General features: G+C 56.1%; 213 protein-coding genes, 5 tRNA genes and 3 pseudogenes (2 of these 221 running past the window's edge). 111 read left to right on the forward strand and 110 right to left on the reverse strand.

What is annotated here, in order from left to right:
• Positions 1-237: the end of a zinc-binding alcohol dehydrogenase family protein gene (locus SK62_RS17775; RefSeq protein ID WP_023295896.1), read on the forward strand. The gene continues 765 nt to the left of window position 1, outside the view; the window shows 237 of its 1,002 coding nt (coding positions 766-1,002); the start codon falls outside the window, past its left edge; the stop codon is at positions 235-237.
• An 83-nt stretch (positions 238-320) separates the two neighbouring features.
• On the opposite strand, the gene nadR is transcribed toward SK62_RS17775, so the two are convergent.
• The 3 genes from nadR to serB all read right to left on the reverse strand — a co-directional run bounded on the left by nadR (position 321) and on the right by serB (position 4,018).
• Positions 321-1,553: a multifunctional transcriptional regulator/nicotinamide-nucleotide adenylyltransferase/ribosylnicotinamide kinase NadR gene (gene nadR, locus SK62_RS17780; protein ID WP_015572616.1), complete on the reverse strand. Its 1,233-nt coding sequence runs from the start codon at positions 1,551-1,553 to the stop codon at positions 321-323.
• A 35-nt stretch (positions 1,554-1,588) separates the two neighbouring features.
• On the reverse strand, positions 1,589-2,974 hold the full coding sequence (gene radA, locus SK62_RS17785; RefSeq protein WP_017383829.1) for a DNA repair protein RadA: 1,386 nt from the start codon (positions 2,972-2,974) through the stop codon (positions 1,589-1,591).
• A gap of 75 nt (positions 2,975-3,049) precedes the next feature.
• Complete coding sequence (gene serB, locus SK62_RS17790; RefSeq protein ID WP_003856524.1) at positions 3,050-4,018, reverse strand: phosphoserine phosphatase; 969 nt, start codon at positions 4,016-4,018, stop codon at positions 3,050-3,052.
• Positions 4,019-4,135: 117 nt separating this feature from the next.
• On the opposite strand from serB, the gene SK62_RS17795 reads away from it, so the two are divergent.
• Together SK62_RS17795 and lplA are read left to right on the forward strand one after the other, a co-directional pair.
• Positions 4,136-4,780, forward strand: coding sequence for a YtjB family periplasmic protein (locus tag SK62_RS17795; protein ID WP_015572615.1), 645 nt, complete (start codon positions 4,136-4,138; stop codon positions 4,778-4,780).
• Positions 4,781-4,819: 39 nt separating this feature from the next.
• Positions 4,820-5,836, forward strand: a complete 1,017-nt coding sequence (lplA, locus tag SK62_RS17800) for a lipoate--protein ligase LplA (protein WP_015572614.1) — start codon at positions 4,820-4,822, stop codon at positions 5,834-5,836.
• An 85-nt stretch (positions 5,837-5,921) separates the two neighbouring features.
• Here the strand turns inward: lplA and deoD are convergent, their stop codons facing one another.
• From deoD to deoC, 4 genes are all read right to left on the reverse strand, one after another.
• Positions 5,922-6,641: a purine-nucleoside phosphorylase gene (gene deoD, locus SK62_RS17805; protein ID WP_003856538.1), complete on the reverse strand. Its 720-nt coding sequence runs from the start codon at positions 6,639-6,641 to the stop codon at positions 5,922-5,924.
• A 125-nt stretch (positions 6,642-6,766) separates the two neighbouring features.
• Positions 6,767-7,990 (reverse strand): phosphopentomutase, encoded by a 1,224-nt coding sequence (deoB, locus tag SK62_RS17810; protein WP_003856540.1) that lies wholly within the window; start codon positions 7,988-7,990, stop codon positions 6,767-6,769.
• A gap of 53 nt (positions 7,991-8,043) precedes the next feature.
• The gene (gene deoA / locus SK62_RS17815) at positions 8,044-9,366 is read right to left on the reverse strand and encodes a thymidine phosphorylase (protein ID WP_032652511.1); all 1,323 of its coding nucleotides are present in this window, start codon (positions 9,364-9,366) and stop codon (positions 8,044-8,046) included.
• A 99-nt stretch (positions 9,367-9,465) separates the two neighbouring features.
• The gene (gene deoC, locus SK62_RS17820) at positions 9,466-10,245 is read right to left on the reverse strand and encodes a deoxyribose-phosphate aldolase (RefSeq protein WP_003856543.1); all 780 of its coding nucleotides are present in this window, start codon (positions 10,243-10,245) and stop codon (positions 9,466-9,468) included.
• A gap of 262 nt (positions 10,246-10,507) precedes the next feature.
• On the opposite strand from deoC, the gene SK62_RS17825 reads away from it, so the two are divergent.
• Both SK62_RS17825 and SK62_RS17830 read left to right on the forward strand, forming a co-directional pair.
• Positions 10,508-12,043, forward strand: a complete 1,536-nt coding sequence (locus SK62_RS17825; RefSeq protein WP_047718383.1) for a YjjI family glycine radical enzyme — start codon at positions 10,508-10,510, stop codon at positions 12,041-12,043.
• Positions 12,018-12,878, forward strand: coding sequence for a YjjW family glycine radical enzyme activase (locus tag SK62_RS17830; protein WP_047718382.1), 861 nt, complete (start codon positions 12,018-12,020; stop codon positions 12,876-12,878). The genes SK62_RS17825 and SK62_RS17830 overlap by 26 nt, the downstream gene beginning before the upstream one ends.
• Here the strand turns inward: SK62_RS17830 and SK62_RS17835 are convergent.
• From SK62_RS17835 to SK62_RS17870, 8 genes are all read right to left on the reverse strand, one after another.
• The gene (locus SK62_RS17835) at positions 12,873-13,655 is read right to left on the reverse strand and encodes a TatD family hydrolase (RefSeq protein ID WP_047718380.1); all 783 of its coding nucleotides are present in this window, start codon (positions 13,653-13,655) and stop codon (positions 12,873-12,875) included. The two genes, SK62_RS17830 and SK62_RS17835, sit on opposite strands and share 6 nt — an antisense overlap.
• Positions 13,652-14,704, reverse strand: coding sequence for a patatin-like phospholipase family protein (locus SK62_RS17840; RefSeq protein ID WP_047718379.1), 1,053 nt, complete (start codon positions 14,702-14,704; stop codon positions 13,652-13,654). Before SK62_RS17840 ends, SK62_RS17835 begins: the two co-directional genes overlap by 4 nt.
• Positions 14,705-14,826: 122 nt before the next feature.
• Positions 14,827-14,988, reverse strand: a complete 162-nt coding sequence (locus tag SK62_RS17845) for a DUF1328 domain-containing protein (RefSeq protein WP_003856556.1) — start codon at positions 14,986-14,988, stop codon at positions 14,827-14,829.
• A gap of 125 nt (positions 14,989-15,113) precedes the next feature.
• Positions 15,114-15,731 carry a molecular chaperone OsmY gene (gene osmY / locus SK62_RS17850; RefSeq protein WP_015572610.1) on the reverse strand — a complete coding sequence of 206 codons (618 nt, stop codon included), beginning with the start codon at positions 15,729-15,731 and terminating at the stop codon, positions 15,114-15,116.
• A gap of 303 nt (positions 15,732-16,034) precedes the next feature.
• Complete coding sequence (gene prfC, locus SK62_RS17855) at positions 16,035-17,624, reverse strand: peptide chain release factor 3 (protein WP_006810210.1); 1,590 nt, start codon at positions 17,622-17,624, stop codon at positions 16,035-16,037.
• A 92-nt stretch (positions 17,625-17,716) separates the two neighbouring features.
• Positions 17,717-18,394 carry a pyrimidine 5'-nucleotidase gene (gene yjjG, locus SK62_RS17860; RefSeq protein WP_017383835.1) on the reverse strand — a complete coding sequence of 226 codons (678 nt, stop codon included), beginning with the start codon at positions 18,392-18,394 and terminating at the stop codon, positions 17,717-17,719.
• Between the two features lie 19 nt (positions 18,395-18,413).
• Complete coding sequence (gene rimI, locus SK62_RS17865) at positions 18,414-18,857, reverse strand: ribosomal protein S18-alanine N-acetyltransferase (RefSeq protein ID WP_003856565.1); 444 nt, start codon at positions 18,855-18,857, stop codon at positions 18,414-18,416.
• Positions 18,826-19,239 carry a DNA polymerase III subunit psi gene (locus SK62_RS17870; protein WP_023295888.1) on the reverse strand — a complete coding sequence of 138 codons (414 nt, stop codon included), beginning with the start codon at positions 19,237-19,239 and terminating at the stop codon, positions 18,826-18,828. The genes rimI and SK62_RS17870 overlap by 32 nt, the downstream gene beginning before the upstream one ends.
• Positions 19,240-19,341: 102 nt before the next feature.
• On the opposite strand from SK62_RS17870, the gene rsmC reads away from it, so the two are divergent.
• From rsmC to SK62_RS17895, 5 genes are all read left to right on the forward strand, one after another.
• Positions 19,342-20,370: a 16S rRNA (guanine(1207)-N(2))-methyltransferase RsmC gene (rsmC, locus tag SK62_RS17875; RefSeq protein ID WP_045330218.1), complete on the forward strand. Its 1,029-nt coding sequence runs from the start codon at positions 19,342-19,344 to the stop codon at positions 20,368-20,370.
• Positions 20,371-20,514: 144 nt separating this feature from the next.
• A tRNA-Leu gene (locus tag SK62_RS17880) sits at positions 20,515-20,601 on the forward strand.
• A 28-nt stretch (positions 20,602-20,629) separates the two neighbouring features.
• A tRNA-Leu gene (locus SK62_RS17885) sits at positions 20,630-20,715 on the forward strand.
• Positions 20,716-20,747: 32 nt separating this feature from the next.
• A tRNA-Leu gene (locus SK62_RS17890) sits at positions 20,748-20,834 on the forward strand.
• A gap of 28 nt (positions 20,835-20,862) precedes the next feature.
• Positions 20,863-20,949: transfer RNA gene (locus tag SK62_RS17895), tRNA-Leu, on the forward strand.
• A 42-nt stretch (positions 20,950-20,991) separates the two neighbouring features.
• Here the strand turns inward: SK62_RS17895 and SK62_RS17900 are convergent.
• A complete protein-coding gene (locus SK62_RS17900) occupies positions 20,992-21,261 on the reverse strand; it encodes a DUF1435 domain-containing protein (protein WP_026080652.1) in 270 nt (89 codons plus the stop codon).
• A gap of 216 nt (positions 21,262-21,477) precedes the next feature.
• Between SK62_RS17900 and SK62_RS17905 the strand changes: the two genes are divergently transcribed.
• Both SK62_RS17905 and fhuF read left to right on the forward strand, forming a co-directional pair.
• Positions 21,478-22,542: a GGDEF domain-containing protein gene (locus tag SK62_RS17905; RefSeq protein ID WP_032103055.1), complete on the forward strand. Its 1,065-nt coding sequence runs from the start codon at positions 21,478-21,480 to the stop codon at positions 22,540-22,542.
• A 95-nt stretch (positions 22,543-22,637) separates the two neighbouring features.
• The gene (gene fhuF / locus SK62_RS17910; protein ID WP_045348396.1) at positions 22,638-23,426 is read left to right on the forward strand and encodes a siderophore-iron reductase FhuF; all 789 of its coding nucleotides are present in this window, start codon (positions 22,638-22,640) and stop codon (positions 23,424-23,426) included.
• A 77-nt stretch (positions 23,427-23,503) separates the two neighbouring features.
• Here fhuF and SK62_RS17915 read toward each other — a convergent pair whose 3' ends face one another.
• On the reverse strand, positions 23,504-24,850 hold the full coding sequence (locus SK62_RS17915; protein WP_003856571.1) for a PTS cellobiose transporter subunit IIC: 1,347 nt from the start codon (positions 24,848-24,850) through the stop codon (positions 23,504-23,506).
• 328 nt (positions 24,851-25,178) lie between these two features.
• Here SK62_RS17915 and SK62_RS17920 point away from each other — a divergent pair, with 328 nt between their 5' ends.
• Positions 25,179-25,637, forward strand: a complete 459-nt coding sequence (locus tag SK62_RS17920; protein ID WP_003856572.1) for a YbaK/EbsC family protein — start codon at positions 25,179-25,181, stop codon at positions 25,635-25,637.
• A gap of 31 nt (positions 25,638-25,668) precedes the next feature.
• Here the strand turns inward: SK62_RS17920 and bglJ are convergent, their stop codons facing one another.
• Positions 25,669-26,310 (reverse strand): DNA-binding transcriptional activator BglJ, encoded by a 642-nt coding sequence (gene bglJ, locus SK62_RS17925; RefSeq protein ID WP_017383840.1) that lies wholly within the window; start codon positions 26,308-26,310, stop codon positions 25,669-25,671.
• Positions 26,307-27,044: a helix-turn-helix transcriptional regulator gene (locus SK62_RS17930; protein WP_017383841.1), complete on the reverse strand. Its 738-nt coding sequence runs from the start codon at positions 27,042-27,044 to the stop codon at positions 26,307-26,309. The genes bglJ and SK62_RS17930 overlap by 4 nt, the downstream gene beginning before the upstream one ends.
• A 389-nt stretch (positions 27,045-27,433) precedes the next feature.
• Between SK62_RS17930 and SK62_RS17935 the strand changes: the two genes are divergently transcribed.
• The 9 genes from SK62_RS17935 to SK62_RS17975 all read left to right on the forward strand — a co-directional run bounded on the left by SK62_RS17935 (position 27,434) and on the right by SK62_RS17975 (position 34,727).
• Positions 27,434-28,210 (forward strand): threonine/serine exporter family protein, encoded by a 777-nt coding sequence (locus SK62_RS17935; RefSeq protein WP_017383842.1) that lies wholly within the window; start codon positions 27,434-27,436, stop codon positions 28,208-28,210.
• Positions 28,201-28,674 (forward strand): threonine/serine exporter, encoded by a 474-nt coding sequence (locus tag SK62_RS17940; RefSeq protein ID WP_015572605.1) that lies wholly within the window; start codon positions 28,201-28,203, stop codon positions 28,672-28,674. Before SK62_RS17935 ends, SK62_RS17940 begins: the two co-directional genes overlap by 10 nt.
• Positions 28,675-28,718: 44 nt before the next feature.
• Entirely contained in the window at positions 28,719-29,171 is a 453-nt protein-coding gene (locus tag SK62_RS17945) for a MarR family winged helix-turn-helix transcriptional regulator (protein ID WP_015572604.1), read from the forward strand.
• Positions 29,172-29,255: 84 nt separating this feature from the next.
• A complete protein-coding gene (locus SK62_RS17950) occupies positions 29,256-29,684 on the forward strand; it encodes an organic hydroperoxide resistance protein (protein WP_003856578.1) in 429 nt (142 codons plus the stop codon).
• A gap of 124 nt (positions 29,685-29,808) precedes the next feature.
• Complete coding sequence (gene dnaT / locus SK62_RS17955) at positions 29,809-30,354, forward strand: primosomal protein DnaT (RefSeq protein ID WP_003856579.1); 546 nt, start codon at positions 29,809-29,811, stop codon at positions 30,352-30,354.
• Positions 30,351-31,088, forward strand: coding sequence for a DNA replication protein DnaC (gene dnaC, locus SK62_RS17960; protein WP_047718376.1), 738 nt, complete (start codon positions 30,351-30,353; stop codon positions 31,086-31,088). The genes dnaT and dnaC overlap by 4 nt, the downstream gene beginning before the upstream one ends.
• 84 nt (positions 31,089-31,172) lie before the next feature.
• Positions 31,173-31,655, forward strand: coding sequence for a YjjA family protein (locus SK62_RS17965; RefSeq protein WP_015572603.1), 483 nt, complete (start codon positions 31,173-31,175; stop codon positions 31,653-31,655).
• Between the two features lie 271 nt (positions 31,656-31,926).
• Positions 31,927-34,218 (forward strand): phosphatidylglycerol--membrane-oligosaccharide glycerophosphotransferase, encoded by a 2,292-nt coding sequence (opgB, locus tag SK62_RS17970; protein WP_048249774.1) that lies wholly within the window; start codon positions 31,927-31,929, stop codon positions 34,216-34,218.
• Positions 34,218-34,727: a GNAT family N-acetyltransferase gene (locus SK62_RS17975; protein WP_047718374.1), complete on the forward strand. Its 510-nt coding sequence runs from the start codon at positions 34,218-34,220 to the stop codon at positions 34,725-34,727. Before opgB ends, SK62_RS17975 begins: the two co-directional genes overlap by 1 nt.
• Positions 34,728-34,987: 260 nt before the next feature.
• Here the strand turns inward: SK62_RS17975 and tsr are convergent, their stop codons facing one another.
• Both tsr and hpaR read right to left on the reverse strand, forming a co-directional pair.
• A complete protein-coding gene (gene tsr / locus SK62_RS17980; RefSeq protein WP_017383845.1) occupies positions 34,988-36,652 on the reverse strand; it encodes a methyl-accepting chemotaxis protein in 1,665 nt (554 codons plus the stop codon).
• An 83-nt stretch (positions 36,653-36,735) separates the two neighbouring features.
• On the reverse strand, positions 36,736-37,176 hold the full coding sequence (hpaR, locus tag SK62_RS17985) for a homoprotocatechuate degradation operon regulator HpaR (protein ID WP_017383846.1): 441 nt from the start codon (positions 37,174-37,176) through the stop codon (positions 36,736-36,738).
• Between the two features lie 268 nt (positions 37,177-37,444).
• On the opposite strand from hpaR, the gene hpaG reads away from it, so the two are divergent.
• The 14 genes from hpaG (at position 37,445) to yjiA (ending at position 51,687) form a co-directional block, all read left to right on the forward strand.
• Positions 37,445-38,722: a 4-hydroxyphenylacetate degradation bifunctional isomerase/decarboxylase gene (hpaG, locus tag SK62_RS17990; RefSeq protein ID WP_032652492.1), complete on the forward strand. Its 1,278-nt coding sequence runs from the start codon at positions 37,445-37,447 to the stop codon at positions 38,720-38,722.
• Positions 38,719-40,185 carry a 5-carboxymethyl-2-hydroxymuconate semialdehyde dehydrogenase gene (gene hpaE / locus SK62_RS17995; protein WP_017383848.1) on the forward strand — a complete coding sequence of 489 codons (1,467 nt, stop codon included), beginning with the start codon at positions 38,719-38,721 and terminating at the stop codon, positions 40,183-40,185. Before hpaG ends, hpaE begins: the two co-directional genes overlap by 4 nt.
• A 2-nt stretch (positions 40,186-40,187) precedes the next feature.
• Entirely contained in the window at positions 40,188-41,039 is an 852-nt protein-coding gene (gene hpaD, locus SK62_RS18000) for a 3,4-dihydroxyphenylacetate 2,3-dioxygenase (RefSeq protein WP_033486716.1), read from the forward strand.
• Between the two features lie 9 nt (positions 41,040-41,048).
• Positions 41,049-41,429 carry a 5-carboxymethyl-2-hydroxymuconate Delta-isomerase gene (locus tag SK62_RS18005; protein WP_015572594.1) on the forward strand — a complete coding sequence of 127 codons (381 nt, stop codon included), beginning with the start codon at positions 41,049-41,051 and terminating at the stop codon, positions 41,427-41,429.
• A gap of 154 nt (positions 41,430-41,583) precedes the next feature.
• The gene (hpaH, locus tag SK62_RS18010) at positions 41,584-42,387 is read left to right on the forward strand and encodes a 2-oxo-hept-4-ene-1,7-dioate hydratase (protein ID WP_017694562.1); all 804 of its coding nucleotides are present in this window, start codon (positions 41,584-41,586) and stop codon (positions 42,385-42,387) included.
• 9 nt (positions 42,388-42,396) lie between these two features.
• On the forward strand, positions 42,397-43,191 hold the full coding sequence (gene hpaI / locus SK62_RS18015; RefSeq protein ID WP_039271788.1) for a 4-hydroxy-2-oxoheptanedioate aldolase: 795 nt from the start codon (positions 42,397-42,399) through the stop codon (positions 43,189-43,191).
• 21 nt (positions 43,192-43,212) lie between these two features.
• Complete coding sequence (hpaX, locus tag SK62_RS18020) at positions 43,213-44,556, forward strand: 4-hydroxyphenylacetate permease (protein ID WP_039271790.1); 1,344 nt, start codon at positions 43,213-43,215, stop codon at positions 44,554-44,556.
• Positions 44,528-45,418 (forward strand): 4-hydroxyphenylacetate catabolism regulatory protein HpaA, encoded by an 891-nt coding sequence (hpaA, locus tag SK62_RS18025; protein WP_017383853.1) that lies wholly within the window; start codon positions 44,528-44,530, stop codon positions 45,416-45,418. The genes hpaX and hpaA overlap by 29 nt, the downstream gene beginning before the upstream one ends.
• Before the next feature lie 195 nt (positions 45,419-45,613).
• Entirely contained in the window at positions 45,614-47,176 is a 1,563-nt protein-coding gene (gene hpaB / locus SK62_RS18030) for a 4-hydroxyphenylacetate 3-monooxygenase, oxygenase component (RefSeq protein ID WP_023295873.1), read from the forward strand.
• A 17-nt stretch (positions 47,177-47,193) separates the two neighbouring features.
• Positions 47,194-47,703, forward strand: coding sequence for a 4-hydroxyphenylacetate 3-monooxygenase reductase subunit (locus SK62_RS18035; RefSeq protein ID WP_039271792.1), 510 nt, complete (start codon positions 47,194-47,196; stop codon positions 47,701-47,703).
• Positions 47,704-47,823: 120 nt separating this feature from the next.
• Complete coding sequence (locus SK62_RS18040) at positions 47,824-48,081, forward strand: HTH domain-containing protein (RefSeq protein ID WP_015572587.1); 258 nt, start codon at positions 47,824-47,826, stop codon at positions 48,079-48,081.
• Positions 48,082-48,300: 219 nt separating this feature from the next.
• Positions 48,301-50,454 carry a carbon starvation CstA family protein gene (locus SK62_RS18045; RefSeq protein WP_047062296.1) on the forward strand — a complete coding sequence of 718 codons (2,154 nt, stop codon included), beginning with the start codon at positions 48,301-48,303 and terminating at the stop codon, positions 50,452-50,454.
• 65 nt (positions 50,455-50,519) lie between these two features.
• Positions 50,520-50,723 carry a YbdD/YjiX family protein gene (locus SK62_RS18050; protein WP_003856610.1) on the forward strand — a complete coding sequence of 68 codons (204 nt, stop codon included), beginning with the start codon at positions 50,520-50,522 and terminating at the stop codon, positions 50,721-50,723.
• A gap of 10 nt (positions 50,724-50,733) precedes the next feature.
• Entirely contained in the window at positions 50,734-51,687 is a 954-nt protein-coding gene (yjiA, locus tag SK62_RS18055) for a GTPase (protein WP_045333477.1), read from the forward strand.
• 49 nt (positions 51,688-51,736) lie between these two features.
• Here the strand turns inward: yjiA and SK62_RS18060 are convergent, their stop codons facing one another.
• Complete coding sequence (locus tag SK62_RS18060) at positions 51,737-53,095, reverse strand: esterase-like activity of phytase family protein (RefSeq protein WP_047718369.1); 1,359 nt, start codon at positions 53,093-53,095, stop codon at positions 51,737-51,739.
• Positions 53,096-53,506: 411 nt separating this feature from the next.
• Between SK62_RS18060 and SK62_RS18065 the strand changes: the two genes are divergently transcribed.
• Positions 53,507-54,052 carry a YfaZ family outer membrane protein gene (locus SK62_RS18065; protein WP_006810254.1) on the forward strand — a complete coding sequence of 182 codons (546 nt, stop codon included), beginning with the start codon at positions 53,507-53,509 and terminating at the stop codon, positions 54,050-54,052.
• 181 nt (positions 54,053-54,233) lie between these two features.
• On the opposite strand, the gene SK62_RS18070 is transcribed toward SK62_RS18065, so the two are convergent.
• Complete coding sequence (locus tag SK62_RS18070; protein WP_017694568.1) at positions 54,234-55,604, reverse strand: NAD-dependent succinate-semialdehyde dehydrogenase; 1,371 nt, start codon at positions 55,602-55,604, stop codon at positions 54,234-54,236.
• A gap of 153 nt (positions 55,605-55,757) precedes the next feature.
• Here SK62_RS18070 and SK62_RS18075 point away from each other — a divergent pair, with 153 nt between their 5' ends.
• Genes SK62_RS18075 through SK62_RS18085 form a run of 3 tightly spaced genes read left to right on the forward strand, consistent with a single transcriptional unit; the run spans position 55,758 to position 58,477 of the window.
• The gene (locus tag SK62_RS18075; protein ID WP_039271800.1) at positions 55,758-56,510 is read left to right on the forward strand and encodes a helix-turn-helix domain-containing protein; all 753 of its coding nucleotides are present in this window, start codon (positions 55,758-55,760) and stop codon (positions 56,508-56,510) included.
• Between the two features lie 38 nt (positions 56,511-56,548).
• On the forward strand, positions 56,549-57,202 hold the full coding sequence (locus SK62_RS18080) for a LysE family translocator (RefSeq protein WP_039271803.1): 654 nt from the start codon (positions 56,549-56,551) through the stop codon (positions 57,200-57,202).
• 3 nt (positions 57,203-57,205) lie between these two features.
• Positions 57,206-58,477, forward strand: coding sequence for a DUF445 domain-containing protein (locus tag SK62_RS18085; RefSeq protein ID WP_015572579.1), 1,272 nt, complete (start codon positions 57,206-57,208; stop codon positions 58,475-58,477).
• On the opposite strand, the gene SK62_RS18090 is transcribed toward SK62_RS18085, so the two are convergent.
• From SK62_RS18090 to SK62_RS18120, 7 genes are all read right to left on the reverse strand, one after another.
• Entirely contained in the window at positions 58,474-59,550 is a 1,077-nt protein-coding gene (locus SK62_RS18090) for a DUF2955 domain-containing protein (RefSeq protein WP_015572578.1), read from the reverse strand. The genes SK62_RS18085 and SK62_RS18090 overlap by 4 nt on opposite strands.
• Entirely contained in the window at positions 59,540-60,607 is a 1,068-nt protein-coding gene (locus SK62_RS18095) for an HlyD family secretion protein (RefSeq protein WP_026094404.1), read from the reverse strand. Before SK62_RS18095 ends, SK62_RS18090 begins: the two co-directional genes overlap by 11 nt.
• The gene (locus SK62_RS18100; protein ID WP_047718368.1) at positions 60,604-61,074 is read right to left on the reverse strand and encodes a MarR family winged helix-turn-helix transcriptional regulator; all 471 of its coding nucleotides are present in this window, start codon (positions 61,072-61,074) and stop codon (positions 60,604-60,606) included. The genes SK62_RS18095 and SK62_RS18100 overlap by 4 nt, the downstream gene beginning before the upstream one ends.
• Before the next feature lie 149 nt (positions 61,075-61,223).
• The gene (locus SK62_RS18105) at positions 61,224-61,919 is read right to left on the reverse strand and encodes an ArsR/SmtB family transcription factor (protein WP_047718366.1); all 696 of its coding nucleotides are present in this window, start codon (positions 61,917-61,919) and stop codon (positions 61,224-61,226) included.
• Positions 61,894-62,289 (reverse strand): amino acid-binding protein, encoded by a 396-nt coding sequence (locus SK62_RS18110; protein WP_045350116.1) that lies wholly within the window; start codon positions 62,287-62,289, stop codon positions 61,894-61,896. Before SK62_RS18110 ends, SK62_RS18105 begins: the two co-directional genes overlap by 26 nt.
• The gene (locus tag SK62_RS18115; RefSeq protein WP_045333468.1) at positions 62,282-62,605 is read right to left on the reverse strand and encodes an antibiotic biosynthesis monooxygenase family protein; all 324 of its coding nucleotides are present in this window, start codon (positions 62,603-62,605) and stop codon (positions 62,282-62,284) included. Before SK62_RS18115 ends, SK62_RS18110 begins: the two co-directional genes overlap by 8 nt.
• Positions 62,606-62,864: 259 nt before the next feature.
• Positions 62,865-63,344 carry a carboxymuconolactone decarboxylase family protein gene (locus SK62_RS18120; RefSeq protein ID WP_010427243.1) on the reverse strand — a complete coding sequence of 160 codons (480 nt, stop codon included), beginning with the start codon at positions 63,342-63,344 and terminating at the stop codon, positions 62,865-62,867.
• 102 nt (positions 63,345-63,446) lie between these two features.
• Between SK62_RS18120 and SK62_RS18125 the strand changes: the two genes are divergently transcribed.
• The gene (locus tag SK62_RS18125; RefSeq protein ID WP_017694575.1) at positions 63,447-64,835 is read left to right on the forward strand and encodes a MocR-like pyridoxine biosynthesis transcription factor PdxR; all 1,389 of its coding nucleotides are present in this window, start codon (positions 63,447-63,449) and stop codon (positions 64,833-64,835) included.
• An 85-nt stretch (positions 64,836-64,920) separates the two neighbouring features.
• Here SK62_RS18125 and SK62_RS18130 read toward each other — a convergent pair whose 3' ends face one another.
• Entirely contained in the window at positions 64,921-65,082 is a 162-nt protein-coding gene (locus tag SK62_RS18130) for a DUF1127 domain-containing protein (RefSeq protein WP_003863073.1), read from the reverse strand.
• A gap of 176 nt (positions 65,083-65,258) precedes the next feature.
• Between SK62_RS18130 and SK62_RS18135 the strand changes: the two genes are divergently transcribed.
• Positions 65,259-66,674: an aminotransferase-like domain-containing protein gene (locus tag SK62_RS18135; RefSeq protein WP_026080655.1), complete on the forward strand. Its 1,416-nt coding sequence runs from the start codon at positions 65,259-65,261 to the stop codon at positions 66,672-66,674.
• 76 nt (positions 66,675-66,750) lie between these two features.
• Here the strand turns inward: SK62_RS18135 and foxA are convergent, their stop codons facing one another.
• From foxA to SK62_RS18150, 3 genes are all read right to left on the reverse strand, one after another.
• A complete protein-coding gene (gene foxA / locus SK62_RS18140) occupies positions 66,751-68,859 on the reverse strand; it encodes a ferrioxamine B receptor FoxA (RefSeq protein ID WP_115172773.1) in 2,109 nt (702 codons plus the stop codon).
• Between the two features lie 121 nt (positions 68,860-68,980).
• Positions 68,981-69,937, reverse strand: a complete 957-nt coding sequence (locus tag SK62_RS18145; protein ID WP_017694577.1) for a helix-turn-helix domain-containing protein — start codon at positions 69,935-69,937, stop codon at positions 68,981-68,983.
• A 135-nt stretch (positions 69,938-70,072) separates the two neighbouring features.
• Positions 70,073-70,306, reverse strand: a complete 234-nt coding sequence (locus SK62_RS18150) for a DUF2171 domain-containing protein (protein ID WP_003863067.1) — start codon at positions 70,304-70,306, stop codon at positions 70,073-70,075.
• Positions 70,307-70,525: 219 nt separating this feature from the next.
• Here SK62_RS18150 and SK62_RS18155 point away from each other — a divergent pair, with 219 nt between their 5' ends.
• Complete coding sequence (locus SK62_RS18155; protein WP_015572568.1) at positions 70,526-70,711, forward strand: hypothetical protein; 186 nt, start codon at positions 70,526-70,528, stop codon at positions 70,709-70,711.
• Positions 70,712-70,749: 38 nt separating this feature from the next.
• Here the strand turns inward: SK62_RS18155 and SK62_RS18160 are convergent, their stop codons facing one another.
• Complete coding sequence (locus SK62_RS18160; RefSeq protein WP_047718362.1) at positions 70,750-71,871, reverse strand: ribosomal protein uL16 3-hydroxylase; 1,122 nt, start codon at positions 71,869-71,871, stop codon at positions 70,750-70,752.
• Positions 71,872-72,005: 134 nt separating this feature from the next.
• A pseudogene (locus tag SK62_RS18165) lies at positions 72,006-72,611 on the reverse strand (ATP-dependent Clp protease proteolytic subunit); the annotation flags it as partial.
• A gap of 85 nt (positions 72,612-72,696) precedes the next feature.
• On the opposite strand from SK62_RS18165, the gene SK62_RS18170 reads away from it, so the two are divergent.
• The gene (locus tag SK62_RS18170) at positions 72,697-73,083 is read left to right on the forward strand and encodes a VOC family protein (protein WP_017383871.1); all 387 of its coding nucleotides are present in this window, start codon (positions 72,697-72,699) and stop codon (positions 73,081-73,083) included.
• A 179-nt stretch (positions 73,084-73,262) separates the two neighbouring features.
• Positions 73,263-73,880 (forward strand): response regulator transcription factor, encoded by a 618-nt coding sequence (locus tag SK62_RS18175; protein ID WP_017383872.1) that lies wholly within the window; start codon positions 73,263-73,265, stop codon positions 73,878-73,880.
• A 3-nt stretch (positions 73,881-73,883) separates the two neighbouring features.
• Here the strand turns inward: SK62_RS18175 and SK62_RS18180 are convergent, their stop codons facing one another.
• From SK62_RS18180 to SK62_RS18200, 5 genes are all read right to left on the reverse strand, one after another.
• Complete coding sequence (locus SK62_RS18180) at positions 73,884-79,469, reverse strand: trifunctional serine/threonine-protein kinase/ATP-binding protein/sensor histidine kinase (protein WP_032671470.1); 5,586 nt, start codon at positions 79,467-79,469, stop codon at positions 73,884-73,886.
• A 9-nt stretch (positions 79,470-79,478) separates the two neighbouring features.
• On the reverse strand, positions 79,479-79,859 hold the full coding sequence (locus SK62_RS18185; protein ID WP_023295862.1) for a response regulator transcription factor: 381 nt from the start codon (positions 79,857-79,859) through the stop codon (positions 79,479-79,481).
• 23 nt (positions 79,860-79,882) lie between these two features.
• Positions 79,883-80,143 carry a XapX domain-containing protein gene (locus SK62_RS18190; protein ID WP_003863056.1) on the reverse strand — a complete coding sequence of 87 codons (261 nt, stop codon included), beginning with the start codon at positions 80,141-80,143 and terminating at the stop codon, positions 79,883-79,885.
• Positions 80,140-80,361, reverse strand: coding sequence for a DUF1427 family protein (locus tag SK62_RS18195; protein ID WP_047718360.1), 222 nt, complete (start codon positions 80,359-80,361; stop codon positions 80,140-80,142). Before SK62_RS18195 ends, SK62_RS18190 begins: the two co-directional genes overlap by 4 nt.
• 61 nt (positions 80,362-80,422) lie before the next feature.
• A complete protein-coding gene (locus tag SK62_RS18200; RefSeq protein WP_003863053.1) occupies positions 80,423-81,109 on the reverse strand; it encodes a hydrolase in 687 nt (228 codons plus the stop codon).
• 220 nt (positions 81,110-81,329) lie between these two features.
• Here SK62_RS18200 and SK62_RS18205 point away from each other — a divergent pair, with 220 nt between their 5' ends.
• From SK62_RS18205 to SK62_RS18220, 4 genes are read left to right on the forward strand one after another with little or no spacing between them, the layout of a single operon-like run.
• Positions 81,330-83,201 carry an amidohydrolase gene (locus SK62_RS18205; protein ID WP_047718359.1) on the forward strand — a complete coding sequence of 624 codons (1,872 nt, stop codon included), beginning with the start codon at positions 81,330-81,332 and terminating at the stop codon, positions 83,199-83,201.
• Positions 83,201-83,608 carry a DoxX family protein gene (locus SK62_RS18210; RefSeq protein ID WP_017383877.1) on the forward strand — a complete coding sequence of 136 codons (408 nt, stop codon included), beginning with the start codon at positions 83,201-83,203 and terminating at the stop codon, positions 83,606-83,608. The genes SK62_RS18205 and SK62_RS18210 overlap by 1 nt, the downstream gene beginning before the upstream one ends.
• Positions 83,605-85,224, forward strand: a complete 1,620-nt coding sequence (locus SK62_RS18215) for an MFS transporter (RefSeq protein ID WP_047718356.1) — start codon at positions 83,605-83,607, stop codon at positions 85,222-85,224. Before SK62_RS18210 ends, SK62_RS18215 begins: the two co-directional genes overlap by 4 nt.
• A 30-nt stretch (positions 85,225-85,254) precedes the next feature.
• The gene (locus SK62_RS18220) at positions 85,255-86,076 is read left to right on the forward strand and encodes an alpha/beta fold hydrolase (RefSeq protein WP_015572558.1); all 822 of its coding nucleotides are present in this window, start codon (positions 85,255-85,257) and stop codon (positions 86,074-86,076) included.
• Positions 86,077-86,115: 39 nt separating this feature from the next.
• Here the strand turns inward: SK62_RS18220 and SK62_RS18225 are convergent, their stop codons facing one another.
• Together SK62_RS18225 and SK62_RS18230 are read right to left on the reverse strand one after the other, a co-directional pair.
• Entirely contained in the window at positions 86,116-87,510 is a 1,395-nt protein-coding gene (locus SK62_RS18225) for an MFS transporter (RefSeq protein ID WP_047718354.1), read from the reverse strand.
• A 45-nt stretch (positions 87,511-87,555) separates the two neighbouring features.
• Positions 87,556-88,644, reverse strand: coding sequence for a cellulase family glycosylhydrolase (locus SK62_RS18230; protein WP_047718352.1), 1,089 nt, complete (start codon positions 88,642-88,644; stop codon positions 87,556-87,558).
• 185 nt (positions 88,645-88,829) lie between these two features.
• Between SK62_RS18230 and SK62_RS18235 the strand changes: the two genes are divergently transcribed.
• A complete protein-coding gene (locus tag SK62_RS18235) occupies positions 88,830-89,837 on the forward strand; it encodes a LacI family DNA-binding transcriptional regulator (RefSeq protein ID WP_017383881.1) in 1,008 nt (335 codons plus the stop codon).
• Here SK62_RS18235 and fosA read toward each other — a convergent pair.
• The gene (gene fosA, locus SK62_RS18240; RefSeq protein ID WP_047718350.1) at positions 89,823-90,248 is read right to left on the reverse strand and encodes a FosA/FosA2 family fosfomycin resistance glutathione transferase; all 426 of its coding nucleotides are present in this window, start codon (positions 90,246-90,248) and stop codon (positions 89,823-89,825) included. The two genes, SK62_RS18235 and fosA, sit on opposite strands and share 15 nt — an antisense overlap.
• 184 nt (positions 90,249-90,432) lie before the next feature.
• Here fosA and SK62_RS18245 point away from each other — a divergent pair, with 184 nt between their 5' ends.
• The 6 genes from SK62_RS18245 to SK62_RS18270 all read left to right on the forward strand — a co-directional run bounded on the left by SK62_RS18245 (position 90,433) and on the right by SK62_RS18270 (position 94,365).
• A complete protein-coding gene (locus tag SK62_RS18245) occupies positions 90,433-90,984 on the forward strand; it encodes a hypothetical protein (RefSeq protein ID WP_032634092.1) in 552 nt (183 codons plus the stop codon).
• 200 nt (positions 90,985-91,184) lie between these two features.
• On the forward strand, positions 91,185-92,186 hold the full coding sequence (trpS, locus tag SK62_RS18250) for a tryptophan--tRNA ligase (RefSeq protein WP_047718348.1): 1,002 nt from the start codon (positions 91,185-91,187) through the stop codon (positions 92,184-92,186).
• Between the two features lie 186 nt (positions 92,187-92,372).
• Entirely contained in the window at positions 92,373-93,056 is a 684-nt protein-coding gene (locus tag SK62_RS18255; protein ID WP_047718347.1) for a hypothetical protein, read from the forward strand.
• Positions 93,049-93,396, forward strand: coding sequence for a hypothetical protein (locus SK62_RS18260; RefSeq protein WP_045339580.1), 348 nt, complete (start codon positions 93,049-93,051; stop codon positions 93,394-93,396). The genes SK62_RS18255 and SK62_RS18260 overlap by 8 nt, the downstream gene beginning before the upstream one ends.
• A gap of 2 nt (positions 93,397-93,398) precedes the next feature.
• Positions 93,399-93,878: an Hcp family type VI secretion system effector gene (locus tag SK62_RS18265; RefSeq protein ID WP_040117170.1), complete on the forward strand. Its 480-nt coding sequence runs from the start codon at positions 93,399-93,401 to the stop codon at positions 93,876-93,878.
• 115 nt (positions 93,879-93,993) lie between these two features.
• On the forward strand, positions 93,994-94,365 hold the full coding sequence (locus SK62_RS18270) for a hypothetical protein (RefSeq protein ID WP_047718398.1): 372 nt from the start codon (positions 93,994-93,996) through the stop codon (positions 94,363-94,365).
• 74 nt (positions 94,366-94,439) lie between these two features.
• On the opposite strand, the gene SK62_RS22505 is transcribed toward SK62_RS18270, so the two are convergent.
• On the reverse strand, positions 94,440-94,913 hold the full coding sequence (locus SK62_RS22505; protein WP_072134638.1) for a SymE family type I addiction module toxin: 474 nt from the start codon (positions 94,911-94,913) through the stop codon (positions 94,440-94,442).
• A gap of 459 nt (positions 94,914-95,372) precedes the next feature.
• Between SK62_RS22505 and SK62_RS18280 the strand changes: the two genes are divergently transcribed.
• The 4 genes and pseudogenes from SK62_RS18280 to SK62_RS18295 all read left to right on the forward strand — a co-directional run bounded on the left by SK62_RS18280 (position 95,373) and on the right by SK62_RS18295 (position 107,078).
• Positions 95,373-96,386 (forward strand): HNH endonuclease family protein, encoded by a 1,014-nt coding sequence (locus tag SK62_RS18280; protein WP_048249784.1) that lies wholly within the window; start codon positions 95,373-95,375, stop codon positions 96,384-96,386.
• The gene (locus SK62_RS18285) at positions 96,386-96,976 is read left to right on the forward strand and encodes a class I SAM-dependent methyltransferase (protein WP_047718343.1); all 591 of its coding nucleotides are present in this window, start codon (positions 96,386-96,388) and stop codon (positions 96,974-96,976) included. The genes SK62_RS18280 and SK62_RS18285 overlap by 1 nt, the downstream gene beginning before the upstream one ends.
• 555 nt (positions 96,977-97,531) lie before the next feature.
• Positions 97,532-100,755: pseudogene (locus tag SK62_RS18290) on the forward strand (STY4851/ECs_5259 family protein).
• A 2-nt stretch (positions 100,756-100,757) separates the two neighbouring features.
• Positions 100,758-107,078 (forward strand): DEAD/DEAH box helicase, encoded by a 6,321-nt coding sequence (locus SK62_RS18295; protein WP_047718341.1) that lies wholly within the window; start codon positions 100,758-100,760, stop codon positions 107,076-107,078.
• 71 nt (positions 107,079-107,149) lie between these two features.
• On the opposite strand, the gene SK62_RS18300 is transcribed toward SK62_RS18295, so the two are convergent.
• From SK62_RS18300 to SK62_RS18345, 10 genes are all read right to left on the reverse strand, one after another.
• Positions 107,150-108,622: a restriction endonuclease subunit S gene (locus tag SK62_RS18300; protein WP_047718339.1), complete on the reverse strand. Its 1,473-nt coding sequence runs from the start codon at positions 108,620-108,622 to the stop codon at positions 107,150-107,152.
• Complete coding sequence (locus tag SK62_RS18305) at positions 108,619-110,208, reverse strand: N-6 DNA methylase (protein WP_047718338.1); 1,590 nt, start codon at positions 110,206-110,208, stop codon at positions 108,619-108,621. Before SK62_RS18305 ends, SK62_RS18300 begins: the two co-directional genes overlap by 4 nt.
• 71 nt (positions 110,209-110,279) lie before the next feature.
• Positions 110,280-113,792, reverse strand: coding sequence for a type I restriction-modification system endonuclease (gene hsdR / locus SK62_RS18310; protein WP_048249786.1), 3,513 nt, complete (start codon positions 113,790-113,792; stop codon positions 110,280-110,282).
• Between the two features lie 759 nt (positions 113,793-114,551).
• Positions 114,552-116,885: a primase-like DNA-binding domain-containing protein gene (locus SK62_RS18315; RefSeq protein ID WP_045339590.1), complete on the reverse strand. Its 2,334-nt coding sequence runs from the start codon at positions 116,883-116,885 to the stop codon at positions 114,552-114,554.
• A gap of 14 nt (positions 116,886-116,899) precedes the next feature.
• Positions 116,900-117,220, reverse strand: a complete 321-nt coding sequence (locus SK62_RS18320) for a DUF5375 domain-containing protein (protein WP_032620858.1) — start codon at positions 117,218-117,220, stop codon at positions 116,900-116,902.
• Positions 117,217-117,477 (reverse strand): hypothetical protein, encoded by a 261-nt coding sequence (locus SK62_RS18325; protein WP_044488962.1) that lies wholly within the window; start codon positions 117,475-117,477, stop codon positions 117,217-117,219. The genes SK62_RS18320 and SK62_RS18325 overlap by 4 nt, the downstream gene beginning before the upstream one ends.
• 71 nt (positions 117,478-117,548) lie before the next feature.
• The gene (locus SK62_RS18330) at positions 117,549-117,998 is read right to left on the reverse strand and encodes a hypothetical protein (RefSeq protein ID WP_017694616.1); all 450 of its coding nucleotides are present in this window, start codon (positions 117,996-117,998) and stop codon (positions 117,549-117,551) included.
• A complete protein-coding gene (locus SK62_RS18335) occupies positions 117,991-118,290 on the reverse strand; it encodes a derepression protein (RefSeq protein WP_017694617.1) in 300 nt (99 codons plus the stop codon). Before SK62_RS18335 ends, SK62_RS18330 begins: the two co-directional genes overlap by 8 nt.
• Complete coding sequence (locus SK62_RS18340) at positions 118,283-118,837, reverse strand: host cell division inhibitor Icd-like protein (RefSeq protein ID WP_045339587.1); 555 nt, start codon at positions 118,835-118,837, stop codon at positions 118,283-118,285. Before SK62_RS18340 ends, SK62_RS18335 begins: the two co-directional genes overlap by 8 nt.
• Positions 118,834-119,100, reverse strand: coding sequence for a helix-turn-helix transcriptional regulator (locus SK62_RS18345; protein ID WP_026094409.1), 267 nt, complete (start codon positions 119,098-119,100; stop codon positions 118,834-118,836). The genes SK62_RS18340 and SK62_RS18345 overlap by 4 nt, the downstream gene beginning before the upstream one ends.
• Positions 119,101-119,651: 551 nt before the next feature.
• On the opposite strand from SK62_RS18345, the gene SK62_RS18355 reads away from it, so the two are divergent.
• The 4 genes from SK62_RS18355 to SK62_RS18370 all read left to right on the forward strand — a co-directional run bounded on the left by SK62_RS18355 (position 119,652) and on the right by SK62_RS18370 (position 122,626).
• Entirely contained in the window at positions 119,652-120,395 is a 744-nt protein-coding gene (locus SK62_RS18355; RefSeq protein ID WP_047718333.1) for a hypothetical protein, read from the forward strand.
• Positions 120,396-120,397: 2 nt separating this feature from the next.
• Positions 120,398-120,616, forward strand: coding sequence for an ogr/Delta-like zinc finger family protein (locus tag SK62_RS18360; protein WP_047718331.1), 219 nt, complete (start codon positions 120,398-120,400; stop codon positions 120,614-120,616).
• A gap of 28 nt (positions 120,617-120,644) precedes the next feature.
• The gene (locus SK62_RS18365; RefSeq protein ID WP_017692853.1) at positions 120,645-121,208 is read left to right on the forward strand and encodes a phage polarity suppression protein; all 564 of its coding nucleotides are present in this window, start codon (positions 120,645-120,647) and stop codon (positions 121,206-121,208) included.
• 689 nt (positions 121,209-121,897) lie between these two features.
• On the forward strand, positions 121,898-122,626 hold the full coding sequence (locus tag SK62_RS18370; protein ID WP_047718330.1) for a type II toxin-antitoxin system death-on-curing family toxin: 729 nt from the start codon (positions 121,898-121,900) through the stop codon (positions 122,624-122,626).
• A 72-nt stretch (positions 122,627-122,698) separates the two neighbouring features.
• Here the strand turns inward: SK62_RS18370 and SK62_RS18375 are convergent, their stop codons facing one another.
• The 5 genes from SK62_RS18375 to rraB form a co-directional block, all read right to left on the reverse strand.
• Positions 122,699-123,958, reverse strand: coding sequence for a tyrosine-type recombinase/integrase (locus SK62_RS18375; protein ID WP_047718329.1), 1,260 nt, complete (start codon positions 123,956-123,958; stop codon positions 122,699-122,701).
• A gap of 163 nt (positions 123,959-124,121) precedes the next feature.
• Positions 124,122-124,206: transfer RNA gene (locus tag SK62_RS18380), tRNA-Leu, on the reverse strand.
• Between the two features lie 105 nt (positions 124,207-124,311).
• Positions 124,312-125,034 (reverse strand): hypothetical protein, encoded by a 723-nt coding sequence (locus SK62_RS18385; protein WP_033487908.1) that lies wholly within the window; start codon positions 125,032-125,034, stop codon positions 124,312-124,314.
• A 30-nt stretch (positions 125,035-125,064) separates the two neighbouring features.
• Positions 125,065-125,823: a tRNA isopentenyl-2-thiomethyl-A-37 hydroxylase MiaE gene (gene miaE / locus SK62_RS18390; RefSeq protein WP_032670688.1), complete on the reverse strand. Its 759-nt coding sequence runs from the start codon at positions 125,821-125,823 to the stop codon at positions 125,065-125,067.
• Positions 125,824-125,869: 46 nt separating this feature from the next.
• Positions 125,870-126,295 (reverse strand): ribonuclease E inhibitor RraB, encoded by a 426-nt coding sequence (gene rraB / locus SK62_RS18395; RefSeq protein ID WP_017694625.1) that lies wholly within the window; start codon positions 126,293-126,295, stop codon positions 125,870-125,872.
• Between the two features lie 99 nt (positions 126,296-126,394).
• On the opposite strand from rraB, the gene SK62_RS23100 reads away from it, so the two are divergent.
• The 3 genes from SK62_RS23100 to xynR all read left to right on the forward strand — a co-directional run bounded on the left by SK62_RS23100 (position 126,395) and on the right by xynR (position 128,446).
• Positions 126,395-126,490 carry a putative translational regulatory protein ArgL gene (locus tag SK62_RS23100; protein ID WP_213083700.1) on the forward strand — a complete coding sequence of 32 codons (96 nt, stop codon included), beginning with the start codon at positions 126,395-126,397 and terminating at the stop codon, positions 126,488-126,490.
• Entirely contained in the window at positions 126,460-127,464 is a 1,005-nt protein-coding gene (gene argF, locus SK62_RS18400; protein WP_047718326.1) for an ornithine carbamoyltransferase, read from the forward strand. Before SK62_RS23100 ends, argF (SK62_RS18400) begins: the two co-directional genes overlap by 31 nt.
• A 223-nt stretch (positions 127,465-127,687) precedes the next feature.
• Positions 127,688-128,446 (forward strand): DNA-binding transcriptional repressor XynR, encoded by a 759-nt coding sequence (xynR, locus tag SK62_RS18405; protein ID WP_047718324.1) that lies wholly within the window; start codon positions 127,688-127,690, stop codon positions 128,444-128,446.
• A gap of 4 nt (positions 128,447-128,450) precedes the next feature.
• On the opposite strand, the gene SK62_RS18410 is transcribed toward xynR, so the two are convergent.
• The 5 genes from SK62_RS18410 to SK62_RS18430 form a co-directional block, all read right to left on the reverse strand.
• On the reverse strand, positions 128,451-130,061 hold the full coding sequence (locus SK62_RS18410; RefSeq protein WP_048249789.1) for a glycoside hydrolase family 43 protein: 1,611 nt from the start codon (positions 130,059-130,061) through the stop codon (positions 128,451-128,453).
• A gap of 11 nt (positions 130,062-130,072) precedes the next feature.
• On the reverse strand, positions 130,073-131,455 hold the full coding sequence (locus tag SK62_RS18415; protein WP_047718322.1) for an MFS transporter: 1,383 nt from the start codon (positions 131,453-131,455) through the stop codon (positions 130,073-130,075).
• Between the two features lie 226 nt (positions 131,456-131,681).
• Complete coding sequence (gene yagF, locus SK62_RS18420; RefSeq protein WP_047718320.1) at positions 131,682-133,649, reverse strand: xylonate dehydratase YagF; 1,968 nt, start codon at positions 133,647-133,649, stop codon at positions 131,682-131,684.
• 14 nt (positions 133,650-133,663) lie between these two features.
• Positions 133,664-134,572 (reverse strand): 2-keto-3-deoxygluconate aldolase, encoded by a 909-nt coding sequence (gene yagE / locus SK62_RS18425; RefSeq protein WP_023302991.1) that lies wholly within the window; start codon positions 134,570-134,572, stop codon positions 133,664-133,666.
• Between the two features lie 236 nt (positions 134,573-134,808).
• Entirely contained in the window at positions 134,809-135,261 is a 453-nt protein-coding gene (locus SK62_RS18430) for a YhcH/YjgK/YiaL family protein (RefSeq protein WP_015572526.1), read from the reverse strand.
• A gap of 675 nt (positions 135,262-135,936) precedes the next feature.
• On the opposite strand from SK62_RS18430, the gene arcA reads away from it, so the two are divergent.
• The 5 genes from arcA to SK62_RS18455 all read left to right on the forward strand — a co-directional run bounded on the left by arcA (position 135,937) and on the right by SK62_RS18455 (position 141,213).
• Entirely contained in the window at positions 135,937-137,157 is a 1,221-nt protein-coding gene (arcA, locus tag SK62_RS18435; RefSeq protein WP_017383903.1) for an arginine deiminase, read from the forward strand.
• Positions 137,158-137,167: 10 nt separating this feature from the next.
• On the forward strand, positions 137,168-138,079 hold the full coding sequence (gene arcC / locus SK62_RS18440; protein ID WP_045141856.1) for a carbamate kinase: 912 nt from the start codon (positions 137,168-137,170) through the stop codon (positions 138,077-138,079).
• A 119-nt stretch (positions 138,080-138,198) separates the two neighbouring features.
• Entirely contained in the window at positions 138,199-139,203 is a 1,005-nt protein-coding gene (argF, locus tag SK62_RS18445) for an ornithine carbamoyltransferase (protein WP_003863360.1), read from the forward strand.
• Between the two features lie 46 nt (positions 139,204-139,249).
• On the forward strand, positions 139,250-140,653 hold the full coding sequence (locus tag SK62_RS18450) for a YfcC family protein (protein WP_003863365.1): 1,404 nt from the start codon (positions 139,250-139,252) through the stop codon (positions 140,651-140,653).
• Between the two features lie 80 nt (positions 140,654-140,733).
• Positions 140,734-141,213, forward strand: a complete 480-nt coding sequence (locus tag SK62_RS18455) for an arginine repressor (RefSeq protein WP_003863366.1) — start codon at positions 140,734-140,736, stop codon at positions 141,211-141,213.
• A gap of 3 nt (positions 141,214-141,216) precedes the next feature.
• Here SK62_RS18455 and SK62_RS22990 read toward each other — a convergent pair.
• Positions 141,217-141,334: pseudogene (locus SK62_RS22990) on the reverse strand (hypothetical protein).
• On the opposite strand from SK62_RS22990, the gene SK62_RS22515 reads away from it, so the two are divergent.
• The 5 genes from SK62_RS22515 to gbpA all read left to right on the forward strand — a co-directional run bounded on the left by SK62_RS22515 (position 141,314) and on the right by gbpA (position 144,906).
• The gene (locus tag SK62_RS22515) at positions 141,314-141,418 is read left to right on the forward strand and encodes a pyrBI operon leader peptide (RefSeq protein WP_071524139.1); all 105 of its coding nucleotides are present in this window, start codon (positions 141,314-141,316) and stop codon (positions 141,416-141,418) included. The pseudogene SK62_RS22990 and the gene SK62_RS22515 overlap by 21 nt on opposite strands.
• A gap of 34 nt (positions 141,419-141,452) precedes the next feature.
• Positions 141,453-142,385 (forward strand): aspartate carbamoyltransferase, encoded by a 933-nt coding sequence (gene pyrB, locus SK62_RS18460; protein ID WP_003863368.1) that lies wholly within the window; start codon positions 141,453-141,455, stop codon positions 142,383-142,385.
• 12 nt (positions 142,386-142,397) lie between these two features.
• Entirely contained in the window at positions 142,398-142,859 is a 462-nt protein-coding gene (gene pyrI, locus SK62_RS18465; protein ID WP_003863370.1) for an aspartate carbamoyltransferase regulatory subunit, read from the forward strand.
• Positions 142,860-142,932: 73 nt separating this feature from the next.
• On the forward strand, positions 142,933-143,319 hold the full coding sequence (gene ridA / locus SK62_RS18470) for a 2-iminobutanoate/2-iminopropanoate deaminase (protein WP_003863373.1): 387 nt from the start codon (positions 142,933-142,935) through the stop codon (positions 143,317-143,319).
• A 138-nt stretch (positions 143,320-143,457) separates the two neighbouring features.
• A complete protein-coding gene (gene gbpA, locus SK62_RS18475; protein WP_045330314.1) occupies positions 143,458-144,906 on the forward strand; it encodes an N-acetylglucosamine-binding protein GbpA in 1,449 nt (482 codons plus the stop codon).
• A gap of 85 nt (positions 144,907-144,991) precedes the next feature.
• On the opposite strand, the gene SK62_RS18480 is transcribed toward gbpA, so the two are convergent.
• Together SK62_RS18480 and mgtA are read right to left on the reverse strand one after the other, a co-directional pair.
• On the reverse strand, positions 144,992-147,376 hold the full coding sequence (locus SK62_RS18480) for a beta-N-acetylhexosaminidase (RefSeq protein ID WP_047718318.1): 2,385 nt from the start codon (positions 147,374-147,376) through the stop codon (positions 144,992-144,994).
• Positions 147,377-147,576: 200 nt separating this feature from the next.
• A complete protein-coding gene (mgtA, locus tag SK62_RS18485) occupies positions 147,577-150,285 on the reverse strand; it encodes a magnesium-translocating P-type ATPase (RefSeq protein ID WP_047718316.1) in 2,709 nt (902 codons plus the stop codon).
• Between the two features lie 386 nt (positions 150,286-150,671).
• On the opposite strand from mgtA, the gene treR reads away from it, so the two are divergent.
• The 4 genes from treR to SK62_RS18505 all read left to right on the forward strand — a co-directional run bounded on the left by treR (position 150,672) and on the right by SK62_RS18505 (position 155,753).
• Positions 150,672-151,619 carry a trehalose operon repressor TreR gene (treR, locus tag SK62_RS18490; protein WP_017383908.1) on the forward strand — a complete coding sequence of 316 codons (948 nt, stop codon included), beginning with the start codon at positions 150,672-150,674 and terminating at the stop codon, positions 151,617-151,619.
• A gap of 127 nt (positions 151,620-151,746) precedes the next feature.
• A complete protein-coding gene (treB, locus tag SK62_RS18495; protein ID WP_020480548.1) occupies positions 151,747-153,165 on the forward strand; it encodes a PTS trehalose transporter subunit IIBC in 1,419 nt (472 codons plus the stop codon).
• Positions 153,166-153,216: 51 nt separating this feature from the next.
• A complete protein-coding gene (gene treC, locus SK62_RS18500) occupies positions 153,217-154,872 on the forward strand; it encodes an alpha,alpha-phosphotrehalase (RefSeq protein WP_047718314.1) in 1,656 nt (551 codons plus the stop codon).
• 134 nt (positions 154,873-155,006) lie between these two features.
• Positions 155,007-155,753, forward strand: coding sequence for an oligogalacturonate-specific porin KdgM family protein (locus tag SK62_RS18505; protein WP_017694639.1), 747 nt, complete (start codon positions 155,007-155,009; stop codon positions 155,751-155,753).
• Between the two features lie 8 nt (positions 155,754-155,761).
• On the opposite strand, the gene SK62_RS18510 is transcribed toward SK62_RS18505, so the two are convergent.
• Entirely contained in the window at positions 155,762-156,421 is a 660-nt protein-coding gene (locus SK62_RS18510; protein WP_015572516.1) for a MurR/RpiR family transcriptional regulator, read from the reverse strand.
• Between the two features lie 179 nt (positions 156,422-156,600).
• Between SK62_RS18510 and SK62_RS18515 the strand changes: the two genes are divergently transcribed.
• The 5 genes from SK62_RS18515 to nrdG all read left to right on the forward strand — a co-directional run bounded on the left by SK62_RS18515 (position 156,601) and on the right by nrdG (position 164,257).
• Positions 156,601-157,998 carry a PTS fructose transporter subunit IIC gene (locus SK62_RS18515; protein ID WP_071842881.1) on the forward strand — a complete coding sequence of 466 codons (1,398 nt, stop codon included), beginning with the start codon at positions 156,601-156,603 and terminating at the stop codon, positions 157,996-157,998.
• A 10-nt stretch (positions 157,999-158,008) separates the two neighbouring features.
• A complete protein-coding gene (locus SK62_RS18520; protein ID WP_023295818.1) occupies positions 158,009-160,606 on the forward strand; it encodes a glycoside hydrolase family 38 N-terminal domain-containing protein in 2,598 nt (865 codons plus the stop codon).
• Position 160,607: 1 nt separating this feature from the next.
• Positions 160,608-161,180, forward strand: a complete 573-nt coding sequence (locus SK62_RS18525; RefSeq protein WP_047718312.1) for a PTS sugar transporter subunit IIA — start codon at positions 160,608-160,610, stop codon at positions 161,178-161,180.
• A gap of 368 nt (positions 161,181-161,548) precedes the next feature.
• Positions 161,549-163,687: an anaerobic ribonucleoside-triphosphate reductase gene (gene nrdD, locus SK62_RS18530; protein ID WP_015572514.1), complete on the forward strand. Its 2,139-nt coding sequence runs from the start codon at positions 161,549-161,551 to the stop codon at positions 163,685-163,687.
• 105 nt (positions 163,688-163,792) lie between these two features.
• A complete protein-coding gene (nrdG, locus tag SK62_RS18535; protein WP_023302982.1) occupies positions 163,793-164,257 on the forward strand; it encodes an anaerobic ribonucleoside-triphosphate reductase-activating protein in 465 nt (154 codons plus the stop codon).
• 32 nt (positions 164,258-164,289) lie between these two features.
• Here the strand turns inward: nrdG and SK62_RS18540 are convergent, their stop codons facing one another.
• The 10 genes from SK62_RS18540 to SK62_RS18585 all read right to left on the reverse strand — a co-directional run bounded on the left by SK62_RS18540 (position 164,290) and on the right by SK62_RS18585 (position 172,923).
• Positions 164,290-166,200, reverse strand: coding sequence for a BglG family transcription antiterminator (locus SK62_RS18540; RefSeq protein WP_017383912.1), 1,911 nt, complete (start codon positions 166,198-166,200; stop codon positions 164,290-164,292).
• 19 nt (positions 166,201-166,219) lie between these two features.
• Positions 166,220-167,356: a lactonase family protein gene (locus SK62_RS18545; RefSeq protein WP_032103144.1), complete on the reverse strand. Its 1,137-nt coding sequence runs from the start codon at positions 167,354-167,356 to the stop codon at positions 166,220-166,222.
• 84 nt (positions 167,357-167,440) lie between these two features.
• On the reverse strand, positions 167,441-168,181 hold the full coding sequence (locus SK62_RS18550) for a 2-dehydro-3-deoxy-phosphogluconate aldolase (protein ID WP_017694646.1): 741 nt from the start codon (positions 168,179-168,181) through the stop codon (positions 167,441-167,443).
• The gene (locus SK62_RS18555) at positions 168,178-169,296 is read right to left on the reverse strand and encodes a DgaE family pyridoxal phosphate-dependent ammonia lyase (RefSeq protein ID WP_023295814.1); all 1,119 of its coding nucleotides are present in this window, start codon (positions 169,294-169,296) and stop codon (positions 168,178-168,180) included. The genes SK62_RS18550 and SK62_RS18555 overlap by 4 nt, the downstream gene beginning before the upstream one ends.
• Complete coding sequence (locus SK62_RS18560; RefSeq protein ID WP_017383915.1) at positions 169,280-170,413, reverse strand: amidohydrolase/deacetylase family metallohydrolase; 1,134 nt, start codon at positions 170,411-170,413, stop codon at positions 169,280-169,282. The genes SK62_RS18555 and SK62_RS18560 overlap by 17 nt, the downstream gene beginning before the upstream one ends.
• A 42-nt stretch (positions 170,414-170,455) precedes the next feature.
• Entirely contained in the window at positions 170,456-171,097 is a 642-nt protein-coding gene (locus SK62_RS18565; RefSeq protein WP_015572508.1) for a DUF4310 family protein, read from the reverse strand.
• A 13-nt stretch (positions 171,098-171,110) separates the two neighbouring features.
• Complete coding sequence (locus SK62_RS18570) at positions 171,111-171,887, reverse strand: DUF4311 domain-containing protein (RefSeq protein WP_006810337.1); 777 nt, start codon at positions 171,885-171,887, stop codon at positions 171,111-171,113.
• A 22-nt stretch (positions 171,888-171,909) separates the two neighbouring features.
• Entirely contained in the window at positions 171,910-172,209 is a 300-nt protein-coding gene (locus tag SK62_RS18575; protein WP_006810338.1) for a DUF4312 family protein, read from the reverse strand.
• 2 nt (positions 172,210-172,211) lie between these two features.
• Positions 172,212-172,574: an SFCGS family glycine-rich protein gene (locus SK62_RS18580; RefSeq protein ID WP_006810339.1), complete on the reverse strand. Its 363-nt coding sequence runs from the start codon at positions 172,572-172,574 to the stop codon at positions 172,212-172,214.
• A 10-nt stretch (positions 172,575-172,584) separates the two neighbouring features.
• A complete protein-coding gene (locus SK62_RS18585; RefSeq protein ID WP_026080657.1) occupies positions 172,585-172,923 on the reverse strand; it encodes a PRD domain-containing protein in 339 nt (112 codons plus the stop codon).
• Positions 172,924-173,372: 449 nt separating this feature from the next.
• Between SK62_RS18585 and SK62_RS22525 the strand changes: the two genes are divergently transcribed.
• Positions 173,373-173,495 carry a Hok/Gef family protein gene (locus SK62_RS22525; RefSeq protein ID WP_229690656.1) on the forward strand — a complete coding sequence of 41 codons (123 nt, stop codon included), beginning with the start codon at positions 173,373-173,375 and terminating at the stop codon, positions 173,493-173,495.
• Positions 173,496-173,565: 70 nt separating this feature from the next.
• On the opposite strand, the gene cybC is transcribed toward SK62_RS22525, so the two are convergent.
• On the reverse strand, positions 173,566-173,952 hold the full coding sequence (cybC, locus tag SK62_RS18595) for a cytochrome b562 (protein ID WP_010427378.1): 387 nt from the start codon (positions 173,950-173,952) through the stop codon (positions 173,566-173,568).
• Positions 173,953-173,995: 43 nt separating this feature from the next.
• Positions 173,996-175,348: a metalloprotease PmbA gene (pmbA, locus tag SK62_RS18600; RefSeq protein WP_015572506.1), complete on the reverse strand. Its 1,353-nt coding sequence runs from the start codon at positions 175,346-175,348 to the stop codon at positions 173,996-173,998.
• Between the two features lie 95 nt (positions 175,349-175,443).
• Here pmbA and yjgA point away from each other — a divergent pair, with 95 nt between their 5' ends.
• The gene (gene yjgA, locus SK62_RS18605; protein ID WP_003856072.1) at positions 175,444-175,995 is read left to right on the forward strand and encodes a ribosome biogenesis factor YjgA; all 552 of its coding nucleotides are present in this window, start codon (positions 175,444-175,446) and stop codon (positions 175,993-175,995) included.
• 105 nt (positions 175,996-176,100) lie between these two features.
• On the opposite strand, the gene mpl is transcribed toward yjgA, so the two are convergent.
• Positions 176,101-177,474 (reverse strand): UDP-N-acetylmuramate:L-alanyl-gamma-D-glutamyl-meso-diaminopimelate ligase, encoded by a 1,374-nt coding sequence (gene mpl, locus SK62_RS18610; RefSeq protein WP_017694649.1) that lies wholly within the window; start codon positions 177,472-177,474, stop codon positions 176,101-176,103.
• Positions 177,475-177,653: 179 nt separating this feature from the next.
• Between mpl and fbp the strand changes: the two genes are divergently transcribed.
• A complete protein-coding gene (fbp, locus tag SK62_RS18615; protein WP_003856070.1) occupies positions 177,654-178,652 on the forward strand; it encodes a class 1 fructose-bisphosphatase in 999 nt (332 codons plus the stop codon).
• Between the two features lie 37 nt (positions 178,653-178,689).
• Here the strand turns inward: fbp and SK62_RS18620 are convergent, their stop codons facing one another.
• The 5 genes from SK62_RS18620 to ytfQ all read right to left on the reverse strand — a co-directional run bounded on the left by SK62_RS18620 (position 178,690) and on the right by ytfQ (position 184,938).
• Complete coding sequence (locus SK62_RS18620) at positions 178,690-180,258, reverse strand: methyl-accepting chemotaxis protein (RefSeq protein WP_017694651.1); 1,569 nt, start codon at positions 180,256-180,258, stop codon at positions 178,690-178,692.
• Positions 180,259-180,351: 93 nt separating this feature from the next.
• The gene (yjfF, locus tag SK62_RS18625) at positions 180,352-181,353 is read right to left on the reverse strand and encodes a galactofuranose ABC transporter, permease protein YjfF (RefSeq protein WP_047718223.1); all 1,002 of its coding nucleotides are present in this window, start codon (positions 181,351-181,353) and stop codon (positions 180,352-180,354) included.
• Positions 181,340-182,365, reverse strand: coding sequence for a galactofuranose ABC transporter, ATP-binding protein YtfT (gene ytfT / locus SK62_RS18630; protein ID WP_160840501.1), 1,026 nt, complete (start codon positions 182,363-182,365; stop codon positions 181,340-181,342). Before ytfT ends, yjfF begins: the two co-directional genes overlap by 14 nt.
• 10 nt (positions 182,366-182,375) lie before the next feature.
• Positions 182,376-183,878: a galactofuranose ABC transporter, ATP-binding protein YtfR gene (gene ytfR, locus SK62_RS18635; protein WP_017383923.1), complete on the reverse strand. Its 1,503-nt coding sequence runs from the start codon at positions 183,876-183,878 to the stop codon at positions 182,376-182,378.
• 103 nt (positions 183,879-183,981) lie between these two features.
• Complete coding sequence (gene ytfQ / locus SK62_RS18640; RefSeq protein ID WP_017383924.1) at positions 183,982-184,938, reverse strand: galactofuranose ABC transporter substrate-binding protein YtfQ; 957 nt, start codon at positions 184,936-184,938, stop codon at positions 183,982-183,984.
• A 309-nt stretch (positions 184,939-185,247) separates the two neighbouring features.
• Between ytfQ and ppa the strand changes: the two genes are divergently transcribed.
• On the forward strand, positions 185,248-185,778 hold the full coding sequence (gene ppa, locus SK62_RS18645) for an inorganic diphosphatase (protein ID WP_006810347.1): 531 nt from the start codon (positions 185,248-185,250) through the stop codon (positions 185,776-185,778).
• Positions 185,779-185,919: 141 nt separating this feature from the next.
• On the opposite strand, the gene SK62_RS18650 is transcribed toward ppa, so the two are convergent.
• From SK62_RS18650 to tamA, 3 genes are read right to left on the reverse strand one after another with little or no spacing between them, the layout of a single operon-like run.
• Positions 185,920-186,264 carry a gamma-glutamylcyclotransferase family protein gene (locus SK62_RS18650; RefSeq protein ID WP_017383925.1) on the reverse strand — a complete coding sequence of 115 codons (345 nt, stop codon included), beginning with the start codon at positions 186,262-186,264 and terminating at the stop codon, positions 185,920-185,922.
• Positions 186,265-186,266: 2 nt separating this feature from the next.
• On the reverse strand, positions 186,267-190,043 hold the full coding sequence (gene tamB / locus SK62_RS18655; protein ID WP_047364831.1) for an autotransporter assembly complex protein TamB: 3,777 nt from the start codon (positions 190,041-190,043) through the stop codon (positions 186,267-186,269).
• Positions 190,040-191,773, reverse strand: coding sequence for an autotransporter assembly complex protein TamA (tamA, locus tag SK62_RS18660; RefSeq protein ID WP_017694656.1), 1,734 nt, complete (start codon positions 191,771-191,773; stop codon positions 190,040-190,042). Before tamA ends, tamB begins: the two co-directional genes overlap by 4 nt.
• Before the next feature lie 224 nt (positions 191,774-191,997).
• On the opposite strand from tamA, the gene msrA reads away from it, so the two are divergent.
• Positions 191,998-192,639 (forward strand): peptide-methionine (S)-S-oxide reductase MsrA, encoded by a 642-nt coding sequence (msrA, locus tag SK62_RS18665; RefSeq protein WP_006810351.1) that lies wholly within the window; start codon positions 191,998-192,000, stop codon positions 192,637-192,639.
• Here msrA and SK62_RS18670 read toward each other — a convergent pair whose 3' ends face one another.
• On the reverse strand, positions 192,640-193,698 hold the full coding sequence (locus SK62_RS18670) for a LacI family DNA-binding transcriptional regulator (protein ID WP_039271936.1): 1,059 nt from the start codon (positions 193,696-193,698) through the stop codon (positions 192,640-192,642). It lies immediately after the preceding gene.
• A gap of 192 nt (positions 193,699-193,890) precedes the next feature.
• Between SK62_RS18670 and SK62_RS18675 the strand changes: the two genes are divergently transcribed.
• The 6 genes from SK62_RS18675 to SK62_RS18700 all read left to right on the forward strand — a co-directional run bounded on the left by SK62_RS18675 (position 193,891) and on the right by SK62_RS18700 (position 201,483).
• The gene (locus SK62_RS18675; protein WP_047718218.1) at positions 193,891-195,042 is read left to right on the forward strand and encodes a Gfo/Idh/MocA family protein; all 1,152 of its coding nucleotides are present in this window, start codon (positions 193,891-193,893) and stop codon (positions 195,040-195,042) included.
• A 15-nt stretch (positions 195,043-195,057) separates the two neighbouring features.
• Positions 195,058-196,236, forward strand: coding sequence for a Gfo/Idh/MocA family protein (locus SK62_RS18680; RefSeq protein WP_017383929.1), 1,179 nt, complete (start codon positions 195,058-195,060; stop codon positions 196,234-196,236).
• Positions 196,237-196,238: 2 nt separating this feature from the next.
• Entirely contained in the window at positions 196,239-197,306 is a 1,068-nt protein-coding gene (locus SK62_RS18685; RefSeq protein ID WP_017383930.1) for a Gfo/Idh/MocA family protein, read from the forward strand.
• 9 nt (positions 197,307-197,315) lie between these two features.
• Positions 197,316-198,338: a Gfo/Idh/MocA family protein gene (locus tag SK62_RS18690; protein ID WP_047718216.1), complete on the forward strand. Its 1,023-nt coding sequence runs from the start codon at positions 197,316-197,318 to the stop codon at positions 198,336-198,338.
• A 69-nt stretch (positions 198,339-198,407) separates the two neighbouring features.
• Positions 198,408-199,952, forward strand: a complete 1,545-nt coding sequence (locus SK62_RS18695; protein ID WP_017383932.1) for an MFS transporter — start codon at positions 198,408-198,410, stop codon at positions 199,950-199,952.
• A 193-nt stretch (positions 199,953-200,145) separates the two neighbouring features.
• Positions 200,146-201,483: a polyamine export protein PaeA gene (locus tag SK62_RS18700; protein ID WP_017383933.1), complete on the forward strand. Its 1,338-nt coding sequence runs from the start codon at positions 200,146-200,148 to the stop codon at positions 201,481-201,483.
• Between the two features lie 76 nt (positions 201,484-201,559).
• Here SK62_RS18700 and SK62_RS18705 read toward each other — a convergent pair whose 3' ends face one another.
• Complete coding sequence (locus SK62_RS18705; protein ID WP_003856054.1) at positions 201,560-201,766, reverse strand: DUF1107 domain-containing protein; 207 nt, start codon at positions 201,764-201,766, stop codon at positions 201,560-201,562.
• Between the two features lie 324 nt (positions 201,767-202,090).
• Here SK62_RS18705 and SK62_RS18710 point away from each other — a divergent pair, with 324 nt between their 5' ends.
• Positions 202,091-202,648: a YtfJ family protein gene (locus tag SK62_RS18710; RefSeq protein WP_017694658.1), complete on the forward strand. Its 558-nt coding sequence runs from the start codon at positions 202,091-202,093 to the stop codon at positions 202,646-202,648.
• Here SK62_RS18710 and cysQ read toward each other — a convergent pair.
• Positions 202,642-203,382 carry a 3'(2'),5'-bisphosphate nucleotidase CysQ gene (cysQ, locus tag SK62_RS18715; protein ID WP_015572488.1) on the reverse strand — a complete coding sequence of 247 codons (741 nt, stop codon included), beginning with the start codon at positions 203,380-203,382 and terminating at the stop codon, positions 202,642-202,644. The two genes, SK62_RS18710 and cysQ, sit on opposite strands and share 7 nt — an antisense overlap.
• Before the next feature lie 190 nt (positions 203,383-203,572).
• On the opposite strand from cysQ, the gene SK62_RS18720 reads away from it, so the two are divergent.
• A complete protein-coding gene (locus SK62_RS18720) occupies positions 203,573-205,516 on the forward strand; it encodes a bifunctional 2',3'-cyclic-nucleotide 2'-phosphodiesterase/3'-nucleotidase (RefSeq protein ID WP_047718215.1) in 1,944 nt (647 codons plus the stop codon).
• Between the two features lie 93 nt (positions 205,517-205,609).
• Here the strand turns inward: SK62_RS18720 and SK62_RS18725 are convergent, their stop codons facing one another.
• On the reverse strand, positions 205,610-205,996 hold the full coding sequence (locus tag SK62_RS18725) for a winged helix-turn-helix transcriptional regulator (RefSeq protein ID WP_023302966.1): 387 nt from the start codon (positions 205,994-205,996) through the stop codon (positions 205,610-205,612).
• A gap of 84 nt (positions 205,997-206,080) precedes the next feature.
• On the opposite strand from SK62_RS18725, the gene SK62_RS18730 reads away from it, so the two are divergent.
• The 3 genes from SK62_RS18730 (at position 206,081) to SK62_RS18740 (ending at position 208,876) form a co-directional block, all read left to right on the forward strand.
• A complete protein-coding gene (locus SK62_RS18730; RefSeq protein ID WP_017383937.1) occupies positions 206,081-206,929 on the forward strand; it encodes an SDR family oxidoreductase in 849 nt (282 codons plus the stop codon).
• Positions 206,930-207,010: 81 nt separating this feature from the next.
• Positions 207,011-207,835 carry an AraC family transcriptional regulator gene (locus SK62_RS18735; RefSeq protein WP_017694662.1) on the forward strand — a complete coding sequence of 275 codons (825 nt, stop codon included), beginning with the start codon at positions 207,011-207,013 and terminating at the stop codon, positions 207,833-207,835.
• A 75-nt stretch (positions 207,836-207,910) separates the two neighbouring features.
• Positions 207,911-208,876 (forward strand): DMT family transporter, encoded by a 966-nt coding sequence (locus SK62_RS18740; protein ID WP_017383939.1) that lies wholly within the window; start codon positions 207,911-207,913, stop codon positions 208,874-208,876.
• Between the two features lie 79 nt (positions 208,877-208,955).
• Here SK62_RS18740 and SK62_RS18745 read toward each other — a convergent pair whose 3' ends face one another.
• Positions 208,956-210,605: a methyl-accepting chemotaxis protein gene (locus SK62_RS18745; protein ID WP_048249808.1), complete on the reverse strand. Its 1,650-nt coding sequence runs from the start codon at positions 210,603-210,605 to the stop codon at positions 208,956-208,958.
• A 245-nt stretch (positions 210,606-210,850) separates the two neighbouring features.
• On the opposite strand from SK62_RS18745, the gene ytfE reads away from it, so the two are divergent.
• Positions 210,851-211,513: an iron-sulfur cluster repair protein YtfE gene (gene ytfE / locus SK62_RS18750; protein ID WP_015572484.1), complete on the forward strand. Its 663-nt coding sequence runs from the start codon at positions 210,851-210,853 to the stop codon at positions 211,511-211,513.
• Between the two features lie 86 nt (positions 211,514-211,599).
• On the opposite strand, the gene cycA is transcribed toward ytfE, so the two are convergent.
• Together cycA and fklB are read right to left on the reverse strand one after the other, a co-directional pair.
• Positions 211,600-213,009, reverse strand: a complete 1,410-nt coding sequence (gene cycA / locus SK62_RS18755) for a D-serine/D-alanine/glycine transporter (protein ID WP_047718213.1) — start codon at positions 213,007-213,009, stop codon at positions 211,600-211,602.
• 314 nt (positions 213,010-213,323) lie between these two features.
• Positions 213,324-213,944, reverse strand: a complete 621-nt coding sequence (gene fklB, locus SK62_RS18760; protein ID WP_008502892.1) for an FKBP-type peptidyl-prolyl cis-trans isomerase — start codon at positions 213,942-213,944, stop codon at positions 213,324-213,326.
• A 231-nt stretch (positions 213,945-214,175) separates the two neighbouring features.
• On the opposite strand from fklB, the gene SK62_RS18765 reads away from it, so the two are divergent.
• On the forward strand, positions 214,176-214,814 hold the full coding sequence (locus SK62_RS18765) for an OapA family protein (protein ID WP_015572481.1): 639 nt from the start codon (positions 214,176-214,178) through the stop codon (positions 214,812-214,814).
• 46 nt (positions 214,815-214,860) lie between these two features.
• Here SK62_RS18765 and SK62_RS18770 read toward each other — a convergent pair whose 3' ends face one another.
• The 5 genes from SK62_RS18770 to rpsF form a co-directional block, all read right to left on the reverse strand.
• Complete coding sequence (locus SK62_RS18770) at positions 214,861-215,790, reverse strand: DMT family transporter (RefSeq protein WP_017383942.1); 930 nt, start codon at positions 215,788-215,790, stop codon at positions 214,861-214,863.
• Positions 215,791-215,942: 152 nt separating this feature from the next.
• Positions 215,943-216,392 (reverse strand): 50S ribosomal protein L9, encoded by a 450-nt coding sequence (gene rplI / locus SK62_RS18775; RefSeq protein WP_006810372.1) that lies wholly within the window; start codon positions 216,390-216,392, stop codon positions 215,943-215,945.
• Positions 216,393-216,433: 41 nt separating this feature from the next.
• Positions 216,434-216,661 carry a 30S ribosomal protein S18 gene (gene rpsR / locus SK62_RS18780; RefSeq protein WP_000135199.1) on the reverse strand — a complete coding sequence of 76 codons (228 nt, stop codon included), beginning with the start codon at positions 216,659-216,661 and terminating at the stop codon, positions 216,434-216,436.
• 4 nt (positions 216,662-216,665) lie between these two features.
• A complete protein-coding gene (gene priB, locus SK62_RS18785) occupies positions 216,666-216,980 on the reverse strand; it encodes a primosomal replication protein N (protein WP_047718212.1) in 315 nt (104 codons plus the stop codon).
• Positions 216,981-216,986: 6 nt separating this feature from the next.
• A complete protein-coding gene (rpsF, locus tag SK62_RS18790; RefSeq protein WP_003856034.1) occupies positions 216,987-217,382 on the reverse strand; it encodes a 30S ribosomal protein S6 in 396 nt (131 codons plus the stop codon).
• 340 nt (positions 217,383-217,722) lie between these two features.
• On the opposite strand from rpsF, the gene yjfY reads away from it, so the two are divergent.
• Positions 217,723-217,998, forward strand: coding sequence for a DUF1471 family protein YjfY (yjfY, locus tag SK62_RS18795; protein ID WP_047718211.1), 276 nt, complete (start codon positions 217,723-217,725; stop codon positions 217,996-217,998).
• Between the two features lie 135 nt (positions 217,999-218,133).
• Here yjfY and SK62_RS18800 read toward each other — a convergent pair whose 3' ends face one another.
• The 6 genes from SK62_RS18800 to ulaA are packed head-to-tail and all read right to left on the reverse strand — an operon-like array spanning position 218,134 to position 222,541.
• A complete protein-coding gene (locus SK62_RS18800; protein ID WP_017383945.1) occupies positions 218,134-218,820 on the reverse strand; it encodes an L-ribulose-5-phosphate 4-epimerase in 687 nt (228 codons plus the stop codon).
• Complete coding sequence (locus tag SK62_RS18805; RefSeq protein ID WP_015572478.1) at positions 218,813-219,673, reverse strand: L-ribulose-5-phosphate 3-epimerase; 861 nt, start codon at positions 219,671-219,673, stop codon at positions 218,813-218,815. Before SK62_RS18805 ends, SK62_RS18800 begins: the two co-directional genes overlap by 8 nt.
• Before the next feature lie 9 nt (positions 219,674-219,682).
• Positions 219,683-220,333: a 3-keto-L-gulonate-6-phosphate decarboxylase UlaD gene (gene ulaD / locus SK62_RS18810; protein WP_017694667.1), complete on the reverse strand. Its 651-nt coding sequence runs from the start codon at positions 220,331-220,333 to the stop codon at positions 219,683-219,685.
• Between the two features lie 12 nt (positions 220,334-220,345).
• A complete protein-coding gene (gene ulaC / locus SK62_RS18815) occupies positions 220,346-220,813 on the reverse strand; it encodes a PTS ascorbate transporter subunit IIA (RefSeq protein WP_047718210.1) in 468 nt (155 codons plus the stop codon).
• Between the two features lie 9 nt (positions 220,814-220,822).
• A complete protein-coding gene (gene ulaB / locus SK62_RS18820) occupies positions 220,823-221,128 on the reverse strand; it encodes a PTS ascorbate transporter subunit IIB (RefSeq protein ID WP_003856022.1) in 306 nt (101 codons plus the stop codon).
• 12 nt (positions 221,129-221,140) lie between these two features.
• Positions 221,141-222,541, reverse strand: coding sequence for a PTS ascorbate transporter subunit IIC (gene ulaA / locus SK62_RS18825; protein WP_017694669.1), 1,401 nt, complete (start codon positions 222,539-222,541; stop codon positions 221,141-221,143).
• Positions 222,542-222,900: 359 nt separating this feature from the next.
• Between ulaA and ulaG the strand changes: the two genes are divergently transcribed.
• Both ulaG and ulaR read left to right on the forward strand, forming a co-directional pair.
• Positions 222,901-223,965 (forward strand): L-ascorbate 6-phosphate lactonase, encoded by a 1,065-nt coding sequence (ulaG, locus tag SK62_RS18830; protein ID WP_006810379.1) that lies wholly within the window; start codon positions 222,901-222,903, stop codon positions 223,963-223,965.
• 110 nt (positions 223,966-224,075) lie between these two features.
• On the forward strand, positions 224,076-224,831 hold the full coding sequence (ulaR, locus tag SK62_RS18835; protein WP_003856014.1) for an HTH-type transcriptional regulator UlaR: 756 nt from the start codon (positions 224,076-224,078) through the stop codon (positions 224,829-224,831).
• Here ulaR and yjfP read toward each other — a convergent pair.
• Entirely contained in the window at positions 224,828-225,550 is a 723-nt protein-coding gene (gene yjfP, locus SK62_RS18840; protein ID WP_015572474.1) for an esterase, read from the reverse strand. The two genes, ulaR and yjfP, sit on opposite strands and share 4 nt — an antisense overlap.
• 137 nt (positions 225,551-225,687) lie before the next feature.
• On the opposite strand from yjfP, the gene bsmA reads away from it, so the two are divergent.
• From bsmA to SK62_RS18855, 3 genes are all read left to right on the forward strand, one after another.
• Positions 225,688-226,017 (forward strand): biofilm peroxide resistance protein BsmA, encoded by a 330-nt coding sequence (gene bsmA, locus SK62_RS18845; RefSeq protein ID WP_017383949.1) that lies wholly within the window; start codon positions 225,688-225,690, stop codon positions 226,015-226,017.
• Between the two features lie 148 nt (positions 226,018-226,165).
• Positions 226,166-226,441 carry a DUF1471 family protease activator YjfN gene (gene yjfN, locus SK62_RS18850; protein ID WP_017694671.1) on the forward strand — a complete coding sequence of 92 codons (276 nt, stop codon included), beginning with the start codon at positions 226,166-226,168 and terminating at the stop codon, positions 226,439-226,441.
• Between the two features lie 170 nt (positions 226,442-226,611).
• Positions 226,612-228,543, forward strand: a complete 1,932-nt coding sequence (locus SK62_RS18855) for a methyl-accepting chemotaxis protein (RefSeq protein ID WP_015572473.1) — start codon at positions 226,612-226,614, stop codon at positions 228,541-228,543.
• Here the strand turns inward: SK62_RS18855 and SK62_RS18860 are convergent.
• Positions 228,540-230,162, reverse strand: coding sequence for an isovaleryl-CoA dehydrogenase (locus SK62_RS18860; protein WP_047718207.1), 1,623 nt, complete (start codon positions 230,160-230,162; stop codon positions 228,540-228,542). The genes SK62_RS18855 and SK62_RS18860 overlap by 4 nt on opposite strands.
• A gap of 195 nt (positions 230,163-230,357) precedes the next feature.
• Between SK62_RS18860 and SK62_RS18865 the strand changes: the two genes are divergently transcribed.
• Positions 230,358-230,686 carry the start of an MFS transporter gene (locus SK62_RS18865; protein ID WP_039271963.1) on the forward strand. 946 nt of this gene lie beyond the right edge of the window, so only the first 329 of its 1,275 coding nucleotides appear in the window; its start codon is at positions 230,358-230,360; the stop codon falls past the right edge of the window.

Here is a 230,686-nt window from a genome sequence, read left to right on the forward strand (position 1 = left end):
AAGTCCAAATCTGCCGCCCTGCACTGGGAGTTTATGTACACCCGCAGCATGTACCAGACTGCGGATATGGCGCGTCAGGGTGAGATTTTAGATGAGGTGGCGAAGCTGGTGGATAACGGCGTGGTGGAAAGCTCGCTCAGCGAAACGCTGCACGGGCTAAGCGTTGAAAGCATTACCGAAGCGCACCGCAGGGTGCTGGAGGGGCATATGCGTGGGAAGGTGGTGGTTGAGTATTGAGTGGACTGATTCCCTCAGCCCGGCCCTCTCCCAAAGGGAGAGGGCGATTAAAGTCCCCTCTCCTGGTGGGAGAGGGGAAGTTATTAACCCTGCTCCCCCATCATCTCCTTCACCAGCTCGACGCAGCGCAGGAAGCGGGAGTCGTAGTCCGACTCTTCCACATGTACAAACTCAACGTTGTTCTCGTTAAGCATCTCTACCAGCATGGTCTGGAACTCCCGCCTGTCCACCGAGCTGCCCAGGCTGCGCATGCCGTCGGCCACCCACGGGGTGTTGTTTTCCAGCAGGATCACCAGGTCAAAGCGGTATTCGTCAATCAGCGCCTGCACAAACGGGTGCTCGCGCCCTTCGTACTTTTTGCAGAACGCCTGCGTGGTGACGAAATCGGTATCAATAAAGGCGACTTTATTGGCGTATTTCACCGCAAAATCAATGTACTGGGCATGACCGAGCGCGATTTTATCGTAGTCGGAATACTGCAACGCCATCTCGTCGCCGCCAAGGTGTGAGAAGACGTAATCGCGGCCATACTCCCACGCACTGGTGGTATTGAAGATGTTAGCCAGCTTATTTACCAGCGTCGATTTCCCGCTCGACTCGCCGCCGAGGATCGCCACCGTACGCACGAAGAACGGCTTCACCTCGGTCGGGATGTAGTCCCAGTAACGGAACGGGTTCTCGCGGATCTGCGCCCCGCTGATGTTCATGAAGGTGCGTTTAGGATCGATCAGCACCGTCTCAATGCCCAGATGCTCACGGAACTGCGGCGCGTCGGACTCTTCAGAGGTGTAGATCCAGTTAGGCGCAATGCCCTTCTCTTCCATAAACGCTTTGATGCCGTTGCTCCACACGTCCCAGCCGTGCGGATACGGCTCCATGCCCTCTTCGTTAAAGGCATGAATACGAATATTTTTCTGATATTTAAAGGTCTGAAGCAGCCAGCGCAGGCGGTCCGGCACGGTGGGCTGCTGCGACATGGCGCTGTCTTCAAACAGCTGGCGATCGCGGGTTTCATCATAACCCATGATGATATGCAGTTCGTCGACCTGGCTACAGGCGCGCTGGATCAGATAGATATGCCCGGTATGCAGCGGGTAGAACTTACCGAACACCACGCCAATGTTCTTTTGCATCCGCGGAAATTCAAGCCCCAGAAAACGGTGCAGCGCTTCCAGCTTCTGCGCGCTGGGGCTTTTGATTTTGGCGTTCAGCAGTTGGCTCAGGTAGCCCTTGGTCATGCCGCTGGCGTCCGCCACCTGCTGCAACGTGCAGCCCTTCTGGCGGATAGCGGTCTTGATGTAGTCAAATGATGACATAAATTACGGTGCCTCCTGCAAAATCGAATACGTAATTATAAGTCGTCAAAGACATTTAACGCATCTGCAAGTTTTTTAACGCCAAAAACCTGCATCCCTTCCGGAATTTTTTTCGGCACGTTGGCGGCCGGAACAATCGCGCGGCGGAAGCCATGTTTTGCCGCTTCGGAGATACGCTCCTGACCGCTCGGCACCGGGCGGATCTCGCCGGCCAACCCTACCTCACCAAATACCACCAGATCCTGCGGCAACGGTCTGTCGCGCAGGCTGGAGACCATTGCCAGCAGCAGCGCCAGGTCCGCGCTGGTTTCCGTAACCTTCACCCCACCAACCACGTTGACGAACACATCCTGATCCGCCATTTGCAGACCGCCGTGACGGTGCAGCACCGCCAGCAGGATCGCCAGGCGGTTCTGTTCCAGACCGACCGCCACGCGCCGCGGGTTGCCCATCATCGATTGATCCACCAGCGCCTGAATTTCAACCAGCAGCGGACGCGTCCCCTCCCACAGCACCATCACCGAACTACCGGACGTGATCTCGTCGCCACGGCTCAGGAAGATGGCCGACGGGTTGCTGACTTCGCGAAGCCCCTGCTCGGTCATGGCAAATACGCCCAGCTCATTCACCGCGCCAAAGCGGTTTTTATGGCTGCGCAGGGTACGAAAACGGGAATCCGCATCGCCATCGAGCATCACCGAGCAGTCGATACAGTGTTCAAGCACTTTCGGTCCCGCCAGCGAGCCGTCTTTGGTCACATGACCAACCATCACAATCGCCACGCCGCGCGTTTTGGCAAAGCGCGTCAGGTAGGCCGCGGTTTCACGCACCTGCGCCACGCTCCCCGGTGACGACTGGATATCCGCCATGTGCATCACCTGAATGGAGTCGATCACCATCAGCTTCGGCTGCTCTTCTTCGGCGATCATGCAGATCTGCTCGATGCTGGTTTCCGACAGCATATTCAGATTGCCGGTCGGCAGGCCGAGGCGGTGCGCGCGCATCGCCACCTGCTGAAGTGATTCTTCCCCCGTGACGTACAGGGTTTTCATCTGTTCGGCTAGCTTGCAGAGCGTTTGCAGCAGCAGGGTCGATTTACCCGCGCCCGGGTTACCGCCGATCAGAATGGCGCTGCCCGGCACTACGCCACCGCCGAGCACGCGGTCAAATTCTTTGAATCCGGTGGAAAAGCGCGGCAGCGCTTCCAGGCTGATATCCGAAAGTTTTTGTACCTTCGACACGCCTGCATTGCCCGCATAGCCGCTCAGCCGTTCATTGCGGGCCACGCTCGGCGAAGCCGCCACACCACGCACTTCGGTGATGGTGTTCCAGGCATGACAGGCGCTGCATTGCCCCTGCCAGCGCGGATAATCCGCACCACATTCATTACAGACAAATGCGCGTTTTGGAGCTTTCGCCACGGTTTACCTCGTTATTTCTGTGCGGTCTGCGCGCCGGGTGGCGCTGACGCTTACCCGGCCTACAAAAGCAGGCCGCTATTTTTGATTAATGCTGCCGGAGAGAATGCAGAACACCCCCATCAGATCAGCATGACGGATAGTGACTTCCGTCTTTTCATTCACTTTCGGCTTGGCATGGTAGGCAATACCCAGCCCGGCAACTTTGATCATCGGCAGATCGTTCGCGCCATCGCCGATGGCGACGGTCTGCTCGACCGGAATGGCATATTTCTCCGCCAGACGCGTCAGCGTATTGGCTTTGTACTGCGCATCCACGATGTCGCCGATGACCTGTCCGGTGAGTTTGCCGTCCATGATCTCCAGCTCGTTTGCCACCACGGTGGTCAGACGCAGCTTGTCACGCAGGTAGTCGGCAAAGAAGGTGAACCCGCCGGAGGCAATCGCCACTTTCCAGCCGAGCGTCTCCAGCTTGAGCACCAGCTGCGTCAGCCCAGGCATCAGGGGCAGTTCATCGCGCACCTGACGCAAAATGTTAGCATCGGCCCCCTTCAGGGTCGCCACGCGCTGTCTCAGGCTGGCGGTGAAATCCAGCTCGCCGCGCATCGCGCGCTCGGTGACTTCCGCCACCAGCTCGCCGCTGCCCGCCAGTTTAGCAATCTCGTCAATACATTCGATCTGAATGGCGGTGGAGTCCATGTCCATTACCAGCAGGCCGGGCGTTTTCAGGTGCGGAATTTTGCCGAGGGGGGCAACGTCCAGCCCGGCGTCGTGCGCCAGACGCGTGGCGCGCTGCGTCAGGGAACCCGCCAGGCGAATGACCTGATAATCTTCCACGCACCAGGCCGCAACGATGACCATCGCTGCGCCCAGTTTGGTTTGATACTGGGTGAGGCGTTGCTTATCCAGGCCGCGTCCGTACAGCAGCCAGCCGCTACGGCCAGCGTGGTAATCGAGAGGCATCACCTCATCGCCACTTAAAGAGAGCGGCAATCCTGGCCATAAAGAGACATCCGTTGGCAGGTCGCACCAGGTAATGTTCGGCATTGAAGCTCCTGTAATTTCGTTCGCGCCGGAAGGTTCCAGAGGGAAAATAACGCATGAGGCTACCCTGTAACCATCACTTCTGGCAACATTAAGCCGTAAATTTTAAGCAGGTGGAATATGGCTCGCGCAAAACTGAAATTCCGGCTTCATCGCGCCGTGATTGTCCTGATCTGTCTCGCACTATTAGTGGCGCTGATGCAGGGGGCATCCTGGTTTAGCCAGAATCACCAACGACAGCGTAACCCGCAGTTTGAGGAGCTGGCCCGGACGCTGGCGCGCCAGGTGACGCTCAACGTTGCGCCGTCTATGCGCACCGAAACGCCGGATGACAAGCGGATAGCCCAGGTATTGCGCCAGCTTACGGAAAACAGCCGCATTCTGGATGCGGGTGTGTACGATGAACAGGGCGACCTGATTGCCCGCGCGGGTGAGCATGTCGACGTGCGCGACAGGCTGGCGCTGGATGGCAAAAAAGCCGGTGGTTATTTCAACCAACAAATCGTCGAACCCATTCAGGGCAAGAATGGTCCGCTCGGCTATTTACGTCTGACACTCGACACCCACACCCTGCCAACCGAAGCCAAACAGGTGGATAACACCACCAATATTTTGCGCCTGATGCTGCTGCTCTCGCTGGCGATTGGCGTGGTACTGGCGCGCACGCTGCTCCAGGGCAAACGCACCCGCTGGCAGCAGTCGCCGTTCCTGTTAACCGCCAGCAAGTCGGTTCCCGAAGAGGAAGAGAGCGAGAAGAAAGAATAGTGATAAAGTAGGCGGATGATTCGGAAAAGGAACTCTGCCATGTCGACGTTACGCCTGCTAATCTCTGACTCTTACGATCCCTGGTTTAACCTGGCGGTGGAAGAGTGCATCTTCCGCCAGATGCCTGCCACCCAGCGCGTCCTGTTTCTCTGGCGCAACGCCGATACGGTCGTTATTGGTCGCGCGCAAAATCCGTGGAAAGAGTGTAACACCCGCCGTATGGAAGAGGACAACGTCCGCCTGGCGCGCCGCAGCAGCGGCGGCGGTGCGGTGTTTCACGATCTGGGCAACACCTGCTTTACCTTTATGGCGGGCAAGCCGGAATACGACAAAACCATCTCGACCTCCATTGTGCTTAACGCGCTCAATTCACTCGGCGTGACGGCTGAAGCCTCGGGACGTAACGATCTGGTCGTGAAAACGCCTGAAGGCGACCGGAAAGTGTCAGGCTCAGCCTACCGCGAAACGATGGATCGCGGATTCCACCACGGCACATTATTGCTGAATGCCGATCTGAGCCGTCTGGCAAACTATCTGAACCCGGACAAGAAAAAGCTCCAGGCCAAAGGCATTACCTCCGTGCGCGGTCGCGTGGCGAATCTGGTGGAGCTCCTGCCGGGGATTACCCATGAACGCATTTGCGATGCGATCCGCGAGGCCTTTTTCAGGCATTACGGTGAACGCGTAGAAGCCGAGGTGATTTCTCCGGATAAAACCCCGGATCTGCCAAACTTCGCGGAAACCTTCGCCCGCCAGAGCAGCTGGGAGTGGAATTTCGGTCAGGCACCGGCGTTTTCACACCTGCTGGATGAGCGATTTACCTGGGGCGGCGTTGAGCTGCACTTTGACGTCGAGAAAGGCCATATCTCTCGTACCCAGGTATTTACGGATAGTCTTAATCCGGCACCGTTAGAAGCGCTGGCTGCACGTTTGCAGGGCTGTCTCTATCGGGCAGATATGCTGCAACAGGAGTGTGACGCGTTACGTGTTGATTTTCCGGAACAGGAACAAGAGTTGCGGGAGTTATCGGCGTGGATTGCGCAGGCAGTACGCTAATAAAAAAGCCCGCTGGCGCTCTGCTTAGCGGGCCTGGAAAACCGCAGGCCGGGTCGAGCGAAGCCGCCACCCGGCACAACAGGTATTACTCTTTATCGCCCAGCAGAACGGATTCCAGCGCGATTTTGATCATGTCGTTGAAGGTGGTCTGACGCTCGGCAGCGGTAGTCTGCTCGTGGGTACGGATGTGGTCAGACACGGTGCAGATGGTCAGCGCTTTCGCACCGAATTCAGCCGCCACGCCATAGATACCGGCCGCTTCCATTTCCACGCCCAGAATGCCGTATTTTTCCATCACGTCGAACATGTCGCCTTCTGGCGAGTAGAACAGATCGGCAGAGAACAGGTTGCCCACGCGCGCGTCAACGCCCAGCGCTTTTGCCGCGTCAACCGCGTTACGCACCATGTCAAAGTCAGCGATGGCCGCAAAGTCATGATCTTTAAAGCGGATGCGGTTGACTTTAGAGTCGGTGCACGCGCCCATGCCGATCACCACGTCACGCAGCTTAACGTCCATGCGCACTGCGCCGCAGGAGCCGACACGGATGATTTTCTTCACGCCGAAATCGGTGATCAGCTCTTTGGTGTAGATGGAGCAGGATGGGATACCCATGCCGTGACCCATCACGGAGATTTTGCGGCCTTTATAGGTGCCGGTGAAGCCCAGCATGCCGCGCACGTTGTTCACTTCACGCACGTCTTCGAGGAAGGTTTCTGCAATGTGCTTCGCGCGCAGCGGGTCGCCCGGCATCAATACGACGTCAGCGAAATCACCCATTTCTGCATTAATGTGAGGAGTTGCCATCTTCAGTTCCTTTTACATTGTTGTTTTTGCCGGGTGGCGGCTACGCCTTACCCGGCCTACATTCTGTTCTCCCTCTCCCGGTGGGAGAGGGCCGGGGTGATGGCATCAGGCCGCACCCAATCCGTTTAGAACATAGCCTTGCCATATTCCATGTCAGACGTACCAAAGTATTTCGCAATCGTCTGGCCGATGTCCGCGAAGGTCTCACGGTGACCCAGCGAGCCCGGTTTGACTTTCGGGCCGTACACCAGCACCGGAATGTGCTCACGGGTGTGGTCGGTACCGGTCCAGGTCGGGTCACAGCCATGGTCAGCGGTCAGGATCAGAATGTCATCTTCCCCCACCAGCTCCATCAGCTCTGGCAGACGGCGGTCAAACAGCTCCAGACCCGCAGCATAACCGGCGACGTCGCGACGGTGGCCCCAGGAGGAGTCGAAGTCCACGAAGTTGGTGAAGACAATGGTCTTATCGCCCGCTTCTTTCATCTCTTTGATGGTGGCGTCGAACAGCGCATCCAGACCGGTCGCTTTGACCTTTTTGGTAATGCCGCAGTTGGCGTAAATGTCCGCGATTTTACCCACGGAAACCACGTGGCCGTCTTTCTCGTCGACGAGTTTTTGCAGCACGGTCGGCGCCGGTGGCTCCACGGCCAGATCGTGACGGTTGCCGGTACGCTGGAAGTTACCCGCTTTGTCGCCGATAAACGGACGCGCGATAACGCGGCCAATGTTGTAGCCGCCTTCGGTCAGCTCTTCACGGGCGATCTCGCACAGCTCGTACAGTTTATCCAGGCCAAACGTCTCTTCATGGCAGGCGATCTGGAACACGGAGTCAGCAGAGGTATAGAAAATCGGCTTGCCGGTTTTCATATGCTCTTCGCCGAGCTGATCCAGAATCACGGTACCGGAAGAGTGGCAATTGCCGAGGTAGCCCGGCAGGTTGGCGCGCTTCACCAGCTTATCGAGCAGCTCCTGCGGGAAGCTGTTCTCGTGATCGGAGAAGTAGCCCCAGTCAAACAGCACCGGCACGCCGGCAATTTCCCAGTGACCGGACGGAGTATCTTTTCCGGAAGAGAGCTCGTGCGCCCACGCGTAGGCGCCCACCACTTCCGCGTTACCGTCCATACCGGCTGCGATCTTACCGGTAGAGCCTTCATGCGCTTTTACCAGCCCCAGACGGGTCAGGTTTGGCAGGTTCAGAGGGCCTTTACGACCATTGTCCGCTTCGCCTTTTGCACAGGCTTCCGCGATGTGACCCAGGGTATCGGAACCCACGTCACCAAATCGTTCTGCATCTTCGGTTGCGCCGATGCCGAATGAGTCCAGCACCATAATAAATGCACGTTTCATAATTGTTCTCCGTACTTAGTGCTTCATAAAAATGCGATCAGATCAGTATACCGCTATTCAGTGATACGACGATAGACCGTCGGTGTGGTTTCCGGTGCTTTATCGTCAAGAGATATTGCCGCCTTCACTGCTTTCGCCGCGTCCTGCCAGCTGGCTTCGTCTTTCGCGTGGATCACCGCCAGCGGACGTTGGCCGTCAACGCTGTCGCCCAGACGGGCCATATCGGTAAAGCCGACGCTGTAATCAATGGTGTCCGATGCCTGACGACGACCGCCGCCCATAGACACAACAGCCATGCCGAGCGCGCGGGTATCCATAGCCGAGACAAAGCCTTCGCTGTCCGCATAGACCGCTTTGCTGAGCATCGCGGTGGGCAGGTATTTCGCGTAGTTTTCCACGAAGTCGGTCGGGCCTTTCTGCGCCGCCACCATCCGACCAAAGATCTCCGCCGCTTTGCCGTTGTCCAGCACCGCCTGAAGCTTCGCGCGGGCTTCCGCGTCGTCTTTGGCCAGCTTGCCGGAGATTAACATCTCAACGCACAGCGCCATGGTGACATCGAACAGGCGCGGGTTACGGTATTCGCCTGTGAGGAACTGCACGGCCTCACGGACTTCAACCGCGTTACCGGCGCTGGAGGCCAGCACCTGGTTCATGTCCGTCAGCAGTGCAGTGGTGCGCACGCCCGCGCCGTTGGAGACGCCAACGATCGCTTCGGCCAGCGCCTCAGAGAGTTCATAGGTTGGCATAAACGCGCCGCTGCCCACTTTCACATCCATCACCAGCGCATCCAGACCTTCCGCCAGTTTTTTGGCAAGGATAGAGGCGGTGATCAGCGGGATGGAGTCTACGGTCGCGGTAATGTCACGCGTCGCGTAGAAACGCTTGTCAGCCGGAGCAAGAGAGCTGGTCTGGCCGATAATCGCCACGCCAACGTCTTTAATAATGTCGCGGAAGCGGTTGTCATCCGGGAAGATATCGAAGCCCGGAATGGCTTCCAGTTTGTCGAGCGTACCGCCGGTATGACCCAGGCCGCGCCCGGAAATCATCGGGATGTAACCGCCACAGGCTGCCACCATTGGGCCAAGCATCAGGGAGGTCACGTCGCCCACGCCGCCGGTGGAGTGTTTGTCCACAATCGGGCCGTTGAGGTTGAGGCTTTTCCAGTCCAGAACGGTTCCTGAATCTCGCATCGCCATGGTCAGCGACACGCGCTCAGGCATCGACATATCGTGGAAGAAAATGGTCATCGCCAGAGCCGCAATCTGCCCTTCAGAGATGGTGTTATCACGAATGCCGTTGATAAAAAAGCGGATTTCTTCGTCGCTTAATGGATGACCATCACGTTTTTTACGAATAATTTCTTGTGCGAGAAACACGGTAACCTCCATGCGGAATCGGGTGAATGGCGGCGGATATGTTGACCCGCCCTACGATCCTGTAGGCCGGGTTAGCGTAGCGCCACCCGGCAATTCAACTTAGTAGCTGCTTGCGCTCTTACCGTCACCGTGACCCAGCGCTTTCAGCAGGCTGGCCAGCAGGCTGGACGCGCCGAAGCGGTAGTGGCGGGAATCAGCCCAGTCGGCGCCGAACAGCTCGTCGGCAATCGCCAGGAACTGCTGCGCGTCTTCCGCGGTACGCACGCCGCCCGCCGGTTTGAAGCCAACGGTTTTGGACACGCCCATATCACGGATGACTTCCATCATGATGCGTGCGCTTTCCGGGGTAGCGTTGACCGGCACTTTACCGGTAGAAGTTTTAATGAAGTCCGCGCCCGCTTTGATGGAGATTTCAGACGCCTTACGAATCAGCGCCTCTTCTTTCAGCTCGCCGGTTTCGATGATCACTTTAAGCAGCACGTTTGCCGCCGCACACGCGTCTTTACAGGCTTTCACCAGGTCAAAACCGACCTGCTCGTTGCCGGCGATCAGCGCGCGGTACGGGAATACCACGTCAACTTCGTCCGCGCCGTACGCAATCGCCGCGCGGGTTTCTGCCAGCGCGATCTCGATATCGTCATTGCCGTGCGGGAAGTTAGTTACGGTGGCAATGCGCACATCCGGCGTGCCCTGCTCTTTCAGCGTTTTGCGGGCAATCGGGATAAAGCGCGGATAGATACAGACGGCGGCGGTGTTACCCACTGGCGTTTTCGCCTGATGGCACAGGGCGATGACTTTTTCATTGGTGTCGTCATCGTTCAGGGTGGTCAGGTCCATCAGTTTCAACGCGCGCAGGCTGCTTGCAGTTAAATCGGTCATAACATTCTCCAACGGCAGTGCCGTATAAATTTTACCTTGCGGGTCTGTGAGTATTCTAACATTCACCCGCATCCACACTTCGACATTCATCACAGTTAATGAAAACTGTGTGCAAATTTGCATTACTGTAATGAGATCTTCTTCAAATTTTAGTGCGTTAATTGCTGACTAAATCGGCGATATCCCCTGTCTGATCAAAAGCGCCACCAGGCTGGCTTCCTACAATTCGTTCACTATCCGCAGAACAACCAAGGAAGTGAACATGCCCGACGCCCTGCAACAACGTTGCCAGCACATTGTGACCAGCCCGGTGTTAACCCCGGAACAAAAACGTCATTTTCTGGCGCTGGAAGCAGAGAACAATCTGCCCTATCCCGCTCTGCCAGAGGCGGCCCGCGCCGCGCTGGACGGGGGATTCATCTGCGACATGTTCGAAGGCCATGCGCCTTACAAACCGCGCTACGTGCTGCCGGACTACGCTAAATTTCTGGCTAACGGCTCAGAATGGCTGGAGCTGGAAGGGGCTAAAGATCTGGATGATGCCCTCTCGCTGCTCACTATCCTTTATCACCATGTTCCGTCCGTCACATCAATGCCGGTCTATCTGGGCCAGCTCGATGAGATACTCAGCCCCTATGTTAAAATTCTAACACAGGATGAAATCGATAGCCGAATAAAACGTTTCTGGCGTTACCTGGACAGAACCCTGCCCGATGCGTTTATGCATGCCAATATCGGCCCGGCGGATACGCCTGTCACCCGAGCCATCCTTCGCGCGGATGCCGAACTGAAGCAGGTTGCGCCGAACCTGACCTTTATCTACGACCCGGATGTAACCCCCGGCGATCTGCTGCTGAGCGTGGCGGAAAACATTTGTGAATGTAGTAAACCGCATATTTCTAATGGCCCGGTGAATGATAAAATTTTCACAAAAGGTCGCTATGGCGTGGTGAGCTGTTACAACTCCCTGCCGCTGGCGGGCGGCGGCAGCACGCTGGTGCGCCTTAACCTGAAAGCGATCGCGGAACACAGCCGCTCACCGGAAGACTTTTTCACCCGTACCCTTCCCCACTACTGCCAGCAACAAATCGCGATCATCAATGCGCGCTGCGATTTTCTATATGAACAAGCCGGTTTCTTTGAGAATAGCTTCCTGGTGAAAGAGGGGCTGATTGATGCCGATCGCTTTGTGCCGATGTTTGGCATGTACGGTCTGGCCGAAGCGGTGAATGTGCTGTGCGAGAAAGCAGGCATTACGGGACGTTACGGTAAGAACGAACAGGCCAATGCTCTGGGCTACCGCATCAGTGAACAGCTTGCGGCGTTTGTTGAAAACACGCCGGTGAAACACGGCTGGCAGCACCGCGCGATGCTGCATGCCCAGTCTGGGATCAGTTCCGATTCTGGCACCACGCCGGGCGCACGTCTGCCGTACGGCGACGAACCGGACCCTGTCAGCCACCTGCTGGCCGTGGCGCCGCATCATAAACACTATCATTCGGGGATCAGCGATATTCTCACCCTGGAGGAAACGGTTAAACGCAATCCTCAGGCTGTGGTGCAGCTGTGCCTGGGGGCGTTCAACGCCGGTATGCGTGAGTTCACCGCGAATGTAGCCGGAAACGACCTGGTGCGCGTCACCGGGTATATGGTGCGGCTCTCCGATCTGGAGAAATACCGGGAGGCCGGCTCGCGCACCAACACCACCTGGCTCGGCGAGGAGGCCGCGCGCAATACCCGTATTCTGGAACGTCAGCCGCGCGTGATAAGCCATGAACAGCAGATGCGCTTTAGTTAGTCAGGTCATACCCTTCTCCTGCGTGGACGGGCCGGGCAGCCGCCTGGCGTTGTTCCTCCAGGGCTGTAACCTGCGCTGCAAAACCTGCCACAACCCGTGGACGATAGGGCGCTGCAACGACTGCGGCGACTGTGTTCCCTACTGTCCTCATGATGCGCTGGCAATTCAGGCCGGGCGCGTCTGGTGGCAGGAGAGTCACTGTCAGCAGTGCGACACCTGTCTGCACCTGTGTCAGCAGCAGGCGACGCCGATGGCGCAGCGCTATAGCGTCGAGGAGATCCTCTCCCGGGTTCGCACGTCCGCGCCGTTTATTGAGGGCGTGACCGTCAGCGGGGGTGAGGCCACCACGCAGCTGCCGTTTTTGGTTGCGCTGTTCACCGCGATCAAAGCCGATCCGTCCCTGCGCCATCTGACGTGCCTGGTGGACAGCAACGGCCTGTTAAGCGAAACCGGCTGGCAAAAGCTGTTACCGGTGTTTGACGGCGCGATGGTGGATCTGAAAGCCTGGGGCAATGAACATCACCGTTTTCTGACCGGGCGCGAAAACACGCAGATCAAGCAGAGCATCCTCTGGCTGGCCGATCGTCATCGCCTGACGGAGCTGCGCCTGCTGGTGATCCCCGCTCGGTGTGATTATCTGCACCATCTGCCATCGCTGACCGCTTTTATCCACGCGTTGGGGAACGTTCCTGTGCGGATCAACGCGTTTCATGCTCATGGGGTTTACGGGGAGGCGGCGCGATGGCGGAGCGCCACGCCGGAGGACATCGAGCCGCTGGCGCAGGCCCTGGAACGGCAGCAGATCACGGTGATCCGCCCGGCCCTTTATTTATAGCGTGATGCCGAAGACCGCGCGGGTGTTTTCCAGCAGCGCTCTGGCAATCACATCTTCAGGCTCCTGACGCAGCTCACACAGCACATCAAAAACGCGCGCCGCCTGCTCCGGGCGGTTGGGCTGGCCCTGAAAACCATTCAGCGGCATGTCAGGCGCATCCGTTTCCAGCAGGAGCGAGGTCAGCGGGAGCTGCGCCATCACATCACGGGTTTTGCTGGCACGCGGATAGGTAATGGTGCCACCGACGCCAATCTTATAGCCCAGCTCAATAAAACGCTGCGCCTGCTGAAGGCTTCCAGCGAAACCATGGACCACGCCCCTGCGCGGCACGTCGATACGCTTCAGGTGCATCGCCAGTTTGTCATGGGTACGTCTGGAGTGGAGGATCACCGGCAGATCGTGGCGCTTTGCCAGCCGGAGCTGCGCATCCAGGATCGTCTGCTGGCGCTCAAACTGCGGATCTTCACGATAGAGATCGAGGCCGATCTCACCGATGGCAACCAGCTTCGTATCCGCATTTTGCAGCGTGGCATCCAGCCTGTCGAGATGGTCATCAAGATGGTGCTCAATAACGATCGGATGCAGACCCAGCGCGGCATACAGCGCATCGTGCTCCCGGGCAAGCGCCAGAACTTTGTCGAATCTCGCCGCTTCAATAGCGGGCACAATAATGACTCTCACACCGGCCTCAGCCGCGCGCGCAATACTTGATGTTTCCTCCCCGCTAAACGGCGGGAAATCAAAGTGGCAATGGGTATCGATAAAGCAGTGCGTCACGCCAGATCCTCGTTATCGAGTAAGCCATCGTTGGCCTGCGGCGCGTCCACCAGCGGCATCGCCACCGCGTCATTGGCCACAACGGCAGGCGGCAAAATGATGCTTTTATGCCGATGAAGAGGCGGTTGCTCCGCCAGCATTTTCCCGACGGTCGCCAGGAAGTAACGCCCGCACAGCCGCCCCGTTTTGTAATCCATACGCAACGCAGGCAGGCGACTGCCCAGCGCCATGCTCAACAGCGGCTTAGGCGGATAAATTTCAAAGATGCGCAGCTTGCCCGGTGGTTTTTCAATAAAACGCTGCATCGCGCCGTAGGTGGTTTCATGCTGCTTCGCGATATTCACCAGCGGTTGCAGGCTGCTGTCGCCCAGCCAGCGTTCCATCCGCTTAAACCACTGTGGGGTGTAATACATCTGCGAAGGCACCGTGCGGATCACCACAATGGTTTTTGCCCCGCGCCGCGCCGCCTCCTGTACCGGCACCGCGTCGCTGATACCGCCGTCAAGATAGTTTATCCCCTCCAGCAGGGCGCCGGTGCGGTAGAATCCCGGGATCGCGCTGGACGCGCGGATGATATCCAGCCAGTTCTCTTTCTGCGGCGAAAAGTAACCCGGCGAATAGTCATCGCCACGGCTGGCGCACATCCAGAACTCTTTGCCGGTATCGAACAGACGTGACGCGGTATCCATGGCCAGCGGCATCTGGCTGGAGGTAGCATCCAGTAACCAGTCGAGATCGATCAGGTTCCCGCCGCGTACGAAGCGTACCGGATTGAAGAATTCTTTGGAGGTGGTGTAGCGCATAATCACTTTGCGCGCATAGCCGGGCTGGTTGCAGACATAGGCGGAGAGGTTCTGCGCCCCGGCAGAGGTGCCGAAATAGAGATCGAACGGGTTGAATTGCGCGCGCATAAATTCGTCGAGCACGCCAGCAGTGAAAATACCGCGCTGCCCTCCCCCTTCACAGACCAGCGCAAGCTGGCCTGCATGAAACGGTTTTAACGTCAGCGGCGCAATATTGCCGAGCGTAACGGGAATTCGTTGCCCCACCTCTGCCTTCCTGTTTTCATTATTTTGATGAGACACAGTAACGCACTTCCCCGGTGGTTCTCAAACGAGAAAAAGCCAGTCACGAGGACTGGCTTGAGTTTGTTTAGTAAATATTGCGTTTGCTACGGGCGACGTCGACCCGTAAACAGGCTGACCAGGAACAGAATAATACCGACGACGAAGACAATTTTCGCTGCCCATGCCGCGGTACCCGCCAGTCCACCAAAGCCCAATGCGGCGGCAATTAACGCGATAACCAGAAATATAATGCCCCAACGAAACATAAGCCTCTCCTTTACCATAGTTAATGTCGGCCGCTAAACGTGAGCGCTCAGGTCACTCACCGGCTTTTCCAGAATCGTTTTTATTTCGCCCGCGGTTTTCAGCCTGACGGGCGAATGGTACTGCTTTACTTCGTTTTCAGATCGTTTTTGACGCTTTTCACACCATCAATAGCTTTCGCAATTGACTCGGCACGATCGCTTTGTGCCTGATTCTCAACCGTACCGGACAGCTGGACCACACCATCGGTGGTTTCAACTTTCACCATACGGGATGGCACGATGTCGTCAGCTAACAGTTTAGCTTTGATTTCGCTGGTAGTTGCTGCATCTCCGGCATAGCCCTTCACCGACGATTCTTTGCTGTCACGTACGTGCAATTTGTCGCTGACGGAGCTTACGCCCTCAACGCCTTTCGCCACTTTAACGGCTTCTTCGGCCTGGGTCTGGCTTTCAACGAAACCGCTCAGGGTGACAACCTTGTTGTCGGTTTTAACAGAAATATCGGTGCTCTTGATGGATTCGTGATCCACCAGTGCGGCTTTCACTTTTGCTGTGATTGAGCTGTCATCCATGAAATTACCGACTTTATTCATAGAGCTATCGATTTTTTCCCCTGCGGTATTGGCGGAATTTTGCGCTTTATCCATGGTGCTGGTTTCCGCCAGAGCAGAACCGCTTACCAGGACACTACCCAATGTTACAGCCAGCAGAGTTTTAGAAATCTTCAGTCTTGTCATATTCATCGATTTATTCCTGTGTTTTGCCCATTATTTGGGCGACATACTTCCCTAATCTTGGTTTTATATATTGCGAATTAACACCGGGGCAAAATGGAGAACCAATGGACATGCATTGAACAGTTAATTCATCCACGCCCGGTGCTAAACACTGAGTTAAATATAGATCACAATCAGAGGGGTGCATTCAGAATTGGGGAAAAAACGAACGAATAGCGAAAAATTGCGGTGAATTAAGAACATTCCGCAAGGGTTTAATAACACAGGAATTAAAGAAGAGCACGGCGGCTGCCGTGCTCTGAAAGGAAATTAATGCTCGCGGGTTTTGCGGAACTGAACATCAGGATAACGTTCCTGCGTCAGGTTCAGGTTTACCATGGTTGGGGCGATATAGGTCAGGTTATCGCCACCGTCCAGCGCCAGCTGAACTTCGTTCTTACGTTTAAATTCTTCGAATTTCTTCACGTCAGAACACTCAACCCAGCGCGCCGTCGCCACGTTCACCGATTCGTAAATCGCTTCCACGTTGTACTCGCTCTTAAGACGGGCAACCACCACGTCGAACTGGAGCACACCCACCGCGCCCACGATCAGATCGTTGTTGGCGATTGGGCGGAACACCTGTACCGCGCCCTCTTCGGAAAGCTGGACCAGGCCTTTCAGCAGCTGCTTCTGCTTCAGCGGATCGCGCAGGCGAATGCGGCGGAACAGTTCTGGCGCGAAGTTAGGGATACCGGTGAACTTCATCATTTCGCCTTGCGTGAAGGTATCGCCAATCTGAATGGTACCGTGGTTGTGTAAACCAATGATGTCACCCGGATAGGCTTCTTCTACATGCGAACGATCGCCCGCCATGAAGGTCAGCGCGTCGGATATCACTACGTCTTTACCGATACGGACCTGACGCAGCTTCATGCCCTTTTCGTACTTACCGGAAACCACGCGCATAAAGGCGACGCGGTCGCGGTGTTTCGGGTCCATGTTGGCCTGAATTTTAAAGACGAAGCCGGAGAACTTCTCTTCCTTCGCTTCTACTTCGCGGGTGTCGGTTTTACGCGGCATCGGCTGCGGGGCCCACTCAACCAGACCGTCGAGCATATGGTCAACGCCGAAGTTGCCGAGTGCGGTACCGAAGAAGACCGGGGTAATTTCACCGCTCAGGAACAGCTCTCTGTCGAACTCATGCGACGCGCCTTTAACCAGCTCCAGCTCATCGCGCAGCTGGGCCGCCAGCTCTTCACCGACAGCGGCGTCCAGCTCCGGGTTGTCCAGACCTTTCACAATGCGGACTTCCTGAATGGTGTGGCCCTTACCGGTCTGGTACAGGTAGGTTTCGTCTTTATAGAGGTGGTAAACCCCTTTGAACAGCTTGCCGCAGCCAATCGGCCAGGTGATTGGCGCGCAGGCAATCTTCAGCTCGTTTTCCACTTCATCCATCAGCTCCATCGGATCACGGATGTCACGGTCGAGTTTGTTCATAAAGGTGAGGATCGGCGTATCGCGCAGACGGGTGACTTCCATCAGCTTGCGGGTACGATCTTCAACACCTTTCGCAGCGTCGATCACCATCAGGCAGCAGTCCACCGCCGTCAGCGTACGGTAGGTATCTTCGGAGAAGTCTTCGTGCCCCGGGGTGTCCAGCAGGTTCACCAGGCAGTCGTGATACGGGAACTGCATCACGGAGGTGGTAATCGAAATACCACGCTGCTTTTCCATCTCCATCCAGTCGGATTTAGCATGCTGGCTGGAGCCACGGCCTTTAACGGTACCCGCGGTCTGGATCGCCTGTCCGAACAGCAACACCTTCTCGGTGATGGTCGTTTTACCGGCATCCGGGTGCGAGATAATGGCAAAAGTGCGGCGTTTGGCCACCTCTTGCAGATAAGGAGACAACGTCATAATCAATTCTTCTTAGGTAAGCGCGGCAGCAGGCCGCGCATCATGGAATACGAAAAATGCGGCTATTTTACCCATCAACAGGGGGCAGGCAATCATTGTTTACACAGGAGCTGCTCCAGTTCGTTCAATGACGTAACGGTCCAGGTCGGCTCGATGCCTTCCGGCAGCGTGCGACCATGCGCATTCAGCCAGACGGTCGACAGGCCCGATCTCATACCTCCCAGAATATCAGATTCTGCCGTATCCCCCACCATCAGCACGCGATCGCGGTCAGGATTGCCCGCTTGCGCCAGCGCATAATCGAAAATACGCGGATCCGGCTTCGGTACGCCCACCTCTTCGGAGATCACCAGCGCGTCGAAATGATCGCGCAGGCCGGTGCGTTCAAGGCGGATCTGCTGAAGCGCGGTAAAGCCGTTGGTAATGATCCCAAGCTTCACCTTCCCTTTCAGCGAATCCAGCAGAGAAACGGCGCCGGGCAGCGGCGCGCAGATATCCGCCATCGCATTCAGGAAGGCCTCGTTCAGCGCCCCAGGACTGACGTTTAACCGTTCAGCCCACACGTCAAAACGCTGATGCTGAAGCTGTAACGCGGTGATGGCTCCGTTCTGGTAATCCACCCACAGCGGTTTGTTCACCGCCTGATAGTCCTGAAAATCTTCCGCGGTGAACGTCACGCTATAGTCGAGAAACATCCGCTGTAGGCCGCCGAACGAGTCAAACGTAAACAGCGTTTCGTCGGCATCAAAGAAAATCCAGTCCCATTTCATCGTTACAACCTTATTTTCGTTATCCAATCGGCAGAGCCATGATAATGGCGTCTTCACGTCCCTCTGCGGTGGGGTAGTAGTTACGGCGGATAGTCGCCTCGTTGAAGCCTAAGCTTTCATAGAGCGCGATGGCGGCGACATTGGACGCGCGCACCTCCAGCCACAGGGTGAAAACGTCACGGGTTTCCAGCTCACGAATGAGGTGCTCAAGCAGTTCCCTGCCCAGCCCGCGGCGCTGATAAGCGGGATCGACCGCAATATTAAACAGCGTCGCCTCGTCCAGAACGACCTGTGTGATGGCGAACGCAGCCATCGCACCGTCAACGTCCAGGCGGAGATTTAAATAGCGTTCGCCCTGATTGCTGGCAAACGTCTTTTCGCTCCACGGAAAGGCATGGGCGCGGGTTTCAATCGCGAACGCGGTGGTCAGGTCAGCCGTCGTGAGGGAAGAAATCGTGTTCATATTCGCAAATTTGTTGCCATAGCGCGCTACGCGCTTTTGGGTTGGCTTTCAGTTCGTCCAGCGCTGGCGAACTGATCTGGCTTCCTTCAAGAGGTAGCTCGTCCACCGCCCCGATTCGCCAGCTGTTACAGCGGCTGTCAGGGGGAAGCATCGCGACGCTTTCAGGCGCCAGCTGTAATACCTGATCGCGGGTCACCTTCAGGGTGCGAAGGACATCCTCAATCAGGGGCTCGTTCAGGGCAGGCGGCGCTTCTGCCACCATCACCAGGCGGACATGCGCAGGTATGGAGATGGCTATTTCGCCCCGCAACGCCGTCGGGCGACGCAAAGCCCACTGGGTAATGCCCAGCTGCTGCAACTGCCAGTCTCGTCGGGATGTCATAGCGAAAACTCCTGTCTCTCAGGCGCGCAAATATAGCAAATGTGTCGAAACTGCGCCATCTACCTACTATAATCCCCGCCTGAGTTTATTGAGGAACAATTCATGTCTGCATTTACCCCGGCAAGTGAAGTCTTGCTGCGTCACAGTGATGATTTCGAAGAAAGCCGTATTCTGTTTGCCGGAGATATGCAGGATGACCTGCCCGCGCGTTTCGACTGTGCTGAAAGCCTTGCCCACACCCAGTACTATCACCACTGGCAGGTGCTGAGCCGCCAGATGGGCGAGCGCGCGCGCTTTAGCCTGGCGGCGGAGCAGAGCGATATTGCTGACTGCGATACGCTCATTTACTACTGGCCGAAAAACAAGCCGGAAGCCCAGTTCCAGCTGATGAACCTGCTTTCTCTGCTGCCGGTCGGCTGCGATATTTTTGTTGTCGGTGAGAACCGCAGCGGGGTGCGTAGCGCAGAGCAGATGCTCGAAGCCTGGGCGCCGCTGACGAAAATCGACAGCGCCCGTCGCTGCGGACTGTACCATGGTCGTCTGGAAAAACAGACCACCTTCGATGCCGACGCCTTCTGGGACGAGTACCAGCTTGACGGCCTGACCATTAAAACCCTGCCGGGCGTGTTCAGTCGTGATGCGCTCGATACGGGCAGCAAGCTGCTGCTGTCCACCCTGACGCCTCACACCAAGGGCAAGGTGCTGGACGTCGGCTGTGGCGCGGGCGTGCTGTCAACGGTTCTCGCCAGCCACTCACCAAAAGTGCGTTTAACCCTGTGTGACGTGAGCGCCCCGGCAGTAGAAGCCAGCCGCGCCACGCTTGCTGCGAATGGCATAGAAGGTGACGTGTTTGCCAGCAACGTCTTCTCCGACGTGACCGGTCGCTTTGACATGATCATCTCTAACCCGCCGTTCCACGACGGAATGGAGACCAGCCTTGAAGCGGCGCAAACGCTGATCCGTGGCGCAACCCGTCACCTCAACAGCGGCGGTGAGCTGCGTATCGTAGCGAACGCCTTCCTCGCGTACCCGAAAGTGCTGGATGAAACCTTTGGCTTCCACGAAGTGATCGCCCAGACGGGCCGCTTTAAGGTCTATCGCACCGTGATGACGCGCCAGGCGAAAAAGTAAACCCCCGGTCCGGCGATGGCTGACGCTGCCATCGCCCATTTTTGCAGCAATCAAAACAACGTGCGCAATTTTCTGTTGACGTAAAGCTGAAAACATCTAGAATGCGCCTCCGTGGTTACGATACTTTTACAGTGTCGATGGTATGCGAAGGTGGCGGAATTGGTAGACGCGCTAGCTTCAGGTGTTAGTGTCCTTACGGACGTGGGGGTTCAAGTCCCCCCCCTCGCACCATAAATCACGTTGATATTGCTCGCACTGGGCGAAGGTGGCGGAATTGGTAGACGCGCTAGCTTCAGGTGTTAGTGTCCTTAGGATGTGGGGGTTCGAGTCCCCCCCCTCGCACCAACGAGGCGATATCAAACCAGTAAGATGACTGTGCGAAGGTGGCGGAATTGGTAGACGCGCTAGCTTCAGGTGTTAGTGTCCTTACGGACGTGGGGGTTCAAGTCCCCCCCCTCGCACCATAAATCACGTTGATATTGCTCGCACTGGGCGAAGGTGGCGGAATTGGTAGACGCGCTAGCTTCAGGTGTTAGTGTCCTTACGGACGTGGGGGTTCAAGTCCCCCCCCTCGCACCAATTATCTTACATCCCCTCAGCAGTGCCTCCTGTTTTTCCCTTTTATTTCAAACTCATCAGAATCACCAGCAGTCCACTGATTAGCGCAACGCATGATGGCAGCAGCACGTAATGCCGTAACTGTTTGTGCCAGATCATTGCGGATGTCACCAGCAAGCCTGAAACAATCATTGCTTTCCAGACATCAATGGGGAGATCGGCAAACATTAGCCCACCGATAATGGAACCAGGCAGTAATATTCCCCACCCACTTCCCAGCGCTTTGCTCAACATGGTTTCACCTCTCGCACTGATAATGATAACCAGTATCATATGATAGTAATTATCACTTGTCAGCATGCGACGTAAGAAATTGCGCCAGCAATTGCTTTCCCATAATGACAGAGAATGTGTAAGGTGATAAATTGCCCACCTGTTAACTTCCGATAAAGTTATTCTGATAATAAAAATTCAATTTTGTAGCGCCCAATATTACACAACAACACCTTGCTCATTGTTTTAATTGAGTTTTAATAAAAACGCACGCATATGACATCACAATCCTGGCTGTCTTTAGTCAACAAGAAATATCAGCTATCTTTACGTTTGTTTTTATTTCTGAACGCTGCATCAGCATTGTTCTCGGTAACAAACCCTCTCTATTCCGTGCGTGTGTTATCAGTCCCGCTCTTTGCCGTACTGACTATCAGCACAGGCTTACTTATCTGGCACTGGAAAAACAGCACGCGAAAAATAAATATCCCTGTTGTTTCAGCTATTTTTGGTCTTTTATGGGCCTGGCAGATCGTCTCTAAATTTCTGTTAATCACGCACGATCACGCGACCTATTTAATGATGGCGCTATTAACAGTGCTTTTTATAGGGTCTCTGGCGTTCGCAAGTAATATTAAAGCCTTTACGTTACATTCATTTCCCGCTTTTATATCCTGCCTGTGGCTTAGTCCGTCCGAAAACTGGCTGAGAATGGCCTATTTTTTCGCGCTGCCGGTGGTTGCCATTGGTATCCATCATGTTCTTCAGCGGCGCAATGACCGTTTCGCCCAGGAGCTGCTTTCCGAACTGCTGGAGGAGCGCGAAACCCTGACCGATCTCAGCATGATGGACCCGCTCACCGGCCTATATAACCGTCGCGGGCTGCAAAGCCGGCTGGAGAATCTTCCCAGGCCTGACGCTGGCGAGCACTTCGTGCTGCTGATGGATATCGACCACTTCAAAGCCTACAACGACCATTATGGCCATATGATGGGCGATCAGGCCTTGATCAGGGTCTCGGCTGCGATACGCGACGCCGTGCGCTCACGCGATGTTGTCGCCCGGTTTGGCGGGGAAGAATTTATGGTGCTGTTGAGTAACATCCCGCTGGAGCAAGCGCGACAGACGGCTGAACGCATACGTCAGAAGGTTTACGATCTTAAAATCCCCCATATGTTTAACGAAAGCGTCGCCACTAACGTGACCATCAGCATTGGCATCGCCATGTTCGAAGGTGACGACGTTGAGGGCGCGCTGGCGAAAGCCGATAAAGCTCTCTATGAAGCCAAGCATATGGGACGTAACAGCATTCTGCTGAGCGAAGAGCTTCATACCGCCTGAAACCGCCTTCACAGTGCCAGGATAAAACGCTTGCGCTCGGTTTTATCTATAGTTAGGATTGGCAATCATTATCATTTAGATTTGTAATCTACACTATGGCGACTCGTACCGCACACATCGTTGAGCCCCTGCTCTGGCGAGTTCCACTCTCCGCCGGGGAAACGACGTTTGCGGATGCCATTCGGGAAAAAATTGCCGTAACGCGCGCCCATCTGCTGGATTTCATCAAACTGGATGAAGCACCGCCGCATCATGCTCTGACGCTGACTGAGTGGCAACGCCCTGCGGAGCTGCGGTCACTGCTGGCAACCTATTCCGACCATATTTATCGTAACCAACCTACCCTGACGCGGGAAAACAAACCGCTGTTATCCCTCTGGGCACAGTGGTATATCGGGCTGATGGTGCCGCCTGTCATGCTGGCCCTGTTGACCCAGGAAACGATGCTCGATCTCTCGTCGGAACATTTCCATGTTGAGTTTCATGAAACCGGGCGTGCTGCCTGTTTCTGGATTGATGTACATGAAGATCCGAGCGCGAGACACCTGTCAGCGCAGGCGCGTATGGAACGGCTGATTACAAGAGCGCTGGTTCCGGTCATTGATGCGCTGGAAGCGACGGGAGAGATTAACGGCAAACTGATCTGGAGTAATACCGGGTATCTTATCCACTGGTATTTAACGGAGATGAAGCCGCTGCTCGGCGACGAGAAAGTGGATGCACTGCGTCAGAGCTGTTTCTTTGCCAGACAGCTGTCGGATGGACGGGACAACCCTCTTTACCGCACCGTGGTTCCGCGTGAGGGACTTCTGGTACGTCGTACCTGCTGTCAGCGCTACCGTTTGCCGGACGTCCAGCAGTGTGGCGATTGCACGCTTAAGTAGTCTGGCCCGGCCTGAAACCCGCAGAGAGAGGGAACAAACATTAAAAACGGCAACCTGCGTTGCCGTTTTGCTTTTACCTAAGCGACCTGCTGATTTTCCTCTTCTCCATTACGCTGTGCTTCTTCCGCTTCCTGCTGAAGCAACTGTTTCTCGTACACCTTGAAGAACGGGAAATAGATAATGGCGGAAACGCAGGCCAAAACCAGCACCAGAATGGCTGCACGGAAATCCCAGCCCAGCGCCCAGGCGGCACCAACCGGAGCCGGTGCCGTCCACGGCACAACGGAAATCACGCGGCCAATCAGATCAAACTTCATCGCTGCCCATGCCAGCACGGCATTAACCATCGGCGCCAGCAGGAAAGGAATAAAGAACACCGGGTTCATCACAATCGGCGTACCGAAAATCACCGGTTCATTGATATTGAAAATGCTTGGTACCACGCTCAGACGTCCAATGGAGCGCAGGTGCGCGGAGCGGCTACGCAGATAGCAGAACACCAGCCCCATCGTCGCCCCCGATCCGCCGATAACGATAAAGAACGTCCAGAAGGCTTCCATAAAGATGTGTGGCAAAGGCTGGCTCGCCGCCAGCGCGGTCTGGTTCGCCCCCAGGTTTGTCAGCCAGAACATTTGCAGCATCCCGGAGACAATCGCCGCGCCGTGGATCCCGGCAAACCACAGCAGGTGGCCAATCAGCACCGCCAGCAGGATCGCAGGCAGCGAGTCAGCCGCAGAGACCAGCGGTTTGAATATCGACATGATGGCCTGTGGGATCAGCATACCGAACTGCGACTGGATCAGCAGGCTCAGCGGGTATAGCGTGAGCACCACTACCAGCACCGGGATCAGCAGGTCAAACGAGTTTTTGATCATCGGTGGAACCTGGTCTGGCAGGCGGATCCCGATATTGTGTGCTTTCAGGAAACGCATCATCTCAACGCAATAGATCGCCACCAGAATCGCGGTGAAAATACCGGTCCCTCCCAGGCTATCCACCGGTAAAGCGCCTTTGGTTTTAGGGGCGGCGACCAGCAGGAACGCCATCAGCGACAGCATCGCGCACATGAACGGATCCAGCTGATGCGTTTTAACGTAATGTTTGCCCAGGTTGTAGGCAATAGCCGCACAGATATAAAGGGACATCACCCCCATTGTCATATCAAACGGCGTCAGAATTTGACCTTCAAACTGCTTCGCCATATCCAGCCAGGCGCGAGCAAAACCCCAGGTGGTATCAGGCGAAAAAGGCGGGTAAGCGAACACTAATAAAAACGAGCCCACAATCATAAACGGCATCGCTGAGATAAACCCGTCACGAATAGCCATAACGTGACGCTGGGAAGAGATACGCCCGGCAATAGGGCTGACATAATTTTCAACGAAGCGGAAAATCAGATTAAATGCAGCGTGGTTGGCAGACATAGCAGATCTCCTGTCAGACGTTCGTTTTGGACGCTCTCACGTCACACGTTGTTCCATACATCAGCGTCACAACCTTGCCGGATCGTGTACCTGCGGTACTGCTCAAACGGAATGGTTTCATAATTAGCTCTTATTATTAGATACAGGGGAAGTTACACACTTAGTATTAATCTCTGCATCACGCTCTGCAACCGGTTACTGTAACCGGTTTCTGTGAATGTGAAGGCGATCCAGAAATCGCCCCTGACGGATATTTGTTACTTAAGGGATATTTACAGCGACTAAATTCTTATGACAGATTACGCAGGATATTTGTCAGGAGGAATCAATGAGTTTGCAGTCTGTACAACAGTTTTTTGCCGAACACGCTCCGGATATAGAGATCATTGAGCTTAACCAAAGCACAGCGACTGTTGCCCTTGCTGCTGCCGCGCACAACGTTGAACCCGGCCAAATTGCCAAAACGCTGTCACTGAAAATTAAAAATGACGTGATTCTGGTGGTTGCAAAAGGTGATGCGCGTCTGGATAACAAAAAGCTTAAAGAGACATTCGGCGCAAAAGCCCGCATGCTCAGCAGCGATGAGGTAGTCACCCTGACGGGTCATCCTGTTGGCGGCGTCTGCCCTTTCGGACTGGAAAATCCGCTCTCTGTTTACTGTGACATCACATTAAAACAGTACGCGGAAGTGTTACCCGCAGCGGGTGCCATCCACAGTGCGGTGCGTATATCGCCCGACAGAATGGCGGAGCTGACCGCAGCAAAATGGGTCGATGTCTGCATTTAAACGTTGCGCCAGAAGAACTCTGGCGCACCACTTAACGCTGAGAGAATGAAGGAACGGTGAGAGCTGAACGACGCACTTCCCGGGCAGGGAGATGCGCCAGGATATCCGCCGCATCCAGTAATCCCACGTCAGAATTGACGCCCAGCTTTACCATTGCGTTAAACTTATGCGCCCGGATGGTTTTAATATTGCGTTCAAGCTGCGCCGCAATTTCAGGGATTGAAAAACCCGATGACATATAACGCAGTATTGCCCTTTCGGTTGGGCTTAACATACGATTCTGGCTCACACACCAGTGATTGTACATGTTGTCATTCACCTGATGCGTTTCGCTGAGTAATGTCTCCAGCCCCTCCATTAGCTGTTTTAGCGGAACCGATTTACTGATTATCCCATGCAAGCGAGAAGGCGAAAGATGGCTGACCAGCCTCGCCTCCATTTCGTCAGAGGCCAGCACGATACGCTGGACGTCGCTGTGGGTGAAGGTGAGATCCCGTAAACAGGCCAGACAGTTTCTCCGCTCTTCACGCTCATCAGACAGTGAATAGATAACCGCATAGAATGAGATATCCGAGAGCGCCGCTTTAAAGCTGGCGAATCTGCTAAACAGGTGCACCTGGTAATGGCTCAGGGCGGGCATCGCAAAGAGATGCTTCAGCCCTACAGCGCTCATTGAGCAGCTTTCGATGACGGCGATATGTCTTGTTGCAGTGGTCTTTTCCATTCCTCAAACTCTCCATAAGCCGACATTAAACTGAGTTCTCGCATTCCCTGGGTACTGCTTATCCACGCGTACATATCGGCATTACTGCGAAGTGATAAGCGGCGCATTGCACTGTTTTTCTGTGCACTGATCGTTTTATTACTTTTATTCAGCAGCGTGGCTATTTGGTTGATTCCCCAACCTTTACCTAATAAACGCAACACCTTGCGTTCAGAGTGGGTGAGCGCAATCATTTGCTCACTCTCTTCTTCAATATCGGACGTTTCCGGTATTAATAACGTCTGGCTTATTCGCTCGGCACGTTCACTGCCCGCGCGAATAGCGTTAATAACGCCTTCGATCGGTTCCATATCCGAAAGCAGCGTGCTTTCCGGACGCATAAGAAGCTCTACTGCAAGTGGATAAAGGGGACGCGAGACAAGGAATATCCAGTGAATGTCCCGATACTGATTCATTAATCCATAATACTGCTCAAGCGTGCCGCGAGGATTACGATACTCACCTGAAATATCGGCAATAACGACCCCAGCGCGACGCAATTGTAGTAGCGTCAACTCCTGCATCGAACGGCAGTACGTTATTTCAAAATCAGGAAAATGACGCGTCATGACGCCACCTAGCCCATTTTGCATAACAGGCACTCTACTAATCACCACTCCGTGTTTACCATTCAATGGCAACATAGACCCTCCCTGTCATAAATTCATTATTTAAGAACGAACTAACCCTACGAGTTTAAACACGCTTGCATCCCTCAGTACAAAACGGCTTAATACTCGCAAATCAGAAGAAATGTCACATGGGTTAAGAAACGCCCAATACTGGCTTAATATCGCATAAAGACCACAAAACTTTAATTAAGATTGCGTGAAAAGATTGAAAATATGAAATTAGAAATACTTAATATATTGTCTTTATAAATCTCTATTTTTATATTCATTAAATAAATAGAAAGTGCGGTTTTCTCCCCCTACTCACGCGACTGATTGCACAAATGTTGATCTGGCCCAGCGCAAAGGGCCCGGCCCTTTGTGTTAAAAGTAAGCAATCTCTCTTCTCTTCAGGGCGTTTCATGCAGGCAGATCGGTCTACGCAACGTGCTACCACGCGGCTATGTATTCAGTGCGGGCTTTTTCTCTTACAACACGGGGCAGAAAGCGCCCTCGTGGAAGAACTTTCCACACGCCTTGGGCTGGCGCTGGGGATGGACAGCGTTGAGAGCTCCATCTCGTCAAATGCCATTGTGCTGACCACCATTAAAGACGGACAGTGCCTGACCTCCACCCGTAAAAATCATGACCGCGGCATTAACATGCACGTCGTGACGGAAGTGCAGCACATCGTGATCCTTGCTGAACACAAGCTGCTCGATCTGAGGGAGATAGAGAAACGCTTCAACCAGATCAAACCTCTCCGGTATCCACGCTGGCTGGTTGTGCTGATGGTGGGACTCTCCTGCGCCTGCTTCTGCAAGCTCAACGCGGGCGGCTGGGACGGCGCTGTCGTGACCTTCTTTGCCAGCAGCATCGCGATGTATGTCCGCCAGTTGTTGACGCACAGGCAACTGCATCCGCAAATTAACTTCTGCATCACGGCGTTCGTGGCGACAACCGTATCCGGCCTGCTTTTGCGCCAGCCTTACTTCGCCAGCACGCCTACTGTTGCGATGGCCGCCAGCGTATTGCTGCTGGTGCCGGGTTTTCCCTTAATCAACGCCGTCGCTGATATGTTCAAAGGCCACATCAACACCGGTCTGGCGCGCTGGGCGATAGCCAGCCTGCTGACGCTGGCGACCTGTATCGGGGTGGTAATGGCCATGACACTCTGGGGGTTACGCGGATGGGCGTGATGGATTTTCTACTCGCACTGGCGCAGGACATGCTCCTGGCAGCCCTTCCCGCCGTTGGCTTTGCGATGGTGTTTAACGTCCCACAGCGTGCATTACCCTGGTGTGCGCTGCTGGGTGCCATTGGCCACGGCTCACGTATGATCATGATGACCTCGGGCTTTAATATCGAATGGTCGACGTTTATCGCCTCCATGCTGGTCGGCAGCATCGGTATTCAGTGGTCCCGCTGGTATCTGGCGCACCCGAAAGTGTTCACCGTGGCGGCAGTCATTCCTATGTTCCCGGGCATTTCAGCCTATACGGCGATGATCTCCGCCGTCAAAATCAGCCACTTTGGCTACAGCGAACCGCAGATGATCCTGCTTCTGAGCAATTTCCTTAAAGCCTCGTCGATTGTGGGCGCGCTCTCCATCGGCCTGTCGATCCCCGGATTATGGCTTTACCGCAAACGTCCACGCGTATAATAAAATCGCTTGCAATTGTATCGTGCGCTATCTATATTCATTTCATGGACGCAAAAACGAACGACACTACCAACGCGCTTCTGCTGGATAACCAGCTCTGTTTTGCCCTCTATTCGGCAAATCTGGCGCTTAACAAGCTGTACCGGCAACTGCTGGCGCCGCTTAACCTGACCTACCCGCAATACCTTGTGATGCTGGTGCTGTGGGAGCAGGATGATATCACGGTGTCAGACATTGGCGAGCGGCTGTTCCTGGATTCCGCCACGCTGACTCCCCTGCTGAAACGCCTGGAAAGCGCAGGATTAATCTTCCGCCAGCGTTCCCGTCAGGATGAGCGTCAGGTCGCCGTCACCCTGAGCGACGCGGGTCGGGCGCTGCAACAGCAGGCCGTGACGATACCCCACGCCGTGGGCTGTGCAGCGCAGTGTGATACCGACACCATGCTGGCGCTCAAGCAACAGCTCGAACTTTTGCGCCAACAGCTTCATCGCGCGTAAGGCTATACTTTACGCGTCTGATTCTAACTTAATACATCGCGCGCTATTTAATAGTGCATATAAACGTAAGATGAGGAACCTGCCATGTCTTTAGAAAAAGTTGTCTACACTGCCAAAGCCAAAGCAACCGGAGGCCGTGATGGCCGCGCAACGTCTTCCGATGGCGTTCTGGATGTCAAACTGGGTGTGCCAAAAGAGATGGGCGGCATGGGGGGTGAAGTAACCAACCCTGAACAGCTGTTCGCTGCGGGCTACTCCGCCTGCTTCCTGGGCGCAATGAAGTTCGTTGCGGCACGCGACAAATTCGCTCTGCCAAAAGACGCCTTTATTGAAGGCGAAGTGGGGATTGGCCCGCTGCCAACCGGTTTTGGTATCGAAGCGAAGCTGAACATCCACGTTGAAGGGATGGACGCAGCGGAAGCCAAAAAACTGGTGGATGCAGCGCATATCGTCTGTCCGTACTCTAACGCGACGCGCGGCAATATCGACGTGACGCTGAACATCATCGCGTAAACAGCCCTTGTGATTTTAGCCCCGGTAAGCGTAACGCCGCCGGGGAAATCCTCTCCTTTCCTCTCCTCTCTCTGTGCTACCATAACCCTCAATCACGTCCGTAGTAATCAGTTGAGAAAGTGTTATGTCCTCCAGAATCCTGACCACCAGCATTGCTGGCATTGATGCCTTTATGCGCGATCCTCGCGGTGTGTTGACGCACGCCGAAGGCGGCACGCTCGCGGTATTTGCCGACAACGCCCCGGCGTTTTATGCGGTCACGCCGGAACGTCTGGCGCAGCTTCTGGAAATTGAAGCGAAGCTGTCGCGTCCGGCGAGCGATGTCATGCTGGATAATCAGTTTTTTGACGAACCCGCCAGCGCCCCGGTGGCCGTTCCAATGGGGAAATTTCCCATGTACGCCGGTTGGCAGCCGGACGCCGATTTTCAGCGGCAGGCGGCCTTATGGGGAATAGCCCTCGCGCAGCCCGCGACGCCAGAAGAGCTGGCGGCCTTTACCGCTTACTGGCAGGCTGAAGGAAAAGTCTTCCACCATGTTCAGTGGCAGCAAAAGTTCGCGCGCAGTCTGCAAATCAACCGCGCCAGCAACAATGGCCAGCCAAAACGTGATATCAATGCCTTTTCAGAACCGGACAAAAAAATCCCTGATGGATTCCGAGGTGCGAAATGAAAAACGTCGGCGACCTGATGAAACGTTTGCAGAAGATGATGCCCGCCAACGTGAAGCCCGCCTTCACCACCGGTGAAGAGCTGCTGGCATGGCAAAAAGAGCAAGGTAAAATTCGCGCGGCTGCCCTCGCCCGCGAAAACCGCGCGATGAAAATGCAGCGCACCTTTAACCGCTCGGGCATTCGCCCTCTGCACCAGAACTGCTCCTTCGAGAATTATAAGGTCGAGTCACAGGGGCAGATGAACGCCCTCAACCAGGCGCGCCAGTACGTGGATGAATTTGACGGCAACATTGCCAGCTTCATCTTTAGCGGAAAACCCGGCACGGGGAAAAATCACCTTGCGGCCGCAATCTGCAACGAGCTGCTGCTGCGCGGGAAGTCAGTGCTGATTATCACCGTGGCCGATATTATGTCCGCCATGAAGGACACCTTCAGTAACCGCGAAACCAGCGAAGAACAGCTGCTGAATGATTTGAGTAACGTGGATTTGCTGGTCATCGACGAGATCGGCGTCCAGACGGAGTCCCGCTACGAAAAAGTGATCATCAATCAGATTGTCGATCGCCGTTCGTCGTCAAAACACCCAACCGGTATGCTGACGAACCACAATATCGACGAGATGACCCGACTTCTTGGCGAGCGGGTGATGGATCGCATGAAGCTGGGTAACAGCCTGTACGTCATCTTCGACTGGGACAGCTATCGCAGCCGCGTCACCGGCAAAGAGTATTAAGATATTTCCAGGGAGCACTGGAAGAGCAGAGGTATATACTGAACCCACTTTTGGCCCAAAACGGACCTTGTTGAGTAAATCATTATGAAAAAACAGTTTCTTATCAGCATCCTTACTGGCGCCCTGCTGGTGACTGGCGCAGCGCAGGCCGCATCATGGCAGGAGTCGCTCTCCAGCGCAGCAAGTGAGTTAACCAAAGAGAGCGGCACTTCCCAGGGCGGGCTGTCAGCCTCGTCCCTCACCGGCCTGCTGAGTAACAGCTCCCAAAGCCTGAGCGCCGGAACGATGAACAACGCGGCGGGCATTCTGGAATACTGCGCGAAGCAGAAACTGGCTTCCGTTACCGATACCGAAAACATCAAAAACCAGGTACTGGGTAAACTGGGTCTGGACACCCAGGAGCAGAAAGCGGACACCAACTATATGGACGGTATTCAGGGTCTGCTGAACGCGCAAAATGGCCAGCAGCTGAACCTCAGCACCCTTGGAAATTCATCTCTGGCGAAACAGGTAAAAACGAAAGCCTGCGATCTGGTGCTGAAACAAGGCGTTAATTTCCTCTCCTGATCGCCTCCCATTTTCTGCCACAACACGCCGGGTTTATTACGTTAGTCTTACACCGCGGCGTGAAGTGCGTTTTTTTACCCCCTGCCACCACCTCAGCCTCCGTGTGCCACGCTGCGACTGTATTCAAAAATCCGATTTTATAAACCAAATCCTAACAACAGCACACTTTCGTGACACTAAAATTGCAGCTAAGCGACATCGCAATTACATTGTATTACCCAAAAAATAAGCAGTTAGTCGGCTAAGCGTCCGGCATGATGAGGATCTGCTGTTGTCAGAGTTAATGTCCCTTGTCCTTTTCCTGGCTTCCATCGGCGTTTATGCCTGGAAAGCCGGTCGTCACACCTGGTGGTTTGTGGCCACCCTGGTGGTGCTCGGCATTTTTATTGTTTTAAACATTACGTTATATGCCAGCGATTACTTTACCGGCGACGGTATTAACGACGCGGTGCTCTACACGTTGACCAACAGCCTGACCGGCGCTGGTGTGGGTAAGTACATCCTTCCGGGTCTGGGGCTGGTGGTCGCCCTGGTGGGCATCTTCGCCGCGCTGGCCTGGGTTCTGCGCCGTCGCCGTCACCGTCCGCATCATCATGACTACAGCCTGCTGGCGCTGTGCCTGGCGCTGGCCTCCGTGGATGCCAGCCCGGCATTCCATCAAATTACCGAGCTGGTAAAATCCCAGTCGCGCGATGGCGATCCGGACTTTGCGGCCTATTACAAAGAACCCTCGAAGAAGATCGACAATCCCAGACTCAACCTGGTCTATATCTACGGCGAAAGTCTGGAACGCACCTATTTTGATAACGATGCTTTCCCGAACCTGACGCCAGAGCTTGGCGCGCTGAAAAACCAGGGCCTCGACTTCAGCCACACCATGCAGCTCCCTGGCACGGATTACACCATCGCCGGGATGGTGGCCTCTCAGTGCGGCATTCCGCTGTTCGCCCCGTTTGAAGGCAACGCCTCCGCCTCAATGTCGAGCTTCTTCCCGCAGAACATTTGCCTCGGCGATATCCTGAAAAACTCGGGCTATGAAAACTACTTTATGCAGGGCGCTAACCTGCGCTTTGCCGGGAAAGATGTGTTCCTGAAATCCCACGGTTTCGATCACCTGTATGGTTCCGAAGAGCTGAAAACCACGGTGGCCGATCCGGCCTACCGCAACGACTGGGGCTTTTACGACGATACCGTTCTTGATGAAACCTGGAAGAAATTCGAGGAGCTTTCCCGCGCCGGTAAACGCTTCTCGCTGTTTGCGTTGACCGTTGACACGCATCATCCGGATGGTTTCGTCTCACGCACCTGTAAACGTCAGGGCTATGACATTGACGGTAAAAACAACAAGTCGTTCAGCGCCGTGACCTGTAGCCAGGAGCATATCGCGGCGTTAATCGAGAAAATCAAAGCGTCGCCGTATTTCAAAAATACGGTCATCGTCGTCTCATCTGACCATCTGGCGATGAAAAACAGCGCCTGGGATGAACTGAATAAGCTGGATCGCAGCAACCTGTTCTTTGTGCTGCGCGGCGATAAACCGCAGCAGGAGATCATTGCCGCTAAACGTAACTCGATGGATAACGGCGCTACCGTGCTGGATATTCTGGGTGGCGATAACTTCATTGGCCTGGGCCGCAGTACGCTGTCGGGCCAGTCCCTGTCGGAAATCTTCCTCAACATGAAGGAAAAAATCCTCGCCTGGAAGCCGGATATCATTCGTCTGTGGAACTTCCCGAAAGAGATAAAAGACTTCACCATCGATCAGGATAAAAAAATGATCGCGTTCTCCGGCAGCCATTTCCGCCTGCCGCTGCTGCTGCGCGTGTCGGATAACCGCGTCGAGCCGCTGCCGGAAAGCGAATACTCCGCGCCACTGCGCTTCCAGCTGGCGGAATTTGCCCCGCGCGATAATTTCGTCTGGGTCGACAAATGCTACAAAATGGGCCAGCTCTGGTCGCAACAGCTGTCGCTGTCCACCGACTGGTGCGTCTCTCAGGGGCAACTCGGCGGCGAGCAGACCGTGCAACACGTTGACAAACCGCAGTGGCAGGGAAAAACCGCGTTTAAAGATACGGTTATTGATACCGCACGCTATCAGCGCAACGTAGACCTGCTGAAAATCGTCGACAACGACATTCGTTATAAAGCAGACAGCTTCATCTTTAATGTTGCCGGCGCGCCGGAAGAGGTGAAGCAGTTCAGCGGTATTTCACGGCCGGAATCCTGGGGGCGCTGGTCTAACGCGCAGTTGGGCGATGAGGTGAAAATTGAATATACCCATCCGCTGCCGGAGAAATTCGATCTGGTGATCACCGCCAGGGCATTTGGTCCCAACGCAAACCGTCCTATACCGGTGCGCGTCGGTGATAAAGAACAGACGCTGACGCTGAGCAACGACGTCACCACCAGCACGCTGCACTTCGATAACCCAACGCGCAGCAATACGCTGGTCATTGTGCCACCCGATCCGCAGTCCACTAACGAAGGGAATATTCTCGGTCACGCTCCGCGCAAGCTGGGGATCGGCATGGTGGAGATTAAAATTGTGAGCAGCGCTGGCTGATGACGGCGTTCACTCTTCGCCCGACGCGCATCGACGACGTCGCTGCCCTGCCCGCCATTGAACGCGCGGCGGGGCAGCGGTTTCGCGACGTTCCTGAGCTGGCCTGGCTGGCAGACAATGAGGTTAATTCTGTTGAAGATCACCTCGGTTACGCCGGACGCGGATTAAGCTGGCTGGCGCTGGCTGACGACAGGCCCGTGGGCTTTATTCTCGCCGAAGCTCATCCATCGTCGTTGTTTATTGTGGAACTGTCGGTTCACCTGGACTGGCAGGGACGAGGTCTTGGACGCCAGTTAATCGCCCGTGCCGCCGCGCATGCCCGCAGTCTGGGGCTGAACTCGCTGACGTTAACGACGTTTCGTGATGTCCCGTGGAATGCGCCCTTCTACAGGCGATTAGGGTTTGAGATGATGACGACGCTGACGCCGGAACTGCGCCAGAAACGCGAGGAAGAGACGGCGCACGGTTTAGCGTATGGTTCCCGCTGCGCCATGCGCCTGCCTCTGTAAAATCGCCCGGTGGCGCTGCGCTTACCGGGCCTACAAAACCCAATTCCGCAGCCGCCACCCGGCGAAACGCACAATCCGTAGGCCGGGTCAGGCGTAGCCGCCACCCGGCGAAACGCACAATCCGTAGGCCGGGTCAGGCGCAGCCGCCACCCGGCAAAACGCACAATCCGTAGGCCGGGTAAGGCGCAGCCGCCACCCGGCAAAACGCACAATCCGTAGGCCGGGTCAGGCGTAGCCGCCACCCGGCGAAACGCACAGCGTCAGAACGTTTCCCAGTTATCGCCCGCGTCTGCGGTCGCCGGTTTACGCGCCACTACCGGTGCGGCAACGCTTTTCGCCGAGGCGAACTCGCGCGCCTTCATCTGTTCCTGCTGAATACGGAACACCGCAACGGCCTGCGTCAGACGGCTCGCCTGCTCTTCCAGTGCCGCGGCCGCCGCCGCAGACTCTTCCACCAGCGAGGCGTTCTGCTGGGTCACGCGATCCATCTCAGCCACCGCCAGCCCAACCTGGTCGATACCGCGGCTCTGCTCGTCAGACGCAGACGCGATTTCGCCCATGATATCCGTCACGCGCGTTACCGCATTCACGATCTCACCCATGGTTTCACCCGCGCTTTCAACAAGCGTTGAACCAATTTCCACGCGCCCCACGGAGTCTTCAATCAGGCTCTTGATCTCGCGAGCCGCCTGGGCGCTGCGCTGCGCCAGGTTTCGGACTTCACCTGCAACCACCGCAAAACCACGCCCCTGCTCGCCCGCACGCGCCGCTTCTACCGCCGCGTTCAGCGCCAGAATATTGGTCTGGAAGGCAATCCCGTCGATCACGCTGATGATATCGGCGATTTTCTGCGAACTGCCGGCGATGTCACGCATGGTCTGCACCACGTTATCCACCACCTTGCCGCCTTTCTGCGCGGTTTCAGACGCGCTCAGCGCCAGGTTGCTCGCCTGACGGGCGTTCTCGGCGTTCTGCTTCACGGTGGCAGTCAGCTGTTCCATGCTGGCGGCGGTCTCTTCCAGAGAGGCAGCCTGCTGTTCGGTACGGGATGAGAGATCGTTATTGCCCATCGAGATTTCGCTCGCACCGCTGTAAATAGCGTTGGCGCCGTTACGCACGTCACCCACGGTACGCACCAGCTCGCCCTGCATATGGCGCAGGGAGTCAGCCAGTACCCCCATCTCGTTGGAGCCTTCCACGTCGATGCGCTTCACCAGGTCGCCGCTGGCGATATGACGAATGCTGTCAATCAGACGGTTCAGCGGCGAAATCAGCGCCTGACGAATACCCAGCCAGACGGCAACAATCACCACCAGCACCGCAGCCAGCACGCTAATCAGCACCCAGATAGCCTGGCGGTAAGAGCTGTTGCTGTCTTCAACCGCGGTCTGATACAGCGCGTCGTTCTGTTGCAGGTAGTTGACGTACTGCTTCTCAAAGCCATCCTGATAGCTCTGGGTCGGCTGGTCGAAGAACTCATTGATTTTGCCCGCCCCCAGCAGCTGGATCAGCTCAGCCAGCGCGCCATGGTAGATATCGTAATTACGTTTGATTTCCAGTGCCGCAGCGTCGCTCTGACGCGGGTCGCGCGGCAGCGCTTCGTAATCCGCCCAGTTTTTTTCCGCCTGTTTCAGAGACGCAGAGGCAATCTGCATCAGCTCGGCGACGGTTGAGCCGCTGCCGATATTGTTCTGATCCATCATATAGCGGATACCCGCGCGGTTCAGGGTGTTACGGGTTTGCAGCAGCGCCACCCAGCTACCGTTCAGGGTGGATTGTTGCTGGCGAATGGTTTGCAGGATGGTGAAATTCTCTTTGTCATGCTTCAGGGCATTGAAGAAAAGACCACCAGACGTGAGTTGTAAAAGGCCAAATATCGCTAAAACCAGCAGTAAGCTGGTGACAATCTTGATTCGGTTTAACATGTTTTCTCTTTCCTCAGGCAGATACAGAATATTCGGCCTGGCATGAGAAAACTTTACGAAAATCATCCTGGAATTTAGGGTTTTTACGCTTCGTCCCTCGCGGCGATATGTCGGTTTCCAAGTTCAATAAACTCTTCCAGCAGCGCCGTGAGCTGCTTCATCTTCTCAGGCGTATATTCCGCCTCAATCTGCTGGTACGCCTCTTCCACCTGAGCCTGAGCACGCTGGTACAGCGCGTTGCCTTCTTTCGTCAGCGACACGTACAGCTTGCGCTGGTCAGTCACCGGTTTTAAGCGCAGCACCAGACCGTCGCGCTCCATCCGCGTCAGAATGCCGGTCAGGCTTGGGCGCAAAATACAGGTGCGGAACGCCAGATCGTGAAAATCCATGGAGGGATGCTCGGCCAGCACGCGGACGATACGCCACTGCTGCTCGGTCAGATTATGCCGCTTCACTATCGGGCGGAAGTAGCCCATCGCCGCTTCACGCGCCTGCAACAGCGCGATGGTTAATGAGTCATGCATCATCTACCCCTTACATCATTAACAAATAAACAATTAAAAACAGATGCTTTTATAGACAACACGTTTTAACCCAAAAAGTCTAACAGAAACAAATCTATTTTTTTAACTTATTGATTTAAATATCAATCCACCCTTTTATGTAAATTTATTGTTATTTGCATCACAAATTATTCACTTCTGATTGCGAAACGAACAGCAAAAGCATAAAACCAGATCATTAACATATTAATGAAATCAAAACCGGACAGCCGGTTTGAGGAGTATGGGAATGAAAGGTACTGTTTTTGCCGTAGCGCTAAACCACCAAAGCCAGCGTGTGGCCTGGGCTGAGGCGTTTGAAAAAGCCCCCTATAACGCGCCGCCAAAAACGGCGGTGTGGTTTATCAAGCCACATAACACTGTTATCCGCGCAGGCGAACCGATTCCCTTCCCGCAGGGAGAAACCGTGTTAAGCGGCGCGACGGTGGCGCTGGTGGTGGGCAAAACCGCCAGCAAAGTACGCGTTGAAGAGGCGGCGGCGTACATCGCCGGCTACGCGCTGGCTAACGAAATCAGCCTGCCGGAAGAGAGCTTCTACCGTCCGGCGATCAAAGCCAAATGCCGGGATGGATTTTGCCCGCTCGGCGAACCTGTCGCCGTTGATAATGTGGATAATCTGACCATCATCACCGAGATCAACGGCCGCGAAGCGGACCACTGGAACACGGCCGATCTGCACCGCAACGCCGCCGAACTGCTGAGCGCCCTGAGCGAATTTGCCACCCTGAACCCCGGCGATGCGATATTGCTCGGCACTCCGCAAAGCCGCGTCGAAGTTCGCCCGGGCGATCGGGTACGTATTCTGGCAGAAGGATTTCCGCCGCTGGAAAACCCGGTGGTGGAGGAACGCGACGTTGCCATCGCTCCGCGCACGCCGCCGCACGCCACGCTGTTTGCCCTCGGTCTGAACTATGCCGACCACGCCAGCGAGCTGGACTTCAAGCCACCCACCGAGCCGCTGGTGTTTATCAAAGCGCCGAATACCTTTAACGGCGACAACCAGACGTCGGTGCGCCCGAACAATATCGAGTACATGCATTACGAAGCGGAGCTGGTGGTGGTCATCGGCAAAACCGCGCGCAAGGTCAGCGAAGCCGAGGCGATGGACTACGTGGCGGGCTATACGGTGTGCAACGATTACGCCATCCGCGATTATCTCGAAAACTACTATCGCCCGAACCTGCGGGTGAAAAGCCGCGACGGGCTGACCCCCATCAGCCCGAACGTAGTGCCAAAAGAAGCCATTCCTGACCCGCACAACCTTCGTCTTCGCACCTACGTCAACGGTGAACTGCGTCAGGAAGGCACCACGGCAGACCTGATCTTCAGCATCCCCTACTTGATTGCGTATCTGAGCGATTTTATGACCCTGCAACCGGGCGACATGATTGCCACCGGCACGCCGAAGGGGCTGTCCGACGTGGTGCCGGGCGATGAGGTGGTGGTGGAAGTGGAAGGCGTAGGCCGTCTGGTAAACCGAATTGTCAGTGAGGAGACTGCAAAATGAAAAAGATTAACCACTGGATCAACGGTAAAAACGTCGCCGGAAGTGAGTACTTTCAAACCACTAACCCGGCCTCCGGCGAGGTGCTGGCAGAAGTGGCCTCAGGCGGCGAAGCCGAAATCCATCAGGCCGTTGCCGCCGCCAAAGAGGCGTTTCCGAAATGGGCCAACCTGCCGATGAAGGAGCGCGCGCGCCTGATGCGTCGCCTGGGGGATCTGATTGACCAGAACGTGCCGGACATTGCCGCGATGGAAACCGCCGACACCGGCCTGCCGATCCACCAGACCAAAAACGTGCTCATTCCGCGCGCCTCGCACAACTTCGAGTTCTTCGCCGAGGTGTGCCAGCAGATGAACGGCAAAACCTACCCGGTCGACGACAAGATGCTCAACTACACCCTCGTGCAGCCGGTAGGCGTTTGCGCGCTGGTGTCGCCGTGGAACGTGCCGTTTATGACCGCCACCTGGAAGGTCGCGCCGTGCCTGGCCTTAGGGAATACCGCGGTGCTGAAGATGTCTGAACTCTCCCCGCTGACCGCCGACCGTCTGGGCGAGCTGGCCCTCGAAGCGGGCATTCCGGCGGGCGTGCTCAACGTGGTGCAGGGCTATGGCGCCACGGCGGGCGACGCGCTGGTGCGTCATCATGACGTGCGCGCCGTCTCCTTCACCGGCGGTACCGCCACCGGGCGCAACATCATGAAAAACGCCGGGCTGAAGAAGTATTCCATGGAGCTGGGCGGCAAATCTCCGGTGCTGATTTTCGAAGATGCCGACATTGAGCGCGCGCTGGACGCAGCCCTGTTTACCATCTTCTCCATCAACGGCGAACGCTGCACCGCCGGCTCGCGCATCTTCATCCAGCAGAGCATCTACCCGGAGTTCGTCAAACGCTTTGCCGAGCGCGCCAACCGCCTGCGCGTGGGCGACCCGACCGATCCGAACACCCAGATTGGCGCGCTCATCAGCCAGCAGCACTGGGAAAAAGTCTCCGGCTACATCCGCCTCGGCATTGAGGAAGGCGCAACCCTGCTGGCGGGCGGCCCGGACAAACCGACCGATCTACCTGCGCACCTGAAGGGCGGCAACTTCCTGCGCCCGACCGTGCTGGCGGATGTCGATAACCGCATGCGCGTGGCGCAGGAGGAGATCTTCGGGCCAGTGGCCTGCCTGCTGCCGTTTAAGGATGAAGCGGAAGGCCTGCGCCTGGCGAACGACGTGGAATACGGCCTGGCATCTTACATCTGGACCCAGGACGTCAGCAAAGTGCTGCGTCTGGCGCGCAGCATCGAAGCGGGCATGGTGTTCGTCAACACCCAGAACGTGCGCGACCTGCGCCAGCCGTTTGGCGGCGTGAAGGCCTCCGGCACCGGGCGTGAGGGCGGCGAGTACAGCTTCGAGGTCTTCGCGGAGATGAAGAACGTCTGTATCTCCATGGGTGACCATCCGATTCCAAAGTGGGGGATCTGATCATGGGAAAATTAGCCTTAGCGGCAAAAATCACACACGTTCCGTCAATGTATCTCTCTGAACTGCCGGGCAAAAACCACGGCTGCCGCCAGTCGGCCATCGACGGGCATAAAGAGATCAGCAAGCGCTGCCGCGAGCTGGGCGTGGACACCATTATCGTCTTCGACACCCACTGGCTGGTGAACAGCGCGTATCACATCAACTGCGCGGACCATTTTTCGGGCGTCTACACCAGCAACGAGCTGCCGCATTTTATTCGCGACATGACCTACGACTACGACGGCAACCCGGAACTCGGCCAGCTGATTGCCGACGAAGCGGTGAAGCTTGGCGTTCGCGCCAAGGCGCACAACATCCCGAGCCTGAAGCTGGAGTACGGCACGCTGGTGCCGATGCGCTACATGAACGCGGATAAGCACTTCAAAGTGATCTCCATCTCGGCGTTCTGCACGGTTCACGACTTCGCCGACAGCCGCAGGCTGGGCGAGGCCATCATCAGTGCCATCGAAAAATACGACGGCACCGTGGCGGTGCTTGCCAGCGGCTCGCTCTCGCACCGCTTTATCGACGACCAGCGCGCGGAGGAAGGGATGAACAGCTACACCCGCGAGTTTGACCGCCAGATGGACGAGCGCGTGGTGAAGCTGTGGCGCGAGGGTCAGTTCAAGGAGTTTTGCAGCATGCTGCCGGAGTACGCCGACTACTGCTACGGCGAGGGCAATATGCACGACACGGTGATGCTGCTGGGGATGCTCGGCTGGGACAAATACGACGGTAAGGTGGAGTTTCTCACCGAGCTGTTCGCCAGCTCCGGCACCGGCCAGGTCAACGCCGTTTTCCCGCTGCCCGCGTAAGGAGCCACCATGCCGCACTTTATTGCTGAATGTACCGACAACATCCGCGAGCAGGCCGACCTGCCAGGGCTGTTCGCCAAAGTGAACGAGGCGCTCGCCGCCACGGGCATCTTCCCCATCGGCGGTATCCGCAGCCGCGCCCACTGGCTGGACACCTGGCAGATGGCAGACGGTAAGCACGATTACGCCTTTGTGCATATGACGCTGAAGATCGGCGCGGGGCGCAGCCTGGAAAGCCGGAAAGAGGTCGGTGAAATGCTGTTTGCGCTGATCAAAACGCATTTTGCAGAGCTGATGGCCGCCCGCTATCTGGCGCTGTCGTTCGAGCTCGACGAGCTGCACCCGACGCTTAATTACAAGCAGAACAACGTGCACGCGTTGTTTAAGTAGCCGTTTGCTCGCCCGGTGGCGCTGCGCTTACCGGGCCTACAACGGCCCCAAACCGTAGGCCGGGTAAGCGCAGCGCCACCCGGCAACAGCAGCACCGAACCGTAGGCCGGGTAAGCGAAGCGCCACCCGGCAACAGCCGCACAAAGGATACGCCATGCTCGACAAACACACCCATACCCTGATCGCCCACCGCCTGCATCAGGCGGAACAATCCCGGGAGCAGATCCGCGCGATCTCGCTGGAGTACCCGGAGATCACCATTGAAGACGCCTACGCCGTCCAGCGCGAATGGGTGAGCCTGAAAATCGCCGAAGGCCGCGTGCTGAAAGGCCACAAGATCGGCCTCACCTCCAAAGCGATGCAGGCCAGCTCGCAGATCAGCGAGCCGGACTACGGCGCGCTGCTGGACGATATGTTCTTCCACGACGGCAGCGACATCCCCGTGGCTCGCTTTATCGTCCCGCGCATCGAAGTGGAGCTGGCCTTCGTGCTGGCAAAACCGCTGCGCGGCCCGAACTGCACGATCTTCGACGTCTACAACGCCACGGATTACGTCATCCCCGCCCTGGAGCTGATCGACGCCCGCTGCCATAACGTTGACCCGGAAACCCAGCGCCCGCGCAAGGTGTTCGACACCATCTCCGATAACGCCGCCAACGCGGGCGTGATCCTCGGCGGCCGCCCGATTAAACCCGACGAGCTGGATCTGCGCTGGATCTCCGCCCTGCTCTACCGCAACGGCGTGATCGAAGAGACCGGGGTCGCCGCAGGCGTGCTTAACCACCCGGCAAACGGCGTGGCGTGGCTGGCGAACAAACTCGCGCCATACGACGTGCAGCTTGAGCCAGGCCAGATCATCCTCGGCGGCTCGTTTACCCGCCCGGTTGCCGCCAGCAGAGGCGACACCTTCCACGTCGACTACGGCAACATGGGCTCCATCAGTTGCCGCTTTGTGTAGGAGTGCACCATGGAAAACGCATTTAAGACCGCGCTGAAAGCCGGAAAGCCACAAATCGGCCTGTGGCTGGGGCTGACCAGCAGCTACAGCGCTGAGCTACTGGCCGGGGCCGGTTTTGACTGGTTGCTGATCGACGGAGAGCACGCGCCGAACAGCGTGCAAACCATCCTGACTCAGCTACAGGCCATCGCCCCTTATCCCAGCCAGCCGGTGGTGCGCCCGTCGTGGAACGATCCGGTGCAGATCAAGCAGTTGCTGGACGTGGGGGCGCAAACCCTGCTGGTGCCGATGGTGCAAAACGCCGACGAAGCCCGTCTGGCGGTCAGCGCCACCCGCTATCCGCCTGCCGGCATTCGCGGCGTCGGCAGCGCGCTGGCGCGGGCGTCGCGCTGGAACCGCATCCCGGAGTATCTGCATCAGGCTAACGACGCCATGTGCGTGCTGGTGCAAATCGAAACTCGCGAGGCGCTGAAAAACCTGCCGCAGATCCTGGACGTGGAAGGGGTGGACGGCGTGTTTATCGGCCCGGCGGATCTGAGCGCCGACATGGGCTTCGCCGGTAATCCGCTGCACCCGGAGGTGCAGGCCGCCATTGAACAGGCGATCGCGCAGATCCTCAGCGCGGGCAAAGCGCCCGGCATCCTGATGGCGAATGAACAGCTGGCAAAACGCTATCTCAGCCTCGGCGCGTTGTTTGTCGCGGTCGGCGTGGATACCACCCTGCTCGCCCGCAGCGCCGAAGCGCTGGCGGCCCGCTTTACCGACGTCACCACAGCAGTTGATAACAATAAATCCGTCTACTAAACGTACGATGTGGAGCGCAACATGACGACCTCAACCCTGCATAATAAAGCTGTTGAACATCGCGTTATTAATAAGCTGTTCCGTCGTTTGATCGTGTTTCTTTTTATCCTGTTTGTTTTCTCGTTTCTCGATCGCATCAACATCGGCTTTGCCGGGCTGACGATGGGCAAAGATCTGGGCCTCACGTCAACCATGTTTGGCCTGGCCGCGACGCTGTTTTACGTGACCTACGTGCTGTGCGGTATCCCCAGCAACATCATGCTGGCGAAGGTCGGCGCCCGCCGCTGGATCGCCGGGATCATGGTGGTGTGGGGCATCGCCTCTACCTGCACCATGTTCGCCACCAGCCCCGAAACGCTTTATGTCCTGCGCATGCTGGTGGGCATTGCCGAAGCCGGTTTCCTGCCAGGCATTCTGGTCTATCTCACCTGGTGGTTCCCGGCGTATCACCGCGCCCGCGCCAACGCGCTGTTTATGATCGCCATGCCGGTGACCATGATGCTCGGCTCGATCCTCTCCGGGTACATTCTGGCGATGGACGGGCTGTGGAACCTGAAGGGCTGGCAGTGGCTGTTCCTGCTGGAGGGGCTGCCATCGGTGGTGCTCGGCGTGGTGACCTGGTTCTACCTTAACGACACCCCGGAGCAGGCCACCTGGCTGGATGATGACGAAAAGCAGGCACTCAAAACGATGATCGCCCGCGAGCAGGAGCTGGCCATTGCGCATACCGCCACGCCGCGCTCGACGCTGCGCGAGGTGCTGACGCCCGCCGTGCTGCTCTACACGCTGGCCTACTTCTGCCTGACGAATACGCTGAGCGCGATCAACATCTGGACGCCGCAGATCCTGCAAAGCTTCAACACCGGCAGCAGCAATATCGTGATTGGCCTGCTGGCGGCGATCCCGCAGTTTTGCACCATCCTCGGGATGATCTGGTGGAGCCGCCGCTCCGACAGGCTGAAAGAGCGAAAAAAGCACACCATCCTGCCGTATCTTTTTGCAGCGGCGGGATGGATGCTGGCCTCGGCGACCGATCACAGCCTGATCCAGCTGCTTGGCATCATCATGGCCTCAACCGGATCGTTTACCGCCATGGCGATATTCTGGACCACGCCGGATCAGGTTATTAGCCTGCAATCCCGCGCGGTGGCGCTGGCGGTGATCAACGCCATCGGCAACGTCGGGTCTGCCGTCAGCCCATTGCTGATAGGTATTTTGCGCGACGCGACCGGCAGCTTCAGCTCGGGACTGTGGTTCGTGGCGGGTCTGCTGGTGGTGGGCGCGCTGGTGCTGACGCGCATTCCGATGACGCAGCGGGATCAACAGAGGAACGATCATGTGCCAGAGCCCCATCGCCAACATTGATATCAGCAAGGATTACGACGAAAGTCTGGGCACCGACGATGTGCACTACCAGTCGTTCGCCCGCATGGCGGCCTTTTTTGGCCGCGACATGCAGGCGCACCGCCACGACCAGTATTTTCAGATGCATTTTCTCGACACCGGGCAGATTGAGCTCCAGCTCGACGACCACCGTTACTCGGTGCAGGCGCCGCTGTTCGTGCTAACGCCACCGTCGGTGCCGCACGCGTTTATTACCGAATCCGACAGCGACGGCCACGTGCTGACGGTGCGCGAGGATCTCATCTGGCCGCTGTTAGAAGTGCTCTACCCCGGTACGCGGGAAGCGTTCGGCCTGCCGGGGATCTGCCTGTCGCTTGCCGACAGGCCTGACGAGCTGGCGGCGCTGAAGCACTACTGGCAGCTGATTGCCCGGGAATCCACGGAACAACTGCCCGGTCGCGAGCATACGCTGGTCCTGCTGGCCCAGGCCGTTTTTACCCTGCTGCTGCGCAACGCGAAGCTCGACGACCACGCGTCAGGCGGCATGCGCGGTGAGCTGAAGCTTTTTCAGCGCTTTAACCAGCTGACAGATGCTCATTACCACGAGCACTGGACGGTGCCGGAGTATGCCAGCGAATTGCATCTCACCGAATCTCGCCTGACCGATATCTGTCGCCGCTTCGCCAACCGCTCGCCGAAACGGCTGATCTTCGACCGCCAGCTGCGGGAAGCCAGGCGTTTGCTGCTGTTTTCCGACAGCACCGTGAGCGAAATTGCCTGGCAGCTGGGGTTTAAAGATCCGGCCTATTTCGCCCGTTTTTTTAACCGACTGACGGGGTGCTCACCCAGCGCATACCGGGCGCAGAAAGTACCGGTTTCCTGAACGCATAGCGGTTCGTAGGGCGGGTAAGCGCAGCGCCACCCGCCGAAAAGCCGCACAGATCACAAAACCACCTCTCACCCGAAAAGTACCTGCCGTTGTCCCAATCGTCCCTTCACGTTCCGCCCGTCTCAAGCTTCAATTAAACAACAAAAACAAAACATAAATTTAACAACCATCTTCCGATACGAGGTCCCTATGAAGCCTGAAGATTTCCGCGCTGATGCCAAACGTCCGTTAACCGGTGAAGAGTATTTAAAAAGCCTGCAAGATGGTCGTGAGATTTATATCTACGGCGAGCGCGTTAAGGACGTCACTACCCACCCGGCATTTCGCAATGCGGCGGCGTCCATCGCCCAGATGTACGATGCCCTGCACAAGCCAGACATGCAGGATACCCTCTGCTGGGGTACCGACACCGGCAGCGGCGGCTACACCCATAAATTCTTCCGTGTGGCGAAAAGTGCCGACGATCTGCGCCAGCAGCGTGACGCCATCGCCGAGTGGTCGCGCCTGAGCTACGGCTGGATGGGGCGTACGCCGGACTACAAAGCCGCGTTCGGCTGCGCGCTCGGCGCTAACCCTGCCTTCTACGGTCAGTTCGAGCAGAACGCCCGCAACTGGTACACCCGTATTCAGGAAACCGGCCTGTACTTTAACCACGCCATCGTCAACCCGCCGATCGATCGCCATAAACCGGCGGACGAGGTGAAAGACGTTTACATCAAGCTGGAGAAAGAGACCGACGCCGGGATCATCGTCAGCGGCGCGAAAGTGGTGGCCACCAACTCGGCATTGACCCACTACAACATGATCGGCTTCGGCTCCGCGCAGGTGATGGGGGAAAATCCGGACTTCGCGCTGATGTTCGTCGCGCCGATGGATGCCGAAGGGGTGAAGCTGATCTCCCGCGCCTCATACGAGATGGTGGCAGGGGCGACAGGCTCTCCGTACGACTACCCGCTCTCCAGCCGCTTTGACGAGAACGACGCCATTCTGGTGATGGATCATGTGCTGATCCCATGGGAAAACGTGCTGATCTACCGCGATTTCGACCGCTGCCGTCGCTGGACGATGGAAGGTGGCTTCGCCCGCATGTACCCGCTTCAGGCCTGCGTGCGTCTGGCAGTGAAGCTCGACTTCATCACCGCTCTGCTGAAGAAGTCGCTGGAGTGTACCGGCACCCTCGAGTTCCGCGGCGTGCAGGCGGATCTCGGCGAAGTGGTGGCATGGCGCAACATGTTCTGGGCGCTGAGCGACTCCATGTGCTCCGAAGCCACTCCGTGGGTAAACGGCGCGTATCTGCCTGACCACGCGGCGTTACAGACCTACCGCGTGATGGCGCCAATGGCCTATGCGAAGATCAAGAACATCATCGAACGTAACGTGACCTCGGGGCTGATCTACCTGCCGTCCAGCGCGCGGGACCTGAACAACCCGCAGATCGACCAGTACCTGGCGAAGTACGTGCGCGGCTCCAACGGGATGGATCATGTCGAACGCATCAAGATTCTGAAACTGATGTGGGATGCCATCGGCAGCGAGTTTGGCGGACGTCACGAGCTGTACGAAATCAACTACTCCGGTAGCCAGGATGAGGTCCGCCTGCAATGCCTGCGTCAGGCGCAAAGCTCCGGCAACATGGACAAGATGATGGCGATGGTTGACCGCTGCATGTCCGAGTACGACCAGCACGGCTGGACCGTACCGCACCTGCACAACAACACTGATATCAACATGCTGGATAAGCTGCTGAAATAACGCAGCGGGAGGTTTCAATGCAATCTGAAGAACGCCTGCGTTTTCGCGACGCGATGGCCAGCCTGTCGGCGGCGGTGAATGTGATCACTACCGAGGGCGATGCGGGTCGCTGCGGCATTACCGCCACCGCCGTCTGTTCGGTCACGGACACCCCGCCCTCGGTCATGGTCTGCATCAACGCCAACAGCGCCATGAACCCGGTCTTCCAGGGCAACGGCAAACTGTGCGTCAACGTGCTGAACCACGAGCAGGAGATCATGGCCCGCCACTTTGCCGGGATGACCGGCATGGCAATGGAGGAGCGCTTTGCTCTCTCCTGCTGGCAGAAAGGACCGCTGGCGCAGCCGGTGCTGAAAGGCGCTCTGGCAAGCCTGGAAGGTGAGATAACCCAGGTGCAAACCATCGGCACCCATCTGGTCTACCTTGTGGAGATTAAGAACATCATCCTCAGCAGCGAGGGGCACGGCCTGATCTACTTCAAACGCCGTTTCCACCCGGTGATGATGGAGATGGAAGCCGCGATTTGATCCCGTTGCACAAAAAAACGCTAAGGTTTCCGCAAAGGTGCGCCGTTAACTATCCATAAGATAAATTTTCCGGGGCGGCTGGCAACGTCGTCAGCCGCCCCCTTAACGCTGGAAAGTCTTATGGCCCCTTCACCCCGAAGCCGCTCGGCTGAACGTCTGGTTGAAATCATTATTGCCCTGCATCGCAACGGAAGCGTTAATCGCCGCGATCTGATGCAAAAATTTGGCATTACCGAACGCACGGTGTACCGCGATTTACAGGCGCTTTCCCCGATTATTGAACACGACGGCAAAGGGCGCTATCAGCTGCTGCCCGCGTATCAGCCCTGCCGCTGCGTACACTACCCTGAAGCGAACGACAAAAGTCCACAGGGCTAGATTATTCTCAGTGATCTCAATCACATATTTTCTCCCACCGGGGGTGAGCCTTAACCACTCACCCTCGCTTTTGACCGCTCACGCATCGCTTTCAACCACTCACCCATTTACCGTGCTTTACACGCGCGAGGATCTGGCACGATCGCTCCAGCATTAATCAATACCTCCTCACAACGAACCCTGACCCTTTTTTCTTTACATAAAAAACCAGGTCTTATTATGGATACTAAAAAACTACTTAAGCACGTGCCCTGGGCCATCCTCGGGATCATCGGTGCTTTCTGTCTGGCGGTTATCGCATTACGCCGGGGCGAGCACGTCAGCGCCCTGTGGATCGTGGTCGCGTCGGTTTCCGTCTACCTTGTGGCTTATCGCTACTACAGCTTGTACATCGCGCAGAAGGTTATGAAGCTCGACCCGACGCGCGCCACCCCGGCGGTTATTAACAACGACGGCCTGAACTACGTGCCAACCAACCGTTACGTGCTGTTTGGTCACCACTTTGCCGCTATCGCCGGTGCAGGCCCGCTGGTCGGCCCGGTGCTGGCCGCGCAGATGGGCTACCTGCCGGGTACGCTCTGGCTGCTGGCGGGCGTGGTACTGGCGGGAGCGGTGCAGGACTTTATGGTGCTGTTTATCTCCTCGCGCCGTAACGGTTCGTCGCTGGGCGAGATGATCAAAGAGGAGATGGGCCGCGTGCCAGGCACGATCGCCCTGTTCGGCTGCTTCCTGATCATGATCATCATCCTGGCGGTGCTGGCCCTGATCGTGGTGAAAGCGCTGGCCGAAAGTCCGTGGGGCGTCTTCACCGTCTGCTCTACCGTACCGATTGCGCTGTTCATGGGCATCTACATGCGCTTCCTGCGCCCTGGCCGCGTTGGCGAGGTGTCGATCATCGGTATCGTGCTGCTGGTCGCCTCCATCTACTTCGGCGGCGTGATTGCGCACGACCCGTACTGGGGTCCGGCGCTGACCTTTAAAGACACCACCATCACCTTCGCGCTGATCGGCTACGCATTCATCTCAGCGCTGTTGCCGGTGTGGCTGATTCTGGCTCCGCGTGACTACCTGGCAACCTTCCTGAAAATCGGCGTTATCGTCGGGCTGGCCATTGGTATTGTGATCATCAACCCGGAGCTGAAAATGCCGGCGGTGACGCAGTACATTGACGGTACCGGTCCGCTGTGGAAAGGCGCCCTGTTCCCGTTCCTGTTTATCACCATTGCCTGCGGTGCCGTGTCTGGCTTCCACGCGCTGATCGCCTCCGGCACCACGCCGAAGCTGATGGCCAACGAAACCGACGCGCGCTTCATCGGTTACGGCGCGATGCTGATGGAATCCTTCGTGGCGATCATGGCGCTGGTTGCGGCGTCGATTATCGAGCCTGGCCTGTACTTTGCGATGAACACCCCGCCGGCGGGTCTCGGCATTACCATGCCAAACCTGCATGAGATGGGCGGCGAAAATACCGCGCTGATCCTGGCACAGCTGAAAGACGCCAGCGCGCACGCGGCGGCGACCGTCAGCTCCTGGGGCTTCGTGATTTCGCCCGAGCAGATCATGCAGACCGCGAAAGACATCGGCGAACCGTCCGTGCTGAACCGCGCAGGTGGCGCGCCAACGCTGGCGGTGGGTATCGCACACGTGTTCCACAAAGTGCTGCCGTGGGCGGACATGGGCTTCTGGTACCACTTCGGCATTCTGTTTGAAGCGCTGTTCATCCTCACCGCGCTGGATGCCGGTACGCGTGCAGGCCGCTTCATGTTGCAGGATCTGCTGGGTAACTTCGTGCCATTCCTGAAGAAAACCGACTCTCTGGTGGCCGGCGTTCTGGGCACTGCGGGCTGCGTAGGCCTGTGGGGTTATCTGCTGTATCAGGGCGTTGTTGACCCGCTGGGCGGCGTGAAGAGCCTGTGGCCGCTGTTCGGTATCTCTAACCAGATGCTGGCGGCTGTGGCCCTGGTGCTGGGTACCGTTGTCCTCGTGAAGATGAAACGCACCAAATACATCTGGGTCACCGTGGTGCCTGCGCTGTGGCTGCTGCTCTGCACTACCTGGGCGCTGGGTCTGAAACTGTTCAGCACCAACCCGCAGCTGGAAGGCTTCTTCTTCATGGCTAACCAGTACAAAGAGAAGATTGCCGCAGGCGGCGCGGATCTGACCGCGCAGCAGATTGCCAACATGAACCATATCGTGGTGAACAACTACACCAACGCGGGTCTGAGCATTCTGTTCCTGGTGGTGGTGTACAGCATTATCTTCTACGGCATCAAAACCTGGATGAAAGTGCGTAACGTTGAGGGCCGTACGGACAAAGAGACCCCGTACGTACCGGTGCCGGAAGGCGGCGTGAAGACCTCCTCACACCATTAATTAAGCATGTTACTGTAGGCCCGGTAAGCGTAGCGCCACCGGGCTTCTTCTATCTGGAACCCTCAATGTTTGGTAACTTAGGCGAAGCAAAAAAATACCTTGGTCAGGCGGCGAAAATGCTGATTGGCATTCCGGACTATGACAACTACGTTGAGCATATGAAGACCAACCATCCGGATAAGCCGTACATGACCTACACTGAATTCTTCCGCGAGCGTCAGGAAGCGCGCTACGGCGGAAGTGGAGAAGGCGGCGTCCGCTGCTGCTAAAGGAGAAACCATGACCCCGATTGCCGTTACCCTGCTGACCGGTTTCCTCGGCGCCGGTAAAACCACCCTGCTGCGCCACATTCTGAACGAGCAGCACGGCTTCAAAATCGCCGTCATCGAAAACGAATTTGGCGAAGTCTCCGTTGACGATCAGCTGATTGGCGACCGCGCCACGCAGATCAAAACCCTGACCAACGGCTGCATCTGTTGCACCCGCTCTAACGAATTAGAAGACGCCCTGCTGGACCTGCTCGACAGCCGCGATCGCGGTGACATCGACTTCGACCGACTGGTGATCGAGTGCACCGGCATGGCCGACCCCGGCCCGATTATTCAGACCTTTTTCTCCCATGAGATCATTTGCCAGCGCTATCTGCTGGACGGCGTCATCGCTCTGGTGGATGCGGTACACGCCGACGAGCAGATGAACCAGTTCACCATCGCCCAGTCCCAGGTTGGCTACGCCGACCGCATCCTGCTGACCAAAACCGACGTGGCGGGTGAAAGCGAAAAACTGCGCGAGCGCCTGACGCGCATCAACTCGCGTGCGCCCATTTACACGGTGACGCATGGCGATATCGATCTCGCTCAGCTGTTCAACACCAACGGCTTTATGCTGGAAGAGAACGTCACCGCGAAACCGCGCTTCCACTTTATGTCCGACAAGCAAAACGACGTGACGTCGATTGTGGTTGAGCTGGACTACCCGGTTGACATCAGCGAGGTCTCCCGCGTGATGGAGAACCTGCTACTGTCATTTGCCGACAAGCTGCTGCGCTATAAAGGGATGCTGTGGATCGACGGCGAGCCGAACCGCCTGCTGTTCCAGGGCGTGCAGCGCCTGTACAGCGCCGACTGGGATCGCCCGTGGGACGATGAAGCGCCGCACAGCGTGATGGTGTTTATTGGAATACAGCTGCCGGAAGAAGAAATTCAGGCAGCGTTTGCGGGGCTGAAGAAATAACCGCACCGATTATCCCCTCTCCCCCGCGGGGAGAGGGTGAGGGGGAAACTTATTTCAACGCCTCCGGCAGCGTCACAATCCACAGCTCGCTGTCGGACTCCGGTTTCTTCAACGGCTTCACGCTGAGGGTGGTTTCAACCGGTTTGTCATCCAGCGTCAGCGCCCCCTGCGCGTTCACCCTATAATCCTTGAGCTTCTTGCCTTCGACTGGCTTCTGCATCGCCACCTTCACGCCAAAGTCATTATCGTTCGCCACTGCCAGCGTTTTGCTGTCAATCAGCGCCAGCCCTTCGGCCTTTTCCTGCTGCCAGCCCAGCGCACGCAGATCGACCACCTGCGTTTTTTCCGCAAGCGTGATGCCGCGCTGCGCCAGCGTTTTCTCATCATCAAACTCCGGGTATTCGCCCGGCTTGTCGAAGGCCGCCAGATCGCTCGCCTTGCTCAGATCAACCCTGTAGATGAGGTTACGCATGGCGTCATTTTTATCCTCGCCCTGTTCAATCAGCAGGATGGTGTGGTTATCCAGCGCCACTATGTCGCCGATTTTGGCGTCGCTGTTTTTGCTGTAAGCCGCGCTGTCGACAGGGTAGCCGTACATCGCGGTTTTCCCGGTCGCCGGATCGAAGCTCACCAGACGCGTAAACAGCGCCTGTTTTTTGCTCTTCCCGTCGATATCCAGCGTGCTTTGCACGGCGGCGATAATGCGTCCGTCCGGCATGCGGGTCAGCCCTTCAAAGCCCCGGTTTGCCTGACGCCATTTGATAACGTTTGGCAGACCGCCCGCGATGGATTTCTCCCCTTCCGTCGCCTGCGGACCGTGGATCGCGAGGATTTTCCCTTTACTGTCGACGTTAATCAGGAACGGGCCATACTCATCGCACAGCCAGTAACCGCCCTTCCCGTCCGGCGTGATGCCTTCCGTATCCAGCCCGCGGTTATCGCCTTTCAGCACTTTTAAGGTGTCGCTTAGCGCGACTTCATTGGTAGATCCAATCACGCCGCTTTGCAGCGGCAGGCCGTTGATCTCGCCTTTATCGTCATGCAGCGGTCGCGCGTCCACGGCCTCCGCTTTGCCGTTTAGCACACGGATCGTCATCAGCAGCGGGGCGAAATCCGGGGTAACAAAGATTTTGGCATCGTTTTTCCCCATTTTTGGCGAATCCGCGTTAGGACCGCGATCGGTCACGGTCGCAAACGTCAGCGCATCGCCCTGCTTGCCCGTGAATAACAAACCCGAACCCATCCCCACCGGGAGCCCGTTCGGGAATGCGCTGGCAAACGCACCGCTGTATTTGACATGCGCGCCTTCGGAAAAGCTGACGACGTAGCGCTCCGCGGTTGGCTGTGCCGCCAGGCCAGAGAAAGAGAGCGCACAACCGACTAGCACAGGAATAATTTTTCTTTTCATATTGTTAGCATCCAGTAAGTGAAGCCAACAACGTAATGAAGAAACGTGTCAGAAAAATGACATGTAATGGCAACGAAGCGGCGCGTACGGACGTATATCAATCACCAGAAATGTAAACCTCTGTCTTTATCTGTGTCAGCTGAAATACTTTTGGAAATTATTAGAAACCCAATTAATTCATGGCGAAGGACTATTTGCGCCTCGTTCATTTTACGTTTAGCCAGGAATGTAAACTGTCCCTAAACGCGAATGTATTGGACATTGACGATTTGCCATATAAACAATTCATCAACATTTACCATTCAAAAACCCAACACAAACAGCATATAAATGCGAGACCTATCACATTTGCAGTCATAAACATCGCTTGTTAAGGTGCCCTCAGATTAATTTAATGACGAGGAAACACTCATGAAAAAACTTAACATCCTGATCCTTTCTGCTCTGACCGCCGTATCGGGCTCCGCACTGGCCATGGGTGGCAGCATTGAGCAGGGTAAAAACTTTACTAACCTCAATCTGGAAATGGGGAAATCCTCATCCGGCCTGTATGCGGAGAGCAACTGGCTGAAAAACACCGATGACGGCACCCAGACCGGCGGCGTTGGGGCAGGCTACAACCTGGAAGTGGGTCCGGTGATGCTGAATGCTGGCGCGAAAGCCATCTACATCGGCCCGAAAAAAGGCGATAACGGCGTGGCATTCCCGATTGGCGGCGGCGTTAACGTTGCGCTTACGGACAGCATTCACGTGTTTGGTGAAGGTTATGTGGCGCCAGACGGCCTGAACAACAGCGTGAAGAACTATGTTGAAGCTAACGGCGGCGTAAGCTGGACGCCAGTCAAACCTGTCACGCTGAAAGTGGGTTATCGCCACGTGAGCGTAGACGGTAAAGACGGTCGTCCAAACCACACGCTGATCGACGGTGCATATGTAGGCGGTGGAGTGTCCTTCTAAGCCTGTTTGCGCGTTTCGCCCGGCGGCGCTACGCTTGCACGGGCCTACAATGAAGGGTGCAATGTATTAAAATTATTGCACATTGATTGTAGGCCGGGTAAGCGCAGCGCCACCCGGCAAGAAAGGCGATGCGACCGTTAATAAAAAACCTGCCGGATGGCAGGTTTTTTTTATTACCGCATTACTTGCGAACGACCACCAGCTTCTGGTTCACAAACTCTTTGATCCCCAGGTCCGACAGCTCGCGTCCGTAACCCGAACGTTTTACGCCGCCGAACGGCAGCTCTGCCGCAGTGTCGGTGAGCCAGTTGATGTATACCATCCCGGTCTCAATGCGCGACGCCATTTTCTTCGCGCGCTCGATGTTCTGGCTGAACACCGCGCCGCCCAGACCGTAGTGGGAATCGTTAGCCAGTGCGACCGCTTCGTCGTCGCTTTTCACCACGTAAACCTGCGCTACCGGACCGAAGAACTCCTCGAAGTACGCCGGGTTATCACGCGAGATATGCGTCAGGATGGTCGGCTCAAAGAAGCTTCCGTCACGCTGAACCGGCTTGCCGCCATGGTGCAGCTTCGCGCCATTTTTCACCGCCTCGTTAACCTGTTTAGTTAGCGTCTCCAGCGCGTCTTTGGATGACAAAGGCCCCAGCGTGGTGCTTTCGTCCAGCGGATCGCCAATTTTCACCTGCTTAAACGCCTCGGTGAATTTGCTCAGGAAGGCGTCTGCAATCTTTTCATGCAGGATAAAGCGCTTCGCCGCGGTACAGACCTGCCCGGCATTGTTCAGCCGCGCGTTAACGCCGATCTTCACGGCTTTATCCAGATCCGCATCGTCCAGCACCACGAAGACATCGTTCCCGCCCAGTTCCAGGGTCGATTTTTTGAGGTGCTTCGCAGCCTGTGCCGCAACCACGCTACCCGCTTTTTCTGAACCGGTCAGCGCCGCCCCCTGTACGCGATCGTCGGCGATGATGTTCGCCACCTGTTCGGACGAGATAAACAGGTTGGTCCACGCCCCTTCCGGCGCGCCCGCTTCACGTACCAGTTGTGCAAAGGTCTCTGCACAGTGCGGCACGATGCTGGCGTGCTTGGCGATCACCGGGTTGCCCGCTGCCAGGTTTGGCGCCAGAACGCGCATCAGCTGATAGTACGGGAAGTTCCATGGCTCGACGGCCATCAGCACGCCGATGGGGTGATGTTCAACCCATGCTTCCCCGAGTTCAGAGTCATACTTCACCGGGGCCAGGAACTGCTTCGCGTTGTCCGCATAGTAGCGGGCGATTTGCGCGCACAGCTTCACTTCGCCACGGCTTTGTTCGATGAGCTTACCCATCTCCTGACTGGCGATTTTCGCCAGATCCTCCACGCGTTCGTCGATCAGGTCCGCCAGCTTATGCAGCACCGGCAGGCGCTGGCTTATGTCGCCTTTCGCCCAGTCGGAGTGATAGAGCGCATCGGCTGCCTTCAGCGCCGCTTCAACGTCTGCGTCAGTGTGAGAGGGATATTCTTTGATGAGCTGGTTCGTGGCAGGATTTACTGTCTGGTAAGCCATATCGAATCTCCTTGTTTTACCGCTTAGGGTATTAAGGGTAGTCAATCTGACTGGCTTTGAAGGTAAAGTTGGGTATATACGGAGGGTTCTTAACAAGACGCTGCCAGGCGATGCGCAGACATGGTATAAAAAATGCTCATCAATGGAGTTCCTATGACCGATACCCGCCACATCCGCCAGACCTTTAACCGCGCAGCAGGCCTTGAGCTGCGCAGTACGTGGCAAAGCACCCGGGCATATAAACGTCATTGCCATCCACAGCTCTCCATCGGCGCGATTGTGGAAGGCCAGACCTGCTGCGTAAGTCATGGCAATGCGTACGTTCTTGATCCCGGTGATCTTATCGTGATCCCGGCTTATGCCCCGCACAGCTGCAACCCCGTTGTCGGGAAGCCGCGCAGTTACCATATGCTCTATATCGACACCGATCTTCCCCTGGCGCTACAGGTTATTCGCGATCCCACGCTCTTTAAGCACTTTCTTGCCGTTGTCGGGACGATGTCCTCCGCATCCGTGGAGACCCTGCTTTCTGCCCTTCCCCGTTGCGCGGGTGAGATGAATGCACCTCGCTCAACCAGCCAGCAGGTTCAGCAGGCGTTACTCTCCGACCTTACCGCACCGCCTTCCCTTGACGAACTCGCCCAACGATTCTCACTGCGCAAGGAGACGCTGATCCGCACTTTCAGGCAGGATACCGGCCTGACGCCGGGCAGTTTCCTCAACATTTCGCGCGTGGAGTACGCCAAAGCGCGGCTGCGCGCGGGGGATGATATCGCCGACGTGGGCTACCAGAGCGGGTTTGCCGACCAGAGTCATTTTCATAAGACCTTCGTGAATTATACCGCTGCCACGCCGCGCCAGTACGCCACGGGCCGATCAATATCAGACAATAATCAGGATACGTAACGTCGTAAGGTGACCTCAGATTTGTCACTGAGGTCGCTATGGAACTGTTATTTCCCTCCGCCTTTCTTGCCCTGGCGCTGGCGCATTTTGTTGCCCTGTTAAGCCCGGGCCCGGATTTCTTCCTGCTGGTAGGCTACGCCGCCCGCTACCGGCTGCGCGGCAGCGCCGGATTGTGTCTCGGCATCGCAGCAGGTAACGGGTTGTATATCTTACTGGTGATTATCGGCTGGAGCGCGCTGCGCCAGTTTGGGTGGCTGTTTACGCTTATCGAACTGTCCGGCGCGCTGTACCTGCTGTGGATTGGCTCGCATCTTGTGCGCAACCGCCCGCAGCCGCTGGCGCTGGAAGAACCCCGCCAGTGCTGCCCTTCTCTGCGTAAGCAAATCCTGCTGGGGCTGGGTTCGGCGCTGTTAAATCCCAAAAACGCGTTGTTCTACCTGGCGCTAATGACAGCGTTACTCGGGCCGGACGTCACACTGCTTCAGCAGGCGACCTGCGGCGTCTGGATGGTGATGGTGGTGCTGGTATGGGATCTGGCGCTGATATCGCTGATGGGGTTACCGGCGGTTCAGCGAAAGCTCAGCCGTTCGCTCTGGCTGATAGAGCGCACGGCAGGGGTGGTGTTGATGGGGTTTGGTGGGTGGGTGCTGTGGCGGTTTTTGCACTTTTCCCCCGTATCCCTCTATCCTTAACCCATGGAAAAACATACCGAACTCAAACGCGCCAAGCTTCTCGCGCTGTCGCTGCTGCTGATTGCCGTCGCAGCGTTTATCACCACCCTGTTCCTGCCGCAAACCTTCTGGGTGCGCGGCGTAAAGGCCATTGCCGAAGCGGCGATGGTCGGCGCGCTGGCGGACTGGTTTGCCGTTGTCGCGCTGTTCCGCCGGGTGCCAATTCCCTTTATCTCGCGCCATACGGCGATTATCCCGCGCAATAAAGACCGCATCGGCGACAATCTCGGCCAGTTCGTGCAGGAAAAGTTTCTCGATACGCAATCCCTTGTCGATCTTATCCGTCGCTACGAGCCCGCACAGATGATTGGGACCTGGTTCAGCCAGCCCGATAACGCCCGGCGCGTGGGGCAGCATCTGGTGCAGGTGATGAGCGGTTTTCTGGAACTTACCGACGATGGGCGCATTCAGCGCCTGCTCAAACGCGCCGTCCACAAGGCTATCGACAAGGTCGATCTAACCGAGACCAGCGCCGTCATGCTGGAAAGCATGACCAAAAACAACCGTCACCAGGTGCTGCTGGACGCCATCATCAACCGCCTGATTACCCTGATTCAGCGGGAAAGCACGCGGGAATTTATTGCCGACCAGATCGTCCACTGGCTTAAGACCGAGCATCCGCGCAAGGCGATGGTGCTGCCCACCGAGTGGCTGGGCGATCAAAGCGCGGAGATGGTGTCGAACGCGGTGAACACTCTGCTGGACGATATCAGCCACGACCGCACGCACCAGATCCGTCAGGCGTTTGACCGCGCCACGATCAAGTTCATCGACAATCTGAAAAACGATCCGGAGATGACGGCGAAAGCCGAGAATATCAAACACTACCTGAAGAATGACGAAGCCTTTAACCGCTATCTGGGGGAAATGTGGGCTGACCTGCGCCAGTGGCTGAAAAATGACATGCAGAGCGATGATTCCCGCGTGAAGCAGCGTATCGCCAACGCCGGGCTGTGGTTTGGCGAAACGCTGACCAACGACGCCAGCCTGCGGGCGTCGCTGAATGAGCATCTGGAGCAGGCCGCGCACCGCGTGGCGCCGGATTTCGCCGCGTTCCTGACGCGCCATATCAGCGACACGGTGAAAAGCTGGGATGCCAAAGACATGTCACGCCAGATAGAACTCAATATCGGTAAAGATCTTCAGTTCATTCGCGTTAACGGTACCCTGGTGGGCGGAACAATTGGCCTGATCCTGTTTCTGCTCTCGCAGTTGCCCGCCGTGCTGGGGCATTAATCTGCTTTTGGCGGCGCGATAACGTAGCGCGTCGCCTCGAAGCGGTTCAGGATCAGGTGCACCAGAAAGACCATCGTCAGCGTGACCACCAGCGCGAAGGTGACGGAGGTGATGCGGTACAGATCGCTGAACACCAGGTCGCTGTCCGGATGCATGTTCTGCCCGAACATAATGCCGATGGTGGTGATACTGGCGAAGCCTACCCCGGCGCCGACCTTCTCCATTACGTGCAGACGCGCGCCAAACGCCAGTCCAAGGCCAATCAGCGGCATCATCAGCAGCATATGGCTGCTGTGATCGTAGAGGATAAGCTGGACGACAAGGATATAAAGACACCCCAGCACCACGCCGACTACGCGCCAGATGGAGCTGATAACCGATCCGCGATAGTGCATCGGGAACAGGATCAGAATGCCCGCCATCAGCGCCGAAAGCGAATCGCTTAAGTCGCTCATCTGGAACACCACGAAAATCAGCGTCGCCACGGTGCCCGAGAGCAGAGACTCGTGGCGCACGCGGGCGTCATCTTTCTCGATCAGCGGCGGCGGCTTACGCGGCTCCACGTCCGGCAGCAGGTAGTTCATCAGCGCGCTCAGGCACACCGCCATTACGCTCGCTTCGATGTTAGAGAATAAAAGCGTGTGCCAGTTGGTGGTGGGGTAGCTCATAAAGTTGAGCATCACGCTCTGGCAAACCACGCCCATCGAGCCGAACAGGAACAGCGGCCCCTTACTCATAAAGCGAAAACGCATCACGTACAGGGCAAACACCACCAGCGTCATAATGACCGGCCACTGGGACAGATAGCCGATGATAAACACCATTTCGATGCAGTTCAGCGAGGCGCTGAAGATAAACTGCTTCGCCACGTGGCGGTTAAACACCGGCACCAGCGAGAGCAGCATGATCGGATAGACCACAAAAAACACGCCGTAGCTGGTGTTGTAGAAACTCGAAATACTGAGCGCAATCATCCCGGCAAAGACGATACGCAGGGTCTGGCGAAAGTCGTTTGCCGTATAGACGATGTTGCCGTGCGGGGTAAATACCCGCGCCAGGGTGCTAATAGACATAGTGAAGCAGGCTCACCAGATGGATTTGCATCCCGGAGAAGAATCGCGCAAACGGCCCTTCGCTATTGTAGAGCTGCACGGTGGCGCGCGCGCCGGTCGGCAGCGACTTCGGTAAGGCTTCGTCCAGCGCCACGTGAATGCGCATACGCTGGGCATCACGCACCCAGCGGTTGGAGGTTTCCGGTTCAGAAAGTTGACCGTTTACGGCCTCCTGTCCGGCGAGGATCCCCGCGTCGCTGCTGGTGACGTGGGCACGGAAAACTTGCCCCGGGAAGGCGTCAAACACCACGGCGGCGTCGGTCCCCTGGTGGGTATGCCGCAGGCTCTTCTCGCGGAAATCCGCCACGATATCGATCCGGGTGTTCACCAGCGCCAGCGCAGCCGAACCGGACGAGGCGTAAAAACCGGGGCTTAATTGCAGGTTACTGACCGTGCCGTCCGCCTCGGCGTAGACCTTCGTCCAGCCAAGATTCAGCTCCGCTTCATCCAGCGCGTTACGGTATTTTTGCAGCGTCACGTTGCGGTGCTCATCCCGCTCGCCGCGCTGAATGCGCAGGTTATGAATATTCGCCTGAATCGAGCTGACGGACTGCTCGCTGCTCTGCCAGGTGGTACGGACCTTATCCAGATCCGCCTGCGACACGTTCTGCAAGGTACTCAGTTTCTGGTAGCGGTCGAAGGTCACTTTGTCATTACGCGCCGTCAGCACCGCGGTTTTCAGGCTGGCCTGCGCCGCGGCAATCTGCGCGTCCAGCTGATCGTTAGACAGACGCGCCTGTTCCAGCGCAATCTGCGCCGCTTCGACCTTATTGCGAAACGGCGTGGCGTCGAGCTCAAACAGCAGATCGCCTCTCTTAACCTGGCTATTGTTGTGGACATGTACCGCCGCCACATACCCGGAGACGCGGGCAGACACCGGGGTCACCACGCGCATCACGGTGGAGTCCGGCGTCAGCGGGATCCAGATATCCGCGACGATAAAGTAGACAAACATCAGCAGGAAAGAGGCAATACTCACCCTTACCCAGCGGGCAAACTTTTGTTCAGGAGTCATTATTTTTCGGTCTTATTATCTTCTTCGCGGATTGTCCGCAAATTGCAGGCGATTTGATTGAGTGTGGCGCTGAAAATATCGAGATGTTCCGGCGCGATGTTTTGCGATACGCGCGCCTGATACGTCTCAATCACCTGAGAGAGCCTTTCAAGAATGGCTCTTCCCTCAGGCGTCAGCGTCAGCAGCCGGATACGCTTGTCATACGGCGAGACGGTGCGCAGCAGGTAGCCCTGCTTTTCCAGCTGTGTCAGCGTACGCATTAGCGGAGGCAGTTCAATCCCCTGCACTTCCGCCAGCTCGCTGACCGAGACGTTATCCCCGAGTTGATGAAGCTGCATCATCACCGTCCAGCTCGACTGGGTTAACCCGGTGTCGAGAATGGCGTCGTCGATGACTGCGCGCCACTGACGCACGATCATCGCCATCCGCATGCCCATCGGCCTGCGGTTAAACAGATCTTCTTCACTCATGGGGAATCCTCTCGTAGTACGCCATTACGATAATAGTTATCAGGGTAAGTATCAAGAAACGCGAGGTGAAAGAGCAGGAATTGCGAAACGATGTTCTCCCTCTCCCTGTGGGAGAGGGTCGGGGTGAGGGCATCAGCCCGCAACGGCGTTTAGCGGCTAAAATTCTTCCTGATGGCACTTTTCCCCGAAGCCGTCACCACCACCTCCCTGTACCCCGCCACCCGCTGGATCCAGCCTTTGCTTTCCATGTGGATGAGCAGCGCCGCGCCGGCCTCTCCCCCCAGATGAAACCGCCGCTCGCTCCAGTCCAGGCAGGCGCAGCACGCCTTGCGACGGGTATTGGGATTTAACGGAATACCAAGCTTCAGAAACTGCTCGCGGCCATGTAGCGTGAGCGCTAAACCGTCTGCCTCAAGCCAGCCTTCCGCCTGCATGAATTCATAGATATGCACCGCCACCGTTCCGGCAAGATGGTCGTAGCAGGTTCGTGCTTCGCGCAGGGCTTTTGGCGCGGAGGTTTCCGGCGGCGTGATGCGGCTCCAGGAGAGCCCCATCATCTGCTCGACAAGCGCCGCCACGTCGTGTCCCGCCAGGCGATAGTAGCGATGCCGCCCCTGAGACAGGCAGGTAATCAACTTTCCCTCCACCAGCCGCGCGAGATGCCCACTGGCGGTCGACGGCGCAACGTCTGCCGCCACGCTCAGCTCTGTAGCCGTCCACGCCCGCCCGTCCATCAGAGCACAGAGCATCTTCACGCGCGACGGATCGGCCATTGCAGCCGCTACAGCGGCAATGGCCTGTTCCAGCATCGCGCTGTTATCAGAGGGTAAGCTCGTCTTTAACATTCGTCGCCCAGGATTCGGTGATCTCTGCGGCCAGCTTATCATCATCCGTCAGCAGAATAAGGTGATTCGCATGGTCGCTGTACTGAGTCAGGATAGACACGCCGCGTGCCGCCAGCGCCGCCGCAATTTCACCCAGCTCGCCAGGACGCTCCTGCTTAAGCTTTCTGATCACCGGCTTTCGCAGCGCCTGCACGGTAAACCCGGCGTCGAGCAGCACACGGCGGGCTTTTTCCCCGTCCTCCACCAGGAAATGGGCATCCGTACCGAAAACGCCGCCCCCCTCCAGCCCCACGCCGTTGCGGCCTAACAGTTGTCCAAAGCTCGCCAGCTCGCCGGGCCTGTCGCTAAAAATCACATGAACGTCATACATCCGCGTGCCCTCCGGTTTCGGAACTGTATTCCCGCACCAGTTGCGCCACGCGAATACGGTAGAAAGAAAAAATCGACGCCCGGCCTTCGGCCTGCGCGGCCTGATGGAAGACATTCTGCTTCCAGCGGCGGACGGCCTCTTCATCCCGCCACCAGGAAAGGGACAGGATTTTGCCGTCGGTCGTCAGGCTCTGGAACCGTTCGATATCAATAAAGCCGTCGATGTCGGCCAGTAAAGGCTTAAGCTCTGCGGCCAGTTGCAGATAGCGCGCCTGATAAGCGGGTTCGGCTTTGGCTTCGAAAAGGACTGCGATCATGGTTTTCTCTCCGTTGTGATGTTGGGGAGAGAATGCAGAATGAAGAGATACAATGCTTCGGTATGGAGCGAAGTGTTTGCCGGATGGCGCTGCGCTTATCCGGCCTACGGTGTTTTGTAGGCCCGGTAAGCGTAGCGCCACCGGGCAGGGTTTAACCCACAATCGACCTCGGCTCCATAAACGCCCGAATCCCCCACTCGCCATCGTCACGTCCCGCCAGGCTTACGGGCGCTGGTGGCGATAATCCGCGAGCGCGGGATTACTCCAGGTTAGCCTTGTTCAGCCCATATGCCGCATCCAGCGAGCCCGGCTCCATGCGGGAGGTAATGCCCAGGCGGTTCCAGGCGTTGATCGCTACGATGGCGAAGTTCAGCTCTGAAATCTCCACGTCCGAGAAGTGCTCCGCCACGCTGCGGTACAGCGCGTCGCTCACGCCGTGAACGCCAATCTGGGTCAGCGCTTCGGTGAAGGCCAGCGCGGCTTTCTCGCGGGCGCTGAACAGCGGCGACTCGCGCCATGCCGCCAGATGGTACAGGCGCAGCTCGCGCTCGCCGGCAATTTTGGCCTCTTTCGAATGCATATCCAGGCAGAAGGTACAGCCGTTCAGCTGCGAGACGCGAATGTCGATCAGGTGCTTTAGCGCCGGATCAATGGAGGTTTTCGCCACTTCCATGCTCAGGGCGGAAAGCGCGTTGGCGAGTGCAGGTGTGGCTTTGTGGTGGTTTACGCGGGTGCTCATTGTCTTTCCTCTTTTTTGTGCGGTTTTTATCATGCGATGAGGCAAATCTACGCCGTTAATGACATAGTAAAAAGACACAAAAAACCTGAAATGAGGTAGGACATGAAGCCGGGCTATCACGACATTTATACCCGCTATCGCGATAACATCACGCGCGGCGTACTGAAGCCCGGCGACAAAGTGCCTGCCATCCGCGTGCTGGCTGAAGAGCTTAAGGTCGCGCGAAAAACCGTTGAAACAGCCTATGCCATTCTGACGGGGGAAGGATATCTGGTAAGCCAGGGCGCGCGCGGCACGCGGGTGAATCCGGATCTTCTGCTGCCCGCGCAAAACGCTCCGGCAGAACAAGCGACCGGCACGCTGCCGGCGTCGTTGATTAGCCAGCGCGAACGGGCCGGTTTTCTGCGCCCCGGCATTCCCGCGCTCGACAGCTTCCCCTATAAAAAATGGCTGCTGCTGGCAGGCCAGGCGACGCGCGCCATGCGTCAGGATGAAATGCTCAACCCGCCGGTGCTGGGCTGGTATCCGCTGCGCGAGGCAATTGCCCGCTATCTCAATATCTCGCGCGGGTTGTCCTGCACCGCAGAACAGGTGCTGATCACCAGCGGCTACAGCGGCAGCCTGCGCCTGATCCTCGACACGCTCGCCAGCCGCAGCGATAAGGTGGTATTTGAGGATCCGGGCTACTTTATGGGCCAGCAGTTGCTCAAGCGCATTGTGCCCCGCCTGCACACCGTGCCGGTCGATCGCGCAGGGATGGATACGGACTACCTGCTGCGTAATCACCACGATGCCCGCTTCGCCATCGTTACCCCGTCGCACCAGAGCCCGCTGGCGGTGACGCTCTCCCTGCCGCGCAAGCAGCAGCTGCTCGACTGGGCGTCACAAAACGAGGCGTGGATTATCGAAGATGACTATGACGGCGAATTTCACTACACCCGCAAAGTGCTGCCGTCGTTGAAAAGCCTCGACCAGCATGACAGGGTGATCTTTATGGGCACCTTCAGCAAAACCATCATGCCTTCACTGCGCATGGGCTACGTGGTGATGCCCGCCAGCACCGTCGGCGCGTTTACCGACAGCGCGGACATCCTCACCAGCGGCCAGCCGGTCCTGACGCAAAAGATCCTCACAGCCTTTCTCAACGAGGGGCATTTTTTCCGTCATCTGAAAAAGATGCGCGCGCTCTATCAAACCCGCCGCGACTGGATGATTGCCGCCCTGCGTGAGGTCTATGGTGATCTGTTCTTCACCGAGCAAAACGACGGTGGAATGCATATTGTCGCGTTCCTCGCAAAGGGAAGCGCTGACCGGGAGATCGCCCGCTGCTGGCAGGAACAGCAATTGCAGGTTAATGCGCTTTCGGCGTGGTATCGCGGGTCGGGCAAACGCTACGGGCTGGTGATGGGCTATAACAACGTGCGGTCATATCAGGAGGCGGTTGAGCTGCTGGAAAGGCCGAAACGGCAGACGCTTGCGCTGTTGAGCTGAAAACCGCCAGGTGGCGGCTGCGCCTTACCCGGCCTACGGTCTCCTGTAGGCCCGGTAAGCGTAGCGCCACCGGGCAACCCTATGCTCACACATCATATCGCGATAACCCGACGTCCTTGAGCTGCTCGTCGCTCATTTGGCTCAGAATACGGCGGGTACGGTTGATGCGATACCAGTTACGCAGCGTTTTCGCTACCCAGACAAACGCGATAAACGGACGTTTTGAACGATTCTCGTAGAATTCCATGATGCTCTCCTCGCTGTGCCAGTGGAGTTATCATCATGGAAAACGGCCAGTACAATACAGATTCAAAAACTGCTTTTGTTTACCATACAGATCCGCTAAAACGGTATCTGCATGGTGGTTTACCCATCAATCTGTACTGGTTTAATGCTCTGTATGGTGAAAAAAAAGGATACAGCATGACGCGCTATCAACATCTGGCCAACCTCCTGGCGGAACGTATCGAACAAGGGCTGTATCGCAGCGGTGAACGTCTGCCGTCGGTACGCACGCTGAGCCAGGAGCACGGCGTGAGCATCAGCACCATACAGCAGGCCTACCAGATCCTCGAAAACCGCCAGCTGATTACGCCTCAGCCGCGCTCCGGCTATTTTGTCTCGAAACGCAAAGCCCAGCCGCCCGTCCCGGCGATGACGCGCCCGGTGCAGCGCCCCGTGGACGTCACCCAGTGGGACGAAGTGATGATGCTGCTGGACGCCCGCGCCGACAAAGAGATGATCTCCTTTGGCGGCGGCTCACCGGACATTAACCAACCGAGCCTGAAGCCGCTGTGGCGTGAGATGAGCCGCATTGCGCAGCATAATCCGGGCGAAATGCTGAGCTATGACGTGCTCGACGGGCGCCTGGAGCTACGCGAGCAAATCGCCCGTCTCATGCTGGATGGCGGCTCCACCGTGGCGGCAAACGAGATTGTCATCACCAACGGCTGCCACGGCGCGCTGTCGATCGCTCTGCTCTCGGTGTGCAAGCCGGGTGACATCGTGGCAGTCGAGTCACCATCGTTTCACGGCACCATGCAGATGCTGCGCGGCTTTGACATCAAGGCCATTGAAATTCCCACCGATCCCGAGACCGGGATCAGCATCGAGGCGTTAGAGCTGGCGCTGGAGCAATGGCCGATCAAGGCGGTGATCCTGGTGCCGAACTGCAATAACCCGCTCGGGTTTATCATGCCGGAGTCTCGCAAGAAGCAGGTCTTAGCCCTGGCACAGCGGCACGATATCGTGATTGTTGAGGATGACATTTACGGCGAGCTGGCGGCGGAGTACCCGCGTCCGCGCACCATTCATTCTATGGACATAGATGGCCGCGTGCTCTTATGCAGCTCGTTTACCAAAACCGTGGCGCCGGGCCTGCGGGTCGGCTGGATCGTGCCGGGGCGCTATTACGACCGGGTGATGCACATGAAGTACGCCGCGGGCGGGTTTAACGTGCCGGGCACGCAGATGGCGGTGGCGGCGTTTATTCGCGACGGCCATTACCATCGCCACGTGCGCCGTATGCGTCAGATTTATCAGCAGAATATGGAAACCTATACCTGCTGGGTGCGGCAGTATTTTCCGGCAGAGATATGCGTCACCCGCCCGCAGGGAAGCTTCCTGCTGTGGGTTGAGCTGCCGGAGACGGTCGATATGGTGTGCGTCAGCAAGCAGCTGTGCCGTCTGAAGATCCAGGCTGCGGCCGGGTCGCTGTTTTCTGCCTCCGGGAAGTACCGCAACTGCCTGCGGATCAACGTGGCGTTGCCGCCGACGGAGAAGAACCGCGAAGCGCTGAGGAAGATGGGCGAGGCAATTGTGATTGCGATGGAGGAGTAGTGCGGCCTGTTGCCCTCACCCCAACCCTCTCCCACAGGGAGAGGGTGGAAACCGCCACCGGGCAATGGTCAACAACTCAGAACTTCCACGAAACGCTGCCAACAATGCTGCGTTCTGCACCGAAGTAGCAGTAAGAGAGTGAGTTACACGCCGCGACGTAGCTTCTGTCCGTCAGGTTATTGACGTTCAACTGCGCGCTCACGCCCGTGAGCCCCACTTTTGACAGGTCATACCCCACGGTCATATCCACCAGCGTGTACGACGGAAGCGTATGGGTGTTCTGGCGATCGCTGGCGATCCCGTTGACATAGCGCACGCCGGAGCCGACGGTCAGGCCGTCCAGAGGGCCGGTTTTGACGTCGTAGCTCAGCCAGGCGCTGGCCATGTTACGCGGGGCATAAACGGCGCGCTTGCCCTCCTCTTCCGGGCTGCTCTTCTTGTAGCGAATATCCGTGTAGGTGTACGCCGCCTGCATACGCAGGCTGTCGGTCAGCTGACCAATCGCCTCCAGCTCAACACCCTCGGATTCGATTTCACCGATGGAACGGTACGGATCGGTCGGCTCCTCTTTAGTGGCAATGTTCTTCTGGTTAATGCGGAACACCGAGGCGCTGAACTGGCTGTTCATCCCCTCCGGCTCATACTTCACACCCGCTTCCCACTGCTTGCCCTTCATCGGATCCAAAATGTTGCCCTGCTCGTCGGCAAAGCTGGTCGGCGTAAAGGCGGTAGAGTAGCTGACGTACGGCGCAACGCCGTTATCAAACAAATACAGCAGCGCCGCGCGGCTGCTGAAGTTGTTTTTATCCAGATCGCTGCGGGTGTGGTTGAAGTTGTCGACGTTCGACACGCTCACCTGGTCGTAACGCCCGCCCAGCGTGAGGCGCCAGCGGTCAATGGACATCTGATCCTGTAGGTAGTAGCCGGTCTGGCGCAGCTTGTGTTTTTCCCTGCTGTACTGGGTGATGTAGTCCGGCTTCGCGCCGTAAACAGGATGGAAAGCGTCAATCGGCGGGAAGCCGCCGTAGTAGCCGGTGACGTTGTTGGTGCGGTCCTGGTAGTCCATGCCGATCAGCACGCGGTGGTTTACCGCCCCGGTATCGAAGCTGCCGTCGATCTGGTTATCCAGGGTGATGGCGTTCATCTTCTCGTCGGAGCCGGAATAGCCGCGGTTCAGCTCGGTGTCATTCAGCCAGCCTGCGGCATACACCTGGTTCAGCTCGACTTTGGTGTGCAGGTAGCGCAGCTTCTGGCGCACGGACCAGCCGCTGTCAAACAGGTGCTCAATGTTATAGCCGACCATGTTTTCCCGACGATCGTACTTGTCGTAATCGTCCTCGCCCTCGAAGAAGGTGTTGGAGATTTTCTTACCGCTGTGCGGTACAACGGTGCCCTCATATGGCAGGCCGGAGTGGCTGCCGCCTTCCGGATCGCGGTGCAGGTAGGCCATCAGATCCAGACGGGTGTTGTCGGTGATACGCCAGGTCAGGCTCGGCATCAGGGCGTAACGCTCTTCCTTCAGCGGATCGAACTGGGAATCGGCATAGCGGGTCATCCCGCTGAGGCGCACCGCCACGCGGTCGTTATCATCAACCGGGCCAGTGACGTCGAACATCGCCCCACGCTGGTTATTGTTACCGGCGAAGAGCTTGATCTCCCCGCCAGGATCGAACGATGGCTTACGGGAGGTGAGCGCCACAATCCCGCCCGGCGATGAGCGGCCATAGAGCACGGAGGCCGGACCGCGCACGACTTCGATACTGTCCAGGAACCACGGGTCAACCACCAGCGAGCTGTGGGAGTTGGTGTCGCCCATCATCTTCAGGCCGTCGAGGTAGACGTTGTCCAGGCTGCCGTCCGAGAAACCGCGCAGCACCATGTAGTCAAAGCGGTTTGACGCCCCGATCTGGTTGCTGTAGACCCCCGGCGTGTAGCTCACGGCCTGACGCACGCTGGTTGCGCCCTGCTCTTCGAACTGCTCGCGAGTGACGATAGAGACCGACTGCGGGGTTTCAATATCCGGTGTTTCAAGCTTGGTGGCCGCAGACTGCATCTGCGAGGTCACCACCACGGTGTCAGTTTTTTGGGCATCCTGCGCCAGTAAAGGAAAAGCAACGCTACCGGTAACCCATCCCACCAGCAGTGCCAGACGCGATTTAACAAACATAACCCTCTCCAGAGATATTTCTTATTGTTAATAAGAATTATTACCTTTTTGAGAGTGCAAACGGCTATGCGTGCCGCCAGGTTACGTATGCGCGATGCTAAACCACACGAAATGCATTCGCGCGACAGGAGAAATTACGTTAGCGGAGTTTGCGCACGTCCCCCGGTGAAATCCCGTAATGACGACGAAACGCGGTGGCAAAGTTGGTGGCATGCTGATACCCGCACATCCAAGCCGCCTGCTGCACGCTGTGGCCTTCCAGCAGATAGCGGCGCGCCAGCGCAAGGCGACAGTCGCGAAGGTAATCGAAAAGCGTGCAGCCGTAGCGCTGACGGAACTTGCTGCGCAGGCTGCTTGGGCTCATTGCGGCAAGGGCTGCCAGCTGCGCGAGAGTATGATCCCGTTCAGGAGACTGTTCCAGCAGGCTCCGCACGCGTTCAAGACGCGCATGCTCAGGCCGGCGCGGGCAAGGCTGCTGGCGCTGGTTGAGGCCATGGCCGAGCAGCTGATACATCAGCCCCTCCAGCAACAGCTTGCGTGAGAGCACGCTTCCCCCCTGCCGCTGCGCATGCAGAATACCTGACATCACAAACTCGGGAACCTGCCAGACAAACGCGGGTGCATTCAGGCTTTGCCATTCCAGAAGCAATGACTCAAGCAGGGCTTCACGTCCGGCATCGTGCGGGTAGACGCCAAACGAGAGCGTTTTCAGCGTGCTGTCGGCATCGTGACGCGCGCTCATCACCTGATCTTCACTCAGACGTGAGCTGAACGCCATGCCCGGGCGGACGGGATAATTGATACCATTGAGCGTGAGCGTCACGCACCCTTCCAGCACCACCAGCATATAGAGCGGGCTGCTGTGGCGAGAGGTGGTTTCATAGGGCTGTAATACACGTACGTCGGAGTGGGTCAGCGAAATGCCGGACGAGAGCATCATCTCTTCAACATTCCCCTGCAACACGGGGCTACCGCTGACCTGCGCCTCTTTTAACTGGGGGAAACGGTAGTCGATGCCGTAGCGCTCGCCGAATACCTGAAAATCTTCAACAAAAAATATGCGTTTCGCTGATCTATTTTCACTCTGGAGCATCATTTGGGGCCTGCATCGGGGAAAGGACAGGCAAAACAGTACCATCCATTTGTAATGGCAGCAATCACCGGGCGCAGACACTATTACGCTCCGGACGAAGCCGGAGCGAAGGCATATATTTCCTTGCGAGAAATATATTTATGCTTCCTGCCACTCAGCAAAAACCTCTTTATGGTTTTTGGTCAGGACAACTTTATTATCTTCGACCTTATCAACCCAGCCGAGAGGAATAAAGTGGTGCTTGCCGCCCGATTCCGGATCGCTCTTCGCAAGCTTGATACGCTCACCATCAAGATGGTCCACAACCCCGACGTGCGTTCCGCAGCTGGCGACAACCTGAGTGTGATCCTTAATTGCGCTTTTATCTACCATAATTATTCTCCTGTTTCGGTTATTTGCCTGTTGCACGAAATTAACTGTAGCGCATAAATTCAGGCTTAAACGTCTTATTAGCATTTTGAAACATCATTGACAGAACCGAATATTAAGTCTACTTAACGCCGAAATGAAAAAATAAGAATGAGATGAATTATTACCGACTGATTATTTCCCGTTCATAATTAAATTATCGCAACCAACGAGGAGGTATTTATGACGATTCGCAATAATCGGGCAGAAATTTCACTGGCTCTTGGTGAAGCGGTTTTAGACATCGTGCAAAAAGGCCATGAAGTATCGCGAGAAAATCTCGCCCGGGCGATGAAAATCAAAGCGGAGAAAGAGCGCGACGATGAGCGGCTTCTTAACTACTGGAAGGCCTGTAATATGCTGGTTTGAACCTGGCGGCGTTTAGCCTGACTAAACGCCGCCTGCTGTTACTCGTCGAAGAACCAGTAGCCCTGGTTAATCAAACCGGTCAGCTCTTCCACAAACGCCGGATTATTCAGCGCATCGCCCAGCTCAGCCTGGCCGAGCTCGGTGAAGCGGCACAGCGCGTCCGCCCCGTTCACATCCGCCGTTTCCAGCTGTTCGCTGTTGATAAAGACGCTGCCGTTGATGTTCAGCACGCGCAGCCCGCTCAGGCGGGAGAGCGTTTCGCCCCCTTGCAGCGCGTCGAGCACCTCTTCTGCGGAATACGGCGGCTCGGCGGCGGCAATATCCAGCTCGTGACGCGGCGTGGAGACGAAGCTGCCAAACCATTTCGTAAAATCATCTGTCTTGCTAATCATGTCGATCATCATCTGGCGAATGCGATCGAGCTCGTACTGCTCCACGCGGCCAGGGTGTTCGCGGCAGGTCAGATCCGGATCGCTGTAATGTTCGCCGCCCAGATCGTTCTCCAGCGCGTAGTCGGCAAAGCTGCTGATCAGATCGCGACCGTTCGGCCCGCGGAAACCGACGGAGTAGTTGAGCGCGGTTTCATGGGTGAAGCCGTCATGCGGGAATCCAGGCGGAATGTAGAGGATATCGCCCGGGGCCAGATCTTCGTCGATGATCGGCTCAAACGGATCGACATGCAGCAGGGCCGGATGCGGACAGAACTGACGCATCGGCAGCTTGTCCCCCACGCGCCAGCGGCGGCTGCCCATCCCCTGGATAATAAACACATCGTACTGATCGATATGCGGCCCAACGCCGCCACCCGGGACGGAGAAGGAGATCATCAGGTCATCGAGACGCCAGTCCGGCAGGACGCGGAACGGACGCACCAGCTCTGCGGCGGGCATATGCCAGTGGTTCACCGCCTGCGCCAGCAGGGACCAGCCGGTTTCACCGAGGTTATCGAAATGCTCAAACGGGCCATTGCTCGCCTGCCACTTGCCGTTAGCATGGCTTACCAGGCGGCTATCAACTTCCGGCTCCATCGCCAGACCCGCCAGTTCATCAGGGGTAATGGGGTCGACAAAATTCGGGAAGGCATTTTTCAGCACAACGGGTTGTTTTTGCCAGTATTTTTCAAGAAATTCCGGCCAGTTCAGGTTCAGTTGATACGCCATGGATAGCACCAGTGAGAGGGGAGACAGGCGCGATTATAGAAGAGACAGCGAGGGGGGAACTTGTCATGGGTCAATCGAGCGCGCGTAGGTCGGGTAAGGCGAAGCCGTCACCCGACGCACACGCGGGCTTAAACTTAATCCAGGTTCAGCTCGTCATAATGGGTGATCAGTTTACCCACGATGCCGTAGTCCAGCGCTTCCGCCGGTGACATCCAGAAGTTACGGTCGGTGTCTTTCTTCACTTTCTCCAGCGGCTGGCCGGTGGCGTCAGCAATCAGCTTGTTCACGCGCTCCAGCATGCGGATGATCTCGCGCGCTTCGATTTCGATATCCGTTGCCTGACCGCGCACGCCGCCCAGCGGCTGGTGGATCATAAAGCGGGTATTCGGCAGAGCGTAGCGGTGCTCTTTTTTCGCCGCCAGGAAGATGGTGATCCCGGCGCTCGCCACCCAGCCGGTGCCGATCACATGCACTTCCGGACGGATAAACTTAATGAAGTCGTGGATGGTGTCGCCCGCTTCTACATGGCCGCCCTGACTGTTGATGTACAGCTTGATCGGATCGTTGCTGACGCTTTGCAGCAGGATCATCTGAGTGATGACCTTCTGGGCCAGCTCCTGGTTAATCTCTCCGGAGATGACAATCGAACGGGATTCCAGCAATTTTTGCTGTAGAGCGCCCGCGCCGTTTGTTCCTTCCGCTTTTTCCTTGTCGCTTTCTTTCAGTGTGTAGTGCATTGTTGTTTCCTCAGCTTGTCGCGCTCAAAACCAGAGTGTAGCCTGTTTTACCGGTGAAAGTCCTCACAGACAAATAACGAGGGATCTTATGAATATTGCACATGTCGCACTCTGGACCCGCAGCCTGGACGCGCAGGTTCAGTTCTGGGAAACGGTGTTTGGCGGCCGCAGTAATGACCGCTACGTCAGCAAAAATCGTCCGGGGTTTAAATCTCACTTTATTACCCTGGATGACGGGCCGACCATCGAGCTGATGACGCTGCCGGGCCTGCCCAGTGCACCTTCGCACCCGGAATTTGTCGGCTGGGCGCATATCGCCATCAACGTCGGCAGCAAAGCGCAGGTGGACAGTATGGCAGCGCAGGCGCAGGCAAGCGGCTCCCTGCTCAGCGCCCCGCGTATGACCGGGGACGGTTTCTATGAAGCGGTGATTGCGGACCCGGACGGCAACCGTATTGAGCTTGTCGGTGCATAAAAACAGCGTTTCGTTCCTTCATCGCCTCCGCTCCAGCTCGCTATACTTCATATGGTTATCATATTGCTAAATGATAATGATATTTAATGTGTTAAGATGAAAGTCAGCATAAACAGTCTCTTACGTAGCCATAGTGACTGTTTACATCCTCGACATTTAAATCAACACCGGGGCGGTGAATGGAACACATTGTTTATGTGGTTGATGACGATGACACAGTCAGGCAGTCCGTTGTCAGGCTGTTGGAATCTGCGGATATACATGCCCTTGGCTTTTCCTCAGCAGAGGCCTTTCTCAGCCATCCCTTTGAAGATCTGCCCTCCTGCGTGATCCTCGATATGCAAATGCCCACGATAACCGGGTTTGATGTCGCAGATGCGCTGAAAGACAGCGGGCGGGAAATACCGATCATCTTTCTCACCGGCCACGGCACCATCCCTATGTCCGTCCGGGCGATCAAAGGCGGGGCCTACGAATTTCTCACTAAGCCCGTTGAATCCAGCGCGCTCATCGGCTCTATCGAATCCGCGCTCAGGCTGGCACAGCACAACGCCGCCCGCGTCAAAGAGCACTACGCCCTGAAACAGCGCCATCTGTCCCTCACGCCGCGCGAGCATGAGGTGCTTGAGCTGGCCGTCAGCGGCAAGCTCAACAAGCAGATCGCCGCCGAGCTGGGCGTCAGTGAGATTACGGTGAAAGTGCACCGCCGCCGGGTGATGGAGAAAATGCAGGTCCGCTCCGTGGCTGAACTGGTCAGGGCCGTCGAGCGCCTGACCAAACATCAGCCAGCGGAATAACCGTTACATCTCCTGTCCGGCAAGCGGCAACGCGAAGGTAAACACCGTGCCGTACGGCTCTCTGCGGCGCGCGCTCAGTTTCCCCCGGTGCCGTTCAATAATGCTGGCGCTGATGGTCAGCCCCATGCCCATTCCCTGCGCTTTGGTCGAATAGAACGAGTCAAAGATCCGCTCGGTGAGCTCCGGCTCAATGCCGCTGCCGGTATCGGCGATCTCGAAGATCACCTTCCCCTCAGCGCAGTTCGCGGTGGCGATCGTGATGCTGCACGGGCGATCCGTCACTTCCGCCATCGCTTCCATCGCATTCATCACCAGGTTAAGCAACACCTGCTGGATCTGCACGCTGTCGCCGATGATAAAGCTGTCGTCAGCGTTCAGAAGATAATCAACGCTTATGTGTCGCAGCTCAAGTTCGCTGCGGGAAAGCATAATGATGTGGTGGATCAGGAAGTGCAGATCGATTCGCGTAAACGTGGGGTCCTGTTTGCGCGTCAGAGACTGAATGCTGCGGATGATCTCCCCTGCCCGCTCGCCCTCGGCGGCGATCTCCTCCAGCCCCTCGCGCACTTTTTCCAGCCGCGCCGGATCGCGGTTGAGCCAGCGCAGGCTCGCGCCGGCGTTCGAGACAATCGACATCAGCGGCTGGTTGATCTCGTGCGCGATCGAGGAGGTCAGTTGCCCGACGGTAGTGGCTCGTGAGACCCGCGCCAGATCCGCCTGCGCCACCCGCATCGCATCCTCCGCCGCCCGCTGGCTGGTGATGTCGGTAATGATGCCGTAATACTCATTCACCTCGCTGCCCACCCCCACCGGATCGCCAATCCCGAGGATGTAACGAACGGAGCCGTCGGTGCGGATGATGCGAAACTCCGCGCGCATCGACAGCCCGTCACGCACGCTCTGATTAACGAGGGTGCTGATCCGGCCATAATCATCCTCATGCACGAAGGTCAAAAACTCCGCCATTGAGATCATCTTTTGCTGCTCCGGCAGGCCAAGGATACGGGCATATTCTTCGGACATAAACATCAGATCCTGCACCAGTTCCCAGCGCCAGCTGCCGGTATGGCTGATCTGCTCGCCCAGCATCAGTGAGGTCTGGCTGGCGCGCAGCTCTTTCTCCACCCGCCGGCGCTGGATGTTTTCCGCCAGCAGCTCGGCGTAGAGCCGCGCCGTCTCCAGCGAAACCGCCGCCTGCGCACCCAGCAGGCTGACCACGCGCGAATGTTCGGCGGTAAACACCTCCGGCATCAGGCGGTTTTCCAGATACAGAATCCCCACCAGCCGCGCCTGTTTGAACATCGGCACGCACATCACGGCGGCGCCGGACGTCACCAGATACGGATCCTGGCTGAACGGGTGGAACTCCTCCGGTTTGCCGGTGCGGATCTCCTGCCCGGTGCGGATCACCGCGGCCAGCACCGACAGCGGCATGTCCGTCGCCATCGGTGACGCTTTCAGGATACGCACCCGCACGCCGTCGGTACTGGTCCAGGCGCTGGCTTCAATTTCCGGGATGTGATTATCGCTGACGCGCAGCAGCAGGCCACGCTGCGCCCCGGCCCGTTCAAGCAGCAGCGTCATCAGGTTTTCGATTAAACGTTCAAGGTTGATCTCTTCGGATAAGGCGCGTGAGGCTTTGATGACGCTCTGTAAATCGCGGATCACCTCGTTCTGGGCAAACGCCGCCGTGTCATACGCGCGGCTCTGCCCGGAGGCCAGCAGATGGGGGAAATCCTGCTCCAGCTGGCGCACCTTGGCCTGCGCCCCGACGCGCCCCCAGGCGGCAATCGCGCCGCGGAAATGGGCGTCGGAGGCGGTCGGGTAGCCGCAGGCCAGCGAGAAACGCCCGGCCAGCTCGTGCGCCAGGGCATTGATCGGGTTAAACCCGCCCTCCCGCGAGAGTCGCACCGCTTTTTCATACTGCTCCAGCGCGATGCTGTTCATGCCGTCCAGACGGACGATTTCGGCATAAATCAGCGCCTCTTTATCGGCAAACGTGCCCGGATTGATCCGCGCCCAGAGGGCAATTTTGTCGTAATGGTGATGAATACTGCGGCGATAATCCGCCGAAAAGGTTTCCGGCGTGAGCTGGCGGGAGAGCGCCAGCGCGCTGTAAAAATGGTAATCCAGCAGATGAATATGACCCGGCGCGGACCACGCATACCAGCCCGCCATTTCTAAATCCGCCTGTGCGTCGGCGTATTCGCCGCAGGAAAAGTGCGCCATCCCGCGATAGAGCCAGTACCAGAAGAGCATGGTCGAGGTCTGCTCGGGCGCCTGCTCCGGCGGCGCGGGCAGCAGATCGTCAGGCAGCGCCTGGGCGGCGCTCCATGGGCCCGTCACCGGCGTGCGTAAAAACTCCACGTAGCGGCGCTGAATGTGCAGAACGGTTTCAATGTCCTGGTAATCCGTTTTGCGCACAAAGGCCAGACCGCGATCGATGCTGGTCAGCACGCCATCCAGATGATCGCCCCGGGAGAGGAAGTTAATGATCTGATGACAGGCCGCGAAGCAGGCCATCGTCATGTCGCCGTGGGTCACCGCTGAGGTAAAGCAGGCCTTGGCGCACTCGATAGTGTACGACAGCGGCTGGGTCCAGACGCTGAGCTGGTCGAGCGGCAGCAGAGTTTTAGCTTCATAGGCATCATAGCCGTGGCGGTTCACCAGCTCACGAGCCAGCGTGCCGTACTCAAACCCGAGACGGTATTCGGCGTAGCGGTGGCCAATCAGCACGCCAAACCAGGCCATCGCCGTGGTGGAAGCACCGGTTATGCCGTGATCGAGCGTGAGGTGCATCATCCGGCACAGGAGTAAAAAGTGCAGGCGCGGGCAGGTAAAGCTGGCGAAAATACTGGCGCTGTAAAGCAGGTTCATCACCGCTTCGGTCTCTGCGTTCTCCATCAGCTTAAGCTGAGAAAACGGGTTCTGCGGCGCGTCGGCGGTGCGTTGACAGAACTGCTGCCAGGCCTCGTCACATTCGGCATTTTCCGGGTAGCGGCTGATCTGGATCCCGAACACGCCCAGCCAGCATAACGACGCCTCCAGCGCCAGGCGGATCTCCGACTGGCGCATATAAACTTCCGCCAGCAGGTTGGCGGCCAGCGCTTTCTCCGTCAGCCCGCCCGGTGAACCGAGGATCGCATCGCACAGCGCACGCGTGCGCTCCAGGTGTCCGAGCGCAAACTCACAGCCCGCCTCTTCGATATCCAGCATAAAGTCCGAGACCGGGCCCGCATTCCCCAGCGCTCTGGCGGTCTGGATATAGCTTAAGGCGGAAAGGTAATCGCCGGTACGCTTCGCACGCCGCGCGGCCTGAAGGCTCAACTCCCGGAATCGCTGCCGCTGGGGTGCAGGCTGGATGCAGTCCAGCGCGGCGCTGACGTGGTGAACCGCGCGGAACAGCAGTTCGTTGCCCGCCGTCTGCCGCGCGGCATCCGCCAGCAGGCTGGCGGTGGTCAGGTGCAGATGGCTTTTCTCGCCCTCATCCAGCAGGGCAAAGGCGGCTTCCTGCACCCGATCGTGGGTAAAAGCGTACTCTTTCTCCGTCAGCACAATCAGCTGAGCGGTCACCGCCGGATGAAGCGCGTAGCGGATTTCCGCCGCCGACCGCCCCACCACGCGGCACAGCATCTCCAGCTCGCCCGTGCAGCCGAGGCAGGCGATGCTGCCCAGCAGGCGGCGCGTCTCGTCGGGCATCTCCTTGAGCTGTTCAAGCACCAGCGTCACCACGTTCTCGGTGTAGTGCCGGGCGCGGATGGCCTGGAGATCGTAATGCCATTTCCCCTGATATTTGTTGTGCACCACCAGTCCGTCATCGACGATGCGGCGGAAAAATTCCTGCACGAACAGCGGGTTGCCGCCGGTTTTTTCATGGATCAGCGTGGCAAGATCGGCGGTACCGGTACTGCGGGCATGAAAAATCCCCCCGAGCCAGCGCGCCACGGCCTTCACCGACAGCGGCTGCGGCACGATCGTCGTGGCGTGTTGCGCCGCCTCCGGCAGGCTCGCCAGCGCGGTCTGCAAGGTGGGCTCAGAAAGCGAACTGAGATCGCGGTGCGCCACCACCACCAGCAGCGGGATGGCGCCGCAGGCGCGCAGCAGGTGATCGAGCGTTTGCAGGCTGGCGGCGTCGATCCACTGCACATTATCCAGCAGCAGCACCAGCGGCGCGCCCTGGGTGGCGAAGGTTTTCACCAGCGCCAGCACCATATGGCTGAAGCGCGCCCGCGCGTCGATGGAAAAGGTATCCGCAGAGAAACGCGGTTTGTTCTCAAGGAGTAAATTCAGCTCCGGCACCAGGCTGACGGCCAGCTCCTCGAAGCCTTCCAGCGCGCGCGACAGGCGGATTTTCCACGTCGCTACCTCCCCGGCTGGCAGCCCGAGCAGGTGCAGCGTGAGCGTCCGAAACGCCGAACTCAGCACGCCGTAGGGCAGCGTGGGAGAATATTGATCGACCTTGCCCACCGCCAGCAGCACCTTGCGCTGTTGCAGCGATTTCAGCGTGGTGGCGATCACGGAAGATTTGCCGATCCCCGACGGACCGCCAATCGTCACCAGTTCCGGCGCACCGCTCTGGCTGACCCGCTCAAACGCGGCGATGACGTCGCTGGCCTGCGGATGCGCAGAGAAAAGCGAATCGGCAAGATGGATCGCCGGAGAGCGATCCTGCTGGCCGGGAATAAAGTCGACGATCTCACCTTCGGCGGTCAGCGTCGCCTGGCAGCGCCTGAGGTCGGCAATCAGCCCGTCGACGGTCTGATAGCGATTCTCCGGATTCTTCTCCAGCAGCTTAAGGATAATGGTCGACAGCATGCCGGGTACGTCCGGGCGCACCCGCCCCGGCGCAAGCGGCTCAGAGGCAATGTGGTAATGCGCCCAGTTGGTCTGGTCATCAGCGCTCAGTTCAAACGGCAATCGCCCGGTCAGAAGTTCATAAAGCACGATACCCAGACTGTAGAGATCGCTCCGGCTGTCGACGGCGCGCCGGGTACGCGTGGTGTGTTCCGGTGACATGTAGGCGGGCGTGCCGCCAGACGCGGCAAGCCGGGACTGGGAGAACGCGTCGGAGGTGCCGCAGGAAAGACCGAAGCTGCAAAGACGGCAGGTGGCGTCGTGATGAACGAAGAACGCCCCGGGTTTGATATCGCCGTGGATCAGGTTGTGCAGATGCATCTGGCGCAGGGGACCGCAGATGCGGATCGCCATTTCGATAAAGCGGGCGATCCCGGAAATCGCCTTACCTGCCCGGCACGCCAGCAGTTCAAAGCAGAACGGCGCGTAGACCAGCGCAAAACGTCCGCGGTACTGGGTTGAAGCGACGGGCCGGATAGCCCAGCCGTCATGAAGCCGGTCGCGCAGGGCAAACTCGTTTTTCAGCAGCCGCGTTGCCCGCTCCTCTTCTTCATCGCTGACCGCGGTGGCAATAATAAACGAACCGCCGGACTGGGGATGCCGCCCGTTCATCCAGGAGATGCCGCCCTCCTGCGCCAGCACGGTAAAAATGACATCCTCTTTCAGAACAAAAGCCCGCCCTTCATGGAGACTTCCCCGGGCGGGCCAAAATGCAGGCGACGTATGTTCGTTCATCCGCGATCCTTATTGTCGGCGGGTCAGCTCCCGCTGAATATGATCCAGCAGAATATCGATGTTAATCGGCTTACGCAAAAATGCAGCGGCGCCCAGACTGAGTGCATACCGCTGCATATTTTCATCAGCATGGCCGGAGATAAACAGTATTGGCGGTGGCGGCATGGCCAGCAACCGCAGCTTCTCAAACAGCTCGATGCCGTTCATGCCGCGTAGCTTGATGTCGGTGATCACCAGCGACGCGCCGGACAGGGCGAGAGGGTGGCTCAAAAACACCTCTGCCGAATCGAAGGTATCGGTAGCATACCCTTCCGATTGCAGCAGGTTACTGAGCCCGCTGCGAACAGAGCGTTCGTCATCAATGATGGCAATGCGCCACGGCAGCGTCATGCTGTCTTTCCTCAAACAAATCGTTACGCGTCGCGGCTTTCCTTCGCGGGCGCTGGGGGCGCGGTACCGCTGATCTTCGGTACGCATTCATGACGAAACCAGGCCAGGGTTAACGGTTCGCGGCTCACCAGACGCCGTCCGATGGGGATTAGCTGTTCACCCACCAGCATGCCGAACAGGCCAAGCAGCGCGACGACCGGCGGCGCCGGGGAATGCACGTCGAGCAGGGCGTAAAGTACCCCAGCCGCGACCCCGCACACCAGCGAAATAATCCAGGCCTTCATGATGACGCTCCGGACAGGTGCTGAACGTGGGGAACCGTCACCTGCACGCCCGCGGGATTGTCGCGGGATAAAAGATGACGCATCGCCTGTTCCCCCGCCAGCATCCCCAGCAGGCCAATCAGCGCCAGCGCGGGCGGCGCGGGGGAACGCACCTTCAGCACGGCATACATCAGGCCAATCAACACGCCTGCCGCGATGGATATCAACCCTGTACTCATTGTGAACTCCAGAGAAAAAGGCAGCGGCGAGCCGGATGAGGGACCAGCCCGCCAGCGGGACTTAGCGTGCCGGAACCGGCGCTAAGGTGCGGTGCTCGCTCTTCTGACGAGACGGCGCTTTGTGCACCATGGTGTAGGCGTAATCCACCCCCATTCCGTAGGCGCCGGAGTGCTCGCGCACGATATCCATCACCGCGGTATAGGTCTCTTTGCGCGCCCAGTCACGCTGCCACTCCAGCATCACCTGCTGCCAGGTCACCGGGATCACACCCGCCTGGATCATGCGCTGCATCGCGAAGTCGTGGGCTTCTTTGGAGGTGCCGCCGGAGGCGTCTGCCACCATATAAATTTCGTAGTCGCCTTCCAGCATCGCGCACAGGGCAAAGCTGTTATTGCACACTTCGGTCCACAGGCCCGCGACAACCACCTTCTTCTTGCCGTTGGCCTTCAGCGCGTCGCGCACCTTCTGGTCGTCCCAGGAGTTCATGGAGGTACGCTCCAGAATGTCCTGGCCCGGGAACACGTCCAGCAGCTCCGGATAGGTATTGCCGGAGAAGCTTTCGGTCTCAACGGTGGTGATGATGGTTGGGATGTTGAACACCTTAGCCGCTTTCGCCAGCGCCACGGTGTTGTTTTTCAGCACCTGGCGGTCAATAGACTGCACGCCGAACGCCATCTGTGGCTGGTGATCGATGAAGATGATCTGACAGTTGGCAGGGGTTAAGACTTCGAGCTTAGAAGTGGTCATAAGATTATCCAGTGAGGTTAAAGGTTAAAATCGCCGCGAACAGCACGCCGATAAAATCGCGTTCATCCTATGACCCACAGCGCTGTGGTGTAATTATCTCTTCGTATAGTTAACCTTAGGTATAGTTATACTTTGGTATACCTATCCTATTGTATAACTGGATCTTTGCCGAAACCGGTTCCCATAATCCTGACCATTCCCCTCTTAGTCTGGAGCTATTATGGTTACCCTCGGTAAAGCCGATCTCATTCTGGTTAACGGCCAGTTTCACACCGTCGATCGCGAGAATCCTGTCGCGGAAGCCGTTGCCGTGCGCGACGGAAAATTTCTGGAAGTGGGTACCGTCGCCGAGGTGATGCAACACCACTGCGACGGCACTAAGGTGGTCGACTTAAAAGGCCACACCGCCATCCCCGGCCTGAACGACTCGCACCTGCATCTGATCCGCGGCGGGCTGAACTACAACCTCGAGCTGCGCTGGGAAGGCGTGCCGTCCCTGGCCGACGCCCTGCGGATGCTAAAAGAGCAGGCCCTGCGCACGCCGTCGCCCCAGTGGGTGCGCGTGGTGGGCGGCTGGAGCGAGTTCCAGTTCGCCGAGCGCCGCATGCCGACCCTGGACGAAATTAACGACGCCGCGCCTGACACCCCGGTGTTTATCCTCCACCTGTACGACCGCGCCCTGCTCAACCGCGCCGCGCTGAAGGTGGTCGGCTACACCAAAGACACGCCAAACCCGCCGGGCGGGGAGATCCAGCGCGACGCCAACGGCAACCCGACCGGAATGCTTATTGCCCGTCCGAACGCCATGATTTTGTACGCCACGCTGGCGAAAGGGCCGAAGCTGCCGCTGGAGCAGCAGATTAACTCCACGCGCCAGTTCATGCGCGAGCTGAACCGTCTGGGGCTGACCAGCGCCATCGACGCGGGCGGCGGCTTCCAGAACTACCCGGAAGATTACGAGGTGATTGCCGAGCTGCACGAGAAAAAGCAGATGACCATCCGCATCGCCTACAACCTGTTTACCCAGCGTCCGGGCCACGAGCTGGAAGACTTTGAAAAATGGACCGACATGCTGACGCCGGGCCAGGGCAGCGATTTCTTCCGCCACAACGGCGCGGGCGAGATGCTGGTCTTCTCCGCCGCCGATTTTGAAGACTTCCTCGAGCCGCGCCCGGATCTCGCACCGGGCATGGAGGACGAGCTGGAGCGCGTAGTGCGCCATCTGGTGGAGCACCGCTGGCCGTTCCGCCTGCACGCCACTTACAACGAATCCATCAGCCGCATGCTGGACGTGTTCGAGAAGGTGAACCGTGACATTCCGTTCAACGGGCTGCACTGGTTCTTCGACCACGCCGAAACCGTGTCGCAGGCCAACATTGACCGCATCAAAGCACTCGGCGGCGGCATTGCCGTCCAGCACCGCATGGCCTTCCAGGGCGAGTACTTTGCCGAGCGCTACGGCATCGAAGCCACCCGCCACACTCCGCCGGTGGCGAAAATGCTCGAGACCGGCGTGCCGGTGGGCCTGGGAACGGACGCCACCCGCGTGGCGAGCTATAACCCATGGACCGCGCTCTACTGGCTGGTCTCCGGGCGCACCGTTGGCGGGATGCAGATGTACGATCACAGCGCCCGTCTGGATCGCGATACCGCCCTGATGCTCTGGACCCAGGGCAGCGCGTGGTTCTCCAGCGAGCAGAATCAGAAGGGGCAGATCAAAGCGGGCCAGCTCGCGGATCTGGCGGTGCTCAGCAAAGATTACTTCCGCATGCCGGAGGAGGAGATCAAGGGCATCGAGTCCGTCCTCACCGTGGTGAACGGCGATATCGTCTATGCCGCAGGCGCTTTTGGCCCACTCGCGCCGCCCGCCATTCCGGTCCTGCCCGAGTGGTCCCCGGTGGTGAAGGTGCCGGGCCACTACCGCAGCGCGCCGCCGCAGGCCGCACGCGTGGGTATGAGTGTGGCTCACCACTGTAGCGGCCCGTGCGGGGTTCACAACCACCAGCATGACTTTGCCCGCACGTCAGAGATGCCGGTATCCGACGATAACGCTTTCTGGGGGGCGCTGGGTTGCAGCTGCTTTGCATTCTGATGAAACAAAATGACGCTTCGCCCCGGATCGATCCGGGGCTGTTCTTTCTGCGCCTGACCGGCAGCCTGCTGCTGCTTTACGTGCACGGCCTGCCGAAGGTGCTGCACTTCAGCGAAGAGCTGACGCGCATTGAAGATCCGTTCGGCTTCGGGCCTTACGCCAGTCTGATCCCGGCGATCGTCGCCGAGGTGATCTGCCCGCTGTTTATCATTGCGGGCGTGTACACCCGCCTGGCGTGCCTGCCGATTATCGCCGTGCTGCTGGTGGCGATGCTGGCGGTCCACCCGAACTGGTCGATTGCCGAGGGGCAGTTTGGCTGGCTGCTGCTGATTATCTTCACCACCCTCGCCCTTACCGGTCCGGGCCAGTGGCGAGTGCAGCGTAAAACAACGGAGAGGTTCGCATGACCCAGGTAAACGACGTTCGCGACGCACACGTCGAGACGACGCCCGCCCCCGCGGTTTCACCCTGGCAGCCGCTGAGCCAGCCGGTGTTCCGCATGCTGTGGATCGCCACGGTGGTCTCTAACGTCGGCTCATGGATGAGCGACGTCGGTATCAACTGGAGCATGCTGACGCTCAGCGCCGATCCGCTGGATATCGCGCTGGTGCAGGCGGCGAGCAGCCTGCCGATGTTCCTTTTCGCCCTGCCGTCCGGGGTGATGGCGGACATCGTTGATCGACGTAAATACCTGCTCTTCTCCCAGCTGTGGGTGTTCATTGCCGCCGCCGGGCTGACGCTGCTCTCTTTTACCGGACACGTCACCCCCACCGTTCTGCTGGCGGCGACATTTCTGCTGAGCGTGGGTGCGGCCATGAGTTCGCCGCCGTTTCAGGCGATTGTCCCTGACCTGGTGAGCAAGCCCGAGCTGGGTTCCGCCGTGGCGCTTAACTCGCTCGGGGTCAATATCAGCCGGGCAATTGGCCCTGCGCTGGGCGGTTTTCTGCTGTCGCTTGCCGGGCCGTGGATGGTGTTTGCCCTGAACGCGCTGTCCGTGATGGGCGTGGCGTGGGTGCTGTGGCGCTGGCGTCCGGCACCGTCCGTGCAGCGTTTGCCACCGGAGCACTTCTTCTCTGCGGTGCGCTCCGGGATTCGCTACGTGCACGCCGCGCCGGTGCTGCGCAACGTGCTGGTGCGCACCGTGGCCTTTTTTGTTTTCGGCAGCGCGGGCTGGGCATTGCTGCCGCTGGTGGCGCGCCGCGAGCTGGGCTTAGGCCCGGCGGGCTACGGCGTGATGCTGGCGTGTATCGGCCTTGGCGCCATTGCCGGGGCCATCCTGCTGCCGCGTCTGCGCCAGCGGCTGAACGCCGATCGGCTGATGGTGGCCGCCAGCCTGACGTTTGCGATCACCATGCTGGCGCTGGCATTTGTACGTCACTTTTGGCTGCTAAACTTGTTTGAGTTCTTTACCGGCTTCGCGTGGATTGCGGTGCTCTCCACCCTCAACCTTGGCGCGCAGCGCAGCGCCGCACGCTGGGTAAAAGCCCGGGCGCTGGCGGTGTATCTGACGGTCTTTTTCGGTTCGATGACCGCAGGCAGCGCCGTCTGGGGCCAGATCGCCTCGCAGTTCGGCACTCCGGCTTCGCTGGTTGTCGCCACGCTGGGGATGGTGCTGGCGAGCCTGACGGTGTTCCGCTGGAAGCTGGAGAAAGATCCGGATTTAAATCTCGACCTGAGCGGGCAGCCGCTGGACGGGGTGGAGATTGAACTCCCGAACGAGCGTGGCCCGGTGCTGGTCTCGCATGAGTACATCATCGACCCGCAGAACGCGAAAGCGTTTTTGCAGGCCGTGCACGAGCTACGCCGGGTGCGCCGCCGCGCCGGGGCGATGAGCTGGGCGGTGTACGAAGATATTGAACGTCCGGGTCTGTTTATCGAAACCTTCCTGATGGGTTCCTGGATCGAGCATCTGCGCCAGCAGGAGCGCCACACCATGAATGACCTCCTGTTGCAGAGCCGCGTTTTGGCTTTTCATCAGGGCACAACATCACCGGCAATTCGTTATCTGGTCGCGCCGTTCTGAACATAACAATCACCTGTAGAGGAACACACTATGGCAACGTTTAAGGCAAAAGATGGTACGCAGATTTATTACAAAGACTGCGGCGCGGGCAAACCGGTTCTTTTCAGCCACGGCTGGCCGCTGGACGGGGACATGTGGGACAGCCAGCTGAACTTCCTGGCCGAGCGCGGCTACCGCACCATCGCCTTTGACCGTCGCGGGTTTGGGCGTTCGGATCAGCCGTGGAACGGCTATGACTACGATACCTTTGCGTCCGACATTAACGACCTGATCACCACGCTGGATCTGCGCGACGTGACGCTGGTGGGCTTCTCCATGGGCGGCGGCGACGTAACGCGTTACATCAACAACTACGGCAGCGAACGCGTGGCCGGTCTTGCCCTGCTGGGCGCGGTAACGCCCATTTTCGGCAAATCCGAAAGCTACCCGGAAGGGGTCGATCAGAGCGTGTTCAGCGGGATTCGCGACGGACTGCGTAAAGATCGCGCCCAGTTCATCAGCGATTTCGCTACCCCATTCTACGGCACCAACGCCGGGCAGACCGTTTCTGCCGGTGCCCTGACGCAGACGCTGAACATCGCCCTGCTGGCGTCCCTGAAGGGCACCATCGACTGCGTAACCGCCTTCGCCGAAACCGACTTCCGCCCGGATATGGCGAAAATCGACGTGCCGACGCTGGTGATCCACGGCAGCAACGACCAGATCGTGCCGTTTGAAACGACCGGCAAGCTGGCGGCAGAGATGATCAAAAACGCCACGCTGAAAGTGTACGACAACGCGCCGCACGGCTTCGCGCTGACCCACCAGGACCAGCTCAACGAAGATCTGCTGGCGTTTGTGAAGTCGCTGTAAGTCATTACGCGAAGCCTGATGGCGCTTCGCTTATCAGGCCTACAAGGGCTGGTCCTGTAGGCCGGGTAAGGCGCAGCCGCCACCCGGCGCTTTCGCAGACGCATTCCGCTCCGCCAGCAGCCGACAAATCTCCGCATGCTTCTCTTCGGTAAAGGTAAAGCGCGACATAAACCCCATTCGGATCAGCGAGCCTATCGCCGGTAACAAACAAATCCCGAAGAACAGTCCCGCCAGTACGCTGTCGCTCTGTGACTGCGCCTGCGGCACATAGTCGATCATCGTCAGAAACACGCCGATGAGCCCGCCGCCCACCGCCACCGACATCTTGCCGGTAAAGGTCTGCCCGGAGAAGGTGATCGCCGCGCAGCGCTTGTGGGTGTGATACTCCGCATACTCGATGGTGTCAGCAATCATCGACGAGGTGAGGATGTTGGTCATCATCACGAACAGCGTGCTCAGGCCGAGCAGGACAAACAGCAACGCCGTGTGCTGATAGCCCGTGAACCACATCACCACGCGCACCGCCACGTCCAGCCCGCAGAGGATCATAAACAGCTTCCGCTTCTGCATCCGACGGGTCAGCAGCGGGGCGACCAGGCACAGCACCGCCGCCACTATCCCCATTACGCCAATTGCCATTTGCAGGCTGCCGTCGCCCATATTGTTGATAAAGAAGTAGATATAGAGACCGCCCGCCACGTTATGGAACACGCAGAAAAAGAACGACAGCAGGACAATAAACAGCGGCTTGTTCTGGCGCAGGTTGTGGAAGGTGTCGCGCATCGTCACCTTTTCCGGGCTCGGCGGCACGCGCTCTTTGATCTGCATAAAGCCGTTGAGCATCAACGGCAGGCCCACCAGCATCATCACCAGCGCCGCCATAAAGTAGCCTTTATCGTTGCTGTACTGGGCGAAGAACGCCGCCAGCTTCGGGAAGAAGATGTTGGCGCAGGCAATCCCCGCGTTCACCCCGAGCATCGCCGCCGTCACCGCGCGGGTGCGCTGGGCGGAGTCGTTGGTCATCACCGACGACATCGACCAGAACGGGATATCGGAGATGGCGTACAACGTCCCCCACAGGATATACGTCACCCCGGCGTAGAGGATTTTGATGGTCATGTCTGCTTCGATTTTATACAACGACAGCAGCGTGACGCCGGTGATCAGCAGCGGCGCGATCAGCAAAAAGTGGCGAAACTTGCCGAACCGGCTGTTAATGGTGTCCATAATGCTGGCAAACAGCGGATCGTGAACCGCGTCCCACGCGCGGGCAATCAGGAAGATAGTACTTGCCGCCAGCGCCGAGATCCCCAGCACGTCGGTGTAAAAATAGTTAATAAACGAACCCACTAAACCAAAGCTAAAACACTGACCTAAACCATAGCCAAAGTAAGACCACAACTCGCGAGACGGTATTTTCATTGTCATTGCCATAGTGCGTACCTGGTTGCCCGGCGACAGCGCGCCGGGTCATTATTATTAGCCCTGCGGATTCGGGGCGATTTTGCGCAGCTTCTTCATCAGCGCGATTTCAGCGCGTGAGAACGGGATACCGTTCTCCTCAAACACGTCGTGGAACCACAGGCGGCAGTAGTCCGTGGACTCCTTCATCACTACCGGCCACGGCAGCCAGGTCTGGGTTTTACCGCGCACCAGCCCCCACTGATACGGCGCGACCTTCGCCATGTACATCAGCGGGAGCTGCTCTTCGATGGTGCCGCCCACGTGACGCGCCAGCCATTCGGTGCAGAAGATTGGGCGGCCCAGCGCCTGAAGCTGCTGGATAATCGCCGTCATGCGCCCGGTATTGGTATAGGCGTGGTAGCTCACCACATCTGACAGCGCCAGCGCGGTCTGGTCCAGCGGGTGCTGGTAAAACGTCTCGCCCTCTTCTTCCGCCGGCAGACGCCACGCGCAGATGGTGAGCGGCTGGGTCGGGTCTTCCTCACGCACCCAGCGGAACGCCTGCTTCATCAACTCGTGCGCGCAGGTTTCCAGCTTCTCGTCGTACAACACCTCCTCCGTGCCGGTCGCGAAAATGCCGCGGTTGCCCGGCTCGTTATACAGATCCCAGAGCAATACGCGCTTATCCTCGCGGAACTGGCGCACAACGTCGCGGATATAGCGCTCAATCTGTGGCCAGCAGTCGCGATCGCACACCTTATCGCGTCCCGGGCTCGCTGCCGCCTGGCTGTTGTGCTTGCCCGGTACGGGCGGCTTTTGCGGGCCGAGGTACGGCTCGTCGCCGGAGAACCCGCAGTCGTCCATCAGGGTCAGCATGGTGCTGAACCCATGACCGTCGGCAATCGTCAAAAAGCGGTCGATGCGCGCCATCAGCCCGTCGCGGTCGTGCTCCCAGACGATGAACGGCAGGTTGATGCGCAGGGTGTTATAGCCCGCGTCCGCCGCCCAGCCCAGCTCGCGGTCGATGGTTTCGGCATCGAAGTTCTCTTCCTGCCAGATATCGGTCCAGTTCACCGCCGTCGACGGCAGATAGTTAAACCCGCACAGCCAGCCTTTCTGCTGATACCACGCCTGTGCCTGCTCCCTGCTCCACTGCTCTTTCATTACGCATCCTCTTGCTGATAATATTTAGCTAATAAATATTAGTTGCAGAATAGATGCGCAAATCGCGGCGCTCAGAAAAGCGACGCCTCTCACAAAGTTCACGCTTCGATGGATGAGAAACGTGATCGACGGCGCTAAAGCGTGCGGTTAGGGTATGATGCGAAATCGCGAAAGGGAGAGGACGGATGAAGCGAAAAACAAAAGTGACGATGAACGATATTGCGCGGGCGGCGGGGGTGTCGCAGGCGACGGTATCGCTGGTGCTCAACCAGTCCCGCAACATCAAGCTCAGCGACGACACCCGCCAGCGGGTGATCAACGTCGCCACCGAGCTCGGCTACGACCGCCTCCCCGCCGTTCACGCCCCGCGCAACCAGGAGGAGATCGCCCTGCTGGTCAGCTCCATGCAGAGCTTCGACCCGTTTATCGACGCCATCAGCCAGGCGCGGGAAGCGGCGTGGCGCAACGAGACCCTGCTCACCGTCTACGACTACGGCGACGACGTGGAGCTGGCCCTGAACATCATCCGCCAGCTGGACAAGCGCAACTGCATCGGGATTATCCTTGCCTCTCCGGTCACGAACGTCGTCGATATGACGGCATTCCAGGACTGCACCCGCATCCCGCTGGTGCTGCTCAACCAGCGCGACCCCGGCTCGCCGCTGCTGCCGTCGTTTATTCCGGACGACTACGCCAACGCTTTCCAGGTTACCAGACACCTCATCGCCTGCGGCGCCACGCGCATCGCCCACATCACCGGCGAGAGCTGGATGGAGGCCTCGCGCCAGCGTCTGGCGGGCTACCAGGCAGCATTACAGCAGGCCGGACTCGCGTGCGACGACGGCCTGGTGCGCCAGACCAACTGGCAGTTCAGCGAGTCCTTTACCGCGACAGCTTCGCTGCTGGAACTGGCCGAGCGCCCGGACGCCATCTTCTGCGCCAGCGACTGGCTGGCGATTGGCTGCTATCAGGCGCTGGCGGTGAACGGCGTGCGCATTCCGCAGGACATGCTGCTGGCGGGCTACGACGACCAGAAGATTTCCGAGCAGCTCACCCCGCCGCTGACCAGCATCCAGTTGCCTTACAGCGAGCTGGGACGGCTGGCGGTGGAGTACCTGTGCAATCAGGAAGATGCCGCCACGCACGTGACGCTGGCGGGCAGGCTGAAGGTGCGCGCCTCAAGCCTCGTCTGAGGTAAACACCATGCCCGCGTAGGGCTTCTCGCGACACGCCGCCAGCCGCGCGGCGAGGCTGCCCACGTGAAGTTCAAGCTTGTGCCCGTCCGGGTCGAGAAAATAGAACGATGCCCCCTCGCTTTTGTTCTGCTTCCAGACGGTGACGCCCGCCTGCTCCAGTCTTTGCGAGAACGGTTCAAAATCCTCCTCCGCCACGGTAAACGCGTAGTGGGTGTAGTCGCTCTCCTGCGGCGGCACGTACTGGCGCGCCTCGTCGTACGACAGACAGACCCACAGGTCGCCGCAGGTGAGATAGGCCCCGGTATTCCAGCGGGCGTGCAGCGTAAGCCCCAGCAGCTCGTGCCAGAAGGTGACGCTTTTTTGCAGGTCGCTGACCGCGAGGGTCAGGTGGTTGAGTGATTGCAGCATGACGTGCCCCGCATGACTGAAATTTAGTTAATTGATCTTACCTCTACAGAGCCTTTTCAAAAGCATTTCGGAGTAATTTGCATTAAGTGAACTCCATATTTAGCCCCCCCATAATTGACAGCAGTAGATGCAGAGGATCTTGTTATATGATACTCGCTATCATATACCTCGGACATATAACCAAATGAAAAAAATCATAAAATACCGTTTAAGTAATCTTCAGACATTCATAATTTCTTTTTTCTTAATAATTATCGGTTGTAGTATAACGCGGTATACCAGCCTTGAAACCGCATGGCTTTTTTTGTTGGGTGGGCTTTTTTTAGCATTTATATCACTTCTGGAAAGCAAGCGTCTTTCGCGCGTTGAAAAAGGGGTTTCTCTCATTTTCTTTGGGATATTCATGGGATTAGGAATTCCAGAACTGTTCCAAAAAAACTATAAAGACTTAATGACCCCTGATTTCAACGAGAACCTTGCTATATTTACTCAAATGGCTTTTTTTGTTTGTGCCGGAGCCGGAGGAGGTGTACTCGCCAACCATGCTGAGAATATTAAGACGGTCGACGTCACACCAAATACGCAAAATGGAAATGTTGATACAGCATTAAACTATATAAAAACATTGCAAGTAGAAGCCATATCACAGCGTAAAAAGATAGAGCAGTTAAGGTTAGTTATAATCGTAGCTGTAGGCTTGGGTTTGGCAAACCTTATCGTAACCATTTTAAAGTAGAGAAGGATGCAATTGAATTGTTCAATAATTATGATACTGTAGTTCTATGAACATAAACCACGCCGTGCTCACCGTAAACCGCTGGTGGCTGCCTTCTTAAAGGCGGCACGGAGTTGTTTTCCCCATTTTCAGATAGCCGCCGAAAGGCGGCTTTCTCACATCTAAGACCCCTTTCGGCATTACAACGTTAAGGAGTCTTTATGAACACGCAAACCATCCTCACCGGCGACCGCCCAACCGGCCCGCTGCACCTTGGCCACTTCGTCGGATCGCTGCGCCAGCGCGTGGCGCTGCAGCAGACGCACAACCAGTTTGTGCTGATTGCCGACATGCAGGGGCTGACCGACAACGGCAGCAACCCGCAGAAAATTCGCGACAACATCCCCGAAGTGCTGGCCGACTACCTCGCCGCCGGCATCGACCCGAACCTGACCACGATCTGCCTGCAATCCGCCCTGCCCGCCCTTGCAGAGCTGACGATGCTGTATATGAACATCGTCACCGTCGCCCGCGTGGAGCGTAACCCGACGGTGAAAAACGAGATTGTGCAGAAAGGCTTCGCCCGCTCGCTGCCGGTCGGGTTTATGGCCTACCCCATCAGCCAGGCGGCGGACATCACCGCGTTCAAGGCCGAGTGCGTGCCCGTCGGCGACGACCAGCTGCCGATGATTGAGCAGACCAACGAGATTGTGCACAAGATGAACAGCCTGCTGCCCGCCCCGGTGCTGCGCCACTGCAAGGCGATGCTGAGCGACACCAGCCGCCTGCCCGGCATCGACGGCGGCGCCAAGATGTCAAAATCGCTGGGCAACACGCTGCACCTTTCGGCCAGCGAAGAGACGGTTCACCGTGCGGTGAGCGCCATGTACACCGATCCGAACCACCTGAAGGTGAGCGACCCGGGGCAGATTGAGGGGAACGTGGTGTTTACGTACCTCGACGCGTTTCATCCGGACAAGGAGAAAGTGGCGGCGATGAAGGCGTACTATCAGGCGGGCGGGCTGGGCGACCGGGTTTGTAAGAACGAGCTGGAAACGTGCCTGCAGGAGCTGATTGCGCCGATGCGGGAGCGCAGGGCGATGTATATGCAGGACAAGGGCGAGCTGATGGCGATGCTGAAGCGCGGGACCGAACGGGCGCAAGGGGTGACGCAGGAGACGTTGAGGGAGGTGAAGGTGGGGCTGGGGGTGCCGGTGTTTTGAATAGATAAAGTGATTGAGGCTGGGCGGCGGAGTGCGTGGTGTTAGCACAAAGCCGCTTATTATTTCATTTAATATAATATTAATTCCGCCAATAATTCTTAATTCATCGTTTAGATATAATTAATTGCTTTATCTACATTAATATCACATTGATATTACCCTTTATAATAAATTTAAAGGGATACTATGGCTGATGTAGAAGATATAGCCCGGAGATTATGCAACATAATCGCTTCTCCTGATACAGTTACTGGGCTTATAAATGGAGGGCTATCTGTACCGCTAGATTATGGATATCTGGTCTATGGAATCTTTGACACGGATACCAGGTATGCTCGTGAAACTCAACGTATAAGAATGATGACTGCCATAAAAAACGACATTTTGAATTACGAGAACATTGTCAACGCAGTTAAAATTATTTTTAAAGCATTCAATAGATATTTAACCGAGGATGAGCAGGATAAAATATACAGATCTGTAATGACTTCAATAGCAGGTAGAATATCAACCAATATTATTGCATCAACAATCGCAAAGCATGTTATTGAAAGAACGTCCTTCACGTTTGTTGTTTTCAAAGGGAAAAATAACCCAATCACGGCACTGAGCACACTCCTTTTGTTTGGGGAAATGGCTGAACGATCAATAAGAACATCTGACAGACTCAAAGCAGAAGCCCCAGAAGTATATCAACTTCTGAGACCAAGAGACTATGACTTACTTTATTTTCTGTTCGCTGATGCCGTCCAGCCTTTCGTAGATGCTATCCATGCAGGTTATTCAGAAGGAAAACCTGTATTTAATCAAATCATGAAGAAAGTTAATGAAAAACTAACTGCACACACTACGGCAGGCGCGTATGAGTAAGTTTATCACCCCAGTTATAAACCTGCTTCTTTGCTCATATTTAGTTTTAGCCTATATCCTTAGCTGGGTTGAATTCGAAACCTGGCATGATAAAACAATCGCCTTTTGCATCATTACCCTAAGCGCTTACATTATTTCATTAATAATGAATAAATTACTGCCAGGAAAGATACGTATTTTTGGCGGGCTCCTGGATGTGTTATCAGGTCCCTTAATGATCATCGGGGCATTTGCTTGTATAGCTGTCCTTGAACCATGGCCGCTGAAAATAATTGGCTTATTCATATGGGTCGTGGCGATGTTGCACCTACCTTCTTTTGTAAATATAGATGAGGAATAATCATGTCAAATCCAGCATATCTATGGTTAACCGATGCTAATGGCTCACCCGTCGTAGGAGGTTCCATGGTGTCCGGTCGGTTAGGTGCTATTGAATTAAAGGCAGTCGCTCATCACCTCACCATTCCTGTGAGTGGAAATACAGGCCGACTAACAGGTACCCGTGTACATACACCGATTGCTGTTCAGAAAGAGTTTGATAAAACAACTCCGGTTCTTATCAGGGCACTGTGTGAAAACCAAACGCTAAAATCGGCTACGATCAAAATGTATCAAATTGATGATGCAGGAATCGAGAGAGAATATTTCAACATTATCCTGGAGAATGTAAAAATCACGGGGATTACGCCAAATCTGTTCCCGAGTTCTGGAACAGGAACGCATTCAGAGACGATCGAGCTAAGATATGAGGCAATCACCTGGAAACACTGTGACGGGAATATCGTTTACAGAGATGCCTGGAATCATATGGCGATCGCCTGAACTGACTTCAAAATTTCTCGGGCCGAGGTAACGTTGTGCTTGTCGGTCTGACCAAGCGGAACGCCGCCGGAAAGCGCTGGCGATGATTTCCACCGCTTTAAAGGAGAGCATCATGATGGAACCCACTCTCTCACAAGTTATTGAGGTTGTTCGAAACTCCTCAGGGGAGCAGCGTAAACCTATCGATAGCAATACGTTGATTGAGGCCGATTTGCATATTTGCGGTATGGACGGCGAAGACCTACTGGAAGACTGCGAAGAAGCGTTTGGCGTTCAGCTTGCCACGGAAGAAGATGGCTATATGAAAACGTTCTCTCTCGCAGAAAATGAGTATCTGTTTACGGGTGAAGGTATAGACTTTTTTGGCATCTGTCGGTTTATCCGCTGGGTACGTGGCATACCCGAACCTGTTATATGTGATTTAACCGTCGGTAAACTTCACGCTGCGCTAGTTAACGCGGTGAAAGAGCAGGTTAAGCGTGATTGATTTTTACTTAAAACGGGCATGGGATGACATGCCCGTTTTATTGCTTCAAGGATTACATGAGGTGGGAAGCACGGTTACTCCGACATCGCCTGACCTGTTCCACGCTTAACAGCCGGTATATCGCCTGTATCATTCAGCGCCCCCGGAAACGTCTTCAGCCACTGCGCGACTTTCTGTTTATTTATATTCACCACGCTCATACCTTCCAGGCATCCCCATAATTCTCTTGTATGCTGGGGTGTAATCACAATGCAGTCTTTCATGGCACGGATTTTTACTGGCATACCGTTGATGAAACCAGCGCGTTTTAACCAGTCGCCGCCCAGAAGAAGATATTTCATGTCTATGCGCGCATACAGTTCGCAGCAGGCGGCACTGTCCTGCGGCGTTTCCGCGCGGGGATGAACGGGTGCCGCGTTGGACTGGTTGCCGTGCAGACGGCGGGCGCTGTTTTTGCGTACCAGCTCGCGGTTTTCAATCATGCCGGTGAAAGCGTCTGATTCTGTTTTGCAAACCGTGAACTCTGGCTTAAAATTCGTCGCAGCCATTTTCAACTCCTCAGTAGTTGGTTGTGGTTAGCGGTATGGGGGTGTTGCAGCACCTTCATATAGCGAATTCCTCGTTAAACTCTCTTTGATACTTCCTTTGCCGTTCGGCGTAATTTCTGGTGCTCATTATACAGAGCTGAATATAAATCCAGCGGTTTGGCGTGGGGTAAATTTGGAATTTGCGAGGGAGATTCAGGAAATAACAGTATATATTTTTTAATTCGAGAAACGACAACGCTTCGGCCTGCAAATCATTTCAACTAGCCTCCTCCCGATATCTGTTCGTTCGCAAACCTGGCGCTAATGCCCCATAGGTTGCCGCTACCCCCCTCCTCTCAGACCCCTCAAAAATTCATCAAACCTATAGATTAACGATTTACATCACCCTGATTTTGTTATGTGATCCTGTTACAGGCTTTAGTAACGCCCTGCCCAGCCAACCGTAACAGGACTTCATCGATGGAATTTTATCAGGCCGATCCGACGCTTGAGAACTACTGGCGTGGTGTGATCCTCTTTGGAAGGAACGTCGCATCTTATAAGTTCGCGCTGGCGTCTGCGTTGTATGAAGTGGATAAGACGGGCAGCGATTTGATTACGCTCGACCAGCTTGCCGTGCCGTTCAGCCGCTATCTTTGCGAGCACCTGAAGCATGCGCCAAAACAGATCACCTCCCGCAGCAGTCAGTTTTTGGAAACCTGTCTGAAGTTCAACCGAGGTGAAATCACCCACGCTCAGCTCATTGAAGCGACGGTGCGCCTTGGCTTTAACAACGTGATTGATGCCTTTCACTACGTGAACCAGGGCGAGATCGATAAACGTTTTTTCCTTGATGAGCGCAAAACAAACAACGGGATCCGCCTGACGGATAACTTCTTTTTACTGGGCGAACGCCTGCAGTATAAAAACCTCGCCTTTGAAACTAATGCCCGCTGGAACCTGGTGGAACAAGCCTGGTCGATGGGGGTATCACGTAACCTTGTGGGCGTGGAGTTTGACGAAGATAATCAGCTGTTGTTCATGAAGGTGAATGCGCGGCGCGTAGACATCACCAGCTGCCGCGACAGCCTGAATGGTTACCAGAAAGGACGATGTTTTTACTGCTTTAAACCCATCAGTCTGGTACCGGGAGACGCAGAACTGGCGGACGTCGACCACTTTATTCCCTGGGCTGCCCGCCATGAGGTGAGCAATATTAACGGCGTATGGAACTTAGTGCTGGCCTGCCGGTGCTGTAACCGTGGCGTTGAAGGTAAATCTGCACGCATTCCCGAGCTCAGGCTCCTGCAGCGGTTACACACCCGCAATGAGTATTTTATTCAGAGCAAACTGCCGTTACATGAGACGATTGTTCTACAGACAGGGCAACGTCCTGAAGCACGGAAAAGCTTTCTTCAGCGTAACTGGCAGGCCGCGCTGGACAAACTTATCCATACCTGGAAACCCAACGCGGAAGGCGAGGCAACGTTTTAATGACACTTCACTACTATCAGAATCACGCACAGGATTTCTTCGATGGCACGGTTAATGTCGATATGACCCCGCTTTACGAGGCCTTCACCCAACATCTGCCTAACGGTGGCCGTGTTCTGGATGCGGGCTGCGGTTCAGGACGAGACGCAAAAGCATTTCATGAGATGGGGTATCAGGTGGATGCTTTTGATGCCTCTTCCGCTATGGTGGAGCTGGCAAGGCAACATACCGGGTTACCCGTGCAACTGATGACGTTTTCAGAGATCGACGGTAAAGCGCAGTACGATGGGATCTGGTGTTGTGCATCTTTGCTGCATGTCCCCTCTTCTGAGTTGCCTAAAGTGATGCAGAAGATTGCGGATGCGCTTAAGCCTGGCGGCGTTTGGTACGTATCTTTTAAGTATGGCAACGGTGAACGGGTACAGGGTGAACGACGGTTTACGGACCTGGATGAAGAGGGGCTGCGGATGGGAATAAGTAATATAACAGATGTGGCGATAACTTCGCTTTGGGTTACGCAGGATTATCGGCATGAAAGAAGTGAGAGATGGTTAAATGGGATATTACATAAAAAAAACACTATTTTTTAGAGTGGCTTTTACTTATCGGTGAAGGACTTATATTGAGATGTTCAGTTGTACACATCTCATCTTCATGCAGACATAAATGGCTATATCACTCTATCCTCAACAAAGATGTTATCGTAGCTCTAATGAACTTAGAAACTCATAGTCCAAACATTTAGCTCGTTCTCTTTTTTTGACAAGTCATACAAATTTCGTATTTTACTATTGAACCATCACCATAATTGTTATATAGCGTAATAGGTGGTTTTTCAGATATTATATTTGCTCATCACTTAAGTGAAATTTTCTTTTACTTAGAAATCATAAATGAAAGCAATGATGATCAAGCAATTAATCAATATTTGATATGTCATATATCAGTAGTGTTCCTCCTGGCCACCTACAAAAATTAGGTATTGCCATACAAACGCTTCGAGGGTACGCTAATCGGTTTTTTAAATTAAACATTCATTAAGTCTTGTCTCGCTTGACTATAAGGAGAATGCTTTGGTTCAATCAGAATGCATTTCATGGACAAAATGTACTTCATGGCTAACAAACTTTCTTAGTCGTAGAGGATTGAGACAACCCGATGGTCGCCCGCTTTATGAATATCAAGCGACGAATGAAGAATATGTGGACTTAACGCAGTTACTTCGAGCGGTTAGCCAAACTACAAATATTGTTGATGATAAAGGCTATGCTTCCTGTTTTGTGTTTTTTTGCTCTGAATGGTACCGCAGAGACTATGAGCGGAATTGTGGGTGGACTTGGGAGCCCATTTATAAAAAGCTAGGTACATCGTTAACGGCGACGGAACTAAGGCATATCGTTCCTAAAGGGATGGAGAGTTACTGGATGCGACCAATTCGATTTTATGAATCGGATAGACGTAACTTTCTAGGAACGTTGTTCAGTGAGGGTGGTCTACCTTTTCGTTTACTGAAGGAATCAGATAGTAGTTTTCAAACCGTATTTTCCCGGATCCTTAATAAGTATGAACAAGCTCAGATAGCAGGTTTTTCCATGCTTTCGCTGGTAAGAAACATTATAGAAAGATCTTCGCTTCCAGCTGTTTTTATTGAAGACACATCAGTAGAGCTCATCAGTCATATGGCAGAAAAACTCAGCTCATTGGTACTGATGTATAATCTAAGCGATGATTCTGAACCAGTAGCGCAGCTTGATAAAACGCATCCAAAATGGCGGGATGAATTCCCTATGCCACTTGATGATGAAACAGGCACCCGCTTTCTAAATGGATTGTTACGTACTGCATCTATAGAAACAAAACCCCGTTCAAAAAAAAATAAATGTACCGGTTTTCAGTTCTTTTGGACAGAAAAATCGCCGGATCAAATACGTGCGATAGTTTCGTTACCAGATGAACTCTCTTTTCCAATTATTAGTGAACCTTCAACTACACGATTTGAACTTGCTATTTACGAAGGCATTAACGAAGTTGCAAGCCTTGGTGTAGTCTATGCGTCCCTCGAAAAATCACATGCCAGAATTCGCATCCATAAAATGAATCACGATTTGCCAGACATGCCCCTTCTGCGAGTTTATCGTTAGTTGCTCGGGCAGGCGGAATGAATGTTGGCGCAATAAAACTGGATGATAGCGAAATCGCCATTGGTGAGGTTCCACTTACTTTTGTTGCTGAAGGAGAACGATGGCTATTACAAGGGCAAGCTTCGTGCAATGTTCGTAACAGCGATGTTCTTATTGTTCTACCTCGAGATAAGACAACTGTTTCAGGATATGAAACGACTTTGAATACAATTTCAGTCTTAGGCTTCGAAACACTCTCCGTAAAAGGTTGCCATGAATTAATTATTTCCGGAGATGAAATATATCGTATACGCACTGGGAAAGAACAGACTAACCCTGGTGGGGTTGAGTTTTATGGTAAAAGAGTAAATTGGGTATGCAACCCTACTGAAACATTCCTTGGGGTCCCTAAAGTCACCTCGAAAAATCCTGATGTAAAACATATCCAATTTAAACCTTATTTTAATAGTAAATCAATCGAAGAATGCCAGTTACAAGAGATGATGGGATCTCAATTTGTTTCCGTCAGGAATAGTGATAATGAGACGATACTCCGTCGAAAAATTGGAATATTACCGGCAGACTTTAATGTTGAGATTCACGGTGGCGATCAGGCTAATGAAGGTACCATTGTCATCTCAACGCAACATCCCTGCATGTCTGTCTTAAAAAATAAAACATTCGAGATTGCGCGAAAGCGCGCAGCAGGACGCACCGAGTTATTACTCAAAGCCGAAGGCATCCCTCCCGCCTTTATCTCTCTGGAAATTTATCCTAATTTGGGGGCTGACTCAATTGAATTGACTTTACCTTATCCTGCTAAAGGTTGTTTGGTTTTTGATGCAAATGGAGACCTTCTTGATAAAAATATCACTTTGCATGATTTACTTGGTTCAAGAGCCTACTTGTTTGGTAAAAATGGTGAACCGACTCGATTTTCACTGGAATTACATCTACGCACTATAAATGGTCAACAGGCATGGCATGAATGGTTTTATACGGCAGTAGAACGCCCTATTGAACTCAATTTATACAGTCTAAGAGAACATATTGAAAATTTGCTATCTCTTGAATCAGGAATTGACCAGGTTGTGGATATGCGAATCAGAGGTGCTGGCGTAGCGATGAGCTGGCAGATTCGGCGCTACAAATACAGTTTGCGTTATGATTATGAAAAAGAAGTTCTCACCAGCCAGTCGACAAGCTATCGTGCCGGGCAACTCCCTTCTCCCGTCATCATGTTATTGAGCGAGCCAGAGCGAAAAGCAGTCTCGTTGTCATCGAGGCTAAGTGAGGGTGTACCTGTTGGTGAATATGAACTGAGTTCAATCGTTAGCAAAAACGGGCCTTGGCTAGTAGTCCCAAAGGAAGGTGATGAAATGGCGTTTCGTCCATGCTTCATTCGTGGCGAATCTTCCTTACATGGCGATGAAAGTAGCGTTCGTTCACTTCAGAAAGCCACCCAACTTTTTAATCCCCAGGCAAAAGTGAATACCATAACGCTGGTGCTTGATCAGATGGCTACCGATCCTGCGCACTCCGGTTGGCAGTTTATGCACAGTCTTTATGAACATTTTGGCTATCTTCCGCTGGCTACATTTGAAGTATGGCGAGCACTCGTACAACATCCAAGAGCGCTGGCGATGTCTCTCTTCAAATTTGAAATGTCCGCCGAGTATTTAAACCGCATTGAGAATGAATTCCCTGTTTTTTGGGAGTTTTTCCCTATATTAGAAATCAAATCCGCAGCAGAAACCTTCAAACGATTCCTGACCCAAAAAGGGGCACAAGATGAAGTTTTGGTAACACTGCTGAGTAAGATGTATCGACAATTAGGGATCGTATTTCCAACTTATGCCGATGAAATTGAAAAATGGTTAAGTTATGGGAAATTTCCTCCTCCCATTCCAACATCCTTTGTCCGTGAGTGGTATCAGGAGCTTTTACGCGAACACAGTGAAGCTCGGTGGCCAGAATATGGCTGTAAGCGACTGCATAACTGGATGTCATCACAAACAGATGTAGTGATAGATATTTATCCCGAGGCTGATTATCGCTATTCAGTTGCCTGGTTACCTGTTTTCGCGGCTGCAGTGGCAAGCGGTAAAACTTCCTTTGAAACTGTGTTTGAACACAAACCTGGCGCCGTATTTTTCCTGAGACAAGTCCGGGACTTCGATTCTCGCTGGTTCAAGGCCATATTCCAGTGCAGCCTTCTGCGTTATATTTCAAAAAATAAAAAGGATTAAAGATGACTACACGCTTTTTTTCGTCGCTTATTGAACAATCGTTGTCTCGCTCAACCGAAGCAACGCTCAGTATTATGGGGATCACAAACCCGAACTTACGCAAGCATCTCGCAGAGCAAATGGGTGCCGATTGTGGGAAATCAGGCTCATTTCTTGCCTCACCAGTATTCCAGCAAATGTTTGGCTGGAAAGAGTCAAATTATACAATGCGCAACCTGACCGAAGGTAAGGCATTACTGAGTAAAGCTGTTGTTGATTCACTAGATGATCATAACAACGGTCGTTACCGTTTTGGTGCAGACTGGAAACCCTTCACTCACCAGCTAGCCAGTTGGAAGGCTTTACTGGAAGATAAACATTCGGTAGTGGTGACAAGTGGTACGGGGTCAGGCAAAACGGAATGTTTTATGGTTCCTGTGCTGGAAGACCTCTACAGAGAATTACATGAAAATAGCAACAACCCACTTGTCGGCGTCAGGGCCCTTTTCCTCTACCCCCTCAATGCCCTAATTAATTCACAGCGGGAGCGCCTGGATGCGTGGACACGTGGATTTGGTACTGGGATCCGTTACTGTCTTTATAATGGCAATACAGAAAATCTTCACGCTTCGGTAAAAAGCGAGCAGGCAAAAAGGCCAAATGAAGTGATTTCACGCGAAAAGATGCGTGAAGAACCCGCACCAATTCTGGTAACAAACGGCACGATGCTGGAATATATGATGGTCCGCCAGATTGATGCTCCAATTATTCAACAGTCTAAAGCACAAAAATCATTACGCTGGATAGTACTGGATGAAGCGCATACCTATGTCGGATCGCAGGCCGCTGAATTAGCTCTGCAGTTACGCCGCGTAATGACGGCCTTTGGCGTGACGCCAGACGATGTGCGTTTCGTGGCAACCTCTGCAACTATTGCCGGAAGCGATGCCGAAAAACAACTGAAAAAATTCCTCTCTGAATTATCCGGTATACCGCAGGAGCGCATCGACGTACTGGACGGAAGCCGGGTGATTCCGAAACTGGCATCATGCAAACACGTTTATATTCCTTTAGAAGAAATTGAACAAATCCCTGATACAGACATGAAGGGCGTAAGCCCTGAGCGCTTTGAAGCTCTTACGCATTCACCTGAAGCACATTACTTGCGTGAGATGTTAGTTACTCAGCCGGATCCAATGAAGCTGGATACGATGACGAAGCGGTTGAATACGCTGACCAAGCAGAATTATAGCCAGCAGGAAGTACTTCGCTGGATCGACGTCTGCTCTGGTACACAACCTAATCCTAAAGATCCGGCATTCCTGAAGATAAGAGCGCATATTTTCCAGCGCAATACCCAGGGAGTATGGGCTTGTGTTGATAAAGAGTGCAGACAAAAGCATGGCACTCCGCTGGAAAAGGGCTGGCCCTTTGGTTATGTGTATGTGAATCAACGGCAAAATTGCGAATGCGGGAGCCCGGTCTACGAACTGGCATTCTGCAATGAATGTAACGAACCGCATCTTCTGGCCCGGGATAAAAATGGCAAACTTGTCCAATGGGAAAATAAAGGTGGCGATGAATTCTCTTTGCAGGATGAGGTGAATGTTGAAAACGTCGCTACTGAAGAAAAAGTTGAGAAAGAAAGTAGTTACCGCCCTCCACTTATTATTGCGGCAGAAAAGGCCAGTGAAACTGGTTATATCCTACAGCGACTCGATCGCAAGACTCGTCGTATTGGTGTAGTTAATAATGAAAGTATTGAACTGATTATTAACGATATTGAACAGGTATGTAGTGCCAGTGGCTGCGGCTACAGAGGCACGAGTGGAAAACAACCTTTCCGCCGCGCATTGTTGGGTGGACCGTTTTATGTCACCAATATTGTGCCAACCGTTCTGGAGTATTGTCAGGACTTTGTCAGCGAAGATGGAAAGGAGGGAGTGGGGCCTGATTCACTGCCAGGTAGAGGCCGCCGTCTCATTACCTTCACCGACAGCCGCCAGGGAACAGCGCGCATGGCGGTACGCATGCAGCAAGAAGCTGAACGCAGTCGCTTACGTGGCAGCGTAGTAGAAATATTGGGCTGGCATCAACGAAAACAGACTTCCACCACACCAAATGCCAATACAGATCTTGAAAAGTTAGCAGCGTTGGCAAAACAGGCACGCGAACAGGCCGATGAATTTAGAAGCTGGGGATTACCTGAACAAGCGAAGCTGGCAGAAGTACAGGCCGAGCAGCTTGAACAAGCTTTTCAGGCTGCGACCGGAGGTAACGTAGCGACCATTCTCATTTCCCGAACCTGGACAGAAATAGTTAATGAGCTTAGAGAGAAAGCCGATATTAGCGGCCCTATTCTGCAATATAATCACTATCTGAAGCCTGAAATTTTCAACGAAAACGGCGGGCCGCTGAAGCTATCGGAAATGTTGCTTTTCCGGGAGTTTATGCGTCGTCCTAAACGAACTAACAGCCTGGAAACGCAAGGGCTGGTGCGGGTTGGTTATCAGGGGCTAGAGAAGATTCATAAGATGCCGATGCATTGGCATGAGCAAGGGCTGACGCTGGATGACTGGAAAGATTTTCTTAAGGTTACTCTGGATCTGTACGTACGTGAAAGCAACTTCACACAACTGGACGATGAGTTAAAAAACTGGATTGGTAGTCGTTTTTCGTCAAAATTCGTCCGTAACCCGGAAACAAAAGATCCTGAAGATAATCAGAACAGACGCTGGCCACAAATTCGTAATGGCAATTTGTCCCATCGTTTGGTGAAGTTATTAATGCTTGGTGCGGGATTGAAAAAAGTAAATACGGCGACGATTGATATTATCAATACATGGTTAAAAGAAGCATGGAACCAGCTTACCGGGTCACTTGCCGTACTGAAGCCTGATGGTAACCGTTTCTATTTGCCGAAAGAGCATTTGACCTTCTCTTTAATAACGGATGCCTGGATTTGTCCGGTCACCAATAAAATTCTGGACACTGCTTTTAAAGGGTTAACCCCATATCTACCCACTCACATTTCCTTTGAACAACTCACCCAGACGCAATATGACGCATTTGTCGCGCAAAAGGTCACCATGCCAGAGATCTGGAAGGTGGATCGCTCACAAGAAGACTACGCTCCGGGTTTGGCTAAAGTACGTGACTGGGTCAGCAACGAGCCGCTGATCGCACAATTGCGTTCGGAAAATGTCTGGACGGATATCAACGATCGTGTCGTAGAAGGTGGCTTCTACTACCGCACTGCCGAGCACTCTGCCCAGCAGTCTTCAGAACGCCTGCAAAGCTACGAAAAGATGTTTAAGAACGGGCAGCTTAATGTTCTCAACTGTTCCACCACCATGGAAATGGGGGTTGATATCGGTGGCATTACCGCCGTGGTGATGAACAACGTACCGCCGCATCCGGCAAATTATTTACAGCGAGCCGGGCGAGCCGGACGTAGCAAGGAATCGCGCGCGATATCTTACACATTGTGTAAAGGTAACCCGCACGATCAACAGGTATTTGCCAACCCGCTCTGGCCGTTTGAAACGATGATCCCTGCACCGATGGTGGCGATGAACTCAGCCCGGCTGGTGCAACGCCACGTCAATGCGTTATTGCTCTCTGACTTTTTATGTCACGTTATTGGCGAAACGGACAAAGAAAAAACCAGCCTCGACAGCCTCTGGTTTTTCGGTGATGACGAAGATCAATCAAAATGTGAACGCTTTAAAGTCTGGCTTGAACGCCCCGAGCTTGATATTGACGCGGCGCTGGAAAGGCTGGTAAAAGGCACGGCGCTGCATGGCGCCAGCTCCCACAAATTGCGAGAGAAAACAGTTGATGCGATTACTCTTCTGCAACAGAGATGGCTTTCCGTCTATCGCGATCTTGTTGCACAGGAACGCGAATCGCTGCCGCAAACGCCTTATCGCAAGCGCATAGAACTGGAAAAAAAACGACATTGCGGCGAATATCTACTGCGCGATCTGGCGGCCAGAACCTTCCTTCCCGGATACGGCTTCCCAACGGATGTGGTGACGTTTGATAACTTCACAATGGAAGACTATATTCGCGAAAAATCGCAGAAAAGCCGGGATAAAAAAGATCGCGAAGATAACGTGTCGCGTTATAAAGGGCTCCCCTCCCGCAACCTTGGGGTTGCTATCCGTGAATATGCACCAGGTGCAGAAATTATTCTTGATGGTAGGGTCTTCCGTTCTGCCGGTGTCTCCCTGCACTGGCACAATATTAATGCCGATACGAATGAAGCGCAGCGTCTGGATTGCGCCTGGCGCTGCCACAAATGCGGGACCATCGGCTATGAAGAGGGAATGAGCAGTTCCGGGGTATTATGCTGTACCAACAGCACCTGTGGTGAAAAAATCATCATGGATAATCGCCGTCAGGTGCTGCAGCCTGCCGGGTTTGTAACCGATGCGCATGCGCCGGTGACAAACAACATTGAAACCATGAAATTTATCCCGGTTGTCCCTGCCTGGGTGTTTGTTAAAGCGGAACCCGTACCACTGCCTAACCCGACAATGGGGTATATGACGTCTGGTGCTGATGGTCATGTTTTCCAGCAAAGTCTCGGAGAAGGTGGTCATGGTTACGCATTATGCCTGAGCTGTGGGCGTGCGGAGTCGATGCTGAATGAAAATGATGCACCGAGAAGTATGGAAGCTCACTACCCACCTCGTCCAGGAAAAGCGGACCGCGATAGCCAAAATCAGCGGCTGATTTGCCCCGGTTCGACGGCACTGATGAAAAACGTCACGCTGGGGGCATTAGCACGAACAGATGTATTTGAAATGGTTCTGCGGAAGCCACAAAACGGTGAATACCTCCCGGATAATACAGAAGAAGGTCGGCTTGTCGCCATGACTCTGGCGGTTGCCCTGCGTCAGGCGCTGGCGGGTGTATTGGGTATTTCTGCTGCAGAACTGGGCTACGCTGTGCGTCCGGTCAGGCTGGAAGATGGACAATCGGTATTAGCCGTTCAACTTTACGATGTGATTAGCGGTGGCGCAGGTTTTGCGTCCAGTGCTCCATTACACATTGAGACCATTCTGCTGGGGATGGTGAAACAGCTGGGCTGCAACCATTGTGATACCGCATGCAGTGAATGTTTGCTCGATTCCCAAACCCGCCACGATCATGACCTGCTGGATCGTAAAGCGGCGCTGACCTGGCTTGGGGATGACTTCAGTTTCTACATTGGTTTACCAGATGAAGAGACATTCTCGCTACCAGATGCCCGATATTGCCCGGGACCGATTAGCGATACCCTTCGTCGGGCGATTAACGAGGGAGCTGAAAAACTCACACTGTGGATGAATGGGCCACTCAATGAATGGGATCTTTATGCCCGTCAATTCCGGGCGGCGATTCAGAACTACCGGATTAAAGACAATGTTGCGGTCGACCTTGTCATTCCTGCTGGCGTCGATGATCCGGAGTTGTTGCACGAACTTTCGCAGTTTACTGCTTTGGGCGTGCGTTTGTGTCATAGCGAACAGATTCTGGAATTGCCGATTGTTGCGCAAATCGCCTTTGCCGATCGCATAATGACGCTGGCTTCACGCAGCCAGCAGGCAACTATCCCGGGTCCAGGCTGGCACCTTAATGACGAACTGGTCGTTCGCAGCCTCGGCTATAAAACGGTAAAACTGAACGAGTTTGTTTTGCCGGGGAAAGCAGCGAACGCTGTTGAGCGTGTCAAAGACATAGAGATTCATAAACAGTTAAATGGTGCACTTTCGCAGTTCGGACAACGCTTCTGGGACACGCTGTTTAACAGCCATGAAGAAGCACAATCGCTGATGAAAAACCAGCGAATCACCAGCGTTCACTATACCGATCGCTATCTGCAAAACCCGGTTGCGCTGGCACTGCTGGGGGCGATACTGAAACCGCTAAAAACAAAGCTGACCGATGACGCGGAGCTTGAGCTTGATACTCTGTTTAAGCCCAAGGATCGTCCCGGCAACCGGCCGTTCCATGACTGGATGAGCGATGCGGATTTTCAGGATTTCGCCGACCAGTGGTTTACTGCGGCAATGGGCAGAGCGGTAGAACTGACGGTGTTCGATTCGCCACGTGATATTCCACATCATCGTAAGCTGACGGTGACCTTTGAAGATGGTCAGACGTTGAAGATTCGATTCGACCAGGGAATGGGATACTGGCGTATCGACTTCCCGTATGTATGGCGTAATTTTGACTTTGCCGAAGATGTGACTTATCAGCTAGTAAAACTGGCGCAAGCCTGCCAGGAGGGCAAAGTCCTTAATAGCGAGGAAAGCTGGGCAACGGATGTGCTGATAGAGGTGATGCCGTCTTAATGCATTAGCGCTCCCAATAAGGAATTGGGAGCGCTAAAACGACTCGAGTCAGCGATGGCCGATAACCCCAATTACGCTTTTTTACGCGAGTTTTTTTTACCGCTGCTGGCCGCGCGTTCGGCTTTAATCCTTTCCAGCAGGGCGGCAGCGCTGTTTTCTCCGCTGATAAGACTTGGGTTGTCAGCACGCCACTGGGCGGTAAGCTCGCCGCGGAAGGCCTTCGCCAGGATTGACTGGGTGAGGCTGTTGACGCGGGTCAGGGCGTTGTTGACCTGCTTTTCGATGGTGTCGGCGTAAGCGAAGAGTTGTTCGACGCGGCGGACGATTTCGTGTTGTTCGGGTAAAGGAGGGAGGGCAAAAGGAATATCGTTTAATACAGATAAACTAAGAAAAGGCTGCGCTCCTCCCTTTGTCTGCTCATTGAATATTCTATTTCTTTGAGAATCAAAGAAAATCTTTAGATAAGTTGGTGTTATCAGTTTGGATTTTTTTATTATCGCGATGTTTTTAAAACTGAACTCAATGTCGCTGTCTATTAAAACATTGTTCCCTGTTCCAGCCCCGATGTTAACAACAAGAAGATCACCTACTTCTGGGGCACATTTAAAATAAAGTTCTTTATGGTCTTTTTCTGAAATAAATCTTTCCTCAGAAAAATCGAGCTTACCTTTTGTTAGGTCTTTAGCCATAATGTATGGGTAGCCTTCACTTAACACTTTAGGAGTGTTATGAGCTCCATCTGTTATTTTTAAACTGATATGACCCAGTCTGTACCATTGCCAACTTTTTGGTATCAAAAATGGTATCTTTGCAGGGTATGGTTCTTTCGATAATTTACTGTTTTTTATCTTCTTTTCTATCCGTTCTTTTTCGACAATACCCGCGATTTCTTGAACTAGATTAGTAGGAAAATTATTGCGGTATTCTGATGTTAGCTCACCTGTTATCGCGAGTTTCATCACCGCCTGACGAAAACGTTTCAGGATTTGTGGGATTTGCTCAAGACGTGCCTTGGTACTGTCTACCTGCGCCAGAAGTGTATCGAGTTTTTCGGCGATGATTTTTTGTTCATAGACAGACGCTAACGGTAAATTTAATTTTTTAAGTTTGGAACCATTGACATTTGGCTGCCCAATCCCTGCACTAAACTCCGTTATTTGACTCCAGTACGTAGGCGATCGGAAAAAATAAGAAAGATAATGGCTACTTATTTTTTTGTTACATCTAACTCTTATTAAATAAGATGCAAATACAGTGTTCGATATATCTTCATTAATTAAGAAACTTTTACCAACAGTAGCCCCTGTTCGTGCGAATACAAGATCGCCGTTACAAAGTAAATATTTATCTTTTTGATTATCCTCAATCTTACAAAAGGGTACTGAGTTCCAGTCCACTTTATTATCTTGAATATCGGTTATACGCAGCATTTTAGGACCGATATTTTCAGATGTTGATGAAGCGGTATAACCATAATTAATATCAGTAGCGATCTCATCCAGTTGGGGGCTAACCCACCCCTCCGGAAATTTCCCCGTACTCATTCCTTCACCTCACCAAATTCAGCATTCAGCAACTGACGTTGCTTATCGGCTTCCTCGTCAGCCCCCAGCTCGCGCATCAGCGCATCCAGTTCGCCCAGCGCCTGCACCAGCTCACCCATCGCCTCTGCCGCCAGCACATCCGGCTCCGGCAAGCTGTCGGCGTCGATGCTGTCCTTATCCTTCAGCCAGGAGATATCCAGTGAATCGGATTTCGCCGTGCGGATCCACTCGCGGCTGAACTTGCGCCAGCGGCTGGTGGCCTGGTGCTGATCGGCGTTTTTGTTCTCTTCACTGTCAGCGACTTCGCTCTCTTCAGCGTTAAAGCTCCACTCACCCTCGGTACGCGGGCTTAAGCCGTGCGGATCTTCACCGTAGACGGTTTCAAACGGCTGCAGATGCTGCTCGGTAAACGGCGTGCGCTTGCCGAAGCTCGGCATATTGGTCCGCAGGTCATACACCCACACGTCGTCGGTGCAGTTTTTATCCTGATTCGGATTGGCTACCGTGCCTTTGGTAAAGAACAGCACGTTGGTTTTGACGCCCTGAGCGTAAAAGATGCCGGTCGGCAGACGCAGGATGGTGTGCAGATGGCATTTGTCCATCAGGTCGCGACGAATATCCGTGCCCTTACCACCTTCAAACAGGACATTATCCGGCACGACTACCGCCGCACGGCCGCCGGGGCGCAGTGTTTCGATAATATGCTGCATAAAGCACAGCTGTTTGTTGCTGGTGGGGTGCACGAAGGTGCGGGTAATGTTGGTGCCCGCGGCGCTGCCAAACGGTGGGTTGGTGGCGACGATATCGGCCTGCGGTAAATTCTCGCCGTCGCTGCCCAGCGTGTTGCCCAGACGGATGGCGCCGCCGTGGTCGAGGTTGCCTTCAATATCGTGCAGCAGACAGTTCATCAGCGCCAGACGACGGGTGCCGGGCACCAGTTCGAGGCCGATAAACGCGCGGTGGATCTGGAAATCCTGGGTGTCGCCATCAAGGTCATCCAGATCGTTAGTCTGTGATTTCACGTAACGGTCGGCTTCAATCAAAAAGCCTGCGGTCCCGGCGGCCGGATCCTGCACCACTTCACGCGGCTGCGGCTTCAGCAGATGGATAATGCTTTTGATCAGCGGACGCGGGGTGAAGTACTGACCCGCGCCGGATTTGGTTTCGTTGGCGTTCTTTTGCAGCAGCCCTTCGTACATATCGCCGAAGTCGTCGCGGGACTTCCCGTGATTGCCATTGTACCAGTCCAGTGCATCCATATAGCTGACCAGCTCAGTCAGCTGTTTGGGCTGCTCAATGGTGGTGCTGACATTATGGAACACCGACTGCACCAGCTTTTTCTCATCAGCGCCTAACTGGACCAGCAGGTTACGGTAGAACTGCATCTGATCCTGGCCAATGCGCGATTTCAGGTCATCCCAGCGGTAGCCTTCCGGCAGGTAGTCTGCTTCCTGACCGGTCTCTTTGCACATTTTCAAAAACAGAAGCGAGGCGAGTTCATTGACGTAGTTTTGATAGGAGACGCCGCCGTCGCGCAGGTTGTCGCACAATTTCCACAGCTTGGCGACCAGATCGTTATTGTTCATTGAAGATCCCATGTAAAACAGCGGCCCTTATCGGGGCCGCAGAAGAAGAAATTGCCGGGGATGATAACGCGTCAGGCGAGCTCATCCCAGATGTAATCGCTGAACTTATCCAGCACGCTGTCGAGGTCGTCGTCAAAGGCACGCTGTAACATTGGCTTACCGCCGCGACGATGGAAATTGCCGGTTTTGAAAACGTCGTCGTCGAGCACCACTTTCTCTTTTAGCGCCTGTGCTAAACGGTCGAGCCAGCTTATCTGCTCGTCGCTCCAATCGTTCTCGCCCTTGATACGCGTCAGTGCGTGGTCGACACGCTCGTCGAACGGTTTGAGCGCATCACCCACCGCCGCAAGACGGATGTGGCCGATCAGCCGGGCGGCGATATCCTGATTGCGCGTTGCTTTCCACGCGCTGCGCAGGGACGACTCTTCAAAATGCTGGCGGTCAAACCACTCCTGCAATTCCACCAGCCCTTTACGAGTTAGGTCGCGCGGGCGATTGATCACCGCCTGCAGCGCGGGCTGGGCGTTAGGGGAACGCTGCACCAGCGCATCAAACGCTTCGAGGAAATCCTGCGGCGTGTCGTAATCGCCATACAGCGATTTGACGCTCACCACCTCATCGTCAATATCGAGGAATATGGGGGCATCGCGCAGGGCGTTGATATTGGTTTTCAGCTTTTCGAGGCGGGCGATAAAGCCGGGGAGCTTATTGAAAATCTCGGCGCTCCAGTGCGGTCCTTTTTCCCGCAGGCGCGAAGCCAGGCCACCGAAGTTTACGCCTGCGGCATCCATGCACAGTTCATCCAGACGGCGGACCTGCTTATCCACCGCTTCGCTGCGATCGCGATTATAAGTGGCGAGGCCAATGATTCTCTGCAGCTTGGCGACCAGCTGTTCATGGCTGTGCTCGGCAAAACTGCGGCCATCCGCTTCAATGGTTTTGTAGGTTTCTGAGTCGGTAATTTCATTGACCAGCGTTTGCAGTTCCACCTGTGGACGCACAACCACCGGGCGCATGGTATCGACGCTTTCCAGCGAGCTGTAGATATCAACACAGTCGAAAATCTTAAAGCTGGTTTTCCCCACCGACGGGCACAGACGCGTGGCACGACCCTTCATCTGCTCGTATAGAATGCGGCTTTTGACTTTGCGCAGGAACACAATATTACAGATTGAAGGAATATCCACGCCGGTGGTCAACAGATCGACGGTAACCACAATATTGGGCAACCGCTCTTTGTTGAAGCGGACGATCATGCTTTGCACTTTCTTCGCGTCTTTATCGGCATCACCGGTGATCTTGATAATGGCGTCGTGTTCAAGCTGCGGATACTTTTTCTTAAACGCGGTGCGCAGCTCGTCAACCACCATGTCGGCATGGGCGTTGGTGACGCAGAACACCAGCGTTTTTTGCTGTCCGGTGGGATCCAGGTATTTGGTGAGCTCACCGCATACCGCACGGTTAAACGCAGGGATCACCAGGCCGCGGTTAAAATCGGCAACCTCAAAATCCTGATCGTCAGCCAGCGTGTCGTTGATCAGCTCGCCTTGCGTGTTCAGGCGTTCCACCTGTTCGCCCTCGGAAAGATAGACCCCATCTTGCGCGTTGCGGGTAACGATCTGAATGGGCGGTTCCTGATCGATCAGGTAGCCGTCGATCACCGCCGTACGGTAGGTGTAGCGGTAAACTGGTTCGCCGAAAATATCAACCGTGTGCAGGGCTGGCGTGGCGGTCAGGGCAATTTTTACCGCGTCGAAGTGGTCGAGAATGCGACGGTAGGCGGAAACGTAATCCAGCTGGCTACGGAACTGCAGCTCGCCTTCGGTCTGCTCTTTATCAAGAATGTAGCCGCGGTGTGCTTCGTCGACCACGATACAGTCGTAGCGGCCAACCGGCATCGGTTCATCGGATTGCAACGTACGCTTGACCAGAGACTGAACCGTAGCGACGTGAATTTTGGTGCTGTCTTCCGGGAATTTGTCGGTCAAGCCTTTGATATCAAAAATACTGTTAAAGGTGTCGCCGTTAATTCGTGTGTCTTCAAACGACCCCAGCGCCTGCTCGCCAAGCGAGCGTCGGTCGACCAGAAACAGGACGCGTTTGAAACGCTGCGACTGGATCAGACGGAACATCAGGGCGATAGCGGTACGGGTTTTACCAGTACCAGTCGCCATCGCCAGTAGGATCTCTTGTTGGCCGTTGACAATGGCCTTCTCTACCGCGCGAACGGCATCCTCCTGGTAATAACGCAGGCCCAGTTCGCTCATTCCGGGGTTATCGGCAAACCACTGATTCTGTTTCTGCGGGTCGCTGCCCAGCATATCCAGCAGCTCTTCCGGGCGATGCCATTCCGGCAGCGCTTTCGACATATTGGTGGTGTGGCGGACGTCACGATACCAGATACCGCTTTTGGTCTTCATTGCCGCGCGGTATTCACGCCCGTTGGTGGAGTAGCAAAAGGGGATTTTAAAACGCTGTGTGCCGCTGGTATCTTGCCAGCTGATTTCGTAAACCGGTAGGGTTTCGTGTATATCGTCGGGGGTAAATTGCTCCAGAAGCGTATCGCGCAAAAACGCATTATCGAAATATTTACTGTATCGATAAGCCTCATTCAGCTTGCCGGGAACATCAATATTTTTACGTTTTGCTTCGACCACTGCGATAGGCTTAAGGCCCACGAACAGAACATAATCCGCAAATCCTTGCTTACCCGTTTCATCTACGCCCGTAGGCCATTCGGCAATCGCTTTATTAATACCCGGTTCCGGGCGAGCACCTTTGGCAAAGCGCAGCATTTTACTATCCGCCTGCCAACCCGCTTTACGTAACTGAGCGTCAATCAGGAAGCGACTCTCCTCTTCACTGAGATTCAGTGTACGCTTGACGGCCTGGTCGGTAATTTCTTTATGGTAGGATTTTCTTTCCTGTTCCGTGAGCTTGGCCAGCTTCGCATTTTTCTCAGCTAACTGCGCTTCCAGTGCTGAGAAACGAGCCAATGTCTGTGCTTCAGTTTCCTGCTGCTTACCTTCAAGAATGGCAATATAGCCGTTCAGAGCAATCAGTTTCTGCTGCTGTGCTTCGAGTTCAGCCTGACTGAGTGCTTTCTCACGTGACTGCTCTTCTAGCTTTTGTTTTAACGTCAGTACTTCCTGACGGTAAAGATTTTCTCCGCGCTCCGGTAAAACAAAAACAGGCACAGGGAAGTCATAATCTTTCGTAACCAAACGGTAGTACCAGACCCCCAGCCGAAAGCCCAGCCTTAAGCACATCTGAGCATCATCAAGATCGTTATGGTATTCGTGGACAGCCTGGTTACCAATACGACGTAATTTATGGAACACGGAAAGAATGCTGTCGTCAACGAAGGCAATTTTGCCAAGCTCACGCAGGAGTTCGTGCTGATTTTCACAGGGAGGAATATCCAGCAGCAGGCCAAGATGTTTTGCCGTCGCTTCCCCAAACATACGCATTTTTACCAGCGCCGTATTGGGATCATCCGGGTAGTTATTTTCCGCCGCGCAAGCGATGGCATAGGTGAAATCGTTCACGCCCTTCAGGAACTCAAAATTGGATTTATTCATCATTGTTATGCTGGCCTGCACATACATTTTAGGAACATAATTTTTACTTTAACTATCTGAAGCTTCCGGAGCAATGACCAAAGTCACAGCAAGTTAATCAACAATGGAAAGAGTTTGGGGTTCGTTACAGCAGAAGTGAGATGTTTAAACCATGCGGGACAGCATACATTCCTTTTCCAGGGTAAAGCTGAAAGCATCCAGATTAAGAAAATTATTCATTTAAAATCACCGAAATGCTGATGCATAAATATAAAATTATTGGATTAGAATATATTCGTTTCTATACACACAATTAATTTGATGTTGGTTGAATCAGATTGTCTTCTGCTGGAAGCAAAAATTTGCGTGGATTCAGACGCAAAAAAAGCCGCCCTTAAGCGACTTTAATTCACATCTTTTGGTGCGAAGGCCGGACTCAAATCATCATTTAACCCTATAAAATATAAATAAAAAATATAAAGCACACTTCAAAGTGCCCCCTTTTGTGCCCCCACCATTTATTTTGATAATTTTAAACTCAACTAATTGGTTTAACTGAAAAAAGATTACTCATCCTATCTTCGGTTTGGATCCGTTGTACGGATCCAAACCAGAACAGAAAAACTTTTTTTTGGAAAAACTGTTCACACTGTTCACTACGGCATTTTATTCAATACATTCAAATGGTTAAGTAGTGAACGGTTGGTGAACAGTGAATACTTTACTGTTCACTTTTGCCGTTTTACAGGTAAAAAAAGACCGGCTATTGCCGGTCAGGGTAGGTTATTTCGCTATAGGGTCATCACATTTTGGCAACCAGTCGGCGTTACTTTCCTCTCTGAGTGCCAGATTTGTCTGTATGCCCTGATTTTTTCGGCGCTTCTCATAACTTAGCCCGTACTCTTTCAGCATGGCCGGCAGTCCCTTACCGAACATGGTGAGGCTGAGTGTATTCTTGTAGCCGTGGGCTTCCATATACGCCAGATAGGCATGATACAGATACAGGCGCGGCTGGCGCGGAATGATGTTGGCATTGCCAATATACATACCCTCAGGCTCCGGCAGTGCTTCCAGATAGCCGCAAAAATCAAATGTCGGATCAGCATCGCGTTTAATACTGAGCGCCTCGTCGGAGTTCTGCTGTGACTGGAGCAGAGCACGGGCAGTCATCGGGTCGCTGAACTTCTGCATAAGCTGGCGCACAATTACGGCCAGCTCGCGAGCGATTTTGTTTTTTAGCTGCGGGTCGCGTTCATCCGGGGCAATCTGTTCCGGGAAATGCAGGATCACCCGGCGACGGGAAACACCGCCGCTGCGGTCGGTAAAGCGCATCGGGTTATTGTTCACGGCCAGGATCACCGCCGGAATATGGGTGGAGTATGCATCCTTGTATTTCGGGTCTACCGAGACCGCATCCCCGCCGGTGATGGCCTTTAGTCCTGCCCCGTCACCGCTCCACTTTTCCTGGTCAGGCAGGCGAATCAGCGAGAAGCCAATCAGAGCCGCACGTTCGCGGGGTGATTCCAGCGTTTCGATGGTGGCCGACGTGGCGTTATCTTCCCCGGCAAGCATCGTCGCAATTTCGGCCAGAATACTTTTTCCGCTCCCGCCGGGACCGGTGACTTCGAGAAAGAGCTGCCAGTCGTAACGGTTAGCCAGCACCATAAACAGGGCGGCAAGTATCACGTCGCGCTTTTCCGGTCTGCCACCGGCGGCACGGTCGAGCCAGCGCCAGAAATCCGGGGCGTGGGTTTCGAGTGTTTCACCTTCCACCGGGGGGGTAAAATCGACATCACAGAGCGTGCGCAGCCAGTGTGATTTATGGTGCGGGTTGAATGTGCCGGTGGCGGTATCGAGTACGCCGTTGCGAAAGCCAATCAGACGCCGTGCCGGGGCATCCTGCTGCGGAATAATCAGTTTCAGGGTCTCCACCACCGAGGCAATTTTCCCCGACGAGAACGGGGCGCGCAGACGCTGGAACAACCCGGCCACGTCGCGCGCAAAGTCAGACGGTGGAATGATTTTCCATATCCCGGCCTCATAGCGGGAGAGGAGCTGGCCGTTCGCATCCACGGCCAGCGCTTCGCCGTAATGCTCATGTACTCGCATTGCCTTTTCACTGGTGCTCATGGCGGTAAATTCCGCTTCGCTCATGGTAGTGAAAGGACTGTCAGCCGGTGGCCGGATGGCGTCATAAATCGCTTTCCGCGTTGCCTCTTCGCCGTGCTGCATAAACGCATCATTCCAGTCACCGAATACCGGCGACAGGGCGACAATGCCCTCGCAGGCTCCTGCGGCCACAGCGGCTTTGTTCTGGCCGTCACCGTTAAGGTCACGGTCGGCGGCGAGGACAATCTGACAGGCCGGGTGTTTCTGGCGGACAAGGCTCGCCAGAGAAAGGAGGTTCACGGACGACAACGCCACCATAACGGTTTCACCGGTCAGGTGATGCACGGTGAGCGCGGTCGCATAGCCCTCCGCTATCCACAGGCGTTTTCCGGCCTGTTTTTTTCCTTCGATGGTGTGGCACGCTCCTTTTACCGCCCCGCCTTTCAGGGTGCGTTTGAGACCGTCAGAACTGATAAGCTGAAGGTTAACCAGTGCGCCGGTATCGTCATACAGCGGGACAACCACATCACCGGCGCGAAACGTCACGCCGCCGGTTTTGTGTGTGGCCGACAGTACCGGACATTCCCGGTCGGGGAAGCCCTTGCGGGTCAGGTAGGCGTTGCCGCTGGCCGGTCGGGTTTTCTCCATGAGCCTGACGGCCAGTGCGGCCGCCGCTTTGCGGTCGGTATCGGTTTCAGCCTCTGCGGCCGCAATCACTTCCGGGGCAACCGGCGGCAGGTTGCCGGTCACGGCGTTCACCTTCCCGGCAGCCTCTGATGCGTTCATGCCGAACACTTTCTCTACCAGCTTAAGTCCGTCACCCGCACCGCACTGGTTGCAGTACCACGTCCCGCGCCCCTCTCTATCGTCAAAGCGAAAACGGTCAGAGCCGCCGCACACCGGACAGGCCTGATGCCGGTTTTTTATGACCTTCACACCCAGCGCCGGGAGAATGTGCGGCCAGTGGCCGCACGCCTGTTTTACCGTCTCTGTTACGTTCATTTTCATCGTTATTTTCTCCCTCAGTGCATAACAGGCGATTGCATGTGACGGGCACAGAGTTCATCCATCACTGCGAGCCCGAGAAAGGACAGCGACGGCGCGGCTTTGAGTGGTCCGGCTTCCATTAAGTCTTCCAGTAGTGCACAGGCAATCTGGCGACCTTTCTCCTCGCCATGCTGGCGCAGGTAGAAGCCCTCCAGCTCGTCGGCAATGGCACTTTCCAGCGCGTCGAGAGTGAGGTGCGGGTAGCGGTGCTGACGTTCGCATACTGTCAGCCACGCACAGGCGACAGCGCGGCGATACAGCGCGGCGCGTAATATGGGCGGTAGTGGCTTTTTCATACGTTACCCTCCCCGGTCAGCCAGCGCTGATTGCAGTGTTCGACCACGCCGTCGAGCTGGGCGGTCATGAGGTAAATCACGGAGGTGAGCTGTAACTGCTGCGCAGGGTCACGACGAATGGCCGTGCAGTCCTGCACCTGCATTAGATCGCCGACGAGCTGGCCGACGTTGCGAAGGTGTTCAAGGCATTCAAGGTCTGCCCGGCTGATGGTGGGCTGATTTATATTTTGCGGCCGTTCTGCACTGTTAACAGGCATAATTTTGTCTCCTGAGGTCGTGCGTATCCCTGCGCAGATACGCACATTTAATATTCGTTATCGTTTTGTAATTACAGATAATGGCGGTAGCTGTTATCCGGTTTTATTTCCGTTTCCGGCCTGAAATTATTTCGCCATTTATACGCCACCGGTGCCGGGCGTTTAACCGGGGGAATATCGTCAGGATATTTATCGATATTCCGCACCCGGTATTTCTGTAATTCCGGGTCTGCGGCAAGCTCACTCAGAACAGCATGGCGGTTTTCAGGACTGCGTTTAAATACGTCGGGAGACTCGCAGGTAAATTCACGCAAAAAACGACCGAGTGGAATTTCTGCCATATCACCAGTAGCGATAATACGAATGAGGATGGTGTAGGTGCGCCGGTAGGGATTCCAGACTTGCCCCGGGCAGCGGTACGGCATATCCCATGGAATACCGTCGGCCAGAATGCCTGACACCACCACGTCAGGAAAGCCTGAACAACGGTATGTTTCACCCGGCTGAGGGAAATCAAACATGGTGCTCCCCTCCGTTCCCCGATGTCGTGGCGAGAAAGTCACGGCACAGGCCTTTGGCTTTCAGCTCTTCCAGTACGTAGCTGACGTCCTCATGGATATAACTAAAAATCTGCGGCAGGTATAGCTGGTGTAGACCGTTCAGTTCACGGTGCAGCAAATCTCCACCAATGAACTGTGAGACGGCGCTTGCGCGATTGAGTTTATGATACGCCTCTATGCTGAGGTGTTCCTGCATGGGGTTAAGGTCATCACGACGCGCTGAGACGGTCTGAGGTGTGTTTTTATTAGGCATGTGACACCTCCACAACCGGCAGACGGGCGGCAAGGGAAAGCACGTATTCGCGGACAAGGGTGCGACGGGCGGCCAGCTCGTCACCGGCAATGGTGCGGAGCATACAGATACGGGGCTTACGGTCTGCGCGACGGACGGCGGCAAACACAAAGACAAACTGCGGGTGTGACGGGGTGAGGGTCGTAGCCATAGGGGCAACCTCCTTGAAGTAGCGGTTATTGCTACCACCAGAGTTCCTACACTCATGGGTGGTAGCCCGGACGGGGGTAGGAATACCGGCCTTCAAGGAAACCGGCCAGCCCGAGGGCTGCCCCGCCCGGACCACCATTATCTGATACAGGCTGGTGTGAAACCACCACAGCCCAAAAATAAGGTGTGCCTGAGCAACGACGTAAAAAAAGACGCATGGCGCGTCTGGTGTCGCCTTGAAGTAACACGGGTTCCTACGCCCGGCTGTCGATTTTGCGACAGCGACAAAACTGTACCAGGAAACACACAACAGATGCAAGCCAGAAAAAGGGGCTTTGTGAAAACGGTTCTGATTCATGCGTTGTATTTCCGGTTACGGTGGGCGATACGTTCTTCCATCCACGCCGTGATTTCAGATTGTAGCCAAGCGACATTCTTACCCCCGAGGGAAACCTGAGCCGGGAAAGCATCACGGGCAATTAAATCGTAGAGCGTGGAGCGGGACAGGCCGCACTGATGAATTACTTCCGGAAGACGTAAAAAACGTTCCTGAGCCGGGGATGAAACCGGCATCGGGTGCGTGCCAGTGTGGGTCGATAGTGCTGATGAAACTGTATGCATAACGCTACCTCGTTAATATCCGCAGAGATCCGGACGTTTCCGTCCGGTATCAGGTAGCGCTCTATTTTGTGAATATTTTGGTCTGATGCAACAAGTGAATTTTGTATGAGGCATGGCACAGACTGTCTGAATTTTGAGCAGCAAAATTTCAAATTGCTTTAAATGACTTTAAATGGCTTCAGGCGGAAATAAGAATTTATCTTCGATTAATTACACCTATGGTTATATGTTAATTAATAGAAATTAACGTAATTATGAGGCAATGCTAAATTTCTATAGCGTGAACAGTTGGTGAACAGTTGGTGAACAGTCACAACCTCAACTGTTCACCCCTTATCTTACTGTATTAATTGTCTTTTTCTTTTCAGTGAACAGTGGTGAATAGTTATAAGTAAAAAAACAAACGATGAGTAAGGTTTTGCTGAGACCTTTCTCTGGCCAGCCGGGTTTTGAGTGCTGTTTGTGCCAGAACTGCCACAACTGCAATGAATCGAGATGTTGTGTGATGAAGGGCAGAATCATTACAGGTTGAATAAACGGAGAGCCTGAACATGAAACCCGAAACACTCATCACCGCCCTGCAAGATGTAGCCGCTCAGCAGTACGCAGATAACAGTCCGCACATCACCGACAAGCTGAGCGCATTCACTGCTGCCAGAGACACCCACGCGGCCAGCATGCAGGCGCTGAAAGAGATTGATACGTCCATTGAACGCTGTAAGCAGGAGCGGCAGACAGCCCTCGATGAGAGCGCTGAGGCGGAGCAAGACTGGCGCAGCCGCTTTCGCACCCTGCGCGGCAGTCTCACGCCTGAAATGAAAGCTGAGCACAGCAGGCGTATCGCCAGTCGCGAGCTGGCCGACGAGTTTACCGGCCTGATTGCGGAGCTGGAGACTGACCGGACACGCGCCATGCTGAATGCCTGCTCCACCGGCAATAAATACCTTTCAGCGCATGAAGATGCCTTTACCGCTTACGCCGGTGCGGAATGGGCTCAGGCTGTCAATGCGGTTCCTGTCACCCTCATCCGCGCTTTCCTGCTGCGCATTCGTGCCCTCGAAATGAAGGGAGAAAGCGCCCCGCAGTCCGTGGCCACTGGCGAGCTGCGCGATGCGCTGAGCCGTCAGGGCAGCCTGTATCACTTCGATATGACGCATGAGCCGGTGTTGTCCGTGACGGACATGCACCGGCCGCAGATTACTGACGTTGATACGGAGCTGTTACGCAGCCCTGCGAAGAGAATGATGCTTGCCAGAAAGCTGGCTGAAAATGGCGAGACAGAAGCGGAGGGGTAAGCATGTTTCACTGCCCGTTCTGCAAAACCAGCGCGCATTCCCGCACCAGTCGCTATCTGTCCGATAACGTCAAACAGCGCTATCACCAGAGCATGAACATCGAGTGCTCGGCCACGTTCCGCACGCTTGAATCCATCGACGGGGTTATTCGTTCACCGGTGACAGAGCCGGTTATCCCGCTACCCGCACCGGCGGCCACCGTTAACCGTGCCGGTGCGTAAGCACGGCCAGTCATCAGGAGAAACATACGTGACCACACTGACGCTACAGAAAGCCTTTGAGGCCTGTCAGGCAAATAAATCCGCCTGGCTGCAACGCAGGGAAGAACTGACGCAGGCCGAACAGGCATACCGCGAACAGCTTGCCGGCAGCGGCCACAGCGGCCGGAGCCTGCAAACCCTGCGCGAGATTATCGACGTGAAAAAATGGGAAATTAATCAGGCTGCCGGTCGCTATATCCGCTCGCATGAGGAGGTGCAGCGCATCAGTATCCGCGACCGTTTAAATGATTTTATGCAGGTGCACGGCGCGGAGCTGGCCGCCGCCCTTGCCCCTGAACTGATGAATTATCCCGGGCAACACCCCGCCGTTCAGCGCTGCGCCATGCAGCACTCACTCGACTATCTGCGCGAGGCGCTACAGCTCTGGCTGGTCGCCGGTGAAAAAATTAATTATTCGGCGCAGGATAATGACATTTTAACGGCCATCGGATTCAGACCTGACGCGGCTTCGTGCGATGATAGTCGTGAAAAATTCACGCCTGCACAGAACCTGAATTACACCCGCCGCCGTGCAGAACTGGCCGTGCAGTAGTCCGCTTAAAAATCCCCGAAAATCCCGCCATTTTTACGTATAAAAGCCATGCATGCATAGGTGCATGGTTTTGCATGCGTTTTAACGACACTGAATTCCCCGCCAGCGCCAGACTGGCGCACCCTGAGGCCGATCATGCATCTGCATTAAAAGCGCCCCCTTAAGCGGGCAGGCGGGGCGGGGAGAGCATTGCGCGCCAGCATCAAAGTGTTTAGATAATTTCGCGGCCTAAGGCTGACGACACGTAGTACGGATTTGTACGACTGCCTATTACTGGCGAATACTATTCGAGGGCGGCGCTACCGCTGAAATTACCAAGCTAAAGGAGACGAAAAAGCCGCCTTAAGGCGGCCTACATCAGTCACTTGTTGGGTGCCTAAGGTGTAACTTTTAAATCCGGTCATATACTGTCTCGCAAATTTTTTGCATCGCTTATTCGTTTCTGTAGCAACCTGTACCAATCCACATATCAGTCTAAAGCTGTCAGATAAATTAGGCAATCATGGAGCAGACGGCACGGCGGTACATGAGTAACGTAACTATTTTCTCAACTTTTTTAAGATGTTGTGCAAAACTGACGCATGGGAGCACGCTTCATCAGCTTTTTTTGTTTCCGGATATGGAATGTTGACAATCAAAATGTTATCAATATCTTTTATGTGATCTTAAAATCGTAATAAGGATAGTGAATGCGTATTGGAACTGTAGAGGAAATTCACAATTTTTTAAGTGAATACTATATCAACTCCGAAGACCCTATATCCCCGCCAGGAGTGAAAGATATTGGGTTATTAGAATCAGCGTGTGCAAGACCGTTTGCTTCCGCCGGTGGGCAGGATGCTTTTGGAGATGTATACCACAAAGCAGCAGCACTATTCCATGGAATTATTTCCAACCACTGTTTTTATAACGGAAACAAAAGAACCGCATTATTATCAGCCCTTTATTTCTTGAGCGAACATAACCTTTGGTTAGAAAGATGTAATGATGAGGAAATGTTTGAGTTTACTCGTCAGGTTGCCGCTCATGAAATATGTGAGAAAAGGGATGATGAGATAGATATCATAGCAGATTGGTTTAACAGAAACACTCGGCGAATAGTGAAAGGAGAAAAGCCCCTTAACTTTTCGAGCCTACGAGAAAGTTTATCTCAATTTGATTTTCAACTAGAAGATGAAGGGCAATATGCATTTATCTATAAAAATGGTGAAATCGTTGAGAAAGTGCTAAAAAAAGGGAAGCAAGGAATGCAAGAATATGATCAAGCATATATTGCTGAGCTTCGAAAACGTTTAGATTTAACGCCTGAACATGGGATTGATAGCGCTCGTTTTTATGGACAGAAAGGTTTGAATGAGGATTTGAATGAATTTATGAAACTTCGTGTAAAAGTTTTTGATTGGCTGGCCAAGATCTAAAATAATAGAAGCCTGCGCTCCGCAGGCTTCTATTATTCAAATTAAAAAAATTGCGTACTGTTAATCATAAATTTACACCTGCTTTTTTGCGAAATCATATGGTGTAATATAATCACTAATATTTTTTTCAAGATAATCAGCCCACCACTGTACCATCAAACGACGTTCATCCAAATGCTCAGAGGTATGGATATAAGCTGCACGTACATTATTACGCTCTGAGTGGCTCAACTGTCGTTCTATCGCGTCATCACTCCATAGCCCTGACTCACCTAGCGCGCCACGCGCCATCGTCCTAAATCCATGCCCGCAAACCTCGGTTTTTGTGTCATACCCCATCGCACGCAATGCGCTATTTACCGTGTTTTCACTCATAACCTTCGTTGCATCGTGATCCCCTGGAAACAGCAGCTCTTTATCACCACTAATTCGCTTGAGTTGCTCTAATAAAACCATCGCCTGCCGACTGAGAGGGACAATATGCTCCTCTTTCATTTTCATGCCACGATACGAATAACGCACACCTTTGATTTCTTCTCGCTTTGCAGGTATACGCCAAAGGGATTTATCGAAGTCGAACTCATCCCATCGCGCGAAACGCAACTCACTGGAACGCACAAAAGTTAGTAATGAAAGCTCGACTGCAATCCGTGTCATTACACGGCCACGATATGCAGCAAGACGAGCAAGAAACTCAGGGAAGCGACTCGAGGGTAAAGCTGGATAGTGTCGTGCTTTGGTTGTTGATAACGCACCGGCCATATCACTGGCTGGATTTAAGTCGATGTAATCGTTCTGTACGGCATAACGCATTATGGCCGTGACGCGCTGTTGCAGGCGCTGAGCGACGTCATGCTTACCACTGGCATCAACTTTTTTAATCGGAGCTAAAAGGTGGCTGGTTTTGAGCTGACGAATGTCGGACGAACCGATATGAGGAAAAATATAAAGCTCAAGATAGCGAAGAACGCGCGATCGATGGTCTTCGCTCCAGCGCTTGTTACTGTCATGCCATTCACGAGCGATAGTTTCGAAAGTATATGCCCCAGAATTCTCAGCCTGAGCTTCTTTCTGTTCGGCTTTTGGGTCAATGCCCTGCACTAACAGCTTTTTAGCTTCATCACGCTTTGCTCGTGCCTGAGCAAGCGTCACCGTAGGCCAAACACCAAACGCGAGGCGATCCTCTTTCTTGTCGGAGGGGCGTCTGTATTTCATGCGCCAGTATTTAGAACCCTTGGCCGAAACCTCGAGATACAAACCACCGCCATCGGCCATTTTGTAGTTTTTGTCTTTTGGCTTTGCGGTCTCGACCTGTCTGGCGTTGAGCTTCATTTGGGGGCACATTTCTAATCGAAGTAAAGATGCCCCCAATTATGCCCCCAATGACATCCGGATTTCAACGGACAACCTCGAACGACTCAGGACGTAAAAATCGCTGCAAGCATTGATTTTAAAGGGATGATTGGACTTTCTCGGATGTTCTTGGAAGTCCTAATGGTGCCGAAGGCCGGACTCGAACCGGCACGTATTTCTACGGTTGATTTTGAATCAACTGCGTCTACCGATTTCGCCACTTCGGCACTGAAGGGGATGCGGAAACGTTGTGGATTATACCTGTCGCGCGCCGCCATGCAAGCGACGACGCGCTAAACCCGCGCTAAGTGCCCAAAAAACCAGCGCTACCGTCACTCCAGCTCAGACACCGCCAGCCGAATCACCCCCGCCGCCTTCTGCTCCGGCAGCGCCAGCACCTTCGCCCACATCTCCTGCACCATATCGCAGGAGAGCTTCTCTTTACCCACCGCCTTCTCCGGCATCTGCAACAGCTGGATATCCTCGCCGTACTTATCGGCTAGTTGTTTCATAATCGGCCGGACATCCTCGACAGCCGCCTCGCGTTCGGCTTGCGTCACGGTGTGGTGGTTTTTACCGTAGGCCGCGCGCATCATGTCGGCGTCGGCCTGCATGCGCCGCGCCATCAGGTCTTTATCCAGCATGCGCATCGGGTTCACGCCGCCCTTCACCATCGGGTAGAGGAAGCGGAAGCAGGCGTCGTCGCTCACCTTCTGGATGGCGGCAGTCTGCTCCATGTTGATGGTCATGTAGTTCACCACGTTGGCGTCCGGCGCGTTTTGCAGGCGCGACATCTGCAAATGCAGGATCTGCGGCTGGATGGTGTCGATAATCTGCTGCTCCGGCTCGCCCGCTTTTTGCAGGGCTGCCATCTGGTCGAGGATGCGCTGATGCAGCGCGGGCTCCTGCTCCTTAATCACCTGCCAGGCAGGCATCGCGTTGAGGGTGGTATCAATCTGCGCTTCCGGAGCGCGTTGCCTGTCAAAGAACACCCAGAACGCCACGGCGGCGGCCGCGACAATAACAACGACCGTACTGATCCACGTTTTTTTCATCTCGCATCCTTATCCTTGAGTTGTGCCGGTTTACACCGGCACGCCGCTGTGGAAGCGAAACTCGTTGTCCGGTGTCGAGATAAGTGTGGCTTCAATTTCGCCAAAATGCTTTATGCGCGGTGAGATATCGTCGTCGCTCACCTGCTGGGCCAGCGTCAGGTAGTCCTGATAATGGCGCGCTTCCGAGCGCAGCAGCGAGAGATAGAACTTCTGTAAGTCATCGTCGAGGAACGGGGCTAGCGCGGCGAAGCGTTCGCAGGAGCGGGCTTCGATGTAGGCGCCGCAGATGAGCTTGTCGATCAGCGTCAGCGGCTCGTGGGTGCGCACTTCCTTCAGCATCCCTTTGGCGTAGCGGCTGGCGGTGATTTTGACGTACGGAATGTCGCGGGCCAGCATCGCCTCTCGCACCTGCCAGAAGTGGTGCAGCTCCTCTTTAATCAGCAGCACCATGCTGTCGATGAGCGCCTGGCCCCACGGGTCGTCGGTTTTGGGCATCACGCTTTTGCCAATCTGCCTGTGCAGGGCGATGAAGTCCGGCTCCGGGCCGTCGCGAAAGGTGAACTGTTCGTAGGGTTTGAGCCAGTCGAGCAGCGCGTCGGCACCACTTTCGTCGGCGACGTATTTACGCACCAGCAGCAGCGCGGTCTGGGCGGCCTTGAGCTCGCACACCATGTGGTCGGTGAGCAGCAGCGGCAGGTTCGCCGGGTCGCGGGCTTTATCAATCCATGCTTGCGGGGTCGGGCACTGGAGGAAGTTAAGTACGGGGGCGAGTATCTGCGGGTAATCCATGGTTCTGCCTTGAAAAAGCGGTGGCGCACGCCACCGCCTGAAACGCTTAGTGACGCACGCCGTCGTCGTCTTCGTCGACGTAGTCTTCGTCGTCGCCTTCTTCGCCGTCTTCACCGTTCGGATCTTCGAAGTAGGTTCCCCAGCCGTCGTATTCCACTTCAAACTTCTCGGCCAGGTTCATCAGCTGTTCTACCTGCGCGTCGATCAGCTCCGCCTTCAGCGCGCCTTCGCTCAGGATATCGCAGCAGATGACGGTGTCGCCCTCTTCCACTTCCAGCTCTTCCGGCTCGGTCACTTCGTAACCCAGCTTGAAGGCTTCCACGGCCATTTTTTCCAGCGCTTCAAAGTCGTCCGCAGAGAAATGGTGTTCGATGGTGTACAGCGCGTCCGGATCGCTACCGTCTTCCAGCAGTTCTTCAATAATCAGACGCGTCTCTTCGCGTTGCTCTTCCAGTAATTCCGGGTTTGCCATGGCTCAATCCTCTTTAAAGTGCGGCAGATACTTCTATTTTCACACACGGACGGGTTTGCCTCCACCTTTGTTGGAAAGATTTGTGAAACGGGGTTGCAAATGAATAATTACACATATAAAGTGAATTTTAATTCAATAAGTGGCGTTCGCCATGCGAGGATAAAATGTCTGATCTGCACAAGAAACACTTTCTGAAATTGCTCGACTTTACCCCTGCACAGTTCACTTCTCTGCTGACCCTTGCCGCACAGCTCAAAGCCGATAAAAAAAAGGGCAAGGAAGTACAAAAGCTTACTGGCAAAAACATCGCGCTCATCTTCGAAAAAGACTCGACCCGTACACGTTGCTCTTTCGAAGTTGCCGCATTTGACCAGGGCGCGCGCGTTACCTATTTAGGGCCGAGCGGCAGCCAGATTGGGCATAAAGAGTCAATTAAGGATACCGCACGGGTGCTCGGGCGGATGTACGACGGCATTCAGTACCGCGGCCACGGCCAGGAAGTCGTCGAGACGCTGGCGCAGTATGCTGGCGTGCCGGTGTGGAACGGGCTGACCAACGAGTTCCACCCGACGCAGCTGCTGGCTGACCTGCTGACCATGCAGGAGCACCTGCCGGGCAAGGCGTTTAACGAGATGACGCTGGTCTACGCGGGCGACGCGCGCAACAACATGGGCAACTCGATGCTGGAAGCGGCGGCGCTGACCGGGCTGGATCTACGCCTGGTGGCCCCGAAGGCCTGTTGGCCGGAAGAGAGCCTGGTGGCAGAGTGCAGCGCGCTGGCGGAAAAGCACGGCGGGAAAATCACCCTGACGGAAGACGTGGCGGCGGGCGTGAAGGGCGCGGACTTTATCTATACCGACGTGTGGGTGTCGATGGGCGAAGCCAAAGAGAAGTGGGCGGAGCGTATCGCGCTGCTGCGCGGGTATCAGGTGAACGCGCAGATGATGGCGCTGACCGGCAACCCGAACGTGAAGTTCCTGCACTGTCTGCCGGCGTTCCATGACGACCAGACCACGCTCGGCAAGCAGATGGCGAAAGAGTTCGATCTGCACGGCGGGATGGAAGTGACGGACGAGGTGTTTGAGTCGCCGGCGAGCATCGTGTTCGACCAGGCGGAAAATCGGATGCATACGATTAAGGCGGTGATGGTGGCGACGCTTGGGGAGTGATCCTTTCTCCCACTTTATTGATTCGGTGCGCTCTTCTTGCCGGGTGGCGCTGCGCTTACCCGGCCTACAAAACCCGTAGGCCCGTGCAAGCGCAGCGCCGCCGGGCAAATCAGGCGACGATGCGGCTGATGCCCTTTCTCCCACAACCCGCTCTACTCAATTGATTTTTCACCCCGAAAAAGGTACGTTTTCGCCTTAATTCCAGCGTGGACATACCAGCATTATGCCGATTATTCAGTCTGTTGAACGTGCGTTGCAGATCCTCGACCTGTTCAACGAGCAGGCCACCGAGCTTAAGATCACCGACATCAGCAAACTGATGGGGCTGAGCAAGAGTACCCTCCACTCGCTGCTGAAAACCCTCCAGCTTCACGGCTATATCGATCAGAACCCGGAGAATGGTAAGTATCGCCTCGGCATGAAGCTGGTCGAGCGCGGCCATTTCGTCGTGGGCTCGATGGATATTCGGCAGAAGGCGAAAGGCTGGCTGACGGAGCTGTCCCGGCGAACCGGGCAGACTACCCATCTGGGGATCCTGGACGGGCGTGAAGGGGTCTATATCGAGAAGATTGAAGGCAAGCTCGCTGCCATCGCCTATTCGCGCATCGGCCGCCGCCTGCCGGTTCACGCCACCGCCATCGGCAAAGTGTTGATTGCCTGGCTGGGCGAGGCCGAGCTGAACGCCCTGCTGGAGGGCTATCAGTACACCACCTATACCCCTTCTACCCTTGCCTCTCGCGAAGCCTTAATGAGTGCCCTGGCGCAGACCCGCGAGCAGGGCTATGCCCTGGATAGCGAAGAGAACGAGCAGGGCGTGCGCTGCGTGGCGGTGCCGGTGTGGAACCACGAGTCCCGCATGATTGCCGCCCTGAGCCTGTCGACGCTGACCTCGCGCGTGGACGACGCTGAGCTGGCTAATTTCCGCGAGCAGCTTCAGCAGGCCGGGCTCCAGCTCTCACGCGCGCTGGGCTACCCGGCCTGAGCCGTCAGACCGGCTCGTAGGTGAAGTAGTCGAAGTCAGCGTGGCAGCCGTCGCCGCTGATGTCCTCGCAGTGCAGTCCCACAAACGCGCCGGTGAAGAAGCCGCGCCCGCCGATATAGTCATCCGACAGCTTCCACGCCTCATACGTCACCGGCACGGTGTGCCACGTCTCGCCGTCGAACGAGTAGCTGTAGCGGTAGACCAGCGCATCCACATCCACCCTTAGCCAGACGCTCTTCGCACTCTCCGGCACGGGAATGGGCTGCTCGTGCAGCGGCCACGACGGCACGTTGTGGTCGAGCTGAATAACCTTAATCGTTCTGCCCTGCCCCTCCTCGTAGTCCACAAAGCAGTAGCTCCAGTTTTTGCTGTTGTAGTAGCAGGTCAGCCCCGCGCTCTGCTGGAAGTGGACCGGCGAGAACTGCATCCGCGTCTCGGCCCGGAAGGTGAAATGCTGCCACCGGCGCGCCACGGTCGACTGGGTAAAGGCCGAGTTGAGCGAGTCGTTGCCGTAGAGCCGTAAATAGCCGGGGCGCGCGGTGAGCGAGCCGAGGGTGTCGTCGAACGGAATGCGCAGGGTCTGCAATTCAGGGTCAAGCGAACTGGCGTCGAAATCATCCCGCCAGCTACCCTGAGCGGCGCCAGGCTGCTCCGCCACCTGCGGGCCTTTCACGGTCAGCTGCGCGTGCTTACCGCCCTCCACGTACGGCCAGTCATCGCGCCATTCAATGCGGGCGATGCCGGTCTCGCGCCCCAGCGGGCAGTAGCCGCACCCGCCGGAGGCCAGCAGTGGCACGCCGGGCAGGCGCAGCGGGCGGCTGGTAAGGTAGGCCATATACCACTCCCCGGTGTGGGTTTGCAGCAGCGAGCCGTGGCCACTCTTTTGCAGCGGGTTCTCCGGCAGGTGCCAGCTGGTCATCATCGTCACGTCCGGGTGAAGCTCGTACGGCCCGTCGATGGTTTTTGCGCGCAGCACCACGACGGCGTGCTCGTAGCTGGTGCCGCCTTCGGCAACCATCAGGTAGTACCATCCCGCGTGGCGATAAAGATGCGCCCCTTCGGTGTAGCAGAGCGGCGTGCCGGTAAACAGCGTTTTGCGCTCCGGCGAGAGGGTGCCGGTCTGCGGGTCAAACTCCTGCATCACGATGGTGTTGTGCGGGTTGCTGTGATGGCGCGGCCCCCACGGGCGGTAGAGGTAGTATTTGCGGCCATCGTCGTCGTGGAACAGGGACGGATCGAACCCGCCGTTGCCCATCGGGATCGGCTCGCTCCATGGCCCTTCGATGGACGGCGCGGTGACGAGGAAGTTGCGGCCGTTTTTCCACGGCGAATCGACAATCTTCACGTCGGTATAGAGCAGCCAGAATTTGCCGTCGGCGTAGCTCAGGCACGGCGCCCAGATACCGCCGGAGTCCGGGTTGCCCTTCATATCCAGCATCGACACGCGGTCCAGCGGCGTGCTGACCAGCGTCCAGTTTTTCAGGTCGCGGGAGTGATAGATGCGCACGCCCGGGAACCACTCGAAGGTCGAGGTGGCGATGTAGTAGTCCTCGCCCTGGCGGCACAGGGACGGGTCAGGGTTGAAGCCGGTCAGGATCGGGTTAGTGATTTCCATGTTGCCTCCGGTTAATGGGATGCGGCTGTCGCGGCGTCGGGAATGGCCTCGCCCTGCGCCGCGCGGTGCTTGATCAGCTGCTGGCTGATGGCCTCCACGCGGGCGTCGGTGAGCTTATAGAACGACAGCATGATGAACATGCCCACGTAGAGCACCACGGGCACCACGCAGAACAGAATTTTGATGGTGGTGAGCACCTCGACCGGCTGCACGCTGCTGCTGGCGGAGTAGTTCACGTACGCCAGGATCCAGCCCACTACTGCCCCGCCAATTGCCAGGCCAATCTTCAGGCTGAACAGGTAGGTGGAGAACACCAGCCCGTCCAGGCGTCGCCCGCTGCGGCTCTCCTCGTAATCCACCACGTCAGAGGCCATCAGCCATTGCAGCGGCGTGGTGGTGTTAAACACAAACAGGAACAGGATGTTGAGGGCGAAAATCAGCGCAATATGCTCCGCCGGGGTGACGAAAATCAGCAGGCTAATCAGCGAGTAGGCGACGATGATCCACTTAAAGGCGGTGACGCGGTCGAAGCGGCCCAGCAGACGAGACGAGCAGAGCGAGCCGAACATGGTGGCGAGGCTGCCGTAAAGTAAAAACTGGGTCGCCATCTCCGGGTGATCCATCACGTATTTCACGAAGTAGAGCGTCGCCCCGCCGCGCACCACGTTGGAGCAGGTCGCCATCATCTTGAAGGCGCACATGATCCGCCACTGGCCGTTGCCCAGCAGCAGCTTAAGATCTTTCGCCACCGACGAGCCAGGCTGCACTTCAAAGGTGTAGCGCTCTTTGGTGGTGAAGAAGCAGACATAAAGCAGGACCACGCCGCTCAGACCCAGCACGCACATGGCGCCGAAATAGCCCACCTGCTCGTTCCCTTTGCCGATGATGCTGACCAGCGGCAGCGCGATGCCGCTGATGGCGAGCGACCCAGCGGCGGCGAGGAAGAAACGCCAGGACTGAAGGGCATGACGCTCTTTCGGGTCGGCGGTGATCACCCCCGGCATGGCGCAGTAAGGGACGTTAACGAAGGTGTAGACCAGAGTCAGCAGAATATAGGTCACGCAGGCATAGATGATTTTGCCCTGCGCGGAGAAGTCTGGCGTGTAGAAGGTCAGCATGCAGACGATGCCGAACGGGATGGCGCCCCACAGCAGGAACGGGCGGAACTGGCCGTAGCGGGTGCGGGTGCGGTCTACCAGCAGCCCCATCAGCGGATCGGTCACGGCGTCGAGCACGCGGGAAACTAAAAACAGCGTCCCCATTATGCCCGCGGAGAGACCGAACACGTCGGTGTAGAAATAGGCCAGCAGGAACATCGTGGCCTGCCAGACGAAGCCGCAGGCGGTATCACCCAGCCCGTAGCCAATTTTGTCTTTCATGGTTAATTGCGTCATCAGAATTACACCCTTATGTAGTGTGCTGAATTACAACATTGTGTTACTGGAGTGTAATGAGCTGTTCAATTAACCAGCAATGGTCATATCTTATTTCTGAATTACGTTATTTCGCTTTTGTGACGCCAACGATATATCACAAGTCATTGTTTAAATTAGAAAATTAAAGACAAGCAAAAACCGTCCGCGGAATATTTTCCGCAGACGACTTTCTCTCAAAAAATAATTAAAGGCCGAGTGCTTTTTTACCGGCGTTAATTACCTCAATGATTTTATCGGTGTCATAAATACAGCCTTTCCAGGCGCCGCCGCTCACGGACTGTAATGCCGCCCACAGCCGGGTATCGTCCGGCAAAAAGTCGTGAGCGTGCAGGTCCGGGTGCGTCTGCCGCCGCGCCAGCTCGCGCGCGCCCTCTTCCGGCGTCAGCGGGTTGTCCGCGGTACCGATGAAGTTCACGCTACCGGTCAGAGTCAGGCGGTCCACGGCAATCTCAATGATGTCGTTATCGCGCAGCTTACCAATCGGCCCTCCCGCCAGCGCCTCCGGCGATACGTGGCCGAAGCAGGCCCCCGTCGACACGCCCGAGAAGCGCGCATCGGTGATTAACGACACCGTCTTGCCCCACGAGATATGCTTCAGCGCAGAGGTGAGCTGGTAGGTCTCTTCCATGCCGGTGCCGGACGGGCCACCGCCGATCACCACCATGATATCGCCCTGCGCAATCTCTTCCCGCTTTATGGCCTTGATGGCCTGCGCCTCCGAGACAAACACCCGCACCCGGCCAGTGTGGCGGTAAACTCCATCTTCACCCACCACCGACGGGTCGATCGCCGTGGCCTTGATCACCGATCCTTCCGGCGCGATGTTGCCCGTCGGGAAGCAGACCGTCGAGGTCAGCCCTTTCGCTTTTGCCTTCTCCGGCGGCAGGATCACGTCATCCGGCTCCACGCCGTCCTGCTCGCGCAGGCACTGGCGGAAGCGCTTACGGCGCTCCGAGCTCTGCCACCAGTCGAGGTTCTCGCCCACTGTCTGGCCAGTGACGGTCATGGCGTCCAGATGCAACAGGCCGAGATCGCGCAGGTGGAGCATCACCTCCGGCACGCCGCCCGCGAGGAAGGCGCGCACGGTCGGGTGATAGTCCGGGCCGTTGGGCAGCACGCTCACCAGGCGCGGCACCCTGCGGTTGACGCGCGTCCAGTGTTCAACGTCCGGGATCGTGCAGCCCGCCGCGTGGGCGATGGCCGGAATGTGCAGCAGTAAATTAGTGGAGCCGCCGAACGCCGCGTGGATCACCATCGCGTTTTCGATGGCTTTGTCGGTGAGGATATCGCGCGTGGTGATGCCGCGGTTATCCAGTTCACTGACCGCGCGTGCCGACTGGCGGGCGATCTCCAGCCACACCGCCTGCCCGGACGGCGCCAGTGCAGAGTGCGGCAGCGCCAGACCCAGCGCCTCCGCCACTACCTGCGAGGTGCCCGCCGTACCGAGGAACTGACACCCGCCGCCCGGCGACGCGCAGGCGCGACAGCCCAGCTCGGCGGCCTCCTGCAAGGAGAGCTCATGGTTGGCGAAGCGCGCGCCGATGGTCTGCACTTTGCCCGCATCTTCCCCCACGGTGGGCGGCAGCGTCGCCCCGCCCGGCACCAGAATGGTCGGCAGATCGTGCATGGAAGCCAGCGCAATCATGGTGGCGGGCAGCCCTTTATCGCAGGTCGCCACGCCGATCACCGCCCGACGCGTCGGCAGGGAACGAATCAGACGGCGAAACACGATCGCCGCGTCGTTGCGGTACGGCAGGGAGTCGAACATGCCGTGCGTGCCCTGCGAACGACCGTCGCACGGATCGCTGACGAAGGCTGCGAACGGGATCCCGCCGTTGCGGGTGATCTCCTTCGCCGCCGCCTGCATCTGCATGCCGATCTCCCAGTGCCCGGTGTGGTAGCCCAGCGCGACCGGGCGTCCGTCTCCGGCGCGGATGCCGCCCTGGGTGCCGATGATCAGCACCTCTTTGCCGGTGAGCTTGTTGGCATCCCAGCCCATCCCGGCGTTCTGCGTCATACCGAACAGGTTGCCGCTGGGGGATTCCATCAGCATCTGCGGTGTCAGCGGCAGCGTGCCCTGCGGCCCCGCCGCGTGGGTGATCACCGCATAAAACGCATCGTCCTGTGGGGTGAAAATTTTCTCAATGGTCATCGTTATCGTCCGGCTCAGCAGAGTTTGAGCTGTTGTAACAGGGTTTTCAGCTGCGCCTTGCGCGGCTCGTCCAGCGGCGAGGCTGGCGGCAGGACGTGCGTAGAAATCGGACGACCGCAGAGCACGATCGCCTCTTTAATGACGTTCACAAACGGCGTATCCAGCTGATACATCTGCGGGATTTGCAGCAGGGTCTGATGATACTCAGCCGCTTTCGCCACGTCGTTATCCCGCCAGGCTTTCAGAAGATTTACCGACACCTGTGGGGCAAAGTTGCCGCTGGCCGAGATCGCTCCGTCGCCGCCTAGCAGCAGGGTATTAAACAGATGATCGTCGTAGCCGCACAGCACCGTGAAATGAGGATGGGCGCCTTTAACGGTGTGGATCATGCTGCGCAGGTGAGCGACGGAGTCGATGGTGTCTTTGATGCCGACGATGTTACTGCGCGAGTCGGCGAGGGTTTTCACCAGCGCCGGGGTCAGATCCTGCCCGGTTAGCGCCGGGAAGTTATAGAGCATCACCGGCAATGTGACGCTGTCGGCCACCTGTTCGAAATAGCGGATCAGGTTCGCTTCCGATACTTTCCAGTAGTAAGGGTTGATCACCACGATGCCGTCCGCGCCCGCCTGCTGCGCGTGCTGGCTCAGCTCAATGGTTTCCCGGGCATTGGTGCCGCCGGTGCCGATCAGAACCGGCACGCGACGATCGACATGATCGATCGCAAACCGGGCAATGGTTTTACGCTCTTCGGCGCTGAGCTGGGAGAACTCGCCGCCGCTGCCCAGGAAGAACAGGCCGTCGACGCCCGCAGCAATCAGATCGTCGATCAGCGCGGCGGTACCCGGTTTATCGAGCTGGCCATCGGCGGTAAAAATGGTGGAGACAGGGGGAATGATACCCGTGAACAACGCGGACTGCGGCATGAGATCTCCTTGCTGAATCATTTTGTTCTACATTATAGAACAGCGTTCATTAATTTAACGATCATACTATGACGCAGAAAAAGCGCAGGTAAATGGGAGATGAGGAGGGAGTGCGGGAAGTTTAAGCTGGATCACATTATGCGTGGGTGCGGTCTGGTTCCCTCACCCTAACCCTCTCCCAAGGGGAGAGGGAACTTTTACACCCTCTCCCCTTGGGAGAGGGCCGGGGTGAGGGGTTACTCTACCAGCATCTTCACCACAACCTTACGCACCTGCGCCGGCGCTCCCGCCGCGCACAGCGGCTTATGCACTTCGCCCGGCCAGAACACTACAAAATCCCCTTCGCTCAGCACCACGGTTTTCTCCTGCTCGCCTTCCGGCAGGAACGCGATGTCTTTGTCCGCCAGCCAGTCGGTGTCCGGCGTACCGTGCGGCAGGGTACTGAAGGTCATCCCTTCCTGACCTTTTAGCACAATCTGAATATCCAGATAGCGTGCATGGTATTCAGCGCGACGCTCGGCGAACGGCTGGGTCATGTCCTCCGAAACCAGATAAAACAGGCTGTTGCCATTGATGTCGTGCTTACCGGTCGGCGTTGCGTCGGTGACGTGGGCCTTAACATGCTCAATGGCCTGGCGCAGCTCTTCTGGCAGCCAGGACTGGAGATGATGAATATTGCCAATAATCATGATACAACCCTCAGATTAAAACATTGTTTCATTTTTATGTTTTATACGAGAATTGCCTCTTCCATACCAGCCCTTTTTTGACAAGATTTGCGTCAGCGCATGTTTATCGGGAAATGTGTTAATCCACTGTTAATTGCACACAGGCATTTATGCAGTGGTTATGCATAACCTCATTTCATGCACTTTGCACACAGGATCTAACTCACTGAATTTAAAACATAACTCACAAAACCTGTTGGTGTATCACACTTTACCACTTTGGTTATTTCCTTTAAAAATCCATAATTATTTATTGATTTCTCTTAAGTGAAAAATAGTTAACTGTCATTATTGCATAACTATTTCCGTGACAACATTTTATCCATTAAAATCAACAACATAACTAAATATTTCAAAGCGTGTGATTCTACAAAATAATAACAACTTCAAATATTGCCACCCGTTCCTGCTTAGCTATTCATCCCTTAATAATATGAAATTAATCATTATCTGATACGAATCATGCAATTGAAAATAAACTGCTCAATATCGGTTTTCGCGTGAGCAATGTCACAATAACCATTATTTAAGCGCCTACTATAAATCACGAAATCAATTGAGCTTAGCCGCCATGAAATTAAACACATCACATGGCGCATGCCCTTTTTATTCTGAAAAACAGTTAAAGGAATAATTATGGAAAAGCATTACGTCGGTTCGGAAATTGGTCAATTGCGTAGCGTTATGCTGCACCGTCCTAATTTAAGTCTGAAACGGTTAACCCCCTCAAACTGTCAGGAGCTGCTATTTGATGACGTGCTCTCGGTTGAACGGGCGGGTGAAGAGCATGACATCTTCGCAAACACGCTGCGCGAGCAGGGTGTGGAAGTCCTGCTGTTGACCGACCTTCTTACGCAAACGCTTGATATTGCTGAAGCAAAAGCCTGGCTTCTTGAAACACAAATCTCCGACTATCGTCTGGGACCAACCTTTGCCGCCGACGTGCGCGGCTGGCTGGCGGATATGCCGCACCGCGAACTGGCGCGCAGATTAAGCGGCGGATTAACCTACGGTGAAATTCCGGCGGCCATTAAAAATATGGTGGTCGATACCCACACGGCGAATGATTTTATTATGAAGCCGCTGCCGAACCACTTATTTACCCGCGATACCTCATGCTGGATATATAACGGCGTCTCCATTAATCCGATGGCGAAACCCGCCCGCCAGCGTGAAACCAATAACCTGCGGGCAATATATCGCTGGCACCCCGCATTTGCCGACGGCGAGTTTATTAAGTATTTCGGCGACGAGAATATTAATTACGACCACGCCACTCTGGAAGGCGGCGACGTATTAGTGATTGGCCGCGGGGCGGTACTGATCGGCATGTCCGAGCGCACGACGCCGCAGGGCGTGGAGTTCCTCGCCAACAGCCTGTTTAAACATCGCCAGGCCGAGCGCGTGATTGCCGTTGAGCTGCCGAAACACCGCTCCTGCATGCACCTCGACACCGTGATGACCCACATCGATGTGGACACCTTCTCCGTTTACCCGGAAGTGGTGCGCAAGGACGCCCAGTGCTGGACGCTCACCCCGGACGGACGCGGCGGCCTGCTGCGCACCCAGGAAACCGACCTGCTGCACGCCATCGAGAAAGCCCTCGGCATTAACCACGTCCGCCTGATCACCACCGGCGGCGACGCCTTTGAAGCCGAACGCGAGCAGTGGAACGACGCCAACAACGTCCTGACCCTCCGCCCGGGCGTGGTGATCGGCTACGAGCGCAACGTCTGGACCAACGAGAAGTACGACAAAGCAGGCATCACCGTGCTGCCGATCCCGGGCGACGAGCTGGGACGCGGTCGCGGCGGCGCGCGCTGCATGAGCTGCCCACTGGAACGCGACGGAATTTAAAGGAGCCATCATGGAACGAAAACCCACTCTGGTTGTGGCCCTTGGCGGCAACGCGCTGCTCAAGCGCGGCGAGCCGCTGGAAGCGGACATCCAGCGCCAGAACATTGAGCAGGCCGCCCGCACCATCGCCGGCTTAACGGAGCAGTGGCGCGTGGTGCTGGTGCACGGCAACGGCCCGCAGGTCGGACTGCTGGCGCTGCAAAACAGCGCCTACGACAAAGTCACTCCCTACCCGCTGGACGTTCTTGGCGCCGAAAGCCAGGGAATGATCGGCTACATGCTCCAGCAGGCGCTGAAAAACAATCTGCCCCAGCGCGAGGTCAGCGTCCTGCTCACGCAGGTGGAAGTGGACGCCGCCGACCCGGCGTTCAGCAACCCGACCAAGTACATCGGCCCGGTCTACAGCGAAGCCCAGGCTAAAGCGCTGGCCGCGGAAAAAGGCTGGGTGTTTAAGGCCGACGGCAGCTACTTCCGCCGCGTGGTGCCGTCGCCGCAGCCGAAGCGCATCGTCGAGAGTGACGCCATCACGGCGCTGATTCAGCGCGACCACCTGGTGATCTGCAACGGCGGCGGTGGCGTGCCGGTAGTGGAAAACGCCAACGGCTATCGCGGGATCGAGGCGGTGATCGACAAAGACCTCTCCGCCGCCCTGCTGGCGCGCCAGATCGAGGCCGATGCCCTGCTGATCCTCACCGATGCCGACGCGGTGTACCTCGACTGGGGCAAGCCAACCCAGCGTCCGCTGGCGCAGGTGACGCCGGAGCTGCTCAGAGGCATGCAGTTCGACGCCGGATCGATGGGGCCGAAAGTGGCCGCCTGCCGCGAGTTCGTTGAAGCCTGCAATGGGATAGCCGGGATCGGCGCGCTGAATGACGGCGCGGAGATCCTGGCGGGCGAGAAAGGCACGTTGATTCGTAACTGAGTCGTTTTCCCCTCACCCTAACCCTCTCCCAAAGGGAGAGGGAATGTACGCCCCCTCTCCCTTTGGGAGAGGGCCGGGGTGAGGGCATCAGACAGCTAAATTTTAAAAAGGATTTCCCCATGACCATTAACCTGAAAAACCGCAACTTCCTGAAACTGCTGGACTACACCCCGGCGGAGATCCAGTACCTGATCGATCTCGCCATCGAGCTGAAGGCCGCCAAAAAAGCCGGACGCGAAAAACAAACCCTGGTCGGGAAAAACATCGCCCTGATCTTTGAAAAAACCTCCACCCGCACCCGCTGCGCCTTCGAAGTGGGTGCGTTCGACCAGGGCGCGCAGGTCACCTACCTCGGCCCAAGCGGATCGCAGATCGGCCACAAAGAGTCGATGAAGGACACCGCGCGCGTGCTGGGCCGCATGTATGACGGCATCGAGTATCGCGGCTACGGCCAGGCCATCGTTGAAGAGCTGGGCGAGTACGCGGGCGTGCCGGTGTGGAACGGCCTGACCGACGAGTTCCACCCCACCCAAATTCTCGCCGATCTGATGACCATGCTGGAGCACTCTCCGGGCAAAACCCTGCCGGAGCTGAGCTTTGCTTATCTCGGCGATGCGCGGAACAACATGGGTAATTCGCTAATGGTCGGCGCGGCCAAAATGGGGATGGATATCCGCCTTGTGGCGCCGAAATCCTTCTGGCCGGAGGCGGGCCTGGTTGAGCAGTGCCGTGCCATCGCCAAAGAGACTGGCGCACGCATCACCCTCACCGACGACGTGGAGGAAGGCGTGCAGGGCACCGATTTCCTCTACACCGACGTGTGGGTCTCCATGGGCGAGCCGAAGGAAGCCTGGGCCGAGCGCGTCAGCCTGATGAAGCCTTATCAGATTAACGCGGACGTGATGAAGGCCACCGGTAACCCGAACGTCAAGTTCATGCACTGCCTGCCAGCGTTCCACAACGAGCACACCAAAGTGGGCCGCGAAATCGAAATGGCGTACGGCCTGAAGGGGCTGGAAGTGACGGAAGAGGTCTTCGAATCACCGAACTCCATCGTCTTCGACGAAGCAGAGAACCGCATGCACACCATTAAAGCGGTCATGGTGGCGACACTCGGCGACTAATCACCGCCCGGCGCGCCGCGGGGTGCGCCGGGTTCAGGAGAACATCATGGGCAAGTTCAAGTTTCCCTCCGCTTACACCATTCTCTTTTTTCTGATTGCCGTGGTTGCCGTGCTGACGTGGATTGTTCCGGCCGGGCAGTACCATATGGCAATGAACGAGGCGCTCGGTAAAGAAGTGCCGGTTGCTGGCACCTACGCGCACGTGGCAGCGCACCCGCAGGGGCTGGTTTCGGTGCTGATGGCGCCGATTGCCGGGCTGTACGATCCGGAGTCCGGCCAGGCCGGGGCCATCGACGTGGCGCTGTTTATTCTGATCATCGGGGGATTCCTCGGGATCGTCACTAAAACCGGGGCGATAGACGCCGGGATCGAGCGCGTCACCACCCGGCTGCGCGGACGCGAAGAGTGGATGATCCCGATCCTGATGGCGCTGTTTGCCGCAGGCGGCACGATTTACGGCATGGCAGAAGAGTCGCTGCCCTTCTATACCTTACTGGTGCCGGTGATGCTGGCGGCGCGGTTCGATCCGGTGGTTGCTGCGTCCACCGTGCTGCTCGGCGCGGGGATCGGCACCCTCGGCTCCACCATCAACCCGTTCGCCACGGTGATCGCCGCCAACGCCGCCGGGATCCCCTTCACCAACGGCATCATGTTGCGCATCGCGCTGCTGGTGATCGGCTGGATCATCTGCGTGGCGTGGGTAATGCGCTATGCCCGCAAGGTGCGCAAGGATCCGTCGCTGTCGATCGTGGCGGATAAGCAGGAAGAGAACCGCGCCCACTTCCTCGGCAACAAGGGCGAGCAGTCGCTGGAGTTTACCCCGGTGCGCAAACTCATCCTGGTGATCTTCGCCCTCGCCTTCGCGGTGATGATCTACGGCGTGGCGGTGCTGGGCTGGTGGATGGCGGAGATCTCGGCGGTGTTCCTCGCCAGCGCGATTATCGTCGGGCTGATCGCCCGCATGAGCGAAGAGGAGCTGACCTCAACCTTTATCAACGGCGCGCGAGATTTGCTGGGCGTCGCGCTGATTATCGGCATCGCGCGCGGTATCGTAGTGATCATGGATAAGGGCATGATTACCCACACCATTTTGCACAGCGCCGAGGGAATGGTCACCGGATTGTCGACGGTGGCGTTCATCAACGTGATGTACTGGCTGGAAGTGGTGCTGTCGTTTCTTGTGCCTTCTTCGTCCGGCCTGGCCGTTCTGACGATGCCGATCATGGCGCCCCTTGCCGATTTCGCTAACGTCAACCGCGACCTGGTGGTTACGGCTTACCAGTCGGCGTCCGGCATCGTTAACCTGATCACTCCCACCTCTGCCGTCGTGATGGGCGGGCTGGCTATCGCCCGCGTGCCCTACGTGCGCTATCTGAAATGGGTCGCGCCGCTGCTGGGGATTTTAACGGTGGTGATTATGGTGGCGTTAAGCCTGGGCGCCCTGTTGTAATTTGCCGGATGGCGCTGCGCTTATCCGGCCTACGGATCGGTGCGGTGCCACCGGTTATTTCGGGAACTGATATGGGAATTATGATGGATTACGAAGAGTACTCTCCCAAAGAGCAACTACAGCTAACGGTCTGCCAGCGTCTGATCGCGGAAAAGAGCTATCTCTCCCAGGAGGAGATCCGCCGCGACTTACAGGAGCGGGGTTTTGAGACCATCAGCCAGTCCACCGTTTCACGTCTGCTCAAGTTGCTCGGTGTCATAAAAATTCGCAATGCCAAAGGGCTAAAGATTTATTCGCTGAATCCCCAGCTGCGCCCGGCCCCCGACGCGGCGCGTACCGTCTCTGAAATGGTGGTGAGCGTGGAGCACAACAGCGAATTTATCCTTATCCATACCGTCGCCGGATATGGCCGCGCGGTGGCGCGTATTCTGGATTATCACCAGTTACCGGAAATTTTAGGCGTGGTGGCCGGAAGCAGTATTGTCTGGGTCGCGCCCCGCGTGGTGAAGCGCACCGCGCTGGTGCATAAGCAAATTAATTATTTACTCAGAACGCATTAATATTCATAAAGAACCGTTTGCATTGAGTAAAGCGTGCATTAAATCGCTTGATCCCAAAAGCGAGCTGCGTATAATGCCCGACAATTTGCCGGGAGGAAGCATGGTCAAGCGTGTACGACATATCGTCTTACCGCGTCTGAAATCAGACGCTGGCCTGCCGTTTTTCTTCCCGTTGCTAAACCTATTCCCAGAGCCCCTCATTTGAGGGGCTTTTTTTTGCCCGGCGTCAGGAGATAAACATGAATCCGCTTTATCAAAAACACATCATTTCCATAAACGACCTCAGCCGCGAAGAGCTGGAACTGGTTCTGGAAACCGCGGCAAAACTGAAGGCCAATCCGCAACCGGAGCTGCTGAAGCACAAGGTGATTGCGAGCTGCTTCTTCGAAGCCTCCACCCGCACCCGCCTCTCCTTTGAAACCTCCATGCACCGCCTCGGGGCGAGCGTGGTGGGCTTCTCGGACAGCAGCAACACGTCGCTGGGCAAAAAAGGCGAGACCCTGGCGGATACCATTTCAGTCATCAGCACCTACGTGGACGCGATTGTGATGCGCCACCCGCAGGAGGGCGCGGCGCGTCTGGCGACCGAGTTTTCCGGCGGCATTCCGGTGCTGAACGCTGGTGACGGTGCCAACCAGCACCCGACGCAGACCCTGCTGGATCTGTTCACCATTCAGGAGACGCAGGGCACGCTTGAGAACCTGAACATCGCCATGGTCGGCGACCTGAAATATGGCCGCACCGTCCATTCCCTGACCCAGGCGCTGGCGAAATTTAACGGCAACCGCTTCTTCTTCATCGCGCCGGACGCGCTGGCGATGCCGCAGTACATTCTCGATATGCTGGACGAAAAAGGCATCGCGTGGAGCCTGCACGCCAGCATCGAAGAGGTGATGGGCAACGTGGATATTCTCTACATGACCCGCGTGCAGAAAGAGCGTCTTGACCCATCCGAGTACGCCAACGTGAAGGCGCAGTTTGTGCTGCGCGCCAGCGACCTCGAGGGCGCGCGCGACAACATGAAGGTGCTGCACCCGCTGCCGCGCATCGATGAGATCACCACAGACGTGGATAAAACGCCGCACGCCTGGTACTTCCAGCAGGCCGGAAACGGCATCTTCGCCCGCCAGGCGTTACTGGCACTGGTTCTGAATCGCGAATTAGCTCTGTAAGGGGAGACGACCATGACACACGATAACAAACTCCAGGTTGAAGCCATCAAGCGTGGCACCGTGATTGACCACATCCCTGCGCAGGTGGGCTTTAAGCTGCTGACGCTGTTCAAACTCACTGAAACCGACCAGCGCATCACCATCGGCCTGAACCTGCCGTCGGGCGAAATGGGCCGTAAAGACCTGATCAAGATCGAGAACACTTTCCTGACCGACGAGCAGGTCAACCAGCTTTCACTGTACGCACCGGACGCCACGGTTAACCGCATCGACGATTACGATGTGGTGGGAAAATCTCGCCCAAGCCTGCCGGATCGCATCGAAAGCGTGCTGGTCTGCCCGAACAGCAACTGCATCAGTCATGCTGAGCCGGTTTCCTCCAGCTTTGCAGTGAAAAAGCGCGCCAATGACATCGCACTCAAATGCAAATACTGCGAAAAAGAGTTTTCTCATTATGTGGTGCTGGCCAACTAATTGAGGTTGGTAATGAAATCCCGGCTGTTATAATGGCCGGGAACATTCTTAACGCTGTAATTCTGGAGAAAAAATGAGCAAAGTACTCGCGACGGAAAATGCACCAGCGGCTATCGGCCCATACGTTCAGGGCGTTGATCTGGGCAGCATGATCATCACTTCTGGTCAGATCCCGGTGAACCCAAAAACCGGTGAAGTGCCAGCCGACGTAGCGGCGCAGGCGCGTCAGTCGCTGGAAAACGTGCAGGCGATCGTCGAATCTGCCGGTCTGAAAGTGGGCGATATCGTCAAAACCACCGTGTTCGTGAAAGATCTGAACGATTTCGCCACCGTTAACGCCACTTATGAAGCGTTCTTCACCGAGCACAACGCCACCTTCCCGGCGCGCTCCTGTGTGGAAGTGGCGCGTCTGCCAAAAGACGTAAAAATTGAAATTGAAGCGATTGCCGTACGTCGCTAATTTATTTCAATAAAGAGAAGGCAGCTCAGGCTGCCTTTTTTTATTGCGACCATTTTTACTCTCTCCAGGCAATGACGCATCCCCCACTCCATTAATAGACTGACGCTGCCTTGTTATATTCTAATTAATGGATGAAGAATGAAACTCTCTAAGATCGCGCTGGCCGTTGCCACATTAGCGGTTGCGTCTTCCGCACTTGCACACGGATATATAGAATCCCCCGCCAGCCGCGCTTATATGTGTAAGCTCGGCCAGAATATTGACTGTGGCTCTGTACAATATGAACCGCAGAGCGTAGAAAAGACCTCCGGCTTCCCGACGGGCGCAATGCCGCCTGACGGCCAGCTTGCCAGCGCCGGTATTGCCAGCTACTCCCAGCTTGATAAGCAGAGCCTGAACGCCTGGACCAAAAGCCCCATGACGGCAGGCCCGCATGAATTTGTCTGGCACCATACCGCGCCGCATAAAACCACCAACTGGCGTTATTACATTACCAAACAAAACTGGGACCCCAATAAACCGCTGACCCGTGACCAGTTCGAATTAACGCCGTTCTGTACTATTAACGGGAATGGTCAGGCACCGTCCATGACAAAATCCATGACCTGTAATGTCCCGGACCGTACGGGCTACCAGGTTATTTATGGCGTGTGGGAAATTGCGGATACCACAAACAGTTTCTATCAGGCCATTGACGTTGATTTCGGTAACGGCGGCAACGTCACGCCGGACGATACCCCAGCGGTAATATCCCAGTGGAGTAAAACCCTGAGCGGACAGATTGCCGGGAATAACCTGAACGTGGGCGATAAAGTGATTGCACGCTTCTTCGACGCCAACGGGGAAGTTGCCGCCCTGCGTACTGAAATGACCATCGGCTCTTCAGAACAAGGCGACGCTAACCAGTGGTCCTACGATCTGGCGCAGAAGATCAACACCGCTCATAGCGATGTCCGCGTCGGTGTGAAAGATGAAGCCGGTGAAATTAGTCCGGTTCACGGCGCCAACAGCGTATTCGTGAAAGATGGCAGCACGCTGAGATCCGTTGCCATCTCTTATGAAGAGCAAAAGGCGCAGGTGAGCGAGACCATCGCCGTTTCCGATCTGCAATACAGCAAAATCGAACATGGCAATGTGATTGTGACCTTCCATGTGAACACGCAGGGTGACGTTAATTTTGAAGCGCACGTGATGAACCACCACGGTGCCGAAAAAGGTTACCTGAAGCAGGATATGAATAACGTCAATCAAAACGTGACCATGACGCTGACTGACGTCACGGCGGGCCACCATATGCTGAAATACTACGCCACCAACAAAGACGGCACCCTGTTCGCGCAGGACGTGCTAAACCTGATGCTGGAAAGCGACGCGGCGGACAGCAGCGGCCCGCATGACTTTATCTTCCCGGACAGCATTGCCTCCTACAAAGCGGGCACCGTGGTGTTACAGCCTAAAAACGGTAAGACCTACGAGTGTAAACCGTTCCCGTATAGCGGCTACTGCGTGCAGTACAGTCCAACCGCAAACCAGTTTGAGCCGGGCGTGGGCGCGCACTGGAAAGAGGCGTGGGTGCTGAAGAACTGAGTTGCCTTCACGCCCGGCGGCACTTCGTTTGCCGGGCCTACACGTCACGTAGGCCCGGTAAGCGTAGCGCCACCGGGCGCATTTGTTACTGATTCCGCGTCGCCCTAAGCAGCGTCTCCAGCGGATATACCGCCGCAATCACCACCTCGTCCTGAACCTTCGCTGCGTTATCCAGTTCGCTCTGAATCGACGCGATCTCGTTGTCGTCCAGCGTGCCCTGGCGCGCCACCAGATCCGTCAGCCTCAGGCCAATCGAGGCCAGCTTATCCACCTCCTGAATCACCGGCTTGATCGCCTTCAGCTGATAGCTGTTTTCGCTTAGCGCCAGCGCATCGCTGGTGTTGTTCTGCCAGCGGTTAAAGACGTGGCGCAGCGCGTCGGCGCTTTCCGTGTCCTCCGCGTCGCTCACCAGACGGTCCGCCCATTTATTCATCTGACGCACGGTGGCGCTTTCCGCGTTTAGCGCGTCAGCGAGCCGGTTGAGCGGCTCAAACTGATGATAGTTTCCGGCCTGGAACTTAAGATGCTGGCGGGTGTAATACTGCGCCGGTTCAAGCGCCTGGGCGAGAATTTGCAGCGGCAGGGTATCCGCATTGTTGGCGAGGCGCGTGAACTGCACCTGCTGCTGGGTATGCTGCTGTAGTCCAGCCGACACCGTCGACCAGCTGTCCATCGCCTGGAGCCGGGTATACATGTTGTCGATGTCGTTGACGTCCTTCGCCGACCATAGCCGCTCCGCCACCGCAAAGGCGCGCGGCCACAGACGGATATCAAGCACCGGCGCGACCACGTTTTCCGCCCACAGCGCGGCTTCGCCGCCGAGCAGATTGGCCTCGTTCGCCGGGTCCGGCACCACCGGCGGTATGCCTTTTGGCACCGCGTCCAGACGTGTGCCGTCGATCGGGTAGCGGGCGTTACCCACCAGGAAATAGCCGCTGAGCTTATCGTTCTCAACGGAAACGACCGGACGCGTTTCACCCATCCAGGTATCAACGGTAAACGTTACCTGGTTGTCGTCCCGCCACTGAATGTTCTCCACCGCCCGACGCGATTTCCCGGCAAAATCAATGAATCCACGCCACCCGGCATCGCCTTTCACCAGCGTAAAGCTGCCTTCCACCGGCTTGCCTTTCAGACGCGGCATGGAGAAAGCCCAGCTCTGGACGCTGTCGGTGTCCGCTATCACATCCACGCCGTTCAGCCCCTGCGGCACAATTTCATTGCGGTAGTGGTAGGCGGTGGATTGCGGCTGATCGAGGTAGAAACCGGTTGATAGAATGCCCTTATAACCGTTCTGCGCCACCTGCCCCAGCGCGTCCTGTCCCTGCCAGGACTGGATCAGAATGCTTTTCGGCAGATCGGGATGGTAGATCTCATCCCAGCCAACCATCTGCCGGTGGTGCTTCTCAAGGATCGTCTCCAGCTTGCGGTTGAAATACGCCTGCAACGCGTGGCTGTCCGCCAGTTTGTTGTCGCGCATAAACGTCTGGATCGTAGCGTTCGCTTTCCACTGGCTGTCGTCAACCTCATCGCCGCCAATATGCAGATACGGATCCGGGAAGATCGCCGCCAGTTCGCTGACCATCGCGTCGGCAAAGGTATAAGTTGCCTCTTTGGTTGGATCCAGCACCGGCTTCAGCACGCCCCAGTGGCGCTCCATGGCGTACGGCCCCGGCGCGCTCATCAGCTCCGGGTAGGCGACGGCAATCGCCGAGGCGTGGCCCGGCATATCAATTTCCGGCACCACGCGTATGCCGCGCTCGGCAGCGTAACGCACAATCTCGCGCATCTGCTCCGGGGTGTAGAACAGCCCATCGCTGGCAAGCTGGGTTAATTTTGGATAACGTTTCGAGGTAAAGCGCCAGCCCTGATCGTCCGTCAAATGCCAGTGCAGGACGTTGAGTTTGGCCGCGGCCATGCCGTCGATCTGGCGTTTAATATCCGGAATCGGGAGGAAGTGGCGCGCCGAATCGAGCAGCAGCCCGCGCCACGGGAAGCGCGGCGAATCTTCAATGGTCACCCACGGGATCGAGGTGTTTTCGGCGCCGTTCTGCATCAGCTGAAGCAAGGTTTCCATGGCGCGCAGCGCGCCGAAGCGGGTGTTGGCAGAGATATTTACGCCGTTGGCGTCCACCGTGAGTTTATAGCTCTCATCGCTGTCAGGCAGCGGCTGCGGCTTCACCTTTTTGGCGATGGCGATGCGGATGGTCGGCTTGTCAGGTTTTTCGGCCTGCGGCTGTAGCGTCCAGCCGGTTTGCAGCGAAATGCGCTGGCGCAGGCGGTTGACCGCATCCCCCAGATCGTCGCCGCTGACGCTCACAGAGAGTTGATTGTTAAGCACCAGCGCGCCCTGAGTGGTCGGGCGTTCAACCTTCGCAGGCCAGGGCATTAAGGGAAGGTCGCCTGCCGGGGCGGCAAAGGCGGAGGCGCCGAGCATGAGCCCGGCGGTTAAGAGGCTGTACCGTAACATGAATGTTCCTTATCTGACGGGCCAAATACAGGCAAAACATTCTGTTAACATGCGCTCAAATTGTCGTCAAGCGAATGCGCCGACGGAGATCACAGGTTGTTGAATTTGGGAGGAAAGCCAGCTGCCGGGTGGCGGCTTCGCCTTACCCGGCCTACGTTCGGATCGTAGGCCCGGTAAGCGCAGCGCCACCGGGCTTGCCGTTACTGCCATCCATACCGGCGCGCATAGAACCCTTTCACCATCTGCGTCAGCACCATGTAGCCCGCGAGGATCGCCACCAGCCACGGGAAGTAGCTCAGCGGCAGCGCCTGAAGTTGCAGGTAGCTTGCCAGCGGCGAGAACGGCAGCGCGATCCCGAGCGCCATCACAATGCCCGTCATCACAATCAGCGGCCACGCGGCACGGCTCTGGATAAACGGAATGCGGCGGGTGCGGATCATGTGCACAATCAGCGTCTGAGACAACAGTCCCACCACGAACCAGCCGGACTGGAACAGCGTCTGGTGTTCCGGGGTGTTGGCATGGAAAACAAACCACATCAGGCAGAAGGTCAGAATGTCGAAGATAGAACTGATCGGCCCAAAGAACAGCATAAAGCGCCCCAGATCGGCGGGGTTCCAGCGCTGCGGCTTCTGGATCTGCTCGTCGTCCACGTTATCAAACGGGATCGCTACCTGAGAGACATCGTACATCAGGTTCTGGATCAGCAGATGCAGCGGCAGCATCGGCAGGAACGGCAGAAACGCACTCGCCACCAGCACGCTGAAGACGTTGCCGAAGTTGGAGCTGGCGGTCATTTTGATGTATTTGAGCATATTGGCGAAGGTGCGACGCCCTTCGATGACGCCCTCCTCCAGCACCATCAGGCTCTTTTCCAGCAGGATGATATCCGCCGCCTCGCGAGCAATATCCACCGCGCCGTCCACGGAGATACCAATGTCCGCCGCACGCAGCGCGGGCGCGTCGTTGATGCCATCGCCCATAAAGCCGACCACGTGCCCTTCACGACGCAGCAGGGTAACGATGCGCTCTTTATGCATCGGCGTCAGGCGGGCAAACAGCGTGGTGCGTTGGGCAAGCTCGGCCAGCTCATCGTCGGACAGGTGCTCAATGTCGCTCCCCACGACGACGTCGCCCGCGTCCAGGCCGACTTCGTGGCACACTTTGGCCGCCACCAGCTCGCTGTCGCCGGTGAGGATTTTGACGGTGATACCGCTCGCTTTCAGCGCTTTTAGCGCCGGCGCGGTGGTCTCTTTCGGCGGATCGAGGAATGCGATGTAACCTTCGAGGATCAAATCGGATTCATCGATACGCTGGTAGTCACCTTCCCGCGCAGGCAGGAACTTGCTGGCTACTGCCACCACGCGCAGCCCCTGACGGTTCAGGTTATCGGTGACGCGTTTGATGCGGCGCAGCATGGTCTCATCCAACGGCACGATCTCGCCGTTATGGCGCACCTGCGTGGAAACATTCAGGATCTCCTGCAATGCCCCTTTGCAGATCAGCTGATGTACGTCCGCCTGCTCGCTGACCACCACCGACATGCGGCGGCGCTCGAAGTCGAACGGGACTTCATCCACCTTCTGCCAGCGACCGGAGAGCGTGCGGGCAGACTCCTCGTCCACCCCTTCCAGCACCGCCACGTCGAGCAGATTTTTCAGCCCGGTCTGATAGTGGCTGTTCAGCCAGGCGCTGTGGAGCACGCGCTCGCTGGTTTTTCCGGCGATGTCGGTGTGGTTCTCCAGCACGATTTTGTCCTGCGTCAGGGTGCCGGTTTTATCGGTGCAAAGGATGTCCATCGCGCCAAAGTTCTGGATGGCGTCGAGGTGTTTGACGATCACCTTTTGTTTAGAGAGTTTGACCGCCCCGCGCGCCAGCGTGGACGTGACAATCATCGGCAGCATTTCCGGCGTTAAGCCAACGGCCACGGAGAGCGCGAACAGCGCCGCTTCCCACCAGTCGCCTTTGGTGTAGCCGTTGATCAGCAGGACAATCGGCGTCATAACCATCATAAAGCGGATCAGCAGCATGCTGACGCGGCCAATACCTTTCTGGAACGCATTCGGCTCGCTCTCCTGCTCGCTGACGCGTCCGGCAAGCTGTCCAAACCAGGTATTGCCGCCGGTGGCGGTGACAATCGCCTGCGCGGTGCCGCTGACCACCGTGGTGCCCATAAAGCACAGGGTGTCGCACTCCAGCGGGTTCATCTGCTGCGGATCGCGGGTCCGCGCTACCTTCTCTACGGGCAGGGATTCACCGGTGAGTGACGCCTGCGCGACGAACAGATCCCGCGCCTGGATGACGCGTAAATCCGCCGGGATCATGTCCCCCGCCGCCAGCTTCACCAGATCGCCCGGCACCAGCTGGTCAATGGGAAGCTCAATCCAGGCGTTTTCGCCGAGGTCGTTAATCACGCGCGACACGGTGGCGGTGTTGCTGACCATCGCTTTCAGGGCGTCCGCCGCTTTGGTGGAGCGCGCTTCCTGAATAAAGTTCAGCAGCGTGGAGATCCCCACCATCAGGGCAATCACGCCTGCGGCAAACAGATCTTCAGTGGCGTAAGAGATAATCCCGAGCACCGTCAACAGCAGGTTGAACGGATTGCGGTAGCAGAGCCACAGGTGGACCCACCAGGGAGAGGGTTTCTGCGCCGGGATCTGGTTATCGCCATGTTCCGCGCGGATTTTTGACACTTCTTGCGCGTTCAGCCCTTCCGGGTGGCCGCCAAAGGCGCGCCAGACTTCGTTTTCATCCATCGCCGCCACGTTCAGGCAGCGCTCGGTCAGGGAAGCGGGGATTGCCGCTCCCGCCATGGTGTTGGCATTTGGCAGCGGATCGCGCGCAATCAGGCGATGTGGCAGGTGACGGCTCAGCAGCGCTTGCAGCTGCCGGGTGATATTCTTCAGCATAGTCATTCCCCCGCATCCGCAAAGGCGGACGCAGTTTTCCCGCAGGCGTGGCAAAGCCGTACCTGTCAGGCACTTAATTTATCAAGCAGGAACGTATGAACGTTGCTGCCTCACGCCGGTGAGACAGCAAAAGGCTGGCTTACCGGAAAGAAGGTTTTCTCCTGGTCAGGAGAGGTGTGGGATCGGGATCCATGTGGCCTCCGGTAAGTAAAAAGTTGGGTATCGGCACGCAGTATAGTGATTTATCCATACCGTTTGTGACTAATCGGGCGGTATTATAACGCCCTGCAAATAAACCGAACGTAAACCAGACTTTGCCCATAGCGAATTCGCAGGATAGCATTAGGCTCAATTGATTATTTTATCGTTGTTACAGGGAATACAGCATGCAGAACCGCCTTACGATTAAAGATATCGCGCGTTTAAGCGGCGTGGGGAAATCGACTGTCTCACGCGTGCTGAACAACGAAAGCGGTGTCAGCGAGCGCACACGCGAGCGCGTCGAGGCGGTGATGAATCAGCACGGTTTTTCCCCTTCCCGCTCCGCGCGCGCCATGCGCGGGCAGAGCGATAAAGTGGTCGCCATTATTGTCTCGCGTCTGGATTCCCTCTCCGAAAACCTCGCCGTACAGACGATGCTGCCCGCGTTCTACGAGCAGGGCTACGATCCGATCATGATGGAGAGCAAGTTCTCCGCGCAAATGGTGGAGGAGCATCTCGGCATGCTTCAGCGCCGTAATATTGATGGGGTGGTGCTGTTCGGATTTACCGGCCTAAAAGAGGACGTGCTTAAACCCTGGCAGCCGTCACTGGTGCTGCTGGCGCGCGACGCCAGCGGGTTTGCCTCTGTCTGTTACGATGACGAAGGGGCGATCGTGATCCTGATGCAGCGCCTGTATGAACAGGGCCATCGGCATATTAGCTATCTCGGCGTGCCGCATGCCGACATCACCACCGGCAAGCGTCGCCACGAAGCGTACCTGGCGTTTTGTAAAAAACACAATCTTCCCGCCGTGGCCGCGCTGCCCGGTCTGGGTATGAAACAGGGATATGAACAGGTCGCCAGCGTGCTGACGTCACAAACCACCGCCCTGGTATGCGCCACGGATACCCTTGCATTGGGTGCGAGCAAATATTTGCAGGAGCAGCGCATCGGGGAACTGCAATTAGCGAGCGTGGGAAGCACGCCGCTGATGAAGTTCTTACACCCGGAGATTATCAGCGTTGATCCGGGTTACGCCGAGTCTGGCCGGCAGGCTGCCGCGCAGCTGATCGAGCAGATTACCGGGCGTACCGAGCCCCGTCAGATCGTTATTCCAGCCCATCTCTCATAATTCTTTTGAATAGATTATTGTGATCTTCGCCCGATTTCGGGAACGTTCCCATTTTCGCCGTCACGTTGAAGGAGTAGGCTTGCGCACAGGTCATAACCCCTATCACCATCTGTCATGAGGTTTCATGATGAGTAAAGTCAAACAAACAGATATCGATCAGCTGATCGTCCTGGTCGGCGGACGCGATAACATCGCCACCGTCAGCCATTGCATTACCCGCCTGCGCTTCGTGCTGAACGATCCGGCCAAAGCCAACCCGAAGGCCATTGAAGAGCTTTCTATGGTTAAAGGCTGCTTCACCAACGCCGGGCAGTTTCAGGTGGTGATTGGTACCGAAGTGGGCGATTACTATCAGGCTCTGCTGGCGACTACCGGGCACTCTTCCGCCGATAAAGAGCAGGCGAAGAAGGCCGCGCGCCAGAATATGAAATGGCATGAGCAGCTGATTTCCCATTTTGCGGAGATCTTCTTCCCGCTGCTGCCAGCGCTGATCAGCGGGGGCTTAATTCTGGGCTTCCGTAACGTCATCGGCGATGTGCCAATGAGCGACGGCAAAACCCTGGCGCAGATGTACCCGGCGCTGCAAAGCATCTATGACTTCCTGTGGCTGATTGGCGAAGCGATCTTCTTCTATCTGCCAGTCGGGATCTGCTGGTCCGCGGTGCGCAAGATGGGCGGAACGCCAATTCTCGGTATCGTGCTCGGCGTGACGCTGGTCTCTCCGCAGTTAATGAACGCTTACTTACTTGGTCAGCAAACGCCAGAGGTGTGGAACTTTGGCCTGTTTACCATCGCCAAAGTCGGCTATCAGGCGCAGGTGATCCCGGCATTGCTGGCGGGCCTGGCGCTGGGCTTTATTGAGACGCGCCTGAAGCGCATCGTGCCGGATTACCTCTATCTGGTGGTGGTCCCGGTCTGCTCGCTGATCCTGGCAGTGTTCCTGGCGCACGCCTTTATCGGTCCGTTTGGCCGCATGATTGGCGACGGCGTGGCCTTCGCGGTCCGTCACCTGATGACCGGCAGCTTCGCGCCAATCGGTGCCGCGCTGTTTGGCTTCCTCTACGCTCCGCTGGTGATCACCGGCGTGCACCAGACCACGCTGGCGATTGATATGCAGATGATCCAGAGCCTCGGCGGTACGCCTGTCTGGCCGATCATCGCCCTGTCTAACATTGCGCAGGCCTCGGCGGTAACCGGCATCATCATCGTCAGCCGTAAGCACAACGAGCGAGAGATCTCCGTTCCGGCTGCCATCTCCGCTTACCTCGGCGTCACTGAACCGGCGATGTACGGTATCAACCTGAAATACCGCTTCCCGATGCTCTGCGCGATGATCGGCTCCGGTCTGGCGGGCTTGCTGTGCGGCCTGAACAGCGTGATGGCGAACGGGATTGGCGTCGGCGGCCTGCCGGGTATCCTCTCCATTCAGCCCGCGTTCTGGCAGGTATTTGCGCTGGCGATGGCGGTGGCGATTATCATCCCAATGGCGCTGACTACTGTGGTTTACCAGCGTAAGTTCCGTCAGGGCACGTTGCAGATTGTTTAATTCTCTCTTTCGGGGCGCAGTTGCGCCCCTTCGCATTTGCAGGAACGTACTATGAATACCCTTCCTCACTGGTGGCAGAACGGCGTCATCTATCAGATTTACCCAAAGAGTTTCCAGGACACCACCGGCAGCGGCACGGGCGATCTGCGCGGCGTGACGCAGCGCCTGGACTACCTGAAAACCCTCGGCATTGACGCCATCTGGCTGACGCCGTTTTATATCTCCCCGCAGGTGGATAACGGTTACGACGTGGCGAACTACACTGCCATCGATCCGACCTACGGCACGCTGGACGACTTTGACGAGCTGGTTGCCCGGGCGCATGAACGCGGCATCCGCATCGTGCTGGATATGGTCTTTAACCACACGTCCACGCAGCACGCCTGGTTCCGTGAGTCGCTGGATAAAGCGAGTCCGTACCGCCAGTTCTATATCTGGCGCGACGGTACGCCGGATACGCTTCCCAACAACTGGCGCTCCAAATTTGGCGGCAACGCCTGGCGCTGGCACGCCGAAAGCGAGCAGTATTATCTGCACCTGTTCGCACCGGAGCAGGCGGATCTCAACTGGGAAAACCCGGCGGTGCGCGCCGAGCTGAAAAAAGTGTGCGAGTTCTGGGCCGATCGCGGCGTGGACGGCTTGCGTCTGGACGTGATTAACCTGATTTCAAAAGATCAGGATTTCCCGGACGATACCCTCGGCGACGGTCGCCGCTTCTACACTGACGGGCCGCGCATCCACGAATATCTCCAGGAGATGAGCCGCGACGTCTTTACGCCGCGTAATCTGATGACGGTGGGCGAGATGTCCTCCACCTCGCTGGAGAACTGCCAACAGTACGCGTCTCTTGACGGCCGCGAGCTGTCGATGACCTTTAACTTCCACCACCTCAAGGTAGACTACCCCGGCGGCGAAAAATGGACGAAGGCGAAGCCGGACTTCGTGGCGCTAAAAACCCTTTTCCGCCACTGGCAGCAGGGGATGCACAACAAAGCCTGGAACGCGCTGTTCTGGTGTAACCATGACCAGCCGCGCATCGTGTCGCGCTTTGGTGACGAAGGGGAACACCGCGTGGCGGCGGCGAAAATGCTCGGCATGGTGCTGCACGGGATGCAGGGCACGCCGTATATCTACCAGGGTGAAGAGCTGGGTATGACCAACCCGCATTTCAGCCGTATCACCGACTACCGCGACGTGGAAAGCCTGAACATGTTCGCCGAACAGCGGGCTAACGGTCGCGATACGGATGAACTACTGGCGATTCTGGCGAGTAAGTCACGCGATAATGGCCGCACGCCGATGCAGTGGGACGCCTCGCATAATGCGGGCTTTACCGAGGCCGAGCCGTGGATTGGCGTCTGCGACAACTACGAAACCTTGAACGCCCGCGCGGCGCTGGACGACCCCAATTCGGTGTTTTACACCTATCAGTCGCTGATTCGCCTGCGCAAAACCCTGTCGGTACTGACGTGGGGGGATTATGAGGATCTCCTGCCTGACCACCCTTCCCTGTGGTGCTACCGCCGCCAGTGGCAGGGACAAACGCTGATGGTGGTGGCTAACCTGAGCCACGCGCGCCAGCAGTGGCAGCCCGTCCCCGTAGAGGGAGCATGGCGGGTGGCACTCAGCAACTATGAAGAGGTTCCCTTCCGACCCGATACGTTGCTATTGCGCCCGTTTGAAGCTATCTGGTGGGTGCAGGAATAAACCTCAGGAGATACAGCATGCTGTATCTCTTTTTTTATGTTTAGCGATACGCTAAATGTACGACGATAACTTTTACAATATGGCGCACTCAAAATAAAAATAGCCTGCCAATTAAATAACCTCGGCAGGATATTATGAAAAAGATAATTATTAAAGCAACGTGTATTAGCGCATTATTATTGAGCACACAGGGATGGTGCGGGAATACGTCCGTCGACCTTCGCTTTGGTCATAATACGCGCTCAGACGTAAATGATTCACGCATTAAGGTCATGCATCAGGCGAATAACGGTTTTTACTTCTCCGTTGAAGCCGCACAAAACCATAATGATACGTTTTTTGGTGATACCGACAGATATAATCCCGACGACAAGGGGTTAACGGAAGCGGCACAGGAAATCGAAACGCGCTGGCGTTTTGATCTGGGAAATGGTTTCGCCGTTGCGCCTGGCATGGTGACGGTTTTCACCGCCAGCAATACGCATTACCGCCCCTTCATTCAGGGCTGGAAAGCCTTCGATAACGGTCTGAATCTCTCCGCCCGTTACCGCTATAACACCGTCAATGACGCGCACAGCGATAAAGAACTCGACGGCAGCGGTTATACTCGCCGCCAGTCACACCAGTTCGACATTTGGTTCGCGTATAACATCGGCAAATTCGGTATGTCCTATAACCCGCGCTTCCGCTGGCAGGATAACGTCGATCAGGGAACCGGGGATGACACCTACTGGGAGCATACCGTCGCGTTCAACTACAAGCTCGACGATGGCTGGACGCCATACGTCGAACTGGTTTCACTGGATAAAACGTACATCAATAATGACGGCAACCATGAAAATGATTATGCCGTACGTCTGGGAATAGTGAAGCAGCTCTGACGGCCTGACTACACCGTATCGTGCTGTAGCAGCCTACAGCCGATACGGTCCACGGCGCTTAACAGTTCAAGCTGCCCTTCCCGCTGATACAGCGAAACCGCGTTAATGTCGATTGGTAACGGCCAGCATAGCGTTGAGATCGACGCCAGTGTCGACCCCTGACGGGTAATCGCAATAATCTTCAACCCTTTGCGCAGCGCGTTACGCGCCATTTCAATCAGCGACTGCGTCTCCCCGGATTTACTGATCAACACCAGCGTCCCCTTCGATACGCGTGTCAACTGGTGCATGTCATTCAAAATAAGGTGCGGCAGGCTCGCCAGCGACAAAAAGCGCGACAGGTAGTTGAGGCTGGTGAGCGAGGCTCCCCGTGCGTAAAGATAGATATGGCTGGAATGCGTAAGCAACCTGGACACGTCTGTCACAATATCATCCGGCTGCGGCCCCACGTCGGGTGTAGCAGGTGCAGGTGTAAAATGGTCGCGTAAAAAACGGTACCGAAGCTCGGTATAGCTTTTATAGCCCATTTTTTTACATACACGATTAACGGATGTTGTCGTGGTAAAGGTATCACGGGCAATCTCTTTTGCCGATATATTAGAAATATTACACGCATGATGCTGAATGTATTCAAATATCAAACGTTCACTTCCCTGGAATGAATTCATCTATTACGCCCCGTTTAATCCCGAGATGATATTAACACAACAGAGAAATAGTCTCTGGAAGGCGCTTCACACATTGCATTTACGCGTATCACCATACGTAATTAGTATTAGCAAACATTAAAAACTGTTTTAGGTTCTCTTTATACTTCCCCTGTTTTCACATCCAGGGAATTATGACAATGACGAAACAAAAAGTTGTCGCGGTAACGGCCTGCCCGACAGGTATCGCACACACCTTTATGGCGGCGAATAAAATTATTGCATGGGCTAACGAGCACAATATTGAGGTAAAGGTCGAAACGCAGGGCAGCGACGGCGTTAAAAACCGCTTAACAAAACAGGATATCGCCTCCGCCACGGCCATTATTCTGGCAACCGACGTTCCCATTCAGGATGCCGAGCGTTTTGAAAACATTCCTCACCTTCAAACCCGCACACAAGAGCTGATCAAACATACCGATCGCTATCTGCGTCAGGCGCTGGCAAAGGAAAAAAACGTCACCACTGTCGCACAAGAAGACGATCTTCAGCGTTCGGCTTACCAGATTTTTATTGGCCATATTATGGCGGCCATCAGCTATATGCTGCCGGTGGTGGTGATGGGCGGGCTGATGATGGCGACGGCCAAAATAACCGGGCAGTTTATTAACATCGAACATTCGCCGTTCAGCGTGCTGGATAAAGTGGGCTTTATGACCATTAAGTTCATGTATCCCGTTTTTGCGATGTATCTGGCGTTTTCCATTGCCGGTAAACCGGCACTCATCCCCGGTCTTATTGGCGGCATCATGTCAGACGAAGTCTATAAGCGCTTCTTTGATATCGAAGGCTTTATGCCATCCGGCTTTTTCGGCGCCATTGGTATCGGCTTTTTTGTGGGCTATCTGGTGCGCTGGCTCAATGATTCGATTCACGTCCGCCAGCAGCTCACCACAATTAAAACCATGCTGCTCGTCCCGCTGATCACCGGCATTACGCTGGTGATGGTCATGGAATATTTGATTAACCCGATTTTTGGCTCGCTTAACCAGCTGATGGTGGTCTTTTTTACCTCGGCAGGTGACACCGGGCGCGGGTTCTATTCCGCGATGATTGCCGCGGGCACCGCGTTCGACCTGGGCGGTCCGGTCAACAAGGCGGCAGGCTCGGTCGCGCTCGGCCTGAATGGCATGAGCGAGACGTTTGATTTAACCGCCCGCGAACTCTCCATCGTGATCCCCTCCATTGGCGTCGGCTTTGCTGCGTTCCTCAACGGCCGCTTTGGATTACCGGATGTCTTTAGCCAGGAAGAGAAAACCGTCGGTAGCACCTCGTTGTTGCTGGGCGTGATTGGGATCTCCGAAGGCGCGATCCCGTTCATCCTGAAAAACCCACGTCTGATCCCGGTGTTCATGACCGGTGCCGTCGCCGGCGCGCTGGTCGCCATTACCCTTGGCGTGAAGCAGACGCTGCCTCTGCCAGCCGTCTGGGGCTGGCCGCTGGCAACCAACGTGGCGGGCTACCTGGCGAGCGTCTTTATTGGCGCACTGATTTGCGCCCTGGGCGTGCTCTATGTCAGCCCAAAGAACGCCAGATAAGGGGAACGTCATGAATCAGATCCACGTCATTGCCCATACGCACTGGGATCAGGAGTGGTATTTCACCCGTCAGGACAGCATGGTGCTGGCGTCATATAATTTTGCGGACGTCATCAACACGCTGGAGCAGGACTCCGCTTACACCTGCTATCACCTTGACGGACAGATGGCGGTAGTGGAGGACTTTCTCGCCATCAATCCTGATTATCGCGCCAGGCTGGAAAAGCTGGTCAGAGAAAAAAGGATCTTCGTAGGGCCATGGTATACCCAGACGGACACCTACAACGTGCATGGCGAATCGATTATCCGCAACCTGAAGTACGGCATTTTTTCTGCCCGGACGCTGGGGCATGCGATGCAGGTTGGGTATCTTCCGGATACCTTTGGCCACAATGCGCAAATGCCCACGATCTTGCAGGGCTGCAATATCGACAATATCGTATTCTGGCGCGGTATCGATCACGACAGGCACGCCAAAAGCAGCCAGTTCCTCTGGCGCGCACCCTCAGGTGCGACCGTCATCGCCTGTGCGATGGCGCTCGGTTATGGCGCGGCTAAAAACATGCGTTCGGAAGCCTCCCATCTCCGGGGAAAAATCTACCCGATGACCACACTTTTGCGTTCACGGGCCGGTCTAAACGACCTGCTCCTGCCCTGCGGCGGCGATCAGGTCAGCATCGACCCGGCGCTACCGAAAATCCTGGAGGTCGCCAGCGCACAGTCCCCGGATCAGGACCGTTACTTCATCAGCTCTCTGGAGCGTTATGTAGAAACCCTTCGCGCGCAGCGTGAACAGTTTGAGCTCCTGGAAGGAGAGCTGAAATCGCCGCGCTACACCCGCATCCATAAAACGATCGGCTCCGTGCGCTACGACATCAAAAAGAAAAACGATGAGGTTGAACAGTTCATCCTGCGACAGCTGGAGCCGACAATCGCAATGGCGCGTCACCAGGGGATTCCGGTCAACCTCGCGGTAGTCGACACCCTCTGGAAAAAGCTGTTGCGAAACCATGCCCACGATTCCATTGGCGGCTGTAATAGCGATGCCACCAACCGCGACATTCTGCATCGTATGGAACAAACCGAACAGCTGTGCCATAGCCTGTGGAATCTGGTGGTGAAAACCCTGGCCGCCGCCTGCGTTCAGGATGGCGACCTGCTGATTTTTAACTCGCTGGCTACCCCAACGCAGCGCGTGGTGATAGCCACACTGTATAGCCGGGCGGATAATATCGCCCTGACGCATCAGGGGCAGCCCATCCCTTTCGACGTCCTGGAAAGAGACATTCTGCCCGGCGGAACGGCGATCTCCCTTACCGCCGAGGGCGAGTGCGAGACGCCCCTTCTCCCTTATTACCGCTGGCACGTTGCGGTAAAGACACCGGTTCTGCCGCCGATCGGCTATCTCACCGTTAACGTTGAAGAAGACCCTGCGCCTTTCCTGGCGTCTGAAAAGATAAAGGGCAGCGAGATTGAGAATGCGCATTATCGACTGTCGCTGGATGCCGGAACGCTTACCCTGCATGACAAACGCAGCGGCAGACGTATCCCCTCTTTCTTTACCTTTGAAGACTGCGCGGACGCGGGCGACAGCTACGATTTCTCACCGCTTGCGGGCGACGCGCCGACGCGCTGTTCGCATTTTACGCTCGTCGACGGCGTAAAAACGCCGCTTGTCGAAAAGCTGACCGTCGAGGCCACAATGCGTCTTCCGCAGGATCTCGCCAGCCGTCAGGATACGGCCCGAACGCCGTTATCCATTCGTCTGGTCTGCGAATTACGCCACGACGATCCGAATCTGTATGTCGAGGCTTCGCTGGAAAACAGCCACTGCGATCACCGGCTACGTTTACTGATCGGCAGCGATGTTCACACCCGTCACGCTATCGCCTCACAGCCCTTCGCAATCATCCAGCGCGAAACGGGATATGACGGTGAACACTGGCAAGAACGCTATCGCGAGAAGCCCGTGGATATCGAAACCAGCGAGGGCATTATCGCTGTCACGGAACCGGGTAAAGCGCTGGTTGTGACTAGCCGTGGCATGAAAGAATTTCAGATTATCGGCAGCGAACCCGCTGCTATTGCCCTGACGATGTTTAAATCGACGGGCGTGCTCGGACGCAGCGATCTCGAATGGCGACCGGGTCGGGCCTCCGGCATCAATAATACGGTGGTTGAGACTCCTGATGCCCAGTTGCTGAAACCGTTGCGCTTTTCATTCACCGTCGCGCTGGCCGACAACGCCGACCACCTCACGCTGCGCCAGCTGGAAAATCAGGCGGCTGGACAGCCCTTCACCTACCAACGGCAAACGCTACACACGCTCGATCACCGTCTTGAGCGCTTTTCGTTGCGTCTGCCCGAGCGCAGGCTTCCGGCAGAGTTCTCGCTACTGACCGTGCCGGAGCCGCTCATCCTTTCCGCTCTGCCCCATGCGCAGCTGCTGCATGGCACCGTCTTACGCGTATTTAACGCCGGGACACAACCGGCTCCCGTCCCGGAAAGTCTGGCAGTGTTACGGCAGATCAACTATCTGGAAGAGCCGATGCAACCGGTAACGGCGATCCTCCCCTCCGCAACCTGCGATTTTTTGATTGAGGCTTAATATGAACTTGCTGGCATTGACGCATCCCGATCTGGTGTTTATCAACCCGCCCCAACGTACGCCGGAAGCAGTGATCCGTTGGCTCACCGAGCCGCTCGCCAGGCGGAATGTCATCAACGATCGAGAGGCATTTATCGAAAGCGTTTTACAACGCGAAAGTGAAGGCCCTACCGCGCTGGGTGAAGCGCTCGCCGTCCCGCACGGTAAAACCGAGGCGGTGCAACAGGCGGCATTTTGTCTGGCGCTCTTTGACGATCCGATATGCTGGCCGGGGCTGGAGGGTGATGAAGAGGTGAGGATGGTTTTCCTGCTCGCCATTCCGCCAGCGGAAGCAGGCAGTACGCATATGCACCTGCTGACGACGCTGACCAGCAGACTCACGGATGAGCGGGTGCGTGAGCAATTGCTGGCGGCGCGTACGCGGGAAGAGGCGATGTCTGCGCTGAGTAATGAAGGTTCTCAAGAACAGGACGATGCCCCCGAAAGCTCTCTTCTCATCCTGTTGGTACTGGGCTGCATCGTTACCGTAGCCTTTTTGCAGGCAGGGTTGAGCTGGGTCTGCGGGGTGAGTTAATCGAGCAGCGCTCAGCACAGGCTCTGCTGAGCGCTTGTTTTTGTTGAATAATTAATCAGATTTTTCCTTCGAGTCTTTACAATTGCCACAGCGCCCGCCGTTTGTACTCTCGTCTTTTTACTTTGTTCTGCATCAAAAAAATCGCAAACTTGTTTGATGCAAATCACTATATGTAGCACTTAAAATGCACGCCGACCCAACATCTTGTATTTATCGTCTACTATTCCAACAACAAGACGGCGCGAACGCTGGCCGGAATTGTGGATAACACGAGCTGGGCACGCGGGAAGTCTTTGCCGCGGCGAGGAATACGTCCGGTGAATACTTCTCCACCTTTGTGGATAACCTGTTTTTAAAATGGAGTGATCATGACACCGCATGTGATGAAACGTGATGGCTGTAAAGTGCCGTTTAAATCAGAGCGCATCAAAGAAGCCATTCTGCGTGCAGCTAAAGCAGCGGGAGTCGATGACGCAGATTACTGCGCCACCGTCGCAGAAGTCGTTAGCAGCCAGATGCATGAACGCAGCCAGGTGGATATCAACGAGATCCAGACCGCGGTTGAAAACCAGCTGATGTCTGGTCCGTACAAGCAGCTGGCGCGCGCCTACATTGAGTATCGTCACGACCGTGACGTCCAGCGTGAGAAACGCGGTCGCCTGAACCAGGAGATCCGCGGCCTGGTAGAGCAAACCAACTCGTCGCTGCTCAATGAAAATGCCAACAAAGACAGCAAAGTGATCCCAACCCAGCGCGACCTGCTGGCCGGTATCGTCGCCAAGCACTATGCCCGCCAGCACCTGCTGCCGCGCGACGTGGTGTCTGCGCACGAGCGCGGTGAGATCCACTATCACGATCTCGACTACTCGCCGTTCTTCCCGATGTTTAACTGCATGCTGATCGACCTGAAAGGCATGCTGACCCACGGTTTTAAAATGGGTAACGCCGAGATTGAGCCGCCGAAATCCATCTCCACCGCGACGGCGGTCACGGCGCAGATCATCGCCCAGGTGGCGAGCCACATCTATGGCGGCACCACCATTAACCGCATCGATGAAGTACTGGCCCCGTTCGTGGCCGAGAGCTTCAACAAACACCGTAAAACGGCGGAAGAGTGGCAGATCCCGGATGCCGACGGTTACGCCCGTTCCCGCACCGAGAAAGAGTGCTACGACGCGTTCCAGTCGCTGGAATATGAGGTAAACACGCTGCACACCGCCAACGGCCAGACGCCGTTTGTGACCTTCGGGTTTGGCCTCGGCACCAGCTGGGAATCACGCCTGATCCAGCAGTCTATTCTGCGCAACCGCATCTCCGGCCTCGGTAAAAACCGTAAAACGGCGGTGTTCCCGAAACTGGTGTTCGCCATTCGTGACGGCCTGAACCACAAGTTTGGCGATCCGAACTATGACATCAAGCAGCTGGCGCTGGAGTGCGCGAGCAAGCGTATGTACCCGGACATCCTCAACTACGACCAGGTGGTGAAAGTCACCGGTTCGTTTAAAACGCCAATGGGCTGCCGCAGCTTCCTCGGCGTGTACGAAGATGAGAACGGCGAGCAGATCCACGACGGGCGCAACAACCTGGGCGTCATCAGCCTGAACCTGCCGCGCATCGCGCTGGAAGCTAAAGGGAATGAAGCGGCCTTCTGGACGCTGCTGGATGAACGTTTACAGCTGGCACGTAAGGCGCTTATGACCCGCATCGCCCGTCTTGAAGGGGTGAAAGCCCGCGTCGCGCCAATTCTCTATATGGAAGGAGCCTGCGGCGTGCGCCTGAAGGCGGACGATGATGTGTCGGAGATCTTCAAAAACGGTCGCGCATCGATCTCTCTTGGCTATATCGGCATTCACGAAACGATTAACGCGCTGTTTGGCGACAAGCACATCTATGACAACGACGCCCTGCGTGAGAAAGGTATCGCGATTGTGCAGCGCCTGCGCGATGCGGTAGACCAGTGGAAAGAGGAAACTGGCTACGGTTTCAGCCTGTACAGCACGCCGAGCGAAAACCTCTGCGATCGCTTCTGCCGTCTGGACACCGCCGAGTTCGGCATCGTGGAAGGCGTGACCGACAAAGGTTACTACACCAACAGCTTCCACCTCGATGTGGAGAAGAAGGTGAACCCGTACGACAAGATCGACTTTGAAGCGGCCTATCCGCCCATTGCGAACGGCGGTTTTATCTGCTACGGCGAGTACCCGAACATTCAGCACAACCTGAAGGCGCTGGAAGACGTGTGGGATTACAGCTATCAGCACGTGCCGTACTACGGAACCAACACGCCAATTGACGAGTGCTACGAGTGCGGCTTTACCGGTGAGTTCGAATGCACCAGCAAAGGCTTCACCTGCCCGAAATGCGGTAACCACGACGCAGCCCGCGTCTCCGTGACCCGCCGCGTGTGCGGCTACCTCGGCAGCCCGGATGCCCGTCCGTTTAACGCCGGTAAGCAGGAAGAGGTGAAGCGCAGGGTGAAACATCTGGGGAATGGGCAGATCGGGTAATCCGCTGCCACGTTAATGCCCGGTGGCGCTGCGCTTACCGGGCCTACGGACCGCTCTCTTTTGTAGGCCGGGTAAGCGCAGCGCCACCCGGCGTGGTTATTCGCGATGAACTATCACCAGTACTACCCCGTCGACATCGTCAACGGCCCCGGCACCCGCTGTACCCTGTTTGTATCAGGCTGCGTTCACGAGTGCCCCGGCTGCTACAACAAAAGCACCTGGCGCCTGAACTCGGGTATGCCGTTTACCGCTGAGATGGAAGACCGCATCATCAACGACCTGAACGACACGCGCATCAAACGCCAGGGGATCTCGCTCTCCGGCGGCGACCCGCTCCATCCGCAAAACGTGCCGGCGATCCTGAAGCTGGTAAAACGCATCCGCCGCGAGTGCGCAGGAAAAGACATCTGGGTCTGGACGGGCTATAAGCTGGATGAACTGAATGCGCAGCAGATGGAAGTGGTGGATCTGATTAACGTCCTGGTCGACGGCAAGTTCGTGCAGGATCTAAAAGATCCTATGCTTATCTGGCGCGGCAGCAGCAACCAGGTTGTGCATCATCTGCGTTGAATGAAGGCGGATATCCTCTGTCCGCCTGAACGTCAAAACCGACTCAAACTCTCCATCGCCTCAGCCTTAAACGCCGCAAAATTCTCGCACTGGCACAGGCGCGCCATCGCGCGTTCACGCAGGAAGGTGACAAAGATGTCGTAAATCGCCATTGCCTCTTCGTACTCGCTTTTGCTGATGGCGAGCAGGAAGATGACATGAGCGGTTTCATCTCCCCACTGAATGCCCTGCGGCGCCAGCACGGTGTAGACCACCGTTTTTTGCGCCAGCAGCCCGAGGGAGTGCGGCAGCGCGATGCCGTCGCCGAGCATGGTGCTGACGATGGCTTCACGCTCGATAACCGATTCCAGAAACTCCGCGCCGACAAAACCTTCCCCTTCAAGCTGCCCGCACAGTTCGCGGAACAGCGTTTGCTGGTCGACAGGCTTGTCGAGAATGCGGAAATGGGCCGCGTCGAAGTATTTTTCCAGCATCCACGGGCGGGTGCGATCCACCAGCACCAGCTTGCCGATCTGCTCTAACTGATAATCGGTCGGGAACGGGGCGATCATCACCACCGGTTTGGATTTTTCGCTCACGCGGGCGGTGGAGATCACGAAGTCTTCGCCAATGGCATCGGCAAGCTCGTACTCACGAAGGGTGAGCGTGCGCGTCACCTCAATCTGCGGATATTTACGCTGAAGTACCGCCTCGATCATGCGCACCATCGCGTTACCGGCGTCGCACACCAGCAGCACCCGCGGCTGGCGCTGGTAGCCGATATTGTAATGGCGCTCCAGCCCGACGCCGATATGCAGCACCAGAAAACCAATTTCGTTTTCGCTGATCACATACGGGGTGTATTTGCCCCAGCTCGACACCGCCGCGAGGGTCATATCCCACGCCATCGGGTAGTGCTGCTTGATGTTATCCAGCAGCGGATTGGGGATCATGATTTGATACCGCACGCGGGTAATCATGGTTTTGATGTGCGTGAGCAGATCTGCATGCAGTTGCTCATCGCTCAGCAGGTTGTAGTTATAGTGGGTGTTGATGTAGCGCAGAATGTAGTTGACCAGGGCTTCGTCGTCGTCGGCGTTAATCGCGCTGGGGGCGATCTCCTGGATCTGCCGCGCCGCAATGTGCACACACAGCCAGCTCTCTTCTGACGGCGAAAGCGCTTTGCCCGCCAGCTCCTGGATAGCCACCGCGATATCTTTCGCCGCCTCACGCACGTTCTCTTCCACGTCCTCCGCGTGGAATTCCGGCAGCGGATACCCCTCGCTGATGCGCCGCACCGACACCGCGCAGTACAGGCGCAGGAACAGCTCGCCTTCATCGGTCAGGCGAATGTGATGGCGCGTCAGCGCATCGTGCAGCACCGGCACCATCTTTTCCGCCACCCCCGCATTCAGCGCCACGTCGGTCACCAGCGGGTTCAGGCTGTCCTGCTGCGCCAGCTCCCACAGGAGGTCGGTCAGGCAGGCGCGGATCGCCATCTCGCTGCCAAACAGCTTCATCCCGTGGCGCGGGCGGGTTTCCAGCGTCAGGTTATAACGGTGAAACCACTCGCGCACTTCCACCATGTCGCTCTGCAACGTAGCCCGGCTGACGAACCACTCATCGGCCAGATCCTCCAGCTTGAGGGAAAAGGCTGACGTCAGAAAACGCACCACCAGATAGTGCACGCGCTCCGGTCCGGTTCGCGGAATACGCAGCGCGCGCGGGTGGGACGCCTGCAATTGTTGATAGCGCACCACATCATTAATTTTGAGCTGATAGCCGTTGCCCCGGCTCAAAATGAACTGCGCGCCGTGGCTGGCCAGCAGCGCGTTCAGGGCGGTGATATCCGCCCGGACGGTTCGCGTGGAGACCGACAGCCGCTGCGCCAGCTCGTCCTGTGGCAGCGTCTCGTTTTGCAACAGATCGAAAAGTTGCGCTAAACGTTGGTTCGGAAATCGCACGTCGTTGTCCTCTTACTGCTCAGGGTGAAATGACCATCTGGGATGGGCTGCCGACCGGGGTATAGTCTGGCTCGGCGCTCAGCTTGCCGTCCGGCGCCACGCGGAAACGGGTAATGTTGTCGCTGCGCTGGTTCATGACGTACAGCCAGCGACCCTGCTTATCGAGCGTCAGGGTGCGCGGATAGTCGCCGCGCGTCCAGACATCATCCTGATGCGTCAGCGTACCCTCCGCCGTTACGGTAAAGTGCCCGATGCTGTTATGCAAACGGTTAGCGACATACAGCTGTTTCCCGTCGGCGCTTAGCGCCAGCCCGGCAGCAAAACTGGTGCCTTTATAACCGTCCGGCAGGGCTGAAACCGTTTTACCCTCTTTCAGCCTGCCATTACTGTCCAGCGCATAATGGGTGAGCGTAGACGCCTCTTCGTTAATCAGCCACAGGGCATCGCCTTTCGGCGTAAAGACGAAGTGGCGCGGCCCGGCCCCTTTTGAGGAGGCGCTGATAAATGGCGGATCGTTAGGAGTCAGCTTCCCGGTTTGATCGTCAAAACGGTACTGATAGATGCGATCCAGCCCCAGATCGGTGGAAAAAACGTATTTCCCGTCCGGATCGGCGGCGATCATGTGCGCATGTGGGCCGTTATGATCGCTGATGGCGAAACTGCCCTCGACGGCAGCTTCCGGCTTCGCCGCGCCCGGTTCGCCTTTGTCCTGATGGGTGTCCGTAGCATCGCCCAGGCTGCCGTCTGCGTTAACGGGCAGCACCGCGACAGTTCCGCTGACGTAGTTTGCCACCAGCAGATGTTTGCCGTTCGGCGTCAGGGAAAGATACACCGGCCCCGCGCCGCCGGAGGACACCTGATTCAGCTCGCTCAGCGCGCCGTTATCACCGATGCGCAGCGCCTGCACCACGCCCTGCTCCACTTCGCTTGCCAGATACAGCGTTTTGCCGTCGTGTGAGACGGTTAACTGCGCGGCGTTCGGCAGTTTGCTCACCAGTGTTTTATCGTTCAGCGCACCGGTTTGCGGATCGACGGTAAAGCGGTACAGCCCTTCACCGTTCGGATTATAGGTACCCACCCAGGCGTACTGGGTTTGAGCGATTGCAGAGGTAGCAAGTAAAGAGAGTGAAGCGACAAGCAGGGTACGGGTGTGCATGGTGGCTCCTTCGGGTGTGTGCGGTTTGTTTCCCCTCACCCCAGCCCTCTCCCAAAGGGAGAGGGTTAGGGTGAGGGGCAGGTTCTACTTAACCAGCTTCTTCGTCATCGCCAGCAGCGTACGCACATCTTCCGGACGCGTATCACCGCTGGCTTTATCGATAATCGAGCTGTAGATATGCGGGATGATTTTGCTCACGCCCGCATCCAGGGCGATCTGCAAGATCGCCTCGAAGTTCTCCAGATCGATTCCCCCGGTCGGCTCCAGCCAGAAGTCGTGACGGGCGCAGGCTTCCGCCACCGCCTGGTATTCGTCACGGCATTTCAGGCCGCCCATCGGGAAGTACTTGATGGAGCTGCCGCCGAAATCTTTCAGCAGGGCGATAGCGGTTTCAACCGGCACTATGCCGTCCGGCGCTTTGCTGCTCAGCGGGCCGGTGGAGATTTTCACCATGCCGACGGTGCCGGTCGGGGAGACCAGACCGTTGACCACGGACTCATTCTGCCCCAGAAGCGCGCGGCTGGTGGCCACGCCGGTAAAGACCTGGTTAACGTGCTGCGGCTGCACCTGGCGGGAGATTTCACTCACCATCGCTGACTGGTTCGGGTCGCCCGCGCCCAGCCCCACGGAGAGCGCATTATCAATCAGGGCTGCGTATTCGCGCATGTCCGCAACCGCGCTCGCCACGTCCGGGTAATTTTTGGAGAGCACGCCCACCAGCACATGACCTTCCGCCGCCTCGTAAATGGCGCTGGCGTTGGCCTTTGAGCCTGCCAGCACGTTCAGGCAGACGCGGTCACGGTAAAAGTTGGGGGTCAGTTTCATGCTTTTTTCTCCTGTCCTAATACTTCGCTAATGCGGCGGTACACGATGTTCAGCTGGTCAGCATTCACGCTGCGCACGTCCGCCTCGATAATCCCTTCGTTGGCCTTATAGCCACGGAAGTAAATGGCGTATTCGCCCTGTTTCAGCGCGTTCACCAGTTCACCGGTGCCGACGCCGGTGGTGGCTTCGTCAAACTTAATCTCGGTGCGGGCGATGTCACGCCCGGCGCTGTCCCAGACCACGCGCGCGGTCACGCCGTTCAGGGTGTTCAACGCGTCGATAAACGGCGTCATCTTCGCCACCATCTCGGCCCCGCTCTCTTTGGTCGCCGTCAGGTAGTGTTCGATGGCGCAGGTCAGGCCCAGGATACCCTCTTTGCCCACTTTCATCGCGCGACCAATGCCCGCCGTCTGGCGCTTCACCCACTCAACGTACTGGGTTTTGCCGATCACCAGCCCGCTGGTTGGCCCTTCGATCGCCTTCGCGCCGCTGTAGATCACCAGATCGGCACCGGAGCGGTAGTAGGCGTGCAGATCTTCTTCCGCCGCCGCATCGACGATCAGCGGGAGATCGTGCTTGCGCGCCACGACCGCCGCCTGCTCGACGCTGAGCATGCTTTTCTGCACGCAGTGGTGCGATTTGATGTAGAGGATCGCCGCCGTGCGCGGAGTGATCGCCGCCGCCAGCTGATCGGCAGAGCATTCGTTGGCGTAGCCCGCCTCCACCAGCTTGCCGCCGCCCAGCGCCACCATGGTGCCCACCGGCGCGCCAAAGTTCACGTTGTGGCCTTTCGGCAGGACGATTTCGTTGTTTTCAATCGGTGTGACGTGCAGGTTTTCCAGCAGCCAGTCGCTGTCTTTCACCAGCACCGCCGCCACGGACTGGGCAATGCCCGCCGACGCGCAGGAGACCACCGTCGCCCCTTCCACCTCCAGCAGCTTCGCGATGTATTCCCCGGTTTTATTGACCAGATCCTTCATCTCGAAATAGTGATTCATGCCGTCCATCGCCGCCTGCACCACTTCCGGGCGCGGCGTGGAGACACCCAGCGCCGTCATGCGGCCAGAGGTGTTGATAACCTGCTTTAAGTTGTACTTCTCATAAATCGAAGGCATGTTCCGTGCTCCCTTGTTCGGTCATGTAGCCCTTGCCCGCGCGGATCGCGGCAAGCGGCATCAGAATGTGTTCAGCCTGTAGGCTGTCGTTTTCGGCATCCGTCAGCACCGTCGGCTGGCGCTTGAGCGTAAACAGCGTCAGATCGGCGTCGAGGCCAGGCTGAATGCGGCCTTTGCGCGTCAGGCGCAGGCCGTCGGCGGCGTTGGCCGTGACACAGTCAATCACCTGCGGCAATGACATGCCGATGGCGAGGAATTTCGACATCACGCTCGCCAGCGAGCCGACCGGGCCGTTGATGCGGTTGCGGCAGTAAATATCCGAGCTGATGGTATGCGGCAGAATGCCCATCGCAATGGCGCGCTTCGCCACTTCAAAGCTGAAGCTCGCCGTGCCGTGACCGACGTCCAGGCGCACGCCGCGCTTCAGCGCAGACGTAATGGAGGCGCGTAGCTCGCCGGAGGGCGTCAGAATGCGGTTAGGCTTGCCGTTGTAGCAGTGGGTGATGATGTCGCCGGAGCTCAGCAGTTCGGCAATCTCATCGAGGTTCGGCGGGTTGTTGCCGATGTGCACCATCAGCGGCAGGTCGCCGTTCTCTTTCTGAATCGCTTTCGCGCGCTCCAGCGGGGTGATGCCGTTTTCACCGACCACGCTGCTGCTCATGCGCGCCTTCAGGCCAACGATAAAATCCGGGTGGCGCGTCACCGCCTGCTTCACCGCATCGGCGTCAATGTTCGCCATGTTGGCCAGCTCGTTCTGGGCGATCAGCCCCACGCGGGAGATGTTCAGCAGGGCAAACACCTCGGTGGAGGCTTTGCGAGTGATGGCGTAAAAATCGTCCACGTCGTCGGCTCCGGTACTGCCCGCGTCCACCACGGTGGTGACGCCGGTGGCAATGCCCACGCTGTCCGGCTCGTCGTGGTAAATCGGGGAGTTCGGGTAGCAGTGGACGTGGGAGTCAATCCAGCCCGCGCTGACGAACACGTCGCCGTTCAGCTCAACCGTTTTGCGGGCGGGAGCGTCAATGTCGCCTGTCGCGGCAATCTTCCCGTCCTGGATGGCGATATCGGTCAGGGTATCGTCGGCGAGGCGCGCACGGCGCAGGAGTAAATCAAACATGAGGATCTCCTGATAAAGCGGGCACCGAAGCGCCCGCGGGTATTAAAGGGCGACCGGGAACAGCCAGCCCAAAATCATTGCGCCGAGGATGGCGCCACCGGTAATCGGCTTCTGCCAGATGTAGAACAGCAGTGCGCCTACCAGGGAACCGACGCCGATTGGAATGGAGGCGGTCATGGCGCTGAGGATAATCAACGGCCCGAGGAAGCGGCCGGAGGCGTTACCCGCGCCCATCATCACGTCTGCGCCGTAGGTGGAGTTGCTCTGATTGATGGTGAACTTACGCGCCAGGATGATGACGTAGCCAATCGCCAGGCCAATCACCAGGCCGGTAATCAGCGCGGCAATGAAGTTGGTCACCGGGAACATGATCCCCGCGCCCAGCAGCAGCGCCGGAACGCCGAGGCCCACGCCGGTCTGGATCGCACCGCCGATATCGAGAATACCCACCAGCGAGCCTTCGATAATACGGGCGAACAGGAAGCTAGCACCGAACGCCGCCACCGCGCCGTAGACGCCGGTATCGATTCCCGCTTTCAGCATCGCCACGAAGGCAACTTCGTTAAACGCGCCGATGCCGTAGAGGTAGTACATGTGCGTCCCGGCGAAGACGCCGGAGGAGAGCAGGCCAACGAAGATCGGGAACGACCAGTCGGCATACCAAAAACCTTTATTCTGTTCCATTTAGAGGCTCCTGTTATTTACCGCTGAGCGAGTTGTGGATCATGTCGAGCCAGTTCGGCACGGTCAGATGGAAGGATTCGATCATCTTCATGTCGAAGCCGCGGAAGAAGCCGCTCAGCACGAAGAGCAGAACGATCGCCGCCATCATCACTTTGGTGACGTGGTTCCAGCCACTCTCTTCAACACCTTTACCAATCAGAATACCCAGTACCAGACCCGGTACGGCGTTACCCATGATCAGCTGTGCCGCGCCGCCAAAGATGGTGGCCCAGAAGCCCGATTTTTTACCCGCGTCGATGGCCGCCAGCCAGAAGATCACCGGCATCACGGTGTTGACCAGCAGGTTCGCCGCCGGTACCAGCACCTTCACGGCGGTCACCTGAAGCGCTGCCGGAACGGAGGAGGCGGTCAGGTTAAGGAAGGTCACGACAATCATGCCGATGATGCCGCAGGCAATCGCCATTTTGCGCGGGTCATGCAGCGTTTCACCGACGTTACGGTTTTTAATCATCAGTGCAGCAGCACCCCAGTTGGGGATGATGCGGTGGTCAACGTCCTGTGTGAAGGCACCTGCGGCCACGGAAGAGGCCCAGGCGTTAAAGAAGAAACCTAACCCAAAGGAGAAGTGGGACGCCGGATCCCCTTCGCAGGAGTTCAGTTCCCCCAACGTACGAAACGCGCCCATACCCTGAGTGGTAGGCGCATGAAACATGCGTGCAGCCCCGGCGCCAACACCGACGCCAACCAGGCCGCCAATGATGAGCGATTTTATTAATATAATTAAGAACATCAGTCTGCCCTTTTATGAATAATCAGCGTTGCGTGACGAAATCCACCTGGTCGAGATTGATGGCGGTCACGTTGACGGTCACATCCAGCTCCACGCTGTAGGTGCGTCTTTCCCGGCGCAAAAAGAAGAACAGAAACGCTTCTTTTCGCACCGCTTCTTGCGCCTGAACAACCTGCACATCCTGTGGCTCAATACGCAGTAAGATATGCGGTGAGGCTTTCATCACCGCAGCCTGAACGTGGTTGAGGGCGTCGGCAAAGGCGCGCGCTTTGGCGTCGCCCTTCCCCTTCACTCTCACCGTGGTTGTGAACTGTTCTTTCATGCTTACGCGCCGTATTTCTTCTGCCACGCCTGTACCAGACGCTCGCCCAGCTCTTCTTTATCCATAAAGCCAAAGCCCAGCACGTTGCAGCCTTCGTTGATGGCGGTCACCCCCTCATCCACGGAGCGCATGCCGTATTTGGCCTTGTAGCCATATTTGGTCTGAGCGGTGATGGCGCCCGCGCCGCCGCTGCCGCAGAAGGAGATCCCGAAGGTGGCGTTTTCTGCTTTCATCACGTCACCGAGCTTCATATCCGCTGCCATGCCCGGTACGACAACCGCGCGTCCGCCGGCTTTTTCCACACCCGCAGCCACTTTCTGACCTTTACCCAGGCGATCGCCAATCACGACTGTAATCTGTTCCATGTGTTGCTCCTTAAAGGTTGTCTTTCGCGACTTCGAAGTGAACGGAGAGCAGCCAGGCCTCTTCATCAGGAAGGTTGCCGAACTGCGCTACCACTTCACGGGCGAGTTGCATTGAATCTGGTGAAATTTCGTCAAACAGCTCTGCTTCAACCTCTGGCAGCGGCTCGCCGGTCACGGACCGGTGCGCCATTGCGCGAACGTGGGAGGTCAGCATCTGCTCCTGTACCGCGTTGGGAATGATGTTGTGCCGGGCCAGCAGGGCGTAGACCTGCTGAAGCATGGTGTTCGCGAGCTGTTCTGTTTGCACCGCCTGTTCCCCAACGTCGTTCATTACCGCTCCGTTAATCACTCGTCTTACCCCGTTAATGGCTCTGGAATAAAACTAACGTCGAGGGGGAATTGTTTGTAGCGAGTTGTTTTCCACTTCGAAGTGGAAAGGCGAGCAGCGGCAGTGATCTGTGCCACATAAATGCGGTGAATCTGTATAAATCGCTGGATTTACGTGATGAATATCACGCTATTACGCGGCATTAGACTGGTAAGCGGAGTGGAAAAGATTACGAGCAGGCTCGTAGAAATGTGACGTGGATAAGGTTTTCTTATGGGGATCCGCTAGAGTGGCGGCGGGTGCTTGAGACTGACCGTCTCAGGCATGGGACGGAAAGTGGAAAGCCCCGCCTGATAAAAAATCAGGGCGGGGGCTCGAAACGACACGTCACACCGTGGAGTTCGCTACCTCGCCCGCTTTAAAGCAAGGAGGCATCCATGAAACGCAGAAACCCAAGTATCGGGGTTTTGATGATTATTTCTTTGACAATAATCATCTTAACGCAGGTGACGAGGAAAACACTGTGCGAGATCCGTTTTCGTAACGGCTCGCTTGAAGTGACAGCGCGGATGGATTGTCGCTCCGGCAAGTAGGGAGCAACGATGCGGGGGCGCATAATGCGCCTCCGCATACGGGGAGAGGACGTACAGCTCAGGCACCCAATTAACGATACTTTTTGTGGTACGTGTTGCGGGTCGCGACAAACTGATCGGCTGCCGCCTGGGCTTCTTTCACTTTGCCTTCGTTCGCCAGCTTCAGCGCGCCGTCAATCTGGCCGACCAGCACGTCAAAACCGTGGCGGTAGTCTTTCATCTCGGCGCTGTCTGCCGCTTTGCTTTCCAGCTTCGGCGGCGTCGCTTTTTGCGCATCCAGCGCGGCTTCACGCATTTTAGTCAATGCGTCTTTCATGTCCGCCGCATTGTCCGTTTTCTGCACCACCTTCAGGTTTTCACTGAGGATGTCCATGTTGTCTTCGAGATCGGCAGCAAACGCAGACGAGCCAAGAACCAGCGTTGAAGCCGCGACGATCGCTAACAGGTGTTTACGCATTGCTCACTTCCTTTTTTTATTATTAATCAATCTTTTACGGGGATTATTGCCCGGCGATTTTCATCTCCGGCAGTAATACAGAACCACACTGAATATTGCTGCGTGTTTCAATATCGTTACCGACCGTAACAATATTGCGCCACATGTCCTTCAGGTTGCCGGCGATGGTGATTTCGCTCACCGGATACTGAATTTCACCGTTTTCGACCCAGAAGCCCGCTGCACCGCGAGAGTAGTCGCCGGTAATACCGCTCACGCCCTGCCCCATCAGCTCGGTGACCACCAGGCCGGTGCCCATCTCTTTCAGCATCTGTTCAAAATTCAGGCCCTGTCCGGCAATGCGCCAGTTATGAATGCCGCCCGCGTGCCCGGTGCTTTTCAGCCCCAGCTTACGCGCGGAGTAGTTGGTCAGCAGCCACTGGGTCAGAATGCCGTCTTTCACGATATCACGACGTTCCGTGCGCACGCCTTCGCTGTCAAACGGCGTAGAGGCCAGCCCTTTCAGCAGGTGTGGGTGCTCTTCGATGGTCAGCCATTCCGGCAGGATCTGCTTGCCCAGCGAGTCGAGCAGGAAGGTCGATTTACGGTACACCGAACCGCCCGCAATCGCTCCCACCAGATGACCAAACAGGCCGGTTGCCACTTCGTTGGCAAAAATGACCGGCGCTTTCATGGTGGAGAGTTTACGCGGCGAAAGGCGTGACAGCGTGCGTTCGGCGCACGCTTTTCCCACCCACTCCGGAGACTGCAAATCTCCCAGCGCGCGGCCAATGGTATACGCGTAATCACGCTCCATATCGCCGTTTTCTTCGGCGATGACGCAGCTGGAAAGCGAGTGGCGGGTTGAGCAGTACCCCTGCAACATGCCATGGGAGTTACCAAACACTTTAATGCCGTAGTGGCTGTTAAAGCTGCCGCCTTCGGTATTGGTGATGCGTTTGTCAGCCTGCAAAGAGGCCTGCTCGGCTCGCGCGGCCAGCTCAATGGCTTCATCCGGCGTCACTTCCGCGGGATGGAACAGATCGAGATCCGGCGCGTCAAACGCCAGCAGCTCTTTATCGGCCACGCCAGCGTAAGGGTCCGGGGAGGTGTAACGCGCGATATCCAGCGCCGCCTGCACCGTACGGGCGATGGCATCCGGGCTCAGATCGGTAGACGACGCGCTGCCTTTACGATTCTGGTGATACACCGTGATTCCCAGCGCGCCATCGCTGTTAAATTCTACATTCTCCACTTCGCCATAGCGGGTGCTCACGCTAATGCCGGTGGTTTTGCTGACCGCCACTTCGGCGCCATCTGATTTACCTGAAGCGAGCGTCAGCGCGGTGGAGACGGCTTCTTCCAGGATCTTACGCTGCGCTTCAACTTGTGAGGTTACTTTCATCGCAAATGCCATACTGTAAGAGAGAGTTAAGTGAAGTCTAACAGAGAACCGTTTTTCAGTGCGCGTCTTAACTGGTAACATTAGCCTCTTTTTTTAAGGAGCCTGACATGACTAAGCAGCCCGAAGACTGGCTCGACGACGTTCCCGGTGATGACATCGAAGACGAAGATGATGAGATCATCTGGGTCAGTAAAAGTGAAATTAAACGTGACGCCGAAGAGTTAAAACAGCTTGGCGCAGAAATGGTAGAACTGGGTAAAAACGCGCTGGATAAGATCCCGCTCGACCAGGATCTGCGTGATGCCATTGAACTGGCACAGAAAATCAAGAAAGAAGGGCGTCGCCGCCAGCTTCAGCTTATCGGTAAACTGCTGCGTCAGCGCGACGTGGAGCCGATCCGTCAGGCGCTGGACAAACTGAAAAACCGCCACAATCAGCAGGTTGCGCTGTTCCATAAGCTGGAGCAGATCCGCGATCGTTTGATCGAGCAGGGTGATGACGCGGTACCTGAAGTGCTGAACCTGTGGCCGAATGCCGACCGCCAGCAGCTGCGATCGCTGATCCGCAACGCGAAGAAAGAGAAAGAAGGGAATAAGCCGCCGAAGTCTGCGCGCCTGATTTTCCAGTATCTGCGCGAGCTGTCTGAGAACGAAGAGTAATCTGTGCGGGTTTGCGCCGGATGGCGGCGTAAACGCCTTATCCGGCCTACAAGGTCGTGCGAAAAAATGTAGGCCCGGTAAGCGCTAGCGCCACCGGGCTTTTTTTTACTCTGCGGCCGCGGCTTTCTTCGCCAGACCGTCCAGCAGCTTCTGATGGATACCACCAAACCCACCGTTGCTCATCACCAGAATGTGATCGCCAGGCTGTGCGGCTTTCACCACCATATCCGCTAAGACATCCACGTCCGCACTCCAGTGCGCCGGCTGAATGCAGGCGTCTGCCACTTCCGCCACCTGCCACGGAATATGCTGCGGTTGCAGCAGGAAGACTTCGTCGGCACGTCCTAAGGACGGCGCAAGATCGTCTTTGCAGATGCCCATTTTCATGGTGTTCGAACGCGGTTCCAGCACGGCCAGAATGCGCGCGGTGCCGCCAACTTTGCCACGCAATGCGGCAAGCGTCGCCAGAATGGCCGTTGGGTGGTGCGCGAAATCGTCATACACGGTAACGCCGTGGGCTTCACCGCGCAGCTCCAGACGGCGACGGGCGTTGATAAACGAGCCCAGCGCATTGGCGGCATCCGCAGGCAGTACGCCCACGTGACGCGCCGCGGCGATCGCCATCAGGCCGTTGTGCATGTTGTGCTCGCCCACCAGGCCCCACTTCACCTCGCCCACTTTCTCACCGTCGAGCAGCACTTCCCATTCGGAGGCATCCGCGTTGAGCTTTTTCGCCTGCCAGTGCCCCTGCTCGCCAACCAGCTCCTGCTCGCTCCAGCACCCCATCGCCATAGTCTGCTTCAGGTTGATGTCGTTCTCCGGCAGGATAATGCGGCCCTGACCCGGAACAATGCGCACCAGATGGTGGAACTGTTTCTGAATCGCTTTCAGGTCGTCAAAGATATCCGCGTGATCGAACTCAAGGTTGTTGAGGATCAGCGTGCGTGGGCAGTAATGCACGAACTTGGAGCGCTTGTCGAAGAACGCGCAGTCGTATTCATCCGCTTCAATCACAAAGAACGGGCTGTCGCCCAGACGCGCGGAGACGTCGAAATTCCCCGGTACGCCGCCGATCACGAAGCCCGGCTTGTAGCCGCAGGCTTCGAGGATCCAGGTCGCCATACCGGCGGTGGTGGTTTTGCCGTGCGTCCCGGCAACGGCGACAACCCAGCGGTCGCGCAGGACAAAATCATGCAGCCACTGCGGGCCAGACATGTACGGGATATTGCGTTCCAGCACCGCTTCAACGCATGGATTCCCACGGGTCATGGCGTTACCCACGATCACCAGATCCGGCTGCGGCTCCAGCTGGCTGGCGTCATATCCCTGAATCAGAGAAATTCCCTGCTTCTCGAGCAGCGTGCTCATCGGCGGATACACATTGGCGTCCGAACCTGTCACTTCATGGCCCAGCGAGCGCGCCAGCATTGCCAGTCCGCCCATGAAAGTGCCACAAATCCCCAATATATGAATGCGCATACGTCACTATCCTTCTTCAATGTGGCGCACATTTTACTCACATGTCAGCGGCTGTGAAACGCATTTCAGGTAAATCCGTATTTTGCTGGCGCGATTCACCTCTGCGCTAATATTTGAATGTTTGTTAAGATTGTTGGACATCAACCGCTTTACTCAACATAAGATGCAGGGAAAGTGTTATGAAAACGTTAGGTGAATTTATTGTCGAAAAGCAGCACGAGTTCTCTCATGCTACGGGTGAGCTCACTGCTTTGCTGTCGGCAATAAAGCTGGGCGCTAAGATCATCCACCGCGATATCAACAAGGCCGGTCTGGTCGATATCCTGGGTGCCAGCGGTGCCGAGAACGTTCAGGGTGAGGTTCAGCAGAAACTCGACCTGTTCGCCAATGAAAAACTGAAAGCTGCACTGCGCGCGCGCGACATCGTTGCGGGTATCGCCTCTGAAGAAGAAGATGAGATCGTCGTATTCGAAGGGTGTGAACACGCGAAATACGTTGTTCTGATGGATCCGCTGGACGGCTCCTCCAACATCGACGTTAACGTTTCTGTCGGTACCATTTTCTCCATCTACCGTCGCGTCACGCCGGTTGGCACACCGGTGACGGAAGAAGACTTCCTGCAACCGGGCAGTAAACAGGTTGCTGCCGGTTATGTGGTGTATGGCTCGTCCACCATGCTGGTGTACACCACCGGCTGCGGCGTACACGCCTTTACCTACGATCCGTCCCTGGGCGTGTTCTGCCTGTGCCAGGAGCGTATGCGCTTCCCGGAGAAGGGCAACACCTACTCCATCAACGAAGGCAACTACATCAAATTCCCGAACGGCGTGAAGAAGTACATCAAATTCTGCCAGGAAGAGGATAAAGCCACCCAGCGCCCGTACACCTCGCGCTATATCGGCTCGCTGGTGGCGGATTTCCACCGTAACCTGCTGAAGGGCGGTATTTACCTCTACCCAAGCACCGCCAGCCACCCGGACGGAAAACTGCGTCTGCTGTACGAGTGCAACCCAATGGCGTTCCTGGCCGAACAGGCAGGCGGCAAGGCGAGCGACGGTAAAGAGCGTATTCTGGATATCGTGCCGGAAAGCCTGCACCAGCGCCGTTCGTTCTTCGTCGGCAACCGCCATATGGTGGATGACGTTGAACGCATGATCCGCGAATTCCCGGACGCGTAACGCGTAGAAAGGGGAGCCAGGCAGGCTCCCCTTTTTTTCAGGCCGTTTGCGTCGTCAGCTTGAAGGAGGCCATCGCTTCCATCAGCTCGCGCGACTGCTCCTCCAGGGAACGTGTTGCCGCAGATGATTGCTGCACCAGCGCCGCATTTTGCTGCGCCGTTTCATCCATCTGGTTGACGGCGATATTCACCTGCTCAATGCCGCGGCTCTGCTCCTGAGACGCCGTCGCAATTTCACGCATCAGTTTGGTCATACGCAGTACTTCGGTGGCGATCTCGTCCATCGTCTCACCGGCCTGCTGCGCCAGCTCGCTGCCCTCGTTCACGTGGGTTTGCGAATCGCTGATAAGCGAGCGGATCTCTTTCGCCGCATCAGCACTGCGGCTGGCGAGATTGCGCACCTCACCCGCCACGACCGCAAAACCTCGCCCCTGCTCACCCGCACGCGCCGCTTCAACGGAGGCGTTCAGCGCCAGAATATTGGTCTGGAAGGCAATGCCGTCGATGACGCTCAGGATATCGGCGATGCGCGCCGAACTGCCGGAGATGTCGCGCATCTTCTCAATGACATAGCAGACCATTTCACTGCCGTGATCGGCGGTATCGGAGACCGACTTCGCCAGCTGGTGCGCCTGCTCGGCGTTATCGGCGTTAAGTTTCACCGTGGCGGTGATCTCTTCCATGCTGGCGGCCGTCTGCTCCAGCGAGGTGGCGGTGGATTCCGTGCGCTGGGCCAGGTTCATATTCCCGGCCGTCAGCTCGCGGCTGCCGGTATCAATCTGCGAGCTGGCGTCACGCACCCGCAGAACCGAGTCCATCAGCGACTGGCGCATCCCTTCGATCGCCGCGTTAAGGCGATTAAATTCTTGGCTCGCCGGCGCGTTCAGGGTATGGGTTAAATCCCCGGCCGCCACATGTTCCAGCTGGGCAATCGAGGCTGAAAGCGGCTTGAGCAGCATATGGCGCAGCACCAGCCAGGCCAGCACGATAATGCCAGCCGTCAGCAGCGCCGCGACGATAATCAGGATCAGCACGCGGGTTTTACTCGCCTGCACGGCGCTCACCTCCGCTTTACCGCGCGCCTCGCTCCATGCCTGGAACGCCTGCATATCGTTATCAAACTGCTTCGCCACCGGTACCAGCTTGTTTTCCAGCAGATCGTAATAGCTGTCCGCGCTTTGCTCGTTCAGGGCTTTCAGCATCGGGCTGATACCCTGCTGGTTGTACACCGCCAGACTCGCGGCAACGTTATCCAGCAGCTTTTGCCCCTGCTCATCCGCCACGCCGCTGCCGATCACGTCCTTCAGCGTTTTCTGTGCCAGCGCCACTTCCTGGTTAATGGTTTTGACCGCCCTGGCCGCATCGTCCAGCAGGCCGACCTCCATCATGCGGACGGCCTGCCCCGCTTCGTTACGCGCGCGCAGGATCAGCGTATAGCCGGCATTCAGCTGCACCATCTGTTCACCCTGAAGATGATTGATGCGCTGGAGAGAAGCGGAACTTTGTGTAAGGGCATAAATGCCGATGCCGCTGACAATCAGCAGCAGAAGGGTCATAACGGCCAATAAAGAGAGCAAGCCGGTACGAATCGATAGCGTTTTAAGCATGATGTTATTTCCGGTAGCGAGATATTTCTGGGCATAAAAAAAGAATATCGGCCGCTACCGGAAAATGTTTAGAGTTTAAGCAATTTCAGCATGTTATCGCTCTGTTAAAGATGTATTCACCCGGGTAACAGGTGAGCTCTGGCGGTTCTCCCACAGCACCGTCAGGCCGCGCTGGAGCGCGATAAAAATAAACAGCAGAATGCCGATGGCGATTTTGGTCCACCAGGAGCTGAGCGTGCCGTCGAAGTTGATATAGGTCTGAATCAGCCCCTGGATCGCCACGCCAAACAGCGTGCCGAGGACTGTCCCCACTCCGCCGCTGAGCAGCGTACCGCCAATCACTACCGAGGCAATGGCGTCCAGCTCAACGCCCACCCCCGCCAGGGCATAGCCTGCCTGGGTATAAACCGAGAATACAATCCCCGCGAGGGTGGCCAGCCCGGTCGAAAGCATGTAGATGCGAATAGTCGTGCTGCGCGTGGAAATTCCCATCAGGTTCGCGGACGTGGCGCTGCCGCCAATGGCATAAACCTGGTTACCAAATCGGGTACGGTGGGCGAGGAAGATCCCGATCACCACCACGCCCAGCATCAGCAGCCCCATTGCGCTCAGGCGCCCCCCGCCGGGAATTTTCCACGCCAGACTGGAGAGCGTGTCGTAGATCGGATGGTTAATTGGAATTGACTCCTCCGACACCAGATAGCTCACGCCGCGCAGGAAGAACATCCCGGCGAGGGTGATGATAAAGGCCGGGATTTTCAGCGCATCGATCAAAAGCCCCATAAAGGCGCCGAACGCGCAGCCCATGACCAGCACCAGCGAAAAAGCCAGCAGCGGCGAAATCCCCCAAAAGCCAATCGCCTTGGCAAGGAACACGCCGGTAAAGGCGATCACCGACCCAACGGAGAGGTCGATCCCGCCGGAGAGGATCACAAACGTCATGCCGACGGCGATAATGCCTAAAAAGGCATTGTCGGTCAGGATGTTGCAAATCACCCGCGTGGAGGCGAAGCCCGGGAACTGGGTCAGGCAATAGAGGTACCCCAGCACGAACACGCCCAGCGTGATCATTAACGGCAAATTACGTTTTATCATGACCGCGGTTCCCCTTAATGAGAGTGATAAAGCGCGGCGACTGCACGATAAGTACGATAAGCACCACGACCGCTTTGACGACCTGATTCAGCTCCGGCTGGAACCCGGAGAGCAAAATACCGGTATTCATACCCTGAATAATCAACGCCCCCACCACCGAGAGCAGCAGATTAAAACGTCCGCCCATCAGCGATCCACCGCCGATAACCACCGCGAGGATCGCATCCAGCTCGAGCCAGAGTCCGGCGTTATTGGCATCCGCTCCGCGAATATCGGCGGCCACGATCACCCCGGCAATCGCAGCACAGACGCCGCTCAGCACGTAAGTCAGCATCACCATCAGCCGCGTATTTACCCCGGCGTTTTTCGCGGCCCGAATGTTAATCCCCACCGCTTCGATGAACATCCCGAGCGCCGTTTTGCGGGTGAAAAGCCAGAACACCACCAGCGTCACCAGCGCGAAGATCACCGGCGTCGGGAAGAACAGAAAATTACCGCTGCCGATCCACGCCAGGCTCGGGGAGTTAAAGGTGACGATTTGACCGGAGGTGATAAGCTGCGCCACACCGCGCCCGGCCACCATCAAAATCAACGTCGCGACAAACGGCTGGATCTTGAGCACTGCGACCAGAATGCCGTTCCATAGCCCGGCTAATACACCGGAGCCCAGCGCGGCCAGCAGAACCACCGGCAGGCTGTGCCCGGCGACGGTCATCGAGGCGGCGGTGGCGCCCGCAATCGCCATTACCGCACCGACGGAGAGGTCGATCCCGCCGGTGGCAATGACCAGCGTCATACCAATCGCCAGCAGCGCCACGGGCGCGGCACGGTTTAAGATGTCGATTGGGCTACCAAACAGGCGGCCATCCTGCACGACAATCTGAAAGAAATGCGGAGCCACCAGGCTATCCACCAGCAGCACCAGCAGCAGCGCCACGATTTGCGGCGTGCCGGTCGGCCAGGTGAAGCGGCGCTTCGCTTCGCCAGTTTGCGAAAGAGAACGGGACATCACATTTGACTCCTTACGCCGCGATGGCATTCATGATCGCCGGAACCGACAGTTTATCCAGCGGGATCTCTGCCACCTGCCTGCGATCGCGCATGATGATGACGCGATCGGCATAGCCGACCAGCTCCTCCAGCTCAGACGAGATCACCAGCAGCGCCAGACCGTCGGCGCAAAGCGTTTCGATAAGCCGGATGATTTCGGCGTGCGCGCCCACGTCGATACCGCGCGTGGGCTCGTCGAGGATCAGGAACTGCGGTTTGGTGAGCAGCCAGCGAGAGAGGAGAACCTTCTGCTGATTACCGCCCGAGAGGAACTCGATGGGCTGTTCCGCGCTCGGGGTACGGATACCGAGCTGGCGGATGAAGCGCTCGGCAATCGCGTTCTGCTCGCGCTTAGGGATCGGACGCAGCCAGCCGCGCTGGGCCTGTAGCGCCAGAATGATGTTTTCCCGCACCGAGGCGGCGGCAATAATCCCGTCCGTTTTCCTGTCCTCCGGACAGAAGCCCACGCCGAGGCACGACGCCTGATGCGGTGAACGTAGCGTTTGCGGCTTGCCTTTGATCAGCGCCGTTCCGCTGTCGGCAGGTTTGATCCCGAAGATGACTTCGGCGGTTTCGGTGCGCCCGGAGCCTAACAGCCCCGCCAGACCCACAATTTCACCGGGGCGTACCTCGAGGTTAAACGGCGCGATGGTCCCTTTTCTGCCGTAATCGTGAAACGCGGCGATCGGTTTTTCGCTCAGCAGCGTACGGCCCGCGCGCTGAAGCGCGTTGGTCTCCAGCTCGCGGCCCAGCATCATTTTGACCAGCTCTATCTGCGGCAGCTCGCGGGTTTCCCGGCAGCCGACAAAGCTGCCGTTGCGCAGCACCGTTATACGGTCGCTCACCTCGTAAACCTGATCGAGGAAATGCGTCACGAAAATCAGGCTGACGCCCTGATTACGCAGCTGGCGCATCAGGGTAAAAAGCATCTCCACTTCCTGGGTATCGAGGCTGGCGGTGGGTTCATCGAGGATCAGCACTTTCGCCGAGAGATCGATAGCGCGACAGATCGCGACGATTTGCTGCATCGCTACGGAAAAACGGTTCAGCGGTTCGCGCACGTCGAGAGAGAAGCCATACGATTCCATCAGCTTCGCGGCGCGCGCTTCCATCTCTTTGCGGCGCAGCAGGCCAAAACGTCTGGGTTCGCGGCCAATAAACAGGTTATCCGCTACCGACATGTTTGGCAGCAGGTTCACTTCCTGGTAGACCGTGCCGATCCCCAGTTGCTGGGCATGCGCGGTGTTTTTGGGCGAAATGGCGTTACCTTCCAGCCAGATAGCGCCGCGATCGGCGTGATAGACCCCGGTCAGGGTTTTAATCAGCGTCGACTTCCCCGCCCCGTTTTCGCCGAGCAACGCCATGATCTCCCCACGCCGCAGGCTGAAATCAACGTTATCCAGCGCCTTAACGCCAGGGAAAAATTTACTCAGGCCCTCTGTGCGGAGGATTTCCTGGTGTTGTTCGGTGGTCATGGTTTCCCCCTGCATCAGGCCGGATGACGCTACGCTTATCCGGCCTACAAAAGAGCGTATCGTAGGCCGGGTAAGCGCAGCGCCACCCGGCAATTTCACTGGATCAGTAGCCCATATTTTTCTTCTTCTCTAACTCTTCTTTCGCCGTGTCCGGCAGGTAGAGCGTGGATTTGGTGATGGTCAACTTCTCAGGCTGGGTGCCGTCTTTCTTGAATTTCTCCAGCGCATCGAATGCCGGGCCCGCCATATTTGGCGTCAGCTCCACGCTGGCGTTCGCTTCGCCGTCAATCATCGCTTTGTAGATGTCCGGTACGCCGTCGATCGAGCCGGTGAGGATATCTTTGCCCGGCTTCAGGCCCGCTTCTTTGATGGCCTGGATGGCGCCGATTACCATGTCGTCGTTGTGGGCATAAACCATGCAGATATTTTTGCCGTTATTTTCTGCCTTGATGAAGCTTTCCATGACCTCTTTACCCTTGCTACGGGTGAAGTCGCCGGACTGAGAACGGATGATTTTGATGTTTGGTGCTTTGGCGATGGCCTCCGCGAAACCTTTCTTACGGTCGATAGCCACGCTCGCCCCGACGGTGCCCTGCAACTCAACCACGTTACACGGCTTGCCATCCACCTGCTTCACCAGCCAGTCACCAATCAGTTTGCCTTCCAGCACGTTATCGGCGGTGACGGTGGTCATATAGAGAGATTTGTCTTTTACGTCGATGGAACGGTCGAGCAGGAAGACCGGAATTTCAGCATCTTTGGCTTCCTTCAGCACCGGCTCCCAGCCCGTGGCGACAACCGGGGCAATAAAGATGGCATCCACGCCCTGAGCGATAAACGAGCGCACCGCTTTAATCTGGTTCTCTTGCTTTTGCTGACCATCGGCGATTTTCAGCGTAATACCGCGCTTTTCGGCCTCACTTTTCGCCACATTCGTTTCAGCGGCGCGCCAGCCAGATTCAGATCCGACCTGCGAAAATCCAACGGTTAAGGGTGCGGCCATCGCCATAGACGACATGGCTGCCGAAACTGCTGTAACAAGAAGTAAGCGCTTCCACATATGAACGTCCTCGTAGGGTAGGTTATTGTTGGTTAAAAGATGTTCCGCGGATGAACTATAGCCAATCGAATATGTTACGGATTGCGTTACATCACACTTCAGAAAAGTGAATAAAACGTTAATCACAAGTTTGTAATCGCTTTCATTTCTACATTTAAAATGCGGCTGAGTTTATGGATTATCCTGTCATGGAAACGGTCTGAAAAGTGAAGGCGTGAGGGAGAGAAGACGAAAACAGGCGGAGACTTTCAGCGCCAGTTGGCTATAATACCTGCCACTTGTTTACCATCCATTTTAAAGGACACCGACATGAGCTTACTCAACGTCCCTGCGGGTAAAGAACTGCCAGAAGACATCTACGTTGTGATCGAAATCCCGGCCAACGCAGATCCAATCAAATACGAAATCGACAAAGACACCGGTGCGCTGTTCGTTGACCGTTTCATGTCTACCGCCATGTTCTATCCGTGCAACTACGGCTACATCAACCACACTCTGTCTCTGGACGGTGACCCGGTTGACGTACTGGTCCCAACGCCATATCCATTGCAGCCAGGCTCCGTCATTCGCTGCCGTCCTGTTGGCGTGCTGAAAATGACTGACGAAGCGGGTGAAGATGCGAAACTGGTTGCCGTACCGCACACCAAGCTGAGCAAAGAGTACGATCACATTAAAGATGTGAACGACCTGCCAGAGCTGCTGAAAGCGCAGATCGCCCACTTCTTCGAGCACTACAAAGATCTCGAAAAAGGCAAATGGGTTAAAGTTGAAGGCTGGGATAACGCAGAAGCGGCGAAAGCAGAAATCATCGCCTCCTTCGAGCGTGCTGCTAAGAAGTAATTCTTACTGCTGAGACTAAGCCCCGCGCGTCGGGGCTTTTTTGTGGTTGTCGATGCGCCCGGCGGCGCTACGCTTGCTCGGGCCTACAATCAGCAAGAGGCGCAAAACGACAACGCCACCTTACGGTGGCGTTGTCGTTTTTCAGAACTGGTCTCTGTCTAACCAGTTACCGCTTTCAATCAACGTTAACCCGTCGACCGAACGTTGGTACACGTACATCCATGCACTGCCGTAAGGCGTCTGGATCAACTGGCGAGCGTATTCACCGCCCCTGGTGCGCAAGGCATCAAGTTCGGCCAGCGTGGCATTATCAATACGATAAACCTCACCCTGTACCGTTCCGTTCCCCGGAACCGCGCCTGGATAGTGGCCCAGACTGTACAACTGGTAGTTTTCGATTGTGTAATTTCCCAGCAACTGGGCGTTGGTCATCCAGTGGCTGTTGCCTTGCCTGGTTCGTAAACTGCCGTAAACAAATATTCGCATTGCTAAAACTCAAACTGATAGAGCAGATCAAGTGCCTGGTCTACGCCGGACACTGCTTCCAGATATAGCTTAGGCATCAGGCGATAACGTAACGTGAGTGTAGCCAGTGAGTCAAAGATCCCCACGCCATATTTTACCTGTAGACCCGGCAGTACATAGCCGCTGACCACTACCTGCGAAGAGTCACCCACGCCCTGAGTGTCCAGCGCCAGATTGCTTACGCCAAACGTCTCGCCGATTTTACCCACAACCTGACCACTTTGTGCAACCCCCAGACCGACTAACATTGATGTCATTGCCGCACCATCGCCCTGTTGGCTATCCAGACCCTGGCCGCGAAGGAGGTAAGAGAGCGCTTCCTGTTGCGACATGGCCGGGTCAGAGAAGATCTCTGCCTTAGGTTCATCGGCGGAGCCCGTCACGCGCACGCCTGCAATCACATCATCTTCGGTGGCTTCCGGGTTACGGATCGCTTCGATATTGAGTACTGGCTGATCCGGTGGACCGGAGAACAGCAGCTCGCCTTTACGCACAATCAAATCCTGACCGTAGGCATGGAAGCGCCCTTCAGGAATATTGATTTGTCCATTGAGGCCAAGTCCCTGTTGATCCTGCGCCACTTTCAGGTCACCCGTGAGTCTCGCCTTCAGCCCAAACGCGTCCAAACGCACGTTATTCCCCACGTGCACGATAAGATTACTATTGATCGGTATGCCAGCGCTCTTCTGTTCAACAGGTTTCAGATTTTCATTGAGCATAACTTCGTCACTGGAGACGCCAACCGCGCTTTCCGGCACCTCGTGAACCACGATGCGCGCCCACGGTACGTCAACACGGCCGTCCAGGGTGAAGAGACTCGGCGTTGCCTCAAAGACCACGTCTGGCGACACGTCCAGGCGCACCATCGGCGGTACCGTGATACGCACCCTGCTGCCCTTGGCCGCAATACGGGCGCGCCAGTTGTCGAGCTGGCTCCAGTCTGCGTCACCGCTCAGGTTGATTTGTCCCTGCTGCGTCAGTACTGAGCCACTGAGGGTTGAGCTTTGGCCGTTAAAGTTCATCGCCAGCTGGCTTGGCTGCATATCGAACGGCATAAAGTTACCGTCAATGTCCACGCCGTTTAACCGCATCTGGCCAAACAGCTGTGGGCTTTGCGCATCCCCCGCCAGACGCAGGTTGGCGCTGAGCATCCCCGCCGCCTTTTCTCCCCGCGAGAAGATCGGATTCACCATCGCCAGGTTGAAGTTGCGAATATTGACGTTGCCGCCGAGATTGCGCCGCCCTTGCGGATCGGTAATTTGCACCTGTCCGTCAAACTGACCGTTGTTGGTCAGGCGGATCAGCCATCCCAGTTCCGCACGATTGTTACGCAGGTCAGCGTTCACATTCAGGGTGTCGAACGCCACCGGCAGCGGCGCGTCATTGACCTCCTGCGTCACCTTCACGTTACGTCCGGAGAGGGTAACGCTGCCCTGCGGCAGTCCCTCTTTGGTGGTGTCCCACGCGACGTCCGCTTTGCCGCTGAAGACCCCGCTGGCCTGGGTGGTTTCCGGCATAAACGGTTTCAGCATCGCCAGGTCGAAACGGTTGAGGTTGATCTGCGCGCGTCCTTCCGCGCCCGCATCAATGGTCTGCGGCACGCACAGCTCAGCATTCGGGTTGGTCCAGCAGTGTGGCCCAATGCTGATCTTTTGCTCCGCGTTGCGGTAATCCAGCGCGACAGACCGCGACAGCACCAGCGGGCCGACCGGCGTGCTGAAGCGGGTGTTATCCAGCACGCCTTTCCAGCGCGTCGCCTGGCGGTCAAAACTGCCCGTCAGGTGCAGCTGCCCGGAGACCGGCTCGCCCTGCACGCGTAGCTGGAGATCGTGCTGCTTTTCGTTACCTTTTGCCGCCAGCGTGACCAGACTGATGTTCACGTCCGGCTGAGAGATACGCTCCACGCGCAGATCCAGGTTTCCGCCGATCTGATCGGTGGATTTCACGTCTCCCTCGACACGCACGCGGGCAATAGAAAGTTCCTGCCAGCGCAGGTTATTGGCGGTGATGTCCGCCAGCAGCTGCGGCGCCTCCACCGTACCGCGAACCTTCACTAACCCCTTCGCCGTGCCGCCAAGACCCGGCAGGGCGTTATCGAGATTTGGCGCGTCGATGGTGGCATCCAGATTGAGGTCTTTCACGCCCAGCTCGCCTTTGATATCCGCCGTGTTGCGACCCAGCGCCACGTGCAGGCCCGGGATCACCCACTGGAGATAGCTGTTGCCCTTAAGCGAGCCCTCTACGTTGACTTTGTTCTGCTTCACGTTGCCGGTGAGCTTGAGTTCCGGCACGTCCATCTGCCAGGTGCCACCGTACAGGCTACCGCGGGTTTTGATCAGGCCATCCAGTTTTGACGGCCAGTCCGGGACCTCTTTAGCGGTGTTGATCCCGGTCAGCTTCAGCTCGCCGCGCCAGCTGATCGCCTGCTGCCAGTCGAGCAGCGCGGTCAGCTCGGTTTTTCCTTCCAGCGCCGCCACGGTCAGCTTGTCGAGGTTAACCTGCAACTCGTTACCCTTCGCATCCAGGGTGATATCGGCGGGCGGTACCCCCTGCCCCTTCACTGCCGTGCGGAACGACAGCGTGTAGTCGGTCATTTTGCCACTCAGCTTCAGCTTCAGATCGTCAGCCTGGAACTGTTTTTCGCCGGTGAACGGCCAGTAAAGCTGCTTGCTGACAACCTCAAGGTTGAGCGGTAAACCGGCCTCTGCCAGCTGGATTTGCCCGCGCAGCACCATATCCACCGGTCCGGAGAGGTTCACGCCGAACTCCAGCTTCTCGCGCAGCGCGCCGCCGACTTTCACCTTCACCTTTTCGCCTTTCAGCGGATCGATGTTCAGGGCGCTGTTCAACGTAATATCTACCGGCCAGTTGTCGCGCAGCAGCGCATTGCCTGAGGCGTTGACCGACCCCTGGTTAGTATCAATATCCAGCGCGTCGAGCTTCATGTTGCCGTCGATACTGCTGACTTTAAGCAGCATGTTGAAGACCGTCAGATCGGTATCGCCGGTCAGACGCAACTGCTCGCCCTTAAACTCTTCGATATTGAGGTTCAGCGGCAGATGCACGTCGGTCATCTCCGGCAGAACCGGTTTCGAGAAGAGATCTTTCAGCGTTTCGCCCAGCGGTTTTTCTTCCGGCTGCGGGTTCTGGATCTTCGGCTCGACGATCTCTTCCTGCGCCACGTCGGCCACCTTCGGCAGCGCAATCAGCAGCCCTTGCAGGGAGGTTGGGGTCAGGGTGAGGTTTTTCTCCTGCCAGCGCAGACCGGAGGTGAAATCCATCACGGATACCGTCGTGTCGTCGATTTTGATATTCACGTTATCCAGTGCGACCCGGTAAAGCGCAATCGGGTACGGCGTGGAGAGGTTCAGCGGGCCGCTGTCCTCTTCTTCGACAGGCTCGGACTTCGGCATTTTTTTGGAATCTATCGCCACGTTAACGTCTTTTAGCGACAGATCGTTTACGCACAGCTGGCTGTCCCGCAGGCAGCCGAGCTTGACCGCCAGATGAAACTCGCCCGCGTTCACCGCCACGCCGGGCTGTTCATAACGGATATTTTTCAGGCGCAGATCGCGCCAGCCGCCCGTTACCTGGCCGATTTCCAGCCCTGGCACCCAGCGGTTCGCGGCGTTAAACAGCAAATGCAGGCCCGTGGTGGTGCCCACCAGAAACGCCACCGTACCGAGCAGTAATACGATAAAAATCAGCACCCCGAGGCTTATCTTCTTCCATAAACTCATAATTCAGGCCCCAGACCGATGTAAAACTGTAAACCGTGTTCGTCTTTGTCGCCCACCGGAACGGCGAAATCGAGCTTGATGGGCCCGACCGGTGACTGCCAGCGCACGCCTACGCCCGCGCCGGTTTTGAAATCGCTGCGGCGGATATCGTTCACCGCTTCACCGCCGTCAACGAACATCGCTCCCCACCACTTGCCGCTGACGTTGTACTGGTACTCCAGCGAGCCAGTCGCCAGTTTTGACGCCCCGGTCAACTGGCCTTTGTCGTTTTCAGGTGAGATCGATTTGTACTTATACCCGCGAATGCTGCGGTCGCCCCCGGCGAAGAAGCGCAGATCCGGCGGGACGCGTTCGAAATCACCGGTTTCGATCCAGCCGAGATTACCGCGCATCACAAAGCGGTGTTTGTCGTACAGCGTGCGGATCCAGACGTTTTGCGCCTGAAAGACGGAGAAGTCTACGTCGGAGCCCCAGGCGGTGTTGGAGTAATCGATGGAGTAGCGCTGAGAATCGCCCCAGGTCGGCATCAGGCCACCGCGCGAGCGGGTACGGCTGATCATCACGCCCGGATAAAGCAGCATGGTGGTGTTGGTGACGTTTGCCTGGGTAAAGTGGTCGAGGCTCCAGCGCAGGTTAATGGCGCGCTGCCAGCCGCTGGAGAGATCCCAGAAGCGTGATACCGCAAGCGTCGTCGAGTCCTGCTCGGTATCGTTCAAATCGGTACGCTTAAAGCCGCCCTGCACGAGGTAGTATTGCTCAAGCGGATTTTTCAGCAGCGGCATTTTATAGCTGAAGTCCAGCTGCTGTTCAGGCGCAGACAGGCTGACGCTGGTGGTCAGGCTGTGGCCGTAGGAGTTCATCCACGGTTTTTTCCATGAGGCTTTCACGCGCGGGCCGACGTCCGTGGAGTAGCCGACACCGGTCTCAATGGTGTTCTCGGTGCGCGGAGAGACCACGCCATGCAGCGGTAACACTTTCGTTTTACGGGATTTATCAAATTCCGGCGCTACCACCACGGAGTTAAACCAGCCCGTCGCGGACAAACGACGGTTCAGCTCGCCCAGGTCGCTGGACTGGTAGTAGTCGCCCTTTTTAAACGGCACCAGATTTTGCAGATACTCGTCACGGATTTGCGATCCTTCGAAGGTCACATCGCCAAACCGGTAGCGCTCGCCGCTGTCGTAATCGATATCCCAGAATGCCTGACGTCGCTCAAGCGCAACGCCCAGCTGGCTTTTGTTGAACCGGCTGTCGAAGTAGCCTTTGCGCAGCGAAACGCTGGTTAAGGATTTTTTAAAACGATCGTAATCCCCGTGATTGAGCACGGTGCCCACTTTCGGTCGGGTGCTGAGCAGATCCAGGTAGTCCCGATCGGTGCGCGCACCGCCGCGCAACACCACGTTCGTGCCGCCAATCAGGACGGGTTCGCCCGGCGAGACGCGGGCAATCAACACCTGGCGTCCTTTCGCCGGCGGCGGGCGTAAATCGAAATCGATGGTGGGTTCGTAGTACCCCAACGCCTTTAAGCCTTCGCGGATGGCGTCATCCACGCGCGCGCGAAAACGCCGATCCGGCGTGACCTCATCGCTCTGGATAGTAGAAAGCTGCGCACGCACGTTTTTTTCCAGCGCCCCGGATAACCCCTCAACCTGCAAACGGACATTCGCCGCGCTGGCAATCCCGCTGGTCAGCATTAAACTGACTAAACATAACTGGCGGATCTTTGTCACGTTTTCTCCTGAATATCCCTGTTTCCACCCTGGAAGCAAATGCAGTGCCGCTCCGCGGCAAAATACGGCCTGAAAGCCAAAAACCCAAATTACGGGTTGAAAAAGGGTGTAACACCCAAATATTTCTTATGATTAAATCTAGACTCATTCATCGCATTTATTGTGTTCAATTAAACGCTTCGTGACAACCTTAACCGAAACAACGCTACCCGGGAGGCCCCACCGTGAGTTTATTCGATAAAAAGCATCTGGTATCACAAGCCGATGCGTTACCGGGACGCAACACCCCTATGCCAGTGGCAACATTACACGCCGTAAACAACCATTCAATGACAAACGTTCCTGATGGAATGGAGATCGCCCTGTTTGCCATGGGTTGCTTCTGGGGCGTAGAACGCCTGTTCTGGCAACTGCCGGGCGTGTACAGCACCGCTGCGGGCTACACCGGAGGATATACGCCTAACCCAACCTACCGCGAAGTCTGTTCCGGTGAAACCGGTCATGCTGAAGCGGTGCGTGTGGTGTATGACCCGAGCGTCATTAGCTATGAACAGCTGCTCCAGGTGTTCTGGGAAAACCATGACCCGGCGCAGGGCATGCGTCAGGGTAACGATCACGGCACCCAATACCGTTCGGCCATCTACCCGCTCACCCCAGAGCAGGAGGCCGCCGCCCACGCCAGCCTGACGCGTTTCCAGGAAGCGATGCAGGCGGCCGGTGATAAACGTCAGGTCACGACGGAAATCGCTACCGCGAAACCGTTCTACTATGCCGAAGACGACCACCAGCAGTACCTGCATAAAAATCCGTACGGCTACTGCGGTATCGGCGGCATTGGCGTTTGCCTGCCTCCCCAGCAGGCCTGATTACTGCAACAGCGCCACGCGAGCCGCGTGGCGCGTGGCATTACTCACCGAACCGTAATCAATGACTTTCCCCTGCAACAGCAGGTTAAACACTGGCGCCTGTGGTCGGTTGAGCCGCGTTTGCAGCAAATGCACCGCTTCTATGCCCAAATCCCGACAGGGCACCGTGATCCCCGTAATGGGCTTTTCAAGCCGGTTTGCTAAATTCCACGCAAAATCGGTGGTGATGATGGAGATGTCTTCCGGCACGCGCAGCCCATGCCGCTGTAACGCCTTCAGCACACCCTCGGTCATGCTGGTGCTGTTGGGAAAAATGACCTCAGGCCACTGCGCTCTGTCGTGACGTAACAGCCACGCATCCAGCTCGCGCTCAGCCTCTTCAGCGGTAAACCACTCCGTGACCAGTAAATCCCGCTGCGGCTCAAACGCCACATGAAAATGCCGGTACGCTTCTTTAATTCCATCCAGCCGGGCATAGAGCGTGTCCCGGCGTAAACAGGTGATGGTCAGCACCCGGCGATGCCCCTGCTCGAAAAGATATTGCATCGTGGTAAAGCCGATTGCGCGATGATCGGGGGAAACCGAATCCAGCACCCGGTCTCGGTCAACGGAATTAATTAATACACAGGGTTTATTCAGCGTGCTGGCCAGCTTAAATATGGTGGAATCATCCGTACCAATGATAATTATTGCGTTAATATTTTTATGGCTTGCCTTTTCCATAAATAATTTCACGTCCGCATTTTGTTCCTCTAATCCGCAATAACTGATCCAGACATTATGTGGCGCGCTGGCTTCCGCAATGCCTTTGGTCACTTCCAGATAAAAAATATCCCCACGCCCCTGAAACGTTCTTTCAGGCGCAAATACAGCGATTCCGTTAATTAAAAGCCGTCCGCTCGCCATCGACTCCAGCACGCCAAGCTCCCGTGCGATGCGGACAATGGCTTCCCGGGCCTTATCGCTGGTATAAGACTTGCCGCTCAACACCCTGGAAACCGTGCTCACGGAATATCCCGTCAGGGATGCGATCTCCTCCATTTTTAACTTGCCCGGCATAGTGTGACCTCGCTCTCAATCAGTTTTTGCAAATATTTGCAGAAACAGCGCTTTGATTTTAAAACCAAATTTCAAAATGGTTGGAGTTTACTTATTCACCTTGCGAGTATTCTCACAAAAACACATTGTCGCTACGTCTCGCCTTTCCTATTTTTCGGTCATCACGCTTTTTGGCTGAAATTAAGGTGAGACATGGAGAAGGTACGTTTTGGCATTATTGGTATAGGTAATATCGGTACGGTCCACGCACGCTATTTACTGGCCGGAACCGTCAGCGACGCCTGCCTTACGGCGGTGTGCGATAACGCGCCGGAAAAGCATCCGGCCATTCGGCAGCTGGTTGGTGGCATTCCGCTGTTCAGTGATGCGCAGGAGATGCTCCAGAGCGGGCTTATCGATGCGGTCATTGTCGCCACGCCGCATTACGATCACCCGCACCTGTCGATGCTGGCGATGCGCCACGGCATTCATACCCTGTGTGAGAAGCCAGTAGGCGTCTACACCGCGCAGGTCCAGGAGATGAACGCCTGCGCCCGGGAGTGCGACGTGGTGTTCGGCATCATGTATAACCAGCGGCCCAACCCGCTGTATCAGAAAGTGAAAGATCTGATCGACAGCGGCGAGCTGGGCGAGATCCGCCGCTCCAACTGGATCATCACCAACTGGTATCGCTCGCAGAGTTACTACAACTCCGGCGGCTGGCGCGCCACCTGGAAAGGGGAAGGCGGCGGCGTGCTGCTCAACCAGGACCCGCACCAGCTCGATCTCTGGCAGTGGCTGGTGGGCATGCCGGTTCGTCTGCGCGCGTTTTGCCAGTTCGGTAAGCATCGCGATATCGAAGTGGAAGACGAGGTGACAGCCTACGCCGAATATGCCAGTGGCGCGACCGGCGTGTTCATCACCACCGTCGCGGAAACACCAGGTACCAACCGCCTGGAGATTGTCGGCGATCGCGGCAAAGTGGTCGTCGACGAGGGCAAACTGCGCTACTGGCGGCTGCGCGAATCGGAAACCGAGTTTAACGCTCGCTGGCAGAATGGCTTCGGTGAGCCGGAATGCTGGGAGGTTTCTGTCCCTGTAGCCCCGGAATACAGCGAGCACCACGTCATCACCGCCAACTTCTGCGCCGCCGTGCTGCGCGGCGAGCCGTTGATTGCACCGGGTCTGGACGGCATTCGCGGTTTAACCCTCTCTAACGCCATGCACCTCTCCACCTGGACGGACGACTGGGTTGAGCTACCGCTAAACGAAAAGCAATACCTGCGCCTGCTTCAGCAGCGCATCAGCACCTCTGTAGATAAAGGGGCCACCAGCATCACGCTGGATGCCGCGGGTACCTGGTAACACCGGAGAAAATCGATGTTAAATGTCGCCATTGTGGGAACAGGAAATATCTCCCATAACCATATTCAGGGTTATTTGCAGTTTGGACAGCGCTGCCGGATCGTTGCGCTGGTTGATATCTATCCCGAGAAAGCGGAAGAGAAAAAAGCGCGTTACGGCCTGACGGACGCCCGCGTGTACGCCAGCCACCGGCAGTTGCTGGAGGATGCGCTTCCCATCGATATCGTTGACGTCTGCACCCCGCCCTATGTCCATGCGGAGATCAGCATTGATGCGCTTCATGCCGGCTGCCATGTGCTGTGTGAAAAACCGATGGCCGCCTCGCTGGAGGAGTGTGATGCGATGATCGCCGCCCAGCAGGCCAGCGGAAAAACGCTCTCCATTATTGCCCAGAACCGCTTTACCGATGCCTTCTGGCGCTTAAAAGCGGCGCTGGATTCCGGCCTCGCCGGAAAAATATGCCATGCGCAGGTGGATTCCTTCTGGTGGCGCGGACATTGCTACTACGACCTGTGGTGGCGCGGCACGTGGGAAAAGGAAGGGGGCGGCTGCACGCTGAACCACGCGGTGCACCATATTGACGCCATTCAGTGGATGCTCGGCTTCCCGTCTGAGGTGGTGGCGATGATGACCAACGTGGCCCATGACAACGCCGAAGTGGAAGACCTTAGCGCCGCGATATTCAAATACCCCAGCGGCGCACTCACCCAGCTTACCGCCTCGGTAGTACACCACGGGGAAGATCAGAAGATCATTATCCAGGGTGATAAAGCGCGCATCTCCGCCCCATGGCAGGCTTATGCCAGCGTGAGTGCTGACAACGGCTTCCCGCAGGAGACCAACGATATTGAGCGAGAAGCCCTGCTTGATGCCGTTTTCCAGGCGACGCCCAGGCTCGAATGGACTCTGCACACCGGGCAGATTAACGACCTGCTTCAGAGCATTGAGCGCGGTACGGCCCCGCTGGTGGACGGCGTGCAGGGTAAGCGCTCGCTGGAGCTGATTACTGCGATGTATAAATCAGCCATTACCCGCAGTGTCGTTTCCCTGCCTGTTGGCCGCGATGATCCGTTTTACCGTACCGGCGGGACGAACGCCCTCGCCCCCCGTTTTTATGAAAAATCCGCAAGCGTCGCCAACTTCAGCGAAGTGGGCGCTATCCCTCTGGGTAAAGATCTGGATCGAGGACTGTAACCATGAACAAGAATGACGGAATGAACTACGCGCCGGTGGGCAAACCGCAGCCGGTGGTGCAGGCGGGTGAATTTGTATTTGCCGCCGCCGCGCTCGACCACGGCCATATCTACGGAATGTGTAATGGCCTGATTGAAGCAGGTGCCACGCTGAAGTGGGTTTACGATCCCGATCCGGCGAAAGTGGACACGTTTGTTCAGCAGTACCCGCAGGTGAAGGTGGCTGATTCCCTGGATGTTATTCTCGCCGATGGCGACGTGCGCCTGGTGGCCGGGGCGGCCATCCCCTCCGAACGCTGTGCGCTGGGGCTGAAGGCGATGACGGCTGGCAAAGACTACTTCACGGACAAAGCGCCGCTCACCACCCTTGAACAGCTGGCAGACGCCAAAGCGATGGTGGAGAAAACCGGGAAAAAATACGCGGTCTACTACAGCGAGCGTCTGCACGTGGAAAGCGCGGTCTTTGCCGGGCAGTTGGTACAGCAAGGCGCCATTGGTCGCGTGGTGCAAACCCTGGGCATGGGGCCGCACCGGGAAGGGACTGGCCGCCCGGACTGGTTCTACGATCGCCGCTATTTCGGCGGCATCCTGTGCGACATCGGCAGCCACCAGATCGAGCAGTTCCTGTTTTATACCGGCAACCGCGACGCCACCGTGGTCGCCAGCCAGGTGCGCAACGTTAACCACCCGCAGTATCCCGCATTCGAAGATTTTGGCGACGCCATGCTCAAAGGAGAAAACGGCGCCAGCGGCTATTTCCGTTGTGACTGGTTCACTCCTGACGGGCTCTCCACCTGGGGCGATGGTCGCCTGACGCTGCTCGGTACCGACGGGTATATCGAGATCCGTAAATATGTCGATCTCACCCGGGGTGAGCAGGATGTCGTCTACCTCGTCAATAACGAGGGCGAGTTCCGCTATCCTGTGGCCGGGCAGGTTGGGTTCCCGTACTTTGGCGAACTGATCCTCGACTGCCTGCACCGCACCGAAAATGCCATGACTCAGGCGCACGCTTTCAAAGCTGCCGAACTGTGCGTGAAAGCACAAATGCTCGCAAACGCAGCTGACTAAGGGGACGACATGAACATCCTGAACACGGCGATTATCGGTGCCGGGGCTATTCACAGTTGCCATGTGAATGCCCTGAGGCAAATCCCCAATGTCGCGCTGCGCGCGCTGGTCGATATCGACAGCGTCAAAGGACTGAAGCTGGCGATGAACTATCAGTGCCGCTTTTATCAGGATTACCGGGAAATGCTGCTGGATGACTGCATCGACGTGGTGCATATCTGCACGCCCCACTTCGAGCACAAAAACATGATTCTGGCGGCGCTGGCCGCCGGGAAACATGTCTTTTGCGAAAAACCGGTGGGCATGAACAGCAGCGAGCTTGCCGACATTGCCTCTGCCGCCGCGCAGGCACCCGGCAGGCTCGGCGTCTGCTACCAGAACCGGCTCAATCCGACCAGCCTGCGCATTCGCAAGGAGCTGGCGGAAGGCGTACTGGGAAAGATGTTAAGTATCAAAGCTGTGCTGACCTGGTCCCGCTCGGGGGCGTATTATACGGAAAGCCCGTGGCGCGGGCAGCTGGCAACGGAAGGCGGAAGCCTGCTAATCAACCAGGCGATCCATACCCTCGATCTGATGCAGTGGTTCGCGGGTGGCGTCACGCGGCTGAAGGGGGTAGTCGACAGCGGGGAACTGGCTGACGTCACGCAAGGGGAAGACAGCGCGATGGCCACGCTTCACTTTACCAACGGTGCGCGCGGTCTGTTTTATGCCAGCAACTGCCACACCACGGATTCCCCCCTCTGTCTGGAGATCCACTGCGAGCGCGGCTCACTGCTGCTCAACGACAACACGCTCTGGCGCATAACGCCCGGCGAACGATTTCGCCTGGAAAGCGATGCCTCTCCTGATGGCACCGCAAAAAGTTACTGGGGATTAGGACACCAGCAGGCGATCCGCCGTTTTTATCACGCTATTCATCACCCGGAGAGTACGGATTTTACCAATATTTGTACCGCCGGAAAATCACTCAAGATTGTGGAGGCTTTTTATCGGTCATCTCAGTTAAGACAATGGATAGATATTAATAATTAGAACGTCACGTGTAGTCCAGCAGTGCAATAAAAATACAACCTCTACATCTACCCTACACTGGATATTATTATGGTTAAACCAACTGAACGCAGAGTGGGTTATGGCGTGGCGCTTGGCTACGGCATAACCGACCTCTTTGGCGGAGGCGCTTTCGCCATTATCGGCACCTGGCTGTTATTTTTTTACACCACCTATTGCGGATTATCCGTCGTGGAAGCCGGCTCTATATTTGCTATTGCCCGCGTCATTGACGCGGTATTAAGCCCGATAATGGGTTACATCACCGACAATTTCGGCGACACCTGGCTTGGGCGTAAATTTGGCCGTCGTCGTTTCTTCTTATTACTCAGCTCTCCCTTAATGTTCCTCTATGCTCTGCTGTGGCTGACGGACATGGGTTACTGGTATTACCTGGGCACCTATCTTTCCATCGAACTGCTTTCAGCGATGGTGCTGGTGCCGTGGGAAACCCTCGCCGCGGAGATGACCAACCGCTATGAAGAGCGCAGCCGCCTGTCGGGCGTACGGATGATCTGCTCGCAATTGGGCGGTTTTCTTGCGGTGTCGGTTCCGGGCGTGATTATGCAATTTACCGGCAAAGATAATTCCTTTACCTACACGCTAACCGGACTGATATTTTCCTGCGTCTTTTGCATCGCGGTATTTATTACCTGGTACAGCACCTGGGAAGCAAAAGATGTGCATCAGGAGTATGACTTCAAAGTTGATACCCAGCGCAGCAGCGGAGTAATTAATCACCTCAAATATCTGGTGCTGGATCTCTTCTCTTCTTTTCGTATTCGCGCTTTCCGCCTGCATATTCTTATTTATATTTTCTCCTTCACCGCGATGGACGTATTTGGTTCAGTCTTTACCTATTACGTGGTGTATTGCCTGAGTCAGGATGCGGCAGCAGTGTCCGGCTGGCTAAGTATTGCGGCTTTTGCCTCCGTGCCGGGCACGTACGGATTTATGCTGTTACTCAACAGGCTGAACATGACCCCTTCCGCCGCACTGCGCCTTTCGTATAGCTGCATTTTCCTGGTGCTGGCATTCCTGTTTACGGTTTATCTCACCAAAACAGAGGTGCCAACGCTGCTGTTCTCCGCCGTCTTCATCCTGCTGGGTGCAGCCCGTTCCGGCCTCTATTACATTCCGTGGAATATTTATAGCTTTATTCCGGATATCGACGAGATCGTCACGCAGCAGCGCCGGGAAGGCATTTTCGCTGGCGTAATGGTGTTGACCCGCAAAAGCACCGTCGCCATTGCGATTATGATTATCGGCCTGGTGTTGCAGGAGTCCGGTTTTGTGAAAGGCAGTGGCGCACAGCCTGAAAGCGCGCTGGGAGCAATAATTGGCCTGATGATTTTTGCCACCGCCGCGCTGCTGGCAGTGAGCTTCTTCGCGACCTACAAATTTAAGCTGACCCGCGAGACGCATAAGGTGCTGCTCAAGGAGATCGCGCGTCGGAAGCTCGGTGGCGACTATCGCGACTGCGACGCCAGCACCCGTGTGGTCATCAAACAGCTGACAGGCTATGAGTACGATCAGGTCTGGGGCGGCGATGCCACACGCCTGGCTGTGGGCGAAAACTTATCCACCGTGAAATAGCCCTTCCCGCCGGATCGGCCCCATGCCGGTCCGGCTTTTTTTGCCGAAAACGTGACCTCTGGCAGGTTTACACGTCTTTACGCTATACTACCGCTGAAATAATCGGCTCAACGCTACGAGCTGAGTTCAATGTGTCTTCACACGAATGGTATCAACTCCCCTTCTGAGGATCTGGCGAGAAGCCGGATAAACTATGTTAAACAGTATTTTAGTAATACTTTGTCTTATTGCCGTCAGTGCATTTTTCTCGATATCGGAGATCTCGCTGGCTGCCTCCCGTAAAATCAAACTGAAGCTGCTTGCCGACGAGGGCAACATCAACGCATCACGCATTCTGAAAATGCAGGAAAACCCCGGCATGTTCTTTACCGTGGTGCAGATTGGCCTGAACGCGGTCGCCATCCTTGGCGGTATCGTGGGCGATGCAGCGTTTTCTCCGGCGTTTTATAGCCTCTTTGTTAAGTACATGTCCGTAGAGCTGGCCGAGCAGCTGAGCTTCATCCTCTCCTTCTCCCTGGTCACCGGCTTGTTCATTTTATTCGCGGACCTGACCCCGAAACGCATCGGTATGATTGCGCCAGAAGCTGTGGCTTTGCGTATCATCAACCCGATGCGCTTCTGCCTGTACGTGTTCCGTCCGCTGGTGTGGTTCTTTAACGGCCTGGCGAACGTCATTTTCCGCATCTTCAAGCTGCCGATGGTGCGTAAAGACGACATCACCTCCGATGACATTTATGCCGTGGTGGAAGCCGGGGCGCTGGCAGGCGTGCTGCGCAAGCAGGAGCACGAGCTGATTGAGAACGTTTTCGAACTGGAATCCCGTACCGTGCCGTCCTCCATGACCGGCCGTGAAAACATCATCTGGTTCGATCTGCATGAAGACGAGCAGAGCCTGAAGACCAAGGTGGCGCAGCATCCGCACTCCAAGTTTCTGGTCTGTAACGAAGATATCGACCATATCATCGGCTACGTGGACTCCAAAGACCTGCTGAACCGCGTGCTGGCCAACCAGAGCCTGGCGCTGAACAGCGGCGTGCAGATCCGCAACACCCTGATAGTGCCGGATACCCTGACGCTCTCCGAAGCGCTGGAAAGTTTCAAAACCGCCGGGGAAGACTTCGCGGTGATCATGAACGAATACGCGCTGGTGGTGGGCATTATCACCCTCAACGACGTTATGACGACGCTGATGGGCGACCTGGTCGGCCAGGGGCTGGAAGAGCAAATTGTGCAGCGTGATGAGAACTCATGGCTCATCGATGGCGGTACGCCGATTGAAGACGTCATGCGCGTACTCGACATTGACGAGTTCCCGCAGTCCGGCAACTACGAGACCATCGGCGGCTTTATGATGTTTATGCTGCGTAAAATCCCGAAACGTACCGACTCGGTGAAGTTCTCCGGCTTCAAGTTTGAAGTGGTGGATATTGATAACTACCGCATCGACCAGCTGCTGGTAACGCGTATTGATAGCAAACCGACCATGCTGGTGCCGAAACTGCCGGATGCCGAAGAGAAGGTGTCGGCGTAATCCTTTGTATGCCCCATAAACATCAACGGCTCCCATCGGGAGCCGTCTTTTTAACTACTACTGCATAGCACGTTGGTTAAGCCATCTCAGTTTGCAGACGCATAACCTGACGGTTGACTTCGGACATCACAGACAAGTGCTGTTTGTCCTTCACTTTTGGGATAAGGATTTTGCCCTTATCGAACTCAAAAGCGCCAACATCCTTGATGTACAACCGTCCACGGAACAGGATCTTCACGTACTTCGCCACCTGAAGCGGGTTGTAGCGTTGGAAAATTTTCATTCTTGTATCTCCTGCGAATCATACGCTCTTGCGGTGCCACAATCGGCCCGACTGTCCTGAGCGCAAATTTTGATGCCCAATGACTATAGACCAGAACCTCGTACTTACCCAGTGTGCATAAGTTTATTTACCGTTTGATTACAATTATTCAGAATAATCTTTGCAAAGCGTGATACAGCGCAGTATATGCCGTCGTTTTTGCATGGATATGTGCGTTCGCCCGCAAACTGGCATCGGGATTGCGGGAAAAGCCTATTGATCGCACTTATGATTAAAAGCGCATGACCAAGTGGTCGGATCACCTGCTAACAATAAGGAAACACCATGACCCTACGTAACCTCCTGGCAGCAGCTTGCCTGTTGCTGCCGCTGATGGCTTCCGCACACAACATTGAAAAAGGACAACGTGTCCCGCCGGTCGGCATTGCTGACCGGGGAGAATTGATTCTCGACAATGATAAGTTTAGCTATAAAACCTGGAATAGCGCGCAGCTTGCGGGCAAAGTGAGAGTTGTACAACATATTGCCGGACGTACATCCGCTAAAGAGAAAAATGCCACCCTCGTGGAAGCGATCAAAGCCGCAAAACTCCCGCACGATCGCTACCAGACCACCACCATCGTGAACACCGACGACGCGATTCCCGGCTCCGGGATGTTTGTGCGCTCAAGCCTTGAGAGCAATAAGAAGCTCTATCCCTGGTCGCAGTTTATTGTCGACAGCAACGGCGTGACGCGTAAGGCGTGGCAGCTGGAAGAAGAGAGTTCAGCGATTGTCGTGCTGGACAAAAACGGTCGCGTACAGTGGGTTAAAGACGGCGCGCTGACGCAGGATGAGGTGCAGCAGGTGGTTGCCCTGCTGCATAAGCTACTGACTCAGTAAAGTGATACCCGGAAGCCCGGATTCAGGAATGACTCGCGCGGGGTGTAGTCCAGTGGCTTACCCTGCCAGTCATGCACATGCGCGCCAGCGGCCGCCGCCACCGCATGCCCTGCCGCCGTATCCCAGACGTTCGTCGGCCCGAAACGGGGGTACAGCTGCGCCTGCCCTTCCGCCACCAGACAGAACTTCAGCGACGAGCCAATCGACGTCGTCTGGTGTTCACCCAGCTGTTGCAGATACTCCTCCAGCTCGCTGTCACTGTGCGAGCGGCTGATCACCACCAGCGGAGGACGAGCATCACGCACCTGGATCTGCTTACGCACGCCGCACTCTTCCTTCCAGGCTTTACCTTCCGCCGCGCTGTACATTACTTTCATCACCGGGGCGTAAACCACGCCAAGCACCGCTTTTCCTTTTTCAATCAGGGCGATGTTGACGGTGAATTCACCGTTACGCTTGATAAACTCTTTCGTGCCATCCAGCGGGTCGACAAGCCAGTAACGCTGCCAGTGCTGACGTTCATCCCAGCTCTGGGGCGCTTCTTCAGAAAGGACCGGAATATCCGGCGTCAGGGCCTGCAAACCTTTCAGGATCACCGCATGCGCCGCGATATCCGCCGCCGTCACCGGGGAGTCATCCGCTTTGCTGACAACATCCATCGGTTTCGCACCGTCGTACACCTGCATAATGGCATCACCCGCATCCCGTGCGAGCTGACAAATTTTATCTAACATTCTCCACCTCTTCGTTAACGCAGTGGGCATAACTTATTGTTTTAGTTATATCGTAATGTGAACAATTCCGCTATCTGTGAAGCAATTCTGGTTTCAGCGCCCTTTTTTCTGGCAGCATTCACACTTCTGTAAGCAACAAATACTACATACATATTCTTTTGTGGCTTGGATCGAAAAAAGGACTCCTCAGATGATTAAGTTTAGCGCAACGCTCCTGGCAACGCTGATTGCGGCAAGCGTTCAGGCAGCGACGGTGGATCTCCGTATTCTGGAAACCACCGATTTGCACAGCAATATGATGGACTTCGATTACTACAAAGATACCCCTACGGAAAAATTCGGACTGGTACGCACGGCAAGTTTGATCAACGCCGCCCGCGGTGAAGTGAAAAACAGCGTGCTGGTCGATAACGGGGACTTAATTCAGGGCAGCCCGCTCGGAGACTACATGGCGGCGAAGGGGCTGAAAAAAGGCGAGATCCATCCTGTTTATAAGGCAATGAATACGCTGGACTATGCCGTCGGCAACCTGGGCAACCACGAATTTAACTACGGCCTGAAATACCTGCACGACGCGCTGGCAGGTGCAAAATTCCCGTACGTTAACGCCAATATCATCGACGTTAAGACGAAGAAGCCGCTCTTCACCCCTTATCTGATTAAAGAGACCGAGGTTGTCGACCAGGACGGTAAAAAACAGACGCTGAAAATCGGCTATATCGGTTTTGTGCCGCCGCAGATCATGACGTGGGATAAAGCCAACCTCGACGGGAAAGTGACCGTCAACGACATTACCGAAACCGCGCGCAAATACGTGCCGGAGATGCGGGCGAAAGGGGCGGATGTGGTCGTCGTCGTGGCGCACTCTGGCCTCTCGGCCGACCCGTATCAGGTGATGGCTGAGAACTCCGTGTACTATCTCAGCCAGGTGCCGGGCGTGGATGCGATCCTGTTTGGTCACGCCCACGCCGTCTTCCCGGGCAAAGATTTCGTTGCTATCAAAGGCGCGGACATCGAAAAAGGGACGCTTAACGGTGTGCCATCGGTAATGCCGGGCATGTGGGGCGACCACCTTGGCGTGGTGGATCTGGTGCTGAATAAAGACAGCGGAAGCTGGAAAGTCACGCAGTCGAAAGCGGAAGCGCGTCCGATCTACGACGCAGCGGCCAAAAAATCTCTGGCAGGGGAAGATAAAAAGCTGGTCGACGTCCTGAAGCATGACCACGACGCGACGCGTGAATTTGTCAGCAAGCCGATCGGTAAATCGGCTGATAACATGTACAGCTTCCTCGCGCTGGTACAGGATGACCCGACCGTGCAGGTAGTCAACATGGCGCAGAAAGCCTATGCGGAGCACTATATTCAGGGCGATCCGGATATGGCAAATCTGCCGGTACTGTCTGCCGCGGCGCCATTCAAAGTGGGCGGGCGGAAGAACGATCCGGCCAGCTACGTTGAGGTGGAAAAAGGCCAGCTGACCTTCCGTAATGCCGCCGATCTCTACCTCTATCCCAACACCCTCGTGGTGGTGAAAGCCACCGGGAAAGAGGTGAAGGATTGGCTGGAGTGCTCTGCCGGACAGTTCAACCAGATCGATCCGCACAACAGCAAACCGCAGTCGCTGATTAACTGGGACGGTTTCCGCACCTACAACTTCGACGTGATCGACGGCGTGGAATATCAGATTGACGTTACCCAGCCCGCGAAATATGACGGCGAATGTCAGGCCATTAATCCGCAGGCAGAACGCATCAAAAACCTGACCTTCAACGGCAAAGCGATTGATCCGAATGCCACTTTCCTGGTGGTGACCAACAACTACCGCGCCTATGGCGGCAAGTTTGCCGGTACGGGTGACAGCCACATCGCCTTTGCCTCGCCGGATGAGAACCGTTCGGTGCTGGCGGCGTGGATCAGCGCGGAGTCGAAAAAAACGGGTGAAATTCATCCGGCGGTGGATAACAACTGGCGACTTGCGCCGATCCACAGCGACACTAAGCTGGATATTCGCTTTGAGACATCTCCGTCCGATAAAGCAGCCGCGTTTATCAAGGATAAGGCGCAGTATTCGATGCAAAAGGTCGCGACGGATGATATTGGGTTCGCGATTTATCAGGTGGATTTGAGCAGGTAGCGATGATTGTGCCGGGTGGCGGCTTCGCCTTACCCGGCCTACCCGCAATCCTCGATCCCGTAGGCCGGGTAAGCGCAAGCGCTACCCGGCATTTCACGCCGCACGCTCGTCCCTATTCGCCATCACCTGCGGCGTATTGACCTCAATCCAGTCGGCCAGCGCGGCCACCTTCTCGCTTACCTCCTGCCCCATCGGCGTCAGGCTATACTCCACATGCGGCGGCACGACCGGATACGACACGCGATCGACAAACCCGTCATGCTCCAGCGCCTGTAAAGACTGAGCCAGCATCTTCTCGCTGACGCCGCCCATCTTGCGGCGCAGATCGCTGAAGCGATGCGTCCCCTGACGTAACGCCACCAGGATCAGCACGCCCCAGCGGCTGGTTACGTGTTTGAGCACCTCCCGTGACGGGCACTGTTCCGCAAAGAGGTTGCCATCGCGCATTTGCTCGCTGAGCGTTGGTATTGTTGTTTTCATACTTACCTTTTTGTACGTACTTACTAAAAGTTAGTTATGGTGATAGTGTGCCACAACACCAGACAAACACGAAGGAGATTCATCATGATCGCGATTACCGGCGCAACTGGCCAGCTTGGCCAACACGTTATTGAAGAACTGCTGAAAACCGTTCCGGCCAGCCAGATCGTGGCTATTGTGCGTAACCCGGCGAAAGCCGAAGCGTTGCGTCAGCAAGGGGTCGTTGTGCGTCAGGCGGATTACACCGATGAAGCCGCATTTACCACCGCGCTGAACGGCGTGGATAAACTGCTGCTCATCTCCTCCAGCGAAGTGGGCCAGCGTGCCGTACAGCACCAGAACGTGATAAACGCCGCCAAAGCCGCCGGGGTGAAATTCATCGCCTATACCAGCCTGCTGCATGCTGACAAATCTCCGCTGGGTCTGCACGTTGAGCACGTCGAAACCGAAAATGCCCTGGCGGCCTCCGGCGTGCCTTACGCTCTGCTGCGCAACGGCTGGTACACCGAAAACTACCTGGCAAGCGCGCCGCCAGCGCTGGAACACGGCGTATTTATGGGTGCCGCAGGCGAAGGCAAAATTGCCTCTGCGACCCGTGCGGATTACGCGGCGGCGGCAGCGAAAGTGATTTCTGAAGAGGGTCATGCCGGCAAGGTGTATGAACTGGCGGGTGATAATGCCTGGACGCTGAGCGAACTGGCTGCGGAACTGAGCAAGCAGAGCGGTAAGCCGGTAACGTATCAGAACCTCAGCGAAGCCGATTTCGCCGCTGCGCTGAAGGGCGTTGGTTTGCCTGCCGGGCTGGCGGAGATGCTGGCGGACTCCGACACCGGCGCGTCCAAAGGCGGCCTGTTCGACGACAGCCGTACCCTGAGCAAACTGATCGGCCGCCCAACCACATCACTGGCGGAAAGCGTCAAAGCCATCCTGTAGTTGTTAAAAATTGGTTATTTTTTGTGGCATCCCCTCGGGTCATCTCTGATAATGAAGCGATGACCCACAAGGAGGCTCACCGTGCAAGGCGTACCGGAACAGTTCACTGATGAGAGAGACAGCGCGCGCTTTCGCCATCTGGCGCAGCTGCCGGGCCTGGAGCTTTATCACGCCCATATCTCTGACTACGCCTTTGAGCCTCACACTCATGAAGCCTTCGGTATCGGCACCATCGAAACCGGTGCCGAACGCTTCCGCTATCGCGGTACCCAGCATCTTGCCGCGGAAAAATCCGTCGTGACCATGAACCCGGACGAGATCCACACAGGGGAATCCGCCACCGAAGGCGGCTGGCGCTACCGGATGGTCTACATCGAACCCGACCTGCTGGAAGAGGTCACCGGCTTGCGTCACTGGTGGTTTAATGACGTCACGCGCCACGACCCTTTGCGCTCGCAGCAGATTGGCCGGTTAATTTACGGCCTGTGGCACACCAACGATCCGCTGGCGCAGAAGGGGCTGCTACTGGATTTGATTCAGACTTTTCAGCCACTGGCCCATCATGCGCCGGTGGTGCAGGAGGCCGCGCACCGCTTCGAACGCGTTCGCGACTATCTGCACGACAACTATATGCGCTCGCTGACCCTGGACGAGCTGGCTAACGTTGTCTCGCTCAGCCCGTACCATTTTCAGCGCCAGTTCAAAGCCCATTTCCACGTTACGCCCCACCAGATGCTGATGGCCATCCGGCTGTGGCGCGCAAAAGCATTCCTCACCCACGGCATGCCTGCCGCCGAGGTGGCCGCCGCGACCGGGCTGACCGATCAGTCGCATTTAACCCGCGCCTTCACCCGTCGCTACGGCATCACGCCCGTGCGCTACCAGAAACAGGTTATGCCGCGCTAATGCGCAACCTCATACAATACGCGCGCGTTTTGCCCTCCTACACTGATCGCAAAGTGAATCAAGATGGATGGAAAAATGATTAGCGGCGTGTTGTATGCCCTGCTTGCGGGTTTGATGTGGGGGCTGATTTTTGTCGGCCCGCTGATTGTGCCGGAGTACCCGGCAATATTGCAGTCGACCGGACGTTACCTGGCGCTGGGGCTGATTGCCGTGCCGCTGGCATGGCTGGGGCGCGCGCGTCTGCGTCAGTTGGGCCGCCAGGACTGGCTCACCGCGCTGGCGCTGACCATGATGGGTAATCTGATCTACTACGTCTGTCTGGCGAGCGCCATTCAGCGCACCGGTGCGCCGGTGTCGACCATGATTATCGGCACGCTGCCGGTGGTCATCCCGGTTTTCGCGAACCTGCTTTACAGCCAGCGTGACGGCAAACTGGCGTGGTCAAAAATGGCGCCCGCTCTGGTCTGCATCGCCGTGGGGCTGGTGTGCGTGAATATTGCCGAGCTTCGCCACGGCCTTGAAAACTTCAGCTTATGGCGTTACGGCTCAGGGATCTTTCTGGCGTTTATTTCGGTTGTCTGTTGGGCCTGGTATGCCCTGCGCAATGCACGCTGGCTGCGGGAAAACCCGGATAAACATCCGATGATGTGGGCGACGGCGCAGGCGCTGGTCACCCTCCCTGTCTCGTTGCTGGGCTATGTGGGCGCGTGTGTCTGGCTGGGTAGCCAGCAACCGGCATTTACCCTGCCCTTCGGACCGCGCCCGTGGGTATTCGTCGGGTTAATGGTCGCCATTGCCGTGCTCTGTTCGTGGGTGGGCGCGCTGTGCTGGAACATTGCCAGCCAGAAGCTGCCGACGGTGATACTGGGGCCGCTGATTGTCTTTGAGACGCTGGCAGGGCTGCTCTATACCTTCCTGATGCGTCAGAGCGTGCCGCCGCTGCTAACGGCCTGCGGGATCGCGCTGCTGGTCGTTGGGGTGGTGATTGCGGTGAGAGCGAAGCCGGAAAAACCGATGGTCGTTCCGGCGTCGGAGGGGTGAGCTTTTCGCCCAGCGGCGCTTCGCTTGCAGGGCCTACAAACCGTAGGCCGGGTAAGCGTCAGCGCCACCCGGCACAGTATCAGAACGTTTCCCAGTTCGCTTCAGACGCCGCCGCGACGGGCTGCGCTTTAGGTGCATAGGTCTTTACCGGCGCGGCTTTCACCGCCTGGTTACGGGTGATCTTAAACACCGCCACCGCGTCGTTCAGGCGTGCAGCCTGATCTTCCAGCGCCGCCGCTGCCGCCGCAGACTCTTCCACCAGCGAGGCGTTCTGCTGGGTGACGCGATCCATCTCCGCCACCGCCTGACCCACCTGGTCGATACCGCGGCTCTGTTCGTCGGAGGCCGACGCAATCTCACCCATGATGTCCGTCACGCGCGTAACCGCATTGACGATCTCCGCCATCGTCGCGCCCGCTTCATTTACCAGCTGAGAACCCGCGTTGACGCGTTCGCCGGAATCATCGATCAGCGCTTTGATCTCTTTCGCCGCCTGTGCGCTGCGCTGGGCAAGGGTACGCACCTCGCCCGCGACAACCGCGAAGCCACGTCCCTGCTCGCCCGCGCGCGCCGCTTCTACCGCCGCGTTCAGCGCCAGAATATTGGTCTGGAAAGCAATGCCGTCGATCACGTTAGTAATTTGCGCGATTTTGCTGGAACTGGTGGCGATTTCGTCCATGGTGCGCACAACGCCCTCGACCACGTTACCGCCCTTCTTCGCGGTGGAGGAGGCGTCCAGCGCCAGACGCGACGCCTGACGCGCGTTATCGGCGTTTTGCTTCACTGTGGCGGTTAACTGTTCCATGCTGGCTGCCGTCTCTTCCAGAGAAGCGGCCTGTTGCTCGGTACGAGAGGAGAGATCGTTGCTGCCCGCCGAGATTTCACCCGCGCCGGTGTAGATGGTATCTGCGCCTTCACGCACCACGCCCACCGTGTTGGCCAGCGCAGTCTGCATCTCCTGAACGTTGCGCGCCAGGATCGCCATTTCATTTTTACCCTCAGCCTGAATCGGCTGGGTTAAATCCCCTGCGGCAATGGCGCGGATATGGTTGATCACCTCTTCCAGCGGCAGCAGCAGCACGCGGCGCATCGCAATCCAGCTGGAAATAATCACCGCGATCACCAGCAGCATCACCGCAGAAAGGATCCACAGAATGCGTTTGTAGTCGCTTTCATTGTCCCGGATCCCTTTGGCGGTCAGCGCGGCCTGCGCCTCACGCCACTCGCGATAAACCTTTTGCATCGCGGTCTGCTTCTGTTCGGCATTTTGTTTGAAAATATCTTCCAGATTGCCCTGCCCCAGCAGAACGTTCATTTGCGTCAGCGTGGCGGAGTAGACGCGGTACTGCTCTTCCAGGCGATCGGCCAGGTGCTCGTCCATACCCGGCGTTTCCGGCAGCGCGTAGTATTTATCGTAATGGGTCTGGGCATCGGCCAGCAGGTTTTTCGCGGTATTGACCAGCTCGTTCAGCTGTCCGCCATTAATCTGCGACGCCATGCTGCTTTGCAGGCGCAACATGCCGCGGTTGAGAGTGACGCGCGCCTGGTTCAGGCTGATCCAGGCGTCGGTAAACTCCGCGACGTTCTGGCTGGAAAGCTGAGAAACGGTGAAGTTCTCTTTATCGTTATTGAGTGCGTTAATGAAAATGCCAGCGGAGATCAGCTGCATGATGCCGAGCACAAGCAGCACCGAAATCAAAAGAGTAATGACTTTTATACGTTTAAACATGCGTTGCCTTTTTTATATACAGGTATTGTCTGACCTGTATCTATCGGCACGTTCGGCAGGTTGTTTACTGTTTCTCCACCTTTAAAAACTTTCGAAAGCCCTTTTCTGCATTCAATCAGCAAGTTAAAAGCACGCTTTTTTTGTGATCCCCTTCTCATTTTCACCCTTGCCTCTAAAGGGTTATAGTATCCACCTAAAGATGCATTTAAAATGCATCTTATATTCCTGATGATGAGGAAACTGTTATGGCCTTCCGCGACCAACCCTTAGGCGAGCTGGCGCTCTCCATCCCTCGCGCTTCTGCGCTGTTCCGTAAATACGATATGGATTACTGCTGCGGTGGTAAGCAAACGCTGGCGCGTGCAGCGTCGCGTAAAGAGCTGGATGTGGAGGCTATCGAAGCGGAGCTGGCTCAGCTGGCTGAACAGCCTGTCGACAAAGACTGGCGCACCGCGCCGCTGGCTGAAATCATCGACCATATCATTGTGCGTTACCACGATCGTCACCGCGAGCAGCTGCCGGAGCTGATTTTACAGGCGACCAAAGTTGAACGCGTTCATGCCGATAAACCTTCCGTACCGCGCGGCCTGGCGAAATATCTGACCATGCTGCACGAAGAACTTTCCAGCCACATGATGAAAGAGGAGCAGATCCTCTTCCCGATGATCAAACAGGGCATGGGCAGCCAGGCCATGGGGCCCATCAGCGTGATGGAAAGCGAACATGATGACGCCGGCGAACTGCTGGAAGTGATCAAACACACCACCAACAACGTCACACCGCCGCCAGAAGCGTGCACCACCTGGAAAGCCATGTACAACGGCATTAACGAGATGATCGACGATCTGATGGAACACATTAGTCTTGAGAATAACGTTCTGTTCCCGCGTGCATTATCGGGTAAATAAAAAAGCCCGGTGGCGCTAGCGCTTACCGGGCCTACAACATCCGCGAACCTAGGCCGGGTAAGCGTCAGCGCCACCCGGCAACATGCTTAGCGCATGCCCGCCATACGTTTCTTACCGATAAATAGCCAGCCCAGCCCCAGCGCGATAAACCACAGCGGCGTGACCATCAGCGCCTGTCGGGTATCTTCTTCCAGCGTCAGCAGCACCAGCACGAAGACAAAGAACGCCATGCACACCCAGCACATCAGCTTGCCCAGCGGCATCTTGTAGATCGACTTCTCGTGCAGGTGTGGACGCTGCTTGCGGTACACAAGGTACGAGCAGAGGATGATGGTCCAGACGAACATAAACAGGATCGCCGACACCGTGGTGATCATGGTGAACGCGCCGATTACGCTCGGGTTGACGTAGAGCATCACCACACCGCCCAGCAGACAGATGCAGGAGAAGGTCAGCCCTTTCGCCGGTACCGCGCGTTTAGACAGTTTGGCAAACGCGCTCGGAGCAACGCCCTCCTGCGCCAGGCCGAACAGCATACGGCTGGTGGAGAAGACGCCGCTGTTCGCGGAAGAGGCCGCAGAGGTCAGCACCACGAAGTTAATCAGGCTCGCGGCAGCAGGCAGCCCCACCAGCACGAACAGCTCGACGAACGGGCTCTTGGTTGGCACCACCGAGCTCCATGGCGTCACGGACATAATGACGATCAGCGCGAACACGTAGAACATGATGATACGCAGCGGAATGGAGTTGATCGCGCGCGGCAGGGATTTCTCCGGATCTTTGGTTTCCGCCGCCGTGGTACCGACCAGCTCAATCCCGACAAACGCAAACACCGCTATCTGGAAGCCGGCAAAGAAGCCGCTGATACCTTTCGGGAACCAGCCGCCGTCATTCCACAGATGGGCAAACGAGGCCTGTACGCCGGTTGGCGACTGGAAGTGCGTCAGCACCATCACCAGCCCGACGACAATCAGCGCGATGATGGCGACGATTTTGATCATCGCGAACCAGAACTCCATCTCACCGAACATTTTAACGGTGGCGAGGTTCAGGCTCAGCAGCAGAATAATCACCGCCAGCGAAGCCCCCCAGTCCGACAGGCCGGGGAACCAGAATTGGGCGTAGGCCGTAATAGCGACAACATCCGCCATGCCGGTAACCACCCAGCAGAACCAGTAGGTCCAGCCGGTAAAATAGCCCGCCCACGGGCCGAGCAGGTCTGACGCGAAGTCGCTGAAGGATTTGTATTCGAGATTCGACAGCAGCAATTCACCCATTGCACGCATCACGAAAAAGAGCATAAAACCGATGATCATATAAACGAAGATGATCGACGGGCCGGCAAGACTGATGGTTTTGCCCGAGCCCATAAACAGCCCGGTGCCGATGGCTCCACCAATGGCAATAAGCTGAATGTGACGGTTCGTGAGATTTCGCCGTAGCGACTGTTCAGACGTCGCCTCTTCTGCGGCGGCGACTTTGACCTGATCTACCATGTGATATTTTCCTGTTTATGCCTGTCTGTGTTGTTAAGGCTCTTCTGGCCTTTATATACGCCAAATAAATGACGGACCCTGTGTAAGGACTAATCGATAGTAGGTAAGAATCGGCGGGATGAATACTATGATTTGAATATTATGTTAATAATATGTTGAAAGTGAGTGTCATATCACTCATACAGCGCGAAACAGCTCACAAAAATACACGTAACAGTTTCGTTTGCAATACAAAATGTTGATTTCGTCGTAACTCCGGGTTTTATCGCTATTTTCCTCTCCCCGATCGGAGAGAGGAAAATAAGAAAAACCGATTACAGGATTTCCAGCAGCTCGACTTCAAACACCAGGGTGCTGAATGGCGGAATGGACGCGCCAGCGCCACGCTCGCCGTAAGCCAGGTTGTGCGGGATAGTGAGTTCCCATTTGGAACCTACTGGCATCAGGGTCAGGGCTTCGATCCAGCCTGCGATAACGCCGTTGACCGGGAACTCAGCCGGTTCGCCACGTGCGACGGAGCTGTCGAACACGGTACCGTCGATCAGCTTACCGGTGTAGTGTACGCGAACGTGGTCGGTACGCGCCGGGATTGCGCCATCACCCTGATTGATTACGCGGAACTGCAAGCCGGACTCGGTGCTGTTCACGCCTTCACGCTCACGGTTCTCTTCCAGATATTTCACGCCTTCTGCCGCCATCTCTTCGAAACGCGCGCGACGTACGGCGTCAGCACGTTCGTGGATTTCACGCAGCGCACGGTGCACAACGTCAACCGGCACAGCGGGCTGCTTGCCTTCCAGCGCGTCAGCGATACCCGCCACCAGCGCTTCCGGTAACAGACCTTCCAGGCCGGATTCGCTCAGCTGCTGTCCTACCTGCAAGCCGATGCCGTAGCTTGCCTGCGCTTCGATAGTGTCAAAAGTCGGGGTGGTCATGGGTTTTCCTTCCATCACATTTAAAGTAGCGGGCAGCATATCAGCCATGCCCTTATGGGTAAAACTTTGTCTTAAGTAAAGGTGACAAACTGCGACGAAACGGAAACAATAGTAGCCGTCAGGATTTTCCCTAATATATGTCACGAAAGCTGGCTTTGTTACGCCCATCAGGCAGTTAGCAAACTACACTTCTCAGGACAGGATAAAAAGACGCGGAGCAGGAGGAGAGCCATGCCCGGGCGATTTGAACTGAAACCTACCCTGGCGAAAATCTGGCATGCGCCGGATAACTTTCGCATCATGGACCCGCTGCCGCCTTTGCACCGCAGAGGCATTATTATCGGCGCGTTGCTGATCGTCATCGGCTTCCTGCTTCCTTCCGGCAGTGACAACGTTGATACCGCGCCGGTCAGCCGGAATGCTGAGCTGGATATCCAGTCGCAAAGCCAGCCGCAGCCTGATTCACAGCCGATGCAGACGCAGCTGGTCACACCGTCTAACGATCCGGGCCAGGTTGCGCCGGTTGAACCTGAACCGGTTCAGGAAGATCAGGAGCAGGCCGCCGCCCCTTCAGAGCCACAGGCGCAACAGCCCACCGGCATTGAGCAGCAGTGGCGTTCGTATCGCGTAGAGCCTGGGAAAACTCTTGCCCAGCTGTTCCGCGACCACAATCTGCCAGCAACGGATGTGTATGCCATGGCGCAAGTCGAGGGGGCAGGCAAACCGCTCAGCAACCTGCAAAATGGTCAGATGGTGCAGATCCGCCAGAATGCCAGCGGGGTGGTAACCGGGTTAACGATCGATACCGGAAACGGGCAGCAGGTACTGTTTACCCGCCAGCCGGACGGCAGTTTCATCAGAGCACGTTAATGGCCCAGGCCGGGTAAGGCGATGCCGCCACCCGGCACTTTTGTTCTCAGGCACGCCGTTTATTCACCCACCAAATCCCCGAGCAGACCAGCACCAGCGCAATCGCGTATTTGATGTCCAGAATGTTTTCGCCGAGGAAGATGGCGGAGAGCACCGTCCCTGCTACAGGTATGACAAAGTTGAACGGGGCAATCATACTCACGCGGTTTACTTTCAGCAGCGCGCTCCACAGGGCGAACGCCACGGATGAGAGCAGCGTCAGATACCCCAGCACGGCGACGGCTTTCATGCTGTGCACCTCCAGCGTCCCGCCCGTGGCATAGCCTCCCGCAACCAGTGCCGCCCCGCCTATCCCCAGCTGCCAGCCAGTCATCACCGTCGGGTCAACGGTCTGGGAAATGCGTTTCCCGTAAAGCGTGGCCGCAGAGAGAATAAAGGCGGCCAGCACCACAAATCCGTCACCTTTCCAGACAAACTGGAACTCACTTAACCCGCTGTGGAAGTTCACCAGCATAACCCCGGCAAAGCCCAGAACACATCCCAGCGTTTTGTTATAGCTGAGTTTGTCGTTGTGGTAGATAAAGTGCGCCAGCAGCACGCTGAAGAAGGTCCCGGTGGCATTCATGATGGAGCCGTTCACCCCGGTCGTGTAGGCCAGGCCGATATAAAAGAAGGTGTACTGGAGGGAGGTCTGCGTCAGTCCGAGGATCGTGAGCTGGCCAAACTGCGTGGGCGTGAGCCTGCCAATCGGCTTTCGCTGGGCCAGGGCAAAAAGCAGCAGCAACGCGCCGGCAAACAGAAAACGGTATCCGGCAAAGACGACTTTGGAGGGGATATCATCGGTCGCGATCTGAAAGAGTTCGTAGCCACTTTTAATGGCCGGGTACGAGCTTCCCCAAAGCAGACAGCAGAGCGTGGCGCAGGCATAGGCCACATTGCGACGGGCAAAGACGGGCGTGGGCAGAGCAGTATCCATGACAAATCTCATAAATAAAATTGCGTTTCAATTTATTATCAGAGAATGCGTCAGGAATAGCGACCTTACAAGAGCAAAAGATGACGCAGGGTCACGCTAAAAAGCAAAACGCCGGCACAAGGCCGGCGCTTCGACGCGAGCAGAGTAAAAAATTACTCAGCTACTACGTTAACAACCAGTTTAGCGAACACTTCGCTGTGAACCTGGAAGTCAACTTCGTGCTCACCAGTGGTACGCAGAACGCCGTTCGGCATACGAACTTCGCTCTTAGCCACTTTAACGCCTGCCGCAGTAACTGCATCAGCGATATCGCGGGTACCGATGGAACCGAACAGTTTACCTTCGTCGCCAGCTTTAGACGCGATAGTAACGGTGCCCAGTGCGTTGATTGCTTCAGCGCGAGCGTTAGCAGCCGCCAGAACGTCAGCCAGTTTGGCTTCCAGTTCAGCACGACGTGCTTCGAAAAACTCTACGTTTTTCTTAGTAGCTGGAACAGCTTTACCCTGTGGAACCAGGAAGTTACGAGCGTAACCCGCTTTAACGTTTACCTGATCACCCAGGCTGCCCAGGTTTGCTACTTTATCAAGCAGAATAACTTGCATTACCTTATCCTCTTAAAGTCGTATTAATGGACCGTGCCCGATTACTGATGACGATCAGTGTACGGCAGCAGAGACAGGTAGCGAGCGCGTTTGATAGCGCGAGCCAGCTGACGCTGATATTTTGCACGAGTACCGGTGATACGGCTTGGGACAATCTTACCGCTTTCGGTGATGTAGTTTTTCAGCGTTGCGATATCTTTATAGTCGATCTCTTGAACGCCTTCCGCGGTGAAACGGCAGAACTTGCGACGACGGAAATAACGTGCCATATGGCTAGTCTCCAGAATCTATCAAATCAATCTGCTCGGCATGCAGAACCATTTTGCTCAGGCCGTTCTTTGCCTTGTGGCAAGAAATGAACCCCTGAACGATTACTGCGCTACCGACCGTTAAACTGTGAGTAATGGCCTGGTTTTCGTGTCCGCTAATAATTACGGGCATTTGGCACCACGCCTGCCGGTGAAACCCGGCTTCCTCTTGCACAGAACGATGCTCAAGCACGAACTGGCAATGCGGAATTCCTGATGGGCTGACCTTTCGAAGGGGGGGCCTGCACACGGTGCCGGACAACACCAGACGGTTGGTCATCAGAAATTACTCTTCAGAATCCCCAGCATCAGAATCATCTGCGGTTTCGTTTGCGAAATCATCGCGACGCTCACGGCGCTCGTCTTTCGCTTTAACCATCGGAGATGCTTCGGTCACTGCGTGTTTGGTACGCATAACCATGCTGCGGATAACGGCATCGTTGAAGCGGAAGGTAGTTTCCAGCTCATCGATCACTTCCTGCGGAGCTTCAACGTTCATCAGAACGTAGTGTGCTTTGTGCAGTTTGTTGATCGGGTAAGCCAGCTGACGGCGGCCCCAGTCTTCCAGACGGTGGATCGTGCCTTCTGCACCAGTGATGGCAGCAGAGTAACGCTCGATCATGCCCGGAACCTGTTCGCTCTGGTCAGGGTGGACCATAAAAACGATTTCGTAATGACGCATCGAATTGCTCCTTACGGATTATTCAGCCTCCTGTCTGGGTCAGCCGAGGCCCGGGGAGGCAAGGAACGTGTTAAAGGTCGGCTGAAAAATTGACGCGTCATAATACTTGCGCCCCCCAGGAAACTCAAGCTGATTGCACAAATAATTCGCACAAAGGGTAAAGCTGTTCTAAGTGGGTGATTTAAAATCGCACTCATCAGAAGCGCTGTTTTTTTGAACAACACCATCAGAAATGGTCACCCATCGCAATCCGGGTAGCGATTACACTTTAATCAGAGACACTGAACAGAGAAGGAGAACATTACCCCGTATCACAGCACGCAGTCGTGGAGCGCATATCATGAAAAGAATCGCAATCGCCATTTTGGCTGCGCTTTTGCTCAGTGCAAACGCGAAGGCAGCCATCAGAATAGACAGCCAACAGGCCAGAAACATGGATGATGTGCAGAGCTTAGGCGTTATTTACATCAATCATAACTTCGCCACTGAAAGTGAAGCAGATCAGGCGCTTAATGAAGAAACCGATGCGCAGGGCGCAAAATACTATCACGTCATGCTGACACGTGAGCCCGGCAGCAACGGTAATATGCACGCCAGTGCAGATATTTACCAGTAACGCTACATCGCTAGCACCAGGAAAGCCAACGAAAATCAAAGCCATATATAATTTTCCCCCTGCCCGGGGGCTTTTTTTATGAATGGCTCCGGAATACCACCGGTTACAACTGTTTCGGTATTCCAGAGCACTTATTCACTTCTGCCCGTAATAAGCATTCGGGCCATGCTTACGCATGAAATGCTTGTTCATCAGGTAATCATCAATGCCCTGAAGCTGTGGGTTAATGCCGCGCGCAATCCACGCCATTCTGGCCACCTCTTCCATCACCACCGCGTTATGCACGGCGTCATGCGCATCTTTACCCCAGGAGAACGGACCATGCTGGTACACCACAATACCCGGCGTATGCAGTGGTTCCGTCTCACCCAGCGTTTCGATAATGACCCTGCCGGTGTTAAGTTCGTACTCGCCTTCGACCTCAGCCTGCGTTAACGCTCGCGTGCAGGGAATATCGCCGAAGAAGTAATCTGCGTGCGTCGTACCCAAAGCAGGGATCGCCAGCCCGGCCTGTGCCCAGGCGGTGGCGTGCGTGGAATGGGTATGCACAACGCCACCCAGAGACGGGTAACGCTGATACAGCGCCAGGTGGGTTGCCGTATCTGAAGAAGGGCGCCATTTGCCTTCAACGACGTGTCCTTCCAGGTCAACCACCACCATATCGTCCGCTTTCATGGCGTCATAGGCCACGCCGCTCGGCTTAATCACCACTAGCCCCTGCTCGCGATCGATGGCGCTTACGTTGCCCCAGGTAAACGTCACCAGTCCATAGCGCGGGAGATCCATATTGGCTTCAAAGACCTGCTGTTTCAGCTTAAGCATGTTCCGCCTCCATCAGCCCTGCCCGCGCCATGCGCTCGCGCACCCAGTCCCGGGCTTTCGCCACTTCTGCCGCCGGGTCGTCCGCGGTTTCGCTCCACATCTCAATCAGGTAAGGCCCGCAATAACCTGTCTGTTTGAGCGTCTGGAAGCACCGTTCGAAATCCACCACCCCGGTGCCGAACGGTACGTTTTTAAACACGCCAGGACGGGTATCTTTAACGTGCACCGCCACGATATGCCCGATGCCCGCCTGAAGCTCCATCTGTACATCGTTATCCCATGCCGACAGGTTTCCGATATCCGGATAAAGCTGGAACCATGGGTTGTTCAGATAGTGCGCATAGCCCAGCGCCTTGCTGATGGAGTTCATCAACGGATAATCCATGATCTCCATCGCCAGCGTCACCTGCGCACGGCTTGCCATCTCAACGCTCTCTTTCAGGCCCTCCCGGAAACGACGGCGCGTTTCATCGTTGGCTTCCTGATAGTAAACATCGTAACCCGCCAGTTGGATCACGCGGATGCCGACATCCTGTGCAAAGCGAATGGCTTTACGCATGATCTCCAGCCCTTCGGCGCGTACAGCATCATCTTCGCTGCCAAGCGGAAAACGACGATGAGCGCTCAGGCACATGGATGGCACGCGCACGCCGGTTTCGGCAATGGCGCTCACCAGCGCCAGACGCTGGTCGCGGCGCCAGTCCAGGCGAGAAAGACGCTCGTCCGTCTCATCCACAGACATTTCGACAAAATCGAAACCCAGCTGCTTCGCCAGCTGCAACCGCTCCAGCCAGCACTCCCCCGCAGGGAGTGCCTTTTCATAGATGCCAAGCGGGACCTGTTTTGACAACATACCCGCTCCTTAACCCCAAAGCTGAGCGATTGAGCGTTTGAACTGACGCGCCGCTTCCACCGGAGACGCAGCATCACGAATGCTACGACCGGCAATAAAGACGTGAATCGGGATACCCTGGAACAGCGGCAGATCCTCCAGCGCCAGGCCACCGGTGACGGTCACTTTGAAGCCCATATCGGCCAGACGTTTGATCGCGCTGATATCGGCTTCGCCCCACGCCACGCCTGCGGCCTGCGCATCACGGCTACGGTGATAAACCACCTGCTGGATACCCGCTTCGCGCCACTCCTGCGCCTGCTCCCAGGTCCAGAAACCGGTCAGTTCAATCTGCACGTCGCCGTTGAACTCCTTCGCCACGTCCAGCGCGCCTTTCGCAGTGTTGATATCCGCACAGCAGATCACGGTGACCCAGTCGGCGTTGGCTTCAAAGCACATGCGAGAGAGGATTTTGCCCGCGTCGGCGATTTTGGCATCCGCCAGCACGATTTTATGCGGATAGAGCGCCTTCAGGTCACGAACCGCACGAACGCCTTCGCCCACGCACAGAATGGTGCCGACTTCGATGATGTCCACTTCTTCCGCAATCAGACGGGTGGTTTCGTAAGCGTGAGACAGAGTCTGGTTATCCAGCGCGACCTGCAACATTGGTAATGACATTTTCAATTCCTCTTAAACGGCCGCCGCAGTGGCGTTATCAATTAAATCCAGCACGTCCTGCGCGGTACGGCAGGCGCGTAAACGGTCAAAGTTGGCTTCGTCCTCAAACAGATTGACGATCTGCATGATCCCCACCTCCTGGTGGGTGTTGGCATCGACAGCCGCCATGGTGATCAGAATGTCGACCGGGTCGTTATCTTTGTGGTTGAACACCAGTGGTTTTTTCAACGTCACCAGCGCAAAACCGGTTTTCTTGACGCCCTCTTCGGGACGGCCATGCGGCATTGCCAGCCCCGGGGCAATCACAAAATAGGGTCCAAACTGCGCCACGCCATCCAGAATGGCCTGGTAATAACGCGGCTCGACAATGTCCGCCTTAACCAGCAGATCCACGCTCAGCTTCACCGCTTCCTGCCAGGTACTGGCTTCGGCCTGTAAAAGGATGGAGTTATTCTCTGCCAGCGAATCACGTAGTTTCATGTGGCATCCTTACTTCACGTCTTGTGGGAAGTGTTCTTTGATCACTTCCAGCAGCTTTGGTCCGAAATCCGCAGGCGACAGCATGTTGCGTACGCCTACCACGTATTTGTTGCCCGACACGCTAATCTCGCCGGCAATGTGCGTTGAGGCGATGATGATGTCCGCGCCATTCAGTTCACTTTTGTATTCACCCACTGCGCAGCTGTTCACCGTGTGGTCAATGTTTGACTGGGTTAAAAACTGGTCCACTTTCATCTTCATGATCATGGAGCTACCTTGCCCATTGCCACACACAGCCAGGATACGTACGGTCATAATCGAAACTCCTTAATGAGCAGACACTTCTGCTGTTTGTTTTTCTGCATCTTCTTCAGCCCGCAGCGAACGGCCAGCGAAGAACATATAAGCCAAGGCAATCAAGATGATGACGGCCATAAAGACCAGCCCGACGGACGCAAAGCCCTGCATCATCGGCGGCGCCAGAATTGACCAGTCCGCCATGCCCATCCAGGCGCTCATGCCGGTGAGCTTGACCGCCCACACGCACCCGAAGATTTCAATCATGCCCATCACCAGGCAGATCTTGAGCGCTGCGCGCCATCCGCCGAAGTGGTTAGCAAATACGCCAATAGTGGCGTTGGAGAAGAACATCGGGATAAAGCCAGGAATAATCAGGATTGAGGAGCCACAGCCCACCAGGATGCCGACCGCAATCAGCTGGCCGATGGTGCCCCACATAAAGCCCCAGACGACGGCGTTTGGCGCAAAGCTATAGATAGCCGCACAGTCAATCGCCAGCACCGCGCCAGGGATCAGGCGCTGGGAGATGCCGTTAAACGCTTCCGACAGTTCGGCGACGAACATACGCACGCCCTGGGTGATGATGAAAATGGCCACCGCGAAGGAGAAACCGGTTTGCAGGATATAGACCGTCCAGTGGGTTTTACCCGCCATCGCCTGCACCACGTCAATGCCAAAGGAGAGCAGGATGGCACCGAAGAAGATGGTCATCACAATTGCCGTGGAGACGATGTTGTCGTGGAAGATATTCAGCCAGCCAGGCAATTTGAGGTCTTCAACACTCTCCTCTTTTTTGCCCAGGTACGGCGCAACTTTGTAAGCAATCCAGGAAGCGAACTGCTGCTGGTGACCGATGGAGAAGCCGCAGCCGTCCGTAACGTCCTGCGTTGGCTTATACATCATGTTGGAGGTGATGCCCCAGTAAAGCGAGACCAGTATTGCCGTGCAGATGACGGTGGTCCACATTGGGTAGCCGAAGATATAGAGAGAAACGGCAATCAGCCCCGCCTGCTGGAACATAATGTGCCCGGTGAGCATGATGGTGCGAATACCGGTGATGCGGCGCAGGAGCACGTAAATGATGTTCAGCGCCAGCGCGAGCAGTACCGCATACCCAACCCAGCTGTACGCATCCCCCATACGATCGATGGTGGCCATCATGGACGCGTAAGTGTCAGAGATGGCGCCGTTAATGCCGTACACCTCTGACATTTTGGCAACAACCGGCTTAAACGTGCTGGTCAGAATGCCAGACCCCGCCTGCAACAGCATAAAACCAATGATGGTTTTGATGGTGCCTTTGATAATCACGCTGACGCTTTTGCGCAGCAGGATGTACCCCAGGCACGTCACGATACCCAGCAACAGCGGGGCGTTGGTCATTACCTGATTAAAGAACACGGTAAAGACGTTGTAGAGGATCTCCATAACTCTCTCCAGAAAATGAGAACACGAGGGGCAATCCCTGTGTGGTTGGTGTCATCACTCTATTAATCACAAATAATCATCACAAGATTGCATTTGATTATTTGTGACGGATCACGCAATTTATTTCCATGGTATTAGTAATGATTTTCACTACCAATCCAAACAAATAAATAAATTCTTAAATTTCAATACATTAATCATTTATAACGGTTATCTTAACAACGTCATGAAGTTTTTTCTGTGAGGTGGCGAGGGGAATTTTCCGCAAATCAGCCATTGCAAATCGATTAAAACAGTGCCAGCATTAATCACGACAAGTCATATAGTGATTACTTTTGATTAAAACCAGGAGTCAAACGATGAGTAAAGTGAAAACCATCACCCGTGAATCATGGATTCTGAGTACCTTTCCGGAGTGGGGTAGCTGGCTGAACGAAGAGATCGAGCAGGAACAGGTTGCTCCTGGCACATTTGCGATGTGGTGGCTGGGCTGCACCGGGATCTGGCTGAAATCAGAAGGCGGCGCCAACATTTGTGTTGATTTCTGGTGCGGCACCGGCAAACAGAGCCACGGCAATCCACTGATGAAAAAAGGCCACCAGATGCAGCGTATGGCCGGCGTTGAAAAGCTCCAGCCGAACCTGCGCACCACGCCTTTCGTGCTGGATCCTTTTGCCATTCGTCAGATCGACGCCGTACTCTCTACCCACGATCACAACGATCATATCGACGTGAACGTGGCGGCAGCGGTAATGCAAAACTGCGCGGACGACGTACCGTTTATTGGGCCGCAGACCTGCGTGGATTTGTGGATTGGCTGGGGCGTGCCAAAAGAGCGCTGCATCGTGATGAAGCCGGGCGACGTAGTGAAAATCAAAGACATTGAAATTCACGCGCTGGATGCCTTTGACCGTACCGCGCTGATCACCCTGCCTGCCGACCAGAAAGCCGCAGGCGTACTGCCAGACGGGATGGATGAGCGCGCGGTGAACTACCTGTTCAAAACGCCTGGCGGTTCCCTGTATCACAGCGGTGACTCCCACTACTCCAACTATTACGCGAAGCACGGTAACGAGCATCAGATTGACGTGGCGCTTGGCTCTTACGGTGAAAACCCGCGCGGGATCACCGACAAAATGACCAGCGCAGACATGCTGCGTATGGCCGAAGCGCTAAACACCAAAGTGGTGATCCCGTTCCACCACGATATCTGGTCAAACTTCCAGGCCGATCCGCAAGAGATCCGCGTCCTGTGGGAGATGAAAAAAGACCGCCTCAAGTATGGCTTCAAGCCGTTCATCTGGCAGGTTGGCGGCAAGTTCACCTGGCCGCTGGATAAAGACAATCTTGAGTACCACTACCCGCGTGGTTTCGATGATTGCTTTACGATTGAACCCGATCTGCCGTTCAAATCCTTCCTCTGATTCTGAGGCCCAATCGCCAGACCTTGCGTCTGGCGATGTCATATTTATCTTAGTAATTTCACGCTATTTCAAATATCATCTTTTCAAATCAATTCTTATCGGAATAGCTCATGACGGAAGCGCAACGGCATCAAATTTTACTGGAACTCCTGGCGCAAACAGGGTTTATCACCGTCGAGAAAGTGATCGAACGTTTAGGGATTTCCCCCGCTACCGCGCGGCGGGACATCAACAAGCTGGATGAGAGCGGCAAGCTGAAAAAAGTCCGCAACGGCGCAGAGGCCATCAGCCAGCAGCGTCCACGCTGGACGCCGATGAACATCCACCAGGCGCAGAATCACGATGAAAAGGTGCGGATTGCCAGAGCGGCGTCACAGCTGGTGAATCCTGGGGAGAGCGTGGTAATCAACTGCGGTTCGACGGCGTTTCTGCTGGGCCGTGAGATGTGCGGCAAGCCGGTGCAAATCATTACCAACTATCTGCCGCTGGCCAACTATCTCATCGACCAGGAACATGAAAGCGTGGTGATCATGGGCGGCCAGTATAACAAGAGCCAGTCCATCACCCTGAGCCCGCAGGACAGTGAAAACAGCCTCTACGCCGGGCACTGGATGTTTACCAGCGGCAAAGGCCTGACGGCGGATGGCCTGTATAAAACCGATATGCTCACCGCAATGGCAGAGCAGAACATGCTTAACGTGGTGGGCAAGCTGGTGGTGCTGGTCGACAGCAGCAAGGTCGGTGAACGCGCCGGCATGCTTTTCAGCCGCGCCGAGCAAATCAGCATGGTGATCACCGGCAAAAACGCCAACCCCGAGATCCTCAGCAAGCTGGAGGATCAGGGTGTCACAGTGCTGCGCGTTTAAAGGTGCTGACGGAAGAATTCCACGGTTGACTCCAGCGCGGCCGGGGTAATACGGTGCCGGACACCTGCTCCCCACAGGCAGGTCAGATTGCTGTCCAGCCCTTCACGCTGTAGCGCCTGTTGCAGGCGGAACGTTTCACCGGGCGGTACGACGTCATCGGCGTCCCCATGCCACAGAAGCAGCGGACGATCGGCCAGCTGCGAAAGCGCATGGCTGACGTCCCATTCAGACAACAGGGCCTCAATCTCCTGAGGGGCCTGCGGCGGGAACAGCGTCTTTGCCAGTGACGTAAAGTAGCCCGATCCCATCAGGCAAGCGACAGACGTCACCTCCGGATGCCTGGCCATGATCCCCAGCGCCGTCATTCCGCCCATTGATGCGCCTGCGACCGCCAGCCGTTTCCCCTCCACCAGCCCGGCCTGCAAGAGCGCGTCACGCAGCCCGGCGAACTCGGTCAGATTGCCGTGCAGCGTTTGCCAGAACAGCCCCAGCCGCGCCTGCTCATCGCCCGTAAAGCGTGCCCCATGATTCGGCGCATCAGGCATGACCACCCGGAAACCGGCCTGCGCCAGCGCGACGGCAAAATAGCTGTAGACCAGCTTCGAGGAGAGAAAGCCATGATAGAAAACTACCGTCGGCAGCGGCTGTTCATCTTTACCAGCCGGAAAAGCATGGATGATTTCATGCCCACTCAGCTGGCGAGTTTCAATTTCAATCATTGTCGATCCTGTGCTGATGAATGATTCATAATGTTGAGAGCTGGATTACGGTTTCACGATATTTTCATTCGAAATCTACGTCCCAGATAACACTTCGGGAACATTCCCCCAAAACTAAATTCGCAGACAACTACACTATGGCTATCAGGAAAAGAGACAGGTTTATGCGCAGGCTTACGGCTTTATTGCTGGTCTCACTGCTCAGCGGATGTTCCATATTGCAGGGTACGCCAGAACCGGCGCCGCCGGTTACCGATCATCCTCAGGAAATTCGTCGTAATCAGACGGAAGGATTACAACGCCTGGGTACCGTATCCGCGATGGTTCGTGGTTCCCCGGATGATGCAGAAGACGCAATTGAAGCACAGGCAGTTGCCGCAAAAGCAGATTATTACGTCATCACGATGATTGATGAAACCATTATTACGGGACAGTGGTACGCCCAGGGAATTTTGTACCGTAAGTAAGCATCATCATTTGAACGACTTTTACACTGCTTTGCGTCCGTAGACATTTTCCTGTCCACAATAAACTCCATGCCAGCAACAATGGAAATGAGTTTATTCGCGAAGGATTGCCCGGCGGATACCGGAGACACGTGAAAAGGAGCTGACGATGAAACGAACCCTTGCTTTAACGACGCTATTGCTTTCAGCGGGCCTGCTGAGCACCACGGCGCAGTCGGCCGAATTTGCCAGCGCGGATTGCGTCACGGGCCTGAACGAGATTGGTCAGATCTCCGTCAATAATATCACGGGAAGTCCGCAAGACGTTGAACGTGTCGTCGCCCTGAAGGCCGATGAACAGGGCGCATCCTGGTATCGCATCGTCCAGATGCAGGAAGATAACCATGTTAATCACTGGCGCGTGCAGGCCATTCTTTATGCATAATCCCTTCCGATAAAAGCCACTTAATTTTAGTGGCTTTTCAATTTTGCAAATTTTTTACCTCTCCCGAAACTTAATAAAAACAAAAATGTAACATTCAGTTACATTAAACAGATAAACGTTCTCTTCGCTCTGCCGTTGAACAGCCATCACTTTTCAATAATGAGCAATTTATGATCACCTTTTTCCGCCGGGCAGGTCTGGGCACGAAGCTATCGCTGCTAACAGGTGCAAGTGTCGCCACGCTTTTTTTGCTGTTCACTTTTCTGTTGAGCCACAACGCCAGCCAGCAGCTTGAAGATCTTGCGGTTGAAGACCTGCATAACCAGTCCACCGGCATGGTGGATATGGTAGAGATGTTCAACACCAGCCTGAGCGAAGAGGTTGAAAGCTATACCCGTCTGTTCACCACCTTTTTGCCACAGCCGCTGAACAGCGACAGCAGCCAGAGCCGGACCATAAACGGGCTTACCGTTCCTCTGCTGAAAGGCGGCGAAACGGAGTTGCATGAAAACAATACGCTTTCTGATGACTTCCTGAGCCGAACGGGCGCCATCTCGACGCTGTTTGTCCGCAGCGGTAACGATTTTATCCGCGTGGCCACGTCGCTGCGCAAAGAGAATGGCGACCGCGCCATCGGAACCGTTCTTGATACCACCAGCCCGGCATTTGCGGCTGTCACCAAAGGGAAGGTCTATCGTGGCCTCGCGCTGCTGTTCGGCAAGCGCTATATCACGCAGTACCAGCCTGTTAAAAATGCGGAAGGCCAGGTTATCGGGATTATCTTTGTCGGTGTGGACATCACCCATTCGTGGAACGTCATGCGCGAGAAAATCCTTAACCGTCGTCTGGGCGAGAGCGGCCACTTCTTTGTACTGGATCGCAGCAGCGGCAAAACGCGCGGACAGTATCTGTTCCATGCCAGCGATGAGGGCAAACTGCCCAACTGGGACACGGCGACACAGCAGCAGCTTCTGAGTGATAAAGCCGGCACGCTGGAGCGCGTGAGCGCAGATGGCCGTACGCTCAAAGTTGCCTACACGCCGCTGCCGGGCTGGAACTGGACCATCGTGGGTGAAGTGGATAAAGCCGTACTGCTTTCAAGCGTCACCACGCTGCGCGATCGCTTCCTGATGGCGGGCGTGGTGCTATCCGCGCTCTTCGCGGGCCTGTTCGTTATCCTCATTCGCCGGATGCTAACCCGCCCACTACGCGCAGTGATCGCGCTTGCCCGGCAGTATGCCGCAGGCGATCTGCGCGCCAGCCTGCCGGTAACCCGCCAGGATGAGGTCGGCCAGCTGATTGATGCCATCAACGGGATCGGGGGCGGCCTGCAAAAAATTGTGTTGCAGGTCCGCGAGGCCGCAAGCGAAATCCATCTGGGGACTAACGCGCTGGCTTCAGACACCGGCGAGATCTCTGAACAGATCAACAAACAGGCCAGCAGCGTTGAGGAGACCTCCGCCAGCATGGAGCAATTGGCCGCCACCGTGCAGCAAAATGCCGCCAACATGGAGCAAACTCAGCAGCTGGTGGGGGAAACCTCACGCGCGGTGCATCAGGGTGGAGAGACGGTGACCCACGCTGTTTCCACCATGGATGATATTCGTGATGCATCGAAACGCATTGAAGACATTACCCGCGTGATTGAGTCCATCGCTTTCCAGACCAATATCCTGGCGCTCAATGCGGCGGTTGAAGCGGCGCGGGCGGGCGAGCACGGGAAAGGTTTCGCAGTGGTGGCGCAAGAGGTGCGCGCCCTGGCCGCACGCAGCGCCAACGCGGTAAAAGAGATTGAACAGCTGATTGGCGACACGCTGAACAAGGTGAGCGAAGGCCATGCGCTGTCTGAGCAGACGCGTCTGGCGATGGATGCCATCATTGTTCATATCGATAACATCAGCCAGCTTGTCACCGAAATCAACCACGCCTCCCGCGAGCAGTCTGCGGGGATTGGTCAGGTGAATCTGGCGATGACGCACATCGGTGAGGCATCGCACATCAATGCCGATCGCATCTCGCGCAGCGAGCAGACGGCACAGACGCTGCGCGAGAAGGGTTCACATCTCACCCGGCTGGTGAGCCTGTTCCAGCTGAAGGCTTAACCGACCCGGCCCGTGGCGCGCAGCAGCAGGTCGTTTTGCACCTGTTCGCTCATCAGCGTGCCGCCTCGGGTATCCAGCATCATGCGGCACCACGCCTGCGCCACGGGCGGCGATGCGTGCCGCAGCATCTGGCTTCCGGCCCCGAGTAAAAAGAGCTGCCGCGCGATCTCCCTGCCCTGCGCTTCCTGCGGTTTACGCAGCTTCTGCTGTAGCTGCCGCCAGCTGCGATCGAAGTGCCTGTCCTGACCTTTGACCTGCGCGAAATCATCGGCGAGCAGGTCGAGAATGCCCGACTGCTTCGCCAGCACGCGCAGTACATCCAGGCACATAATATTGCCAGAGCCTTCCCAGATGCTGTTGACGGGCATTTCACGGTACAACCGCGGAAGTTCACTCTCTTCGCAATAGCCTGCACCGCCCAGCACCTCCATTGCCTCTGCCACAAACGGTATGCCCGCTTTGCAGACGCTGTATTTTGCCGCCGGAGTGAAAAGCCGCGCCCATGCGGCCTCCTGCGGGTCGGTGCGGTTGTCCCACGCCCGGGCGAGTCGGAACAGCAGTGCCGTGTGTCCCTCCAGCACCAGCGCCATACGGCTTAGCACGTCGCGCATTAACGGCTGGTCGATCAGATTTTTGCCGAAGGTCTGCCGCTGATGGGCATGATAAAGCGCCACCGAGAGCGCACGGCGCATCAATCCGTGGCTGCCAAGCGCACAGTCAAAGCGCGTCAGCCCGCCCATCTTCAGAATTTGCCGGACACCTTCACCCTCTTCGCCCAGCAGCCAGCCGTAAGCATCAAGGAACTCAGCCTCACTGCTGGCATTTGAACGGTTACCGAGCTTGTCCTTCAGACGCTCAAGGCGCACGGCATTACGTTGCCCGTCGGGTAAAAAACGCGGAACAAAAAAGCAGGAAAGCCCGCCCTTCGCCTGCGCCAGCACCAGATGCGCATCGCTCTGCGGCACGGAGAAAAACCATTTGTGCCCCACCAGCCGGTAACTGCCATCACTGCATTTCTCTGCTTTGGTGGTATTACTGAGTACGTCCGAACCGCCCTGCTTTTCCGTCATCCCCATGCCGATCAGCAGGCCGCGCTTTTGCGCCCCCGGTGCGAGATGGGGATCGTAGCGATCGCTCATCAGCGGCGTTAACCAGTCGTCAAACGGTTTGGGCAGCGACTGTAGCAACAGCGGCGTGGCGGCGAAGGTCATGGTCACCGGGCATAGCGTTCCCGCCTCCACCTGAGCATGCAGCACAAAACGCGCGGCCCGGGCGACGAACGATCCTTTCCGCGCCTCCTCCTCCCACGCCAGGTTGTGCACCCGGTTGGCGCAAAGCCCCTGCATCAGAAGATGCCATGCCGGATGAAAGCGGACGTCGTCCAGCCGCTCTCCCGTGGCGTCATAACGCAGCAGCTCCGGCGGATTAACGTTCGCCAGCCTGCCCAGCTCCAGCGACTCCGCCGTACCCAACTGCTGTCCGATGCTGGCAAGAAGATCCACATCCCACTCAGCCCCTTCGCGCGCTACCGCATCGCGCAGGGCGCAATCAGAGAGAAAAAGGTTGCTGTTCGATAGCGGTGCAGGTTGATTAAAAACGGTATGTGTCTGCCAGTGCATGCTGTCTCCCTCCTTTCATTGGCAATAAAGGTAAGTATGGACAGAGGGCATGCACGCTGCATGGGAGGGGGCTCACACGGTGACGATCGTGTTGATATCTTTCGTGAAATAGCTCACAGAACATAAGAATAAACTATTTCATTACTTCACTAATGCTGAATAATTTATTCTTACCCCGTTTATGTGAGGATCGTTATGCAACAGGATGCGCACAAGCGTGCATTAATTGCAGGCTCCATCGGTAATTTCATCGAGTGGTATGAATTTGCGGTCTACGGTTTTCTGGCAACGGTGATTGCCAGAAACTTCTTCCAGCTTGAGGGGGAAGCGGAGCTCACCAGCCTGATCCTCACCTGGGCCTCGTTCGCCATCGCGTTCTTCTTCCGTCCGCTGGGTGCGGTGGTCTTTGGCCGGATTGGCGACAGGATTGGCCGCAAACCGACGCTGATTATTGTGCTGGTATTGATGACGCTCGCCACCGCTGCCATCGGTATGGTGCCGGTCTACGCCAGTATTGGGATTGC

Source organism: Enterobacter sp. BIDMC109, from assembly GCF_001037885.1.
In the GTDB taxonomy this organism is placed as follows: domain Bacteria; phylum Pseudomonadota; class Gammaproteobacteria; order Enterobacterales; family Enterobacteriaceae; genus Enterobacter; species Enterobacter hormaechei_C.

Bases quoted from the DNA above. Each gene is read 5' to 3' on its own strand.
- yagE (WP_023302991.1), bottom strand. From the start codon at position 134,572: ATGCCGCAGTCCGCGTTGTTCACGGGTATCATTCCCCCTGTCTCCACC.
- ytfR (WP_017383923.1), bottom strand. From the start codon at position 183,878: ATGACCACCGAACAACACCAGGAAATCCTCCGCACAGAGGGCCTGAGT.
- SK62_RS17845 (WP_003856556.1), bottom strand. From the start codon at position 14,988: ATGTTTCGTTGGGGCATTATATTTCTGGTTATCGCGTTAATTGCCGCC.
- SK62_RS18065 (WP_006810254.1), top strand. From the start codon at position 53,507: ATGAAAAAACTTAACATCCTGATCCTTTCTGCTCTGACCGCCGTATCG.
- SK62_RS18285 (WP_047718343.1), top strand. From the start codon at position 96,386: ATGACACTTCACTACTATCAGAATCACGCACAGGATTTCTTCGATGGC.
- argF (WP_003863360.1), top strand. From the start codon at position 138,199: ATGACCATTAACCTGAAAAACCGCAACTTCCTGAAACTGCTGGACTAC.
- SK62_RS18190 (WP_003863056.1), bottom strand. From the start codon at position 80,143: ATGAAGGCCTGGATTATTTCGCTGGTGTGCGGGGTCGCGGCTGGGGTA.
- SK62_RS18280 (WP_048249784.1), top strand. From the start codon at position 95,373: ATGGAATTTTATCAGGCCGATCCGACGCTTGAGAACTACTGGCGTGGT.
- SK62_RS18410 (WP_048249789.1), bottom strand. From the start codon at position 130,061: ATGGAAATCACTAACCCGATCCTGACCGGCTTCAACCCTGACCCGTCC.
- fhuF (WP_045348396.1), top strand. From the start codon at position 22,638: ATGGCGACTCGTACCGCACACATCGTTGAGCCCCTGCTCTGGCGAGTT.
- SK62_RS22525 (WP_229690656.1), top strand. From the start codon at position 173,373: ATGATTATTTCTTTGACAATAATCATCTTAACGCAGGTGACGAGGAAA.
- SK62_RS18340 (WP_045339587.1), bottom strand. From the start codon at position 118,837: ATGAATCAGAACCGTTTTCACAAAGCCCCTTTTTCTGGCTTGCATCTG.
- SK62_RS17915 (WP_003856571.1), bottom strand. From the start codon at position 24,850: ATGTCTGCCAACCACGCTGCATTTAATCTGATTTTCCGCTTCGTTGAA.
- SK62_RS18710 (WP_017694658.1), top strand. From the start codon at position 202,091: ATGACCCTACGTAACCTCCTGGCAGCAGCTTGCCTGTTGCTGCCGCTG.
- SK62_RS18050 (WP_003856610.1), top strand. From the start codon at position 50,520: ATGTTTGGTAACTTAGGCGAAGCAAAAAAATACCTTGGTCAGGCGGCG.
- SK62_RS18175 (WP_017383872.1), top strand. From the start codon at position 73,263: ATGGAACACATTGTTTATGTGGTTGATGACGATGACACAGTCAGGCAG.
- fosA (WP_047718350.1), bottom strand. From the start codon at position 90,248: ATGCTGCAATCACTCAACCACCTGACCCTCGCGGTCAGCGACCTGCAA.
- SK62_RS18505 (WP_017694639.1), top strand. From the start codon at position 155,007: ATGAAAAAGATAATTATTAAAGCAACGTGTATTAGCGCATTATTATTG.
- nrdD (WP_015572514.1), top strand. From the start codon at position 161,549: ATGACACCGCATGTGATGAAACGTGATGGCTGTAAAGTGCCGTTTAAA.
- yjiA (WP_045333477.1), top strand. From the start codon at position 50,734: ATGACCCCGATTGCCGTTACCCTGCTGACCGGTTTCCTCGGCGCCGGT.
- SK62_RS18335 (WP_017694617.1), bottom strand. From the start codon at position 118,290: ATGCCTAATAAAAACACACCTCAGACCGTCTCAGCGCGTCGTGATGAC.
- SK62_RS18100 (WP_047718368.1), bottom strand. From the start codon at position 61,074: ATGAGTGAAGAAGATCTGTTTAACCGCAGGCCGATGGGCATGCGGATG.
- SK62_RS18515 (WP_071842881.1), top strand. From the start codon at position 156,601: ATGACGAAACAAAAAGTTGTCGCGGTAACGGCCTGCCCGACAGGTATC.
- ulaA (WP_017694669.1), bottom strand. From the start codon at position 222,541: ATGGAGATCCTCTACAACGTCTTTACCGTGTTCTTTAATCAGGTAATG.
- priB (WP_047718212.1), bottom strand. From the start codon at position 216,980: ATGACCAACCGTCTGGTGTTGTCCGGCACCGTGTGCAGGCCCCCCCTT.
- ulaD (WP_017694667.1), bottom strand. From the start codon at position 220,333: ATGTCATTACCAATGTTGCAGGTCGCGCTGGATAACCAGACTCTGTCT.
- SK62_RS18120 (WP_010427243.1), bottom strand. From the start codon at position 63,344: ATGAGCACCCGCGTAAACCACCACAAAGCCACACCTGCACTCGCCAAC.
- SK62_RS18200 (WP_003863053.1), bottom strand. From the start codon at position 81,109: ATGACCACTTCTAAGCTCGAAGTCTTAACCCCTGCCAACTGTCAGATC.
- SK62_RS18555 (WP_023295814.1), bottom strand. From the start codon at position 169,296: ATGCCTTCGATTTATGAGAAGTACAACTTAAAGCAGGTTATCAACACC.
- SK62_RS18040 (WP_015572587.1), top strand. From the start codon at position 47,824: ATGGCCCCTTCACCCCGAAGCCGCTCGGCTGAACGTCTGGTTGAAATC.
- nadR (WP_015572616.1), bottom strand. From the start codon at position 1,553: ATGTCATCATTTGACTACATCAAGACCGCTATCCGCCAGAAGGGCTGC.
- SK62_RS18105 (WP_047718366.1), bottom strand. From the start codon at position 61,919: ATGTTAAAGACGAGCTTACCCTCTGATAACAGCGCGATGCTGGAACAG.
- SK62_RS18580 (WP_006810339.1), bottom strand. From the start codon at position 172,574: ATGGAACAGATTACAGTCGTGATTGGCGATCGCCTGGGTAAAGGTCAG.
- SK62_RS17975 (WP_047718374.1), top strand. From the start codon at position 34,218: ATGACGGCGTTCACTCTTCGCCCGACGCGCATCGACGACGTCGCTGCC.
- cycA (WP_047718213.1), bottom strand. From the start codon at position 213,009: ATGGTAGATCAGGTCAAAGTCGCCGCCGCAGAAGAGGCGACGTCTGAA.
- SK62_RS18730 (WP_017383937.1), top strand. From the start codon at position 206,081: ATGATCGCGATTACCGGCGCAACTGGCCAGCTTGGCCAACACGTTATT.
- hpaG (WP_032652492.1), top strand. From the start codon at position 37,445: ATGAAAGGTACTGTTTTTGCCGTAGCGCTAAACCACCAAAGCCAGCGT.
- SK62_RS18575 (WP_006810338.1), bottom strand. From the start codon at position 172,209: ATGAAAGAACAGTTCACAACCACGGTGAGAGTGAAGGGGAAGGGCGAC.
- SK62_RS18295 (WP_047718341.1), top strand. From the start codon at position 100,758: ATGACTACACGCTTTTTTTCGTCGCTTATTGAACAATCGTTGTCTCGC.
- SK62_RS18225 (WP_047718354.1), bottom strand. From the start codon at position 87,510: ATGGCAATGACAATGAAAATACCGTCTCGCGAGTTGTGGTCTTACTTT.
- SK62_RS18765 (WP_015572481.1), top strand. From the start codon at position 214,176: ATGCCCGGGCGATTTGAACTGAAACCTACCCTGGCGAAAATCTGGCAT.
- gbpA (WP_045330314.1), top strand. From the start codon at position 143,458: ATGAAACTCTCTAAGATCGCGCTGGCCGTTGCCACATTAGCGGTTGCG.
- SK62_RS18745 (WP_048249808.1), bottom strand. From the start codon at position 210,605: ATGTTTAAACGTATAAAAGTCATTACTCTTTTGATTTCGGTGCTGCTT.
- rraB (WP_017694625.1), bottom strand. From the start codon at position 126,295: ATGGCAAACCCGGAATTACTGGAAGAGCAACGCGAAGAGACGCGTCTG.
- SK62_RS18265 (WP_040117170.1), top strand. From the start codon at position 93,399: ATGTCAAATCCAGCATATCTATGGTTAACCGATGCTAATGGCTCACCC.
- cybC (WP_010427378.1), bottom strand. From the start codon at position 173,952: ATGCGTAAACACCTGTTAGCGATCGTCGCGGCTTCAACGCTGGTTCTT.
- SK62_RS18360 (WP_047718331.1), top strand. From the start codon at position 120,398: ATGTTTCACTGCCCGTTCTGCAAAACCAGCGCGCATTCCCGCACCAGT.
- SK62_RS17795 (WP_015572615.1), top strand. From the start codon at position 4,136: ATGGCTCGCGCAAAACTGAAATTCCGGCTTCATCGCGCCGTGATTGTC.
- SK62_RS18430 (WP_015572526.1), bottom strand. From the start codon at position 135,261: ATGATTATTGGCAATATTCATCATCTCCAGTCCTGGCTGCCAGAAGAG.
- SK62_RS17945 (WP_015572604.1), top strand. From the start codon at position 28,719: ATGGACGCAAAAACGAACGACACTACCAACGCGCTTCTGCTGGATAAC.
- yjjG (WP_017383835.1), bottom strand. From the start codon at position 18,394: ATGAAATGGGACTGGATTTTCTTTGATGCCGACGAAACGCTGTTTACG.
- SK62_RS18080 (WP_039271803.1), top strand. From the start codon at position 56,549: ATGGAACTGTTATTTCCCTCCGCCTTTCTTGCCCTGGCGCTGGCGCAT.
- hpaB (WP_023295873.1), top strand. From the start codon at position 45,614: ATGAAGCCTGAAGATTTCCGCGCTGATGCCAAACGTCCGTTAACCGGT.
- SK62_RS18720 (WP_047718215.1), top strand. From the start codon at position 203,573: ATGATTAAGTTTAGCGCAACGCTCCTGGCAACGCTGATTGCGGCAAGC.
- ulaR (WP_003856014.1), top strand. From the start codon at position 224,076: ATGACGGAAGCGCAACGGCATCAAATTTTACTGGAACTCCTGGCGCAA.
- trpS (WP_047718348.1), top strand. From the start codon at position 91,185: ATGAACACGCAAACCATCCTCACCGGCGACCGCCCAACCGGCCCGCTG.
- SK62_RS18545 (WP_032103144.1), bottom strand. From the start codon at position 167,356: ATGCACACCCGTACCCTGCTTGTCGCTTCACTCTCTTTACTTGCTACC.
- SK62_RS18345 (WP_026094409.1), bottom strand. From the start codon at position 119,100: ATGCATACAGTTTCATCAGCACTATCGACCCACACTGGCACGCACCCG.
- SK62_RS18650 (WP_017383925.1), bottom strand. From the start codon at position 186,264: ATGCGAATATTTGTTTACGGCAGTTTACGAACCAGGCAAGGCAACAGC.
- SK62_RS18230 (WP_047718352.1), bottom strand. From the start codon at position 88,644: ATGAAAGAGCAGTGGAGCAGGGAGCAGGCACAGGCGTGGTATCAGCAG.
- SK62_RS17830 (WP_047718382.1), top strand. From the start codon at position 12,018: ATGAACAGCAGATGCGCTTTAGTTAGTCAGGTCATACCCTTCTCCTGC.
- tamB (WP_047364831.1), bottom strand. From the start codon at position 190,043: ATGAGTTTATGGAAGAAGATAAGCCTCGGGGTGCTGATTTTTATCGTA.
- SK62_RS18740 (WP_017383939.1), top strand. From the start codon at position 207,911: ATGATTAGCGGCGTGTTGTATGCCCTGCTTGCGGGTTTGATGTGGGGG.
- SK62_RS18035 (WP_039271792.1), top strand. From the start codon at position 47,194: ATGCAATCTGAAGAACGCCTGCGTTTTCGCGACGCGATGGCCAGCCTG.
- SK62_RS18305 (WP_047718338.1), bottom strand. From the start codon at position 110,208: ATGAACAATAACGATCTGGTCGCCAAGCTGTGGAAATTGTGCGACAAC.
- arcA (WP_017383903.1), top strand. From the start codon at position 135,937: ATGGAAAAGCATTACGTCGGTTCGGAAATTGGTCAATTGCGTAGCGTT.
- SK62_RS17905 (WP_032103055.1), top strand. From the start codon at position 21,478: ATGACATCACAATCCTGGCTGTCTTTAGTCAACAAGAAATATCAGCTA.
- ulaG (WP_006810379.1), top strand. From the start codon at position 222,901: ATGAGTAAAGTGAAAACCATCACCCGTGAATCATGGATTCTGAGTACC.
- SK62_RS18375 (WP_047718329.1), bottom strand. From the start codon at position 123,958: ATGAAGCTCAACGCCAGACAGGTCGAGACCGCAAAGCCAAAAGACAAA.
- treB (WP_020480548.1), top strand. From the start codon at position 151,747: ATGAGTAAAGTCAAACAAACAGATATCGATCAGCTGATCGTCCTGGTC.
- SK62_RS17965 (WP_015572603.1), top strand. From the start codon at position 31,173: ATGAAAAAACAGTTTCTTATCAGCATCCTTACTGGCGCCCTGCTGGTG.
- SK62_RS17950 (WP_003856578.1), top strand. From the start codon at position 29,256: ATGTCTTTAGAAAAAGTTGTCTACACTGCCAAAGCCAAAGCAACCGGA.
- SK62_RS18110 (WP_045350116.1), bottom strand. From the start codon at position 62,289: ATGTATGACGTTCATGTGATTTTTAGCGACAGGCCCGGCGAGCTGGCG.
- hpaE (WP_017383848.1), top strand. From the start codon at position 38,719: ATGAAAAAGATTAACCACTGGATCAACGGTAAAAACGTCGCCGGAAGT.
- SK62_RS17900 (WP_026080652.1), bottom strand. From the start codon at position 21,261: ATGATACTGGTTATCATTATCAGTGCGAGAGGTGAAACCATGTTGAGC.
- SK62_RS18085 (WP_015572579.1), top strand. From the start codon at position 57,206: ATGGAAAAACATACCGAACTCAAACGCGCCAAGCTTCTCGCGCTGTCG.
- yjfY (WP_047718211.1), top strand. From the start codon at position 217,723: ATGAAAAGAATCGCAATCGCCATTTTGGCTGCGCTTTTGCTCAGTGCA.
- SK62_RS18330 (WP_017694616.1), bottom strand. From the start codon at position 117,998: ATGTTTGATTTCCCTCAGCCGGGTGAAACATACCGTTGTTCAGGCTTT.
- SK62_RS18770 (WP_017383942.1), bottom strand. From the start codon at position 215,790: ATGGATACTGCTCTGCCCACGCCCGTCTTTGCCCGTCGCAATGTGGCC.
- yagF (WP_047718320.1), bottom strand. From the start codon at position 133,649: ATGACCATTGAGAAAATTTTCACCCCACAGGACGATGCGTTTTATGCG.
- treR (WP_017383908.1), top strand. From the start codon at position 150,672: ATGCAGAACCGCCTTACGATTAAAGATATCGCGCGTTTAAGCGGCGTG.
- SK62_RS18680 (WP_017383929.1), top strand. From the start codon at position 195,058: ATGTTAAATGTCGCCATTGTGGGAACAGGAAATATCTCCCATAACCAT.
- pmbA (WP_015572506.1), bottom strand. From the start codon at position 175,348: ATGGCATTTGCGATGAAAGTAACCTCACAAGTTGAAGCGCAGCGTAAG.
- rpsF (WP_003856034.1), bottom strand. From the start codon at position 217,382: ATGCGTCATTACGAAATCGTTTTTATGGTCCACCCTGACCAGAGCGAA.
- SK62_RS17920 (WP_003856572.1), top strand. From the start codon at position 25,179: ATGAGTTTGCAGTCTGTACAACAGTTTTTTGCCGAACACGCTCCGGAT.
- SK62_RS18325 (WP_044488962.1), bottom strand. From the start codon at position 117,477: ATGCCTGTTAACAGTGCAGAACGGCCGCAAAATATAAATCAGCCCACC.
- hpaH (WP_017694562.1), top strand. From the start codon at position 41,584: ATGCTCGACAAACACACCCATACCCTGATCGCCCACCGCCTGCATCAG.
- SK62_RS18125 (WP_017694575.1), top strand. From the start codon at position 63,447: ATGAAGCCGGGCTATCACGACATTTATACCCGCTATCGCGATAACATC.
- SK62_RS18115 (WP_045333468.1), bottom strand. From the start codon at position 62,605: ATGATCGCAGTCCTTTTCGAAGCCAAAGCCGAACCCGCTTATCAGGCG.
- rsmC (WP_045330218.1), top strand. From the start codon at position 19,342: ATGTCTGCATTTACCCCGGCAAGTGAAGTCTTGCTGCGTCACAGTGAT.
- serB (WP_003856524.1), bottom strand. From the start codon at position 4,018: ATGCCGAACATTACCTGGTGCGACCTGCCAACGGATGTCTCTTTATGG.
- SK62_RS18860 (WP_047718207.1), bottom strand. From the start codon at position 230,162: ATGCACTGGCAGACACATACCGTTTTTAATCAACCTGCACCGCTATCG.
- SK62_RS18195 (WP_047718360.1), bottom strand. From the start codon at position 80,361: ATGAGTACAGGGTTGATATCCATCGCGGCAGGCGTGTTGATTGGCCTG.
- yjfP (WP_015572474.1), bottom strand. From the start codon at position 225,550: ATGATTGAAATTGAAACTCGCCAGCTGAGTGGGCATGAAATCATCCAT.
- deoB (WP_003856540.1), bottom strand. From the start codon at position 7,990: ATGAAACGTGCATTTATTATGGTGCTGGACTCATTCGGCATCGGCGCA.
- hpaR (WP_017383846.1), bottom strand. From the start codon at position 37,176: ATGCATGACTCATTAACCATCGCGCTGTTGCAGGCGCGTGAAGCGGCG.
- SK62_RS22505 (WP_072134638.1), bottom strand. From the start codon at position 94,913: ATGGCTGCGACGAATTTTAAGCCAGAGTTCACGGTTTGCAAAACAGAA.
- SK62_RS18525 (WP_047718312.1), top strand. From the start codon at position 160,608: ATGAACTTGCTGGCATTGACGCATCCCGATCTGGTGTTTATCAACCCG.
- dnaC (WP_047718376.1), top strand. From the start codon at position 30,351: ATGAAAAACGTCGGCGACCTGATGAAACGTTTGCAGAAGATGATGCCC.
- tsr (WP_017383845.1), bottom strand. From the start codon at position 36,652: ATGTTAAACCGAATCAAGATTGTCACCAGCTTACTGCTGGTTTTAGCG.
- SK62_RS18520 (WP_023295818.1), top strand. From the start codon at position 158,009: ATGAATCAGATCCACGTCATTGCCCATACGCACTGGGATCAGGAGTGG.
- deoC (WP_003856543.1), bottom strand. From the start codon at position 10,245: ATGACCGATTTAACTGCAAGCAGCCTGCGCGCGTTGAAACTGATGGAC.
- ppa (WP_006810347.1), top strand. From the start codon at position 185,248: ATGAGCTTACTCAACGTCCCTGCGGGTAAAGAACTGCCAGAAGACATC.
- SK62_RS18690 (WP_047718216.1), top strand. From the start codon at position 197,316: ATGAACATCCTGAACACGGCGATTATCGGTGCCGGGGCTATTCACAGT.
- nrdG (WP_023302982.1), top strand. From the start codon at position 163,793: ATGAACTATCACCAGTACTACCCCGTCGACATCGTCAACGGCCCCGGC.
- rimI (WP_003856565.1), bottom strand. From the start codon at position 18,857: ATGAACACGATTTCTTCCCTCACGACGGCTGACCTGACCACCGCGTTC.
- SK62_RS18210 (WP_017383877.1), top strand. From the start codon at position 83,201: ATGAAACAAAATGACGCTTCGCCCCGGATCGATCCGGGGCTGTTCTTT.
- SK62_RS18180 (WP_032671470.1), bottom strand. From the start codon at position 79,469: ATGAACGAACATACGTCGCCTGCATTTTGGCCCGCCCGGGGAAGTCTC.
- mgtA (WP_047718316.1), bottom strand. From the start codon at position 150,285: ATGCTGAAGAATATCACCCGGCAGCTGCAAGCGCTGCTGAGCCGTCAC.
- fklB (WP_008502892.1), bottom strand. From the start codon at position 213,944: ATGACCACCCCGACTTTTGACACTATCGAAGCGCAGGCAAGCTACGGC.
- SK62_RS18620 (WP_017694651.1), bottom strand. From the start codon at position 180,258: ATGCTTAAAACGCTATCGATTCGTACCGGCTTGCTCTCTTTATTGGCC.
- lplA (WP_015572614.1), top strand. From the start codon at position 4,820: ATGTCGACGTTACGCCTGCTAATCTCTGACTCTTACGATCCCTGGTTT.
- SK62_RS18150 (WP_003863067.1), bottom strand. From the start codon at position 70,306: ATGGTAGATAAAAGCGCAATTAAGGATCACACTCAGGTTGTCGCCAGC.
- SK62_RS18805 (WP_015572478.1), bottom strand. From the start codon at position 219,673: ATGTTGTCAAAACAGGTCCCGCTTGGCATCTATGAAAAGGCACTCCCT.
- SK62_RS18800 (WP_017383945.1), bottom strand. From the start codon at position 218,820: ATGCTTAAGCTGAAACAGCAGGTCTTTGAAGCCAATATGGATCTCCCG.
- SK62_RS18135 (WP_026080655.1), top strand. From the start codon at position 65,259: ATGACGCGCTATCAACATCTGGCCAACCTCCTGGCGGAACGTATCGAA.
- SK62_RS17870 (WP_023295888.1), bottom strand. From the start codon at position 19,239: ATGACATCCCGACGAGACTGGCAGTTGCAGCAGCTGGGCATTACCCAG.
- fbp (WP_003856070.1), top strand. From the start codon at position 177,654: ATGAAAACGTTAGGTGAATTTATTGTCGAAAAGCAGCACGAGTTCTCT.
- SK62_RS18245 (WP_032634092.1), top strand. From the start codon at position 90,433: ATGAAAAAAATCATAAAATACCGTTTAAGTAATCTTCAGACATTCATA.
- SK62_RS23100 (WP_213083700.1), top strand. From the start codon at position 126,395: ATGAATAATTACACATATAAAGTGAATTTTAATTCAATAAGTGGCGTT.
- SK62_RS18005 (WP_015572594.1), top strand. From the start codon at position 41,049: ATGCCGCACTTTATTGCTGAATGTACCGACAACATCCGCGAGCAGGCC.
- SK62_RS18155 (WP_015572568.1), top strand. From the start codon at position 70,526: ATGACGATTCGCAATAATCGGGCAGAAATTTCACTGGCTCTTGGTGAA.
- argF (WP_047718326.1), top strand. From the start codon at position 126,460: ATGTCTGATCTGCACAAGAAACACTTTCTGAAATTGCTCGACTTTACC.
- hpaX (WP_039271790.1), top strand. From the start codon at position 43,213: ATGACGACCTCAACCCTGCATAATAAAGCTGTTGAACATCGCGTTATT.
- hpaD (WP_033486716.1), top strand. From the start codon at position 40,188: ATGGGAAAATTAGCCTTAGCGGCAAAAATCACACACGTTCCGTCAATG.
- SK62_RS18270 (WP_047718398.1), top strand. From the start codon at position 93,994: ATGGAACCCACTCTCTCACAAGTTATTGAGGTTGTTCGAAACTCCTCA.
- SK62_RS18570 (WP_006810337.1), bottom strand. From the start codon at position 171,887: ATGTTCTTAATTATATTAATAAAATCGCTCATCATTGGCGGCCTGGTT.
- SK62_RS18130 (WP_003863073.1), bottom strand. From the start codon at position 65,082: ATGGAATTCTACGAGAATCGTTCAAAACGTCCGTTTATCGCGTTTGTC.
- hsdR (WP_048249786.1), bottom strand. From the start codon at position 113,792: ATGATGAATAAATCCAATTTTGAGTTCCTGAAGGGCGTGAACGATTTC.
- SK62_RS17825 (WP_047718383.1), top strand. From the start codon at position 10,508: ATGCCCGACGCCCTGCAACAACGTTGCCAGCACATTGTGACCAGCCCG.
- pyrI (WP_003863370.1), top strand. From the start codon at position 142,398: ATGACACACGATAACAAACTCCAGGTTGAAGCCATCAAGCGTGGCACC.
- yjfN (WP_017694671.1), top strand. From the start codon at position 226,166: ATGAAACGAACCCTTGCTTTAACGACGCTATTGCTTTCAGCGGGCCTG.
- SK62_RS18415 (WP_047718322.1), bottom strand. From the start codon at position 131,455: ATGACGCAATTAACCATGAAAGACAAAATTGGCTACGGGCTGGGTGAT.
- SK62_RS18455 (WP_003863366.1), top strand. From the start codon at position 140,734: ATGATGGATTACGAAGAGTACTCTCCCAAAGAGCAACTACAGCTAACG.
- SK62_RS18220 (WP_015572558.1), top strand. From the start codon at position 85,255: ATGGCAACGTTTAAGGCAAAAGATGGTACGCAGATTTATTACAAAGAC.
- SK62_RS18450 (WP_003863365.1), top strand. From the start codon at position 139,250: ATGGGCAAGTTCAAGTTTCCCTCCGCTTACACCATTCTCTTTTTTCTG.
- SK62_RS18090 (WP_015572578.1), bottom strand. From the start codon at position 59,550: ATGTCTATTAGCACCCTGGCGCGGGTATTTACCCCGCACGGCAACATC.
- SK62_RS18565 (WP_015572508.1), bottom strand. From the start codon at position 171,097: ATGGAACAGAATAAAGGTTTTTGGTATGCCGACTGGTCGTTCCCGATC.
- SK62_RS18260 (WP_045339580.1), top strand. From the start codon at position 93,049: ATGAGTAAGTTTATCACCCCAGTTATAAACCTGCTTCTTTGCTCATAT.
- rpsR (WP_000135199.1), bottom strand. From the start codon at position 216,661: ATGGCACGTTATTTCCGTCGTCGCAAGTTCTGCCGTTTCACCGCGGAA.
- ulaB (WP_003856022.1), bottom strand. From the start codon at position 221,128: ATGACCGTACGTATCCTGGCTGTGTGTGGCAATGGGCAAGGTAGCTCC.
- bsmA (WP_017383949.1), top strand. From the start codon at position 225,688: ATGGCTATCAGGAAAAGAGACAGGTTTATGCGCAGGCTTACGGCTTTA.
- SK62_RS18855 (WP_015572473.1), top strand. From the start codon at position 226,612: ATGATCACCTTTTTCCGCCGGGCAGGTCTGGGCACGAAGCTATCGCTG.
- arcC (WP_045141856.1), top strand. From the start codon at position 137,168: ATGGAACGAAAACCCACTCTGGTTGTGGCCCTTGGCGGCAACGCGCTG.
- rplI (WP_006810372.1), bottom strand. From the start codon at position 216,392: ATGCAAGTTATTCTGCTTGATAAAGTAGCAAACCTGGGCAGCCTGGGT.
- SK62_RS18315 (WP_045339590.1), bottom strand. From the start codon at position 116,885: ATGAAAATGAACGTAACAGAGACGGTAAAACAGGCGTGCGGCCACTGG.
- mpl (WP_017694649.1), bottom strand. From the start codon at position 177,474: ATGCGCATTCATATATTGGGGATTTGTGGCACTTTCATGGGCGGACTG.
- ytfE (WP_015572484.1), top strand. From the start codon at position 210,851: ATGGCCTTCCGCGACCAACCCTTAGGCGAGCTGGCGCTCTCCATCCCT.
- SK62_RS18705 (WP_003856054.1), bottom strand. From the start codon at position 201,766: ATGAAAATTTTCCAACGCTACAACCCGCTTCAGGTGGCGAAGTACGTG.
- SK62_RS18045 (WP_047062296.1), top strand. From the start codon at position 48,301: ATGGATACTAAAAAACTACTTAAGCACGTGCCCTGGGCCATCCTCGGG.
- SK62_RS18185 (WP_023295862.1), bottom strand. From the start codon at position 79,859: ATGACGCTGCCGTGGCGCATTGCCATCATTGATGACGAACGCTCTGTT.
- osmY (WP_015572610.1), bottom strand. From the start codon at position 15,731: ATGAATATGACAAGACTGAAGATTTCTAAAACTCTGCTGGCTGTAACA.
- SK62_RS18060 (WP_047718369.1), bottom strand. From the start codon at position 53,095: ATGAAAAGAAAAATTATTCCTGTGCTAGTCGGTTGTGCGCTCTCTTTC.
- SK62_RS18235 (WP_017383881.1), top strand. From the start codon at position 88,830: ATGAAGCGAAAAACAAAAGTGACGATGAACGATATTGCGCGGGCGGCG.
- hpaA (WP_017383853.1), top strand. From the start codon at position 44,528: ATGTGCCAGAGCCCCATCGCCAACATTGATATCAGCAAGGATTACGAC.
- SK62_RS18205 (WP_047718359.1), top strand. From the start codon at position 81,330: ATGGTTACCCTCGGTAAAGCCGATCTCATTCTGGTTAACGGCCAGTTT.
- yjfF (WP_047718223.1), bottom strand. From the start codon at position 181,353: ATGATAAAACGTAATTTGCCGTTAATGATCACGCTGGGCGTGTTCGTG.
- SK62_RS22515 (WP_071524139.1), top strand. From the start codon at position 141,314: ATGGTCAAGCGTGTACGACATATCGTCTTACCGCGTCTGAAATCAGAC.
- yjgA (WP_003856072.1), top strand. From the start codon at position 175,444: ATGACTAAGCAGCCCGAAGACTGGCTCGACGACGTTCCCGGTGATGAC.
- deoD (WP_003856538.1), bottom strand. From the start codon at position 6,641: ATGGCAACTCCTCACATTAATGCAGAAATGGGTGATTTCGCTGACGTC.
- miaE (WP_032670688.1), bottom strand. From the start codon at position 125,823: ATGGATTACCCGCAGATACTCGCCCCCGTACTTAACTTCCTCCAGTGC.
- ridA (WP_003863373.1), top strand. From the start codon at position 142,933: ATGAGCAAAGTACTCGCGACGGAAAATGCACCAGCGGCTATCGGCCCA.
- xynR (WP_047718324.1), top strand. From the start codon at position 127,688: ATGCCGATTATTCAGTCTGTTGAACGTGCGTTGCAGATCCTCGACCTG.
- SK62_RS18685 (WP_017383930.1), top strand. From the start codon at position 196,239: ATGAACAAGAATGACGGAATGAACTACGCGCCGGTGGGCAAACCGCAG.
- SK62_RS18255 (WP_047718347.1), top strand. From the start codon at position 92,373: ATGGCTGATGTAGAAGATATAGCCCGGAGATTATGCAACATAATCGCT.
- SK62_RS18385 (WP_033487908.1), bottom strand. From the start codon at position 125,034: ATGAAAAAAACGTGGATCAGTACGGTCGTTGTTATTGTCGCGGCCGCC.
- SK62_RS18355 (WP_047718333.1), top strand. From the start codon at position 119,652: ATGAAACCCGAAACACTCATCACCGCCCTGCAAGATGTAGCCGCTCAG.
- ytfQ (WP_017383924.1), bottom strand. From the start codon at position 184,938: ATGTGGAAGCGCTTACTTCTTGTTACAGCAGTTTCGGCAGCCATGTCG.
- SK62_RS18725 (WP_023302966.1), bottom strand. From the start codon at position 205,996: ATGAAAACAACAATACCAACGCTCAGCGAGCAAATGCGCGATGGCAAC.
- pyrB (WP_003863368.1), top strand. From the start codon at position 141,453: ATGAATCCGCTTTATCAAAAACACATCATTTCCATAAACGACCTCAGC.
- dnaT (WP_003856579.1), top strand. From the start codon at position 29,809: ATGTCCTCCAGAATCCTGACCACCAGCATTGCTGGCATTGATGCCTTT.
- SK62_RS18300 (WP_047718339.1), bottom strand. From the start codon at position 108,622: ATGAGTACGGGGAAATTTCCGGAGGGGTGGGTTAGCCCCCAACTGGAT.
- SK62_RS18560 (WP_017383915.1), bottom strand. From the start codon at position 170,413: ATGTTTGATTTACTCCTGCGCCGTGCGCGCCTCGCCGACGATACCCTG.
- bglJ (WP_017383840.1), bottom strand. From the start codon at position 26,310: ATGAGCGCTGTAGGGCTGAAGCATCTCTTTGCGATGCCCGCCCTGAGC.
- SK62_RS18695 (WP_017383932.1), top strand. From the start codon at position 198,408: ATGGTTAAACCAACTGAACGCAGAGTGGGTTATGGCGTGGCGCTTGGC.
- SK62_RS18370 (WP_047718330.1), top strand. From the start codon at position 121,898: ATGCGTATTGGAACTGTAGAGGAAATTCACAATTTTTTAAGTGAATAC.
- SK62_RS18670 (WP_039271936.1), bottom strand. From the start codon at position 193,698: ATGCCGGGCAAGTTAAAAATGGAGGAGATCGCATCCCTGACGGGATAT.
- SK62_RS18510 (WP_015572516.1), bottom strand. From the start codon at position 156,421: ATGAATTCATTCCAGGGAAGTGAACGTTTGATATTTGAATACATTCAG.
- SK62_RS18075 (WP_039271800.1), top strand. From the start codon at position 55,758: ATGACCGATACCCGCCACATCCGCCAGACCTTTAACCGCGCAGCAGGC.
- SK62_RS18480 (WP_047718318.1), bottom strand. From the start codon at position 147,376: ATGTTACGGTACAGCCTCTTAACCGCCGGGCTCATGCTCGGCGCCTCC.
- ulaC (WP_047718210.1), bottom strand. From the start codon at position 220,813: ATGAAACTACGTGATTCGCTGGCAGAGAATAACTCCATCCTTTTACAG.
- SK62_RS18700 (WP_017383933.1), top strand. From the start codon at position 200,146: ATGTTAAACAGTATTTTAGTAATACTTTGTCTTATTGCCGTCAGTGCA.
- hpaI (WP_039271788.1), top strand. From the start codon at position 42,397: ATGGAAAACGCATTTAAGACCGCGCTGAAAGCCGGAAAGCCACAAATC.
- SK62_RS17935 (WP_017383842.1), top strand. From the start codon at position 27,434: ATGCAGGCAGATCGGTCTACGCAACGTGCTACCACGCGGCTATGTATT.
- SK62_RS18320 (WP_032620858.1), bottom strand. From the start codon at position 117,220: ATGAAAAAGCCACTACCGCCCATATTACGCGCCGCGCTGTATCGCCGC.
- SK62_RS17940 (WP_015572605.1), top strand. From the start codon at position 28,201: ATGGGCGTGATGGATTTTCTACTCGCACTGGCGCAGGACATGCTCCTG.
- cysQ (WP_015572488.1), bottom strand. From the start codon at position 203,382: ATGTTAGATAAAATTTGTCAGCTCGCACGGGATGCGGGTGATGCCATT.
- treC (WP_047718314.1), top strand. From the start codon at position 153,217: ATGAATACCCTTCCTCACTGGTGGCAGAACGGCGTCATCTATCAGATT.
- SK62_RS18170 (WP_017383871.1), top strand. From the start codon at position 72,697: ATGAATATTGCACATGTCGCACTCTGGACCCGCAGCCTGGACGCGCAG.
- SK62_RS18675 (WP_047718218.1), top strand. From the start codon at position 193,891: ATGGAGAAGGTACGTTTTGGCATTATTGGTATAGGTAATATCGGTACG.
- SK62_RS18070 (WP_017694568.1), bottom strand. From the start codon at position 55,604: ATGGCTTACCAGACAGTAAATCCTGCCACGAACCAGCTCATCAAAGAA.
- prfC (WP_006810210.1), bottom strand. From the start codon at position 17,624: ATGACGTTGTCTCCTTATCTGCAAGAGGTGGCCAAACGCCGCACTTTT.
- SK62_RS18550 (WP_017694646.1), bottom strand. From the start codon at position 168,181: ATGAAACTGACCCCCAACTTTTACCGTGACCGCGTCTGCCTGAACGTG.
- SK62_RS18145 (WP_017694577.1), bottom strand. From the start codon at position 69,937: ATGATGCTCCAGAGTGAAAATAGATCAGCGAAACGCATATTTTTTGTT.
- SK62_RS18160 (WP_047718362.1), bottom strand. From the start codon at position 71,871: ATGGCGTATCAACTGAACCTGAACTGGCCGGAATTTCTTGAAAAATAC.
- SK62_RS18215 (WP_047718356.1), top strand. From the start codon at position 83,605: ATGACCCAGGTAAACGACGTTCGCGACGCACACGTCGAGACGACGCCC.
- SK62_RS17930 (WP_017383841.1), bottom strand. From the start codon at position 27,044: ATGTTGCCATTGAATGGTAAACACGGAGTGGTGATTAGTAGAGTGCCT.